This window comes from Micromonospora carbonacea (assembly GCF_014205165.1).
GTDB classification, from domain to species: Bacteria; Actinomycetota; Actinomycetes; order Mycobacteriales; family Micromonosporaceae; genus Micromonospora; species Micromonospora carbonacea.
This window is the reverse complement of record NZ_JACHMZ010000001.1, coordinates 6,431,534-6,657,912: the sequence shown is the minus strand read 5'-3', so window position 1 is coordinate 6,657,912 and position 226,379 is coordinate 6,431,534. Positions and strand designations below refer to the sequence as shown.

The following is a 226,379-nucleotide window of genomic DNA, read 5'->3' as shown; positions in this document are numbered from 1 at the left end:
CCCGCTGGACGAACTCGGTGGCGATCCTGGTCGGCGACTACCTCTTCGCCCGCGCCGCGGACCTCTCGGCCGATCTGGGGCCGGAGGCGGTGCGGTTGCAGGCGCGCACGTTCGCCCGCCTGGTGCACGGTCAGATCGCCGAGACGGTCGGCCCCCGGGACGGGCAGGACCCGGTGACCCACTACCTCGGCGTGATCGCCGAGAAGACCGGCTCGCTGATCGCCACCTCGGCCCGCTTCGGCGGCCTGTTCTCCGGGGCGTCCGCCGCGCACACCGAGGCCCTGGCAGGCTACGGCGAGACGATCGGCGTCGCCTTCCAGCTCTCCGACGACCTGCTCGACATCGCCAGCGAGTCGGTGCAGTCGGGCAAGACCCCCGGCACCGACCTGCGGGAGGGCGTGCCGACCCTGCCGGTGCTCTACGCGCTCGCCTCCGACGACGCCGACGCCGCCTCGGTGCGGCTGCGGGAGATCCTGGCCACCGGCCCGCTCGTCGACGACGCCCTGCACGCCGAGGCCCTCGGCCTGCTCCGCGAGTCCCCGGCGCTCAAGCGCGCCCGGGAGACCGTCCGCAGCTACGCCGAGGAGGCCCGGGAGCAGCTCGCGCTGCTGCCGGAGACGCCGTCGCGCCGCGCGCTGGAGTCCCTCTGCGACTACATCGCCGACCGCACCGGCTGAGGCCTCCCGAGCCTTCGATGCGGGTTCCGCGAACCCTTCGTGAGTCCGACTCGGACAACTCACCGTGTCGCTCGGCGCACTGACCGTTTAGGATGATCTGGCAGCGTCGACCCGAACAGGCATTTCGCCGGACGCCTGGATTTCATATGGTGTAAGTCCCCCGGCGGCGGAGGTGGTTGTGCGCGACCCCTTGGCGGAACCTTCGGACCTCATCCGGAGTGTCTCCCGCGCGCTACGCGTGCTCGAATCGGTCGGTCGCGCCCCGAAGGGGCTGACCGTCAAGCAGATCGCGCGGCGCTGCGAGCTGACCGTGGCCACCACCTACCACCTGGTCCGCACGCTGGCCTACGAGGGCTACGTGATCCGCCGGGAGGACGGCACGTACATCGTGGGCCTGGAGATCGCCGACCGGTACCGCGAGCTGGTCACCGCGTTCCGCGGGCCCGCAGCGGTCGGCGAGTGCCTGCGCCGCGCCGCCGTGGACACCGGCTACAGCCACTATCTCGGGCGCTTCGTCGGCGGCCAGGTGGCCGTCACCGCCGTGGCCGAGGGGCACCGCTCCCCGCACCTGGAGGACCTGGTCCCCGGGTTCGACGAGGGCGCGCACGCGACCGCGCTCGGCAAGGCGCTGCTGGCCACCCTCACCGCCGAGCAGCGCTTCCGCTACCTGCGGGAATACGGCATGCGCCCGTTCACCAACGCCACCCTCACCACCCCCGAGGCGTTCGAGGCGGACGTGGCGGCCGGCGACCGCCGGGGCATGCAGCTGGAGCTGGGGCAGTTCCGGCAGGGCGTCGCGTGCGCGGCCGTGCTGGTCGTCCCCGACAAGGACATGGAACGCCGGATGGTGCTGGCCTGCTCGTTGCCGGCCAGCGAGATGATGACCTCCGCCCGGGTGGTCCGGGCCAAGCTGCTCACCGCCGCCCGCGCCATCGCCGACGCCGTCGCCGCCGAGAACTGACCCCGCAGCCACCGGGAGCCGAGGCCCGGCGGCCGGAAGCCGGGGCCGGGGAGCCGGGAGCAGGGACGACGACGGGCCCCCGCCCTGGTGGGGAGGGGGCCCGCCGCGACGCCCAGCGGGATCAGCTGCCGATCGGGCCGCCGTCCAGCCGCCAGGTGACCACCACGCCGGGCTTGGCGTAGTCGCCGTCGGGCCAGGTCGACGCCGGGTTCTCCACGGTCGCCCCGGTGATCTCACCCGGGTGTTGCACCGCCACGAACACCGAGCGGTTGTCGTCGGTGATGAACGGGCCGCAGGTCTCCGCGCCCAGCGGCACCGTGAGGAACTGCTTGAGGTGCCCCCGCTCCGGCCCCTCCACGGCGGTGGCGAACAGGCCGTCGTTGCTGCCCAGCGCGTTGCCGTCGGTCGAGATCCAGAGGTTGCCGGTGGCGTCGAAGGCGACGTTGTCCGGGCAGGAGATCGGGGAGACCTTCGCCTTGTCGTACCCGGCGAAGTGGGTCGACGGGTCCGTCGGGTCGCCGCAGACGATCGGCAGCGACCAGGCGAACGTCTCGGCGGCGTTGTTGTTGCCGTCCTCGACCAGTTCCAGGATCTGCCCGTGCTTGTTGAGGTTGCGCGGGTTGGCCTCGTCGGCGGGGGCCTTGCCCGCCTTGCCGCGGTCGGTGTTGTTGGTCAGCGCCACGTACACCTTGCCGGTCAGCCGGCTCGGCTCGACGTCCTCCGGGCGGTCCATCTTGGTCGCGCCGACCTTGTCGCCGGCCAGCCGGGTGAAGGTGAGCACGTCCGCGGCGGTCATCCCGTCGACGTACGAGCGGTTGCCGCTGACCAGCTTGATCCAGCGGCCCCGGCCGTTGAACGCCCCGTCGGCGGGGAGCTTGCCGGAGCCGTCGATCTCGGCCGCCGAGTTGCCTTCGAGCTGCGCCACGTACAGGGTGCCCGACTCCAGCAGGGTCAGGTTGTGCTTGCGGGCCACCCACGAGTCGCCGGTCATGAACTTCTTGTCGGAGACGAACTTGTAGAGGTAGTCGAACCGCTCGTCGTCGCCCATGTAGGCCACCACGTGCCCGCTGCGGGCGACGATGACGTTCGCGCCCTCGTGCTTGAACCGGCCGAGCGCCGTGTGCTTGCGCGGCCGGCTCTCCGGGTCGAACGGGTCGATCTCGACGACCCAGCCGAAGCGGTGCGCCTCGTACGGGTTCTTCGCCAGGTCGAAGCGCTCGTCGGCGCGGTCCCACCTGCGGTTGCCGCTCGGGTAGCGCTCGGTGGTGTTGATGCCGTAGCGGGCCAGCTTCGGCTTCAGCTCCTCCGGCGCGGCGTCCCCGCCGACGAAGTACTGGTTGAAGTTCTCCTCGCCGGAGAGCACCGTGCCCCACGGGGTGACGCCGCCCGCGCAGTTGTTCAGCGTGCCGACCACCGTCCGGCCCTTCGGGTCGGCGGCGGTGCGCAGCCACGCCGAGCCGGCGGCCGGGCCGGTCAGCTCGAACTTCGTGGCCAGCGCGGTGACCCGCCGGTTGTACGGCCGCCGGCCGCCGGAGACCGGCCGCCACTGCCCGGTGCCGTCGACCCGCTCCAGCTCGACCACGGACATGCCGTGCGCCGCCATGGCGACCTTCACCTGCTCGACGGTGAGCGCGTCGAGGCTGGTGAAGCCGGGGAACATCAGGTCCTCGTTGGTGTACTCGTGGTTGACCACGAGCAGCGCCCGGCGGCCCCGCTTGTCCAGCGGCAGCACGCCGACGAAGTCGTTGTTGTAGCCGAACTGCTTGGCCTGCTTCGCGGCGGTCTGCGTGTGCACGTCGAACTCCGGCGCGCCCGGCACCACCGGGTCGCCCCAGCGGATCACGACACTGTGGTCGTACCCGTTGGGCACGACCAGGGTGTCGAGCTTGTTCGGCGGGATCGGCCGGAAGGTCAGCGCGCCGCTGCCCACCCCGCCGGCCGGGCGGCCGAACCCGGCGGCCTCCGGCACCACCGGCGTGGCCGGCGCGGCGGACGCCGCCCCGGCGCCGGCCAGCGCCCCGGCGGCCGCGCCGCCGAAGCCCAGGACGAGCGCACCGACCGCGCCGGCCCGGACCACGCCGCGCCGGGACACCTCGGCGTCCACGATGTCGCCCAGGTACGGGTTGTCGGAGGTGTTGGGCACCGGGTGGTCACAGGCGTTGCCGCACCGGTAGAGACAGGTCATGGCGTCACGGCTGCCGTGGCGGGTGGCGCCCAGCAGGGGGAGCAGCCGAGGTCGGTCGCTCATCGGGAGGTGCCTCCAAGGAAGTCGGTGCACGCCGGGGTCGACCCTCCGACGTGCGTACCCGGCGGACGCTAGGAGGGCGCGGTGAGCGCGGGTCGGCCCGAACATGAACCGGATGTGAACACCTGCGCCTGACCTCCCCGTCGACCTGCGGATGAACCGATCGGCGACACCGCACGTACTGTCGGGCGAACGCACCGCTGGACGCGTTCGACAGCGGGAGCCGCTGGACTCCGGCGACAGCGAGGAGGTCGTCATCAGCGACCACGACGCCCAACTGCTGCGCGCGCTGCACGACGAGCATGCCGACGCGCTCTACGCGCACGCCCTGCGGCTGGTCAACGGCGACCGGACCCGGGCCGAGGACCTGGTGCAGGAGACGCTGCTGCGGGCCTGGCGGCACCCGGAGTCGCTCGACCCGACGCGCGGATCGGTGCGGGCGTGGCTGTTCACCACGGCCCGCAACCTGGCCATCGACGCGTGGCGGCGGCGGTCCACGAGGGTCGGCGAGATCTACACCGACGAGCTGCCCGAGCCCCCGGAGACGATCGACGAGGCGGAACGCGCGGTGGAGGCGTGGACGGTCGCCGAGGCGCTGAACCGGCTCAGCCCGACCCACCGCGAGGTGCTCATCGAGTGCTTCTACCAGGGGCGTTCGGTGTCCGAGGCGGCGGTCCGGCTGGGCGTGCCACCGGGCACCGTCAAGTCCCGCACCCACTACGCGCTGCGCTCACTACGGTTGGCGCTGGCCGAGATGGGGGTGACGGGATGACCCGCTGCGAGTTCGCGCACGACGACGGCGCGTACGTCCTGGGCGCGCTCGCCCCGGCCGACCGGGCCGCCTACGAGCGGCACCTCGCCGGCTGCGCCTCCTGCCGGGACGCGGTCGCCGAGATCGCCGTGCTCCCCGGGCTGCTCGGCCGGCTCGACCCGGCCGGGCTGGAGCAGTTCCTGGAGCCGCCCGCCGAGGTCTCCCGGGTGCCCGCGCTGCTCGACGCCGCCCGCCGCCGCCGACGCCGCGAGCGGTCGGCCGCCCGCCGCCGGTACGCGCTGACCGCGCTGGCCGCCGCCGTCCTGGCGCTGTTCGCCGGGTTCGGCGCGGCCACCCTCCGGCCGCCCGTCGAGATCACCCCGACGCCCACCCCGCAGATCGCGCTGGCGTCCATGCGGCCGATCGCCGGCACGGTGCCGGTGCACGCCGAGGTGGGGCTGACCGGCACGCCGTGGGGCACCGAGGTCACCATGCGCTGCGGCTACGACCGGCGGGCCGGGCACCGCGAGGCGTACACCTTCCGGCTGGTGGCGCACGGCCCGGACGGCGCGACGGAGCAGATCGGCTCCTGGCTGGCCGCCCCCGGCGACGAGCTGAGCCTGACCGCCACCACCCACTTCACCGACGGCGAGCTGGTCCGGCTGGAGCTGCTGCGCGCCGACGGTACCCCGGTCCTCGCCTACGACGCCCGCTGAGCCGCCCGGCCGGCGGTTCAGGCTCCCGTCGTCCCCTGTCCCACCGGCGTCGGCGCGAGCGGCCGGGTCGCGGCGGGGCCGCGGGAGCGCCGGGAGTTGCGGGCGTGGCGGAGGGCGTCGGCGGTGAAGGTCAGCAGCGCCAGCCAGACCAGCGCGAAGCCGGCGAGCCGGGCCGGCGGCATCGGCTCGTGGAAGATCAGCACCCCGCAGCCGAGCTGGAGGATCGGGGCGAGGTACTGGAGCATGCCCAGCGCCGTCAGCGACAGCCGGTTCGCGGCGCCCGCGAAGAGCAGCAGCGGGGTCGCGGTGGCCGCGCCGGCCAGCACCAGCAACGCGGTGTGCCCGGCCGAGACGTGGCCGAAGGCCAGGCCACCGTCGGCGGCGAGCCAGCCGAGATAGCCGAGGGCCGGCAGGGCGAGCACCGCCGACTCCACGAAGAGCCCCTCCGCCGCCGGCAGCCCGAGGCGCTTCTTGACCAGCCCGTACGCGGCGAAGCTGACGGCCAGGGTGAGCGCGAGCCAGGGCAACCGGCCGTAGTCCACGGTGAGCACGGCCACCGCCGCCGTGCCGATGCCCAGCGCCAGCCACTGCCCGGGGCGCAGCCGCTCCCGCAGCACGGTCACCCCGAGCAGCACCGACACCAGCGGGGTGATGAAGTAGCCGAGGGCCGTCTCCACCACCCGCGCCGAGTTCACGCCGTAGATGTAGGTGCCCCAGTTGACCGCGATGAGCGCGGCGGCCACGCCGATGCCGGCCAGCGCCCGGGGGCGACGCGCCAACCGCCGCAGGAAGCCCACGTTGCGCAGCGCGGCGAGCAACAGCGCGACGAAGAGCACCGACCAGACGATCCGGTGCGCCAGGATCTCCAGCGGGCCGGCCGGCTGGAGCGCCCTGAGGTAGAGCGGGAAGAACCCCCAGAGCAGGTACGCGCCGATGCCGTAGAGGTAGCCGAGGCGCAGCGGGTTCACGCCTGCCCCCGCCCGTCGTACTGCATCCAGCGGTCCGGCTCGACCAGGGCGAAGCCGATCTTCGCGTAGACCCCGTGCGCGTCGGAGGTGGCCAGCACGATCCGGCGTACGCCAAGCGTGGCCAGGTGGTCACGGACCGCGCCGGCCAGCCAGGTGCCCAGCCCGACCCCCCGGGCCGCCCGGTCCACGTAGACGTCGCAGAGCCAGGCGAACGTCGCGCGGTCGGTCACCACCCGGGCCACCGCCACCTGCCGACCGTCACCGGGGCGGTACACGCCGTACGGCAGCGAGCCGGCGAACGCCCGCCCGACGGTCTCCCGGTCCCGCCCCAACGCCCAGTACGCGTCGGTGGAGAGCCAGTGGTGCACGAGGTCGAGGTCGAGGCGGGCGGGGTCGGTGCTGAGCTGGTGGCCGTCGTCGCGGGTCAGGGTGAACACCCTGCGACGCTAGCCTGCCCGCCCGGCCCCGCGCGCCGTGAATCCGCCCACGCCGCCCGGGCCGGGACCGCCCCGGCCCGGGCTCAGTCGCGGTCGAGGACCGCGCCCAGCAGCCAGGTCACGACCCCGACGAACAGCGCGCCGAGCACCGCCTCCGGCCAGAAGCCGTCCACGTGGAACGGCAGCCCGGCCTCGCCCGCGATCCAACTCGTCAACAGGAAGAGCAGGCCGTTGACCACCAGGGCGATCAGCCCCAGGGTCAGCAGGTAGAAGCCGCAGCCCACGGTCTTGACGATCGGCTGGAGCACCGCGTTGACGACCCCGAAGATGACCGCGACGAGGAGCAGCGTGACGATCGCCTCGACGGCCGAACCCGTGTCGAGCGTGATGCCCGGGATGAGCAGGGTGGCCAGCCAGAAGGCCACCGCCGTGCTGCCCAGCCGGATCAGAAGACCCTTCAGGAAACCCATGGTCACGGATGGTGCCATGGACCCGCCACCGGCGGAACCCGCCGTCGGTCCCGCCCGAGCCGTCAGCCCCGGTCGGGGCGGCCGATCAGTTGCGACTCGATGGGGGTCGGCGACAGCAGCGCCCAGCGCAGCGCCCGGCGGTTCACCACCGCCACCATGTCCTCCCGGATGCGGGTCAGCCACTCGGCCGAGCCGCCGAGGCCGAGCGCGGCGCCGGCCAGGGCGGCCTCGGCGGGGCGCAACGGTTGCAGCACGACCAGGTCGGCCCGGCCCAGCTGGTCGACGTCGGACGCGGTGAGGCCGTCCCGGACCACCAGGGTGGAGCGCCAGGCCGGCCCGGGACCGGCGTCGGCGGGCACCGGGCCCGCGTCCACCACGAGCAGCACCGGCCGCAGCGCCGAGCCGGCCACCGCGTCCGTCGCGCGGCCCGGCGGCAGCACCGGGATCGGCCCGTCGGGCGTGGCGACGCCCCGGACGAACGGCTCCCACGCCCGGGGCCGGGTCGTCTGGACCGCCACCCGGGCACCCAGCGCCAGCGCCCGCAGGACCAGCAGCTGCGCCGCGCGCACCCCGCCGACCAGCATCAACCGGGTGCCCTCCGGCCGGAACAGCCGGACCGTCACCGCCGCCCCGCGCCGGTTCGCGCCGACCATCAGCCCCGCGTCGCCGACCGGCAGCTCCAACCCGTCGAGGACCGCCGGGTCGGCCGCCGCGCCCGGAACGGCGAGGGCGAGGGGCAGCGTGCCCGCCAACGCGGGAAGCTGCTGGCCGTCGAGCCGGTCGAGTTCCGCGCCCGCGCCGCCGGCCAGCCGCCGCAACGCCTGCGTCGCCGCCGTCAGCCCGGCCGGGGTCCAGGCGGCCAGGCGTACGGTCAGCTCGGCCGGCACGGTCGCGCCGCCGGCACCGGCGCGCGGCCCCACGCAGAGCGAGACCGTGGTCGCGGCGGCCGGCAGGGTGAGCAGCCGGGGCACCAGCAGCCGCCCCGCGTCGGTGGCCGGGTCCGGCCCGCGCCGCACCCGGAAGATGGTCTGGAGCAGCTCCCCCGTCCGCACGGCCGGCCAGGTCTCCACCAGCGGCCCGCCGCCGTCGTGGTGGGCCAGTTCGGTGAGTACGCGGGGCGCGGCGTGCTCGCCGAGCGGGCGGGCGGTCACCGGCCCCAGCCGGCGCACGATCCGCCGGACCACCCCGGACAGGGCGGCGCGCAGGTCCGCGTCGGTCCACCCGTCCACCCGCAGCACCCGCACCGCCAGCAGCACCGAGTCGCGCCCGGCCAGCAGCCCGTCGGTGAGCTGCCGGTACGACGTCGCCACCGTGCTCCCCCCGACCGCGACGGCCGGCGCGGGCGAGCCGCCGAACAGGAGCTGGAGCCGCACCGGGGGCAGCTCCGGGGAGACCGGCGGCAGCAGCGTCGACGGCGGGGGCAGCGCCCCCGGCCCGTCGCCGAGCAGGTCGCCCGGGTCGCCGACCTCCAGCACGGCGGTCAGGCCCTCCGCGTCGTCGACCACGGCCGCCGGACGGCCGGCCAGCTCCGCCGCGCGGATCACCGCGCCGGGGTCGAGCAGCCCCAGCAGCGTGCCCGGGCCGGTGGCCGACGCCAGGGCCCGCCGGCGGGACAGGTGGCCGGCGGCGACGCCCAGCCAGGAGAACAGCCAGCGCCCCCGCACCCGGACCCAGGTGCCGGCCAGCAGTGCGGCGGCCACCGCGACGGCGGCCACGGTCACGGCCACGCCCCGGCCGACCCCGGCGGCGGCCAGCGCCACCGCCGCCTGCGTGGCGACCACCTGACCGGCCCGCACCCCGGCCGGACCCCGCCGGGTGGCGGCCGGAATCCACCGCGGGGGCAACGGCTGCCGGTGCGCCGGCTGGACCGGGGCCGTGGTCGTGCTGGCCGTCACCGCGCCTCCTCAACGCCCGCCCGGAACGCCGCCGTGACCCGGGGCGTGACCGTGGACGGTTCCGCAGCGTCATCGTATGGCTCCGTCCCGCCATCGCGGGAGCCGTGGTTGTCCACAGGGGAGCCGGGCGGGGTAGCACAACCGCCACCGGGCCGCTACCGTCAGCGACGAGCCGGCTGACCCCATCCCGCCCCGGCGTCGCCGCCGGGACAGGCGGGCGGCGCGTCCGCCGCGGGCGCGCCCGACGGCCAGCCACGATCGAGGAGACGAGGTGACGTCCGGGTGTCCCAGACCCAGGCAGAGGCCGCGGTGTTGCAGCAGACCGCCGCGAAGTTCGAGCAGGTTGACCAGTCCCTCCAGGCCATGCTGACCAGCCTGCTGGCCGAGCTGGAGGTGTTGCAGCAGGCCTGGCGGGGGGCCGGCGGGCGCTCGTTCGAGCAGGTGAAGCGGCAGTGGTCGCAGGACCAGGCGGCGTTGCAGCGGGCCCTGCGGGAGACCGCCACCGCCATCCGCACCGCCGGCCAGCAGTACGACGTGTCCGACAACGAAGCCGCCAGCCGGGTCGCCGGCACCAACCGCGGCATCCAACTGCCGCTGTAGCACCTCCCGGAAAGGGGATCATCCGATGGACCATGGGGTTCTGGTCGTCAACTTCGCCGCCCTCCAGCAGGCGGGTGCCGACATCCAGCGGGCGCTGAACACGCTGGACAGCCAGCTCGGCCAGCTCGAACGCGACGCCGCCCCGCTGGTGGCGAGCTGGGACGGCGAGGCCCGGCAGGCATACGAGCAGCGGCAGGCCCGGTGGCGTTCCGCCTCCCAGGACCTCCAGGCGATGCTGCGCGACATCAAGCTGGCGGTCCACGACTCCGCGTCCGACTACCTCGACACCGAGAAGCGGAACGTCAACCTGTTCCAGTGAGCGGCTGCGGCCCGCCGCGGCGTTCGGCGGCTATGGCCTTCTGGCGTTCGGCAGGGCCGCCGGACGCCGCCACCGCAGGTGGTCAGGCCGCCGGCCGCCAGCGGCGGCGGCCGCCCCGGGGCAGCACCACCGCCAGCAGCGCCGTGCCCGCCACGGCCGCCCCGGCGACGGCCGCGACGACCACCGCCCGGTCCCGGGCCGCCGCCCGCCGGGCCTGGCGGGCGGCCAGCGCCGGATCGGCCTCGCCCGCCGCTAGGGCCACGGCCCGGCGAGCCGGCCCCTGCGGGCCCGCCCCGGTCTCGGTGACCGCCCGGTAGGGGTTGAGCACGCCCGCGCCGTACCCGCCGCCGGAGCCGTCGCCGGGCGCGGGGTCGACCGTGGCGAGAATCTGCCGCGTCACCTGCGCGGCCGTCAGCTCCGGCCGATACTGCCGGACGAGAGCGGCGGTGGCCGCCACGAACGGGGCGGCGTAGCTGGTGCCCTCGGCCCGCCGGTGGCCCTGCCCCGGGGCGGCCATCAGCACCTCGCCGCCCGGGGCGACCAGGTCGACGTACGGGCCGGTCTGCGAGAAGTCGGCCCGCCGGCCGTCGGGGCCGATCGCGCCCACCCCCAGCACCCCGTCGTACGCGGCCGGGTACGGTCGCGGGTCGCCGCCGTCGTGCAGGTTGCCGGCGGCAGCCACCACGACCACGTCCCGCGCGACGGCGTAGCCGACCGCCGCCCGGACGGCCGGGTCGTCGGTGTAGAGCACCACGGAGAGGTTCACCACGTCGGCCCCGTGGTCGACCGCCCAGCGGATCGCCCGGGCGAAGTCGACGGCGCTGACCGTGCGCCCCGACTCCCGCCCCTCGACCACCTGCTGCTCGCTGACGCGTACCGGAAGGATGCGGGCACCCGGCGCGAGGCCCTGGAACGCGACGCCGACGCGGGGCTCGGCCGCGATGATGCTCGCCACACCGGTGCCGTGCCCGGCGCAGTCGCCGCTGCCGTCGCCGCCCGGGTCGAGGAAGTCCGCCCCGGCGTCGACCCGCCCGGCCAGTTGCGGGTGCCGGCGGTCCACCCCCGAGTCGATCACGCCGACGGTGACGCCGGCCCCGCTGGCCAGCGCGGCGAGCCGCTGCGGGGCATACCGCCGCTGCGGCCACGGGGTCTCCGCGACGGGCCGGTCCGGGGCCGGCGGGGTGGCGCAGCCGGGGGCCGCGCGATGCGCGCCGGCCGCCTGCGCCGGGGCGGCGGGGAACGCGGACAGCAGGGCCACGGCCGCTGCGGCGAGGGCCGGACGCGCGGTGGGCCGGGGCATCACGCCTCCGTATCGTGTCGGCTTCGAAACCGGATGTTATCCGCATCCGGATTGTCCGGCGGGGCGTCCCCGGCCAGCCATTGTGATCTTGTTACCACCTTGTAGGTTGTACGCGATGGCTATGGCCTGATGGCGGGAGGAGAGGTGGCCGTGACCGACTGGGAGCCGGCTACCGAGGCCGAAGCGGCGATGCGGGACGCCCTCCGCGCCAACGACCAGGAGCTCTACTTCCGGATCCTGGCCCGCACCGACCTGCTGCTGCCGGTCTCCGCGGAGGCGCTGGCCGGGCAGGTCCCGATGGGGTGGGGCACCTGGACCACCGGCGGCCGCACGCACGTGCTGGCCTTCACGTCGCCCGCCGCGCTGCGGGCCTGCCTCGGCGGCAGCCCGGCGCCCAGCCGGCGCAGCGCATACGCCGACCTCGCCGCCGAGTGGCCCAACCACGAGTGGTGGCTGGCGGTCAACCCGGGCCTGCCCATCGAGGGCTACCTGCCGGCCTGGTTCGTCTCCCAGCTCTCCCGGGGCGACGTGCGGCTGCCGGGCCGCACCCTCGGCGCGCGCGCCCGCCTGGACCGCGTCGAGTCCGCCGCGAAGGCCCGCGCCACGGCGGTGGTCCCCGGCCGGGACGCGCCGGTGTCGCCCGCGCCCGGCACGGCGGCCGGGGGCCCGCTGCCGGGCGCGCCGACCACCGTCCCCGCCGACGCCGCCGGCACGCCCACCACCCGGCTCACCGTCTCGGCGGCGGCCCCGCCCCGCGCGCCCGGGGCCGACGCGCCCCCGGCCCCGCCGCGCCCGGACGGGCCAAGCGGTGGCCGCGCCCGTGACGCCGCGGCCTCCGCCGCGACCGGCGGCGAGCCCGCGCCGGGCGGCTCGGCGTGGCTGAACGTCCCCCGGCGGCGGCCGCCGGCGGACGCCCCGACGAGCGAGGCGCCGCCGGGGGACAACGGCCCGCCCGCCGCCCCGCCGGGGCCACCCGGCCAGCCCACCTCCTTCTTCGAGCCGGCTTCCGGCCGCAGCCGGGCGGCGCGGGTGCTCGGCGACCCCCGCCGTCCCGCCGAGCGCCCGGCCCCGCAGTCCCGGGGTTTCGGCGGCGGCCAGGCGTTCCCCCGGCGGCGTCCCGCGCCGGACCCGCTCGCCGAGCAACCGACCCAGCCCTTCCGTCCCGCCCCCGCTCCCGCCCCGGAGCCGCCGACGGTGCCGATCTCCCGGGCCGGGGCGGCACCGCCGGCGTCGCCGGCCGAGGCGTCCGGCCCCGCTGCGGCCCACGACGAGCCGACCCGTCTCCTGCGGCCCGGCGGCGCGGTGCCGCCCCGGCCGTCGCCGGCGGAGGAGCCGACCCGGGCCTTCCGGGCCGTGCCGCCGGCCGACGAGCCGACCCGTCCCCTCGCGGCGGCCACCGGTGCGCCGGCCGGCCTCTTCGGCCGGGCGGGTGGCGCGGACGAGCCGACCCGTCCCATCGGCCCGACCGGTGCCGGTGCGGCGCAGGGGCCACCGCGTCGAGGCACCGCGCCGGGGGCCGAGCGGGGGTTCGTGCGTCCCCGCCCCGGGGCGGCCGACGAGGAGCCGACCCGGCCCCTGGCGGAGCGTCCCGGCCCCGCCCCGGTGGACGAACTGGTCGAGGAGGTGACCGCCTCGATCGCGGAGCCGGTCTCCGGGCCGCCCGCGCCCCGCCCGTCCTTCTCGCCGATCGTCATCGAGGGCACGATCATCGAGGCGCGGGACCTGCCCGCCCCGAACCCGGCCGCTGCTCCGAACCCGGCCGCTGCCCCGAACCCGGTCGCCGCGCCGGACGCCACGGTCGCGCTGGACACGACGGTGCCGCCGGACCTGACGGTTCCGCTGGGCACGACCGCTGCGCCGGACGCGACCGTCTCGTTGGGCACGACGGTGCCGCCGGACGCGACCGTCTCGTTGGGCACGACGGTGCCGCCGGACGCGACCGTTGCGTTGGGCACGACGGCTCCGCTCGGCTCGACCGGCGCGCCGGACACGACGGTTCCCCTCGGCACGACCGTTCCGACCGAACCGACCGTCGCGCTGGGCACGACCGTTCCGACCGATCCGGTCGGCGCGGACCCGTCCGTCGCCGCGCCCGCCGAACCCGTGACCGCGCCCGGCAGCCTGGCCGGCTCCGCAGCCGCCGCGCCCGTCGGCGTCGCCGACGCGGAGGCGACGGTGTCGCTGTTCACCCCGGCGAGGCGACCCGCGTCCGACGCGTCGGCCGGGTCCCTCTTCCAGCCGGGAATCCCCGGCGATCCGGCACCGGCCGCGCCTGACCTGCCGACCCCGACCGACGCGCCCGAGCCGGCGGCCGACGCGCCCGCATCGGTCGGCGTGTCCGAGCCGGCCGGCGGGTCCGTGCCGGCCGGTGCTGCCGTCGTCGATCCGCAGCCGGACCCGGAGCCGGCACCGGCCGCGCCGCCCGCCCCCGACTTCCAGCCGGCCAACGAGGTCGAGGAGGACCTGCTCGCCGCCGCCGGCACCGGCAGCACCGACACGTTCCTCTCCACCCTGCTGCTGGCCCGGGTGCTGCTCCCGGTGGCACCCGACTCGGCCGACGGCAGCCGACCCGGCGAGCCGGGCTTCGTCTGGCGGACCGAGCGGCTCGACGGCGAGCGGTTCGTCGTCGTCTACACCTCCCCGGAGCGGATGGCCGACCACGCCGACGGTCCGGTGGAGACCGTGTCGGTCAAGTTCGCCCAGCTCATCCGCCGCTGGCCCGACGACGCCTGGTCGTTCGCGGTGAACCCGAACACACCGGTGGGCGCGAAGCTGCCCGGGGAGCAGATCGTCGCGTTGGCGAACTGGGCGGCCGACGTGGGGCTCGGCGACGACGTCGAGAGCGAACCGGAGCCGCCACCGGCGGCCGAGGCGGCGGCCGGCGCGTCCCGGCAGGCGCCGCCGCCGGTCGACCCGAACCAGCCGGTGGTGATGCAGAAGGCCGTCGCCCCCAGCCAGCTCTCCTACTACCTGGAGCGCGGCTACGACCGGGTCTCCGGCTTCGTGCACCGCGCCAGCGAGCTGGCCCACCTGAACACACCGGCCAAGCTGCACGACGCGCTCGGCCTGAGCCACCCGGGCTCGCCGTTCTCGCGGGACGCGCAGGAGATCTACGTCCTGCGCTGGCCCGCCCACCGGCCGAGCCTCTACCGCATCCCGTACGGCGGCCAGAACGAGGGCGCCATGCGGGCCATGGAGGGGTGGGTGATCGAGCGCCCGCCGTTCCGGGGCAACGGCTTCGCACCGGGGGACAGCAGCGACGTGGTGGCCGAGTTCAAGGTGGACAGCGCCCGGCTGCCGCACGGCGCGCAGCTCTGGCGGATCGGGGCGGACGGCACCGAACGGGTGGTCGCGACCCTGGACACGGATGCGCTGCTGTGGCGTCGGGCCGGTGACGGCTGATGCGCGACGGCTACGTGGCCCGCTGGCGGGGCCGGGAATACCAGGCCAGCCCCGACGGCGACGACGTGCGGCTCTACCAGCCCGAGCCCGGCGAGGGGTTCGAGGAGATCCGCCCCGGCCGCTACGTGCGGGTGCTGCCGGCGTCCGAGGTGGAGGGACTGGCGTACGTGCGGACCACCTGCACGTGGCAGGGCCAGCCGTTCATCGTCCTCGCCGAGCACGACGGCTGGCTGCGGGTCGAGTACACGGGTGGCCGGTGGCCGGTGGCGCAGGCGATGGGGCTGGAGGTCTTCGACTTCGGGGTCTATCAGGGCTGGGCCCCGGCCGGCGCGGTCGCCGACCTGCGGGAGCAGCGGCTCTGACCCGCCGGGCGGCCGGGCCGCGACCCGGGGCCGGGGCGGGACCCGCTCAGGACTTCGCCCAGCGCAGGATCTCGCCGAGCACCACGTCCCGCGCCTCGACGTGCGGGAAGTGGCCCACGTCGTCCAGCAGCCGCCACTCGTAGGGGGCCGTCACGTAGCGGCCGGAGCCCTGGGCGGTGCGCGGCAGGGACGCGACGTCCGACGCGCCGTGTAGTTGCAGCGTCGGGGTGACCAGGGGCTTCTGCATCAGCCGCACGAACCGGTAGCCGTGCAGCCGCAGCACCGAGCGGAACGCCCAGCGGTAGCCCTCCAGCGCGCAGAACGCGGCCTGCGGGATGCGCATCGCCTCCCGGCAGCGCCGGGCGTACGCGTCGAAGTCGGGGCCGTCGACCCAGCGGGGGCCGCCCCAGCGGCGCAGCATCTCCTCGACGGCGGCCGCGTCGTCGCGGGTGAGCACGTGCTCGTAGCGGGGAAGCTGGAACTTCAGGGCGGGGGTGGCGGCGGCGAACTGGCCGCGCGGGTCGGCGAAGATCGCGGCCCGCAGCCGCAGGGGGTGGGGTGCGCCGAGCACGACGAGCCGGCGGACCAGCGACGGGTGGAACGAGGCGGCGGTCCAGCCGATGAGGCCGCCGGCACCGGTGCCGACGACGGTGGCGGACCGCTCGCCGAGGCCCCGGATCAGGCCGGCGACGTCGGCGGCGAGGGTGTAGCCGTCGTACCCCCGGGGCGGCTTGTCGCTGGCCCCGTAGCCGCGCAGGTCGACCGCGACGGCCCGGAAGCCGGCGTCGGCGACGGCCGGCAGCACGTCGTGCCAGGCCCACCAGTGCTCGGGGAAGCCGTGCAGGAGGAGCACCATCGGGCCGGTGCCGGCCTCGACGACGTGGAAGCGGCTGCCGTTGGCCCCGACGAACCGGTGCGTCCACGGCCCTTCGGTCAGGACGCAGGACTCGTCGACGGCCCCGCCGCGCTGCTCGGTCATGGCCCCAGCCTAGGACCCCCGGGCACCGGGGCGGAAAGGGCGATGCCCGGGCAGGTGGCCTGCCCGGGCATCGCGGTGGAACGGTCGATCAGCGCGTGCTGATCAATGGATCAGCGTGTGCCGATCAGTGGATCAGGAGAAGCGGACCTTGATCGAGGTGCCGTCCTGCTCCAGCACCTTGATCTTGGTGCCGGTGGCCGGGACCTTGACGCCGTGGTTCGGCAGCTCCGGGAACCAGTACTGCTTGGTGTCGTCGAACAGCGGCTGCGCGGCCTGACCCCGGATGTACTGGGCCTGCCCGTTGATGTGCAGCGTGAACGAGTCCGCCTTCTTCGTGCTGAACGGCGCGTCGTACACCTGGACGCGGGAGCGCCACGGGTTGCCGGTCAGGTTGTAGAGCGGCTGCGGACGCGAGTCGATGATCATGTTACGACCCTCGCCCGGGTGCTCGAACGTGTCGTTGTCCGCGAACCGGAGGTTCCAGTACGAGATCAGCAGGCCCTCCTGGTACGCGTAGTGGTCCACGTAGTCCGGGCGGGTGTTGCCGTAGCCGAAGTAGTACGGGCCGGTCTTGAGGTACTGGTCGTACGAGACGTAGGACCGGTGGCCGGCGATGTAGTAGTTGTCGAAGAGCCGGGTGTAGGACTCCTCGACGATGCTCCAGCCCTTGGCCGCCCAGTCGCCGGTGCCGCTCTCGGCGCCGTCGCTGGCCAGCGTCTGGCCGTCGGCGGTCACGGTGATGTTGTCACCGAAGAAGCCGCCCTCGGCCACGCCACCGTCGGTGACGTAGTGGAACCGGAACTGGATGCTCTTGCCGGTCAGGGTGTTGAGCGGGATGTTGATGTCGGTCCACGCGCCGTTGCTGCTGCCGCTGAGACCCGGCGTCGGGTCGGTGTTGGACACCGGCGGGATCGGCTTGCCGTTGACGGTGCCGGGCAGCGCGTCCCAGGTGGTGCCGCCGTCGGTCGACGCCTCGAAGAAGAGGTAGTCGTAGCCGGACTCGATGTCGAACCGGCCCTTGAGCGACACCGCCGCCGAGGTCTTCCCGGTCAGGTCGATCGTCCTGGTCAGGCTGTTGTCCAGGTCGTCGTCGTTGCCGGAGAAGAACTGCTTGGCACCCTCGAACGGCGCGCCGTAGTCGAAGGTGTACTCCCGCTGCGGGAGGACCACCACGGCGGCCTGCGGCTTTGCCGTGTTGTATTCCTGCGGGCCGAGCTCCAGGGTCTTCTTCTGGCCGGCCTTGACCACCTCGTAGTCGAGCCAGCCGAGCTGGAGCTTGTTCCAGGCGCCGAGGTCGCCGCCGCGCTCGCCGATGCCGGCGTCGTTCTTGGCGCCGAGCCGGCTCTGGGCCATCAGGGTCCAGTGCTCGTTGTTGTTGTCCCCGCCGCTCAAGATGTTGTAGTCGTCCGGCAGGCCAAGGTCGTGAGCGTACTCGTGGTAGAAGACGCTCCGGCCGCCGTTCTCGGGCTGGATCGTGTAGTCGCGGATCCAGACGCCGGTGTTGCCGATCTGGGTGCCGCCGATCGGGAAGTTCGCCGGGCCGGTGCGCGAGGTGTTATACGCCGACCAGCGGTGGCTCCAGATGGCGTCCTCACCCTGGTGCGGGTCGCCGTCGGCCTGGTCGCCGCCGGAGTGGACGATCTGGAAGTGGTCGATGTAGCCGTCGGACTCGTTGAAGTTGCCGTCGCCGTCGTAGTCGAACCGGTCCCACTGGTCGTAGGACTGCATGTCGGCCTTGATCTGGGCGTCGGTGCGGCCCTTGGCCTTCTGGTCGGCGACCCACTGGTTGGCGGCGTCGCGGACCAGGTCCCAGACGTTCGGGCAGTTGTGGTCCGCGCAGACCGCCGGGTCGTTGGCCGGGTTCTCGGTGTCGTCGTCCGCGATCGGATCGTCGGAGCGGCCGTAGCGGGCGGCGTTGTACTTGACCTTCACCCAGTCGCTGACCTGGCCGTCGACGGTGTAGCGCCCGGACGACTGGGCCTCGTAGTACTGCTTGAGCGACTCGTCGCCCTGCCCGGTGCCGAAGTACAGCTTGCGGAAGTAGTCCGCGCTGTAGTCGGCCTGCCACACGGTCGAGTTGTCCACGGCCCGGTTCGGGGCGGGGATCTCGTTGTGCAGCGGCCCCTTGAAGGTGGTCGGCCCGGCGATGGCCGGGTTCGTGTCCTTGTCCGGGTAGGCGGGGTCCCGCTCGTCGCCGAACTCGGCGAGGATCACGAAGATCTTGTCGGTGCGCTCCCGGGCCAGCTCGACGTACTGGTCCTTCTGGCCCTGCTTGGCGCTGCGGGCGCCGGCCGCGGACGCCGCGCCGCCGGCGGTCTTGCCGACCTTGACGACGGTGCTGCCGTTGATCTTCTGGGCCTTGGCCCGGCCGGAGAGGACCTCGCTGAGGCCCTCCTGACGAAGCGCGCGGCGCTTGTCCTCGAACTTGTCCGGCAGATCGTGATCCGCTGGGGCCTTCTCGGCGGCCGACGGGGCGGCCGCCGGGAGCTTCGCGGTCGGCGCCGCGTTGGCGGTCGTAGCGACCACCAGACCCGTCGCCGTCAACGAAAGCCCGAGCAGACCCACTGCGACTTTCCGCACGTGGTACCTCCGGTGTGAGGGAACCGGCCCGACGGGGGTAGGGGCCGGTGAGTCGTCCCGACTGTGGGACCAATGGTGAACATAGAGTCTCCCGGGACGGGTGGGAAGATGCGTGCGTCGATTTGTTGCAAACTTTTGTTGGGAACGCTTTTCACCGTCACACCGATCGCCTCCGCCGGCCGGCTGAGCAGCGCGGACGCCCCATGGTGAATTGCAGCGACGAATTTCGATGGGTGTGGCCCGACAAATGCGGAAGAGGCCGGTGGCGTCGCCGCCGCCGGCCCCTCCGCTGATCTTCCGATCAGTTACCGCCCGTCGTCACGGGGTCGCCGCGGTCACCTTCACCGTGGCGACGGCGTTGTTCCACGCGGTCTTCTTCACCGTCAGCGAGACCCCGTAGGCGGCGCTCGCGTCACCGGGGTTGCCGGTGCCCAGGACGATCGCCCCGCCACCCAGGGTGACCCCGTAGTACGAGGGCGCCGGGGTGCCGTCCGGGTTGACCACCCGGGTGGTGTAGGGCACGTTGCCGCGCGACGGCAGCACCACGGAGGCGTCGCTGTCCCGCGCGTACGGCGAGCCGTCCCGGATCTCGATGCCCGGGTACCAGCCCTTGGAGTCGGTGAACTGCGGCACCGCCGGCTGCGCCGGGAAGCTCGTGCAGTACTCGCTGTACGGCTCGTCCGCCGCCTCCAGGCACTCCTTGAAGGAGTACGTCTTCTTCAGGCCGAACGCCGCGTTCGACGACTGGGGCCGGCTGGGCAGGTTGTCCAGCGCCGACGGGTCCTTCTCGGCCGCCGTGCCCTGCCGCCGCAGCGGGTCGAAGTGCGAGTCCACGATCAGCAGGCCACCCTTGGCGCCGTAGCTCGGCAGGGCGGTCAGCTGGCCGGTGACGTGGTTGACGTCGCCCAGCGCCGTGTCGCGGTACCAGACCAGCATGCCCGGGGCGTTGTAGGAGATCCGGTCGACCTTCCACGCCTCGTGCGAGTACACCGTGTCGTACGCGTACTTCAGGCCCTTGTCGAAGCCGTCGAAGTTACGCCACTCGGCCAGGTAGTAGTGCGCCCGGACCTCGGTGCCCGAGTTGGTCTTCCAACCCGCGCCGGTGGTGTCGGTGAAGCTGCCGCCGGTCGCGGTCCAGCCGTTCGCGCCGCCCTCGACGTCGTCGCTCCAGGTGGTCGCGCCGCCGCCGGTGACCGAGAAGTCGTCGGCGAACCAGCCGCGCTCCACGAACGCCTCGTCGGTGGCCTGCCGCAGCCGCAGCTGCACGGTCTGCCCCGCGTACGCCGACAGGTCGACGTAGTCGTGCCGCCAGCCGCCGGACGAGCCGGTCAGGCCGTACTTCTTGCCGCCGAAGTCGGCCATCCGGCCGTTGGGGTCGGCGTAGTTGTCCGGCGTGGTGACCACCGCGCCGTCCGCGTCGTAGACCTTCTGCTCGGACCAGGTCGCCCCGCCGTCGGTGGAGAGCTCGACGAAGCCGTAGTCCCAGTCCTCCTCGATGATGTAGTTGTTCCACATCCAGAACTTGGCGTCGGCGGCCGAGGGGACGCTCACCGAGCGGCTCAGCTTGACGTCCGCCCAGTTCTGGTCGGCGCCGCTGTGCCACATGTTCGACCCGCTGTGCGGGGTGGCCAGGGTGATCACCTTGTCCGGCAGGTCCACCTTGATGCCGTCGGCCGTGCCCACCGGCGTGCGGGAGGTCTGCCCGAGCTTGATGGTGCGCGGGGCGGAACCGGGGGCGACCGTCACCGGGTCGGCCCAGCCGAGCACCCACTTGTCCCAGATGCCCATGTGGGTGGGCAGCGCCTGGAAGATCTCACCGCTGTGCGACCCGGAGGCCATCAGGTCCCAGAAGTCCACGTCGGAGTCGGCGTTGCCGGACGTGTCGTAGAGGTCCGGCAGGCCCAGGTCGTGCCCGTACTCGTGGGCGAAGACGCCGACGCCGGCGTCCTCCGGCTGCACGATGTAGTTCGACACCTTGAGCTGCGTGCCCGGGATGGTGTAGCCGCCCGGAACGGTCGAGGAGTGCGCCCACACCGCGTACACGCCCTCGGCGCCGCCGCCGCGGGACTTGCCCTGGCCGGCGTGCACCAGCACCAGGTGGTCGATCACGCCGTCGGGCTCGAAGAGGTTGCCGTCGCCGTCGCGGTCGCTCTGGTCCTCGATGTCGTAGTCGGCCCACGGGAAGCTCGGGTCCATGGCGGCCAGCGCGTCGATCGCGTCGGTGGCCAGCCGGCCCGCCCCGGCCGGGTTGTCCGGGTGGCCGTTCATGGCCTGCTCACGCCCGGCGACCCAGTCGCCGTTCTCGTCCTGGAAGCAGCGCGACGCCGCGTACCAGCCCTCCGAGTGCGGCACGGTGATCCACGGGCTGGCCTGCCCGTCCACCGTGTACGCGCCCTTGGACATCTCCAGGTACATGTTGTGCATGGTCCGGCCGGCGAGGCTGATGCCCTTCTTGCCGTCCGGGCCCTTCAGGTCCTTGCGGACCCGCTCGGTGATGCCCGTCTTCGTGTAGAGCATCTTGTTGTAGTGGGCCGGGGAGAAGTCCGGCACCCACATCGAGTTGTTGTCCTTGTGCGGCAGGCTCGCCGGGTTCGGGATGTTGTTGTGCTTCGGCCCGTTCTGCACCGTGCCGGGGACGCACGTCCGGTCCTCGAAGACCGTCTTCGGCACCATCGTGCCGGTGAAGTCGTCGTTGGCCTGGTCGTTGAACTCCACCAGCAGGGTGAGCAGCTTCGCCTTCTGGGTGCTCGGGGCCTTCTTGATCCACCGGGGGCTCTTGCCGGAGCGGATCGACTGGGCCTCCAGCTTCGCCAGTTGCTTGGCGGTCGTCGGGTTGCCCGCGGCGTACTTGCGGTCGTAGGCCTGGGCCTCGTCCGCCGCCGTGGTGTACACGCCGTCGGCGCCCTTGACCTCCTTGCCGGCGGTGTCCGGCTGCACCTCGGGCTCGGCGTAGTTGATGTAGTGCTCGTCCGCCCCGATCGTGGCAGGAGCCGGGCCGGACGTCTGGGCCGACGCAGTCCCCGTCACGGTCAGTGACGTGGCCGCGAGGGCGATGGCGGGCAGCGCGACGAGTAGGCGTCGGCGTGACCGTCGTTGCGGAATCATGTGCATGCCGCTCCGTTTCTCGGGCATGGGCGTGGAGCCGGCCGGCGCGCACGGCAGAGACATCCGTCGAACCGACCGATGCGGCTGAACCTAAAGGAGAAACAACCCTTCCGACAGGGGGTGGCCTCCCCTGTGTCCGTTCAGTTGGTGCCCCCCCAACCGACCGACCGACACCCCGCGGTCACGCACCGTCCGCGCGCACAGACACGGAGGGTGGCGGCCCGCGCGGGGCCCGCCACCCTCCGAAAGGTACGTCCTACCTCAGTCCTCGTCGGACTTGCCGCCACCCATCCCCGAGGAGATCAGCTCCATCACCGAGGAGTCCTGGAGGGTCGTCACGTCGCCCAGCGACCGGTTCTCCGCGACGTCCCGCAGCAGCCGGCGCATGATCTTGCCGGAGCGGGTCTTCGGCAGCTCCGGCACCAGCATGATCTGCCGCGGCTTGGCGATCGGGCCGAGCGTGCGCGCCACGTGGTTGCGCAGGTCCGCGATGAGCTGCTCGCCCGCCTCGCCGGCCGTGTCGACCGAGCCGCGCGGGATGGCGAACGCCACGATCGCCTGTCCCGTCGTCGGGTCGGTCGCCCCCACCACCGCCGCCTCCGCCACCGACGGGTGCGACACCAGCGCCGACTCCACCTCCGTGGTGGAGATGTTGTGGCCCGACACCAGCATCACGTCGTCCACCCGGCCCAGCAGCCAGATGTGTCCGTCGTCGTCCTTCTTCGCCCCGTCCCCGGCGAAGTACATGCCCTCGAACCGCGACCAGTACGTCTCGACGAACCGGTTGTCGTCGCCCCAGATCGTGCGCAGCATCGACGGCCACGGCTCGCGCAGCACCAGGTAACCGCCGCCGCCGTTCGGCACCGACTGACCCTGGTCGTCCACCACGTCGGCCACGACGCCCGGCAGCGGGGTCATCGCCGAACCCGGCTTCGTCTCGGTGACCCCGGGCAGCGGCGAGATCATGATCGCGCCCGTCTCGGTCTGCCACCAGGTGTCCACGATCGGCAGCTCACCCCGGCCCACGTGCTGCCGATACCACATCCACGCCTCGGGATTGATCGGCTCGCCGACGCTGCCCAGCAGCCGCAGCGAGGACAGGTCGTGCCCGGCGGGGATGTCCTCGCCCCACTTCATCATCGTGCGGATCAACGTCGGCGCGGTGTACAGGATGCTCACCCCGTACCGGTCGACGATCTCCCAGAACCGGCCCTTGTGCGGCGTGTCCGGCGTGCCCTCGTACATGACCTGGGTGACGCCGTTGGCCAGCGGCCCGTACACGATGTAGGAGTGCCCCGTCACCCAGCCGATGTCGGCGGTGCACCAGTAGACGTCCGTCTCCGGCTTCAGGTCGAACACCGCGTGCGCCGTGTACGCCGCCTGCGTCAGGTAGCCGCCCGTGGTGTGCAGGATGCCCTTCGGCCGGGCCGTCGTGCCCGAGGTGTACAGGATGAACAGTGGGTGCTCGGCGTCGAACGGCTGCGCGGCGTGCTCCGCCGACGCGGTCTCCACCGTCTCGTGCCACCAGTGGTCCTTCGCCGACCAGGCAACCTCCTCACCGGTGCGGCGGACCACCAGCACGTGCTCCACCGACGGGCACTTCGCCACCGCCTCGTCCACCGTCGGCTTCAACGCCGACGGCTTGCCCCGGCGGTACCCGCCGTCGGCGGTGATCACCACCTTGGCGGTGGCGTCCTGGATGCGGTTGCTCAGCGAGTCGGCGGAGAAGCCGCCGAAGACCACGCTGTGCGTCGCGCCGATGCGGGCGCAGGCCAGCATCGCCACCGCCGCCTCCGGCACCATCGGCAGGTAGATCGCCACTCGGTCGCCGGCCACCACGCCCAGGTCGGTCAGCGCGTTCGCCGCCTGGCAGGTCATCCGGTGCAGGTCGGCGTACGTGATGGTGCGGGTGTCGCCCGGCTCGCCCTCCCAGTGGATGGCCACCCGGTCGCCGTTGCCCGCCTCCACGTGCCTGTCCAGGCAGTTGTACGCCACGTTCAGCCGGCCGCCGACGAACCACTTCGCGAACGGCGGGTTCGACCAGTCGAGCACCTGCTCCCACTGCTGCGCCCAGGCCAGCCGCCCGGCCTGCCGCTCCCAGAACGCCAGCCGGTCGGCGGCGGCCTCGGCGTACGCGTCGGCGGTCACGTTGGCGTTGGCGGCGAGTGCGGCCGGCGGCGGGAACTGCCGCGTCTCGTTCAGCAAGTTGGCCAGTGCCTCGCTCATGCCGTGACTCCCTCGTCGCTCGCGTGACCTGCGTCTCCTACCCCCGCAGAGGTTAGCCGGGGCGGCCGGAGGCCGCGACAGCTCCCCGAACCCACGCGCGCCGAGCGGCCCCCGCCACGCGCCGAGCTGTAAGGAAGGGCCCCTTATTAACGCCTACGGTAGAGAAGGGTCCCCTTCTTACCCGCCGTCCCCGCAGGTGGTTAGCGTGGCAGCGTGACCGCTGATCCGCTCGCGCCCCTGCTCGCGCTCGCCGACGTCGCCCCCGCCGTCGAGCGGGCCCGCGACCGCGTCGACCAGGCGCTGCGGCACCGCGCGCTGCGCCGGCACGGCGGCCAGGTCGCGGCCGAAGTCAGCCTCCGCTCCGCCGTGGCCAGCGCCGCCCTGGAGGGGTACGCCCACGACCGCGAGTCCGTCCGGGCCGGCACGGTCACCGACCCGGTGAGCCAGGGCGCGCTGCGGGTCGCCGGGGCGCTGCCCGGCCTGACCGAGCGCTGGCCGACGTCGCCCCGGCAGGTCCTCGCCCGGCTGCACGTGCTCGCCGCGCGGGACGTCGTACCCGAAAACGAGCTGGGGCGGCCGGTGGCCGACCCGGTCGTCGCCGCCCGGCTCGACGGCCTGGCCGGGCTCGTCGCCGGCGGCACCACCGTCCCCCCGCTCGTGCTCGCCGCCGTCGTGCACGGCGAGCTGCTCAACCTGCGCCCGTTCGCCGGGCCGTCCGGCCTGGTGGCCCGGGGCGCTGCCCGGCTCGTCCTGATGTCCACCGGTTTCGACCCTCGCGGGCTCGTCGGCGTCGACGTCGGCCACCGTGAGCGCGAACCCGAGTACGTCGGCGCGGCCGGGGCGTTCGCCACCGGCACCCCCGACGGGCTGCGCTCCTGGCTGCGGCACTACATGGCCGCCGTCGAGCTCGGCGCCGACCAGCTCACCGCCGTCGGCGACGAGATCCTCGCCGCCGCCTGACCCGGCTGGCTGACCCGCCTGGCCTGGCCCCTGACCGCTCGCGGGCTGCGCCGGTCAGGCCACCGGGGTGGTGCGCGTGCGGCGGTGCCGGCCGTACCAGGCGATGCCGATCGCCACCCCCACGCCGACGCCCAGCGCCGCCGCGGCGACCGGCACCGCCGGCCGCTCCCGCAGCCGGCGGCCCAGCGGGATCGGGTGCCGGAACTCCAGCACCGGCCAGGCGTTCTCGGTGGCCAGCCTGCGCAGCGCCCGGTCCGGGTTGACCACCGACGGATGCCCCACGCACTCCAGCAGCGGCCGGTCGCTCATCGAATCGGAGTACGCGTACGAGTCGGCCAGGTCGTAGCCGCGCACCCTGGCCAGCTCGGTGACCGCCTCGACCTTGCTCGGACCGGCCGCGTAGAACTCCACCTCGCCGCTGTACCGGCCGTTCGCCACCGCCATCCGGGTGGCGATCACGTCGGTGATCCCGAGCAGCTCGCCGATCGGCCGGACCATCTCCTCCCCGGAGGCGGAGACCAGCACGACGTCCCGGCCGGCGGCCTGGTGCTCCTCGATCAGGGCCGCCGCCTCCGCGTACACGTAGGGGTTGATCAGCTCGTGCAGTGTCTCCGCGACGATCTGGCGGACCTGCTCCACCTGCCAGCCCTTGCACAGCGCGGCCAGGTAGTCCCGGGTCTTGGCCATGGTCTGCTCGTCGGTGCCGCCCAGCCGGAACATCAGCTGCGCGTACGCCGACTTCACCACGTCCCGCCGGGTGATCAGCCCATCCCGGTAGAACGGCCGACCAAACGCCAAGGCGCTCGACTTGGCGATGACGGTCTTGTCCAGATCGAAAAAAGCGGCACTTCGGCCCACGGCGCGAAAGTCTAGCCGGATGGTCTATGGTCGGCGGGTGCCTGGGGTACGGACTCCGGCCCGGCCCCAACGGCAACCGTCACCACCCCCTGCCGTCAGTGACGGCGGTCACACTCTCCGGCGATGATTTCGCAGGGAGTGGAGGCGACACCACTCGACGTATACCGGTTTGCTCAGGCATGCTTGTTCTTGCGACGCACATTCGCGTTGTCGTACGACAGCAGGCCCTCGGCGATCGCACCCCCCGTGACCGCCGAGCCGGTTCGGCTCAACCCCCCCGGAGCCGAACCTCCCGACGACCCCCGTCTCCCCCCGACGGGGGTCGTCCCTTTCCCGGTCCCGTTCCGGGCCAGGTGAAGGCGGGTTTCCCGGGTCGGCCGGGCCGGGCGACAGGCGGAAAGTCAGCGAATCGTCAGCGAACGTCAGCCGAACACGGTCGGCGTAGTTCGGGCGTGCGCTGATCCACTCGTGCTGATCGAAGCCGATCATGCGCCGTGTTCAGGTAGATGTTCACCAGCCGGCCCGCTCGGCGGGAGCTTGCTGGCACGTACCAGGATCTGCGTTTGCGCACCTCGACGGCCCGATCGGGAGAGCTTGACCCCTTCGACCCAGATCCACTCGTCGTGGGGTGGGCGGTTGACCACCAGCCGGACCCCGGTCACCCACAACCGCACCGGCCCGTCCGACGGAAGAAGGCGGTCGTCCGCGTCGATGTCCAGCACCGCGCCGAGTCGTACCCGGATGTCAAACACCACGTCTCCTCACCGCCGGGCCCGCGTTGGTGCGGGGCGGCGTGCTGTCGGGTTTGCGTCGTTGGATGTGGAGGCCGGCGATCTGTGCGTAGACCTCGCGCTTTGCCAGGGCGTTGCGGGTGGCCGGGTCAATGACGTAGCCGGTGAGCCACACCCAGCCGTGGTACGTGGGCCGTTCGTCCACCGACGTGACCCGCAGCCACAGCGCCCGGTCGCCGTTGAACTGCACCGACGCCCGGCCGTCGATCAGGACCAGGTCGCCCGGTGTCGGCACGCCCGGCCGGCTCGGCGCGGGTGCAGGCGTGCGGGGCGCCGGGGCGGGCGGGCTGTTCACGGGCCGTCGTTCGGGTCGCGGCCCCACGCCAGCACCCACCCCGGGCCAGCCTCAGCACGCCGCCGAACGACCGGAACTCGCGCAGTCCAGGCAGGACCGGCGAGCAGGTGCGCACCTCCAGCCCTCACCGAATCGGCAGGTGGTCGCTACTTTCAGTCCTGTCATGGACACAGGTTGTGGCGCGATCTGCCTGGTTACCCGGAAAATCCTTCCGGGGTCACGGTCGGTCGAGGGGAGATGGTGAGCCGGTGCGCGGGAGAACCCACAACCTGACCATCGGCGAACGAGTCGCCTGGTACCGCTACCGACGCGGCCTGTCCCAGGAAGTCCTAGCCGGACTCGTCGGCCGTACCGCGGACTGGTTGGGAAAGGTCGAGAACAATCGGATCGACCTGGACCGGCTGTCTGTCATCAAGTCCCTCGCCGAAGTCCTGGACGTGACGCTCGGCGACCTGCTCGGCGAACCCTCCCTGCTCGACTGGACCGGCGAAAGCGGCACCGCAACCGTCCCCGCCCTTCGCGCCGCCCTGATGAACTACCGCGCCCTCGGCCCGTTCGGCGGTGGCACGGGTGCGGAACCACCGAGCATCGCCGCGCTGAAGAATGAGGTAGGCGAACTCTGGGACGCCTACCAGGACTCCCGATTCGGGTACGTCACCGGCCGCCTGCCCGATCTACTCGACCGTGCCCAGGCCGCCGCTGACCACCACGACGGCGACGACCAGGACCAAGCCCGCCGACTCCTCGGCCTCGCATACCAGCTCGCCGCGACCCAGCTCACCAAACTCGGAGAGAGCGACCTCGCCTGGATCGCCGCCGACCGCGGCCTGGCCGCCGTACGACCCACTGGCGATCCCCTCATCACGGGCTCACTGTTTCGCTCGGTGGGCCACGCACTGCACGCCACCGGCCGCTACGCCGAAGCAGTACGCCTCACCGAAGACGCCGCCAGCTACCTTGAGCCCCACCTCAAGCACGCCACGCCCGAGCTGCTGTCCGTGTACGGAACCTTGTTCCTGTCCGGCTCGATGGCCGCCGCCCGCGCCAACGACGCGGGCACCACCCGCACCTTCCTCGCCGCCGCCGACCATGCCGCCGGACAGCTCGAAGCCGACGCCAACCACCTCTGGACGGCGTTCGGGCCGACCAACGTCGCCATCCACCGCGTCGCCACCGCTGCCGAGCTGGGAGATCTGCAAGTCGCCATCGACCTCGGCCCCCGCGTCGACACCACCGGGCTACCGATGGAACGCCGGGTACGGCACGCCCTCGAAGTCGCCCGCGCCTACAGCTCGTGGAACCGCATCGACGACGCCCAAGCCGCCCTGCTCGACGCCGAACAGATGGCACCCGAGCAGGTCCGTCACCACTTCCTCAGCCGACAACTCGCCCTGACCTGGATCCGCCGCCAGCGCGGCAAGCCCTCCGCCGAACTGGTCGGACTGGCCCAGCGGCTCAAGGTGCTCGACTGAACCCAGCCCATCTAGGCTGCCCTGGTGACGGCCAACGACATGCCACCCGTGGCAACCCCACGCGTCGCCGCCGGCGCCCTGTTCTTCGACGACGAAGGCCGCGTGCTCCTCGTACGCCCCAGCTACAAGAACCACTGGGACATCCCCGGCGGCTACGTCGAACCCGGCGAGTCACCGCGCGCGGCATGCGCACGGGAAATCGAAGAGGAACTCGGCCTCACCACCGCTGTCGGCGCCATGCTCGTCGTCGACTGGGCACCCGCCGAGGGTGAAGGAGACAAGCTCCTTTTCATCTTCGACGCTGGATTGCTCACCAGGGGGCAGGAACAGGCCATCCGCTTCGCCGACGGAGAACTCACCGAGTGGCGCTACGTGACACCGGAGGAACTGGACCGTTACGGGCCGCCGCGCCTGGCTCGTAGGCTCCGTACAGCGATTGCAGCACGCAACGGCAGCAACGCCACCTATGCGGAGCACGGCACTGCACCGCCGAGCACCACGTTGCCGAAACAATCTCAGTAGGGATCAAGGCGCTCCGCGCGGCGCGGGCCGGGGCGCGGCAACCGGCTCCTGACGGAGCCGCCGCCCCGGCCGCCTACGGCGCCGGGGCGGAAAGTCAGCCGGCCCGCAAACCACGCCCCGCCCCGCGCGTCACCCCTGGTTCCGTGAGGAGCCGGTGACGAGTCCTGGACTGACCGCAGCCCACGCGACAGCTCACCCGTCGGTCTCCTCCAGCTCGGAACACCTCACCGCGGACCGGTCGACGGTCGGCCCGGTCGAGTCGCCGAACGGAACACATCGGCCGCTCGGGGGCCAGTGTGGGAGAGGAGTGAAGGTAGGTGGGGGGCGGGAGGTGGGGGCGGGGTTGGGGTTAGAGCTGCCTCCGGCGGGGGGCCCAACGACTCCGGGATGGAGTTGCCGAACGGTTGCGGTCGTGGGTGGTTGGGGTGGGATGCCATCCCGTCCACCGCCGACCCAGGCAGAGCCGAGCAGACCAGGGCCAGGGCGACAAGGTCGTACGTCCGGTAGGGCGCTCCACCTTGTCACCCTGGCCCTGGCCCGCTCCACGGTGTGTGGGTCGGCGGCAGACAGTGAGGATGGTGGGGTGGGTCGCCGGGTTGGTCTGACTCACCGGCAGACCGACGGTTGCTGTCCTGATCCCGATTCGTCGGCCGGCTCGGTGGCCCCGGTAGCTGCATGTCACCGGTCAGGCGTCGTGACTTGATAGGAGCCTGTGCGAGAGGCGCCCACCACTGTGTTGTCCGTTCGCCTGACCGGTGACGTGTCCACGTGTTCTCGACGCGACCGAGAAAGGCGGACCTCACCAGCATGGCAGCGAAGAAGCGAACACTGATCGGTGGTGTCGACACCCACCGCGACACCCACCACGCGGCGATCATCGACAGCACCGGCGGTCTCCTGGCGGATGCCGAGTTCCCCGCGACCAGCGACGGCTACGCGGACCTGCTGGCCTGGATGCGGTCCTTCGGTCGCCTAGCGGCGGTCGGGGTCGAGGGCACCGGCAGCTACGGCGCTGGCCTCGCCCGTCACCTGACCAGTCATAAGGTTGCCGTCATCGAGGTGGATCGCCCGGATCGCAGGACCCGCCGGACCAAGGGCAAGTCAGACCCCATCGACGCCATCGCCGCCGCGAGGGCCACCCTCGCCGGCACCGCCATGGGCATCCCGAAGACCCGCACCGGACCCGTGGAAGCCATCCGCGCTCTCCGCGTGGCCCGCCAAGGCGCGGTCAAGGCCCGAACGGCGGCGATCAACCAGATGCGCGGCCTGGTCGCCGCCGCCCCCGAAGGTCTGCGGGCACAGTTGACCAAGCTCAGCGCCGCCGTTCTCGTCAACCGCTGCGCCAACCTCACCATCGACCCGACCCGGCTGACGGACCCGAAACAAGCCACCGCAGCAGCCCTGGCCGGGCTCGCCCGACGCGTCAGCACCTTGACCGAGGAGATCGCCACCCTCGATCGGCAGCTGACACCGCTGGTCCGTCAGGCCGCTCCGCGCACCAGCGCCCTCTTCGGCGTCGGCACCGACGTCGCCGCCCAACTGCTCACCACCGCCGGCGACAACCCCGACCGGCTGCGCTCAGAAGCAGCCCTGGCCCACCTCTGCGGAGCGGCACCCATCCCCGCCAACTCCGGACGAGTGCGCCGCCACCGCCTCCACCGGGGAGGCGACCGCGGCGCCAACCACGCCCTACACACCATCGCCCTGTGCCGCCTGCGCTACGACGAACGCACCCGCGCCTACCAGCAACGACGCATCACCGAAGGCCTCAGCAAGCAAGAGATCCTGCGCTGCCTCAAGCGCTACATCGTCCGCGACGTCTACACCGCCCTCCGCGCGGACTTCGCCGCCCTGACCACTTGACCTCCATAGGAGCATCGGGATGGCGAGAAGGCTAGGATTCTTCGTCTAACGGGAACCGGCATTCGCGTAGGAGCGCCTCTACGCTCTTTCGAAACTCGCCATCCGCAACGTCTTCCCTAATGACGTCCCGGATTGCCTCCTTGAGCGCGCCGTGAGCCCGTGCCCAATTATCTAGGAGTGATGAGATTGACTCAAGGCGGCGCTTTCGTGCCTCAACCAGATCTGATCGCGACAAACCTAACTTGAGTACAGTAACGGCACCAACATCGCTGCCGGGGCGGGAAAAAACGAGGCTCCCTACGAAAATGAGATGCTCGTCCGGATCGTCCGTGTAGGGATTGAGGAGTGGAAACGTGTGATCACAGTAGTCCTTCTTAGTATTATTGCAGCGTGGGCAGGCGAGCGTAAGATTGTCCCAATCTACTACCAATTCGGGATGTCGAGCCCTGGGTAGGATGTGTTCTACATTCCCTGTGGTTACGGCCATCATGTTCGCATCGCAATAGGCGCAGCGCTTACCTGTTTCGTGTGTCAGCGCAAGCCGTATCTGCCGATGGCCCCATCGTTTCGGCCTCTCTGTGCCAGCTAAGGCCGCTTCCGCATACTCCTTGGTCCAACCTGCCCCGTTAGTCTCCAATATCGCCGGCTTTGGCGCCTTGATCAGACGCCTCATCTCTCGATCGGTCCGATCTCATCATCCACTGCGTTGCGTGCAATCCGTTCGATCGCTTCCGGCAGTCCTACATCGAGACCGGAGGCCCTTAATTCGTTACGCAATCGGAGGAGATGCTCGCTGTCCGGTGGCTGGTGGAGGTATCGGTCGATGATCTCATCGAACCGATTCTCGGCCCAAAGGGGAAGTGTACTGGTCATTCCAAGCGCCTCCCGCAAGGTTGTTTCTGCGGTTGCTGCTTTGCTGGAGAAGTCGAGTTGTTCGGCAAAAACCCGGCTGTCCTCGTCGTAGCTGAGAACGTGAACGTTAGCGGTAGCAGAAGCAGTGACGACGAAGGGGCTATGGGTCGCGAGGACGAAGTTTACCCTAGGAAATGCCCGCAAAAGACTCGGAACTAGGGTCCGCTGAAGGGATGGGTGGAGGTGATTCTCGGGTTCGTCGATGCAAACGGTAAACGCGTCGCGGTTTTGGGAGCGGAGGAAGATTTGCCACCCGATCTCAAACAGTGCACTCATGCCGCCGGAAATCGAATCTAGCGGAAACGAACCACTTGCTGTCTCTATCACGATTTCCGGCGGTCTTGCCACGAGACGCTCAAATCTAAGAGTCTCTGGCATGAGTGACCTCAAGACTTCTTGAAATCCTCGCCATATTCGTCGCGCATCGTGATTGGGGTAGACGCTGGCGCTGCCCTCGCCGTATATCGCTGCCGCGAGGAGCGCTTCTTTCATGAGTAGCTGTGCAGATTTGCTGCGGCCAGCTCCCCCTGAATATCGTTGCCGCATCTCAGCGACAAATTGGTTGAGGATCTGTTCGCCCGTGCTGAAGTTCGAGGGGATTGAATTGACCTGCTGGTAGTTGCTTGCGCTTCGATGTGATGCTAAGTACAACCCCTGTACCACTTGCTGATTGAAAATGTTTACGTTATAGGTGATCGCTCCTGCTTTTATGGGTACTCGTATCTGGGAAATTTGCCCATTTGTGTACCCCAATTCTCCCACAGTGACAGTCGTGTGAGTGATGCCTTTGTCCGACTCGGGAGGCTGATGCCTCAGGCCTACCGAGAACATGTTACGACCTCGTTTGTCGGGTACAGGTAGTCCTAGGAATGTCGATTCCCAGTTGAAGTGTCGCCCAAGCAGGTTGAGGAGCGTGGTTTTGCCAGATCCGTTAGCTCCTGTGAGGATCGTCAAGCGACGAGAAAGGTCAATTTCTACGAAGCCGAACTGTCGCCAATCGGAGAGTGTCAGTCTTGAAAATTTGAGGTCTTTTTCGGAGTGCACTTCTTGCCTCTCCGCCTAAACTGGCATCGATGATCTGGTTGCAAAGGCGTGCATCGGTGTCCGAGCGCGGGAGGCCGCCAAAGGCGGCGTCCGCAACTCTGCTCGCGCGATCGTATCTCCTGACAACTGTTTCGTCTTCCCCCCCCCCCGGAATGTGGGTTTGTCTAACCTTGAGAAAGACGCCGAGGGCAAGCGACGCAACCCACAAGACCAGCCATTCAGGATATTCTTCTAAGCCCCAGGCCGCCCCGGGCTGCTGGCGCCGATGCTTCACAGATGGCATTAGACTAGTCCGGTAGGATGCTCCACCTTGTCGCCCTGGTCCTGGCCCGCTAGAAGGTGTGGGTCGGCGGCAGGCGGGATGGCGAGGATTCAGCCGCTGCGCAGGACCGGCGAGTAGGGGGTGCCGAGTGCGTGGAGTCGGCAACGTTACCGCCGGAAGCTCCATCTTTCGGTCCGGATCAAGCCGAGGAAGTCGATGCATGAAATGCCTAGTGCCTGGCAAACGTCAGGAATGCGTGGACGCTCAAGAGAGCCCAAGGCGATTTCGTTAGTAACGACGGTGCATCTGCGAACTCGCGCTAATGCGATGACGAATGGGTCGGCTTGACTCCGGCCCTTCTGGGTGTTCACAAGCCTGGGATGTGCTTGCAAGATGCTGCGTACGGCGAGCTGATTATCCAAATCTGCTTCGCAAAATAGCTGTGGCCGCTCTTTCGCCCAAGCGTAGAGTTCGTCATCCTTCTTCTTTAATTCTTGCCGAACTTCCTCGGAAGCTTGAAGGCGCCCCAGTGATATTAGTTCATCGATCCCATGCCAAAGCCCCGGGAAGACGTCCTGGGGATAGCGTCTGTGCCAAGCCTCAATTATCGAACTGGTGTCGATGCTGTAGGTGACTGGCAACTACGCTGCCCTCCCGAATGCCTCGTCAGCCATCCTTTTCAGGTGCTGAACCTTGACACCGAGATAGCTAGCGGCTTCCAGAGTGTCAATCGCATCATGAGCGTAAGCATGGCTGACAAGGCGCACGAAGCCCTTGCCTAGGTTGCGAGCCTTGACGCGATAATAGCCCGGGCCGCCGGGGCTTTCTTTCTGCTGCTCCTTTTGCTGGTTGCGCTCGCGCTCGTATATGGCGAGGAATTCTCTCCGTCGCCGCTGGTAGTAGGCCAGCGTTGTCTTGTTGAGAGTGAGGAGTCTGCGCAGCACGGCCTCTTCGCTAACGCCATACTTTCTGGCGAGGGAGTCAAGCACGCTGCTTTCCCAGTTCTCATCGCCATCTGGGGCAGCGCCTACAACCACCTCACTCAGCAGTGCCTCGGCTGGCATAAGGGCAGCGGCGGCAGCTTGATTGCAGAAAGCCTCAAGGCGGTCTTCCGGCGTCCGCGGCCGGCTTGCATTTTCTTGATCACACAAACCACTCTGCCGTAGCGCCAAGTGAGCGTACTCATGCAGAAGTGAGAACGTCTTGCCTCTCACAAAGTCGCCGCCATTGACGGCAACGACTGGAAATTCTTCAGCATAGATACTGAAGCCACGCATTTCCTCGACGCTGATTTTCTCGGTTTGGATTACCAGGACGCCATTATCCTCTAGTGCTCTTATCCATCCGCCGAGTGCTCTGTACTTCTCGTTCCAGGTTCCTTGCTCCTTTAGTGTCACCCCGAGTGCAGAACGCATTATTGAGCCGAGGCGCTCTGCGTCGTCGGCCTGCACAGAAGATGCCGGTTTCCAAGAATTTGGGATCTGCTCGCCCATCCGTCGAGAGATCTCAACTGCTGATTCGCGTTGGTCCTGTGCTCGCCGATATTCGAAATGAAGAGGGGCGGTCCAATCTTCCGATGTGGTGGCTGGGAGGCGGCGGAAGTCGTGCAATGCATCGAACCCTCTTGGAGGGGCGTCCAAGAAGAAGACGGCTAACGGCCGCTTATATACCTCGGACATTTTCCGAAGCTGAGCCATAGTGGGAGCGGCTACGCCTTGCTCCCACGCCTCAATCTTCGCGATCGGCTGGGCCAGCTTGCTTGCAGCCTCTTCCAGCGACATGCCGACGGATCGGCGTGCCCACTCAAGCACAGATGGCTCTACGATCGCGGTTGGGGTTCGCCCTCCCATTGGCCCTCCTGGCGATCGTTACGCAACGTGCAGTCCAAATTACCGAAGTGGTTGCGGAGGCGCTACCGCTAGTTGGCGCCGATCAAGGAGACAGTGAGTTGTCCTCGAGTAACCAACAGTCGGACTTGGCCAACGCTCTGACCTGCCCACAGTCACCGGTTGAAGGAGCTTGCGCTGGTTCTAGCTGGTAGGAGCATATTTCGTTTGTCAGATTGCGGTCAGTCTAGTTGACACTTGGGCGTGGTCCGGCCCAACTGCCTGATCGGCCAAAGCGCCATCAGGTGGCCGACGAGGGCTGTACAGCCATTCGTACAGCCAAGCCGACCGACGGGCGTAGCCCGAGGCCGAAGGGAGTCGGCACGACGAGCAGGTACGGTCACCGACGCTGGCCGACAGCAGTCTTGATCTTTGCAAGGCAGGGTTCCCGGAATTGGCCACGCGCTGCGGACTGCCCTGCGGGCGGCCTCCGGCCGTCCTCGGGCGCCCGCAGCGCGTCATCCGAGAGCCAGCGAATCGTCAGCGAACGCCGTTCCGCGCAGTCACGCTCGATCATGCTCCATGGCGCGACCGGTACGTCTGACCACGCGGTACGGCACGCGCTCACACTCGCTACTGCGTCAGGTCACTTTCCCCCCGACGGGGGTCGTCCCTTTCCCCTCCCGTTCCGGGCCAGGTGAAGGCGAGTTTCCCGGGGCGGCCGGGCCGTTCGGTGGAAGCTTGCTGGCTGGCGCGTACGGGGATCTGGGTTTGCGGAGCCCCGGCGGTCGTCCGCGTTGCTGGAAGCTAGGAGACGTCGAAGAGGCGAAGGCCGTCGTACTCGGCGAAGTCGGCGTAGTCCTTGCCGTTGAACGTCGCCAACGGCAGCCGGTCGACCAGGCAGCACGCCGCAATCCAGGAGTCATTCGTCGGACGGGGCCGCCCGCGATGCTGCGTCCGAGCCTGGAGTTGTCCCAGGTTGTCGCCACCGCCTCGTCGAAGGGCAGCAACACGACTCCGGACCGCCACTGGGCGAGATCGGCCAGTTTGCGTGGCCCCCAGCTCCGCAGCGCGGTCCACTTGGTCAGCTCCCCGAGCGTCACGAAGGTGATGCAGAGGGTATTACCGGCCAGGCGAGCACGGAGGCGGTCATGCAGCCGCCCCCGGAGGATCGCCGACGCGACGTCGGTGTCCAGGACGACCAGACTCACGCGGCGCCAGCTCGCCGGGAGGTGTAAAGGTCGGCGAGGAAGTCGTCCAACTCTTCGTCCGACTCGAACAGGTCAGGCCGTGCCAGGTCGTCGACGGAGGCGACAGGCCGAATCCCCTGGCGACGCGCCAGCTCCTCAGCCGGTACGTGCTCAGCGGTCGGCCACTCGGGCATCTGCTCAGCGCTACTCGACGTCACAGCTCACCTCCTGCGTCCCGAACCATCGCCTATTCTCGCACCTCCGTCGTCGAGACGGCGCACATCGTGAGTGCCTCCGGCCGTTTCCGGCGCGCGCAGCCAGTTATCCGAGAGTCAGCCGGCGGCGAGGTGGCAGCCTATGGCCGTGGCGAGAACCGAGCATTACCACGACCCGAACGCGCCGAAGGCCAACAGCATCGTCGTGGCCGTTTCCGTCTTCGTCCGTGACGAGGACGGTCGGGTGCTGCTCATCCAGCGCACCGACAACGGCCTGTGGTCGCTGCCCGGCGGCGGCCAGGAGATCGGCGAGTCGGTCGCGGGGACGGCGGTCCGGGAGGCCCGGGAGGAGACCGGCGTACGGGTCGAGGTCACCGGGATGGTCGGTGTCTACTCCGACCCTGGTCACGTCATCGCATACTCGGACGGCGAGGTGCGGCAGCAGTTCTCGCTCTGCCTGCGAGCCGTACCGGTCGGCGGCACTCTGACCCCGAGCGACGAATCAAGCGATGTCCGGTGGGTGGCCCGCGAGGAGTTGGGCGAGCTCGACATTCATCCGTCGACCCTGCTCCGCATCACCCACGGCTACGAGGACCGCCCCGAGCCCTACATCGGCTGAGCGACGCTGCCCGCGAGTTGCCGCTGAACGCGCGTCCGTCGCTGCGCTGCCGCTCCGACTCCGGCCACGCAACACATCCGGCGGTGGGTCGCCACTTGATGTAGTGCCAGAGGGAGGCGGCTTGCAGTAACGGTGGGCCTTGCCGGCGGGGCGTCCGGAAGCCAGCACGCGAGATCTTCGAGGCGGCGGCCCGTGGGTGTGGTCTTGATCTGCGGGGTGGCGGCTGGGCGATCGGTGACAGCCCGGTGCTTGATGTCGAGGGTGGCCGCGCGGCAGGGCTTGCCACCCTGTGGGTCAGCCGGGGGAAGGAGTGGCCGACGGAACTCGCCCCACCTGATCGCACCGTCGCGGATGTCGTGGCCGCTGTCGAGGTGCTGCTGAACGAGGACGCCGGGCGGTAGTTGTACAGCTGTCCGCGCGGTCAAGCCGGCCGTCGGGCTCCGCGCAACGGCTTCCGCTGGGATGTCCACCCCTCCATGGTCCGAAAGCCGACTCTCCGACCTTGTCCGAGCGTCCCGCCGCTGGTGGGAGGGCCTTTCCGTCCCTTGACGCCCTAAGTAGCGGGCCCGCAACGGTGTGGCGTCGCCCGAGGCGCGTTCGTACTCTGTCCGGGACGTGCGTCGATGCTGGGGAGGGCCGGACCCTGCTGGTTAACCGGAGCCTCGCCGACGTCCCCTCCGACCGGGTCGTCGCGCTGCCCGACGCGGACACCGACGCGTTGGCCATGCTGATCGCGCGGGACCACGCGGAGTTGGCCGCCGTGGTGCACCGCCCGGCCGCCCGGGTCGCGCTGCCGGTGGACTTCGTGCACGCCGCGTTGGACCGGCTCGAACAGGTCGCCGTCGAGGTGCTGCCCGCCTGGCTGCCCGAGGTTGCGGACGGCGTACGCCCGGACACGTCCGGGCTGGCGGCGGTGCGGGCCGCCGCTGCGGCGCGGTCCCGCCGCGACCGTTATCCCGGTTCCTTCCTGCCGGACCTGGCCGTCTTCGCGGTGACGGCCCGGCGGCCGTCCGGCGCGCAGTTGCCGTTGCGCACCCGGGCGGCGGCGCTGGCGCGGCTCGTCGCGGGGGCGTTCGGCCGGCGTCGGGTGGTGCTGCTCGTCGAGCCGGCCGCCGGCACGGGCGCGGTTTCCGCTGCGGGGGCCGCCTGGCTGGTGCAGCACGGCGGCCCGGTCACCTGGCTGCTCGGTGCCGGCGCGGCCGGGCTGGAGGCGGTGCCGGAGTTCTCGGTCGCCCTGCCGCCCGTGCCGCGCGCCGCGTCGCTCACGCCGCCACACACCGTGCCACCCGCGCCGCCACGCACAGCGCGCGACGTGCCACCCGTGCCGCGCGGACTGTCGTCCGGCGTGGGGGCGGTGGTGGGCCGGCCGCATCCGGCGAGCGACGCCGAGAAGAGGCTGGAGGCGGCGCTCGCCGCCGAGAGCTGGGCCGTCGGGCGGCGGTGGAACCAGAGCTACCGGTCGCACGATCTGGCCACGCCGATCCGGCTGGATCTAGTGTGGCCCGACGAACGGTGCGTGGTGGAGATCGACGGGCCGGAGCACTGCCGTCCGGTCCACTTCGAGGCCGACCGGCAGCGCGACGTCCAGTTGCAACTGGACGGTTACGCCGTCCTGCGCTTCACCAACGCCCGGGTGACCCACGACGTCGGTGCCGTGGTCCGGCAGATCGGCACGTTTCTGCGGGAGCGGCGGCGGGACATGGCGGAAGGACGGCAGCATGGCCGGCGATGATCTGACGGCATCGGAGAGCGCGATCCTCGTCGTGCTCATGGCCGAGGCGCGCGAGGTGCTGAACACCGAGCTCCGCGATCGCTATAACCTCGACGTACGCAAGCCGCAGCGGGACAAGCTCACCCGCCTGCACTACGTCGCCAGCCGCAAGAGCGGGTCGACGTACGCCCTCCAGCTCGACGACAAGGGCTGGGTGCGGATGCAGAGCGACCTCGACTTCGCGCTCCGCGGCGCGTCGGCGCTCGGTGCCGCGCTGACCGCCCTCCAGGCCAACCTGCGCGGCCGCGTCCTTTCGCGCAGCGGCTGCGCCACGTTGGCCGAGCTGTTCGCCGTGACCGACGTACGGGCGTCGGCTCCCACGGCCGCCGCCGACCCGGCGGGCGCGCTGGCGGCGCGGGTCGTCAGCGCGTACCGGGCGCTCGCCGACGCGCCGGGGGCCTGGGTGAGCCTGCGCCGCCTCCGCCCGTTCTTCGCCGACGTGCCGCGCGAGGACCTGGACGAGGCGCTGCGTCGGCTCAGCCGCTCCGAGGGCGTCGCCCTCGCGCCGGAGTCGAACCAGAAGACGCTCACCGGGGCGGACCTCGCCGCCGCGCTGCGCCTCGGCGGGCAGGACAACCATCTGCTGGCGATCGGCGTGTGATGGACGAGGCGGAGCGGACCGCGCTGGCGGCCCTGCGGTTCGACTGGGCGCCGGTCCCCGACGACGTGTGGCGTCCGCTGCCCTTCCACGTCGAGGGCCTGCACGTCCCGGTTGTGCGGGAGGTGCTCGCCGGGGTGGACGAGGCGGCGTCGAACCCGCACGGCAGCCCGCTCGGCCTGGTTGTGCAGGGTCAGCGGGGGTCCGGCAAGACCCACCTGCTGGGCGTGGTCCGCCAGCGGGTGCAGGAGGCGGGCGGCTACTTCTTCCTGGTCGGCCTGCTCGACGCGGGCAGCTTCTGGGACAACGTCCTCGCCGCCCTGCTGGACGGCCTGGCCCGGCCGGTGCCCGGCAGCCCCGAGACGCAGCTCAAGCTGCTGCTGCGGCGGCTGTCGGCGCTGGTGGGCGCGCCCCGGACGGCCCGTCGGGCCGTGATGGGCGACACCGAGCTGACCCGGCCGGCGCTCGACGCCTTCCTCACCGGGCTCGGCGACTACGACCGGCACGCGGCCCGCACCTGCCAGGAGACCGCCCGCGCCCTCGCGCTGGCCGCCTCGGAGGACATCTCCCACCGCGACCTGGCGGAGAACTACTTCCTCTCCGGCGAGGAGGTGGTGGCCGGCGAACGCGCGGCGTGGGGGATGCGGCGCGCGCCCCGACCGGCCCAGCAGATCGTGCAGGATCTGTCCTGGCTGCTGGCGCTCACCGGCCCGTCGGTGGTGGCGATCGACCAGGTCGACACGCTGATCGCCCAGCTGGCGATCGAGAGCGATCCCGCCGTGGTGGGCGCCGCCGCGATGAGCCCGGCCCAGTCGCTCATGCTGGCCCGGATGGCGGACGGCCTGATGTCGCTGCGGCAGGCGACGCGGCGCACGCTGACCGTCCTCGCCTGCATCCCGAACTCGTGGACGATCATCCGGTCCACCGCCGCCGACACCGTCGCCGACCGGTTCCGGGAGACCCCGGTCCTGCGCCGGATCGACGACGCCGATCTCGCCCGGGCGATCATCGAGAAGCGGTTCTCCGTCCGCTACGGCGAGGTCGGGTACGCGCCGCCGTATCCCTCGTGGCCGGTGTCCCCGCGCGCCTTCGCCGAGGCGGGGGCCTTCACCCCGCGCCAGCTGCTGATCGAGATCGACCGGCACATCCGGGGCTGCCTCGCCGCCGGCGAGGTGCGGGAGATGACCTCGCTGGGCGAGCCGGCCGCCGCGGAGCCCCGGGCGCCCCGCCCCGCCGCCCCGGTCACGGCCACCGCCGAGGAGATGGACCGCTACGACGTCCGCTTCGCCGAGCTGCGGGCCGCCGCCGACGTCGCCACCCCGCTCGGGCGGGCGACGGAGGACGAGGCGATGCCGCCGCTGCTCGCCGCCGGGCTCACCGCCTGGATCCTGGAACGCGGCGACGCCGGTGCGGCGTTCAGCGTCGACCCGCCCCCGAGCACCGACCCGCCGCTGCACGCCCGGCTGCGCCTGACGCTCGACGAGCGCACCGAGGACCAGGCGCACTGGTGTTTCCGGGCGATCAGCGACGACCACCACGGCAACGCGGCGCTGGCCCGGCTGCGCAAGGCGAGTGTGGCGGCCGCCCTCGACACCGGCTCGGCCAAGCGCACGTTGTTCCTGCTGCGCAACCGTGGCTGGTCGACCAGCGCCGCCACCCGGAAGGCCGTCGCCGCGTTCACGGCGGCGGGCGGGCAGACCATCGGCGTCGGCGAGGAGGACCTGCGGATCCTCTCGGCGCTGCGGGTCATGCTCGCCGAGGCCACGATGGACTTCCAGGGCTGGCTGGCCGACCGCCGCCCGACCCGCGACCTGAAGTTCCTCCAGCATGCGCTGGCCGACGTCGATCGCTGGACGACGGACGCCGAACCGCCGCCGGGGCCCGCCGCCGGCCCGGCCACGCCGATCCCCAACGGGCCTATCCCCACCGTGGCGGCCCAGGCCGCCCCGGCCCAGGCCACTCCCGTCCAGGCCGCACCGGCTCCGGCGGCCGCCGTCCCGGCCGAGCCGGCGTTCGTCGTCGGGTACGGGTACGCCGACGACGCGCCCGTGCCGCTGGCCCTGGAGGCGCTCCGGAAGCACACCACGATCTTCGCGGGCTCGGGCTCGGGCAAGACCGTGCTGATCCGCCGCATCGTCGAGGAGTGCGCCCTCGCCGGTGTCTCCGCCATCGTGCTCGACCCGAACAACGACCTCGCCCGCCTCGGGGAGGAGTGGCCCGAGCCGCCCGCGGGCTGGCGGCCGGGCGACGCGGCCCGGGCGAAGGACTACCTGGCGTACACCGACGTGGTGGTCTGGACGCCGCGCCGCAACTCGGGCCGCCCGCTGAGCTTCCAGCCGCTGCCCGACTTCACCGGCGTGCGCGACGACCCGGACGAGTTCGGCGAGGCGGTAGAGGCGGCCGTCGCGGCCCTCGCGCCGCGCGCCATGGTCACCGGCCGGGCGACCCGGGCGCACCTGGGGCTGGCGGTGCTGCGCAAGGCCGTCGAGCACTACGGCCGGCGCGGCGGTTCCCGGCTGAAGGGCCTCGTCGACACGCTGACCGACCTGCCGGACGGGATCATCGACCTCGACGACGCCGACAAGATCGGCCTCAGCCTGGCGCAGAACCTGACGGCGGCCATGGTCAACGATCCGCTCTTCGGCGGTGAGGGCACCCCGATGGATCCCGGCGTGCTGCTCACGCCCGTACCCGGCAGGCGGGCCCGGGTGTCGGTGGTCAGCCTGGTGGGCCTGCCCTCCGACGACGTGCGCCAGAGCTTCGTCAACCAGCTCCAGATGGCGCTGTTCGCCTGGATCAAGAGGAACCCGGCCGGCGACCGGCCGCTGCTGGGGCTGCTCGTGATGGACGAGGCGCAGACGTTCGCCCCGTCCGGGGCGATGACGGCCTGCACCCAGAGCACGCTGGCGCTGGCCGCCCAGGCGCGCAAGTACGGGCTGGGGCTGGTCTTCGCCACGCAGGCGCCGAAGGGGCTGCACAACCGCATCCCGGGCAACGCGGCGACGCAGTTGTACGGCCTGATGAACAGCCCGATCCAGATCGAGGCGGCCCGCGAGATGGCCCGGGCCAAGGGCGGGGACGTGCCGGACATCTCCCGGCTGACGGTGGGCGAGTTCTATCTCGCCGCCGAGGGCGCGGCGCCGCGGAAGATCCGGACGCCGCTCTCGCTGACGCATCATCCCCGCAGCCCGCTCACCGTCGAGGAGGTGCTGGGCCGGGCGCGCGCGAGGGCCGGTTCCGGAGTGGCGGGCCGATAGCCGAGAGTGACTTTGGGTGATGTGCAAATTGCCCCGATGGGATTGCCACGCCCCCTTCGCGTAGCGTTCCGCCCCCACTACTTTGTGCCGTAAGAGCAGGTAAAAGGCTTGATCAAGGATCTTCCGGAACATTGTGGACGCTGAGGCGTCTACATCCGCTGCCCGCCACGGATAGTAGTTGTCACACCGAGACGGGCAGGGGGAACGATGAACGAAGCGCTGGCGGAACCGCTCACCGGATTCCAGGTGATGGCCGTGGCCGTCACGGTCGCGGGGGTGGTGGCCGGCCTGGTGCGCGCCTGCGTCGCGTACCGGGCGCGGATACAGCAGGAACGGGAGCTGACGACACGTACGACAGCCCGGGTCACGTGGCTGGTCAGGCTCGCGGAGGCCGACCACGAGGTCGTGCGGATCGTGGAGCGCGACCGCGACGGGCACCGCGAGGTGGAGCTGGGCGGCCGTGGCGTGCCGAGCTCTGGTGCCGCGGGGGAGGCGGCATGATCGAGTTCGAGGGCACCGCCGCCCTGACCCCGGAGCAGGTCGACTGCGAGGCGACACGCAAGGCGGAGGCCGCGCGCCTGAAGGCCGCGCACGACCAGGAGTTCGCCGCCTTCACCGAGGCCTCCTACCACCAGGTGGAGCGGATCCTCAGGTCGGCGTGCCGGGACCGCGAGGTCGTCGAGGACGCGCTCAACGAGGCGTACCTGCACGGGCGTGTCCAGTGGTCCAAGCTGCGCGTCCACGACCGGCCGATCGGCTGGATCATCGTCACCGCGCGCCACAAGATCCGCAAGGACCACCAGCGGCACCTGCGGGAGGCCGCGATGGCGCCGGAGGACCTGCCGACGACGCCGCACTCGAACATCGCCGACGTGTGGGAGGCGCAGGAGCTGCTGCGGGGCTGGCTGCACCGGCTCCCGGCGCGGCACGCCGAGGTGTTCCAGATGGCGCAGGAGGGCTTCTCCAACCAGGAGATCGCCCGCGTCCTCGGGCTGACCGAGAACAGCGTCCGCTCCTACAAGGTCGCCGCGCGGCGGGGGCTGCGCGAGCTGGCCGAGGAGGCCGGCTACGTCGGCCCGGACGGCCACCGGCGGCAGGGGGCAGGTCGTGGATCTCGATGACATCCTGGCGCTGGCCGAGACCCGGCCGAGCCCGCTGGAGCTCGCCCGCGCGCGCCGCGTCGCGCGCGCCGCGCAGAGCCAGTACGACCTCGCGCTCGCCGAGGGCTACAAGATCATGGTCGACGCCGACCTCGTCGACCCGCTGACCTGGGACGTCGACGAGGCGACCAGGGTCGCGCGCGCCGCCCAGTTGGCGAAGTCGGGCACCGTCACCTGGGTGGCCGGCGGGCGGGACGGCCTCGGCCGGCTCAGCTGGTCCGACGAGATGGCGATGATCTTCGGGCACGCGCCGGGGACGCTGCGCCTCACGCCCGAGACGCTGTTCGGGCTCGTCCATCCGGTCGACGCCGGGCGGGTCCGCGCCGCCGTCCGGGCGGCGTGGACGCGGTGCCGGCCGGGTGAGGTCGACTTCCGGGTGGTCCAGCCCGGCGGCAGCATCCGCCACGTGCACTGCCACCTGGAGATCACCACGTGCGAGGGCGAGCCGTCGGGGATCGTCGTGACCGGCGAGGACGTCACCGCGCTCGAACTCGCCCGGCAGGAACGCCGCCGGCTCGCCATCCGGAGCCGGATGCTCGGCGCCGACCTGGCCGTGCTGGACGCCCTCACCGGGCTGCCGAACCGCGGGTACGTCATCGACGAGGTCGACCGGGCCCGCCGTACCACCGGGGGTGTCCTGGTCGTGGTGGCGACCGAGCCCGCCACCCGGCTGCCGGACGCGCTCACCGACACCGACCGCGACCGGCTGACGGCGGCGGTCGCCCAGCTCCTGCGCACGGTCGTCGGGCCCGGGGTGACCGCGGGTCTGGTCGGCTCCGGCCTGTGGGGGGTGCTCCTCGCGCCGGCCGACGACCGCGCGGAGGCCGCCGAGAGCCTGGCGGCCCGGATCGTGGAGACGTTCCGGAACCACCTGTTCGGCGTCCGGCAGAACACCCTGCGGCTCACCACCTCGGCCGGCGTGGTGCGCTTCGCCAGCGGCGTGCCCGCCACCGGCTTCGACCTGCTCGTCGACGGCGAGCACGCGGCCCGGGACGCGCGCCGCGACACCGCCGCCGTCGTCGTCCTCGACGAGCCGGTCGCGGACGCCGAACGGACGGCCCGGTGCCGCTCCCGCGTCCGGCACGCGGTCTCGGCCAACAGGTTCGCCCTCTACGCCCAGCCCATCGTCGACCTCAGCCTCAACCAGGTCACCCGCCACGAGATCCTGCTGCGGGTGCGCAGCGACACCGGGGAGCCGGTCGCGCCGGTGGCCTTCCTCGACATGGCCGAACGCGTCGGCGAGATCCTGATGGTCGACAAGTGGGTGGTCGATCACGCCCTGGAGTTCATCGGCCGGGGCGCGCAGACCTCCCACTACCAGGTCAACATCTCGGGGAAGTCCCTCGCCGACCCGGGCCTGCTCACCTTCGTGACGGAGGCGATCGACCGGCACGGGGTCAAGCCGGAGCGCCTGACGTTCGAGATCACCGAGACCGCCCTCATCGAGAACCGGAACGAGGCGCTGGCCTTCGCCCGGGGGATCAGGGCGGCGGGCTGCCACCTGGCGCTCGACGACTTCGGCACCGGGTACGGCGCGCTGGCGCACCTGAAGTACCTCCCGGTGGACCTCGTCAAGATCGATGGGACGTTCATCGTCGACCTCTGCCGGTCGCCGGCCGATCAGGCGGTGGTGTCGAAGCTGGTGGAGCTGTGCCAGACGCTGGGCATCCGCGTCGCGGCCGAGTACGTGCAGGACGACGCGACCGTCGAGCGCCTGAAGAGCTACGGCGTCGACTTCGCCCAGGGCTACTGGACGGGGCGGCCCGAGCCGATCACGGTGAGCCGGGACGAGGTGCAGTCGGTCGAGCTCGAACTGCGGTTCCCGCCGCGACACACTGCCCTCGGCTGAACCGGGGCGCGCCGGCGGCCGAAAGTTTCGGCTCTCGGCGGAGCGATCGTCGGGCCCGGCGGGGGAGGCCCCCGGCCGGGCCTCCGGCGTGCCGCCAGCGTGGCGGGCTGGCGATGCCTCCCTGGCCTCGACCGACAGCGCCATCGACGTTGACCGATTGCGTAGTTGCGGGTATGTTGCAGTCCAGTTACGGCAGTTTCCGAAAGTTTCGGAAACGGGCCCGTGAAGCTGCGCTTCCCTCCAACTTTGCGCATCGTCGATGGATATGCAAAGGAGTGTCATGAAACGTCTACTGAGTAACGGCCGCCGTCGCGTGGTGGTGGCCACCGCCGCCAGCGCGCTGGTGCTGGCCGGCGCGGCGCTGGTGGTGCCCAGCCTGGCCCAGGCGGCCACCACGCTGGGGGCCGCGGCGGCGCAGTCGGGTCGCTACTTCGGCACCGCCATCGCCGGGGGCCGGCTGAACGACTCCACGTACAGCACCATCGCGGCGCGTGAGTTCAACATGATCACTGCCGAGAACGAGATGAAGCCGGACGCGACGGAGCCCAACCAGGGCCAGTTCAACTTCTCGGCCGGGGACCAGATCTACAACTGGGCCACCCAGCGTGGCCTGAAGGTCCGGGGGCACACCCTGGCCTGGCACGCCCAGCAGCCGCCCTGGATGGAGCGCATGAGCGGCAGCGCGCTGCGCAGCGCCATGATCAACCACATCAACGGCGTGATGGCCCACTACAAGGGCAAGCTCGCCGCGTGGGACGTGGTCAACGAGGCGTTCAACGAGGACGGCAGCCGCCGCCAGTCGAACCTCCAGGGCACCGGCAACGACTGGATCGAGGTGGCGTTCCGCACCGCCCGCGCCGCCGACCCGTCGGTCAAGCTCTGCTACAACGACTACAACATCGAGAACTGGAGCTACGGCAAGACGCAGGGCGTCTACCGGATGATCCAGGACTTCAAGTCCCGCGGCGTGCCGATCGACTGCGTCGGCCTCCAGACCCACTTCACCGGCGGCAGCTCCCTGCCGAGCAACTTCCAGACCACGCTGTCGAGCTTCGCCGCGCTCGGCGTTGACGTGGCGCTGACCGAGGTCGACGTCACCAACGCGTCCACCACCCAGTACGCCGGGCTCACCCAGGCCTGCCTGAACGTGCCCCGCTGCATCGGCATCACCGTCTGGGGCGTCCGCGACAGCGACTCCTGGCGCTCCAACGAGAACCCGCTGCTGTTCGACGGCGGGGGCAACAAGAAGGCCGCGTACACCTCGGTCCTCAACGCCCTCAACGCCGCCGGCCCCGGTCCCACCGGCACCCCGACGGCGACGCCGACCGCCACGCCGACCACGCCGCCGCCCTCCGGCGGCGCCAACCGGATCGTCGGCAGCCAGTCGGGCCGGTGCATCGACGTGCCGAACTCGTCGCAGACCAACGGCACGCGGGTGCAGCTCTACGACTGCCACGGCCAGACCAACCAGCAGTGGACGTACACCGCGAGCAAGCAACTGACCGTGTACGGCGGCAGCCGGTGCCTGGACGCCAACGGCTCCGGCAACGGTGCGGCGGTCCAGATCTACAGCTGCAACGGCGGGGCCAACCAGCAGTGGAACGTCAACTCCAACGGCACCATCTCGGGCGTCCAGTCCGGCCGCTGCCTCGATGTGTGGGGCACCGGCAACGGGCAGCAGGTCCAGCTCTACGACTGCCACGGGCAGGCCAACCAGCAGTTCCGCCTCGTCGCCAACTAGCGAGGTGCGGTGGCTCACCGTCGCGGCATCAGCCACGGCGGTGAGCCACCGTCGTCTCAGCGCACCACGGCCCGACGCGGCTCGGACTCCGGCTGGAAGCAGGCCAGCCCCCACCCCCGGTCGTTCGTGACCACCCACGGGTGCCCGACGTAGGTCTGCTGCCGGTACGACTCGCCCGGCCCCAGCGTCCGGTACTGCCGGCGGCGGCCGTCCCAGTCGAGCCAGTACACGACGACCCGCTCGCGCCGGGCGTTGACGAAGTCGACGTACGTCGAACGCCCGCCGCTGGTCGACCGCAGGCGCGACTCCGCGGACGGCGGAAGCGCCGGAAGCTCCCGCGCACCCGCCTGGGTGGGTTGCGGCCGGGGCCCGGTCGTCGCGGGGGCGGGCCGGCCCGTGGTGGCGCGGGCCGTCGGGGTCGGGCCGCTCTCCCGGGGCCGGCCGGTCGACGGGCGGCTCGACGCGGACGCCCGGGCAGGCACCGACGCCCGGTTCGACAGCGACCCCAGCGCCGGCGAGAGGGCGGGCGTGGGCGTCGCGCTGTCCGTGGGCAGACCCACCCGGATGGGCTCCTGGGCGATCGGCCCCGGCTGGTACGGCTGGTAGGCGTTGAACAGCGGCAGCAGCGTGATGACCAGCGTGGCCACCAGGCCGACCACCACCGAGACCAGCACGAGGGCCAGCTGCGGCCCCTCGCTGCCGTAGGCCCGCCTCGACGGCGCGGCCGCCGGTGGGGCGGCCGGTGCCGCCCCCGGACCCGCCGCGGCCCAGCCGTCCCCGGCGGGAAACGCCTGGTAGGGCTTGGCCGGCAGCGCCGCGCGCTCCACCGACGGCGGCACCCAGCCGCCGATGCGCAGGCGCGCCGCAGTCCCGACGCCTTCCCCGGTGCCCCTGGAGATGTCGAGCCTGCGCCGATCGTCGAACTCTCGTGAGTGGGTCATGGCCCCGATCCGCGCACGGTGCCACTCGAATCAGCGGCACGGAAGAGCGAATTATGCGAAATGGGTTTCCCGGAGGTCAATGGTTGCCGGGAGGAATTCTGCCTCGGCCGCCCATCGGGCGCCCGGCCGACCGGGTATTCGGGCGCGGGCCATGCGACGGGGCCCCGGGGCCTGCCGTGGCTGACCCCTCCCACCTGCGCCGCTTCGGCCCGCCTTAGCAGATCCACTCGGCTCGCGGGCGTTGTCCACAGTGCCCCCGGCTGTCCACAGGGAAGCCATCGTGGGCGGCCGGGCGGGGTCCCACCCGGGCACGCTCTCCGGCAGCACCCCCGAGCCCGACTGCTGGAGGCCACGATGCCACCACCCCGTACCCCGCTCCCGCCGCGCCGCCGACTGCCCCTGGTGGTGACCTCGGACGACGGTCTGCTCGACGACCTGCTCCGGCTCGCCGCCGCCGGCGGCACCGAGGTCGAGGTGGCCGCGGACCCGGCCGCCGCCCGGTCCCGGTGGACGCCGGCGCCGCTGGTGCTGGTGGGCGACGACCAGGCCCAGCCCTGCCTGCGGGCGCGGCTGCCCCGCCGGTCACGGATGGTTCTGGTGGGCCGGACCGGGCAGCTCGATCCCGGCTGGGAGATCGCCGAGCTGATCGGCGCCGAGCACGTCGCCACACTGCCGGCCGCCGAGCCCTGGCTGGTCGACCGGTTCGCCGAGTGCGCGCCCGACCGGGCCGGCGACGGCGTGGCCCGGGTGGTCGCGGTGCTCGGCGGCCGGGGCGGCGCCGGAGCCAGCATCCTCGCCGGCGGGCTGGCCGTGACCGCCGCCCGGGCCCGGCTGCGCACGCTCCTCGTTGACGCCGACCCGCTCGGCGGCGGGCTCGACCTGGTGCTCGGCTGGGAGCAACTCGACGGGCTGCGCTGGCCGGCGCTGACCGACGCCGACGGCCGGGTGGACCCGCCGGCACTGGTCCGGGCCCTGCCCAGTCGCGGCGACCTGGTGGTGCTCTCCTGGGACCGGGGTGACCCCCTGCCGTTGCCCGCCCCGGCCATGGCGGCCACCCTCGACGCGGCCCGGCGCGGGCGCGACTTCGTCGTGGTCGACGTGCCCCGGCACCTCGACGACCCGGCCGTGCTCGCCTTGCAGGCCGCCGACCAGGCGTTCCTCGTCGTGCCGGCCGAGCTGCGGGCCACCGCCGCAGCCGCCCGGGTGGCTGCGGCCGCCGCGCCGCACTGCGCCCAGCTCTCCGTCGTCGTGCGAGGACCGGCACCGGGCCGGCTCAAGGCCGTCGAAGTCGCCCGCGCGCTGGGCCTGCCGCTGGCCGGCGCGCTGCGCCCCGAACCGGGACTGTGCCGGGGGCTGGAGCGCGGGGAGGCCCCCGCCGCCGACGGGCGCGGCCCCCTCGCCGCGCTCTGCCAGCGGATCGTCGGCGAGCTGACCGGCGTCCCGGTGCCGGGTGCGGCGTGACCGGCCACGCCGACGGCGAGGAGATCGCCAGCCGGGTGCGGCAACGCTTCGCCGCCACGGCCGCCCCGGTCACGCCCGCGGCGGTGGTCTCCGCCGTCCGCGCCGAACCGGCGGCGGCGGTCCTCGGCGACACCGCCGTGCTGCGCATCGCCGGGCGGGTGCACGACGACCTGGTCGGCGCGGGCCCGCTGGCACCCCTGCTCGCGGACCCCGAGGTGAGCGACGTTCTCGTCAACGCGAACCGGGTGTGGGTCGACCGGGGGCACGGCCTGCACCAGGTCGCGGTGCCCGTCGGCACCGTCGACGACGTGCGCCGGCTGGCGCAGCGCCTCGCCGCCGGAGCAGGCCGTCGCCTCGACGACGGCTCCCCCTGCGTCGACGCCCGGCTGCCGGACGGCACGAGGCTGCACGCCGTGCTGCCCCCGGTGGCCACCGACGGGCCCTACCTGTCCCTGCGCACCTTCCGGCAGCGCCCGTTCACCCTGGACGACCTGGTGCGGCAGGGCACCGTGCCCCGGCCGGTCGCCCCGGTGCTGGCCGCCCTGGTGGCCGCCCGGCTCGCGTACCTGGTGGTGGGCGGCACCGGCTCCGGCAAGACGACCCTGCTCAACACCCTGCTCGGGCTGGTCCCCGGCAACGAGCGGATCGTGCTGGTCGAGGACGCCGCCGAGCTGCGCCCCGTGCACCCGCACGTGGTCGGGTTGCAGGCCCGCACCTCCAACGTGGAGGGCACCGGCGCGGTCGGGCTCAGCGACCTGGTGCGGCAGGCGCTCCGGATGCGTCCGGACCGGCTCGTCGTCGGGGAGTGCCGGGGCGGGGAGGTCGTGGATCTGCTCGCCGCGTTGAACACCGGCCACGACGGCGGCGCGGGGACGCTGCACGCCAACACGCCCTCGGACGTGCCGGCCCGGCTGGAGGCGCTCGGCATGCTGGGCGGGCTGCCCCGGGCGGCGCTGCACGCCCAGGTCGCTGCCGCGCTCCAGGTGCTGCTCCAGGTCCGCCGGGGCGCGCGGGGCCGGGTGCTGGAGTCGGTCTGCCTGCTGCTCCCGGACGGCCCGGACCGCCTCGTCACGGTCGTCCCCGCCTGGGTGCGCGGTCACGGCACCGGCCCCGCCGCGCAGGCCCTCGGCGTGCTGCTGCGGGAGCGGGACGTCGCGGTCCCGCCGGTCCTGGGCGCGGGGTGGCCGCAGCGGGAGCGTCCCGACCGGGCCGGCCCGGCGGAGGTTCCGGGGGCGGCCCACCGCCGTGGCGGCTCCACGTGACCACGGCGGGCTGGCTGGTGGCCGTGTGCATCGTCGCCGCCGCGGCGATCGTGGTGTGGCCGTTGCGCAACGGCCGGGCCCGGCGGCGGTCCGTCCTCGGGACGCTGTCGCCCGCGTCGCCGCACCCACCAGGCGACCGGAGCGCCGGCGACCGGGCCGCTCGGCATCCTGACCCGTCCGACCTCTCTGAGCTGTCCGACCTCTCGGACCTGTCCGACCTCTCTGACCCGGGTGGCGCACCGGGCCCGGCCGGCGACCGGCCCGCCGGCCACCTCCGTCCGCCGGGTCGGTCGCCGGCCGCCGCCGGCCGGTGCACCGGCCCCGCCACCGCGCCGAGCGGATGGCCCGGCCCGGTCACCCCGCCCAGCGGCGGCCGGCGACCGGGCCCGCCCGACCGCCGTGACCCGCGCCGGCCCGCCGGCACACCGGACCGCCCCCCGACGGCGGGACACCACCCGGGCCCGCCAGCGGGGCAGCTCGGCTCCCGTCCCGGCGGGGCGTCCGTCGACACCTACCAGGGGGCGTACGACCCGTCGGCGCTGTCCGCCTCCGGTCCCCGTTCGCTGCGGCTGACCGGGTGGTTGGCGGCCTCGCCCGGGCGGGCCCTGCTCGTCGCTGGCGCGGTGGGTGCGGGATCGGGTGGCCTGCTGGCCGGGCCGGTGGCCGCCGTGGTGGTCGGCGCGTACGGGTCGCTCCTCGTGCGGGGGCTGGTCCGGCGACAGCGCTTCCGGCAGGAGGAGCGCGCCCGCCGGCACGGGCTCGACCAGCTCTGCGCCCTCGCCGCGGACCTGCGTGCGGGCGTGCCGGTGCTGACCGCCTCCGCGACCCTCATCCCGGGCGGCCGGTCCGTCCCGGCCCCGGACGCCGGCCTGTTGAGCGGCGCGCCGGGCGGGGCTCCCAACGGTGCCGCGCCGGGTGCCCCCGGGCGGTCCGGCCCTCCGGCCGCCCCGCCCGACGGGGCGGATCGGCTCCGCCAGTTGGCCCGGGCCGCCGTGCGGCTCGCCGACCGCACCGGCGCGCCCCTGGCCGACCTGCTGGAACGGATCGAGGCCGACGCCCGGGCCGGCGACCGGGGGCTGGCCGCCGCCGCGGCGCAGGCGGCCGGAGCACGGGCGACCGCCTGGCTGCTCGCCGCCCTGCCGCTCGGCGGCATCGGGCTCGGCTACGGGGTAGGCGTCGACCCGGTCGCGGTCCTGCTGCACACCCCCGTCGGTGGCGGCTGCGCGGTGGCGGCCGTGGTCCTTCAGCTCGCCGGCCTGCTGTGGACGGAACGCCTCGGTGCCGCGCCCGGCGGGAGCAGTCGATGACCCGTCAGGCGGTGGCCGCCGGCTGCCTCGTCGTCGCGGCGGTGCTCGCCCTGTCCGTCGGCACGCGGGCGGGCTCCACCCGCCGGCTGCGCAGCCTGGGCCGGCGGAGGGAGGCGGCCGGTGCGGGGGAGACGGCCCCGCCGGACAGACCGGCCGGCCTCGGCGGGGCGGACGCGCCGCACGCGGCGGCGGGGCCGGCCGAGGCGGCCGGCCGGTCCCGGCCGCCGTGGTGGCCGGACCCGATCCGTCTCGGGGCGGGGCTGTTCGGGCTCGCCGTCCTGGTGGTGCTCGGCGGCTGGGCGGGGCTCCTCGGCGGGGTCGTCGCCGCCGTCGCGGCGGACCGGGGCCTGCGTCGGATCGAGCCGCCCGCAGCCCGGGAGAGGCGACTCCGGGAGGCCGCCGACCTGCCCCTCGCCGCGGATCTCCTCGCCGCCACGATGCGGGCCGGTGCGCCGGTGGACCGTTCCGTGCTGGCCGTGGCAGACGCGCTCGGCGGGCCGCTCGCCGACCGCCTGGGCCTGGTCGGCCGGACCCTGCTGCTCGGCGGCCGGCCCCAGGAGGCGTGGGCGCATCTCCTCCCGGTGCCCGGGGCCGAACGGCTGGCCGGTGCCGCGCTGCGTTCGGCCGACAGCGGTGCCGCGCTCGCGGGTGCGCTGACCCGGCTCGCCGACGACCTGCGCGCCGACCGGTCGACCGCCGCCGAGGCCGCCGCCCGGCGGGCCGGCGTGCTCATCGTGCTGCCGCTGGGGCTCTGCTTCCTGCCCGCCTTCATTCTCGCCGGCCTGGTGCCGGTGATCGTCGCCGTCCTTGGCGACGTGCTCTGAGCGCCGCCAGCCGACCGGCTGCGCGGCGACCGTCCAGAAGGGAAGAACGCCCATGCGCAAGATCCTCAACCGCCTGCGCGGCGACGCCGGGATGAACACCGCCGAGTACGCCGTCGGCACCCTCGCCGCCGTCGCGTTCGCCGGCATCCTGCTCAAGGTGCTCACCTCGGGCAACGTGCAGTCCGCGCTGACCGCCGTCATCGACCGGGCACTGAAGTGACCGCCCGCCGGCAGGTCGGTCCCGGTCGGGGTGCGCCGGAGCGACAACCGGGGCCGGGCGAGGGCGGCCGGCCGACCCGGCAGCCGTCCCCGTCGCCCCGGGAGCGCGGGTCGTTCACGGCGGAACTGGCCGCCGGCCTGCCGGCGGTGCTGCTGCTCCTGCTCGCCGGTCTCACCGCCGTGAACGCGGTCGCGACGCAGGCCGGCTGCCTCGGTGCGGCCCGGGAGGCGGCCCTCGCCGCCTCCCGGGGCCAGCCCGGCGTGGCGGCGGGGGAAGCGGCGGCGCCCGCCGGGGCGGAGGTCTCGGTCTCGGTGGGCGACGACCGGGTCACCGCGACGGTACGGGCACCCGTGCGCGCCCTCGGCGCCCGGCTGCCCCTCGTCACCGTCACCGCCACGGCGGTCGCCGCCGTCGAGCCGGGTGCCCCGGGGCCACGGCCGTGACGAAGCGTCCGGCCCGTCGGGGCCTGTTCCGCTCGTGTCGCCGCTGCCACTCGTGCCGGCCGTGTCCTGCTGGCAGCTCGTGTCGTGCCTGCCGGCCACGTCGTGCCTGTCGCGCCCGCCGCTCGTGTCTCGCCCGCCGCTCGTGTCGCGTTCGGCGCTCGTGCCGATCATGTCGCGGCTGGCACGTGTGCGGCTGGCGCTCGTGCGGCCCGCAGGGGCCGCGACCGGACGGTGAGCGGGGCGGGGCGACCGTGTGTCTGCTCGCCGTCGGGCTGGCGTTCGTGCTGGTGGGCGTCTTCGGTGCGGCCGTCGGCGCGGCCCGGTTCGCGCGGCAGCGGGCTGCGGTGGCGGCGGACTTCGGCGCGCTCGCCGCAGCGGCTCAGGCGCTGACCGGCGGCGAGGCGGCCTGCGCGTCCGCCGGGGAGATCGCGCGGGCGAACGGGGCGCGGCTGGCCGGCTGCCGGCTCGACGGGCTGGACGCCGTGGTGACGACGGAGGTGATCGTCACGCCGTTGCCCGGTCTCACCCGGGTCGCCACGGCGACCGCCCGCGCCGGGCCGTCCCGGCCCCCGACCCCCGGCCCTGGCTCGACCCCGATCCCCGATCCTGGCTTGGTTCCCGGGCCTGGCCCTGGCTCGGCCCCGGCCCTGGTCGCTTGGCGGAGCCGGGGCCGGGGCCGGGGCCAGGCCCGGGGCGTCGGCCCGGAGGCGGCCCGGCAGCCCTTCGGGCAGGTGGCCGCCCGCCGGCCGAGCCGGAAGCCGAGCGCCACCGGGCCGGCGGCCCTCAGGGCTCAGCGGTCGTCGGGCTCAGCGGCCCTGGAGGGCGTCCAGGCCGATCGCCATGGCGATCACGAGTCGCCGGTCGATCTGCGGGTTGTGCACCTCGACGACGTACCGGTCGCGCAGGCCCCACTTCTTGACGACCGAGAACACCGGCTGGCCGCCCGCGGTGAAGTCGAAGTGGTACGGCAGCCAGGACAGCGAGTCGACGAACCGGCGCAGCAGCGCCACCGGCATGCTGCGTTCCTGGCCGGTGATCTGCGGCAGGCCGGCCTGCTCGACGTGCCACGTGGACCGCAGCAGCGACTGGGCGAAGTCCTTGCGGAACAGCCCGATCGGGGTGCCGGCGTGGTCGGTCACGTCGTACGTCGCGCCGAGGTCCAGCCGCTGCCGGGCCTTGAAGCCGAGCAGCGGCTGCTGCTTGCTGTCGTCGGTGTAGATGGTGACCTGTTCCTTGAACGCCAGCCGCTTCTGCTGCGCGAAGGCCAGCAGCCCGCCTTCCGAACCGTCGGGGGCGACGGAGTGGACCTCGTACTGGTTGACCATCATCCGAATGCGCTGCCGGATGTGGAACTGCTGCTGGTGCTGCAAGGTGTCGAGCTGCATGAGTTCTCCTTCAGAGGGTCGCCGGAGTCTCGCACAGCCCGCCGACAACCGCCCGCCCACCGACAACCGCTGGCCCACCAACGACCGCCAGCCAGGCCGGCAGTCGTCGTCCGCCCGCCGGCGTCAGCGTCCGCCGTCGACGGTGGCCTTGAGCGCCCACGCGTTGAGCACCTGGTGGATGCCGCGCAGCCGCTCGTTGATCTGTTCCAGCCGCTCCGCCTGGGCGAGCGTGGCCATGGCGGCACCGAGGGCGATCTGCTGGTCGGGGGTGAGGTGTTCCTGGTCGATGGTGTAGAGCAGGTCGACGGTCTCGGCGATGGTGTCGGCCACGACTCCTCCTCCGGCGGCTGGAAACGGCGATCTCAGGGTAGTGGGGCGGGTGCCTGGCATGGAAGCGCTCCCATGTATCAATGCCCACTACGCCTTTCGGTCATGCACGCGTCCCGGAAACCCGGTTGCCGCCAGCCACCGCATCCGGGCCCAGCCACCGCCGCGCGCACGCCCGGCCGCACCGCCGGTCCGGCCCGCCGCCCGAACGGCGGGCAGCCTGTCCGGCGGGCAGCCTGTCCGGCCCGTCCCTTACCCGGCCAGCCGCCCACCCGGGGCCCGCCGCCTACCCGGCGCGTCGGTCATCCTGCCTCGGCAGCGTGGCCCCCGGGTCGGTCGGCGCGGGCAGGTTGGCCAGCACCACGTCGAGCACCCGGAGCGCGCCCGGCTTGGACAGCGGGTTGTTGCCGTTGCCGCACTTCGGGGACTGGACGCAGGACGGGCACCCCGCCTCGCAGCCGCACTCGGCGATCGCGTCGCGGGTGGCCCGCAGCCACTGCGCGGCCGTGCCGTACGCCCGCTCGGCGAAGCCCGCCCCGCCCGGGTGCCCGTCGTAGACGAAGACGGTGGGCGCTTCGGTGTCCGGGTGCAGCGCCGTCGACAGCCCGCCGATGTCCCACCGGTCGCAGGTGGCCATCAGCGGCAGCAGCCCGATGGCGGCGTGCTCGGCGGCGTGCAGCGCACCGGGCACGTCCGCCGGCTCGACGCCGGCCGCCGCCAGCGACTCCGGGGAGAGGGTGAACCAGACGGCGACGGTGCGCAGCTCGCGGGCCGGCAGGTCCAGCGGGCGGGTGTCGATGACCTCGCCGGAGGAGATCCGGCGTCGCTGGTACGACACGACCTGGCTGGTCACGTCCACCTCGCCGAGGAAGAGCCCGACGGGCCCGGCGTCGACGTACGAGCGGACCGACGCCACGGTGAGGGAGGTGACGTCCCGGGCGTGGGTGGACCAGTCGGGCTCCTCCGGATGCACCAGCGCGCACCCGTCGTCGAGGTCCAGCGAGTCGACCACGTACGACACGCCCTGGTGCAGGTGGACCGCGCCGGCGTGGACGAGGAAGTGGGCCGATCCGCCGTCGACGGTGCCGAGCAGCCGCCCGGTGGCCGCCTCGACCACGCAGACCGGGGCCCCGCCCTCGCCGCGCAGGTCCACCTCGGGGCGCTCCCGGTGCCGCCAGTACCAGCCGGTCGGCCGCTGCCGCAGCGCGCCCGCCGCGACGAGCGAGTCGACGGCCTCCTTCGCGCCGTCGCCGAAGAGGTCCAGGTCGGCGGGGGTGAGCGGGGCCTCGGCCGCCGCGCAGGCGAGCTGCGGGGCGAGCACGTACGGGTTGGCCGGGTCGAGCACGGTGGCCTCGACGGGACGGCCGAACAGGGCCTCCGGGTGGTGCACCAGGTAGGTGTCCAGCGGGTCGTCCCGGGCGACGAGCACGGCGAGGGCCTCGTCGCCGGAGCGCCCCGCCCGCCCGGCCTGCTGCCACAGGGACGCCCGGGTGCCCGGCCAGCCGCAGATCAGCACGGCGTCGAGCCCGACGAGGTCGACGCCGAGCTCCAGCGCGTTGGTCGAGGCGAGCCCGAGCAGGTCGCCGTGCAGCAGGGCCCGTTCCAGCTCGCGCCGCTCCTCGCGCAGGTAGCCGGCCCGGTAGGCGGCCACCCGGTCGCCGAGCCCGGGGACGGCCTCGTCGAGGGCGCGGCGTGCGGTGGCGGCCACCACCTCGGCGCCCTTGCGGGACCGGACGAAGGCGAGGGTGCGCACGCCGGAGGCGACCGCGTCGGCGAGCAGGTCGGCGGTCTCCCGCAGCGCCGACCGGCGCACCGGCGCGAGGTCGCCGGCCCCGCCCGCCGGGCCGCCGGCCCCGGGAGCCTGGTCGCCGGGCAGCAGCGGCGGCTCCCACAGGGCGAACGTCACCCCGCCGCGCGGCGAGGCGTCGTCGGTGACGGCCGCGACGGGCAGGCCGGTGAGCCGCCCGGCCGCCGTCGCCGGGTCACCCGACGTGGCCGAGGCCAGCAGGAACACGGGGGTACGCCCGAAGCGCGCGCACTGGCGGCGCAGCCGGCGCAGCACGTGCGCGACGTGGGAGCCGAACACGCCCCGGTAGGTGTGGCACTCGTCGACGACGACGTACGCCAGCCGGCGCAGGAACCCCGACCAGTGCGCGTGCCCGGGGAGGATGCCGTGGTGCAGCATGTCGGGGTTGGTCAGCACGAACCGCGAGTGCCGGCGGATCCACTCCCGCTCGGCGCGCGGGGTGTCCCCGTCGTAGGTGGCGGGGCGTACCCCGTCGAGGTCCAGGCCGGCGACGGCGCGCAACTGGTCGGCGGCGAGCGCCTTGGTCGGCGCGAGGTAGAGCACGGTGGCCCGGGGGTCGGCGAGCAGGGTGGCCAGCGCGGGAAGCTGGTACGCCAGGGACTTGCCGGACGCCGTGCCGGTGGCGACGACGACGTGCGTGCCCGCGTACGCCAGGTCGGCGGCCTCGGCCTGGTGCCGCCAGGGCGCGACGACGCCGCGGCGGGCGAACGCCGCGCGCAGTTCCTCGGGGGCCCACGGCGGCCACGACGCCTGCTCGCCGGGCCGGGCCGGCACCCGCTCGACGTGGGTGACCGGGTCGGCGTCGCCGCCGGTGCGCGCGCGCAGCCGACGCAGCAGCTCGGCCGGGGCCGCGCCGGGCGGGCGGTCGGGGCCGTGGCCTGCGGCTACGGTGGCTGCGGGGGGCATGTCCTGCACTCTCGCACAAGTGTTCGGAGTTGACCGGCGGGGGTGTGGGTAAGGGGGAGCCCTTCGCCGGTGACCTCGCGGACGGCCCCGGCGGGGATGGTTAGATGCCCAGGAGAGTTTACGACTCTTGCGAGGAGGACCGATGGAGCTGTCGCTGGCGACCCGTGCCGTGGGGGAGCACACGGTGCTCGAGGTCGGCGGTGAGGTCGACGTCTACACGGCCCCTCGCCTGCGGGAACGGCTGCTGGAGCTGATCGACGGCGGGGCCCGGCACGTCGTGGTCGACCTGGGGCGGGTCGACTTCCTCGACTCCACGGGCCTGGGCGTGCTGGTGGGCGCGCTGAAGCGGCTGCGCGCGGCCGGCGGCAGCTTCGCGCTGGTCTGTGGCAAGGAGCCGCTGCTCAAGATCTTCCGGATCACGGCCCTGGATCAGGTCTTCCCGTTGTACCCGACCGTCGACGCGGCGATCGGGGCCGATCCGACCGGCTCCGGCGCCTGATGGCGACGGTCCGGCTCTCCTTCTCGCCGGCCCCGGTGCACGTGCGCACCGCCCGGCTGGTCGGTGTCGCGGTGGCCCGCCGCGCCGGCGTCCGTGAGGACCTGCTCGACGAGGTGCGGTTGGCCATCGGCGAGGCGTGCACCCGGGCGGTGGCCCTGCACCGGCAGTACAACGTGCCGGATCCGGTGCTCGTGGAGATGTCCGACAGCGGGGCGTACGCGGTGCGGGTGGTGGACCGGGCGCCGATCGAGGCGAGCATCGGCCTGGCCGCGCTGGACGCCGACCAGCTCGCCAACGAGTCGCTCAACGAGGACGATCTGACCACCGGCGTGGGCTTCGCGCTGCTGGCCGGTTTCGTCGAGGATCTTCAGGTGCGCCCCGTCGAGGAGGGCGTCGGCACGGAGGTCCGCATGGTATGGCCGGTGCATCGCTGACTCTCTGCTCAACCCTCGCTGATTGCATGATCAGTCGTCCGGGCTGACTCCGCGCTCAACTCACTGATTGCCTGCTCAGGGCCGCACTCCCGACCGGGAGGGCGGCCCGTTCGTCGTGGTCGGGGCTTATATCAGAATTCTTCGCGTAACACAGCGACGAAGATCATCCGAACAGGGTGCCCCTCAATGTGACCTCTGGCACTACGGAGGGCTACAGTACGCGGGTTGTCAGCAAGTGATCCTTCCCGCAGCCAGCGGGTATGGGTGTTCATCGCTGGTCCGCTGGAGTGGGTTGGCGCGCTTGCGAGTCCGCATCCAGGCGTCGGTCCGTGCGTCTCCACCGGCCGGCGCGAGTGTTCGGTACAGGAGGACACAGATGTCCGGGACCATGGCCGCCGACGGCGGCGCACTGTCCCTTACCGGAGCCAACCTGACGTACGTCGTCATCGCCGCGGTCATCGCGCTGGTGGCACTCGTCTTCGCCGCCGCCTTGACCAAGGCCGTGCTGGCAGCCGGTAAGGGCACCACCAACATGCAGGAGATCTCCGGAGCGGTGCAGGAGGGGGCGTCGGCCTACCTGCTCCGGCAGTTCAGGACCCTCGCGATCTTCGTGGTGATCGCCGTGGTGCTGCTCTTCCTGTTGCCGGTGCACGACACCGACGGCAGCGAGCTGGCGGTGAAGATCGGCCGGTCCGCCTTCTTCGTGGTGGGCGCCCTGTTCAGCGCGTTCATCGGCGGGGCCGGCATGTGGCTGGCCACCCGCGCGAACCTGCGGGTCGCCGCCGCGGCCCGGGAGGCGACCGGCGGCCGGGAGGGCGCCATGAAGATCGCCTTCCGCACCGGCGGCGTGGTCGGCTTCCTCACCGTCGGCCTCGGCCTGTTCGGCGCGGCGCTGGTCGTCCTGCTGTTCAAGGGCGACGCGCCGACCGTGCTGGAGGGCTTCGGCTTCGGCGCCGCCCTGCTCGCCATGTTCATGCGGGTCGGCGGGGGCATCTTCACCAAGGCCGCCGACGTCGGCGCCGACCTGGTCGGCAAGGTCGAGCAGGGCATCCCCGAGGACGACCCGCGCAACGCCGCCACCATCGCCGACAACGTGGGCGACAACGTCGGCGACTGCGCCGGCATGGCCGCCGACCTCTTCGAGTCGTACGCGGTCACGCTGGTCGCCGCGCTGATCCTCGGCCGGGCCGCGTTCGGCAACGACGGCCTCGTCCTCCCGCTGATCATCTCCACGATCGGCGTGCTGGTGGCGATCGTCGGCGTCTTCATCACCCGGCTGCGCGCCTCCGACCGCAACGGGCTCACCGCGATCAACCGGGCGTTCTACCTCTCCGCCCTGTTCTCGGCGGTGCTGGTGGCGGTCGCCTCCTTCGTCTACCTCAAGCCGACCTGGGCCGACCTGCTCGGTCCCGAGTGGCGGGCCAGCCTCGGCGTCGACGCCGGCGACCCGCCGCTGGGCCCGCGCGGCGTGACCATCGCCGCCGTGATCATCGGCATCGTGCTGGCCGCCGCGATCCAGGCGCTCACCGGCTACTTCACCGAGACCAACCGCCGCCCGGTGCAGGACATCGGCAAGAGCTCGCAGACCGGCCCGGCGACCGTCATCCTCGCCGGCATCAGCGTCGGCCTGGAGTCGGCCGTCTACTCGGCGCTGCTGATCGGCGCGGGCGTCTTCGGCGCGTTCCTGCTGGGCGGCAGCTCCATCACCCTGTCGCTGTTCGCGGTGGCCCTGGCCGGCACCGGCCTGCTCACCACCGTCGGCGTGATCGTCGCGATGGACACCTTCGGCCCGATCTCCGACAACGCGCAGGGCGTGGCCGAGATGTCCGGCGACATCGACGAGAACGGGGCCCGCATCCTCACCGAGCTGGACGCGGTCGGCAACACCACCAAGGCGATCACCAAGGGCATCGCGATCGCCACCGCCGTCCTGGCGGCGACGGCGCTGTTCGGCTCGTACACCGACACGCTGCGCACGGCGTACTCGGACGCGGGCGTCGGCGACGTCGGCGCGGAGATCCTCAACTCGCTGAACGTGGCGAACCCGCGCAACCTCGTCGGCCTGATCATCGGCGCGGCCGTGGTGTTCCTCTTCTCCGGGCTGGCCATCAACGCGGTGTCCCGCTCGGCGGGGGCGGTGGTGATGGAGGTGCGCCGGCAGTTCCGCGAGCTGCCCGGCATCATGGACCGCACCCAGCGCCCCGAGTACGGCAAGGTCGTCGACATCTGCACCCGGGACGCGCAGCGCGAGCTGATGACCCCCGGCCTGCTCGCCATCCTCGCCCCGATCGCCGTCGGCTTCGGCCTCGGGCCGGGCGCGCTGGCCGCGTACCTGGCCGGGGCGATCGGCGCCGGCACCCTGATGGCGGTGTTCCTGTCCAACTCCGGCGGCGCGTGGGACAACGCCAAGAAGCTCGTCGAGGACGGCGCGTACGGCGGCAAGGGCTCCGAGTCGCACGCCGCCACGGTCATCGGCGACACCGTCGGCGACCCGTTCAAGGACACCGCCGGCCCGGCGATCAACCCGCTGATCAAGGTGATGAACCTGGTCTCGCTGCTGATCGCGCCGGCCGTCGTGGCGTGGAGCGTCGGCGACGACCGCAACGTCGGCCTCCGCGTCGGCATCGCGGTGGTGGCCACGCTGATCGTCGTGGCGGCGGTGGTGTTCAGCAAGCGCAAGGGCATCGCGATGGGCGACTCCGACGACAGCGGCACCGGCGCCGGCAGCGCCGACCAGCGGCCGGAGACGGTCAACGCCTGAGCGGTGACACAGCGGGTTCCCGGCCGGTCGACCACCGCCGGCCGGGAGCCCGCACCCCCGTGGCGGGCCCGGGGCGGCAAACCGACCCGTGGCACGACGGCGCGGAGGCCGTACGCTGCAACGCATGCGCACGTGCCGGGCGGCGACCGCCGGAAAGCTGACGGCGGTCCTCGCCACGCTCGTCCTGGCGCTGGCCGCGTGCGGCGGCGGCCCCAGCCCGCGGGCGTGGGCGGCGTCGGTCTGCGAGGCGCTCAGCCCGTGGCGGGCCGAGATCAACAAGCTGACCAGCAGCACCCAGCAGCAGATGACCGCGCAGACCACCCCGGCGCAGGCGAAGGAGAACCTGGTGCGGCTCTTTGCCGGCGCGGCGGACGCCAGCGAGACCGCCCGCCGCAAGATCGACCAGGCCGGCGTCCCCGAGACCGAGCACGGCGAGGAGATCTCGGCCCGCTTCCAGGCGTCCCTGGGCAAGGTGCGCGACGCGTACGGCCGGGCCCGCGACACCATCGACGGGCTGGGCACCGGCGAGGCCACCGCCTTCTACGACGGGGTGCGCGCGGCCGTGGAGACCCTCGACAAGGAGTACGACGCCAGCGCGCTGGACACCAGCCGGCTCGACTCCGAAGAGCTCAGACAGGCCTTCGACGAGGTCCCGGAGTGCCGCTGACGTCCCCCGACCGACCACCCGACCCGGTGCGGCAGCTCTCCCTGTTCGGCGCCGAGGCGGCGGACCCGTCCGTCGCCGACCTGGCCGGGCTGCTCGCCGGGCCAGGGGAGGTGTCCCGAATGGGCGGCACCGCCCGGCTGTCGATCGTGCTGGACGCCGCCTGGCGGGTGCACGTGCTCGTCGCCGAGCTGTCCCGGCGCGGCATCGCCGCGACCTGGGAGGCGACCCCCGACGGCCGGCACCTGGTGCGCACCTCGTACGCGAGCACCCTCGCGCCGCTCGCGCTGGCCTGGCTGCGCGACCCGCCGACGGCGGGTGAGGTGAAACGGCCGCCCGCCGGGTTCCACCTCAACGGCCGCCGGCTGCGGCTCTGGGTGGCCGCCGCCGGGGCGGCCGACCCGCCCGGGTTCCTGCTCCGCCTCGGCGCGGCGGACGAGCACTGCCGGGAACCGGCCGGCGCGGCCCTGGCCGCCGTCGGCCTGCCGGCGGTGCTGCTCGACGCGCAGGCGGGCGGGCCGGCGTACCGGATCACGGGCCGCCGCCGGTTGGCCCGCCTCGCCGACCTCATCGGCGACCGCCCACCCGCCGCGCCCGCCGCCGACTGGCCCGCCGCCCCCTGAGCCGACTGGCCCGCCGCCGGCTGAGCCGGGCGGGGCGGCACGCCCCGAGCCGGCCGGAACGTCGCCGGCCGGGCCTCCCCCGGTGTCCGATCAAGGACACTCCGGCCGTCGGGCGACGACGGCGGAGCGGCTGGTCGGGCGTCCACCGAGAGGCGGCGTCGTCACAGTGGCCCGCCCGAGGGCCTACCCACGGTGTACGGTGGCGCCGTCCGGCAAGACCGTCGCCGGTGCCCCGGGAAGCGGCGTGGGCGGTTTGCCGCCCGCGAAACCCGGAACCCGGACGGCGCGTTACGTTGGACATCCGGACCGCCGGCGGTTCCGGCGGACCGCGGGTGGTCCGCGCCCCGGATCGGCCGGCCACGAGCAGGAGTGAGGTCGCAGGAGACGTGCCGAGCAACGCCAGGACCACCCGTCTGGTCATCGTCGAGTCACCGGCGAAGGCCAAGACGATCTCGGGCTATCTCGGCCCGGGGTACGTCGTGGAGGCCAGCTTCGGTCACGTCCGCGACCTGCCACGCAACGCCGCCGACGTGCCCGCCAAGTACAAGGGCGAGCCGTGGGCCCGGCTCGGGGTGGACGTCGACAACGGCTTCCACGCCCTCTACGTGGTCTCGCCCGACCGCCGCCAGCAGATCAGCAAGCTGGTCAAGCTGGCCAAGGAGGTCGACGAGATCTTCCTGGCCACCGACGAGGACCGCGAGGGCGAGGCGATCGCCTGGCACCTGGTGGAGACGTTGAAGCCCAAGGTGCCGGTCAAGCGGATGGTCTTCCACGAGATCACCAAGCCGGCGATCCAGGCGGCGGTGGCCAACCCCCGCGAGATCGACCGGGACCTGGTCGACGCGCAGGAGGCCCGGCGCATCCTCGACCGGCTCTACGGCTACGAGGTCTCCCCGGTGCTGTGGAAGAAGGTCATGCCGAAGCTCTCGGCGGGCCGGGTGCAGTCCGTGGCGACCCGGATCGTGGTCGAGCGCGAGCGGCAGCGGATGGCCTTCCGCACCGCCGAATACTGGGACATCCTGGCCACCCTCGCTGTGGCGAGGCCGGGCGAGGGGCCGCGCACCTTCAACGCCACCCTCGTCGCGCTGAACGGCGACCGGATCGCCACCGGCAAGGACTTCGAGCCGACCACCGGCAAGGTGCGGCCCGGCGCGGGCGTCGTGCACCTCGACGAGGGCGGCGCGCGTGGGCTGGCGGCCCGCCTCGCGGGGCGGCCGTTCACGGTCACCCGGGTCGAGGAGAAGCCCTACCGCCGCCGCCCGTACGCGCCGTTCATCACCTCCACCCTCCAGCAGGAGGCGGCCCGCAAGCTGCGGTTCTCGTCGCAGCAGACGATGCGCACCGCGCAGCGGCTCTACGAGAACGGCTACATCACCTACATGCGTACCGACTCGGTGAACCTGTCGGAGACCGCCATCGCGGCGGCCCGTCGGCAGATCGTCGAGCTGTACGGCGAGCGCAGCGTGCCGCCGGAGCCGCGCCGCTACACCGGCAAGGTGAAGAACGCGCAGGAGGCGCACGAGGCGATCCGCCCGGCGGGGGACAACTTCCGCACCCCGGGCGAGGTGGCCCGGGAGCTGTCCGGCGAGGAGTTCAAGCTCTACGAGCTGATCTGGCGGCGCACCATCGCCTCGCAGATGACCGACGCCGTCGGCTCCAGCGTCTCGGTGCGGATCCGCGCCGTCTCCTCCGCCAGCGAGGAGGCCGACTTCGGCGCGACCGGCAAGACGATCACCGACCCGGGCTTCCTGCGCGCGTACGTCGAGTCGTCCGACGACGAGAACGCCGAGGCCGAGGACGCCGAGCGCCGGCTGCCCAACCTGGTCAAGGACCAGCCGCTGACCGCCGACGAGCTGGCCGCCCAGGGCCACCACACCCAGCCGCCGTCGCGGTACACGGAGGCGTCGCTGGTCAAGGCCCTGGAGGAGCTGGGCATCGGCCGCCCCTCCACCTACGCGTCGATCATGCAGACGATCCAGGACCGGGGGTACGTCAGCAAGCGCGGCCAGGCGCTCATCCCGTCGTTCCTGGCGTTCGCGGTGATCGGCCTGCTGGAGCGGCACTACCCCCGGCTGGTCGACTACAACTTCACCGCCAGCATGGAGAACGAGCTGGACGAGATCGCCGGTGGCGACCACGCCGCCGTCGACTTCCTCACCGCGTTCTACTTCGGCAGCTCCAACGGGGCGGGTGACCAGGACATCGCGCGCTCCGGCGGGCTGAAGAAGCTGGTCACGGAGAACCTCAGCGAGATCGACGCGCGCAGCGTCAACTCGATCCCCCTGCACACCGACGACGAGGGCCGCGAGGTCGTCGTCCGGGTGGGGCGCTACGGGCCGTACCTCCAGCGGGGCGTGCCCGGCGAGGAGCCGGCGGCCCACGGTGAGGGCGAGGAGGGCGGCGGCCAGGGTGACCGGGCGCCGATCCCCGAGGGGCTGGCCCCCGACGAGCTGACCCCGGAGAAGGTGCACGAGCTGTTCCTCGGCGGGGGCGGCGAGCGCAAGCTCGGCGACGACCCGTCGACCGGTGAGCCGATCCTGCTCAAGTCCGGCCGGTTCGGCCCGTACGTGGCCAGCGGTGAACGCAAGTCGTCGCTGCTGCGCACGCAGTCGCCGGACTCGCTCACCCTCGACGAGGCGTTGAAGCTGCTCAGCCTGCCCCGGCTGGTTGGGGTGGCCCCCGACGGCGCGGAGGTCCTCGCCAACAACGGCCGCTACGGCCCGTACGTCAAGCAGGGCGACGAGTTCCGCTCGCTGGACTCGGAAGACAAGATGTTCACCGTCACGCTGGACGAGGCGCTGGCCCTGCTGGCCGCCCCGAAGACCCGCCAGCGTCGGGCCGCCGCGCCGCCGCTGCGGGAGATGGGCGTCGACCCGCTGACCGAGAAGCCGCTGGTGATCAAGGACGGCCGGTTCGGCCCGTACGTGACCGACGGCGAGTTCAACGCGTCCCTGCGGCGGGGGCAGACCCCGGAGGCGCTGACCGTCGAGGAAGCCTCCGAGATGCTCGCCGAGAAGCGGGCGAAGGGCCCGGCCCCGAAGAAGAAGGCGGCGGCGAAGAAGGCCCCGGCTGCGAAGAAGACGACGGCCACGAAGAAGACCACGGCGGCGAAGAAGACCGCCGCCGCCACGAAGACGACGGCGGCTGCGAAGTCCACGGCGACCAAGAAGGCGACCCCGGCCAAGAAGGCGACACCCCCCAGAAAAGCCACCACCTGAGATCTTGGAAGACTCAGGCCCCCGGAGGGGCCACATTCTTCCAAGATCTCGCCGTTGTCCACAGGGGCAGCGGGGGTGGCGGGCCGTGCGGCAGGGTTTCTGTCGTGGGTCTTCGTGGCGGGCGGGGCTGGGCGGGGTGGCGGCGGGCGCTGCCGGGCGACGACGCCGACGAGCTGACCTGGCTGCTCTTCCACCAGGACGAGGTGATCAGCCTCGGCCAGGCGCTGCGGCACCTATCCCGCAAGGCGATCCGGCACCGGGTCGACAGCCACCGCTGGCGGCAGGTGCACCGGGCGGTGTTCGTGACCCACAACGGTCCGGTGGGCGCTGATCAGCTCCGGTGGATCGGCGTGCTCGCCGCCGGACCGGCGGCGGTGCTCGGTGGGCTGACCGCCGCCCAAGCGGGTGGGTTGCGTGGCTTCCCCGGTCGCCCCGTCCACCTGCTGCTGCCGGCCGACCGTCGGCGAGGGCCGCTGCCGCCGGGAGTCGTGGCACACCGGACGACCTGCCTACCGGACGAGGACGTGTACGCCATCGGGCAGCCCCGCCGCACGATGCCGGCCCGGTCGATCGTCGACGCCGCGCAGTGGGCCGGAAGCGACGACGAGGCCAGGGCGGTGATCGCCGCCGGCTTCCAACAGCGCCTGGTCGGTGGCGACGACCTGCGACGGGTGCTCGACCGGCTGCCCCGGGCCCGCCGGCGGAGGCTGATCCTGGGCACCGCCGCAGACGCGGCCGGCGGCGCGCACTCCCTCGCCGAGTTGGGCTTCCTGGGCCTCGTCCGGCGCGCCGGGCTGCCCGAGCCGACCCGGCAGAAGGTTCGATGCGACGCTACCGGGCGGCGTCGCTACCTCGACGCCTACTTCGACGAGTGGGGGGTGCACGTCGAGGTCGACGGTGGTCAGCACCTCGATCCCCGCGCGGCGTGGGCCGACATGCGCCGGCAGAATGCGCTCTGGATCGACGGCGACCGGGTGCTCCGCTTCCCGTCCTGGGCCGTCCGCGACCGCCCCGAGGAGGTGGTGGACCAGTTGCGCGCCGCCCTGCGTGCCGCCGGCTGGCCCGGCTGACGCCGTCGAGACAATCTTGGAAGATTCCGGCCCCTCCAAGGGCCAGTTTCTTCCAAGATTTGCGAGGGGTGCCTGTCAGGGGCCCAGGAGGGTGGTCAGGTGGGGGGAGTCGAAGACTCCCTGCGGGTCCAGGCGGTGGCGGACGGAGCGGAAGTCGGCGAACTTCGGGTACGCCGGTGCCAGTGACTCCGCGTCGCGCCAGTGCAGCTTGCCCCAGTGGGGGCGGCCGCCCAGCCCGGCGGCGGCCTCCTCGACGGCCCGGAAGTACGGCTCGTAGGGCGCGCCGAGGTACTGGTGGACGGCGATGTACGCCGAGTCGCGCGCGTACCCGTGGGAGAGCCAGATGTCGTCGCCGGCGGTGAAGCGCACCTCGACGGGGAACTGCACCTTGAACGGGAGCCTGTCGACGATGCGGCGCACCTCGGCCAGGGCCTCGGGCAGGGCGGCGCGCGGCAGGCCGTACTCCATCTCCATGAAGCGGACCCGGCGCGGGGTGCAGAAGACCGCGTCGGAGCGGCCGGTGTAGGTGCGTTCGCTGAGCGCCCGGGCGGAGGCCGCGTTGATCGCGGGCACCAGGCGCGGCGCGGCGCGGCCGAGCCGGCAGAGGCCGGCGAAGATGGTGTTGGCGAGGAAGTCGTCGTCGAGCCAGGCCCGCCAGCGGGGCAGCGGCCGGTCGTCGGCGGGCACCCGGTCGTTGGTCTTGAGCTGCACCCGGTCGGTGTAGGGGAACCAGAAGAACTCGGCGTGGTCGTGCGCGGCGACCAGCGTGGGCAGGTCGGCGAGGACGTCGTCGAGGGCGGCGGGGCGTTCGTGGGCGCGCAGCACGAACGCGTCGACGACGCGCAGGGTCACCTCGGTCAGCACGCCGAGGGCGCCGAGGGAGACGCGGGCGGCGGCGAAGACGTCCGGGTGTTCGTCGGCGGAGCAGTGCAGCACCTCCCCGGTGCCGGTGATCAGGGTGAGCGCCTCGACGAAGGTCGACAGGCAGCCGTAGGCCGCGCCGGTGCCGTGGGTGCCGGTGGAGATCGCCCCGGCGACGGTCTGCGCGTCGATGTCGCCGAGGTTGGGCAGCGCCAGCCCGTGCCCGGCGAGCAGGGCGTTGAGTCGGTGCAGGGGCATCCCTGCCGGTACGGTGACCAGGCGTCGGTCGCGGTCGACCCGGGTCTCGGTGTCGAGGTCGGTCAGCTCCATCCGGCGGTCGTCGGCGCACGCCACGGCCGTGAAGGAGTGGCCGCTGCCGACGGGCCGGATCCGCTCGCCGGCAGCGGCGGCGGCCTGGACGGCGGCGGCGACGTCGGCGATCGTACGGGGGCGGAGGATGGTGGTGGCGGTGCTGCGCTGGTTGCCGGCCCAGTTGCGCCAGTGGGGGCTCGGCGGGGTCGTGCTGCCCATGCGCGCTCCTCGACGTGAATGTGAGATGTCTTCATATCAGGAACGTTGTGCCTGGTAAATACCGCAATCCAGGTCCGCTCGTTGTACCGGTAGTCACGTACTCGTGACGTGCAGATATGTTCATCCGTCGAAGGGGGGTGGCGCCGAGTGTCCACACCAGCCGCCACGACCGGGCCGTTGCGCCGGGTGCCGGTCCAGGGTCGAAGCGTCGCGCGGGTCCAGCGGATGCTGGACGCCTGCGCCGAACTCGTCGACGAGGTGGGGTACGAGGGGCTGACCACGACCCTGCTCGCCGAGCGCGCCGAGGTGGCGATCGGGTCGGTCTACCAGTTCTTCCCGGACAAGCGGGCGATCGTGCAGGCGCTGACCCTGCGCACGATGGAATCCTACCTCCAGCGGCTCGACGAGCGGTTCGCCTCGGACGACCTGACGCACTGGTGGGACGGCGTCGACGCGGGGATCGACGAGTACATCACGATGCACCGCACCGTCCCCGGGTTCCGCACCCTGCACTTCGGCGACGTGGTCGACCTGCACCTGCTGGACGAGCAGCGGGACAACAACGGCGTCATCGCCGACCAGCTCGCCCGGGTGCTCACCGAGCGGTTCGGGATGGTCGACGAGCCGCGCCTGCGGTTCTGCCTGGAGATCGCCGTCGAGGCCGCCGACGCCCTGATCAAGCTGGCCTTCCGGCGCAACGCCGAGGGCGACGAGCGGGTGCTCGCCGAGGCCAAGGCGCTCATCCGCGAATACCTGCACCGGCACGTGGAGGCGTCGGCCGCCGCCGCTGCGGGCGTCACCACCCCGGCCCCCGCCCCCACCGCCTGAACGGGCGGCGGCGGGGCTAGAGGAAGGCGTGACCCTCCCCCCGGTAGGTGGGGACGGTCCCGACCATCCGGTCGCCGTCGACCAGGTGCAGCTCGTTGACACGCTCGCAGAGCTCGCCGGCCTTGGCGTGCCGGAACCACACCCGGTCGCCGACGTGTAGGCCGGCCGCCGCCGGGCCGGTCAGCGGGGTCTGCACCTCGCCGGCGCCCTCCGCGCCGAGCAGCTTCAGGCCGGTCGGCAGCCAGGGGGTGGGCAGCCGGTTGCCGGCGGGCGGGCCGGAGGCGATCCAGCCGCCGCCGAGCACGGTCGCCAGCTCCGGCGTCGGCCGGCGGACCACGGCGCAGGCGAAGAACGCGGCCGGGGTGGGCCGCCAGGCCCGGTACGCGTCGAACAGCGTCGGTCCGTACAGACCCGATCCCGCGGTGACCTCGGTGACCGCGGGATCGGCGCTGGTCGCCGCCACGCTGCCCGTGCCGCCGCCGTTGACGAACTCCAGGTCGGCGTGCTCGCGTACCGCCGACACCGCCGCGCCCCGGCGGGCCAGCAACTCGCGGTAGGACCCGCGCTGGGCGGCCCGGATCGCGGCGGCGAGGGCCGCCCGGCCCGGCGGGGCGTCGCCCAGCCCGGCGATCTGCGCCTCGTACGACATGAGGCCGACCAGCCGGAAGCCCGGCCGGGCGGCGATCGCGGCGGCGAGCGCGCCGGCCGCCCGGGCGCTGTGCACCGGCGAGCGGCGCACCCCGACGTGCACCCGCCTGCCCAGGGGCCGCCAGGACGCGTCGAGGTCGACGCAGACCCGGAGCGCGGGGCGGCGGCCCGGCGGGCACACCGCGTCGACGAGGTCGAGCTGGTCGGTCCCGTCGACCATCAGCGTGACCGCCCCGGCCAGCCCCTCGTCGGCGGCCAGCTCGGCGAGCGCCCCCCGGTCGGCCGTGGGGTACGCCACCAGCGCGTCGTCGGTCACGCCGGCGCGGACGAGCCAGTTCGCCTCGGGCAGGGTGAACGCCATCACCCCGCGCCAGCCGGGGCGGCCCAGCACCCGGCGGAGCAGCTCGCGGGACCGGACGGACTTGCTGGCGACCCGGATCGGCTTGCCGCCGGCCCGGGTGGGCAGCGCCGCCGCGTTGGCGTCGAACGCCGCCAGGTCGACCACCGCGTACGGCGGGTCGAGGTGGGCGGTCGCCCGTTCCAGGCGTTCGCGCAGTTTGTCGCCTTCGCTGGTCACGTGTGCACGCTAACTGTCGATCGGTCAATTGTGAAAGAGCCTCGCGTCTGCCGGGGCGTGCTTCCGCCCGGCGGCCCGGGGACACCGGCGGCGACGGGTGGCGGCTGCGGCCTAGGCTCGGCGAGCAGGCACTGTCACGGGCGGGAAGTCCTCCGGCCGGGACTAGAGTGTTGCACCGGGATGCCCAACGTTGGGCCGGCACGTGGAGGTACGGCCATCGAAAGCCAGAACAGCGGCGAGTCGCCCGGCGAGTCGCCGTCGGCCGGCCCGCCCGGCGCCGAGGACACCGGCCGCACCGGCACCCAGGCGGGCGCCCCGCCGGCCGGGACGCAGCCGGCCGACCGGTCCGGGGCCGCCGCGATCCGCTCCGTGCTGCGCATCCGACCGTTCCGCCGACTCTGGATCGTGCTCGGCGCCGCCTCCTTCGGCGACTGGCTCGGCCTGCTCGCCACCTCGGTCTTCGCCGCCGCCCAGGTCTCCGGCAGCACCGCCCAGGGCGCCGCGTTCGGCACCCTGATCGCGATCCGGCTGCTGCCCGCGCTGATTCTCGGCCCGGTGGCCGGCGTCCTCGCCGACCGGTTCGACCGGCGCTGGACCATGGTCATCTGCGACGTGCTGCGCTTCCTGCTGTTCGCCTCCATCCCGCTGTTCGCGCTCACCGGGGCCAGCGGCGGGCTGGTGGTCGGCTGGGCGGCAGTCGCCACCTTCCTGATCGAGACGATCACCCTGCTCTGGATCCCGGCCAAGGAGGCCGCGGTCCCCAACCTCATCCCGCGCGCCCGGCTGGAGGCGGCCAACCAGCTCACCCTGATCACCACGTACGGGCTGACCCCGATCGCCGCCGCGCTCGGCCTGGCCCTGCTCGACCGCAGCGTCCGGGGGGCCACCGGCGGGGAGATGCCGTCCTGGGCCGAGCCGGCGCAGCTCGCGCTCTGGTTCAACGCGTTCTCCCGGCTCGCCACCGCCCTGGTCGTCGCCTTCGGGATCAAGGAGATCAGCCAGGCGCAGGCCGGCGAGGCCGAGCGCACCGAACAGGGCGTCATGCGCCAGTTCACCGAGGGCTGGAAATACATCGGCCAGACCCCGCTGGTCCGTGGCCTGGTGCTCGGCATCTTCGGCGCGTTCGCCGGCGGCGGCATCGTGATCGGCACGGCCAAGTTCTTCGCCGCGTCCCTCGGCGCCGGTGACGCCGCCTTCTACCTGCTCTTCGGCGCGATGTTCATCGGCCTCGCCCTGGGCATCGGGCTCGGCCCGATGATCGTCCGGGAGATGTCCAGGCGGCGCTGGTTCGGCATGAGCATCGTGCTGGCCAGCGCGTCGGTGGTGGTGCTCGCGTTCGCCGTGCACCTGTCCATGGCGATGCTCGGCGCGATCCTGGTCGGGGCGGGCGCGGGCATGGCCTTCCTCGCCGGCACCACGCTGCTCGGCGGCGAGGTCGCCGACGAGGTGCGCGGCCGGGTCTTCGCGGTGGTGCAGATCGGCACCCGGCTGGTGCTGATCCTCGCCATCGCGCTGAGCAGCCTCCTCGTCGGCGTCGGCGGCTCCCGCAAGCTGACCATCGCCGACCTCGGCATCTCCGTCTCCTCCACCCGGCTGCTGCTGCTCGCCGCCGGCGCGGCCGGCATCTTCGCCGGGATCAGCGCGTTCGGCCAGATGGACGACAAGAAGGGCGTGCCGGTCCTCGCCGACCTGTGGGGGTCGATCCGGGGCCGCCCGCTGATGCCGGCCGAGCACTTCGTCTCCAGCGGGCTCTTCGTGGTCTTCGAGGGCGGCGAGGGGGCCGGCAAGTCCACGCAGCTCGCCGCGCTCGCCGAGCGGCTGCGCGGGCAGGGGCGCGAGGTGGTGGTCACCCGGGAGCCGGGCGCGACCGAGGTCGGCGCGCGGATCCGCGCGCTGCTGCTCGACGCGACCGCCGAGGGCCCGTCCCCGCGCGCCGAGGCGCTGCTCTACGCCGCCGACCGGGCGCACCACGTCGCCACCGTCGTCCGGCCGGCGCTGGTCCGGGGCGCGGTGGTGATCAGCGACCGGTACGTCGACTCGTCCCTGGCCTACCAGGGGGCCGGGCGGACCCTGCCCGTCGACGAGGTCTCCTGGCTCTCCTCCTGGGCCACCGGCGGCCTCAAGCCCGACCTGGTGGTGCTGCTCGACGTGGACCCGCACACCGGCCTGTCCCGGGTGGCCGCCCGCAACGAGGGGGCCGACCGGCTGGAGGCCGAGTCCGTCGCCTTCCACGAGCGGGTCCGGTACGCCTTCCTCGACCTCGCCGCGAACGACCCGAAGCGCTACCTGGTGCTGGACGCGTCCCGCCCGGTCGAGGAGACCGCCGGTCTGGTCGCCCGCCGGGTGGAGGAGTTCCTGGTCGACCCGGCGGGGATCGTGCACCCCCGGCCCGCCCAGGGGCCCGACACCTCGGTGCAGCCCGAGTTATCCGACTCGGAGCTGGTGACGATGGAGCACCGCACCTGATGCCGGACGTCTCCGCAGCCGCCGCCCCGGAAGCCGCGCCGCCGGAAGCCGCCGCCGCTGGCGGCCCGCCGGGCGTCTTCGCCGACCTGGTCGGCCAGGACGAGGCGGTCGCCACGCTGCGCCGGGCCGCCGCGGCGGCCGCCGCCCAGCTCCGGCAGGCCGCCCCCGGCGCGGAGCCCACCGCCGACCCCGGGGCCGGGATGACCCACGCGTGGATCTTCACCGGGCCGCCCGGCTCGGGCCGCTCGGTGGCCGCCCGCGCCTTCGCCGCGGCCCTCCAGTGCGCCTCCGGCACCGGGTGCGGCACCTGCCCCGGCTGCCACACCACGATGGCCGGCACCCACGCCGACGTGCGGCTCGTCGCGCCCGAGGGGCTCAGCATCGGCGTCGGCGAGATGCGCGCGCTGGTGCTGCGGGCGGCCAGCACCCCGTCCGGCGGGCGCTGGCAGGTGGTGATCATCTCCGACGCCGACCGGCTCACCGAGGCGGCCGGCAACGCGCTGCTCAAGGCCGTCGAGGAGCCGCCGCCGCGCACGGTGTTCCTGCTCTGCGCCCCGTCCACCCACCCCGACGACGTGTCGGTGACCATCCGGTCGCGCTGCCGGGTCGTACCGCTGCGGCAGCCCGCGCCCGAGGCGGTGGCCGAGGTGCTGGTCCGCCGGGACGGGATCGCGCCGGACGTGGCGCGCTGGGCGGCGGCGGCCGCGCAGGGGCACGTGGGCCGGGCCCGGCGGCTCGCCGGCGACCCGCAGGCCCGCAGCCGGCGCGACGCCGTGCTCGCCGTGCCGCGCCGGCTCACCGGGGTGGGCGCCGCCTTCGACGCGGCGTCCGCGCTGATCGAGTCCGCCGAGGCGGAGGCCGCCGCGTCCGTCGCCGAACTCGACGAGGCGGAGAAGGCCGCGTTGCAGACGGCGCTCGGCGCGGGCGGCACCGGCCGGGGCGCGGCCGGCGCGCTGCGCGGCGCCCAGGGCCAGCTCAAGGACCTGGAGAAACGGCAGAAGTCGCGCGCCACGCGCGCCCAGCGCGACGCCCTGGACCGGGCCCTGGTCGACCTCGCCGGCTTCTACCGCGACGCCCTCGTCGCGGCGCTGCGTGCGCCCGTCGCCCCCGTGCACACCGACACCGCCGCGCTGGCCGAGGCGGGCGGGCAGAAGTGGCACGCCGAGGGGGCGCTGCGCCGGCTGGAGGCCGTGCTGGAGTGCCGCGCCGCCATCGAGGCCAACGTCAAGCCGCGCATCGCCGTGGAGGCGATGATGCTCGCCCTCTGGAAGGGCTGACCGCCCACCCCTGCTCCGTCCACAGGGCATCGACAGGCCCGATTGGTGTGCGGTACGGTCCGGTGATGCCGTGGTGACCGTGGCGGCACACTCAGTGAGTGCACTGCCGGGAGGAGTCCGCGATGCCTCGGGGGGAGATCGACGAGGCCTGGATCGAGGAGGCGGTGCGGCGCTACCGCCGCATCGAGGCGTTGCAGGCCGAGTTCGACCAGGCGGTGTCGACCGTGGAGGTCACCGTGCGTTCCCCGGACGGGCTGGTCGAGGTCGCGGTCACCGCCGACGGCCGGATCACCGACGTGCGCTTCCTCGGCCCCCTGCACCAGCGCCACCACCGCGACGTGGCCGCCTCCGTGCGCGCCGCCGTGGCGGCCGCCGCCGACGCGGCCCAGTGGGCGCGGGAGAAGCTGCACAACGAGACGTTCGCCGCCTACCGGCCCCTCGCGGGGGCCTGACGTGGACGAGCTGCGCGCCCTCGCCGCCCGGCTGGACGAGGCGAGCGCCACCCTGGAGACGCTGGCCCGCGCCGTGACCGCCACCGACCCGCCGCACCCGGCGTTCGGCGCGCAGGTCCCCGGCCGGCCCGGCGAGATCGGCCGGGCCCTGCACCGGCGGTGGACCGACGCCACCGGCGACCGGGCCCGCGAGGCGACCGTCGCCGCGTCCCGGCTCGCCGCCGCCGCGTCCGCGGTGCGCAGCGCCGCCGACCGCTACACCGGGGTCGACGACGCCGTCCGTCGCCGGCTCGGCCGGGAGCGGTGATGGACGCCCTCGACCGCCTGGCCGAGCCGGGGCTCGACCTGCTCGACCGCGTCGACACGCTGCTCGCCGGCGGTGCGCCCGAGGGGCACCGGCTCTGGCCGCTGCTGCGCCGCATGCAGGTGCTCCCCGGCGACGCCGTGCGGGGCTTCCTCGACCTGCACCCCGCCCCGCTGACCGACGCCGGCCACGCGGTGCGCGGGCTCGTCCGGGCGTACGACGAGGTGTGCCGCACCCTCACCGACCCCGCCGCCTGGTCCGGGCCGGCCGCCTCGGCCTACGACCAGGCCCGCGCCGCCCTGCTGCGCCACCTCGACGAGGGGCCGGAGAGCCTGGTGGGCCGGCTGGAGGCCACGGCCGGCTACGCCGACGCCCTCGCCGACTGGGTCGAGGGCAGCCGCCTCGCGCTCGCCCGCACGCTCGCCGACGTGCTCGGCTCCGCCGAGGCGGTCCGGGTGCGGGCCGCCACCGCACCCGCCACTGCCGGCGACACCGGGCCGGGCGCGGCGGGGCTGCTCGCGGCGGCCGACATCGCCCACCGCGTGCTGGCCGTGCTCGGCGTGGCCTACGACGGGGCGGAGACGCTGCTACGCCAGTGGTCGCCGAGCCTCGCGGAGACCACCTGGCGCGGGTCGACGGTCGGTGGCCCCTACCACGGCTCCCCGCTGCGGGTCCGGTGACCGCGTGGTGACGCGGGGCTGGGTGCCGGGCCGCACCGCGTCGTAGGGTGAAGGCATGGGCATGCTCTGCGCGGTCAGCTTCAACCGGTACGGGCGCCTCTACTACCTCGACCCGGGCGAGTTCCGCCCGCAGGTGGGCGACCGGGTGCTGGTCCCCACCGACGACGGCCCCGAGGTGGCGGAGTGCGTCTGGGCCGCGCAGTGGGTCGGTGAGGACACCGACGGCTTCCCCCGGCTCGCCGGCCTCGCCACCGACGACGACCTGCGCCGCGACGAGCTGCTGCGGCGGCGCAAGGCCGAGGCGAAGGTGGCCGCGAAGCGGCTGATCCGCGAGCACGGCCTACCGATGAAGGTCGTCGCCGTCGACCACGTGCTCGCCACCGCCGACGGCGGCGGGGACCGCACCACCGTCTACTTCACCGCCCCGCACCGGGTCGACTTCCGGTCCCTCGTGCGCGACCTGGGTGCCACCCTGCACTGCCGGGTCGAGCTGCGCCAGCTCTCCGCCCGCGACTCCGCGCGGGTGCAGGGCGGCATCGGCTCCTGCGGGCGCGACCTGTGCTGCGCCACCTTCCTCACCGACTTCGAGCCGGTGACGATCCGGATGGCGAAGGACCAGGACCTGCCGCTCAACCCGCTGCGCATCTCCGGGGCCTGCGGCCGGCTGATGTGCTGCCTGAAGTACGAGCACCCGCTCTACCAGAAGTTCCAGGAGTCCGCCCCGCCCGTCGGCAGCCGGGTGTCGACCCCCGAGGGCGACGGCCGGGTCGTGGGCCACAGCGTCCCCCGCGACGCGGTCACGGTCCGGCTCGACGCCGACGGCTCGCGCTCCATGTGCTCCCGCGCCGCCGTCTGCGGCTCCCGCCAGGCCCACGACCAGCGCTACGACGCCTGAGCCGGCTCAGGGCGCCAGCACGACCGGCGGCTCGGCCAGGCGCGGGGTCAGCGGATCCTTCGGGGCCAGCCAGGAGGCGGTCGGGGCGTCGTCGGGGTTCAGCCGCCAGCCGCGGGAGACCCGGTCCACGGCGATCGGATAGATGGTGAGCGTGCCGTCCGGGTCGATGCGCATCCGCAGGAACGCCTTGGCGTCCTCGATGCCCTGACCGGCGAACAGCTCGTTCACGTTCACCCCGAACGCCCCCGCCACCAGCAGGTAGGCCGCCACCAGCTCGCTGGCGAGGAGGCCGATCAGCGGGCCGTACACCACCGCCGCGGCGGCCACCGGCAGCGGCCACGGCCAGTCGTGCAGGGGCACCGCCAGCCAGGCCCAGGTGCCGGCGGCGGCGAGCGCCACCTGCGCCAGCCCGTGCGCGACGCCGAGGATCCAGTGCCGTACGTGCCGCTTGCCGCCGGCGCTCGGCGGCTTCGCGAAGAAGACCGCGCCGAGCATCGTCACCAGCAGCATCGCCACCAGCGGGACGCTCAGCAGCCGCTGCTCGGTGCCACCGGCCCGGCCCGCCGCCACCCCGGCCATGGCCAGCATGAGCAGGGTGTGCACCGTGCCGAGCAGGGTGCCGAAACCCGGGTTGCGTCTCGGCAGCCGGGCGAAGACGCCCCAGCCGTACCGGCGGGAGCGGGCCCGGTCGGGGAAGGTGGCCGCGAGGTCGTACGGGAGGCTGCGGCTGGCCCGCCGGGACAGGGTGTCGCGCGGGGGCACCTCGATCCGCTCCGGCAGGTGGTGGGTCGGGTACAGGTAGGCCCCGCCGCCGCCGCAGGTGACGAGCTGCCGGTCCGGGCCGGCGTACCGGGCGTAGTGGTGCAGGTCCCCGGAGACCAGCAGCCGCACCCGCGCCCCGGTCGGCGCGACGATGGTGCGGACGAAGTAGTCGATCGAGTCGTACGCCGTGGGGTGGTCGACGGCCTTGACCCACGTCGGCGCGGGCACGGCCAGGATGACCCGGCTGTCCGGCCCCAGCCGTTGCGCGACGGCGTCGAAGTAGGTGAGCTGCGGGTCGTCCAGGTACGAGCCGGACTGGTCGTCGAGGCCCAGCAGCCACCAGCCGGCGGGCAGCTCGGCGGCGAAGTACGAGCGGGACTGGCCGGTGCCCCAGCCGCCGAAGTGCCGGTCCCGGGAGCGGACGAACAGCCGCAGGAAGGCGGTCAGCCCGTCGTACCAGTCGTGGTTGCCGGGGACCGCGAACAGGGTGGGCCGCTCGGGCGGCGTGACCGGCAGCGCGGCCTGGTACGGCCCCTTGCAGCGGTCCTCGTAGGCCTCGTAGGACGCCGACGGGTAGACCTGGTCGCCCCCCATCACCAGGGTCTGCGCCCGGGGCAGCCGGTGCCCGTCGACGGTCAGCTCCGGCTGGGCGAGCAGGTACGCCACCGAGTAGGTGGCGTCGAAGCCGTCGCCCAGGTCGGCCACGTAGTCGAGCCACAGCCCGCCGTCCGGCCCGACCTGGCGCTCGATGCGGGCCTCCAGCGAGTTCTGCAACTCCCGCTTGTCCAGGTACGCCCCGAACAGCATCGCCAGCAGCGTCCGCAGGCCGGTGCTGATCAGCAGGAGCGGCGCGAGCCACGGCACCGGCCTGCGCGGGGTGAAGCCCAGCTCCGGCGGGTCGATGCTGCGCGGCCGGCGGGCCGTGCGGGCGAAGGCCCGCTCGTCGTCGGGATCATCGAGAGGGGCCGGGCCGTCGACGGGGGTGCGATCGTCGGTCACCAGCCGCAGCGTAGTCCGGGCGGGGCCGATCCGCTGTCGGGTGTGGGCAGGGACGGGCCGGATGTCCGGGATGCCGGTGCCCGGGGCGGGGCGCGGTGCCGTCGCTGTCGCGGGTCCCGGTGCTGCGTTGCCGCTCCCGTTGCGGGCGGCATCCCGCTGTGGCGGCGGCCGGGGCGTGCCGTACACTTGGCGGTCGTTGCCGCCTTAGCTCAGTCGGCTAGAGCGACGCACTCGTAATGCGTAGGTCGACGGTTCGATTCCGTCAGGCGGCTCCAGAAGGCCCTGGCCAGCTCAGCGCTGGTCAGGGCCTTGTTTTTCGGGCCTCCCGTGCGTGGGAGGGCCCGGTCGGTGCGACGGCGACGAGGTGAGGTCAGCGGCCGCGCGCCATCATCCGCAGCGCGAGCATGGTCATGAATCGTGGCGGCACCATGCGGATCACGAGGGCCGTCACCGTGTTGCGCTGCCCGTCGACCACGGCAGGTCCGGTTCCCTCCAGCGCGGCGAGCGCGGTGCGGGCGACCTGGGCCGGCTGGCGCTTCCCGCCGCCCGGCCGGGGGTTCATCGGTGTCCGGGTCGGCCCCGGGCTCACCGCCACCACCCGGACGCCGCTGGCCCTGGTCTCGGCCCACAGTGCCTGGGTGAACGAGAGGACGTAGGCCTTCGACGCCGCGTAGGCGGCCAGGACGGGTGCCGGCGTGTAGGCCCCGGTGCTGGCGACGTTGATGACCGAACCGTGCCCCCGCTGAACCATCCCGGTCACCACGAGCGTGGTCAACTCGGTCAGAGCGCCGACGTTGAGGTCCACCAGTCGACGCAGCGTGGCGGGGTCGCTGTCCGCCACCGTGGCCAGCGAACTCATGCCGGCGTTGTTGACTAGCAGCTCCACCTCGATGCCGGCCTCCTGCACGGTCTTCATCAGGCGGACGGGAGCGTCGTGTTCGTCGAGGGCGAGGGGGACGCTCAGCACGGCGACGCCGTGTCGCTCGCGCAGGCCGGCGGCAGTCTTCGCCAACCGCTCGGCGTCGCGGGCCACCAGCACCAGGTCTGCCCCGTGCCCGGCGAGCTCCTCCGCGATCGCCGCGCCGATGCCGCTCGATCCGCCGGTGACGAGGGCGGAGCGGCCCTTCATGTCGGATGCCGTGGTCATGCGGCTAACCTAGACGTTGACGTCAGCGTGAAGGTCAAGTCGGCGTCGGTGGCCGGAGGGGGCGACGAACCGGTGCGCATCGGAGAGCTCAGCCACGCTACCGGGGCCAGCACCCGGGCCCTGCGCTACTACGAGGAGCAGGGGCTCATCCGCAGCGAGCGCCTCCCCAACGGATACCGCGACTACGGGCCCGAGGCGATCGAGAAGGTGGAGTTCATCCAGGACCTCCTCGCCGCGGGGCTCTCCTCGCAGATCCTGCGCGACGTCATGCCCTGCGTCACCGCCGACGGCGGCCAGACCCCCTGCGCCGACGTGCTTCGCCAGGCCCAACGGGTCCGCGACGACCTGCTGGAGCAGGAGCGACGCATTCGCGCCCGCCGGGAGACCCTGGAGCAGTACCTCGCCGGCCAGCGCAGCCCACGGGGCAACCACAGCCACCCCCACCCGTGAGGGCCGGGCTGTGGGAGTCTGGCGCGATGTCGCGTGCGCGCCTGGCCCTGTCGGTCGGGATTCTCCTGCTCCTCGCCGCCTGCCTGCTGCCGTGCCTGCCCCTGTTCCAGGTGGCCGGGATGTCGCTGCCCTACCAGGACCCGACGCCCGAGCTGCTGCGCCAGCACGCGGCGAACGTCGCGGCGGCCGAACGCCGGCTCGCCGTGTGCGTGGCCGTCGCGGGCGCTCTCGCCCTCCTGGGCCTGGTCGCCCTCGCCCTCGCTTACGCCTGGAGGCGGCGGCGTCCGCCGGCGACGTCGGCCTAGGGGCGGCGTCCCGGCCGCCGGGACGACGGCTCCGACGAGATCGTCTACGACAAGATCTCCAAGCGGGTCCGGCTGATGCCGCCCTGTCGCCGACACGGGCGGTGACCGGGCGTCCGGGCGGTCGGCTTGGGTCGCACTATCCGAAGGTGGGGCGTTTGCCCTGGTGAAAGCGTGATGACCTAGTTACTCTTGGGTCGAATGCCCGCCGTTGTGCACCACTTGGTCGGGCTTGTGCCTAACGGAGGGTATCGCACTCGGTAGTCATCTGGCCCGGCTCCCCATCACCCGAAGGGAGCGCCCATGACCCGGGCCCCGGCGAACCTGATGGCTGTCCGCAGCCTGCTCCTGGCCCACCTGGACCTCGACCCCGATACCTCACGCCCACAGGATCTGGAACCTGCCGAGGTCGGCATCGTGGGCGACGCCTCCCACCGGGGCGGCTACCACTGCGGCTCCGACGGCGTGGTGCCCGGTGACTATTCCGTGGTGGAGTCCACCCGGGACAGTTCGGGGCTGACCCTCGACGCGTCCGGTCTGGACGTCGGAGGCTTCAGCGTGAAGTCCGGCGGGAGCACCCACGACCTGCGTTCGTTCTCGGTCTGGTGCGTGCGGCAGTGCACCGCCGGCACGGCCGACACGCGGGACCTCAGAGAGATCATCTATTCCCCCGACGGCAAGACGGTCAAGCGGTGGGACCGGCTGGGCAAGCGCAGCACCGGAGACAGTTCCCACCTCTGGCACACCCACTTCAGCTTCTTCCGCGACTCGACCAAGGCGGGCCGGGACCAGACCCCGCTGTTCCGCCGCTACCTGACCGAAATCGGACTGATCACCCCACCTGCACCGGAGGATGACATGAGCGAGAAGGCCGAGAACGAGATCCACCAGGTCTACCTAGGCACGTTCTACGGCGGGAGCAGCATGGGCCGGGCCGTCGACCCGGACGGCGCCGGACCGGCGGCGGCCAGCAACAGCGTCGTCGCCAAGCTCGACTACCTGATGGCCCGCCTCGACGGCGTCGTCGCCGGGGTCACCACCCTGCAGGGCAAGGACTGGACGGACGAGCCCGCCATCATCGCCGGGGTGCTCGCCGGCCTGTCCCCGCAGCGGCTCGCCGAGGCGCTGGCGACCGCCGGGCTCACCCCGGCGGCCATCGCGGCGGCGGTGCCGCAGGACATGGCCCGCAAGGTCGTCGACGAGTTGACCGCCCGGCTGTCGAGCTGACGTCGTGTGGACCTGGCGACTCTCGTCCCGCCCGGTGGTCTCGGCGCGGTCGGAGCCGGCGGGTTGCTCGTCATGGTCGTCCTGTACCTCCTCAACGCGAACCGGGCCGACCGCAGGGAGTACCAGGAGGCCATCGACCGGGCCGAGCGGCGCGCCGACGAGGCGGAGGTGCGCCGCTCGGCCGCCGAGGCCCGGCTCGACACCCTCCAGCAGGCCGTGGACGAGGCGCGGTCCGCCCGGCGGGCGGCCGAGGACCATGCCGACTCCCTGCTGCGGGAACTGACGAGACTGCGTCCGCACGAGCCAGGCGGTGATGCGTGACCGACGAGACCCTTCAGCTACGACTACGGATGAACCGCCTCGGCCGCCGCCGCGCGGTGGTCGCCGTGGCGGCCACCGCCCTCATCGCCGCCACGATCGGCTGGTGGGCGGCGTCGATGGGACGGCAGACCGTGCAGCAGCAGCACCGCGCGGCCACCGCCCTGTCCGGCGCCGAGCAACTGTGCCAGCAGGTCCGCCAGCTCGGCGGGACGTGCGTCGTCGACCCGGAGGACCTGAAGGGCGTACCCGGGGATCCCGGCCCGGCCGGTCCGCCGGGGCCACCGGGGGTCCCCGGCCTCGACGGCGCCGGCGGTCCCACCGGCCCGCCGGGGCCACGCGGTGACCAGGGCCCGCCGGGGCCGTCCGGCCCCGCCGGCCCGAGCGGCCCGGTCGGTCCGGCTGGTCCGGTCGGTCCGAGCGGCCCGGGTGGTCCGGCCGGCCCACCGGGGGCGTCCGGCCCGGAGGGGCCCAGGGGCGAGGCGGGCCCGCCGGGGGAGCGGGGGCCGCAGGGCGAGGCCGGGCCGGTCGGCCCGAGCGGCCCGCCGGGGCCCTGGTGCCCCGAGGGTACGACGGTGCAGGTCGTCACAGTCGTCACCGCCGGAGGCGCGCAGCGCATCGTCGCCTGCGTGACCGAATGAACGATCGACACTGTCCGCGACGGAGCCCGCAGGAGGCCCGCCATGCCCGAATCCGTTCCCGTCCCCGTTCCCGCGCACGCGTCGGCGGCCTCCGAGCCGCTGCTGACCGTCGGCGGGGTCACCGCCGCCGGCGCCGCCGTGCTCAGCCTGCTGGTCGCCTTCGGGCTGCCGGTGTCGGCCGACCAGCAGACCGCGCTGCTCGGCCTGGTCGCGGTGCTCGCCCCGCTGGTCGTGGCGGTGCTCGCCCGCGGCCGGGTGTACTCGCCGGCCACCGTGGCCGACCTGCTGGCCCGCCGCCGGTGACCGCTCTGCCGCCGGTGACCGCCCCGTCGCCGGTGGCCGGACAGGATGTCGGGGCCTACCGCTAGCCTGCGGCCCATGAGTGTTTCGGTGGACGGCGCCGCGAAGCTGCCAGGTGTCGAGGACGAGGCCCGGTTCTGGGCCATGGTGGAGGCCGCGTGGGAGCGGCTGGGCCCCGAGCCGGCGGCGCTGCGCCGGGCCCTGCGGGAGCGGGACCCGGCGGCCGACGACGTCGACCCGGACGCCCTCGACGAGTGGTTGAGCCCGTTCGTCGAACAGCTCTGTGCCCTCGCCGCCGACCTGTCGAGCGAGGAGCTGACCGCCCTGGACCGGGTGGTCGAGCGGAAGCTCTACGACCTCGACCGCGCCGACGTCCACGCCGTCACCGACGGCTCCGACGACGGCTTCCTCTACGCCCGGGGCCACATCGTCGCCCTCGGCCGCGAGTTCTACGAGGCGGTGCGGGCCAACCCCGCCCTGGCGGTCACCGACGCCGAGTGCGAGAGCCTCTGCTACCTTTTCGCGCACCTGCACGACAAGCGGTTCGGCGACTGGCCGCGCACCGGGTCGGGCATCTCCCGGGAGTCGTTCAACAACCCCGACGGCTGGCGGGAATAGTCAGAACGCGCAGTACATGACGTGCAGGCCGACCCGGCCCAGGGCCGGGTGCGCGAACGCGCCGGGCACGGTGCCGACCACCTCGAAGCCGAGCCGGCGGTAGATCCCGACCGCCGCACGGTTGCTTTCGGCCACCGCGTTGAACTGCATCCCGGCGTAGCCGCGCCCGCGCGCCCAGTCCAGCGCGTGCCGGCACAGGGCCGTGCCGACCCCGCGCCCCCGCGCGTCGGCCGCCACCATGAAGCTCGCGGTGGCCACGTGCGATCCCGGCCCCGGCCGGTTGGTGCCCATCTTGGCCGTGCCGAGCACCCGGTCGCCGTCGACCGCCACGACGGTCCGCCCGGGCGGGCGTTCCACCCAGACGTCGTACGCCTGTTCCCTGGTCATCGCCGGGTCGTAGGTGAAGGTGTCCCCGGCCCGGACGACCCCGGCGACGATCTCCCACACCCGGGGCCAGTCGGTGTCGGTGAACTCCCGGATCAGCACGCCGCGACGCTACCGGAAGCGGGGCTGGTGGTGCTGGCACCACCATGGGCGGTGGTGTGCCCTGGACGACGGTCGGGCAGTGGGCGGCAATGACCCGGCCCGGAAAGGTCGACATGCTCGAATGCATGACGACGACGCGGAGAACCACCCCCAAGCAGTCCCGCCTGGTGCGCGCCACCGCGATCCTGGCGACCGCCGCAGCCGTGCTGGCCGCCCCCGGGGTCGCCACGGCCGGGGCCGACGAGCGCCCGGTGGCGTCCACCGCCGCCCGGCCGGGCGGCGACGCCGTGCTGGAGGACGTCGCCCGCCGGATGCTGGCGGTCGGCCCGCCCGGGTACGCGGCCCGGATCGGCGACGGCCACCGGGTGACCCGGACGGCCGCCGGCCTCGCCGACATCGCCACCGGGCGACGCATGTCCGCCAGCGACCAGTTCGAGGCGGGCAGCAACACGAAGACGTTCACGGCGGTGCTCGCCCTGCAACTGGTGGACCGTGGGCAGCTCAAGCTGGACGCGCCGGTCTCCCGGTATCTGCCGGGCGTCGTGCCGAACGGCCGGAACGTCACCGTCCGGATGCTGCTCAACCACACCAGCGGCCTGTTCAGCTACACCGGCGACGAGGCTTTCATGGCCGGCCTGGCGAGCGACCCGCAGCGGGTGTGGACCCCTCGGGAGCTGCTCGCCGTGGCGTTCGCGCACGAGCCGAACTTCGCCCCGGGCGCGGGCTGGTCCTACTCCAACACCAACTACACGCTGCTCGGGATGATCATCGAGAAGCTGACAGGCAAGGGCCTGCCGGAGCTGGTGCGGCAGCGCATCGCCGCGCCGCTGGGCCTGCGGCACACCTACTTCGCCGACCCGCGCGCGGTCCACACCGGCCCCGGCTACGCCCACGGCTACGGGGTGAAGCTCGCCGGCCCGCAGCCCGGCTACGTCGACACGGCCACCTGGCCGATCGGCGGCTGGGGCGGCGCCGCCGGGGCCGTCATCTCCACCACCGACGACCTCGCCCGGTTCTTCTCCGCCGTGCTGCGGGGCGAGCTGTTCTCGGCCGCGCAGCTCAGGCAGATGACGACCACGGTCGAACTGCCGGCGGACTTCCCCATGAAGGGCGGCTACGGCCTCGGGCTGATCAGGCTCGACTCGGCGTGCGGCACGGTGTGGGGCCACGGCGGCGACACCCTCGGCCACCACAGCATCGCCCTGGCGACCGCCGACGGCCGGCGCACCGTGGTCAGCGTCGCCAACGCCGAGCCGTTCGACGCCGAGCCCAACGCCGGCTGGGACCGCTACTACACCGTGGCCATGGCCGCCACCGACGCGTCCGTCTGCGCCATGCTCGGCAAGCCGGTGCCGGCCTCCGTGCTCAAGGACCTGCACAGCGTGGCCGGGTAACCCGGTCGGGTCGGGGAGGTGGCGGCATCCGGAAACGGGGATGCCGCCACCTCCCCGTCGCTCGCGTCAGCCGTAGATCTTGCGCTCGTAGGCCGGGCCGTAGTAGGCCTCCAGGTCGGCCAGGCTCTCCGTCGGGACCTCGAGCTCCTTGGCCAGCCGGGCCCGCGACGGCACCGCGTCGGGCTGCCAGGTCTCCGGCCGCCACAGCTCCGAGCGGAGGAACGCCTTCCCGCAGTGGAAGAAGATCTGCTCGATCTCCACGACGATCGCCAGGACGGGCCGGTGGCCCCGGACCACCATGTCGTCGAAGAACGGGGCGTCGCGCACCAGGCGGGCCCGGCCGTTGATCCGCAGCGTGTCCGTCCGGCCGGGGATCATGAAGATCAACCCGACGTGCGGGTTCGCCACGATGTTGTGGTAGCCGTCCGCCCGCCGGTTGCCCGGGCGCTCCGGGATCGCGATCGTCGTGTCGTCCAGGACCAGGGCGAAGCCGGGCGGGTCGCCCTTCGGCGAGACGTCGCAGGCCCCGTCCGCGCCGGCCGTGGCGACCAGGCAGAACGGCGAGGCCGCCAGCCACTGCCGGTCCCGCTCGTGCAGGGCCCGCCGCTCCTTGGTCACCGCCCGGGGCAGCGGCGCGCCCAGCAGCTCGCGCAGTTCCTCGTGCGAGGTGATCTCCACCGTCACGTCAGCCTCCCCGTAACCGTTGATCCCGGTGGCGGCCCCGGCGGCGCTGCCCGGCCGTCGGGTCGAGCCTAGCGAGTGCCGCGAGCGCGAGGTTTGTCACCGGCCGTCCCGGGTACGGCCCCACGCAGCGCAGCCGAGCCGGAACAGCAGTCCAGCCGAGAACCAGCAGCCCAGCCCGCAACCGTGCACGGACGACCAACGGAGGCCGCGATGGAGAGCCGACTCAAGGTGCTCGGGCACCCCGTGCACCCGATGCTGATCACGTTTCCGGTCGGCCTGCTGGTCACCGCCGTGATCTTCGACGTCGTCGACACCGTCGGCGGCCCGGCCTTCCTCGGCGAGGTGGCGTACTGGAACATCACCGTCGGCCTGATCGGCGGTCTGCTGGCCGCGGCGGCCGGCGCGTTCGACCTGCTGGCCATCCCCACCGGCACCCGCGCCAAGCGGGTGGGCCTCACCCACGCCGCCGCCAACCTCGCGGTGATCCTCCTCTTCGCCGCCGTCTGGGTGGTCCGGCTCAACGCCGAGTCGCGGGCCGCCGGCGGCGCGCTGATCGCCATCGAGGTCGTCGCGCTGGCCATCCTCGGCGCGAGCGCCTGGCTCGGCGGCGAGCTGGTCGACCGGCTCGGCGTCGGCGTCGACACCGACGCCGGCCTCGACGCGCCCAGCTCGCTGCGGCCCCAGGCCGCCGGCCAGCGGATCGGAGACGTGCGATGAGCCAGCAGCCCGACGGCCGTGGCTGGCGCGGCCGGCAGCAGAGCTGGGACCCGATGGGCGAGCTCCAGTCGCTGCGCGCCGAGCTGAGCCGCCTCGTCGGCGGCGGCCGGTCCGGCCCGCCCGAGGTGGAGCTGGGCGAGACCGCCGACGGCTGGGAGGTCGTCGTCCGGCTGCCCGGCGTGGCCCCCGAGGAGGTGGCCGTCGAGCTGGACGACCGGGAGCTGTGCGTCCGGGCCCGGTCGGAGGCCGAGGTCAACGCCGACCAGGGCATCCCCGGCGGCTTCGAGACCCGGGGCTTCGAGTACCGCGTCGGCCTCCCGGCCCGGGTCGACCCCGACCGCATCGACGCCGTGATGGACCACGGGCTGCTCCGGGTCCGGCTGCCCCGGGCCGCCCGGCCCACCCCGCGCACCATCACCGTCGGCCGCACCGGCTACCGGGGGGCGGGCCGGCAGGGGAGCACCGGCGGTCACGCCGGCACGGGCGCACCCGCCCCCGTCGACCCGGCCGCCGACCGGGAGCTGCACCACCCGGACGCGGCCGTCGACGAGATCGACCGGCCGTAGCGGGTCGGGCAGGGATGGGCACCCCGTCGACGTCCGGCCCGCTGGGCGGCGCCGCCGCACCGGCCGCGCCCGGCGGGCGCGTCCCCGGCGTCGCGCGGATCGCCGTGCTGCGCGCCAACGCGCTCGGCGACTTCATCTTCATCCTGCCCGCGCTGGAGGCGCTGCGCGCCGCGTACCCGGAGGCGGAGATCGTGCTGCTCGGCGCGCCGTGGCACGCGCAGCTCTGGCGCGACCGGCCCGGCCCGGTGGACCGGGTCCTGGTGGTCCCGCCCGCGCCCGGCATCCGCGAGCCCGTCGCGGGCGAGCCGCAGACGCCGATGGGCGACTTCCTGGCCGCCGCCCGCGCCGAACGCTTCGACCTGGCGCTGCAACTGCACGGCGGCGGGGGCAACTCCAACCCGATCGTCGGCGCGCTCGGCGCGCGGGTCACCGCCGGGCTGCGCGCCGAGGACGCCCCGCCGCTGGACCGGTGGATCCGCTACGTCTACTACCAGCACGAGGTGCTGCGCTACCTGGAGGTGGTCGGCCTGGTCGGCGCGCCGCCCGCCGGGATCGTCCCCACGCTGGCGGTCACCGCCGCCGACCGGGCCGAGGCCGACGGGGTGCTCGGCCCGCCGGGGCGGCCCCGGGTGGCCCTGCACCCGGGGGCCACCGACACGCGGCGACGCTGGCCGGCCGAACGGTTCGCCGAGGTCGCCCGTGCCTTGGCCGGCGACGGCTTCGAGGTGCTGGTCACCGGCACCCCCGCCGAACGGGACGTGGTGGACCGGGTGGTCGCGGCGGCCGGCGTGCCGGTGCGTCCGCTCGTCGGCGCGCTCGGCCTCGGCGGGCTCGCCGCCTGCTACGCCGGCTGCGCGCTGGTGGTCTCCAACGACACCGGCCCGCTGCACCTGGCCGCCGCCGTCGGCACCCCCACGGTGGGGGTCTACTGGATCGGCAACCTGATCAACGGGGGGCACCTGCTGCGCGGCCGGCACCGCCCGATCGCCTCCTGGACGGTGCGCTGCCCGGTCTGCGGCGTCGACTGCACCCCCGGGATCTACCCGCACCGCCCCGGCGACGGCGAGTGCCCGCACCGGGACTCGTTCGTCGCCGACGTGCCGGCGATCGAGGTGCTGGAGGCGGCCCACGACCTGCTGGCGGTGTAAGGAAGGGCCCCCTGTTAACGCATCCGGTCGAGAAGGGTCCCCTTCTTACACCCGCTCAGGTGATTCGGCGAGCACGACCTCCCACGCCTCGACGTCCCGCTCGGTGACCGTGGTCGGCGACTCCAGGTGGTAGGCGCCGCTGGGCAGGACGCCCGCGCCGCCGTGGCGCTCCAGCACCGCGAGCTGGGCGGCCACGTCCTCGCCCTGGTGGTTGGGCTGTACCCGCCGCCAGAAGTCGAAGCCGCCCGAGTCGACCAGCGCCGCCCGGTCGTACAGCACGCACCCGCCGACCCAGGAGACCTTGTACGCCCGCCACGCCCCCGCCGGCAGGCGCAGCCCCGCGGTGACGTGCAGCAGGTTCGCCGCCGAGTGGATCGACGCCCGCTGCCACTGCGGGGTGCCGGGGCGGACCCGCTCCGGCACCGGCCGGCCCGCCCACTCCTCGTAGTGCCGGTGGGTCTGCGGCCGGACGTCGTCGGCGTACGACAGCCCGTGCACCGCGTTGCCGACGAAGCCGCAGCCCAGCTCGCCGATCGCGGTGACCAGCCGGCGCAGGGTGCCCGGCTCCAGCCAGACGTCGTCGTCGAGGCAGAGCACGTACCGGGCGGCGGAGGCGGCCAGCAGGTACGCCCGGTGCTCGGCCAGCCCCCGCCGCGGCAGCCGCCGGGTCAGCAGCACCGGGTGGCCCCGGTGGCGCAGCGCCCGCACCATCGTCGCGGCGGCCGGGTGGGCGTACGCGGGGTCCCCGTCGGACTGGTCGCTGACCACCACGCCGAACCCGGCGACGCCCTCCTGGGCGGCCAGCCCGGCGAGGGTGACCGCCAGCTCGGCGGGCCGGTTGCGGGTCGGGATCAGCACGTCGAGCTGCCGCCCGCGGCGGAACCCGTCGGTCGTGCCGGGGTCGAGCGGTCGGTCGACGCGACCCGAGGCGGGGGAGGCCGGTCGGTTCACGCCGGCCGGCCCGGCGTCGACGCCCGGGAACCGCGCGCGTCCACCTGCTCCGGCTCGCCCGGCGTCGCCGGGTGGCGGAGCGCCTCCACCTGCTCCGGCTCGACCGGCACGGCCGCGTGGCGGCGCGCGTCGACCTGCTCCGGCTCGACCGGCGTCGCCGGGTGGCCGTGCGCCCGGATGCGGTCGATGATCGCGGAGGTGGACCGGTCGGGCACGTAGCCGAGGGTGCGGACCTGGCCGCCGAGCCGGCGCACCAGCGGGGCCTCCGGCACCATCTCCGGCGGGTAGTCGCCGCCCTTGACGTACACGTCGGGGCGGACGACCTCGATCAGGCCCGCCGGGGAGTCCTCCTCGAAGATCACCACATGGTCCACGCAGCCCAGGGCGGCGAGCAGGGCGACCCGGTCCTCCACCGGGTTGACCGGCCGGTCCGGGCCCTTCAACCGGCGTACGCTGCCGTCGGAGTTGACCGCCACCACCAGCAGGTCCCCGAGGGCCCGCGCCTGCTCCAGGTAGCGCACGTGCCCCGGGTGCAGCACGTCGAAGCAGCCGTTGGTGAAGACCACCGCCCGGCCCGCGCCGCGCTGGGCCTCCACGATCGCCGCCAGCTCGTCCGGGGCCACCAGCACGGGGTGCCCGGCGTCGTCGCCGCGCGCGCCGAGCGCGTGCAGCAGGTCCTCCCGTCGGCACACGCAGGTGCCGGTGTCCGACACGGTGATGGTGGCGGCGAGCTGGGCGAGCTGCGCGGCGGTCGGCAGGGGCGCGGCGGCGGCCAGCGCCAGCGTCATCGCGGCCAGGTAGGCGTCCCCCGCGCCGACGGCGTGGCTCGCCGGGACCGGGGTGCTGTGGCTGCGCCGGGAGGCACCGTCCGCGCCGCCGACCACCGCGCCCTCGGTGTCCAGGGTCACCGCGACCACGTCCGCCCCGGTGTGTGCGCGCAGCTCGGCGAGGCGGGCCTCGGCCAGCACGGCCCGGTCCACCCCCTCGCCGGCCAGCGCGCTCACGGTCACGCCGGTCCCGGTGACGCTGAGCCCGTCGCCGGTCATCGCCACCCGGTCCTCGCCGGGCGTCGGCTCGCCGGTCCCGCCGGTGGGCGGGCCGAGCGACGTCCCGGCCGGCGGCGGCGCGGCCCCCGGTACTCCGGCCCCCGGTACTCCGGCCCCCGGTACTCCGGCCCCCGGTACTCCGGCCCCCGGTACTCCGGCCCCCGGCACTTCGGCCCCTCGCGCCCCGGCCCCCGGCATCCCGGCCGGCGCGGAGACCGCCGGGGAACCCGCCGCGCCCGGCGCGGTGCCCACGCTCAGCTCCGAGGGCCCGTCCGTCGGGTCGGCCGCCGGGTGGTCCAGGTGCAGGTGCGAGTCGGTACGCGAGGCGGCGCGGGCGAGCAGCCGGGTCGCCTCCGCGAAGCTCGGGGTGACCACGGTCGGCGCGAGCCCTCGCCAGTCGGCCAGGTCGTGCGCGTCGAGGGCGATCGTGGCGTACCGGTCGCGGGCGGCGACCAGCCAGGCGCGGACGGGCGCAGGCAGCGCGCCCAGCCCGTAGTCGCAGACGACCAGGGTGGGCGTCTCGCCGCCGGCGGCGGCCCGCAGCTCCTCGGTGGCGCATTCCAGCGCGGTCAGCAGCCGCTGCACCCCGTCGGTGTCGAGCGCGTCGTCGGGGTCGCCGGAGTCCTCGCGCAGCAGGATCTGGTTGCCCGCGAGCATCCGCCGCTTCACCGGGGTGTGCCGGCCGGGCTGGGCGACCGTGCGGTCCCAGACCCCGGCCCGGTCGAGGCAGTCGTGCAGCTCGTCCCCGGCGACGTCCGCGCCGACCGGGGCGACCAGCACCGCCCGTCCGCCGAGGGCGGCCACGTTGACGGCGGTGTTCGCCGCCCCGCCGGCCGCCGAGATGCGCCGGCGCAGGGTGAGGACGGGGGCCGGGGCCTCCCGGCAGAGCCGGTCGGACTCGGCGAACCGCCACTCGTCGAGCATGGCGTCGCCGATCACCAGCACGGGGCGGCCCAGCCAGCTCTCCACGACGGTGGCGAGCCGGCGCTCTTCCGCTGCTGCTCCTGCCATGTCACCCCGGGTCCCCCCGACCCGTGCGATCAAACCTGGCCGGTTTCGGGCGGCGGGGCCCGGGAACCGTCCAGGGGAACCCCGGAGAGGAGAGACACGACATGGCAGCGACGACACTGCACGGCAGGCGGATCGCCTTCCTCGCCACCGACGGCGTGGAGGAGGTCGAGTACACCCGACCACGCGAGGCGGTCGAGAACGCCGGGGCGACGGCCGAGCTGGTCTCGCTCAAGCCGGGCAAGATCCAGGCATTCGACCATCTGGACCACGGCGGGACGTACGACGTGGAGGCGACCGTGGCCGACGCGGACGCCGACCGGTACGACGGCCTGGTGCTGCCCGGCGGGGTGGCGAACCCGGACTTCCTGCGCACCGACCCGGACGCGGTCCGGTTCGTGCGGGCGTTCTTCGACGCGGGCAAGCCGGTCGGGGTGATCTGCCACGGCCCGTGGACGCTGGTCGAGGCGGACGTGGTGCGGGGCCGCCGGATCACCTCGTGGCCGAGCCTGCGCACCGACCTGACGAACGCGGGCGCGACCTGGGTCGACGAGCCGGTCGTCACGGACGACGGGCTGGTCAGCAGCCGCAAGCCGGACGACCTGCCGGCCTTCTGCGCCAAGATCGTCGAGGAGTTCGCCGAGGGCCGGCACTGAGCGCGGCACGCTTCTTCCCGCCCGGCCGGCATGATCCGCGCCGGGCGGGATAGAAGGCGGGATGACCACGCAAGAAAGCCCGGTGTTGCACCCCCGGCAGCTACGCCTGCTCATGTTCGGCCTGATGACGGGCATGCTGCTCGCCGCGCTGGACCAGACCATCGTCGGCGCGGCGCTGCCCACCATCGTCGGCGAGCTGGGCGGGATCGACCACTACTCGTGGGTGGTCACCGCGTACCTGCTCGCCTCCACCGCCTCCACCCCGCTGTACGGCAAGATGGCCGACCTGTACGGCCGCCGGCCGGTGTTCCTCTTCTCCATCGGGACGTTCCTGCTCGGCTCGCTGCTCGCCGGGCTGTCGCAGGACATGACCCAGTTGATCGTGACCCGGGGCGTGCAGGGCCTCGGCGCGGGCGGCCTGATGACGCTCGCCTTCACGATCATCTCGGACGTGGTGTCGCCCCGGGAACGCGGTCGCTACCAGGGCCTGTTCGGGGCGGTGTTCGGCATCGCCTCGGTGGCCGGGCCGCTGGTCGGCGGCTACTTCGCCGAGGCCAACTGGCGGTGGATCTTCTACCTGAACGTGCCGCTGGCGATCCTGGCCATCGTGGTCTGCTACCACGTCATGCGGCTCATCCCGTTCCAGCGGCGGGAGCACGCGATCGACTGGCTCGGCGCGGCGCTGCTGGTCGCCGGGGTGAGCTGCCTGCTGCTCGCGTTGAGCTGGGGCGGCACCTCGTACGCCTGGGGCTCCGCCGTGATCATCGGGCTGTTCGCGGCCGGTGCGGTGCTGGGCGGGCTCTTCCTGCTCCAGGAGGCCCGGGTCGCCGAGCCGATCCTGCCGCTGCGGCTGTTCCGCAGCCGGACGTTCGCGCTGGCCAACGGGGCGGGTTTCGTCCTCGGCCTGGTGATGTTCGGGTCGATCATCTTCATCCCGCTGTATCTCCAGATCGTCAAGGGCGCCTCGCCGACCCGCAGCGGCCTGCTCATGCTGCCGATGATGGCCGGCATCATCGTCACCTCGATCCTCACCGGCCGGGCGATGACCCGGATCGGCCGGTACAAGTGGTTCCCCGTCGCCGGGTCGGCGGTGCTGCTCGCCGGCATGCTGCTGTTCACCCGCCTGGCCGTCGACACGTCGCTGTGGCTGGCGTTCGGCTACCTGACGGTCATCGGCGTCGGGCTGGGGCTGTCGATGCAGTCGCTGATCCTCGCCGTGCAGAACTCGGTGGGCCCCCGCGACCTCGGCGCGGGCACCTCCTCGGCGACGTTCTTCCGGTCGCTGGGCGGCTCGTTCGGGGTGGCGATCCTCGGTGCGGTGCTGTCGTCCCGGCTCGCCGACCAGCTCGCCGCCCGGATGCCGGCCGCGCTCGCGCAGCTCCCGCCGCAGCAGCGGGCGGCGGTGCTGGCCGGCGGCGGCGCGGACGTGTCGATCAACGACCCGGCGACGATCCTGGCCCTGCCCGGCCCGGTGCGCGCCGCCATCCAGGCCGCCTTCGTGGAGTCGCTGCACCTGGTCTTCCTCACCACCGGGCTGATCGCCGTCGTGGCGGTGCTGGTGACCCTGGCGCTGCCGAACGAGAAGCTGCGCGGGGCGGGGCCGCGCGGCGCGACGGGCGGGGCCGACCCGCTGGGCGGGAAGGCCCCCGCGCCGGGCGGCAAGCCGCTGGCGAAGGAGTCGCGCGACGAGGCCGCCGCCGAGATGGAGGCCAAGAGCCAGACGATGCTGTGAGCCCCTCCCCGCGCGGCCGGGCCCCGGCCCCGGCTACTTGAGGATGAGGCGGTTGGCCTGCTCGAAGACGTCCAGGTCGGCGAGGGTCTCGGTGACGGAGGCCGACAGCGGGGCGGGGAACCGGTCGCGGTGGAAGAAGCCGGCGTCGGTGGTCTCGTCGGTGACCCGGACCAGCTCGCCGTCCCAGTCCTCGACGCGGAAGGCGACGGTGAAGAGCTGGTAGGTGTGGCCGAACATGTTGGTGGTGATCCGGTCCGGTCCGGTGTAGAGGGCGAACGCCCCCACCCGCAGGGCGCGCAGCCCCGTCTCCTCGCGCACCTCGCGTACCGCGCAGTCGGCGATCGACTCGCCCAGCTCCATCGCGCCGGCCGGCATGGCCCAGTGGCCGTTGTCGGAGCGTTGGATCAGCAGCACCCGGCCGGCGCTGTCGCGGACCACCGCGCGAGCGCCGACGAACATCAGGGTGCGGTCACCGGCGAGGGCGCGAAGCTGCCCCACGTACGAGTCGGCCCAGGAGATGCTCACCCGGACAACCTAACGGGGGTTCCCAACGGATGACCGCCGACACTAGCTTGTTACCCATGCGTAGCACGATGATGGACGCCCCGCTCCAGGTCGCCCGGATCCTCGAACACGGCGCCACGGTGCACGGCGCCGCCGAGGTGGTCACCTGGACCGGCGGCGAGCCGCGGCGCATGTCGTACGCCGAGGTGGGGCGGGCGGCGGCCCGGCTGGCCCACGCGCTGCGCGACGAGTGCGGGGTGACCGGCGACGAGCGGGTCGCCACGTTCATGTGGAACAACAACGAGCACCTGGTGGCCTACTTCGCGGTGCCCAGCATGGGCGCGGTGCTGCACACGCTGAACCTGCGGCTCTTCCCCGACCAGGTCGCCTACATCGCCAACCACGCGCAGGACCGGGTGGTGCTTGTCGACTCGACGCTGATCCCGCTGCTGGCCCGGGTCATCGGCGAGCTGGCCACGGTGCGGCACGTGGTGGTCGTCGGCGGGGGCGACCCCGCCCCGCTGGTGGCGGCGGCGGGTGACCGGATCGCCGTACACCACTGGGACGCCCTGCTGGCCGGCAAGCCTGAGGTCTTCGACTGGCCGGAGGTCGACGAGCGCGACGCCGCCGCCCTCTGCTACACCTCCGGGACCACCGGCAACCCCAAGGGCGTGGCCTACTCGCACCGGTCGATCTACCTGCACTCGTTGCAGATCTGCATGCCGGAGGGGTTCGGCCTCGGGCCGACCGACCGGGAGCTGGCCATCGTGCCGATGTTCCACGCGATGTCCTGGGGGCTGCCGTACGCGGCGTTCCTCTCCGGCGCGTCGCTGGTCATGCCGGACCGGTTCCTCCAGGCCGCCCCCATCGCCGCGATGATCGCCGCCGAGCGGCCCACCCTGGCCGGCGCGGTGCCGACCATCTGGACCGACCTGCTGGCCCACCTCGACGCGCACGACGTGGACACCTCCTCGCTGAAGGAGGTCATCGTCGGCGGCTCGGCCTGCCCGCCCGCCCTCATGCACGCGTTCGACGAGCGGCACCACGTCGACGTGATCCACGCCTGGGGGATGACCGAGATGTCCCCGCTGGGCTCGGTGGCCCGGCCACCGGCGGGGGCGACCGGCGAGGACGCCTGGCGCTACCGCTACACGCAGGGCCGCGTCCCGGCCGGGGTGGCCGCGCGGATCGTGGGCCCGCTGGGCGAGCCGCTGCCCGCCGACGGGGCCTCCGTCGGGGAGCTGGAGGTCCGGGGGCCGTGGGTGACCGCCCGGTACGTCGGCGACGACGCCCCGGACGAGGAGAAGTTCCGCGACGGCTGGCTGCGCACGGGCGACGTCGGGACGCTGTCGCCCGACGGCTACCTCACCCTCACCGACCGGGCGAAGGACGTGATCAAGTCCGGCGGCGAGTGGATCTCCTCGGTCGAGCTGGAGAACGCCCTGATGGCCCACCCGGCGGTGCTGGAGGCCTGCGTGGTGGGCGTGCCGGACGAGCGCTGGGACGAGCGGCCCCTGGCCACGGTGGTGGTCCGCGAGGGCGCCGAGGTGACCGCCGAGGCGCTGCGCGACTTCCTGGCCGGCTCGGTGGCGCGCTGGCAGCTGCCGGAACGGTGGGCGTTCGTCGAGGCGGTGCCGAAGACCAGCGTCGGCAAGTTCGACAAGAAGGTCGTCCGGTCCCGGTACGCCGAGGGGGGCCTGACTGTCCGGGAGTTGACGACGCCGTAACAATTTCAGGCGCACCGCCGCCTGAATGGGCAGGGAAGTACTCCTAGACCTCCCTCCCCCCAAGGGCGGCCCCGGCGTTCGCACCGCGCCGGGGCCGCCCGCCCAGGGGCGGTTCACCCGCCCCTCCATTCTTGCGAAACTTGTTCGGCTCTGTCCTGGCGACGGGGAAAACAGCCGGTGAACGCCCCACTTCGGTGCCGGCCCGGTCGACGCCCGCGCCCTACCCGGCGTCCGCCTCCCCGGTCGTCGTGACCAGCACCTTGCCGACCACCGAGTGCTCCACCGCCGCGTGGGCCGCCGCCGTCGCGGCCAGCGGGTGACGGTGCAGCGGCAGCCCGGCCTCCGCGCCCACCCGGATGCCGCCCTGCGCGGCGGCCGCCGACACGTCGGCGACGGCCTGCGCCTTGGCCGCCGCCGGAGCGGTGTAGACCAGCACGAACTGCCAGCGGGCGTTGGGGGCCATCAGCGGCCGGATCGGCAGCGTCACCTCGCCCCCGCCGTCGTCGGCGTAGACACAGACCGCCCCGCCGGCACGCAGCACCTGCACGTCGGTCGCCGCGTTGCGCGCCGCCGACACCTCGACGATCGTGTGCACGCCGTCCGGGGCGATCCTGCGGACCTCCTCGACGACGTCCTGCTCCCGGTAGTTCACGACGAACGACGCGCCGGCCGCCGCCGCGAGGTTGGCCTTCTCCGCGCTGCTGACGGTGGCGACGACGGTGGCGTCGGCCCAGCGGGCGAGCTGGATCGCCGCGTTGCCGACCGCGCCCGCCCCGCCCTGCACCAGCACGGTGTGGTCGGCGAGCGCCCCGGGGTGCAGCCGGCCCGGCATCGTCTCCCCGGCGGTGAGGCAGCGGTGCGCGGTGAGGAACGGGATGCCCAGGGCCGCCCCCACGTCGAAGGAGGCGTCGCCGAGGGGCACCGCCTGCCGGACCGGCACCACCGTGTACTCGGCGGCGGTGCCCCACGGGCGTTGCCAGGCGGCCTCCCAGAGCCACACCCGCTCGCCGATCAGGTGCCGGTCGACCCCCGCCCCGACCGCCTCCACCACCCCGGCGCCGTCCTGGCCGGGGATCTGCCAGCCCGCCGGCGGGGGCGTGGCCCGGCGGGCCTTCCAGTCGGTCGGGTTCACCCCGGAGACGGCCACCCGGACGAGCACCTCGCCGGGCCCCGGCTCCGGCACCGGCCGGTCGACCAGGCGCAGCACCGAGGCGTCGCCGTTGCTCTCGTACACGATCGCCCGCATCGCCGTCTCTCCTCACCCTCGCCTGCGGCGGGCCCGGCGCGGGCCCACCCCCGTCCGCTACCCGGGTGATCTCGCTTCATTCCGATCCCGCCCGCCACCGGAACCGTATAGCCAGGTACACGGAGGTAGGGGAGTGCTGATGCGGGACAAACCGGTGACGGGCGTGACGCCGCCCCCGACGGGCCGGGCCGCGCCGGGCGCGGCCCGGCCGGTGCCGGGGGCGGACCGGCCGAGTTCGGGGGCGGGACGCCTCGCACCGCCGCGTGCCGAACCACCGCGCCCAGCATCATCGCGCCCGGAACCATCGCGCCCGGAACCACCGCCGGCCTCCGGGGATCCGGCCGGGCGGCGGCTGCCGTGGACGAGCCGGAGCCGGGCGATCTGAGCCCGGCGCGGGGGCGGGGTGGCCATCCGGCCGGATCCACCGCCCGCGCCGGGCCGGCCTATGCGGCCGGCTTCAGCACCACCTTCGAGTAGCCGGCCTCCCGCTTGTCGAAGCGCTGGTACGCCTCCGGCGCGTCGGCCAGCGGCAGCTCCTTGCTCACCACGAAGCTCGGCTTCGCCCGCCCCGCCATGATCATGTTCCGCAGGTACTCGTTGTACGACTTCACGTTGGCCTGCCCCGTCCCCATCCGCAGGCCCTTCTCGAAGAACTTGCCGACCTTGAACACCAGTTCGCCCCGGCCCGCCCGCTCGTCCGGCGCGCCCGGGTCGTGCGCCAGGTACAGCCCGACCACCCCGAGCGACCCGGTCGGCCGGACGACCTCCACGAGGCTGTTCAGCACCGCCGCCGGGTGCTCCTCGCCGCCCGCCCCGGACGCCTGGTAGCCCACCGCGTCCACTCCCCGGTCGGTGCCGACCCCGTCGGTCTGCTCGCGGATCTGCTCCACGGGGTCGCCGGCGGTGAAGTCGACCGGGATCGCGCCGATCGACTCGGCCAGCCGCAGCCGGTCGGGGACCTTGTCCACCAGGAACACCTCGGCCGCGCCCATCAGCAGCGCCGAGTACGCGGCCATCAGCCCCACCGGCCCGCCGCCCATCACGGTGATGTTCTCGCCGGGGCGCAGCCCGGTCATCGCCACCCCGTGATACCCGGTCGGGAAGATGTCGGCAAGCATCGCGAAGTCGTTCTCGTGCTCCGTGCCGGGCGGCAGCCGCAGGCAGTTGAAGTCGGCGAACGGCACCCGCAGGTACTCGGCCTGCCCGCCCCGGTACGGCCCCATCGCGACGTAGCCGTACGCGCCCCCGGCGAAGCCCGGGTTCACCGTGAGGCAGAACCCCGTCTTCCCCTCCCGGCAGTTGCGGCAGAACCCGCACGCCACGTTGAACGGCATCGAGACCCGGTCGCCCTTGCGGATGTGCACGACCCCGGGCCCGACCTCCTCCACCACGCCCATGTTCTCGTGGCCGAAGACGATGCCCGGCTCGGCCAGCGTGCGGCCCTCGTACATGTGCAGGTCCGAGCCGCAGATCGCGGTCGTGGTGATCCTGACGATCACGTCGTTCGGCGCCTCGATCCGCGGATCGGGGACCTCGTTCACCGCCACCTCGTGCGGCCCCTGGTACACCACAGCCCTCATGCCACCGACGGTAGGCGGGCAAGCCGGGTGAAGACCGCGATTCGGGCAGACCGGTCGGCCGATCCGCCTGATCCGCCGGCCCGGCCCCCTGGCCGCGCCACCGGCCCGCAGTCAGCCGAGGCCGGCGACGACCTCCGGCGTCAGGTCACCCACCGCCGGCAGCACCACGGCTGCGAGCGCCTCGGCGTCCGGATCCAACGGGTACGCCCCGTGCGGCACCGCCACCACCCGCATCCCCGCCGCGGCGGCCGACCGCACCCCGTTCGAGGAGTCCTCCACCGCCACGCAGCGCGCCGGATCGACGCCGAGCCGCCGGGCCACCTCCAGGTAGACGTCCGGGGCCGGCTTGCCCCGCTCGGTCTCCTCCGTCGACAGGGTCGCGCCGAACGCCTCCGTCAGGCCCGTCGCCGCCAGCGCCGCCGCGATCAGCCGCGTCGGCGAGGAGCTGGCCAGCCCCAACGGCCACCGCGCCGCCAGCCGGCGCACCACCTCGTCGGCCCCGTCGATCACCGGGACGCGCTCGGCGTACCGCCGGGCCATCTCGTCGACCACCTCGACGGCCACCTGCTCGGCCGTCCGGTCGACGCCCAGCTCGCCGCTGAGGTAGCGGGCCCACTCGCCCGTGCTCATCCCCATCAGCCGCCGCTGGGTGTCGGGCTGCCAGGTGCCGCCGTGCGTCGCCACGTACGCCCGGCGCACCTCCTCCCAGACCGGCTCGGAGTCCACGATCACGCCGTCCAGGTCGAAGACCACCGCATCCGCCACGGCACCATCCTGCCCGAACCGCCGGCAGCCCGCCCTCCGGGGCGGCCCGCTACCAGCTCGTCGACGGCGGGTGGTCCGCTACCGGCCGTTCGTCGACGGCGGGTGGCCCGCCACCGGCAGCTCGGCGGCGGTCCGGCGGCGTGCGCCGCGGCCCCGGGGTTTCAGGCCGGCAGCGGCGGCAGGCGGATCGGGTTCTCCGGCGGGATCACCGTGTGCCCGGCCCGGGCCAACGGCTCCAGCAGCTCCCGCAGCCGGTCGGTGCGCTCCGCGCCGAGCGCCTGCCACGGGTGCAGGGCGGCCACGTCGGTGGCGTCCTCGACCGCCCGGAACTCCGCCCGGCCGTGCTCGGTCGGCTTCCCGTCCCCGGTCAGCCAGCCGCGCTCGACGAGCCGCCCGGCCGCCGCCTCCCACTCCTGCGGCGACCAGCCCCGGCCCAGCAGGTTCAGCTCCGGCATGCCCTCGGCGACCCGCCAGGCGAGCGTCTCCACCGGGTCCAGGCCGGCGGCGACCAGCGCCGCGATGTGCCCGTCGCCCCGGTGCTCCCGCAGCGTCGTCGCGGCCTGCCACAGCCGGGCCAGCGGGTATTCGGCGGCCGGCAGGGCGGCGTTGGCCGCACCCAGCACCCGGCCCTCCGGCCGCGCCGCGCCGGCGGCCTCCTCCAACAGCTCGGCGGCCTCGGCGAGGTGCCGCTCCGGCAGCTCGTACGCCAGCTCCGCGAGCGCCTGCACGGCGCCGGTGAGCCGGGCCCGTAGCGCCTCGGCCGGCGTCACCAACTGCCACACCGCCGGCACCGCCCGCGCCACCACGGGCGGGGCGAAGCTGAAGAACGCGGCCACCACCGGGGCGGCCTCCACGGCGCCCAGCGGGGCGACCCGGCCCGCGAAGTAGCCCCGCCAGAAGCCGCGCAGCCCGACCGCCTCGAACGCCGCCCGCGCCCGCGGATGGAAGTAGGTCACCGTGTGGACCGGCTCGAAGTGCGTCCACATCAGCCGGGCGAGCCCCGGATCGTCCAGCGCCGCCACGTGCACCTCCGCGTCGATGGGGTCACCGTGCGGCGGGCGGGACCGCCCACGGTGACCCCGAACCTACTGGTCGTAGGCGACGGGAAGAAGACTCCTGTGAACTACCGCACCAGGTGCGGGCTACTGCGCGGCGAGCACGTCGACGACGAACCGCAGCGGGCCGGCCGGCCGGCCGCCCGAGGAGTCGTTGCCGTACGCCAGGTCGGCGGGGATGTCGAGTTGCACCCGGCTGCCCACCTTGACCCCGACGAGGCCCTGGTCCCAACCCTTGATGACCTGGCCGACGCCGATCGGGAAGGTGGCCGGCTGGCCGCTGTTCCAGGAGGCGTCGAACTCCTTGCCGTCGGCGTAGAACACGCCCACGTAGTTGGTGGTGATCTGCTGCCCGGCCTTCACCGCCGCGCCCTTGCCCTCGATCAGCGTCTTGACGGTGAGCTTCTTCAGCTCGCCCTTGCCCGCCTCGACCTTCGGCTTGGTGGCCAGCGCCGGGTCCGACCCCTCGGGAAGCTGCGGGGCGGGCGGCGCGCTGGGGGGCTGCTCCTCGGCCGGCGCGGTCGCCGACGGGGCGGAGGCGACCTCCTCCGGCGCGTCGTCCTTACCCTGGTTGACCACCACGAACACGGTGATCAGCACGCCGACGACGGCGACACCGGCGAGCGCGCCGACGATCGACTGGAGGCGGCGCTTCTTCTCGGCGGCCTTCTTCGCCGCCAGCTGGGCGGCCAGCCGCCGCTCCGCCTTGCCCGGGCCCTGGCCCGCCGACCGGTTCTGCACACGCTCGCTCACGTCGACTCCCTGATCAAGAGGTGGGGGGCCCGGCGGCCGCTGCCGAGGCCAGCGCACACGGTACCCGCCCTGCTGCCCACGGTGCTGCCTCGGCCGCCACCCGTACCGGTCCGGCGGGCTGCGGTTGCCGGCGCGCGGGCGTCGACGGGGGTAGCTTTTCGACCATGGCGATCCTCACCGAAGAAGACCTGGCCCTGCTGGCCGAACCGCAGCTCGCCCACGTGGCCACCATCGAGCCCGACGGCAGCCCGCACGTCACGCCGGTCTGGGTGGACACGGACGGCGAGCACATCGTGTTCAACACCGCCAAGGGGCGGCAGAAGTACACCAACATCCAGCGGAACCCGGTCGTGGCCGTCTCCGTGGTGGACAAGGCCAACGACTTCCGCACCCTGTGGGTCAAGGGCACCGCCGAGTTCGTCGAGGAGGGGGCCGACGCGCACATCGACAGGATGGCGCAGAAATATCTCGGCCAGGACACCTACCCGTTCGGGCAGCCCGGCGAGGTGCGGGTGATCGTCCGGATCACCCCGACCCAAAAGCTCGGCCGCGGCTGACCCCCGCTTGCAAGGAAGGGCCCCTTCTTAGAGGTCCTAACTTAATGAGTTGGGCGTAACCGACTGGATGTGAGGGTCGTTCCGTCTGAACGTGAGGAGGGGTGAGCAGCCGCCGTGGATCGTCTCGGACGAGTTGTGGGCCGAGATCGCGCCGCTGTTGCCACCCCGCCCACCACGCCGCAGCCGGTACCCGGGGCGTAAGCCGTTGGATGACCGGAAGGTGTTGTGCGGAATCTTGTTCGTGCTCTACACCGCGATCCCCTGGGAGTACCTACCGAAGGAACTCGGGTTCGGCTGCGGGATGACCTGCTGGCGCCGGTTGCGCGACTGGAACCAGGCTGGGGTGTGGCAGCGGTTGCACGAGCTGCTGCTGGCCCGGCTGCGCGGCGCGGGGCAGTTGGACCTGTCGAGGGCGGTGATCGACGGCTCCCACATCCGGGCGCTCAAAGGCGGCCCAAAACCGGTCCGAGCCCGGTCGACCGCCGCAAGCCTGGCTCGAAACACCACGTCATCACCGACGCCGGCGGCATCCCCCTCGCCATCACACTGACCAGCGGGAACAGACACGACTCCACCCAGACCACCGCCCTGCTCGACGCCATCCCCGCGATCGGCGGCCGGCCAGGGCCACCACGGCGTCGCCCCGACCGGCTGTACGCCGATCGGGGCTACGACTACGACAGCCACCGCCAACAAGTCCGGGCCCGCGGCGTCACCCCGGTCATCGCCCGACGCGGCACACCCCACGGCTCCGGCCTCGGCACCCAACGCTGGGTCGTGGAACGCACCATCGCCTGGCTGCACTGGTTCCGCCGCCTGCGCATCCGCTGGGAAATCCGCGACGACATCCACGAAGCCTTCCTCAGCCTCGCCTGCGCCCTCATCTGCTGGCGCCAACTCCAACGCACCCAGAGTTAGGAGTTCTTAACAGGCTGTGGTGAGAAGGGGACCCTTCTCTACCGGATGCGTTAACAAGGGGCCCCTCCTTACCCCCCGACGTACGCGGCCAGGTGCTCGCCCGTGAGCGTGGAGCGGGCGGCGGCCAGGTCGGCCGCCGTGCCCTCGAAGACGATCCGGCCCCCGTCGTGGCCCGCCCCGGGGCCGAGGTCGACGATCCAGTCGGCGTGCGCCACGACCGCCAGGTGGTGCTCGACGACGATCACCGACTTGCCGGCGTCGACGAGCCGGTCGAGCAGCCCCAGCAGCTGCCCGACGTCGGCGAGGTGCAGGCCGGCGGTCGGCTCGTCGAGGACGTACACGCCGCCCTGGGTGCCCAGGTGGGTGGCTAGCCTGAGCCGCTGCCGCTCGCCACCGGAGAGCGTGCTGAGCGGCTGGCCCAGGGTGAGATACCCGAGCCCCACGTCGGCGAGGCGGTCGAGGACCGCCCGCGCGGCCGGCGTGCGGGCCTCGCCGTCGGCGAAGAACTCCCGCGCCTCGGCCACCGGCATCGCCAGCACCTCGGCGATGTCCCGGCCGCCGAGGCGGTGTTCCAGCACCGACGCCTCGAACCGCCGCCCCTCGCACTCCTCGCATACCGTCGCGACCCCGGCCATCACCGCCAGGTCCACGTAGACCACGCCCGCGCCGTTGCAGCCGGGGCAGGCGCCCTCCGAGTTGGCGCTGAACAGCGCCGGCTTCACGCCGTTGGCCTTCGCGAACGCCTTGCGGACCGGGTCGAGCAGCCCGGTGTACGTCGCCGGGTTGCTCCGCCGCGAGCCCCGGATCGGGCTCTGGTCGACCGACACGACCCCCGCGCCGGCCGGGATCGACCCGTGCACCAGCGAGCTCTTGCCCGAGCCGGCCACGCCGGTGACGACGACGAGCACGCCGAGCGGGATGTCGACGTCGACGTCGCGCAGGTTGTGCGTCGACGCGCCCCGGATCGGCAGCCGGCCCGTGGGCGTGCGTACCGTCTCCTTCAGGGCGACCCGGTCGGCGAGGTGACGGCCGGTCACGGTGCCGCTGGCCCGCAGCCCCTCGACGGTGCCCTCGTAGCAGACGGCCCCGCCGGCCGCGCCCGCGCCGGGCCCCAGGTCGACGACGTGGTCGGCGATCGCGACGGTGTCCGGTTTGTGCTCCACGACGAGCACCGTGTTGCCCTTGTCCCGCAGCCGCAGCAGCAGGTCGTTCATCCGCCTGACGTCGTGCGGGTGCAGGCCCGTCGTGGGCTCGTCGAAGACGTACGTGACGTCGGTGAGCGGGGAGCCGAGGTGCCGCAGCATCTTCACCCGCTGCGCCTCGCCGCCCGACAGCGTGCCCGACGGCCGGTCCAGCGACAGGTAGCCCAGCCCGATCTCCACGAACGAGGCGAGGGTCTGGTGCAGCTTGTCCAGCAGCGGCGCCACCGACGGCTCGTCGAGGCCACGCACCCATCCGGCCAGGTCGCTGATCTGCATCGCGCAGGCGTCGGCGATGCTGACGCCGCCGATCCGGGCGGCGCGGGCGGCCTCGCTGAGCCGGGTGCCGCCGCACTCCGGGCACGCGGTGAAGGTGACCGCCCGGTCCACGAACGCGCGGACGTGCGGCTGCATCGCCTCCCGGTCCTTGGCGAGGAACGACTTCCGGATCTTGGGGATCAGCCCCTCGTACGTGAGGTTGACGCCCTCCACCTTCACCCGGGTCGGCTCCCGGTGCAGGAAGTCGTGCCGCTCCTGCGCCGTGAACTCGCGGATCGGCTTGTGCGGGTCGAGGAACCCCGACTCGGCGTAGACCCGCACCGTCCAGAAGCTGTCGGCCTTCCAGCCGGGGATGGTGATCGCGCCCTGGGCGATCGACAACGAGTCGTCGAAGAGTTGGGCGAGGTCGAGGTCGGAGACCGTGCCCCGGCCCTCGCAGCGGGGGCACATGCCGCCGGTGCGGGTGAAGGTCTGCCGCACGGTCCGGCCGCCACCGCGCTCCACCGTGATCGCGCCGCTCGCCCGCACCGACGGAACGTTGAAGGAGAACGCGGCCGGCGGCCCGACGTGCGGCCGCCCCAGCCGGCTGAACAGGATGCGCAGCATCGCGTTGGCGTCGGTGACGGTGCCGACCGTCGAGCGCACGTCGCCGCCCAGCCGCTGCTGGTCGACGACGATCGCCGTGGTCAGCCCGTCGAGCACGTCGACCTCGGGCCGGGCCAGGGTCGGCAGGAAGCCCTGCACGAAGGCGCTGTACGTCTCGTTGATCAGCCGCTGCGACTCCGCCGCGATGGTGCCGAACACCAGCGAGCTCTTGCCGGAGCCGGACACGCCGGTGAACACGGTGAGCTGCCGCTTCGGCAGGTCGACGCTGACGTCCTTGAGGTTGTTCTCGCGGGCGCCCCGCACCCGGATCAGGTCGTGCCCCCGGGTGACGCCCGGCGCGGTCGGCCCCGGCCCCGTTGCCGCTGCCATGCTCAGCGCCGCTCCTGGATCCGGACGAGGTTGCCGGCGGGGTCGCGGAAGGCGCAGTCGCGCACCCCGTACGGCTGCTCGGTCGGCTCCTGGACGACCTCGGCGTCGCTGGCCTGGATCTTCTCGAAGACGCCGTCCAGGTCGGGCGTGGCCAGCAGGATCCAGCCGTACGTCCCCTTCGCCATCATCTCGGCGATCATGCGCCGCTCGTCGTCGGTGATGCCCGGGTCGACGGCCGGCGGGGCCAGGAGGATGCTGGTGCCGGGCTGGCCGGCGGGGCCGACGGTGATCCAGCGCATGGTGCCGGTGCCGACGTCGTTGCGGACCTCGAAGCCGAGCACGTCGCGGTAGAACGCGAGGGACTCCTCCGGGTCGGTGTGCGGCAGGAAGCTCGTGTGGATGGTGATGTCCATGCCGATCACGCTAGTTGCGGCCGACTGACCTGCGCTTCTTGATTCCTGATCGGTCCGGCCGCCGCCGTTCCTCCCGCGTCGGGCGGAGCTATGCGGGCACCGGGGTCAGGACGACGATCGCGGTCTCCCGGCCCCGGTGGGCGGCGAGGCCGTCGAGGTCGCCGTAGCCCTGGTAGCCGTGCAGCGCCGACCACAGCCGGTCGCGCTCCGCGCCGGTGGCCCGGTGGGCGGTCACCTCGCGGGACCCGCCGCCGAGGTCGACGGTCGCCCGGGGGTGGGCCTGGAGGTTGAGCCACCAGGCGGGGTCGGCCGCGTCCCAGCCGTTCATGGCGAGGGTGACGAACCGGTCGCCGTCGCGGATGTAGCCGACGATGACGGCGCGCGGTCGGCCCGAGCGACGGCCGGTCGTGCGCAGCCGCAGCATGCCGAACCGCCCGCCCGGCGTCGGGGCGCTCAGGCCCACCCGGTCGGCGGTGAGGCGGAGCAGGGCCTTGTGGCCCAGCCAGGCGCTGCGGACGAACCACCTCGGCGGGGGTTTGGGGGAGGTGCCCATGACGACCTCTTTTCTACGGTGTAGGTCTACAACGTAGAGTAAGCCCTACGTCGTAGGGCGGCAAGTAGGATCCGGAAATGCCCCGACGCGCCGACGACCGCTCCGCGACCCGTGCCCCCGCCCGCCTCAGCCGGGAGACGATCGTCGCCGCCGCGATCGACCTCGCCGACCGGGACGGCCTCGCCGGGCTGAGCATGCGGCGGCTCGCCCAGCACCTCGGCGTGGACGCGATGTCGATCTACTACCACCTGCGCGACAAGGACACCCTGCTCGCCGCCATGGTCGACGCCGTCGCCGCCGAGATCGAGACCGAGGCCGGGGTCGAGGCCGCCATCATGGGCGGCGGGACCGCGGCCGGCGTCGAGGCGGCCGGCAACGGGCCGTGGACCGACCAGCTGCGGGCGCTGATCACGCGGGCCCGCCGGACCATGCTGCGCCACCCCTGGGCGGCCCGGGTGCTGGAGGCCCGCGACACGCCCACTCCGGCCGTGCTGCGCCACATCGAGCGGGTGCTCGCCGTCATGCGCGGCGGCGGCTGCTCGGTGAGCCTGAGCCACCACGCCCTGCACCTGCTCGGCAGCCGCATCCTCGGCTTCAGCCAGGACCTGTTCGACGACTCGCCGAACACCGCGCCGACCGGGGAGGCGGCCGCCGCGCAGGCCGCCGCCTGGGCCGAGACCATGCCGCACATCGCGGAACTCGCCGCCGCGGTCGCGCACAGCGGTGCCCTCGGCGGCTGCGACGACGAGGACGAGTTCGCGTTCGCCCTCGACCTGCTGATCGAGGGGCTCGACCGGCGGCGGCTCGCCGAACGGGGCTGACCTCGCCGGCCGACCCGAAGCGGCCCGGCTAGGCGGTCTTGCGGGGCGCCGCCTTCTTCGGGGCGGCCTTCCGCGCCGGAGCCTTCTTCTCGGCCTTCCCCGCCGTCGTCTTCGCCGTGGCCTTCCCTTGGGCCGCCTTCTGCGCACCCTCGGCGGCCTTCGTCCCGCCGGCCTTTTTCGCCGTCTTCTTCTCGGCCGTCCCGCGCGCCGGGGCCTTCGCCTTCTTCGCCGCCTTCGTGGCCTTCTGCGCCGACCGGGCCGACGTGATCGGGGTCGGCCCGCCACCGGACTCCGGCTGCTCCCCGCGCGCCGCCCGGGCCCGCTCCACCGACGCCTTGAGCGCCGCCATCAGGTCCACCGCCGCCGCCGGGGCCTCCTCGGCCTCCTCCGGCGCGACGACCTCCCGGCCCTCCACCTTCGCGTCGATGACCTCCTGCAACGCCGCCCGGTAGTCGTCGGTGAAGACCTCCGGCTCGAACTCGCCCGCCATCGAGTCGATCAACGAACTGGCCATCGCCAGCTCCGGCGGCCGGACCTTCAGGTCCTCGCCGAGGAAACCGAAATCGGGGGTACGCACCTCGTCCGGCCACAGCATCGTGTTGAGCAGCAGCACCCCCTCGCGTACCCGCAGGGTCGCCAACTGCTCCCGCTGGCGCAGCGCCACCTTGACGATCGCCACCCGCTCCGAGTCGGCCAGCGCGTCGCGCAGCAACACGTACGGCTTCGTCGCCGCGCCCTCCGGCTCCAGGAAGTACGCCTTGTTGTAGAGGATCGGGTCGACCTGCTCCGCCGGGACGAACTCCAGCACGTCGATCGCGTGCGACGTGGTCAGCGGCAGGTCCGCGAAATCCTCGTCGGTCAGGATCACCATCTCGCCGCCGCCGATGTCGTAGCCCTTGGCGATGTCGTCGTAGGTGACCTCCTCACCGCACACCGAACAGGTCCGCTTGTACCGGATGCGCCCCCCGTCGGAGCGGTGCACCTGGTGGAAGCGGATGTCCTTCTCCTCGGTGGCCGAGTAGAGCTTCACCGCGATCGAGACCAGCCCGAACGAGACGGCCCCCTTCCAGATCGCCCGCATCCCCCGCTCCTCTCCCCGGCTACAGATCAGGATCGCAAAGGATCGAAGCGGGCGCGATGACTTCTGTTGCCCTACTACAGTCAGGAAATGCCCGGCGCGCCGCTGAAGCCGATGCTCGCCACGACCGGCCCGCTGCCCGCCGGTGAAGACTGGGCGTACGAGTTCAAGTGGGACGGCGTACGCGCGCTCGCCGACATCGTCGGCGGCCGGCAGCACCTCTACGCCCGCTCCGGCGTGCAGATCAGCGCCGCGTACCCGGAGTTGATCACCCTCGCCGAGCAGGTCGACGACGCCCTGCTCGACGGCGAGGTGGTGCTGCTCGACCAGGCCGGTCAGCCCTCCTTCACCGCGCTCGCCGAACGGATGCACGTGCGCGACCCGGCGAAGGCGGCCCGGCTCGCGGCGAGCGTACCGGTGACGTATCTGATCTTCGATCTGGTGCGGCTGCGCGGCGCGGACCTCACCGGCCGGCCCTGGCGCGAACGCCGCGCCCTGCTGGAGGCCCTCGGCCTCGGCGGCGCGCGCTGGGCCGTGCCCCCCGTCTTCGCCGACGGGCCCGCCACCTACGAGGCGGCCGGCGAGCACGGCCTCGAAGGGGTGATGGCCAAGCGCGTCGGCTCGGCCTACCGGCCCGGCGTCCGCTCGCCCGACTGGGTGAAGGTCAAGCTGGAGGTCACCGGCGACTTCGTCGTCGGCGGCTGGCGGCCCGGGGCCCGCAGGATCGGCGGCCTGCTCGTCGGCGTGCCCCGCCCCGACGGCCGGCTCACCTACCGGGGCCGCGTCGGCGGCGGCATCGGCGCGGCCCTCGAACGCGAGCTGCTGCGCGAGCTGGAACCCCTGCGCGCCGACAGCTCCCCGTTCGCCGGCGACGTGCCCCGCGAGGACGCCCGGGGCGCACACTGGGTGGACCCCAGGGTCGTGGTGGAGGTGAAGTACGGCCAGCGCACCCCCGACGGCCGGCTGCGCTTCCCCCGGGTGCTGCGGCTGCGCCCCGACAAGCCGCCCGAGGAGGTGGACGATGCCGGCTGACCGGCTCAAGGTCGACGTGCAGGGCCGCCCGCTGGAGCTGTCCAACCTCGACAAGGTGCTCTACCCGGCGGCGGGCTTCACCAAGGGCGAGGTGATCGACTACTACACCCGCATCGCCCCCGTGCTCCTGCCGCACCTCGCCGACCGGGCCCTCACCCGCATCCGCTACCCCAACGGCGTCGAGGACAAGAGCTTCTTCGAGAAGAACGCCCCCGCCGCCACCCCCGCCTGGGTACGCACCGAGAACCTCCCCGCCCCCGGCTCCACCAGGGGCCGCGAGACCATCGACTACGTCGTCGCCGACGACCTGCCCACCCTCGTCTGGCTGGCCAACCTCGCCGCCCTGGAACTGCACACCCCGCAGTGGAAGATCGGCGGCCACCCCGACCTGCTGGTCGTCGACCTCGACCCCGGCCCCCCGGCCGGGCTGCGCGAGTGCAGCCAGGTGGCGCTGCTGCTGCGCGACCGGCTGGCTCTCGACGGGCTCGACCCCCATCCGAAGACGTCGGGCAAGAAGGGCATGCAGCTCTGCTGCCCGATCGCCGGCACCCAGTCCTCGGACACGGTCTCCGACTACGCCCACCGGGTCGCCCGCGAGCTGGCGGAGACCCACCCGAAGCTGGTCGTGTCGAGGATGGCGAAGAACCTGCGCGGCGGGAAGGTCTTCATCGACTGGAGCCAGAACAACGCGGCGAAGACGACGGTCGCCCCGTACTCGCTGCGCGCCCAGCCCGTGCCGGCCGTGTCGACGCCGCTGACCTGGGACGAGGTGGCGGCCGGCGCGGCCGGGAAGCGCCCAGCTGCCCGCCCCTACACGGCGGCCGAGGTGCTCAAGCGGGTGGACAAACACGGCGACCTGCTCGCCGCCGTGCTCACCGCCGGCCCCGAGGTGTCCGCCGGCTGACGCGCCGGCCTGAGTCCGTTTCGCTGACGGAAGAGCGTCGTACGCTCACTTGGTGCTGCTCACGTACGTCGACGAGTCGTTCACCGAGCGTCTCTACTGGATCGGGGCGCTGCTGGTGCCGGACGGGGTGGCGATGCCACTGAGCGAGGCGCTCGATCGGGTGATGCAGCATGCGACGAAGACATACGATGTGCCGCCCGAGACGGAGCTGCACGGCTACGACATCTTTCACGCCAGGTCCGTCTGGAAGGCGGTGCCGCCCCGTGCCCGGATCGCGGTCTATCGCGCCGCCATGGAGGCGATCGGCGGTCACGATGTCACGATCATCATCCGTGGCGTGAAACGGCCAGCCCTGGCCAAGAGATACGCCGCATCCGCCCGGCCAGCACACGAGGTGGTGCTGTCACACCTGCTGGAGAGAGTCGACGGGTATGCGGCGAGCCGGGATGAGTATGCGCTGGTCATCGCCGACGAGGTGCAGGAACAGGCGGCGCACCGGGCCGACCTCACGCGGTACCGGGTGTCCGGGACCGGCGGGTACCGGTCGAGGAAGCTCACGCGCATCGTCGACACGCTGCACTTCGCCCCGTCGCACGCCAGCCGGCTCGTCCAAGCCGTCGACCTGGTGACGTTCCTCTACCAGCGTCTTGACCGGCCGGGCACCGATCCGCGGGAGGCGGCGGCCAACGAGAGCCTTTGGTCCCTGGTCGCCACCCGCTGTTATCACTGCTGGTGCTGGGACCCGCTGGCCAAGGTTGCGTGACCGGACCCCGGATGCACGAAGGGCCCGCTGACGCGGGCCCTAAGGCGGGTGCGGGAGCCCCGAAGGGCGTCCTGCGACCTCCAGGCTAGCAGCAATTTGTGTGTCACGCCCAGAATGTCCAAGCACTCTTCTCGACGCTGCTCGCGGCGTAGCCAGAGAAACGCGCCAGCCGGCCCGGCCTGCACCAGCCCGAACGCGGCGGCCAACAGGACGATCGCCGGCCAACCGCCGCCGGAGCGCCGGGCGACCTTCCGGACCAGCAGGGCGGCCCCGCCGTACAGCGGGCTCAGGAAGATCAGGGCCAGCGGATAGTCGGTGACGACGAACCCGCCCCAGGAGCACTCGGCGGCCCACAGGGCGAGCACGAACAGAAGCCAGCACCGGCACGAGCCGACGCCAGTGGCCCGGTGTCGGCGCGCCCTCCTCGGCGGGCGCGGCGATCCGGAGCTTCCCGTGACCAGTCATCCGCCCACTGTCCAGACCCGACGGTCGACCGGCAACGGCCGTGGGCCTACACCCCCGGTGGCCGCCACTCCCGCCGCCCGTAGGCCCGCTGGTTGCGGCGCGTCGCGCACGGCGCGAGGTGGTCGCTGGGCAGGCCGCACCGCGCGCCGCCGGCCAGGCGCCGGTCACAGAACACCCGATGATGTACGCGCTGCTCGTCCTCGGCCGACACGGTCACCTCCCCGACGTCGACACACCGGGTGAGCTGAGCCAGGACCCGTGCCGCCGTGCGGGCGAGGATCCGGGCGCGGAGCAGGTCCGGCACGACGATCGGCACGTGCACGACCCACCGACTGTTGGGGCCTCTCATCGGCCGACCGGTTCGTGGCGGTTGGCAGGCTCGTACGAGTCGGATGCTCTCGGGACGGGCTGTGATCGCACTCGGGGCCGCCTTCCGCGCGGAGGTCGGGGTGGGCCCTGCCGCCGCAGCCTCGTTCGGCGGGTACGGCGGCAGGGCGTGTCGGGGTGCCCGGGGTGGCCGGGCCGGGGGAGTCCGGCCACCCCGGGCTGGGGGAATGCGCTGTGGTGACGAGCAACCCACGGAGAGCGCCAACCGACCGCACGGAGCGCGTCACTGTCAGCGACGCTACGGAGTGATCTCACCTATGTCAAGTAATCCTCTGGACCACTGAGCCATTATTGTCATCTATGCCGGCTGGGCTAGGTGTTTTGCCTGTGGCGGATCTACGGATCGATACTGGCGGGGCCAACCGACTGCAAGGGGCCCCACGTGCCTATCCCGCCCACGATGGACGAGCTGCTCGACGACCTGATGAGGCGCATCGAGGAGGGCGAGTTTCCGCCCGGCTCGCAGCTGCCGTCAGGGCGTGCCCTGGCGGCCGAGTACGACGTCTCGCATTCCACCATCAACCGAGCCTGGGCGACGCTGCGGAAGCGCGGCGTGCTGGTCGGGCGTCCGGGGCGAGGCGTCTTCGTCGCTGAAGTCTGAGGTCCTCGCTGCCGTCGAGGGCCTCAGCCTGGGGTTTAACTGGGATCACCCCCGCATGCGCGGGGAGCAGCTACTGCGACCCCGACCGGCGGGCCCGAGAGCGGGATCACCCCGCATGCGCGGGGAGCAGGTCTGCGGCGGCCATGGGGCTCGTCCTCGCGGCGGATCACCCCCGCATACGCGGGGAGCAGGAGGGCGACAAGGCCCGGCAGCGGCAGCGCTACGGATCACCCCCGCATGCGCGGGGAGCAGTGGGCGTGGGGTTGGGCTGGCAGATGCACGACGGGATCACCCCCGCATGCGCGGGGAGCAGCCGAAGGTGGGCGTCTACAAGGACGCTGACATGGGATCACCCCCGCATGCGCGGGGAGCAGGCCACCCGCTACACCCAGACCCGCAGCGCCCTGGGATCACCCCCGCATGCGCGGGGAGCAGATGCTGGTAGCACCTCGCGGCGACTCGTCAGCCGGATCACCCCCGCATGCGCGGGGAGCAGGACAGCTCTACGCACTACCTCTTAGTACGAACGGGATCACCCCCGCATGCGCGGGGAGCAGTACCGCATCACCGCCGTCGACGACGGCGGGGCGGGATCACCCCCGCATGCGCGGGGAGCAGGGGTCGGACACGTACAGGTCCCAGCCGCTGCCGGGATCACCCCCGCATGCGCGGGGAGCAGCGGCCGGGTGCGATCCGGCCGCACTGCGGGCAGGGATCACCCCCGCATGCGCGGGGAGCAGTACTTCTGACCCGGCTTCGCGACCTTCCGCGCGGGATCACCCCCGCATGCGCGGGGAGCAGGCCGTCCACGCCGACAGCATCGACCTGCGGCTGGGATCACCCCCGCATGCGCGGGGAGCAGACCGGAGCCCTGTTCATCGCTGCCGCACTCCTGGGATCACCCCCGCATGCGCGGGGAGCAGGTCATCGGTATCCGGTCCGGTGGACGGTGTGAGGGATCACCCCCGCATGCGCGGGGAGCAGCGGGTCGCTATGTTCGCCGTAGTCGAACTGGCGGGATCACCCCCGCATGCGCGGGGAGCAGCTGTTCCAACGACACCAGGGCGCGCACCCACGAGGATCACCCCCGCATGCGCGGGGAGCAGTGCTCGACCTCCGCAACCACCGCCGCCGGATCGGGATCACCCCCGCATGCGCGGGGAGCAGGGACCGCGTACAGGTCGCTGAGGTTCGTGATGTGGATCACCCCCGCATGCGCGGGGAGCAGGCATGCTGTCTCGCTGGATGTGGGGCAACCCCGGGATCACCCCCGCATGCGCGGGGAGCAGCGGAGCTGTGCCTCCAGCAGCTCCTGGGCGGCCGGATCACCCCCGCATGCGCGGGGAGCAGCGATCGCCTGGTGGGCGACACCCGCCAAGCACCGGATCACCCCCGCATGCGCGGGGAGCAGTTCGTGGTGGGCCGCTGCGCCGTGTACCGCTCGGGATCACCCCCGCATGCGCGGGGAGCAGACCGTCGATCAGCATCTGCACGATGGTGTCCCGGGATCACCCCCGCATGCGCGGGGAGCAGTATGTCGGCTCCGCCTGAAAACTGACCCCGTGGTTCCGGCTGAATCTTGACCCCTTTCGGAAGCATCGGGAGGTGCTGAGCGTGGAGGACTGGGCGGAGATCCGTCGGTTGCACCGGGCGGAGCGGATGGCGATCAAGGCTATCTGTCGGCGGCTGGGTGTCTCGCGGAACACGGTGCGCAAGGCCTTGGCCAGTCATGAGCCGCCTCGCTATCAGCGGGCGGCGAAGGGTTCGATCGTGGACGCGGTCGAGCCGCAGATCAGGGCGTTGTTGGCCGAGTTCCCGGACATGCCGACGACGGTGATCATGGAACGGGTCGGGTGGACCCGCGGCAAGACGGTGTTCGCTGATCGGGTGCAGCAGCTGCGGCCGTTGTTCCGCCGACCCGACCCGGCGCAGCGGACGGAGTATCTGCCCGGTGAGCTGGCGCAGTGCGATCTGTGGTTCCCGCCAGCGGACGTGCCGTTGGGCTTCGGGCAGGTCGGTCGGCCGCCGGTGCTGGTGATGGTGTCCGGGTATTCGCGGTGGCTGTCGGCGGTGATGATCCCGTCGCGGCAGTCGGCGGACCTGCTGGTCGGGCACTGGACGCTGATCTCCGGGTGGGGCCGGGTGCCGAAGGCTTTGGTGTGGGACAACGAGTCCGCCGTCGGGCAGTGGCGGGGCGGCAGGCCTCAGCTGACGGAGGCGATGAACGCCTTCCGCGGGACCCTCGGTATCAAGGTGATCCAGTGCCGGCCGGCGGACCCGGAGGCCAAGGGCCTGGTCGAGCGGGCCAACGGCTATCTGGAGACCTCGTTCCTGCCCGGACGCCGATTCGCCTCACCGCAGGACTTCAACGTCCAGATGTCCGAGTGGTTGGTGCGGGCGAACAACCGCCAGCATCGGATGCTGGGCTGCCGGCCGGCTGAGCGGTGGGACGCCGACCTGCAGGTGATGCTGCCGCTGCCGCCGGTCGCGCCGGTGGTCGGCTGGCGGCAGACCACTCGGCTGCCCCGCGATCACTACGTTCGCGTGGACGGCAACGACTACTCGGTGCACCCATCCGTGGTCGGGCGACGGGTCGAGGTCACCGCCGACGGCGACCAGGTGGCGGTGTTCTGCGACGGCCGGACGGTGGCCCGGCATGACCGCTGCTGGGCCAAGCATCAGAGCATCACCGACCCCGCCCACCGGCAAGCCGCCGCGGACCTGCGCGTCGCCGCCCAACACAAGCCGACGACCGCGGTCGACGCCCAGGTCGAACGCCGGCCGCTGAGTGACTACGACCGCCTGTTCGGCCTGGACGTTGAGGTGGCTGCGTGATGGCCGCCAAGACCAGCCGCAACGTCGCCTCGGAGATCGCGTTCCTCACCCGCGCACTGAAGGCGCCGTCCCTGGCCGCCTCCGTCGAACGCCTGGCGGAGCGGGCCCGGGCCGAGTCGTGGACGCATGAGGAGTTCCTCGCCGCCTGCCTGCAACGCGAAGTCGCCGCCCGCGAAGCCCACGGCGGTGAGGGCCGCATCCGCGCAGCGAGGTTCCCGGCCCGCAAGAGCCTGGAGGAGTTCGACTTCGACCACCAACGGTCCCTGAAGCGGGAGACGATCGCCCACCTGGGCACCCTCGACTTCGTGGCGTCGAAGGAGAACGTCGTCTTCTTGGGCCCTCCCGGCACCGGCAAGACCCATCTGTCCATCGGCCTGGGGATCCGGGCCTGTCAGGCCGGGCACCGGGTCGCGTTCGCCACCGCCGCCCAATGGGTGTCCCGCCTCGCTGACGCCCACCACGCCGGCCGCCTGCAAGACGAGCTCGTGAAGCTCGGCCGGATCCCGCTGCTGATCGTCGACGAGGTCGGCTACATCCCCTTCGAAGCCGAAGCGGCGAACCTGTTCTTCCAGCTCGTCTCCAACCGCTACGAACGAGCCAGCCTGATCGTCACCAGCAACAAACCCTTCGGCCGGTGGGGCGAAGTGTTCGGCGACGACGTAGTCGCCGCAGCCATGATCGACCGCCTCGTCCACCACGCCGAGGTCATCTCGATGAAGGGCGACAGCTACCGGCTCAAAGACCGCGACCTCGGCCGCGTCCCCGCAGCCACCAAGACCAACGACTGAACATCAACAACCAGCAAGGGGGTCAACATTCGACCGGAACACAGGGGTCAAAGTTCAGCCGGCGTTGACACAGTAGGCGTTCCCGATCTCCGACTGCTCGGGATGGGGATCACCCCCGCATGCGCGGGGAGCAGGCGGACGGCCCGGGGCGCTGGTAGTGCGTGAGGGGATCACCCCCGCATGCGCGGGGAGCAGCAGTCGCGTACGGCCTGGATGTGGCGCCGGGGGGTGTCCCTATGGGTTTCGTCAAGCGGTGGCGGGGCTGGTGGGGCGTGGTTGGTAGGGGATCTTGTTGCGGAGCATGGCGTGGAGGACGTCGCAGCGGCGGCGGGCGAGGCAGATGAGGGCGGCGTTGTGGCGTTTGCCTTCGGCGCGTTTGCGGTCGTAGTAGGCCCTGCTCACGGGGTCGGCGAGGGCTGCGAAGGCGGCGAGGAAGAACGCGCGTTTGAGGTTCTTGTTGCCGCCCCTTGGCGGGTGTTCGCCGCGGATGCTGCTGCCGGATCGTCGGGTTACCGGTGCCAGGCCGGCATAGGCGGCGAGGTGGCCGGGGGTGGCGAAGGCGGTGCCGTCGCCGACTTCGAGGAGGATCCGGGCTGCGGTCCTGACGCCGATGCCGGGCATCGAGGTCAGGACCGGGGCAAGAGGGTGCGCATCAAGCATCCCCTCGACCTGAGCGCCGATCTGGTCACGCTGGCGCAGAGTCTCGCGGAGGCTGTCGGCGAGGCGAGGCAGGATCGTCTCGGCCGCTTGGGTGCCGGGAACGGTGACGGTCTGCTCGTCCAGGGCGGTCATGATCTGCTCGACGAGCCGTTCACCCATGCGGGGTGCGTGTGCTGTGGCGATCGAGGTCAGTTTGCGGCGGCCGGCTTTGCGCAGCCCGGCGGGTCCTCCGCAACGGGACAGCAGCTCCAGTACCGCTTTGTGGTGCACCTTAGGGCCGAGGACTCGTTCCAGCGCGGGGTGGATCTGCGTCAGCAGGCCCCGTATCCGGTTCGATATCCGGGTGGCTTCGCCGGCGAGGTCGTCGTCGAAGCCGACGAGAACTTCCAGCTCAGCCAGGGTCTCGTCGCCGGTGTCGACCCGCCGCAGCGTGTGCGGCAGGGTACGAGCCGCGTCAGCGATGACGTACGCGTCTCTGGCGTCGGTCTTCGCCGAACCTGGGTGCAGGTCAGCGATCCGGCGCATCGCCAGCCCGGGCAGGTAGGCCACCTGATGCCCGCACGCCCGAGCCACCGCCACCGGCAGGGCACCGATCGAGGCGGGTTGGTCGACCACGACCAGGACCTGGCCGTGACGGGAGAGTTTGTCGAACAGTTGCCGCAGCCGGGCCTCGGTGTTCGGTAGCGGCGCGTCGTGCAACCGTCTGCCGTCCGGGGTCAACCCGACCGCGTGGTGATCACCCTTGCCGACGTCCAAGCCGAGGTAGACACCGTATCCGTCGTGCACCACACCCGCCTCCACGCATCACTCGTGGCCCCGGCCGCAGTCTGGGCGTCGGACTGCCGGCAGCCACGTTACGAAGAGACCTACCCCAACACGGGGCGGCCGTGTCCCTATCAGCGGTCCGCCGACGCCACCCGACCCGGCGACAACACCCCCCGGATCATCGAAACGACAGGGGCAGGAAGTCATACCGGGCCGGGCGACCGAGGGTCCCCGACTGGGGACGATCAAAAAGGTAACGGGGATCACCCCCGCATGCGCGGGGAGCAGCTGTTCGTCATCACCCCCAGCGACCGCGGGTTCGGATCACCCCCGCATGCGCGGGGAGCAGGTTGGTGGCCCGGTTGTGCGCCCAGATGGCTGCGGATCACCCCCGCATGCGCGGGGAGCAGGTGAGCCGCTTCAGGATGTTCGCGATGTTGCTCGGATCACCCCCGCATGCGCGGGGAGCAGCTGCTCGCGGTCGCTGCGGCGCGTCGGCACCCGGGATCACCCCCGCATGCGCGGGGAGCAGGAATGCTGAGAGACGCGAGACACGCGGCTAGCAGGATCACCCCCGCATGCGCGGGGAGCAGCGAGGGGCTGATTCCCCGCGTTCAGCGTGACCGGGATCACCCCCGCATGCGCGGGGAGCAGTCGCCGGTGGAGCCGTCGGTGCCGGCGGGTGCGGGATCACCCCCGCATGCGCGGGGAGCAGCGCCGAGGTTGCGGGGGCGGACCTGTTCCAAAGGGATCACCCCCGCATGCGCGGGGAGCAGGGCTTCACCTCGGCGGCCGAGCGGGCGAACACCGGATCACCCCCGCATGCGCGGGGAGCAGAAGAAACCGCGCTCGATGTTCGCGCCGGCCGCGGGATCACCCCCGCATGCGCGGGGAGCAGTCGGTGCACGACCCGGACCTGCCCGGCCGGGTGGGATCACCCCCGCATGCGCGGGGAGCAGACCACGGCGCAGCGCCGTGACCACCGGTACCTGGGATCACCCCCGCATGCGCGGGGAGCAGGTCCTCGGCGCCGAGCCGGACGCCCTGGAGGCGGGATCACCCCCGCATGCGCGGGGAGCAGGGCTCCGGCGGGATCCCGGCTGCCGCCTCGACCGGATCACCCCCGCATGCGCGGGGAGCAGGACTTCCTCTCCGGGGGCGAGAAGAACGCGTTCGGATCACCCCCGCATGCGCGGGGAGCAGACTTCCTGACCAGCAGCGTTATAGATCAACTTTCTCGTTTTCCTTCACTTTGCCTCTCAAGATCATCGTCTTTGCGCTCAAGTATGCCGACGGGGGTGGTGTGAGTGCAGCCGACTCAGCGTACCGATGGAGTCCCCGCGGGGGTGTGCGACGGGGAGGGGTTCCGACGGTCAGATGAATCTCGCTCGGTCTTCGACCAGGCCGCGTCCGGGCGTACATGAGCGTCGTTCTCGATGTTGAAGGCGGCCGCGCGGTCGGCCTGAAAGTCGTCCCTGGGAGTTGGTCGTCAGGTGTCGTACCCCTCTGTTTTCATCCCTTCCGTGCCCGACCAACCTGGTCTCAGCGAGAGTGCCCGTCTTGTCTGGGGTAAGACGAACCGCGAGAGGGGTTTCTGGCTTCCGCTGCATCGTCACCTCGTGGACAGCGCCGATGTCGCTGGCCTGCTGTGGGACATGTGGCTGCCGGAGAGCGTCCGGCGGCGGATCGCTGCGCCGTTGCCTGAGGGGGCCGACGATGGCCGCCGGCTGGTCCGCTGGCTCGCCGGCATCCACGACATTGGTAAGGCCACCCCGGCGTTCGCCTGGCAGGTGAAGCACCTGCGGCATGCGATGCAGAGACAGGGCTTCGACTTCGACGATCGGGTGGAGAAGGACCGCCTGTGCGCCCCGCACGGCCCGGCCGGGCATCTCGCCCTGATCGACTGGCTGACCGGTGCGAAGGGCTGGACCCGGGACCAGGCCGAGGCGCACGCGGTGGTCGTCGGCGGCCACCACGGGGTGCCGCCGACCGACGGCGACCTCAAGGCGATTCGCGACCGGCCATACCTGCTCGGCGTCGACGGGCTGTGGCCGCAGGTGCGCGACGAACTGCTCGATTGGATGAGCGGGTACGCCGACGTGACGGACCGGCTGCCGGTCTGGCGGGAGGTCGCCCTGCCGCAACCGGTCCAGGTGTTGTTGACGGGGATCGTGATCGTCGCCGACTGGATCGCCAGCAACGACGACCTCTTTCCGTACGGCTTTCAGCGGGAGAACGCGCCGGACCGCTTGGCCGAGGCCTGGGACGAGCTGGATCTGCCGATGCCCTGGCAGCCCGTTGACGTGGCGGGCCTCGACGTGTCGGCTCTGTTCTCCCGGCGCTTCGAGTTGCCAGCTGGGACGCATCCGTATCCCGTGCAGGCGGCGGTCGTGGAACAGGCCCGCGCCATGCCGCTGCCGGGTCTGCTGATCGTCGAGGCGCCCATGGGTGAGGGCAAGACCGAGGCCGCGCTCGCGGCCGTGGAGATTCTCGCCCGGCGCAGCGGTGCGGGCGGCTGCTTCCTGGCGCTCCCTACCCGCGCGACCGGCGACGCCATGTTCAGCCGGGTGCTGACCTGGCTCAGCCGGCTTCCGGACGCAGACCTGGGCAGGGGTGCCCGGGACACGGCCCTGGCGCACGGTAAGGCGATGCTCAACGACGAATACTCCCGGCTCTACCGGGGGGTTCTGCCCAGCGCGATCGCCGAGGACGAGGGCGGGACGCAGACCGCCGTCCACGGCTGGCTGGCCGGACGGAAGCGCAAGCTGCTGTCCAGCTTCGTCGTCGGCACCATCGACCAGTTGCTCTTCGCCGCGTTGCAGGCCCGGCATGTGGCTCTGCGGCACCTCGGCCTTGCCGGCAAGGTGGTCGTCATCGACGAGGCGCACGCCTACGACGTCTATATGAGTCGGTACCTGGACCGGGCGCTGGAATGGCTGGCGGCCCACGGCGTTCCCGTGGTCATCCTGTCGGCGACGCTCCCCGCCGCGCGTCGGGCCGAGATGATGCGGGCCTACGACGACGGGCGGTTGGGCCGTCCGCAGGCGGGTGGCGCCCGACGCAGGTATCGCGCGAGCGGCGTCACCGCCACCGACGACTACCAATCTCTGCGCGATGACCGGCGGTATCCGCTGCTCAGCGTGTCCGGTGTCGGCCGGCAGCCGGGGGCGGTGGGCTGCGCGGCGTCCGGCCGCAGCCTCGACGTACGGCTGGATCCCGCGGATGACGACCTGGCTGCCCTCGCCGACCGGCTCCGGGTCGACCTTGCGGACGGCGGCTGCGCCCTGATCGTCCGCAACACCGTTGCCCGGGTGTTGGACACGGCGGCCACGTTGCGCGAGCACCTCGGGCCGCAGATTCCAGTGTCGGTGGCGCACTCCCGCTTCATGGCCGCCGACCGCGCGGCCAAGGACAAGTGGCTGCGGGACACCTTCGGCCCTCCCAGTCACCTCGCCAAGCTCGGACGTGCCCGGCCGAGCTGCCACGTCGTCGTGGCCAGCCAGGTCGCCGAGCAGTCCCTGGACATCGACTTCGACCTGCTGGTCACCGACCTCGCCCCGGTGGACCTGATCCTGCAACGGCTCGGCCGGCTGCACCGGCACCACCGGACGGACCGCCCTGCCCGGCTCGCGCATCCTTGGTGCCTGGTGACCGGCGCGGACTGGGTGGCCGAGCCGCCCGCTCCGGTGACCGGCTCGGTCCGGGTGTACGACCGTTTCGCCCTGCTCCGGGCGGCGGCTGTGCTCCTGCCCTACCTCGGCGGTGAACGTGGCCTTGCCCTTCCGCAGGACATCGCGTCCCTCGTGCAGGATGCGTACGGCTCCGAGCCGGTCGGCCTGCCCTCATGGCAGGACGCGCTGGCCAAGGCCGAGACGCAGGCGCTGAGGCGGGCCTTCGCGGCCGGTGAGCGCGCGGAGACGTTCCGGATCCGGCCCGTCAAGCAGCCAGGGGCCTCCCTGTTGAGCTGGCTCGACGCCAACGTGGGGAACACCGATACCGCCAACGGCGACGAACGGCGCGGCCGGGCACACGTGCGCGATGACGCCGCCGAGGCGCTGGAGGTGCTGCTGCTGGTCCGCCGGGGAGACGAACTGCGCACCCCGTCCTGGCTGGCCGAGGGGGGCGATGTGACTGTCCCGACGGACTTCGCGCCGTCGAAGGCGGTAGCCCGCGCGATGCTGCGGTGCGCTCTGCCGCTGCCGAGGGCGCTCACCGCCAACGGTGGCACCGAGCGGATCATCGCCGAGCTGGAGGCACGCAACGCCTTCCCGGCCTGGGAGAAGGATCCGCTGATCGGCGGCGAGCTGATCCTCGATCTCGACGAGCGGGGGCAGGTCCGCCTTGGCGATCATGTGCTGACGTACGACCGGCACAGCGGCCTGCGCGTCGAGAAGGCCGACCCGCGTGGCGACTGACCGACGGTTGTCCGCTATCAGACAGGCCGCGCAAGCCTGCTGACTCTTGGTCACCAACTTCGGCGGCCGCACCTCAATGAGCTGGGGCAAACCCTATCTACGCAGGGAGCATCGTGAATATCGATAGCGACAGCGGATCACCCTGCGTGACGCGGGAAGCGACTACAGTCCAAGCGCCGCTCCGTTGATAGGACAGGTTCGGACCCGAGTCTCCCATTGCCGGTCGAAGTGGATGGAGAACCTTCAGATGCCGGACGCCGCCGCCACTTCCTTCTCACTGATCGAGCAGCCGTGGATACCGGTGCTCGACCTGTCCGGCCGTCGTCGCCTGGTCACCCTGAACGAGCTGTTCGCCCAAGCGGAGGAGCTGCGGGCCGTCGCCGGTGAGCTGCCGACCCAGACGTCCGCGGTCCTGAGGCTGCTCCTCGCGATCCTGCATCGGGCGGTCGACGGACCCGGGGACGAGCGTGCCTGGCAGGGGCTGTGGCGGCGTTCCGACCTGCCAGCGGACGACATCGCCGGCTACCTCGACGAATACCGGGACCGTTTCGACCTGCTGCACCCGGTCACGCCGTTCTACCAGGTGGCCGACCTACGTACGCAGAAGGGAGACGGGTTCGGCCTGGAACGGCTGATCGCCGACGTGCCGAACAACGCGCCCTACCTCACCACCCGGCTCGGGCCCGGCCTGGCCCGGCTGACACCTGCCGAGGCGGCCGTCTGGCTGGTCCACTGCCAGGCATACGACACGTCCGGCATCAAGTCCGGGGCGGTCGGTGACGACCGGGTCAAGGGCGGAAAGGGCTACCCGATCGGCCCCGCCTCCTGCGGCTCCCTGGGGCTGGTCTACCTCGAAGGCCGGACGCTGCGCGAGACGCTGCTGCTCAACCTCGTCCCGCTCGACAGCGGCTACCTCCGGCAGGACCCGGACCGTGACTCCCCGGTCTGGGAGCGCGAGCCGCACGGCCCGACCGAGGAGGTCGAGCGCGCTCGTGGCCCGTACGGGCTGCTCAACCTCTACACCTGGCAGTCTCGCCGGATCCGCCTCTTCGGCGACCAAGCCGGGATCACCGGTGCCATGATCGCAAACGGCGACCGCATCGCCTGGCCGAACCTGCACCAGCAGGAGCCGATGAGCGGCTGGCGGCGCAGCGCCAACCAGGAGAAGAAGCTCGGGCAGCCCCTCGTCTATCTGCCCGCCCTCCACGACCACACCCGGGCCCTCTGGCGCGGGCTGACCAGCTTGCTGCCCGCCCCGACCGAACGACCGGGGGCCGAAGCCGCGAGCCGACGACCCCCGGCGGTCAGCCAGTGGCTGGCCCGGCTCCGGATCAGGCAGTTGATCGACGACGGGTACCGGGTCACCGCCCGCGCCGTCGGCGTCGTCTACGGCAACCAGATGTCGGTGGTCGACGAGGTCTACCAGGACGCGTTGACCATGCCCGTGCAGGCGTTCGACCCTGCGGGTCCGCTTGCCGTCACCATCGTGGACAGCGCCGCCGACGCCGAGGCCGCCGTCCTCACGCTACGCCGGCTGGCCGCCGACCTGTGTCGCGCCGCTGGTGGATACGGGGACCGGGCCGAGGACCCGCCCGCTGCCGCCGCAGACCGGACCGCCGAGATCGGCTACGCCAAACTGGACGTCCTGTTCCGGCGCTGGCTGGGCGACCTCGGCCCCCACAGCGACCCGGCGCGGGCGCGCATCCAGTGGCAGACGTTGGCCTATCGCTGCGTGCGCCGGCTCGGCCGGAACCTGGTCGAGCAGGCTGGCCCGCAGGCCTGGGCTGGCCGCTACGTCGACCAGGAGAAGAAGAAGCACCTGAGCAGCCCGCTCGCGGACAAGTTCTTCCGCGACGCCCTGCGCCGCGCCCTGCCGATGGCTGCTGTCACCGAGAATCCGCCCGTTTCCCAGGAGGTGCCGGCGTGACCGTCGCAGCCCCAGCCGACAACGTAGCCAAGAGCCCGGAGCCCAAGCGGTACGCCCGCCCGCGCGGGCCCTTCGGGGGATACGTCGCCACCCGGATCGTGGTGTTGCAGGACGGCTACCTCCGCGAGGAGAGCTTCGCCATCGCCGCCCTGGCCAGGCTGCGGGCTGTGGTCGGCCGGGAGCCCGGCGAGGACTTCACGATCCTGGAGCAGACCCGCGTCGCAGAGAAGTACCTCGGGGATCGCCTCGGTGACGACCCGACCCACACCGAGCGGGCCATGCACACCGCGCTGACCCTGTACGCGGTGCACCAGCAGTCGATCCGCGACATGCCCATGCACCAGGACGGCATCGGTCTCGGCAGGGCGGTCAGCCTGCTGTGCAGCGACCCGGACAGCGCGGTCGCCGTGCGACGGCGGTTCGCCGCCCTCGGCACCGCGACCAGCTACGCCGCCGTCACCACCCATCTGCGCAGCCTGATCCGGCTCCTGCGGGACCACCGGATCGCCCTCGACTACGGGGTGCTCGCCGAGGACCTGGCCACGTTGCAGAAGCCGTGGGGGCCTGCCCAGGTCCGCGGCCTGTGGGGCCGCGACTTCTACCGCCAGCCCGAGCCCGGGGACCGCCGGGGCGACGACAGCACCGACCCGAAAGCCGACTCCGCGCCCGCAGGCGCCACCTCCGAGGAGTGACCATGAGCCGCACGATCCTGGACGTCCACATCCTGCACACCGTGCCGCCGAGCAACATCAACCGGGACGACTCTGGCTCCCCGAAGACCGCCACCTATGGCGGCGTCCGCCGGGCCCGGGTCTCCTCCCAGTCCTGGAAGCGGGCGGTCCGGCTGGCGTTCCGCCGTACCCTCGACGACTCCCAACTGGGCGAGCGGACCAAGCGCATCGGAGAGGCGATCGCCGCCCGGATCGCCGACCTCGACCCTGAGCTGAAGGATCGGGCGTCCGCCCTGGCAGCCGACGTGCTGAAGGCCTCCGGCCTGGTGAAGAAGGAGGCCGCGGCGAAGAAGAGCAAGGGCGAGGCGGCGGCGAACTCCGACGTCGAGTCCGGCTACCTGATGTTCCTCAGCCACCGCCAGCAGGAGAACCTGGCGCGGGCCGCGATCGACGCCGAGCGGACGGGGGAGAAGCTCGACACCAAGCAGCTCCAGAAGCTGGCCGACACCGACCACTCCATCGACATCGCCATGTTCGGCCGGATGCTCGCCGACGTGCCGGACCTGAACGTCGACGCGGCCGTCCAGGTCGCCCACGCCCTCAGCGTTCACGCCGTCGACAACGAGTTCGACTACTACACCGCCGTAGACGACCGTAAGCTCGACAACCAGGAGACCGGTGCCGGCATGATCGGCACGATCGAGTTCAACTCCGCCACCCTCTACCGGTACGCGACGATCGACGTCGACCGGCTGCACGAAACCCTCGGCGACGCCGACGCCACGCGTGAGGCCGTGACGGCATTCCTGAAGGCCTTCGCCACCAGCATGCCGTCCGGCAAGCAGAACACGTTCGCCAACGGCACCCGCCCCGACGCGGTCATGGTGCGGCTGCGCGACACCCAGTCGGTCAACCTGGTGGGGGCCTTCGAGGAACCCGTCCGGGAGCGGCAGCTGGGGGAGCGCTCCGGCATGGTCGCCGAGGCCGCCCGGAAGCTCGCCGACTACACCACCGAGATCGAGAAGACGTACGGAGATCCCGCCGTCGCCGCCTGGATCACCCATGTCGGGAGCCGAACCGCCGCCCTGGCGCCTCTCGGCGAGGTGCTGCCCCTGCCGGACCTGGTCAGCGCCGTCGGGACGACGGTCGCGGGCCGCCTCGGCACGCCGGCATGAGCGTCCTGCTGCTGCGGCTGGCCGGCCCGCTCCAGGCATGGGGGTCGACCAGCCGCTTCACCCAGCGGCACACCGAGATCGCGCCCACCAAGAGTGGAGTGATCGGGCTGCTCGCCGCTGCCCGGGGGCAGCGGCGCACCGACCCGCTGACCGAGCTGCTCGGCCTCGGCTTCGGGGTGCGGATCGACCAGCCCGGCCAGATCCTCCGCGACTTTCAGGTTGCCCGCTCCCTCGACGGCCGGGACAGCATGCCGCTGACCAACCGCTACTACCTCTCCGACGCGGTGTTCCTCGCCGCGATCGGTGGCGACAGCGAGCTTCTCGACGGTCTGCACGAGGCGGTACGCCGGCCGCAGTTCCCGCTCTACCTGGGCCGCCGGTCCTGCCCGCCGGTGGTGCCGGTCACCCTCGGCGTCCGCCCCGGCACGGTCGCCGAGGTGCTCAGCGACGTGCCGTGGCAGGCTGCGAAGCGCCTGCGCGAGCGCGGACCGTCGACCGTTCGGCTGGAGGTGCTCCTCGACGCTCCGCCGGGGGCCGAGGTCACCGAGACTCTCCAGGACGAGCCGGTCAGCTTCGACCCGGCCCACCGGCAGTACGGGTGGCGGGCTGTCGTCCGTACCCGGGTCCTCGCGCCCAACCCCGACGGCCGTCCTCCCGTCGCCGCCGGTGTCCCCGGAGGCATTGCCCTGGCCGACCACGACCCGCTCACGTGGCTGTGAGGACGACGATGTACCTGACCCGGTTCCTCATGAACACCGCCCGGCAGGGCGCGCGCAAGTTGCTCGCCTCGCCGCAGGCGATGCACGCCGCCGTACTGTCCGGCTTCCCCCGTCCCGAGGACCACACCCGCGACGACGCCCGCACCCTGTGGCGCGTCGACCAAGGGCGAGACCGGCAGGTCGTGCTCTACGTCGTGAGCCCGACCGAGCCCGAGCTGACCCACCTCGTCGAGCAGGCCGGCTGGCCGAGGAGCAGCGAGTCCTGGGAGACCCGCCCGTACGACCGCCTGCTCGACTCCCTGGAGAAGGGGCAGCGGTGGGCGTTCCGGTTGACGGCCAACCCCAGCCGCACCGGCCGTAAGACGGAGAACTCGCCGACGACGCAGAGATTCGGTCAGGTCACCGCCACGCAGCAGCTCGAGTGGCTGACCAGCCGGGCCGAGCGGCACGGGTTCACCATTGCCCGCCAGGCTGACGGGGAGCTGAACCTTGTCACCTACGACCGTCAGGTTCGCCGGTTCACCCGCAACCACGGACAACGGCCGGTCACCCTCGTCACGGCCACCTATGACGGCGTCCTCGACATCGAGGACCCGGCCCTGTTCCGTAACGTCCTCACCCGGGGCATCGGCCACGCGCGGGCGTACGGCTGCGGGCTGCTGACCCTCGCGCCCGCGCAGCCGACCTCGTGAAGAAGATCCCGGGTGTGCCGCCGGCTGAACTGGCGGAACTCAACCGTGCGCAGGACCGGATCAGTTTCGTCTACCTCGAACGATGCGTCATCCACCGGGACAGCAACGCGATCACGGCCACTGACGAGAAGGGCGTCGTGCATCTGCCGGCCGCCACGCTCGGGGTCCTCATGCTGGGTCCCGGCACCAGCATCACCCAACAGGCGATGATGCTGATCGCCGACAACGGAGCCACGGTCGTCTGGGTTGGTGAGCACGGCATCCGGTACTACGCACACGGGCGCTCGCTCGCCCGGTCAAGCCGCCTTCTCGTCGCCCAGGCCGCCGCCGTCTCGCACCGGGACCGGCGACTCCAGGTGGCGCGCGCGATGTATCGGATGCGCTTTCCCGGAGAAGACACCAGCGGGCTCACGATGCAACAGTTGCGCGGCAAGGAAGGGGCGAGGGTCCGCCGCTGCTACCGGGAACACTCGCTGCGCACCGGTGTGTCGTGGAACAACCGGGAGTACGACCCGGACAACTTCGACGGCAGTGATCCCGTCAACCAGGCGTTGTCGGCGGCACACGCCTGCCTGTACGGCATCGTGCACGCGGTCATCGTCGCCATCGGCGCATCGCCGGGGCTCGGATTCGTCCACACCGGCCACGAGCGGTCGTTCGTCTACGACATCGCTGACCTGTACAAGGCCGAAATCAGCATTCCCGTCGCCTTCGACATCGCGGCCGGCGAGTCGACCGACATCGGCTCGGACACCCGTCGAGCGGTCCGTGACCGAGTCCACGACGGCGCGCTCCTCGACCGGTGCGTCCGCGACATCCGAAGCCTGCTGTTCACCGATGGCTCGGCCGGACCGATCGACGAGGAACAGCTCGACGAGGAAGCCGGCAGCGATGCCGTACGCCTGTGGGATGAGGGAGGCTACGAACTCGCCGGCGGCCGGAACTACTCCGGGGACGTGGACTTCTGATGACGGTCATCATCCTCACCGCCTGCCCCGAAGGGCTGCGTGGGCACCTGACGCAGTGGCTGCTGGAGATCTCCGCCGGGGTGTACGTGGGACACGTGAACAGCCGGATCCGACAGCGGCTCTGGGCGAAGGTCGTCGAGATGGCCGGGCCAGGCCGGGCACTGCTCGTCTACCAGCGGCCAGGCGAGCAACGACTGACCTTCGAGGTACACGACCATCACTGGGAGCCGGTGGACTTCGACGGGATCTCGCTCATGCGTCGGCCTACGGATCGGAGTTCGTACAACCCAGCAGTGGGGCGGGGATGGAGCAAGGCGTCCAAGCGTCGGAAGTTCGGGCGGAGGGCCCCGGACGGGGCCAGTGGATTGTCGACACCCTCCGGGCAAAGTGAAGGAAAAGGTGGTAGTTGATCTTTAGCGCCCCAGCTCAGGAAGGCTGCTCCCCGCGCACGCGGGGGTGATCCCAGGCCGGACGCCTGCCGCAGGTTGACCAGCGCCTGCTCCCCGCGCACGCGGGGGTGATCCCGTCATCACCAGCGCAGGCCCCGAGGCCACGCACTGCTCCCCGCGCACGCGGGGGTGATCCCACGGTGCGATCCTTGGCGATCAGGGCGACCCCCTGCTCCCCGCGCACGCGGGGGTGATCCCCGGCGCCGGACCTGCCGTTGATCAGTGAGTACCTGCTCCCCGCGCACGCGGGGGTGATCCGAACATGAACCCGAACGGCAGCATGAGCAGCGCCTGCTCCCCGCGCACGCGGGGGTGATCCCGAGGTTCTGCGGGAGGCGACCCAGTCGTACCTGCTGCTCCCCGTGCACGCGGGGGTGATCCGTAGACCGGGCTCAGCATCGGGTCGTCCTAGAACTGCTCCCCGTACGCGGGGGTGATCCCCAGTACGTCATTCGGAAGCTCAGGGCCGCCTGATCATTCCGCGCTCGGCGGCGGGTGCGTGGTCGCCGCATGCCGTCGTCGTAGCGTCGACTCGTGGCGGTACGGTGACCTTCCGTGGCCCGAGCGGGCCGCGCTGACAGGGAGGTGCGCGATGGGAGCGCCGGACGTGGTGGCCCAGCCGGTCGCCGGGCTCGACGAGGTCGACCGGCCGCTGTTCACCTTCTGCGACGACGCGACCGGCGACCGGGTCGCCCTGAGCGCCGGCGACCTGGGCGGCTGGGCGGCGCGCACCGCCGGGCTGTTGCGCGACGGCTGCGGGCTGGCCCCGGGCAGCCGGGTCGCGGTGCTGCTGCCGCCGCACTGGCGTACCGCCGCCGTGTTGCTGGGTGCCTGGTCGGTGGGTCTGGCGGTGTCGTTCCGGCCCCGGGCCACCGCCGGGCTGCCGGTCCTGGAGCCGGGCGGCGACCGGCCGTACGACGCGGTGTGTGTCACCCCGGAGCGGCTGGACGACTGGCTGGAGGACGTGCCCGACGGGGTGCACCGCTACCTCGTCGGCACCGGGCGCGGCCCGCTGGCGGACGTGCCGGTGGGCTGGCTCGACTGGGACGCCGAGGTGCTCCGGCACACCGACGCGCCGCCCGATTATGCCGGCGTCCACCCGGCGGAGGCGGCCACCCCCGACGGCACGAGCTTCGGCGCGTGGGGTCGCCTCGCCAGGGAGATGGCCGACCAGTTCGGCCTGCGGTCGGGTGACCGGCTGCTGGTCGACGCGGCCGAGCACGAGCAGCCGTTGAAGTGGCTCCTGGCCCCGCTGTCGGTCGGCGCGTCGGTGGTCGTCTGCGCCAACCTGGACCGGTCCCGCCTCGACGCCCGGATCGCCGCCGAGGGGATCACCCGGGTGCTCTGACCGGCGACGCCATGCCGGGCAGGTGGGGGTATCCGAGCGGCGGGATACCGCCGCCTGCCCGACATTCGAGCAGAGGAGCGGGGCGTCAGCGCCGGCCGAAGACCTTCGCGGCGGGGCCGAGCCGGAGCAGGACCGTCTCGCCCGTGGCGTCCTGGACGCCGTCGTTGTCGGTGATCGCGTACACCTGGCCGTTGCCGGCCACGGTCAGGCCCTCCAGTTTCTCCTGGGTCCAGCCGTTGGTGGCGCGCAGCGCCGGCAGCACGTCGACGGCGAGCGTCTTCGGCAGCACCGCCAGCGGGCCCGGCGCGGCCGGGCCGGCGGGCATCGGCACGGTGTAGACGCGCTTGAGCGCGGCGGCGGGGCCGTTCAGCTTGTCCCGTTCGATGATGGCGAGCCGGTCGCCGACGACGGTCACCTCGGACAGCCCGATCCAGTCGCCCGCGACGGCGGTGGACTCCAGCCGGTAGCCGAACCAGCTCCACGTCCCGGCGGTCACGTCGTAGCGGCCGATGCGGGCGACGCCCGCCGGGTCGGTGGACACCTCGCGCTGGAGCACCGCCCAGACGATCTCCCGGCCGTGCCGGTCGGTGCTGGCGGCGACCCCCTCGAAGCCCTGCTTGCCGAGCCCGGCGGCGACCTCCGCCGGCAGGGCCACGGTCTGCCGGGTCCGCCCGGCGGCGTCGAGCCGGACCAGCTTGTTCTCCGCGCCCTTGGCACCCTCGACCGCGAGCCAGAAGCCGCCCTGCGGGCGGGCGAAGATCCCCTCCGCGTCGTAGGCGGCCGGGTTGCCGTCGGCGTCGGCCACGGGCAGGGAGTCGGTGATCACCGCCGGGGACCGGCCGGCGTCGACCGTGAAGATCCGGGTCGGGGTGTACGCCGCGTCGGTGACGCTGTAGAGCTGCTGCGGTCGGCCCGGGGCGGCGGAGAGGGCACCGAGCGCCCCCCAGCCGATCGGCGCTCCCTGCGCGTCGTCTGCCGAGACGAGGCTCGGGAAGCCGGGGCTGCCCCCGCCGAGCCGGTAGAGCGACACCGAGGCGCGGACGCCCGCGTCGGCGTCGTCGGTCTCGCTGGAGACGGCGAGGAGCCCCCGCGACGGGATCGGCAGCAGCCCCTCCGGGCCGTTGGTGGTGGGCAGGACCTGCCGGAAGACCGGGGCGGTGGGCCGGCTGAGGTCGTAGACGGCGACGAAGTTGCTCCGCTCCGAGCCGACGAACGCGTACCGCACGCCGCCGTACTCGGCGATCGCCACGCCCTCCGGCTCGGTGCCCTTCTTCGCGGCCCGGTCCTCGTTGTGCAGGCCGTGGCGGACGGCGAGGCGCTCGAAGGTGTTGCCGGCGTCCCAGGCCACCTGGCCGGTCCGGCTGTCGAAGACGGACCAGCCGCGGGTCCCGCCCCGCCAGTCGCCCTCGTTGGCGGTGGCCAGGTAGCGGTCGTCCACCCAGGCGACGGCGTCGGGCTCGCGGGGCACGTCGGTGATCGAGCCGGTCAGCTCGATCCGGCCGTCCTTGCCGGTGTCGATGCCGCCGACCGAGGCGGTGCCGGCGCTGAAGGCCCGGGTGATCCGGCCGGTGGGCAGGTCGACCAGGACGATGCCGTTGTTCTCCTGGAGGGTGACCGCGAGCTGGTTGCGTCCGTTGATCGAGACGTACTCGGGTTCCGGGTCGGTGGGCTCGGTGATCCCGGCGGCGGCCAGCGCCGGCAGGGCCTGCCCGTCGGCGGCGGTCAGCGGCACGGTCCGCAGCGTCCACCGCTGCGGCGTCGACCTGCCGTCGAGGTCGACGATCTGCACGAAGCCGGCAGGGGCCTGGGGCAGGTCGCCCTTCTTGCGGCCGGGCGGGGTGGCGTCCTCGTCGCGCTCGTTCTCGATGGCGATCGCCGCGTACCGCTGGTCGTGGCTGATGGCGATCGAGTCCGGCTGGCCGCCGAGGTCGATGCTGCGGACCCGCTGGCGGGTGGCCAGCTCGATGACGTCGAGGCGGCCGGAGGGGGCCGTGTAGCTGGCGCTGGTGTTGACCACGACCAGGACGTAGCGGCCGACGACGGCCACCGAGGTGGGCTCGTCTTCGGCGTCGCCGAGCTGGGCGAGGGAGAGCGTGCCGAGCCCGCGCGGCCGGTCCGGGCGGGAGATGTCGAGGAACCCGATCCGGCGTGCCGCCGCGTCGGTGTAGACCAGGGTGCGGCCGTCGGGGCTGACCGCCGAGATCTCGGCGACCGTCTCCGTCGCCGGGTCCTCGCCGGCCGGCCGGTTCTGGAACACGGGGTAGGTGGCGGCGCGGTCGAAGATGCGGCCCCCGGCGGGGTGGTGCCGGCCGGCGTCGGCGGGGCCGGCGGCGGCCAGCGTGCCCGTGATGGCCAGCGCCGCGGCGACGATGCCGGCCGTCGGGGTGAGGGTGTGTTTCGGTGTCACGTCGTCCTCCGTCTTGTCGCTGCGACGGAGGCTGGCACGCAGGGCCGAGCGTGAGCTGTCCCGGCCGTGAACGGCGGGCGAACAACCTCAGGCCAGGCCCTGCGTGGGCGCGACGACCGGGGTGTGGGGAGCGGGCCTCAGCAGGTGGTGTTGCCGCCCGGTACCCAGCCGTCGATGGCCGGGTCCTCGGCGCCGTGGCCGTAGATCCAGACGTCGTCGTCCTCCGCCCAGACCTGGCCGTGCCAGCGGAAGCCCCGCCCGGCGGTCAGGGTGCGCAGGACCTGGGCGTGCGGGGCGGCCCGCAGCCAGGTGTTCTGCGTGAGGTTGCAGACGATGCCCCACGCGTCGCTCGCCGAGGCGGCCGTGGGAGCCACGGCGGAGCCGGCGAGAGCGACGGTGGCGACCGTCAGTGCGGACAGGATTCGGCGCTTCACTCGGGTCCCTTCGACGGGTGTCGGTGACGGTTCCCGATTGTGCCACTGTGGACTGACATCCGAGCGCCCATGCAAGGTCCTCGATGGCAGCGGGGTGGTGGCATCCGGCCGCCGTGACACCGCCACCCCACCGGGCTGGGGTCGACCGAGCAGGGTGGCCGGTCAGCCGAGGGCGGCGGCGAACATGCCGGGCTGGTAGGAGCCGCCCCGCTGGTGCACGATCACGGCCAGCCGGTTGGCGGCGTTGATCAGGGCGACCAGGCAGACCAACGCGGCGATCTGGTCGTCGTCGTAGTGCCTGCGCACCTCGGCCCAGGTCTCGTCGGACACGCCCTGGTGGGCGTCGGCGAGCCGGCTGCCCTCCTCGGCGAGCGCCAGCGCGGCCCGCTCCGCCTCCGTGAAGACCGTCGACTCGCGCCAGGCGGCGACCAGGTGCAGCCGGACCTGGCTCTCGCCGCCGGCGGCGGCCTCCTTGGTGTGCATGTCGATGCACCAGCCGCAGCCGTTGATCTGGCTGGCCCGCAGCGACACCAGCTCCTGCGTGGCCTTCGGCAGCGGCGACTGCTGGACCACCATGCCGGCGTTGGCGAACCGCTTGGCGAACCTCGTGGCCAGCTCGTTGCTGAACAGGTCGAATCGGGCTTCCATGGCTTCCGTCCTTCGCTCGTTGCCCCGGAGATGGGACGAACACGAGATGCCGGCGCCCGGCCCCCCGTGACGGCCGGGGTCGGGTGACGATCGCCACAGGTGGAGGTGTCACACGGCGGCCTGGACCGGCGTCTGATGGGCGACGCAGCCGAGAGCGAAGCGACGCAGCCGAGAACGAACGGGGCCGACCATGGTGGGTACACCGCAGACCGCAGCCGACGCTGGCCGGGGCACCGGGTCGCCGGACCCGGCCACCGAGGCGTTCCTCACCCACCGGAACCTGCTGTTCACCGTCGCGTACGAGCTGCTCGGCTCGGCCGCCGACGCGGAGGACATCCTCCAGGAGACGTGGCTGCGGTGGGCGGGCGTGGACCTCGGTGTGGTGCGGGACCAACGCGCCTACCTGGTGCGGATCACCACCCGCCAGGCGCTCACCCGGCTGCGCGCGGTCGGCCGTCGCCGGGAGTCCTACGTCGGCCCCTGGCTGCCCGAGCCGCTGCTCACCGCGCCCGACGTGGCCGACGACGTCGCGCTCGCCGACAGCGTGTCGATGGCGATGCTGCTGGTGCTGGAGACCCTCGGTCCGACCGAACGGGCGGTGTTCGTGCTGCGCGAGGTGTTCGACCTCGGGTACGACGAGATCGCCGAAGCCGTCGACAAGAGTCCCGCCGCGGTCCGGCAGATCGCGCACCGGGCCCGGTCGCACGTGGCGGCGCGCCGGCCGCGCCGGGTCGTGCCGGCGGCCGAGACCCGCACCGTGCTCGACGCGTTCCGGCGGGCGGTCGAGACCGGCGACCTGCAAGGGTTGCTCGACCTGCTCGCCCCGGACGTCGTCCTGCTCGGCGACGGCGGCGGAGTCAAGCAGGCCGTCCTGCGGCCCGTCGTGGGCGCCGACAAGGTGGCCCGTCTGCTCACCGGCGGGTGGGGCCGGGTCGCCGCTGTCACGTCGTTGCAGCCGACGCAGGTCAACGGCAACCCGGCGCTCGTCGTCCGGCTCGACGGGGAACTCGACACCGTGCTGGCCGTGCACGTCGACGACGGCCGCATCGGCGGGCTCTACGCCGTACGCAATCCCGAGAAGCTGTCGCACATGGCGAAGGAGACCAGGCTGAGCCGCTGAGCCGGTCGAGCCGGCGTCAGTCCACGCTGGGCAGCGGCGGGCCGAGGACGTCGTCGGCGTCCACGATCGTGTACGCGTAGCCCTGCTCCGCCAGGAAGCGCTGCCGGTGCGCCGCGTACTCGGTGTCGATGGTGTCCCGGGAGACGACCGTGTAGAAGTGCGCCTGCCGCCCGTCGGCCTTCGGCCGCAGCACCCGGCCCAGCCGCTGCGCCTCCTCCTGCCGCGACCCGAACGTGCCCGACACCTGGATCGCCACCGCCGCCTCGGGCAGGTCGATGGAGAAGTTGCCGACCTTCGAGATCACCAGCGTGCGTACCTCGCCCGACCGGAACGCGTCGAACAGCCGCTCCCGCTCCTTGTTCGTGGTGGAGCCCTGCACGATCGGCGCGTCCAGGTATTCGCCGAGCTGGTGCAGCTGGTCGAGGAAGCCGCCGATGACGAGCACCTGCTCCTGGGGATGCCGGTCGACGAGCGCCCGCACCACCGGCAGCTTCGTGCGGGCGGTCGCCGCCATCCGGTAGCGCTCCTCCGCCTCCGCCGTCGCGTACGACATCCGCTCGGCGTCGGTGAGGGTCACCCGTACCTCGGTGCACTGCGCCGGGGCGATCCAGCCCTGCTGCTCGATGTCCTTCCACGGCGCGTCGTACCGCTTGGGCCCGATCAGGCTGAACACGTCGCCCTCCCGGCCGTCCTCGCGGACCAGGGTCGCGGTGAGGCCGAGGCGGCGGCGGGCCTGGAGGTCCGCGGTGAACCGGAAGATCGGCGCGGGCAGCAGGTGCACCTCGTCGTAGACGACCAGGCCCCAGTCGCGGGCCCCGAACAGGTCCAGGTGGGTGAACGCGCCGCCGCGCCGCGAGGTGAGCACCTGGTACGTGGCGATGGTGACCGGCCGGATCTCCTTGCGCTCACCGCTGTACTCGCCAATCTCCTCCTCGGTCAGCGAGGTGCGGGCGATCAGCTCCCGCTTCCACTGCCGACCGGCGACCGTGTTGGTGACCAGGATCAGCGTGGTGGCCTTCGCCTCGGCCATGGCCGCCGCCCCGACCAGGGTCTTGCCCGCGCCGCAGGGCAGCACCACCACGCCGGACCCGCCGGCCCAGAACGCCTCCACGGCCTCCCGCTGGTACGACCGCAGCGTGAACGGCCTACCGCCGTCCTTGCCGCCCTCGGCCAGCTCGATGGGGTGCGCCTCGCCGTCGACGTACCCGGCGAGGTCCTCCGCCGGCCAGCCCAGCTTCAGCAGCGCCTGCTTGAGCCGCCCCCGCTCCGACGGGTGCACCGCGATCGTGTCGTCGTCGAGCTTCGCGCCGAGCATCCCGGCCAGCTTCTTGCTCTTGGCGACCTCGATCAGCACCACCCGGTCCAGGGCGCGCAGCACCAGGCCGTGCGCCGGATCGTTGGCGAGCTGGAGCCGGCCGTACCGGTCCATCGTCTCGGCCACGTCGACCAGCAGCGCGTGCGGCACCGGGTAGCGGCTATATTTCAGCAGCGCGTCCACCACGGCCTCGGCGTCGTGGCCGGCGGCGCGGGCGTTCCACAGGCCCAGCGGGGTCAGCCGGTAGGTGTGCACGTGCTCCGGCGAGCGTTCCAGCTCGGCGAACGGGGCGATCGCCATCCGGCAGGACTGGGCGTCGGGGTGGTCGATCTCCAGCAGCAGCGTCTTGTCCGACTGCACGATCAGTGGTCCACCGCTCACGCCGGTGTCCTCCCTCTGCCCTGGTCAACGGCCGTCCGGCGGGCGGCTACCCGCCCCGGGCCGACCATCCAGTGTTGCACGAAGCCCGAATGGGGCCGAAAATTCGGACACCAGGTGCAACCATTCCGGTACGTCCGGCGTCTAGGCAGTGGACGACCGACCCGGGGAGGCCTCATGAGACAGGTTCGCTTCAGCGCCCGGGTCGTCGCCCTGGCCGTGGTCACGCTGGTCGGCGTCGGTGCGTGCACGCCCGAACGCCAGGCCGACCCGGGTGGCCGTGGAGGAGGGCTCGCCCAGGCCGGCTCGGCGGAACGGGAAACGGGGGCGGGCGGCTCGTCCGGCTCCGACCAGCGGACCCGGCCGGAACCGAAACCCACCCGCACGAAGGCCAAGCCGAAGCCGAAGCCCACCCCGACGAAGGCGAAGCCGAAGCCGAAGCCCGCGCCGAAGCCGGCCGGCTGCCCGCTGGGCGAGCACCAGCGCGAGGTGGAGACCTACCTCGCCCGGCTGGGCGGCTTCGGGCGGGTGACCGTCGACGGCCGCCAGTCCGCCGCCGACTGCGCCGCCATCAAGAAGTTCCAGCAGCGGTACGACGTCCGCCCCGCCGCCGGTCGCGCCGGCCCCACCACGTACGACGTGGCGAAGCGCCTCGCCACCACCGACACGAAGCGCTGCAAGGCCGCCTCCTCCGGCACCACGTTCTGCATCGACCTGACCCGGCAGACCACGTGGGCGCTGCGCGGCGGCAAGGTGGTGTGGGGCCCGACGGTCACCCGCACCGGCATGAAGGGCTACGCCACCCCCGCCGGCACCTTCACTATCAACTACCGCAACGTCAAGGAGTGGTCCGACCCGTACGAGGTGTGGCTGCCCTACTGGCAGCACTTCACGCAGGGCATGGGCTACCACCAGACCACCACCTACCTGCACGACAAGTCGATCGGCTCGCACGGCTGCGTCAACCTCCTCCCCGCCGACGCCCTCCGCGCCTGGGAGTTGGGCAAGGTCGGCAGCCGGGTGGTCCTCTTCGGCCGCCGGCCCGGCACGTGACGAGCGACGACGAGCCCGCACGAGCCGACGAGGTGTCGGCGGCGACCCTGCTCGCGTACGCGACCGCCGCCGTGCTCCTCGTCGGCTGGTTCCTCTACGGCTGGCTCGTCCAGCGGCAGGGCTTCGTCGCCTCCGTCGGCGAGTCCGCCGGGGCCGGGTTCGCCCTGCTGCTGGCCGTGTCGGTGGTCGGCACCGTGCGCCGCAGCCGCCGCTGACGCCACCCGCCGGCGGCGACGCCGACCCGGCGGCCGGGCGGCTCAGGTGCCCTCCAGCACCGCCGCGGTGATCCGGTGCAGCGCGAACGTGTGCAGCATCTCCGTGCGTTCGTCCTCGGCGCGCAGGTAGCCCGCGCCGATCGACACCGGCCGGACCAGCCGCGACGCGGTCGCCCCGTGCGCGTCGACGTAGCCCACCCAGACCAGCGCCTTGTCCCGCACCGCCTGCTGCAACACCGCCAGGGCGTCGGCGTGGCCGTGCACCGGGGCCGGGCCGGTGCGCGCCGGCGTGCCGCGTACCACCGCCGGGGCCCGCCGGGCGGCCCGCGCCGCCGCCTCGCCCCGCCGGATCTGCTCCACCACCCCGAGCAGGCGGGGCAGGGCCAGCTTCGGCGACGCCAACGGATCCACCGTCCGGCCCACCGGGGCCCGCCCGGGGGCCCGCCGGATCCGTGGCCGGGTCAGCACCGCCGCCCCGGCGGCGTCCTCCGGCACCGGGGCGTACCCGGCGTCGCGCAACGCCAGCAGCATCCGGTTCACCTGATAAGGCGTGACCAGCACCGTCGGGGCCAGCCGCCGGAACGCCAGCGCCTCCAGCCGCCGGTCGGCGAGCACCTCCGCCAGCAGCGCCTCGTCGTCGCTGCGCACGTACCCACCGGCGGAGCCGACCCGCAGCCCGCCGTGCTTGCGCGCCACGTCGTCCACCAGGTACGTCAGCCCCTGCGGCACCGGCGTGCGGGACCGGCGGCGGAACAGGTCGTGCAGGTCGTCGGCCGAGTAGCCGGCGTCCAGGGCCCGGCGCACGCTGGCCGTGGTGACCCGGTGCACGCTCGCCCCGCCCGCCGACTCGTGCTCCGCCACCACCTCCAGCTCGCCGGCGAGCGCCGGGTCGGGCGGGCCGGGCACCACCACCGTCAGGTCGGCCTGCACCAGGAAGTGGTCGACCGGCGCGGGCAGCAGCCCGTCCAGCGCCCGCACGGCCGTGGACGTGTCCTCGGCGTCGGCGCGCAACCCCAGCGGGTCGTCGCCGCCCCGCTCGTCGCCCTCGGCCACGTCGGCCAGCAGCAGCCGCCCGTACGAGGTGAGCGCCCCCAGCCCCGTCACGCCCAGCCGGGCCGCCTCGACCAGGGCCTCCCGGTGCGCGGCCTCCCGGCCCCGGCTGCGTCGGGGGGCCCGCCAGTCGAGCAGCCCCAGCACCTCATCCGGGGTGGGCGCGACGGCCGGCTCCAGGTCGGCCAGCACCGCCAGCACGGCCCGGCGAGCGGCCGGCGCCCCCGCCCGTTCCGCCTCCGGCGAGAGCGCGCCGATCGGGCGGTCCCGGTCGTCGCGCTGCCCGACGAGGCCCACCTGGCGGGTCATCAGCAGCCAGGCCCGGGCCAACTGCTCCCAGCGTCGGGCCAGCGACACGGCCCGCCACACCTCGTATCCGCCGGTGGGCAGGACCTGCTGGTCGGCGCCGTACCGGGTGGTCGTCGCCCCGGACAGCTCCAGCTCGCCGGCCAGCCCCGCCGCGTACGCCACCTCCAGCAGCAGGGCGGTCGTCGCCTCGTCCAGGGCGAGGGCCTTCGCCAGCCGGCGCAGGTCACGCACCCCGATCCCGCCCGAGCGCAGCACGGGAGCCGGCTCGGCGGCGAGGAGCTCCAGCAGCGCCTCGGTGTGGCGTACCACCTCCATGGTCTGCCCGGCCCCGGCGGAGTCGACGGCCTTCGCCTCGCGCGCGACGGCGGCCACCGGAGGTGGGCTGGTGCGCAGCGGCCCGAGGGGGCCGCTGTCGCGGCGCAGCAGCAGGCCGACCTCGCGGGGCAGCTCCACCGTGCCGGCGGACACCGCCACCAGCAGCCGGCTGTCGACCAGCCAGCGCACCGGCGACCCGGTGGGCGCGCCGCCGTTGGTCGGGTCCGGCGGCACGCTGTCCTCCGCCCCGAGCGGCGGGGCCTGGAGCGCGCCCGGGGGCACGCTGCCCACCGGCGGGCCGGCGGCGAGCCGGTCCAGGATCGCCCGCGCCGACGGGGGCGCGGCCAGCAGCGTGCGGCGCAGCTTCGCCGGGTCCGCGCAAAGGGCCGCCGTGCGCGCGTCCAGCTCCGTCGCGGGTCGACCCAGCCCCGCCGGGTACGGGGCGACCTCGTCGACGCCGTCGACCACGCGCAGGGCGTGCTCGGGCCCGTACAGCAGGAACAGCGCGCGCAGCTTGTGCACCGCGCCCCGGATGGTGGCCGGGGCGGGCGGGCGCGGCCCGGCGGTGGCCATGGCGAGGACGGCCTCGGTGGAGGTGGTGCCGTCGTCCGGGTCCCGGGTGAGCCGGGCGGCGTCGAGGATCTGGAGGGTGAACTGGTCCAGCCCGTCCAGCGCCCGGGCCACCGACACCCGGGACTGGGCCCGGACCGCGAGCGCGGACACGTCGGCCGGCACGGGCACGACGAGGTCCGGCCGCAGCTGGAGCAGGGCGGCCAGGGACTCGTCGGGCAGCGTCCGCAGGTGGTCGGCGAGTGAGGTCGTCATCGTCGTTCCACGCTAGCCCGGGACGGGGCCCGCGCGCCCCTCGGACGTCCGGCTGGACCCGCCGGCCGGGTAGGTTCTCGGCATGCCCCCGCTGACCGTCGGCTTCGACCTCGACATGACCCTCGTCGACTCGCGTCCCGGCATCGCCGCGGCGTACCGGGCGCTGACGGCGCGCACCGGCGTGCCCGTGGACGCCGACGCGGCGGTGTCCCGGCTCGGCCCGCCGCTGCGGGTGGAGATCGCCCGCTGGTTTCCGCCGGAGCAGGTCGACTCGGCCGTCGAGGCGTTCCGCGAGCTGTATCCGGCGTACGCGGTTACGCCCACGCTGCCGATGCCCGGCGCGGTCGAGGCCATCGAGGCGGTGCACGCCCACGGCGGCCGGGTCGTGGTCGTCACCTCGAAGCTGGGCCGGCTGGCCCGGCTGCACCTGGACCACCTCGGGCTGGCCGTCGACGAGCTGGCCGGTGACCTCTTCGCCGAGGGGAAGGCGACGGCGCTGCGCGCGCACGGCGCGACCCTGTACGTCGGCGACCACACCGCCGACATGGTCGCCGCAGAGGCGGCGGGCGTGCCGGGCGTGGCGGTCGCCACGGGCCCCTGCTCGGCCGAGGAGCTGCGCTCGGCCGGGGCCAGCCTGGTCTTGACCGACCTCACCGGATTCCCGGCGGCGCTCACCACCATGATCCGGCTAGCCTTGGAGCAGTAGACGTCTCAAGTGAAGCAGGGGTTCTCAGGTGCCGACGGGTCGAGTGAAGTGGTATGACGCGGCCAAGGGATACGGGTTCGTCACCAGCGACGAGGGTGGCGACGTGTTCCTGCCGAAGGGCGCGCTGCCGGCGGGTGTCACCGACCTCAAGGGTGGTCAGCGGGTCGACTTCAGCGTGGTGGACAGCCGTCGGGGCGCGCAGGCGATGGGGGTCAAGCTGCTGGAGGCCCCGCCATCGGTGGCGGAGCTGCGCCGCCGGCCGGCGGAGGAGCTGCACGGCCTCGTGGAAGACATGATCAAGGTGCTGGAGGCGAAGGTCCAGCCGGACCTGCGGCGGGGGCGGTTCCCCGACAAGAAGACGGCGCAGAAGATCGCTCAGCTGGTCCACGCGGTGGCGCGCGAGCTGGAGGTCTGAGGGCCGGCGGTCCGGGGCACGAGCCCGGCGTCGGCGGCCCGGCCCAGCAGCGCCTCCACGGCGGCGAACCCCGCGCCCCCCAGGTCCGCGGTGAACTCGTTGACGTAGAGGGCGATGTGCCGGTCCACCACGTCGGGCTCCATCTCCTGCGCGTGGGAGAGCACGTACGCCCGGCTGGCCTCCGGGTCGGCCCACGCCTGGCGTACCGACTCGCGGATCCAGCCGGCCGCCTCGACCGGGTCGACCGTGCCCCGGCGGGCCAGGATCGCGCCGAGCGGGATCGGCAGCCCCGTGGTGCCCTCCCACCACTCGCCGAGGTCGACCAGGGCGGTCAGCCCGTGCCGCTGGTAGGTGAAGCGGGCCTCGTGGATCACCAGCCCGGCGTCGTACCGGCCGGCCGCCACGGCAGGCATGATCTCGTGGAACGGGACCACCTCGATCCGCGCCGGCGGCCGCTCGGCCGCCCAGAGCCGGAACAGCAGGTACGCCGTCGTCCGGTCGCCGGGCACCGCCACCGTGGCCCCGCCCAGGTCGGCGGTGCCGGTCTGCCCGTTGCCGGCCCGGTCGGGGCGGGTCAGCACGAGCGGCCCGCAGCCCCGGCCGAGCGCGCCCCCGCAGGGCAGCAGGTGGTAGTCGTCCAGCAGCCACGGCAGCGCCGCATAGCTCACCTTCACCAGGTCGAACGCGCCCCGCTCCGCGGCGGTGTTCGTGACGTCCACGTCCGCGTAGGTGACCTCGACCGGCGGCGCGCCGGGCACCCGGCCGTGCACCAGGGCGTCGAAGACGAACGTGTCGTTGGGGCAGGGCGAGATCGCCAGGGTGAGCGCCACGCCCCCACCGTATCCCCGCCCGCGCTCTGCCCCACCACCCGCTCGGCGCGGGGTGCCCGCCGGGCGGCGACGGTCCTGCCCGGGCGGCGACGGTGCGGGCGGGCTCCGGGTACTTCTTCCGCCCGCTAGGGAGCTGATGTCGTGGATGACTCAGCGAACGGGCTGGTGCCGAACAGGTTGATGCCGGGCAGGCCGGACCCCGGGGAAGGGCGGTTCCCGACATACCGGGAATGGGCATGCCGGCCCTCCTTCGCTGCGCGTCGGCCTGCGGCCCCGCCGGCCCGCGTCGCCCCGCGCTGTCTTGCGAGCCCGCTTCCCCGCCCCGCGCTCGTCCGGGGCTGCGGGCCGCTTGTGCTGCCCCGCCCCGCACTGTTTTGCGAGCCTGCCGCGCCGCCCGTGCTCGTCTTGCGAATCCCGCCGTGCCGCCTCGCGCTGGCTTTTGGGTCTGCCGTGCCGCCTCGCGCTGGCTTCTGGGCCTGCCGTGCCGCCTTGCCTCGCGCCGCCCCCTGCCCTGTGCCTGGCAGGTGGCTCCGGTGCCGTGCTCCGGTGCCGTGATGTCGTGGATGACTCAGCTCCCTAGTGAGCGGCACGCAGTATCGGTCCTCGCGGTGAGTGGAGTTATCCACAGGTTGTCCACAGCCTGACAGGGGTTGTTGATGACCGGCCGGGATAGGCGACAGCATCGAGGCATGGCAGAGACAGCGGACCGGGTCGACCTGGGCGGATCGCTTCGGGCATTGCGTCGCCGCGCGGACCTGAGCCAGCGTGAGCTGGCAGACCTCGCCGGGGTGCCACAGGCGACGCTCGCGCGGATCGAGTCGGGCCGCTCCGGGGACGTCCGGTTCCGGACGATGGAACGGCTGGTGCGGGCAGCCGGTGGGCGGGTGGCGATCGGGACGCCGGGCGCCCAGACCAGCGACCACGCCGGCGACGGCACCGGTGCCCAGGCCAGCGACCACACCAGCGACCTGACGGGCGACGACCGGGTGCCGGAGGTGGTGCCGGTGCCCCGGGTGCCGCACGACGGGCTGCGGGACGAGGCGGGGCGGCGGTACCCGGCGCACCTGGACGCCTGGGCGGTGCACGGGCCGAGGGACTGGCCGGGTGCCTGGTGGGCGGGATGGTGGAAGCTGCCGCCGCAGCACTGGCCACGGCGGTTGCCGGCGGCGACGTACGAGCTGAGCCGCGAGCGTCGGGACCATCGCCGGTGGGGCACGCGGATCCGCCGCGAGGTCGTGGTGCGCCGCGTCACCGACGACGGGCTGCCCGACACGTGCTGGCGGTTCGTGGCGGAGCTGCCCGACGGCCGGCTGCTCGGGGAGCTGCGGGCCCACGAGCGCAACCCCCGGCTGCTGTACGGCGACCTGATCGACGCGGGTGAGCGGGAGGTGGTGCTCGACGGCGTGCTCGTGGCCGGGCCATGCCGGCTGCTGGGGATCGGGCGGCGGCTGGTGGAGGCGTTGACCGTGGAGATGGAGCGGGCCGGGATCCGGGTGGCGCACGCCGTCGCGGATCACGGCGGCGTCGACCTGCTGCTCGCCTGCGGATACCGGATCGAGGGACGGGGGCACTACGCGATGCGCCTCGACCGGGCGCCTCAGCCCTGCGCGGGCCCCGCGACGGCCTGACCCAGCGCGACCGCGGACGCCGTGAGGGCGGCGAACGCCTCGCGCATCCGCCACGCGCCGCGGTCCCGGGGGCCGATCGGGTTGGAGACGGTGCGCAGCTCGGCGAAGGGCAGGCCGGCCTGGGCGGCGGCGACGGCGACGCCGTACCCCTCCATGGCCTCGGCCACCGCGTCGGGGTGCCGGTCGGCGAGCGCGGCGCTGCTCGCGGCGGTGCCGGTGACCGTGCTGACGGTGAGCACCGTGCCGACCGTGGCTGCCGGCAGGGCCGCGCGCAGGGCGGCCAGCAGGCCCGGGTCGGCGGGCACCGCCGTGCCGGCGCCGAGCAGCTCGGCAGGCATGCCGAGCTGGTCCACCGGGATGAAGCCCGTCGGCGACTCGGCACCGAGGTCGGCCGCGACGCTGCGGCTGGCGAGCACCGTCGCGCCGACTGCCGCCCGGCCGACGAAGCCACCGGCGATGCCGGCGCTGACCACGGCCCGGTACGGGCGGCCGGCGGCCTCGGCGAGCGCCAGCAGCCGGGCGGTGGCCGCCCCGGCGACGGCCGGGCCCACCCCGACGGGCACCACGGTCACCCCGATGGGCACCACGGCGGGCATCACGGTCACCCCGGCGGCGGCCGGCGAGGTCCCGGCCGGCGCAGCCGCGTGCGGCGCGGCCCCGGCCGGTGGCGCGGGGAGGCCGGCGCGGATCGCCTCGGCCTCGGCCGGTACCGCCGTCACCACGAGCAGGCCGGTCACGCCAGGGGCCCCCGGGGCTCCCGGCGGGTCTCGTCGTCGGCCGTGCCCACCCCGCCGGCGACCGCCGAGGAGGGCCGGTAGACGTGGTACCCGGGCGGGGCGGAGGAAGCGGGCGCGGGCGAGGTGGGGGCGACGTCGGTCACCGGGTCGTGCGCCGTCGGGTCGTGTGTCGTCCGGTCGTGTGTCGTCCGGTCGTGTGCCGGCGGATCGTCGGCCGGGGGGCGGTCCCCGGCGGCCGGCTTTCCGGTGGGCTCCTCGGCCGGGTCGTCGGCCAGCTCGTCGTCGCCGAGCGGGCGGCCGAGCAGCCGCTGGTCGCGGAGCCTGCCGGCGACGTACGCGCCGCGGGCGGCGGCGAGCACGCCCACCCCGGCGGCCACGGCGATGCCCAGCCGGCCGTCGAACGGGACCAGACCGAGCGCGCCGCCGGCCACGAAGGCGAGCATCAGCGCCGTCTCCGAGTGGGCGAACGAGCTGGCCCGCAGCCGCTCCGGGATGCGTTCCTGGATGGAGGCGTCGACCGCGAGCTTCGCCACGCCGCTGGCCAGCGTGGCGACCAGGCAGAGCAGGGCGACCATCGGCAGCGAGAACTGGATCGTGGCGAGGACGGCCGTGCCGGCCACGATGATCGTGCTGCTGGACTGGATCGCGGTGGGGCGGTGGATGCGCAGCCGGGTGCCGATCGCCGTGGCCAGGAAGCTGCCCACCGCCAGCGCCCCGCCGACCAGGCCGAGCGCCATCTCCGCGCTCAGGTCGCGCCCGAAGAACTCGGTGGTCAGGTCGCCCTTCTTCAGCGCGAACGCGAGGAAGAGCAGCAGGAAGCCGTAGACGACGCGGAGCAGCGCCGCGCCGAGCAGGCTGGCGATGACGAGGCGACCGGCCGGGCGGCCACGGCCCAGCGGCCGGTCCCCGGCGGCCCGCCGGCCCAGGGACCGCAGCGGCCGGGGCACCCGCTCGGGCGGCTCGGAGTCGGCCCGGGGCGGGAGCCGCAACGCGATCACCATGCCGACCAGGAAGATCACCGAGGCGACCCGCAGCGGCCACTGCGGCCCGAACCAGAACGCGGCCAGCCCGAGCGGGGCGACGAGCGCGCCGGCCACCGTGCCGTAGACGCTGGCCCGCGCGCCGACCTGGGACAGGCCGAGGCCCTCGGGCAGCAGCCGGGGGACGGCCGCCGAGCGGGCCACGCCGTACGCCCGGGAGAGCGCGAGCACCCCGAAGGCCGCCGGGTAGAGGCCGAAGCCGTGCATGTAGTCGGAGATCAGCCAGGCCAGGAAGGCCCGGCCGAGCATGGTGGCGGCGAGCGCGTACCGCCGGCCGTGCCGGAAGTGGTCCAGCAGCGGACCGACCACCGGCGCGAGCATGGCGAACGGCACCATCGTGACCAGCAGGTAGAGCGCGACCTTGCTGCGTGCCTCGCCGAGGGGGACGTTGAAGAAGATCGTCCCGGCGAGGCCGATCGCGATCAGTGTGTCTCCCGCGCAGGAGAGGGCGTGCAGGTCGAACAGGCGCACCATGCCGACCTCGCCGCCCGCGCCCCGGGCCCGGGCCGAGCCGGCCTGGCGGGTCATCCAGCGCCCGCTGCGCGCCGAGCCGCGCAGCAGCAGGCGGACGGCACGGATGCCGGTGCCGACGGTCCGCCCCAGCATGGACCGATCGGAGCGGGAGAACAGCGGCATGTGCACCATCCTCGCCCATGTACCCCACCCCCGCGCCAGCACCGCCGGAGAACGACCTTGCGGGGAGTGCCTGTCGGTCTTCGTCACCCATGGGGAACAATGGAAGGGTGACCAGGCCCGCCTCCGCTCGTGCCGCCCGCCTCGACCAGGTCTGCGCCGCCGCCGTCGAGGTGGCCCGCGACGCCATCACCGAGGTGGAGCCGTCCGATGTCGGCGACCACCTCCAGGCCGTCGCCGAGGCGGACCGCGTCGTCACCCACTACTTCGAGTGCCGGCTGTCCGGTTACCGGGGCTGGCGGTGGGCGGTCACCGTGACCCGGGTGCCGCGCAGCCGCAAGGTCACGGTCTGCGAGACGGTCCTGCTGCCGGGCCCCGACGCGCTGCTCGCGCCGGGCTGGCTGCCCTGGCAGGAGCGGCTCAAGCCGGGCGACCTGGGCCCCGGCGACCTGCTGCCGACCCCGCCCGACGACGAGCGGCTCACCCCCGGGTACGTCCTGTCCGACGACCCGGCGGTGGAGGAGACCGCCTGGGAGCTGGGCCTCGGTCGGCCGCGCGTGCTGTCCCGGGAGGGGCGCAGCGAGGCCGCGCAGCGCTGGTACGACGGGGACCACGGCCCGTCGGCGCCGATCTCCACCGCCGCCCCGGCCGCCGCCCGCTGCGGCACCTGCGGCTTCTACCTGCCGCTGGCCGGCGCGCTGCGGCAGGCGTTCGGCGCGTGCGGCAACTTCTACGCCCCCGACGACGGCCGGGTGGTCAGCACCGACCACGGCTGCGGCGCGCACTCGGAGACGCTGGTCGAGACGCCCGACAGCCCGGTCGACGAGCTGCCCACGATCTACGACGACAGCGCCGTCGAGGCGATGTCGGTGAGCCGGGCGCCGGGCTCGGTGGAGGCGGCGGAGCCGGGCGAGCCGCACGGCCACCCCTGACCGGGCGGGCTCAGCGGCGGGTGTCGGCGGCCTGACCGGCCTGCGCGGCGGCGCGGCGGCGACGCCGGTTGGCGTCGTGACGCATCATCACGGCGAGACCGGGGAAGCCCCAGAGGAAACCGGCCAGGCAGATCCAGAGCCAGTCCCGGTGGCCGTGCTCGGTCAGCCAGCCACGGAAGAAGAGCAGCAGCACCAGGCCGGCGACCGCCCAGGCGACCAGCCCGGCGACCGCGAACGGCACCATCGGCGGGTCGAGCGGCTCGGGCCGCGGCGGTTGCTCCTGTCGCACGGGGGCAAGCGTACGCGATCAACTTTCCCAGTTGGCTCGTGATCTGGGACGATGCGCGCGACAGACGGATGATCACCTGCGAGGACCAGATGGCCATTGCGCCGCCGGACAACGGCACTCCACCCGATCCCGCCCACCCCCGCAACGCCTTCGACCGCTTCTTCGAGATCACCGCGCGCGGCTCCACACCGGGCCGGGAGGTGCGGGGCGGCCTGGCGACGTTCTTCACGATGGCGTACATCGTGGTGCTCAACCCACTGATCATCGGCAGCGCCGTCGACGGCGACGGCAAGAAGCTGGCGATCCCGGCGCTGGCCGCCGCGACGGCGCTCGTCGCGGGCCTGATGACGATCCTGATGGGGGTGGTCGGCCGGTTCCCGATGGCGCTGGCCGCCGGCCTGGGCGTGAACGCGCTGGTCGCGTACGAGATCGCCCCGCAGATGACCTGGGCCGACGCGATGGGCCTGGTGGTGATCGAGGGTGTGCTCATCGCGATCCTGGTGCTCACCGGCCTGCGTACGGCGGTGTTCCGCTCGGTGCCCACGCAGCTCAAGACCGCGATCGGCGTCGGCATCGGCCTCTTCCTGACGATCATCGGGCTGGTCGACGCCGGCTTCGTCCGGCGGATCCCGGACGCGGCGAACACCACGGTCCCGGTGGGGCTGGGCATCGGCGGCAAGATCGTGAGCTGGCCGATGCTGGTCTTCGTGGTGGGCCTGCTGGTCACGATCGTGCTGGTGGTGCGGCGGGTACGCGGCGCGATCCTGATCGGCATCCTCGCCTCGACCGTGCTGGCGATCGTCGTGGAGGCCGTGGCGAACGTCGGCCCGTCGTTCGTCGACGGCAAGCCCAACCCCAAGGGCTGGTCGCTGAACGTGCCGGAGCTGCCGAAGACGGTCGTGGACGTGCCCGACCTGTCGCTGTTGGGCAACTTCAACGTGCTGGACTCCTGGACCCGGGTCGGCTGGCTGGTGCCGCTGATGTTCGTGTTCACGCTGCTGATCACGGACTTCTTCGACACGATGGGCACGATGGTCGCGATCGGCCAGGAGGGGAACATGCTCGACGAGCGGGGCACCCCGCCACGGGCCAAGGAGATCCTGCTGGTCGACTCGATCGCCGCGGCGGCGGGTGGCGCGGCGAGCGTCTCCAGCAACACGTCGTACATCGAGAGCGCCGCCGGTGTCGCGGAGGGGGCCCGCACCGGCGTGGCCAACCTGGTCACGGGCGCGCTGTTCCTGCTGGCGATGTTCCTCGCGCCGCTGGCGGTGGTGGTGCCGTTCGAGGCGGCGTCGACGGCGCTGGTGGTGGTCGGCTTCCTGATGATGACGGCGGTGCGGACGATCGACTGGACCGACTACGAGATCGCGATCCCGGCGTTCCTCACGATCACCCTGATGCCGTTCACGTACTCGATCTCCAACGGCATCGGCGCGGGCGTCATCTCGTACGTCGTGGTGAAGCTGGCGAAGGGGAAGGCCCGCGAGGTCCACCCCCTGCTGTACGCGGTGGCGGTGCTGTTCGTCCTCTACTTCCTGCGCGGGCCGATCGAGTCCGTCGTACTCTGACGCACCACGTGTCCCGGGGGTCGGAGTGCCGGACCGGTACCCCGACCCCCGGGTCGCACACCCCCTGGTGAGCATGGTCATATCGGCTGTCGTTAGCCAGGCTCATTAGTTAGGCTAACTATCGTGACGGAGCGGACGGTGACGGCGAGACGCGTGCCACCGGCGCAGCTGGCTCCCCAGCTGCGTGATGCGATCACCCGGCTCAACCGGCGGGTCCGACAGGCCCGACCGGTCGGCGACCTGACGGTCACCCAGCTCTCCGCGCTCACCAGCCTCGTGCTGGCGGGCGCGCTGACGCCCCGGGAACTGGCCGACGTCGAACGGGTGCAACCGCCGACGATGACCAAGATCGTCGCGAAGCTGGAGGAACGCGGCCTCGTGGGCCGCACCCCCCATCCGACCGACGGCCGGCAGGTCATCCTCTCGGCGACCGAGGGCGGCCAGGCCGTGCTCGACCAGTTCGAACGGGCCCGCAACGAGTGGCTGGCCCGCCGCCTGGCCGAGCTGCCCGAGGCCGACCGGGAGACCCTGCAACGGGCCGCCGAGATCCTTCAGCAGCTCGCCCGCGCCTGAGCGCGCCGCGCCCGCCGGGGCGTCGCCGCCGGGTCCGCGCCGTCCGCCGTCGATGAGGCGTACGAGCGAGGAGGCGCATCCAGGGTGCAGGCGAAGCTGAGCACGATGTTCCAGTCACTGCAGGTCCGCAACTACCGGCTATTCGCGTCCGGGCAGCTGATCAAACTGATCGGCGTCTGGATGATGTTCATCGCCCAGGACTGGCTCGTCCTCGAACTCTCCGACGACTCCGCCACCGCCCTCGGCGTGGTCACCGCCCTCCAGTTCACCCCGGTGCTGCTGCTCACCCTGCTCTCCGGGCGGCTCGCCGACCGGTACGACAAGCGTCTGCTCCTCTTCGTCGCGAACGCGTTCTGGACGGTGCTGTCGTTCGGGATGAGCCTGCTGGTGCTCACCGGCCTCGTCCGGCTCTGGCACGTCTTCGTCTTCGCCGCCCTGCTCGGCGTCGCCAACGCGGTGGAGACCCCCGTGCGGCAGGCGTTCGTCTCCGAACTCGTCGGCACGTCGCTGCTGCCCAACGCGCTGTCGCTCAACGCTGCCGTGTTCAACTCGGCCCGCATCGTCGGCCCCGCCGTCGCCGGCCTGGCCATCGCCGCCGTCGACGTCGGCCCGGTGTTCCTGTTCACCGCGCTCAGCTCGCTCGGGCCGCTGGCCACCGTGGTCCGGATGCGCCCCGCCGAGCTGCACCGCAAGGACCTCCTCCCGGTCGCCGAGCGGGACTCCGCCCGGGTCGTCGACGGCCTGCGCTACGTCGCCCGCCGCCCCGACCTGCTGCTGCCGATGGCCGTGATGTCGGTCATCGGGATGAGCCTGTTCAACTTCCAGCTCACCCTCGCCGCCCTGGCCAAGACGGTGTTCAACACCGGTGCCGCCTCGTTCGGCCTGTTCAGCACGGCGTTGGCCGTCGGCGCGCTCGCCGGGGCGTTGGCCGGCACCGGGCGGCGCAGCCGCCCCTCGGTGTGGCTGGTGCTCGGCGCGGCGGTCGGGTGCGCCGTCTTCGGCACCCTGGTCGGGCTCGCCCCGGCGTACTGGATGGTGGTGGCGCTGCTGCTGCCCGCCGGGTTCTTCATGGTCTTCTTCGCCCAGTCCGCCAACCAGCGGGTGCAGCTCGGCACCGACGCCGCGTTCCGGGGCCGGGTCATGGCGCTGTGGGTGCTGGTGTTCCTCGGCACCAACCCGGTCGGCGCGCCGGTCATCGGCTGGGTGGCCGAGCGGTTCGGCGCCGGGGCGAGCATCTGGATCGGCGGGTTGATCTCGCTGGCCACCGCCCTGCTGGCGCTCACCTGGCAGTTGCGCCGCTCGGGGGCCCGGCTGCGCCTGCGGGTGCTCCCGTCCCCCCGCTTCTACGTGGTGGAAGCAAGGAGGGGCACCCTGTTGACGCCTTCTGCATAGCAGGGGCCCCTTCCTAACCACGCGGGGCAGCTCGCGGCGGATGCAAAAAATTGATGTCGGTGAATGTCAACAAACCGGTGGCGATGACGCTCGCGGGAGCATAGCGTCGATACGTGGAGGTAGGCCGAGCGATGCTCCTTGCCCTGGCGTTCGTTGCTGTCGCGAGTCTTCCGGTCGCCTTTGCGCTGGTGTTCTGCGCCGACGAGATCATGGACCGGGTCGCCTGCGGCTACGCCGAGTGGCGCGAACGACGCCGCGAACGCCGTACCATCGCCCGGCTGAACCGGGCCGTCGACGCCGACGGGCTGACCCGGGGCATCGACCTCACCGAGTTCGACCGGGAGGACCGCCGGTCCCTCCAGCAGATCGCCGCCGACCTGCACCGGTTCGCCGGGCATCGGGTCAACCCGGGCGGCCGGACGGTGATCTGGCACGCGGCAGTCGTCGACGCGTACGACGCGCACCTGCGGGCCGCCTGCCGCTGCCTCGGGCTCCCCGAGCACCTGGGCGAGCTGGAGGGCGTCGACCGGCAGATCGAGCGGGTCCGGGTCGAGGGGATGCTGCACGCGGCCGGTCTCACCCTGCCCGCCGCCCGCCCCCGGCACCGCCAGCGGCACCGCTGACCGCGCGCGGCGCACCGGTGACCGGCGCGGACGTGCCCGACGCGGGCATGCGGCTCTTCGTGGGGGTCTTTCCACCGCCCGAGGCCGTCGCCGACCTGAGCACCGCGGTGGCCCGGCTCCGGGTCGGGCGCGCGGCGGCGGCCGGCACCAACGTCAGGCTCGCCGACCCGGCGCGGGCGCACCTCACCGTGGCCTTCCTCGGCCAGGTCGACGCCAGCCGCCTCGTCGACGTCGAGAACGCCCTCGGCCCCGCCGCCGAGACGTTCCGCACCCGGGACCTGCCGGCAGCCGACCGACCGGCAGCCGACCAAGCGGTGGTCGACCTGCCGGGGGCCGACCGACCGGTAGCCGATCTGCCGGAGACCGGTCGAGCAGTGGCCGAGCTGCCGGTAACCGACCGACCGGCGGGCGGCCGGACCGGGTCGGCGGTGCTGCGGCTCGGCGGCGGGGGTAGCTTCGGCCGGGGCCGGTTCACGGTCCTCTGGGTGGACGTGCGCGGCGACGTCGAGGCGTTGCGCGTCCTGGCCCGGCTCGTCCGGGCGGGGCTGCGCCGGGGCAGACTGCCGTACGACGAGAAGCCGTTCACCCCGCACCTCACCATCGCCCGCCCCGGCGACCGGGTCGACCGCGCCGACGTGGCCGCCGACCGGGAGGCCCTGCACGACTACCTGGGGCCGCCGTGGCCGGCCACCGAGCTGGTGCTGGTCCGCAGCCACCAGGGCCCGAAGCCGACGTACGACCGGGTGGCCGCCTGGCCGATCTGACCGGAACCGGCGGCCGGGCCGGGGTCGGATCGGGCCGGGGTCGGATCGGGCCGGTCGGGCCCGGGGCGGCCCGTCGTGTCGGCGACATGGCGGTATCCCCGGGACGGGAAGCCGCCATGTCGCCGACATCGCGGGGAGCCGCCAGGCGGCGCGCCGCGCGACGTGCGGCGGCCCGCCAGGCGGCGCGCCGCGCGTCTACCAGGCCCACGCCTCCGGGCCGGGGCCGCCCTTGCCCACCGGCGGGAACAACTCGTCGAGCCGGGTCAGCGCCGCCTCGTCGAGCCGGACGTCCAGCGCGCCTAGCGACCGGTCGAGCTGGTCGATGGTGCGCGGGCCGATGATCGGGGCCGTCACCCCGGGCCGGGAGAGCAGCCAGCCGAGCGCCACGTCCGCCGGGTCGTGGCCGAGGTCGGCGCAGAACTTCTCGTACGCCTCGATGGTCAACCGGTGCTCGGCCAGGCTCTCGGCGGCGCGGCCCGAGGTGCTGCGGGCCGCCCCGCCCTCGGCCATCTTCCGCAGGGCGCCCGACAGCAGCCCGCCGTGCAGCGGGGACCAGGGGATGATGCCGAGGCCGTAGTGCTGGGCGGCCGGCACCACCTCCAGCTCGACGGCCCGGGTCAGCAGGTTGTAGATGGACTGCTCGGAGACGAGGCCGAGGAAGTTGCGCTGCTGCGCCGCCGCCTGCGCCTGCCCGATGTGCCAACCGGCGAAGTTGGACGATCCGACGTAGACGACCTTGCCCTGGGCGACCAGGGTCTCCATCGCCTGCCAGATCTCCTCCCACGGGGTCGCCCGGGAGACGTGGTGCATCTGGTAGAGGTCGATGACGTCGGTCTGGAGCCGGCGCAGCGAGTCCTCGCAGGCCCGGATGATGTGCCGGGCGGAGAGGCCCTGCTCGTTGGGCCAGTCGCCCATCTTGCCGTAGACCTTGGTGGCCAGCACCACCTTCTCCCGCCGGCCGCCGCCCTGGGCGAACCAGCGGCCGATGATCTGCTCGGTGATGCCCTCACCGGTCTGCCAGCCGTACACGTTGGCGGTGTCGAAGAAGTTGATGCCGTGCTCGATCGCCCGGTCCATGACGGCGAAGCTGTCCGGCTCGCTGGTCTGCGGCCCGAAGTTCATCGTGCCGAGGCAGAGCCGACTCACCGACAGGCCGGTGCGTCCCAGATTGGTGTACTTCATGTGCCCACCCTGCCACGGCGGGACGCCGAATGCCTCGCCGTGGCAGGGCGGCGCGCGGGCGGCGCACCGCCCGGCCACGGATGGGTCAGGAGGACTCGCGGGCCGCCGGGCCGCTGCCGAACAGCACATCGTCCCAGCTCGGCAGGCGCTTGCGCGGCTTGCCGGAGGCGTCGGTGGCCTCGCCGCCGGAGGCCGCCGCTGCGGCAGCGCCCGTGCGGCGGGGCCGGAGCACCGCCAGCGACGGCACGGCCGGGACCTCCTTGGGCGCGTCGGAGTCGTCGTCGAACGCCGAGCCCTGGCCGCCGCCGAGCAGGGCCGCCGCCCCGCCGCCGACCGGCCGCTGCCGGGGTGCGTCCGACCCGGCCAGCGCCGCCGCCGGCGTGCGCGGCTCCAGGCCCCGGCCGGACGTCGAGCCGAGCGGCCGGTCGAGGGAGGCGAGCAGGGCGTCGCGCCCGGCGCGGATCGGGTCGCGCCCCGGTCGGTTGTGGTCGCCGGCCGCCGCGGGCAGCCCGTGCCCGCCCCGGCTCGGCTCGCCGCGCGAGGGGCCGGGCAGCGCGTGGCCGCCGCGCTCCGGGGCGGGCTCCTGGCCGAGGATCGGCGTGGGGCGCTCGGCGCACAGGTATTGCGCCATGTCGTCGTGCGGGACGACGTGCTGCCGGGTCTTGTCCAGGTCCCACACGGCCTGCGCGGTGGCCTTGCCCGACGGCCAGGTGGCGATGATCCGCCAGGTGCCGTCGTCGCGGCGGTAGGCGTCCCAGGAGATCTTCTCGGTGTCGATCCCGTGCTGGGCCAGCCGGCCGTTGACCACCTCGGCCAGCGGCGTCGGCTTCTCCGCGCCCTTGAGCCGGGTGCGCCGGGCGTGCTGGGCGAGCATCGCCCGCTCCTGGAGCACCGGGCCCGCGTAGCGGAGCACGCGGTCGACCGGGACGCCCGCGACGCGCGCCACGTCCTCTGCGGACTCGCCGGAACGGATCTTGGCCTGGATGTCGCGCGGGGACAGCGACGGCAGGGGGTGGTCGGTGGTGTTCGGCACCACGGCGAGCGGGGGCGCGCCCGGCTCGGCGTGCAGGGCGCCGGCGATGCGCTCGTCGATGGGCAGGGCGAGCAGCCGCCCGACCTCGTCGGCGAGCACCAGAGCCTGGCCGTCCTCGGAGAGGGCGACGAAGCGTACTGGGCGCATGAGCGTTGCCTCCGTCCCGCTTCGCTGGCCGCACGCCACGGGTCGGCCACCCGGGCGTCCCGCACCACGGTACGCCCATCCGCAACGACGTGGGGGATCCGACACCCGCATGTCGCGGATGAGCTGCGAAGATGATCACACTGGGTGGCCGGCGGCGGTGCGACGACCACCCAGTGTGACGATGCCTCAGAGCCGCTCGACCACGTAGTCGATCGAGGCGGTCAGCGCCTCCACGTCGGCCGGCTCGACGGCCGGGTAGAGCGCGATGCGGAGCTGGTTGCGGCCCAGCTTCCGGTAGGGCTCGGTGTCGACGATGCCGTTGGCCCGCAGCGCCTTGGCGATCGCCGCCGCGTCCACCCCGTCGGCGAAGTCGATCGTGGCGACCACGTTGGAGCGCAGCGCCGGGTCGGTGACGAACGGGGTCGCCACGGCGGAGCGCTCGGCCCAGCCGTACACGATGCCGGCGCTCTCGGCCGTGCGCTTGGCCGCCCAGGCCAGGCCGCCCTGCTCGTTCATCCAGTCGGTCTGCTCGGCGGCCAGGAAGATGGTGGCCAGCGCCGGGGTGTTGTAGGTCTGCTCCAGCCGCGAGTTGTCGATCGCGGTGACCAGGTCGAGGAACGCCGGGATGTAGCGGCCCGACGCCTTGATCTCGGCGGCCCGGTCCAGGGCGGCCGGCGACATCAGGGCCAGCCAGAGGCCGCCGTCGGAGGCGAAGCACTTCTGCGGGGCGAAGTAGTAGACGTCGGTCTCGGCGACGTCCACCGCCAGGCCGCCGGCCGCCGAGGTCGCGTCGACCAGCAGCAGCGCGCCCTCGTCGGCCCCGGTGACCCGGCTGATCGGCACCGCGACGCCGGTGGAGGTCTCGTTCTGCGGCAGCCCGTACGCGTCGACGCCGGCCTCGGCGACCAGCGCCGGGGCGCTGCCCGGCTCGGCCTTGCGCACGGTGGGCTCGCCGAGGAACGGGGCGTCCTTGACCGACTTGACGAACTTCGCGCCGAACTCGCCGAAGGTGGCGAACTGCGCCCGGTCGCGGATCAGGCCGAACGTCGCGACCTCCCAGAAGGCGGTGGTGCCGCCGTTGCCGAGGATCACCTCGTAGCCCTCGGGGAGGGAGTAGAACTCGGCGATGCCGCGCCGCAGCCGGGCGACCTGGTCGCGGACGGTCTTCTGCCGGTGCGAGGTGCCCAGGAAGCCCGTCGCCGCGTCGGCGAGGGCGGAGACGGCCGCCGGACGGACCTTGGACGGCCCGCAGCCGAACCGCCCGTCGGCGGGCTTGATGTCGTCGGGAATCCGGATGGTCGGTGCGTCAGCCACGGTTGTCGAGATCCTTCCGCGTGGGCGGGGCCCGGTCACAGGTGGTGGTCGGGCGCGGAGGACGGACGCGTGCGTGGGACGCACGGGCGGCCGGATCCGAGCCCGGTCCGGCGGCACTGCCGAGCCCCCATCCTTGCACCCGGGGCGGCCCGGGCACCCGACGGTCCCGCCGCCTGAGCTGAGGCGTATGACACATCCGCCCGGTTACGTCGCCACCCCGCCCGCGGTTGCGCGGGCCGGACGGACCTTCCGGTACGCGGAGGGGCCCCGCCGAACCGGCGGGGCCCCTTCCGTCGTCGCGTCGACGGGTGGATCGGACGGGCGTCGCGCACCCAGGTGGTGGGTGTTGACAGGGGCCCCTGCTCTGCGGAAAGCGTCGACAGGGTGCCCTTCCTTGCACTTACACGCCGTGCGGGATGGCGTCCCAGCCCTCGACCTGCTGCGGCTTGCGGGTGCCCGGCCCGACGTAGCGGGCGGACGGGCGGACCAGCCGCTGGAGCTTCTTCTGCTCCAGGATGTGCGCGCTCCAGCCGCCCATCCGGGCGCAGGTGAACATCGAGGTGAACATGTGCGCGGGCACCTCGGCGAAGTCGAGCACCACGGCCGACCAGAACTCGACGTTCGTGGCGAGCACCCGGTCCGGGCGGCGGGCCTGGAGCTCGGCCAGGGCCGCCTTCTCCAGCGCCTCGGCGATCTCGAAGCGCGGCGCGCCCAGCTCCTTGGCAGTGCGGCGCAGCACGCGGGCGCGCGGGTCCTCGGCCCGGTAGACCCGGTGGCCGAAGCCCATCAGCCGCTCGCCCCGGTCGAGGACGCCCTTGACGTAGCCCTCGGCGTCGCCGCTGCGCTCGACGGCCTCCAGCATGCTGAGCACCCGCGACGGCGCGCCGCCGTGCAGGGGACCGGAGAGCGCGCCGATGCCGGAGGAGATGCAGGCGGCGGCGTCGGCGCCGGTGGAGGCGACGATCCGGGCGGTGAAGGTGGAGGCGTTCAGGCCGTGCTCGGCGGCCGAGATGAAGTAGGCGTCGACGGCCTTCACGTGGCGGGGGTCGGGCTCGCCGCGCCAGCGCTTCATGAAGCGCTCGACGATCGTCTCCGCCTTGTCGATCTCCTTCTGCGGCACGGCCGGCAGGCCCAGGCCGCGCGCGGACTGGGCGACGAAGGAGAGCGCGGTGACCGACACCCGGGCGAGGTCCTCGCGGGCCTGGGAGTCGGAGATGTCGAGGAGCTGGCTGAGCCCCCAGTACGGCGCGAGCATCGCGACGGCGGACTGCACGTCGACCCGGATGTCGCCGGAGTGCACGGGCACCGGGAACGGCTCGGCCGGCGGCAGGCCGGGGCCGAACCGGCCGTCGACCAGCAGCGCCCAGACGTTGCCGAAGGAGACCTGACCGATCAGATCCTCGATGTCCACGCCGCGGTAGCGCAGCGCGCCGCCCTCGCGGTCCGGCTCGGCGATCTCGGTCTCGAAGGCTACGACGCCCTCCAGACCCGGTTTGAAGTCGGCCATTCTTACTCCTGGATCTGCTCGATGCGCCCGCCTGGGCTCATCCGGCCCGGCCGGCCGAGCGCCTTAGGCGACCCTCAGGGACGTGTTCGTGACATCTTGCCTGGTGGGTAACCGGCTGCGCGACCCGCGACGACTGTGCTGCACGCGACATCCCCGCCGGTGGACAAGCGTGCGGCGGCGATGAGACTGGGCGGTAGGGGCTGGCCAGCGTCGCCGAGGGTGACGGGGCCACCGAAGGGGAGGGTAGTTGTGACGGGTGACACACCCGGCCCGGCCGGGATGCGTAACGAGTACGCCGCCGACCTGGGCCTTTCCGAGGCGGACCTGGCCGCCGACTGGCACGCCCAGTTCGCCCGCTGGTTCGCCGACGCGGTGGCGTCCGGCCTGCCCGAGCCGAACGCGATGGTGCTCGGCACCGCCGACGCCGCCGGCCGCCCCAGCGGGCGCACCGTCCTGCTCAAGGGGTACGACCCGCGGGGCTTCGTCCTGTTCACCAACCACGGCTCGCGCAAGGGCGCGGAGGCGCTGGCCAACCCGTACGCCAGCCTGGTCTTTCCCTGGTTCCCCATCCAGCGGCAGGTGGTGGTCGCCGGGCGGATCGAGCCCGTCGACCGGGCCGAGACCGAGGCGTACTTCGCCAGCCGGCCGCGCGGCTCGCAGCTCGGCGCGTGGGCCAGCGAGCAGTCGCGGGTGATCGGCGACCGGGCCGTGCTGGACGCCGGCTACCGGGCGGCGGCCGAGCGGTTCGCCGACGTGGACCGGGTGCCCGCGCCCCCGCACTGGGGCGGCCTGCGGGTGCGCCCCGAGACGGTGGAGTTCTGGCAGGGCCGGGCCAGCCGGCTGCACGACCGGCTGCGGTTCCGCCGCACCGCGCCCGATCCCGGCCCGGCCGACGACGGCCGGTGGGTCGTGGAGCGGCTCGCCCCGTGACCGCCGTCAAGGAGACCCGGCCGCGCGGGGCGCGCCGCTGGGCGATCGACCTGCGCCCGCTGCGGGTGCCCGTCTACCGGCGGATCTGGGTCGGCAACAGCGTCGCGATGCTCGGCTTCCAGTTCACGGCCGTGGCCGTGCCGGTGGAGATGTTCGCGCTGACCCGGGACTCGTTCTGGGTGGGGCTGCTCGGCGTGGCCGCGTTCGTGCCGCTGCTGGTCTTCGGGCTGTGGGGCGGCGCGGTCGCGGACGCCCGGGACCGGCGCGCGGTGCTGCTGGTCAGCCAGGCGGTGCTCTGGGCGTCGATGGTGGGCCTGCTGGCCCAGGCCGTGTTCCGGGTGGGCAGCCCGGTGCTGCTGCTGGTCCTGGTGGCGTTGCAGTCGGTCGGGTTCGCGGTCAGCGGGGCGGCCCGCACCGCGAGCATCCCCCGGCTCGTCCCGGCCGAGCTGGTCCCGGCCGCGAGCACCCTGAACTTCACCACCCACACCGCCGCGTCGGTGCTGGGGCCGCTGCTGGCCGGGCTGATCTTCGCGGCCTGGGAGGTCGGGTTCGCGCTGCCCATCGCGTACGCCGTGGACACGGTCTTCTTCACGGCGGCGGTCTGGGCGACGCTGCGGATGCCGGCGCTGCCGCCGGAGCCGGACCCCGACGGCGACGGCTCGCCCCGCAAGGCAGGGCTGGCCAGCGTCGTCGACGGGCTGCGCTACCTGGCCACCACGCCGGTGCTGCTGCTCTCCTTCGCCATCGACCTCGTCGCGATGGTGCTGGCCATGCCCCGGGCGCTGTTCCCCGAGATCGCCGAGGAACGCTTCGGCGGCGGCGCGGCCGTCGGCTGGCTGTTCAGCGCCATCGCCATCGGGTCGATGCTCGGTGGGCTCACCTCCGGCTGGATCGGCCGGCTCCACCGGCAGGGGGTGGCGCTGGTGTGCGCCGTCGTCGGCTGGGGGCTGGCCATCGCCGCCGCCGGGCTGGCCCGCCAACTCTGGCTGGTGGTCGGGCTGCTCGCCGTGGCCGGCGCGGCCGACCTGGTCAGCGCCGTGCTGCGGCAGACGATGCTGCTGGTGCACGCGCCGGACCGGATGCGGGGCCGGCTCCAGGGCGTCAACACGGTGGTGGTGGCGGGTGGGCCCCGCCTCGGCGACCTGCGGGCGGGCGCGACGGCCGCCGGCCTCGGCACCGGCGTCGCCTGGGTCGGCGGCGGCCTCGCCGCGGCGGTGCTCGCGGTGCTGCTGGCGGCCGTCTTCCCGGCCCTGGTGCGCTACCGGGCGGCCACGTCGGGGGCGCGGGGGTGACCGTCGGCGGCGGGGTGCGCGCGGTGACGGACCGCGCACCCCGTGCACAGAGCTGACCGACTAAGGTCACCGGCATGCAGAACGCCGCACCCCGCCCGCCGTCAGGCACCCAGTGGACCATTTCCGCCGCCGGCCACGAGGCCGTGCTCGTCGAGGTCGGCGGCGGCCTGCGGACGTACCGGCACGACGGCGTCGACTACGTCGACGGGTTCGCCGCCGACAAGCTCTGCCCCGGCGGGGCCGGGCAGGTGCTGGCCCCCTGGCCCAACCGCATCCGCGACGGCCAGTACGCCTTCGGCGGCCGGGAGTTCCAGCTCACGCTGACCGAGCCGGGCCGGGGCGTGGCCCTGCACGGCCTGGTCAACTGGGTGCCGTGGCACCTCGTCGAGCAGTCCGACGACGCCGTGACCCTGGGCTACGACCTGCCCCCGCATCCGGGCTACCCGTGGGCGCTGCGGCTGCGCAACCGCTACTCGGTCGGCCCCGGCGGCCTGCGCATCGAGCACGAGGCCACCAACGTCGGCGGGGAGCCCTGCCCGTTCGGCTTCTCGATGCACCCCTACCTGCAACTTCCCGGGGTGGCGGTGGACGATCTCGCCCTGCGGGTGCCGGCGAAGCTGCGGGTGCAGGTGGACGGGCGGCTGCTGCCGGTCGGGGCGACCCCGGTCGCCGGCACCGAGTACGACTACACCAGCCCCCGGCGCATCGGCCACGCGGTGCTCGACACGGCGTTCGGCGACGTGGTCCGCGACGCCGACGGCGGCTCCTCGGTGACCCTGGCCGCCCCGGACGACGCGGCGGCCGTCACCGTCTGGGCGGACCGCGAGTTCGGCTGGTGGCAGATCTTCTCCGGGGACACCCTCACCGGCGAGCGGCACCGCCGCTCGGTGGCGGTCGAGCCGATGACCTGCCCGCCGGACGCGTACCGCTCGGGCAAGGACGTGATCACCCTGGAGCCGGGCGACACCTGGCGGGGCACCATGGGCATCCGGCCCGGGGCCCGGTAGCAGCGGAGGCGGGCGGCGTGGAGTTCGCCGAGGTGCTCCGGCGACGCCGGATGGTGCGCAACTACGACCCGGACCGCCCCGTCCCGCCCGACGTGGTGCGGCGGCTGCTCGACCACGCCGTGCGGGCCCCGTCCGCCGGGTTCGCCCAGGGCTGGGGGTTCCTGGTGCTGGAGGAGCCGGCGGACCGGGAGCGGTTCTGGGCGGCGACCACCCCGGACGGCGGCGGGCGCGAGCGGTGGCTGGCCGGGATGCGCCGGGCCCCGCTGATCGTCGTGCCGCACGCCAACCGCTCGGCGTACCTGGAGCGCTACGCCGAGCCGGACAAGGGCTGGACGGACCGCGCGCAGGAGCGCTGGCCGGTGCCGTACTGGTATGTCGACACCGGCTTCGCCGCCCTGCTGATGCTGCTCACCGCCGTCGACGAGGGGCTGGGCGCGTGCTTCTTCGGCATCCCGGCGCAGCGCACGCAGGCGTACCGGGAGGCGTTCGGGGTGCCGGCGGAGTTCGACCCGGTCGGCGCGCTCACCGTCGGCTACCGTGCGCCGGACCACCGGTCGCCGTCGCTGCGGCGGGGGCGTCGCCCGGTCGACGAGGTGGTCCGGCGGGGGCGCTGGAGCTGACGCCGGGGGGCGTCGGCGGCCCGGCTCGGCGTCGCCGGGCGGGGTTGACCAACAGTGGTCGCGAAAGCGACATGAGGGAGTAAAACGCGGTGTGGCGGGGGCGGCTACGCTGGCACGGTCATCGGTGCTGTGCCGCGCGGTGCCACGCCGCGATCCGACCCGGCGCGGTGGGTCGGAACGGTGAGGGGGAGGGGAGCGTGCCGTCGTGATCTTCAGAGCGGTCCGGGACGGGCGTCCCTATCCGGAGCACAACCTGACGCTCAAGCAGTGGGCGGAGATCCCGCCGCGTCCGCTGCGGCTGGACCAGTTGATCACCACCAAGCGCGAGCTGGCGTTGGACAAGCTGCTCGCCGAGGATTCCACCTTCTACGGGGACCTGTTCCCCCACGTGGTGCAGTGGAACAGCGGGCTCTACCTGGAGGACGGGCTGCACCGCGCGCTGCGCGCCGCCCTCCAGCAGCGCAACCAGATCCACGCCCGGGTGCTGGTGCTGGCCGGTCAGCACGAGTGACCCGCTCCTGAGCCTTCGTTAGGGTGACGGGATGACTCCTGTCGACCTGCTGGACCTGGACTCCCTCCTCGACGACGAGGAGCGCCAGATCCGGTCCGTCGTGCGCCGGCTCGTCGACGACCGGGTCCGGCCGCACGTCGCCGACTGGTACGAGCGGGGCCAGGTGCCGGCCCGCGAGCTGGCCCGGGAGTTCGGCCGGCTCGGCCTGCTCGGCATGCACCTGACCGGGTACGGCTGCGCCGGCGCCACCGCCGTCGCGTACGGGCTGGCCTGCCTGGAGCTGGAGGCCGGCGACTCCGGCGTGCGGTCCCTGGTCTCGGTGCAGGGCTCGCTGGCCATGTACGCGATCTGGCGCTACGGCAGCGAGGAGCAGAAGCAGCGCTGGCTGCCCCCGATGGCGACCGGCGAGGCGATCGGCTGCTTCGGGCTGACCGAGCCCGACCACGGCTCCGATCCGGCGTCGATGGCCACCCGCGCCCGCCGCGACGGCGACGACTGGCTGCTGCACGGCGGCAAGATGTGGATCACCAACGCCCCGGTCGCCGACGTCGCCGTGATCTGGGCCCGCGCCGAGGAGGGGGTGCGCGGGTTTGCCGTACCCCTGGACGCGCCCGGGGTGTCGGTGCGGGAGATCCGGCGCAAGATGTCGCTGCGCGCCTCCGTCACCGGCGAGATCGCGCTCGACGACGTCCGGCTCCCGGCGGACGCGCTGCTGCCCGGCGCGGCCGGGCTCAAGGCCCCGCTGAGCTGCCTCACCGAGGCCCGGCACGGCATCGTCTGGGGCGCGCTCGGCGCGGCCCGCGACTGCCTGGAGACCACCCTGGCGTACGCGACCACGCGCACCCAGTTCGGCCGGCCGCTCGCCGGCTTCCAGCTCACCCAGGCCAAGCTCGCCGACATGGCCGTCGAGTGGCAGAAGGGCTTCCTGCTGGCGCTGCACCTGGGCCGGCTCGCCGACGCCGGGCGGCTGCGGCCCGAGCAGGTCAGCGTCGGCAAGCTGAACAACGTGCGGGAGGCGCTGGCCATCGCCCGGCAGTGCCGCACCATCCTCGGCGCGAACGGCGTCTCGGGGGAGTATCCGATCATGCGGCACGCCAACAACCTGGAGAGCGTGCTCACCTACGAGGGCACCTCCGAGATCCACCAGCTCGTCGTCGGGCAGCGGCTGACGGGGCTCAGCGCGTTCGCCTGATCTTCCGGTTGCGGAGCGAACACGCTGCGTTGCACTATGTCTACCTGACGTGCGGGATGTCGCGTAACGCTGCGGGAGGGTGCGTGGTGCACAAGGGCGTGCAGGTGGCGATGGTGGAGTCCGGGCACACGGCGGAGAGCCTCGCGGCCGAGATAGGAGTGGACCCGAAGACGGCGGCCCGCTGGGCGAGCCAAGGGCGGATTCCGCAGACCAGGCACCGTGCCAAGGTCGCGGAACTTCTCGGCAGGGACGTGCTGGAGCTGTGGCCGGACGTTCTGCGCCGGAAGGAGCCGGCGTGGTTCCGCCCATGGACGGAGATCGAACGCGAGGCCACCGGCCTGAGGTGGTACGAATCCGCCGTTCTGCCGGGGCTCCTTCAGACGGAGGCCTACGCCCGGGCGGTTCTCTCCAGTGGGCCGCTGTGTGCCGAGGTGGACGACCACGTCGAGTCTCGTCTCCGGCGGCAGGCCGCCGTCTTCGACCGCCCTCGGCCTCCGATGACGGTCTTCGTGATCGACCAGGCGGCGCTGCTCCGAGGCCATCCCGACGTGATGGATGCTCAGCTCGACCACCTCGTGACCGTGGCGCAGCGTCCCAGTGTCATGGTCCATGTGCTGCCGCTGGGTGCCGGCCTTCATGCGGGTCAGGCGGGGCCGTTCATCATCGCGAGCACGCCTGACGACCAGGACGTCGGTTACCTCGACGACCAGGCCGCCGGGCGGATCACCAACGACGTTGCTCCACTCTGGGCGGTCTGGGATACCGTCAGGTCAGTCTCGTTGCCGCGAGACCAGACCATCGACCTGCTGAGGGCGAGAGCATGGATGATCTGATCGGCGCGCGGTGGCGGAAGTCCACCCGCAGCAGCTCCAACGGCGGCGCATGCGTCGAGGTCGCCGACAATCTTCCGGGCGTGGTCGGCGTACGCGATTCGAAGGACCCGGCGGGGCCGGCGCTCGTCTTCGGGCCGGTCGCGTGGCGCGCGTTCGTCGCGCACGTCCCCGGGCGGGCCTGACCCGACACGAGCGCGTCGCGCCCGTCCCGTGCTCGGGGCGGGCGCTCGCTGTCGAGCTGCGGGCCTCGTCCGCCGTCACGAGGCGGCGGGGTCTGCCCCGTCGTACGCCCGCCGGGCCGCCTCGATCGCGCCCAGGTGCTCCTCGGCCCAGTCGAGGAGGACGTCGACGGGCTGCCGCAGGGTCTTGCCCAGCGGCGTGATCCGGTACTCGACGGCGACCGGGCGCGACGAGAGGACGCGCCGCTCGACGATGCCGTTGCGTTCGAGGCGGCGCAGGGTCGCGCTGAGCGACTTCTGGCTGACGGCCGGGATCGCCTGGCGTAGCTCGTTGAACCGTGAGGGGCGCTCGCAGAGGGTGTTGAGCACCTCCAGCGACCACTTGTCGAGGACTTGGTCCAGGAGTTCCCGGTGCGCCTGCGTGAGGTCGAGGCGCTCCGCCGTGCCGGGGTCGGTATCTGCCATGGCACCTAGTCTCGTTGAAGTTTCCTCTAAGCACCAGGTATCAAGGAGATACCAAGCTGGTGCGAGGAAGGAAAAGCGATGAGTGTCCAGCTCTTCTCCCCCCGGGGCATGATGCAGCCCGTCCCCTACCACCACGTCGCGGTCGCGTCGGGGTCGCGCCACGTTCACGTGGCGGGCCAGATCGGCCGCGACGAGGCGGGGCGGCCGGTCGCGTCCGGTGACCTCCGGGGGCAGGTCGCCCAGGCGCTCCGCAACACGGCCCAGGGTCTCGCCGGGGCCGGCGCGAGCTTCTCGGACGTGGTCCGCCTGACGTTCTACGTCACGAACTGGGCGCCGGAGCGGATCGGCGACTTCATGGCCGGCGTCGACGACGTCGCGGGGGAGCTCGGCCTCCCGCAGCCCCTGCCCCCGGCGTCGCTCATCGGTGTCGACCACCTCTTCGAGCCCGATGTCGAGGTCGAGGTCGAGGCGACGGCGATCCTGGACTGACCGTGCGGCTGGCCTGATGGCGTCGACCCGCAAGATCGTGCTCGATCCGGGAGAGAGTCGTGTCCAATGCGCACGAGGGCACTCTTTCCCGGATCGAGCACGATCTCGTTCCCGGAGCGGGTGCTCCCGGCAGAGGGCGCTACCGGGAGCGGGCGCTCACCACTGGCGGCGCGGGGTCGCCTTCGCGCCGGTGACCAGGGTGGCCGGCGGGACGTCGTCGGCCACGACCGCGCCCGCCGCGACGACGGCGTCCCGGCCGATGCTGACGCCGGGCAGGATCGTGGCGCCCGCGCCGATCCAGACGTTCTCCGCCACGTCGATGGGCGCGCCGGTGAGATACCGCCGCCGCTCCTCGGGGTCGACCGGGTGACCGCTGGTGATGAAGGTGACCTTCGGGCCGACCATCACGCGTTCGGCGAGCCGGATGCCGGCGTAGTCGAGGAACGTGCAGTTCTGGTTGATGAACACGCGCTCGGCGAGGTCGAGGTTGAGGCCGTGGTCGGTGTAGAAGGGCGGGTAGATGGTGACCCGCGCCGGCAGCGGCCTGCCGAGGATCTGGGCGAACAGCTCCGCCTTGCCCGCCTCGTCCTCGAAGGGCAGCACGTTCAGGCGGGAGGTCAGCTCGGTGACCCGCCGGACCCGGGCGGCCATGGCCTCGAACTCGGCGCTGTGGATCCGCATGAGACGACCGCTGGGCACCATGACCCTCTCTGGGCTGCGGGAGACTGAATGAGAAACACCTGCCTAGCGGTCACCGTAGTCGTAGAGGCAGGCGACGATCTCGACGGGCTCCGGCTTGCCGATTCCCTCGTGTTCGTTGCGCATCACCCGCCTCAAGCTCCACGATCGATCGGCGCAGAGCGGCGGAGTTGCTCGGGCTGCGCAGGAGGTGCCCGGTTTCCTTCATCGCCTCGTACACTGCCAGCGGCACGATGACCACCGGCTCGTGGCCTGGCGGGACGGGTTGGCGGGCGGGTGTCGCACGATGGCCGTAACGTCATCCTCAGACGATGTTCGATCGAGGATGGTGAGCGATGTCCCACGACGGTGAGGTCGACCGGCCCGCCCCCAAGGGCCCCTCCGGGCCCGCCCGGGGGTTGCTCGTGGTGCTCGGCGCGGCGGCGGTGGCCGTGGTCGTGCTGCTCGGCGCGCAGGCCACCAACGTGTTTCCCGACTTCCGCAACCCCTTCGCCAAGGAGCAGACCGATCGCAGCCAGCCGCCGCTGCTCAAGTCGATCCAGGACCTCAGCCGCTACGTCGCGGCCGAGGGCAACTTCCAGGTCGTCGTCGATCTCCAGAACGACCGCGACAACGTGCCGGAGTTCCTGCTCAACCAGCGCACCCTCTTCGTCGGGGCGGGCAGTGTGGAGGCCTACGTCGACTTCACCAAGATCGGTGAGGGGGCGGTGGTCGTGTCGCCCGACGGCAAGTCGGTCGAGGTGAAGCTGCCCGCGCCGCAGCTCGGCCAGACCAACCTCGACATGGAGAAGAGCTATGTCGTGGCGGAGCAGCGCGGCCTGCTCAACCGGATCAACGACCTGGTCAAGGGCGACCCGAACCGCCAGCAGCAGGTCTACAAGCTCGCCGAGGACCGGATCACGGCAGCCGCCCGCGACAGCGGCCTGACCGGCCGCGCGCAGGAGAACACCAACAAGATGCTGGAGGGACTGCTGCGTTCCCTGGGATACGAGAAGGTGACCGTCACCTACGTCGCGCCCTGACCGTCGACGCGAACGGCGAGACGCCCGTCCCGGGGGGAGCCGGGGCGGGCGTCTCTGTCGGCAGGGTCAGTAGCGGGCGGTGGCGTAGCGGTCCTCGTTCGGCATGAGCACCCACAGCACCAGATAGACGATCACCTGGGTGCCGGGCAGCAGCAGCGACAGCAGGAACAGCAGGCGGACCAGGTTGGCGGACGTGTTGAACCGGCGGGCCAGGCCGACGCAGACGCCGGCGAGCATGCGCCCCTCGCGGGGCCGGACCAGTTTGCGACTCATCGTCGTCCTCCCACTCTGCGGCGTGCCGCCGCCTCTGACTCAACGGTAGGAACCGCCGTCGCGCCCGCCCTCCGTCGCGAGGGGGATCCCGGGACCCCTGACCCGTAGGTGCTTACCCGGGCGGGCCCGCCCCGACGCGCCGGGGAGGGAAGCGGGCTGCGGGTAGGCTCGCCCGTCGGGTCCGTACCAGGGCGTACGACGGCGAGGAAGTGCAGATGATCAGCGTTTTCGACCTCTTCAGCGTGGGCATCGGGCCGTCCAGCTCGCACACGGTGGGACCGATGCGGGCGGCCCGCACCTTCGTGGCCGGGCTCAAGGCCGACGGCCTGCTCACCGAGGTCGCCCGGGTGCGCGCCGAGCTGTTCGGCTCGCTCGGGGCCACGGGCCACGGCCACGGCAGCGGCCCCGCCGTGCTGCTCGGGCTGGAGGGCGAGGCCCCGGAGACCGTCGACACCGACACCGTCGCCCCCCGGGTGGCCGCGATCCGCGCCGCGCGGCGGCTGACCCTGCTCGGCGCGCAGGAGGTCGACTTCGACCCGGACCGGGACCTGGTGCTGCACCGCCGCCGGTCGCTGCCGTACCACCCGAACGGGATGACCTTCGCCGCGTACGACGGGGGCGGGGCGCTCCTGCGCGAGCGGACGTACTACTCGGTCGGTGGCGGGTTCGTGGTCGACGAGGCGGCGGCCGGCGCGGACCGGATCGTCCCCGACACCACCCGCGTGCCGCATCCGTTCGGCACGGGGGCGGAGCTGCTGGCGGCCAGCGCCGGCAACGGGCTGTCGATCAGCGAGGTGATGCTCGCCAACGAGCTGGCCCGCCGCACCGAGGGCGAGGTGCGGGCCGGGCTGCTGGACATCTGGCGGGTGATGCGGGAGTGCGTGGCGGCCGGGTGCGCCCGCGACGGCGTACTCCCCGGGGGGTTGCGGGTGCGGCGGCGGGCGGCGGAGCTGCGGCGCGGCCTGGAGGCGGACGCCGGGAGCGGCGACCCGCTGCGGGTGATGGACTGGGTGACCCTGTTCGCGCTCGCGGTCAACGAGGAGAACGCGGCCGGCGGGCGGGTGGTGACCGCGCCGACCAACGGCGCGGCCGGGATCATCCCGGCGGTGCTGCACTACTACACCCGGTTCGTGCCGGGGGCGGACGAGGCGGGCGTGGTCCGGTTCCTGCTGGCGGCCGGGGCGATCGGCGTGCTGTTCAAGGAGAACGCGTCGATCTCCGGCGCGGAGGTGGGCTGCCAGGGCGAGGTCGGCTCGGCCTGCTCGATGGCCGCCGCCGGGCTGGCCGAGGCGCTCGGCGGCACCCCCGAGCAGGTGGAGAACGCGGCCGAGATCGGCATGGAGCACAACCTGGGGCTGACCTGTGACCCGGTCGGGGGCCTGGTGCAGATCCCCTGCATCGAGCGGAACGCGGTGGCTAGCATCAAGGCGATCACTGCGGCCCGGCTGGCGCTGCGCGGCGACGGGGTGCACCACGTCTCGCTGGACAAGGTGATCAAGACGATGCGCGAGACGGGCGCCGACATGAAGGTCAAGTACAAGGAGACGGCGCGGGGCGGCCTGGCCGTCAACGTGATCGAGTGTTGAGCGGGCGAGGAGGCGGGCGGTGACGTCTGGCGTCCGGGCGGCCGGCCCGCACGGGCCGGTGGCCCGCCTGTGGGCGCACCGCGGCTCGCTGCGCATCCTCGTCCGCCGCGACCTCGCGGTGAAATACCAGCAGTCGGTGCTGGGCTACCTCTGGTCGCTGATCGAGCCGCTGGGCATGGGCGCGATCTACTGGTTCGTCTTCGGGGTGCTCTATTCCGGCGACACGAGCCGGCACCTGGGGCAGGCCGCCGGGTCGTACCCGCTGTTCCTGATCACCGGCGTCTTCGCCTGGATGTGGACCAGCTCGGCGCTGAGCGAGGCGACCAACGCGCTCACCGGCCAGGCCCGGCTGATCACCACGATGAACGTGCCGCGCCAGGTGTTCCCCATCGGCCGGATCACCGGCCGGTTCGCCGAGTACGCCGCCGGCCTGCCGATCCTGGCCGCCATCGCCGTCGCGTACGCGGTGCGTGGCGAGGTGCGCCCGGGCTGGTCGGTGCTCGCCCTGCCGCTGGCCGTGGCCGTGCAGGCGGTGCTGCTGGTCGGGCTGGCGCTGCTGCTGTCGGCGCTGAACGTGCTGATGCGGGACATCGAGCGGTTCATGCGGCTGGTGATCCGGGTGCTGTTCTACGCCACCCCGATCATCTATCCCCTGAGCCTGGTGCGCGAGTCGACGCTGCCGGGCTGGGTGAAGGCCGCGTACGAGCTGAACCCGCTGGTCGGCATCTTCCAGCTGCACCACGCCGTGTGGTACCCGGACCAGTTCCCCGACGCCCGGCTGCTCGCCACCACGGTCGCGGTGAGCGTGCTGGTGCTGGTGGCCGGCTGGTGGGCGTTCCGGCGGCTCGAACCCGCCGTGCTCAAGGAGCTGTGATGGCGGCCGACCCGATCATCGAGGCGGACGGGCTGGGCATCCGGTTCGTCCGCAACCGGCGGCGGCAGCTTCGGCTGCGCGAGTTCTTCATCCGCCCCGGCGGGCGGGGCGCCGCCGGATCCGGTGCCGACAAGAGCCGGTCCGTCGACGACGGGCGGTTCTGGCCGCTGCGGGACGTGTCGTTCCGCGTCGCGCCGGGCGAGACGGTCGGGGTGGTCGGCCGCAACGGCACCGGCAAGAGCACCCTGCTGCGGCTGATCGCCGGGGTGCTCATCCCCGACGAGGGGAGCATCCGGGTCCGCGGCGACGTGGCCCCGCTGCTGGAGCTGTCGGCCGGCTTCTCCAACGACCTGACCGGGCGGGAGAACCTCTACCTCGTCGGCGGCCTGCACGGCCTGTCGGCGCGTTACCTGCGGAAACACTTTCATGAGATCGTCTCCTTCGCCGGCGAGCAGGTGGAACGGGCCATCGACACGGCGGTGCGGCACTACTCGTCGGGGATGAAGGTCCGCCTCGGCTTCGCGATCATCTCCCACCTCCCGCACCCGATCCTGCTGATGGACGAGGTGACGGCGGTCGGGGACGCGGAGTTCCGCGAGAAGTGCTATGCGACGATCGAGAGATTGCTTCGGGAGGGACGCACACTCGTGCTCGTGTCACACAACGAAAAGGATCTGACCCGGTTCTGCCGTCGGGGGCTCTACCTCGACGCCGGGCGGCTGACCGTCGACGGGACGATCGCCGAGGCGCTCGACGCGTACCACGCCGCGGTCGCGCGGTGACCGTCGCGATCGTGCTCGCCGCCGGAACGCCGGCCGCGGGCCAGCCGACGGCCGCCGGTGCCCAGGTGGGAGGCGGGGAACCCCTCGGGGCCGCCCTCGCCGACCGGCTCGCCGAGCAGTGGCACCGGGCCGGGGTGACCCACGTGCGGCGCGCCGCGAACCTGACCGAGCTGGCGACGCTTGTCGACGCCGCCACCGGCCCGGTGATCGTCAGCGGGACGGACCTGGTGGCGCACACCGCCGTGCTGCGGCACCTGGCCACCAGCCCGGTGGGCCCGACGGTGGCCCTGGTGCTGACCGACCCGCCGGCCCCCGGGCAGGCCGTGGTGCGCGAGGAGCGCGGCCAGGTCGTCGACGCCGGCCCGGACGGGCGGCTCGACGGCGGGCAGACCGGGGTGTTCGGCGGCGCGCTGCGGGTGGGCCGCGACGACCTGCCCGCGCTGGCCGCCGCCGCCCGCGCCGCCGTCGCGGGCACGCCGATCGCCGGCACGGACCCGGCCGCCGTCGCCGCGACGCCGCCGGCCGCCGGGCCCGAGGCGGCCGGGTCCGCCGTGGACCGGCTGTTCACCGGCCTCACCGCGCTGGGCACGCTGACGTTCGCCCACCGGGTACGCCTGCTCGTCGCCCACCGGGTCGCCGGCCCGGCCGGGCTGGCCGCCGCCGAGGCCGCCGTCGCCGCCGTCGACGAGGACCGGGCCGAGCTGCGGCTGTCGGTGAAGGAGAAGGACGACTTCTTCACCACGTTCTTCGTCAGCACCTGGTCGCCGTACGTGACGAAGGCGTCGGCGAAGCTCGGCCTGACGCCGACCGGGGTCACCGCGATCTCGGTGCTGTTCGCGGCCGTCGCGGCGGTGCTGTTCGGCGTCGGCGGACGGCCGGCGCTGGTGGCCGGCGCGGTGCTGCTCTACCTCGGCTTCGTGCTGGACTGCGTCGACGGGCAGCTCGCCCGCTACACCCGGCACTTCAGCGCGTGGGGCGGCTGGCTGGACACGATGGCCGACCGGGCCAAGGAATACCTGGTCTACGCGGGCCTCGGCTACGGCGCGACGGCCGCCGGGTTCCGCTACGGCTGGGCGCTGGCCGTGGCCGCGATGACGTTGCAGACCGTCCGGCACATGACCGACACGTGGTACGGGGTGCTGCACGACGAGGCGGCCCGCCGACCCAAGGCGGTTGGCGGAGGAGGCGGCGGGATCGGCGACCGGCTGAACGCCGCGTCGACCCGGGTGCAGGCCGACACGGGCTCGCTGTCCTACTGGCTCAAGCGCACGGTGGTGTTCCCGATCGGGGAGCGGTGGGCGCTGATCGCGCTGACCGTGGCGCTGTTCGGGCCCCTGGTCAGCCTCGTCGCCGTGCTGACCTGGGGGGTGCTGGCGTTCGCCTACACGGGTGCGCTGCGCACCCTGCGGGCCCGCTGGATGTGGGTGCCGGTGCTGGACACGGTCGACGCGACGCTGCACCGCGACGACGGGCCGATCGCGGCCCGGTTCCCGGTGCTGCGGCCGATGGGCCCGCTGACCCTCGCCGTGCTCGGGGCGCTCGGCCCGGCGGCGCTGCTGGCCGCGGCCGGGCTGCGGGTGCGTGCCGGCGACGAGGCGGGCGGGCTGGCCTGGGCGGTGCCGGTGGCGCTGCTGGTGCTGCTGGTCGCCGCGCTCGGGGCGGGGGCGGCGCACAACGGCCCGCTGGACTGGCTGGTGCCGGCGGCGCTGCGGGCCGGCGAATACCTGTTCGCCATCGCCGCCGGCCTGGTCGGCGGGGCCCCCGCCTGGGTGGTCTTCGGCTACGTCTTCGTGCTCACCCTGCACCACTACGACCTGACCGCCCGGCTGGAGAAGCGGCAGGCGGCCCCGCCGCTGCACGGTGCCACGCTGGGCTGGGAGGGGCGCTCGGCGGTGCTCGCGGTAGCGGCTTTCGCCGGTTTCGCGGGGATTGCCATGGCTACACTCGGTGCGTACCTGCTCGTGGTTTTCGTCGGGAGCGTGGTCCTGGCCTGGGTCGTCCTGCCCGCCCGCGCCCGGCGGGGCGTGGGGGTCCCGGCGGGCGGTGAGGTCCGCCAGCCGGGCTGACGTGAGGGGCCGGCCGATGACGCTGATCAGCTTCGTCGTACCGGCCTACCGGGTGCAGGCCTACCTGAGCGAGTGCCTCGACTCGATCCTCGGCCAACCGTTCGACGACGTCGAGGTCATCGGCGTCGACGACCACTCGCCGGACGGCAGCGGCGACATCCTCGCCGAGTACGCGGCCCGGGACCACCGGGTGCACGCCGTCCGGCTCGACGACAACGTCGGCCTCGGTCCGGCCCGCAACGTCGGGCTGGACCGGGCCGGCGGCGAGTACGTCTGGTTCGTCGACGGCGACGACTGGCTCGCCCCCGACTGCCTCGCCGAGGTGGCCGCCCGGCTGCGCCGGACCCGCCCCGACGTGCTGCTCGTCGACCATGTGCGGGTGCGCTGGGACGGGCGGGCCACCCGCAGCGCGATGGCCGACGTCTTCCCCACCCCGCCCGGCGAGGAGCCGTTCCGGCTGGCCGAGCGGCCGGAGGCGCTGCGGCTGCTGCACACCGCCTGGAACCGGCTGGTGCGGCGGGAGTTCCTGGTCGACCTCGGGCTGCGCTTCGAGCCCGGCTGGTACGAGGACGTCGCGTTCAGCTTCCCGCTGCTGCTGGCCGCCGAGCGGATCGGGGTGCTCGACCGGGTCTGCCTCAACTACCGGCAGCGGCGGGCCGGCGCGATCACCCGTACCCGGGGCGACCGGCACTTCGAGGTCTTCGTCCAGTGGCACCGGGTGTTCCGGTGGATGGACGGGCGGACCCCGCCGGCCGACGGCCTGCGGCCGGCGGTCTTCGAACGGATGATCTGGCACTACCTGACGGTGCTCGGCAACGGCGAGCGGATCGCCCCCGAGCTGCGGCCGGCCTTCTTCGACCGGATCACCGCCGACCACGCCCGCTGGCTGCCGCCCGGCGGCTACCCGTCCCCGCCGGGGGTCGAGGGGCTCAAGCACCGGCTGGTCGCCGCCGGCCGGTGGCGGACGTTCAGCGCGCTGCGGGCCGCCAACCAGGCCCGGGAGGCCGCCGGGCGGCAGGTCCGCCGGGGCAGGCCCGTTGCCCGCCGGGCCGCCCGGCTGGGCCGGGACGCGGTGCTGCGCGAGTACTACCTGGCCGAGCTGCGCCGGCCGCTCGACCCGCAGCTCGCCGTCTACGCCGCCTACTGGTTCCGGGGGTACGCCTGCAACCCGGCCGCGATCTACGAGGCGGCCCGCCGGATGGCCCCGCACGTGCGCGGCGTGTGGATCGTCCGGCGGGACCGGGTCGCGTCCCTGCCGCCCGGCGTGGAGTACGTGGTCGCCGGCACCCGCGAGTACCACCGCGTGCTGGCGCGGGCGACGTGGCTGGTCAACAACGTCAACTTCCCCGACTTCGTGCGCAAGCGTCCCGGGTCGGTGCACGTGCAGACCCACCACGGCACCCCGGTGAAGGTGATGGGGCTGGACCAGCAGCGGTACCCGGTCGGCGCGGTCGGGATGGACTTCGCGAAGCTGCTGCGCCGGGTGGACCGCTGGGACTACAGCGTCTCGGCGAACAGCTTCTCCACCCAGATGTGGGAGCGGGCGTACCCGGCCGCGTACACCACCCTGGAGGTGGGCTACCCGCGCAACGACCGGCTGGTCACCGCCACCGACAGCGACGTGCGCGAGGTGCGCGCCCGGCTCGGCCTCGCCGCCGGCGACCGGGTCGTGCTGTACGCGCCGACGCACCGCGAGCACCTGCCCGGCTACCGGCCGCCGTTCGACCCGGAGCTGCTGTGTGACGCGCTCGGCCCGGCCGGCGTGCTGCTGATGCGCAGCCACTACTTCGCCGACCGGGACCGGCGGTCGGCGGCCGCCAGCCCGTCGCCCGGTCCCGCGCGGGTGCGCGACGTCAGCGGGCACGACCGGGTGGAGGACCTCTACCTGGCCGCCGACGTGCTGGTCACCGACTACTCGTCGGCGATGTTCGACTACGCCGTGCTGGACCGGCCGATCGTGGTCTACGCCCCGGACTGGGAGGCGTACCGGCTGGCCCGGGGCGTCTACCTCGACCTGCTCGCCGAGCCGCCCGGCGCGGTGACCACCAGCTTCCCCGGCCTGCTGGACCTGTTCCGCTCCGGCGCGGTCGACGCCGAGGCCGCCACGGCGGCCCGCCGCCGGTTCCGCGAGCGGTTCTGCGCGCTGGAGGACGGGCAGGCCGCCGAGCGGGTCGTCCGGCGGGTGTTCCTGGGGGAAGGCGGCTGAACCGCAGGTTCATGTAATAGGTCTGTCACGAGCCGAACATGGCACGTTTACCCGATGTGCGGCGTCCATGATCCTGGTCACATTCATTCGGGGTTCAACCGAGGGGCTGGGGGAGGAGACGGTGACAACCGTCGCGCTCAAGGATGTGACCAAGGTATTTCAGGACGGCACGGTGGCCGTCGACAAGATAAACCTGGACGTGAACGACGGGGAGTTCATGGTCCTGCTCGGCCCGTCGGGTTGTGGGAAGTCGACGGTGCTGCGGATGATCGCGGGGCTGGAGGACCCGAGCGCCGGCGCGGTGCTGCTCGACGGCGAGCTGGCCAACGACCTGCCGCCCCGGGACCGGAAGATCGCCATGGTCTTCCAGGACTTCGCCCTCTACCCGCACATGACGGTGGGCGACAACATCGGCTTCCCCCTGCGGCTGGCCGGGGTCGACCCGTCGCCGCGCGGGGAGCGGGTCGCCGACGTGGCCAGCGCGCTGGGCATCGGCGACGTGCTGGGCCGCAAGCCCAGCCAGCTCTCGGGCGGGCAGCGCCAGCGGGTCGCGATGGGCCGGGCCATCGTCCGCCGGCCCGGCCTGTTCCTGATGGACGAGCCGCTGTCGAACCTCGACAGCGGCCTGCGGGCGGAGCTGCGCGCGGAGATCTCCGCCCTCACCCGCGAGCTGGGCGTCACCACCATCTACGTCACCCACGACCAGGCCGAGGCGCTCACCATGGCCGACCGGGTGGCGATCATGCGCAAGGGCGTCCTCCAGGACGTCGGCACCCCCACCCAGGTGTACGGGCGGCCGGCCACCCTCTACGTCGCCGCGTTCCTCGGCAGCCCGAGGATGAACCTGCTGGAGGCGTCGGTCTACGTCCACCTCGACCGGTACGTCGCGCTGAACCTCGGCGAGCAGTCGCTCTACCTGCCCTGGGACGACATCCGCAGCCGGGCCGTCGCGCACTACCACGGCGAGCGGATCGTGGTCGGGATGCGGGCCGAGGCGCTCACCCCGGTCGCGCCCGACACCCCCGGGCACGTCCTCCAGGGCCGGATCCGTTACCTGGAGCACCACGGCCACGAGTCGCTGGCCTTCCTCGACATCGGGGCCACCGCGATCGTGGTCGACGAGATGGGCAACCGGGCCGAGGAGACCAGCGGCGGCCAGCGCGGGCTGCGCCGGTTCGGGCAGGTCATGCAGCGGCTCACCGGGCGCTCCGGTGACGCCGAGGCGGCCCCCGCCGAGCAGAACCGGGACGGCGGCAACCGCACCAGCGTGCTCAACGACCCGGGCCGGCACCACCGCCGCCCCGCCGAGCTGGCGGTACGGCTCGCCCCGTACCCGGCGGTCAGCCCCGGGCATCCGCTGGCCATCTCCGTACGCATGGACGCCCTGCACTTCTTCGACGAGCGCGGCGACCGGATCGACGTGGGCTGGCGCTGAGCGACCCGTCTCGATCTGGCGCGGCGCGGGCCGGCGCGGCGCGGTCCGGCGCGGAGCGGGGTGGCGGGCGGGGTGGGCGGTGCCCTACGGTCAGCGGACCTCGTCCACTGAGCACGGTGTCAGAAAGGGGTCAGCCCGTGTCGGGTGACCGTCCGAGCCCGCTCGTCATCGAGCGCATCCTGCGCGACCGGCAGGGCGTCTGGCAGCAGATCGTGGCCGACCGTGAGCTCAACGGCCTCACCCTGCGCATGCTGGCCAGCTCCGGCGTCGCCCTGGCCTGCTACGGCGCGGTGCTGGGCGCGTTCCACAGCGTGCTGATGGCGCTGACGTCGGCGGTCAAGCTGCCCCTGCTGTTCCTGGTCACCCTCGCCATCTGCCTGCCCACGCTCTACCTGTTCAACCTCGTGTTCGGGGCCCGGCTGTCGGTGCGGCAGTCGCTGGCGCTGGTGATGGTGGCGATCACCGTCACCTCGATGCTCGCCGTGGCGTTCGCGCCGATCAGCCTGTTCTTCCTGATCACCGCCCCGGACTACGGCTTCTTCAAGCTGCTCAACGTCGCGATCCTGACGCTGAGCGCGGTGGTCGGGCTGCGCTTCCTGACCGGCGGGATGCAGGTGCTCAACGCCCACGGCCTGCTCACCCCGGCGGCGGCTCCTCCCGTCGCCGCGCCGGCCGTAGCCCCGGCTGCTCCGGCTCTCGCTGCCCTGGTTCCGGCTGCTCCGGCTTCGGCTCCGGCGGCTTCGGCTCCGGCTGCTCCGGGCGCGCCGGCTTTGGCGGTGCCGGCTGCTCAGGTGACGCCGCAGGCCGCCGACCAGCCCGCCGCCGAGCCGGTGGCGGTCGGCGCGAACGGCGCGGGCGCCGCGACCCCGGCGGTCCCGGCCGCTCCGGCGGTTCCGGCTGCTCCTGCTGCTCCGGCGGTAACGGCGGCTCCGGCCACCCCCGCCGCCCCGGCGACCGCGGCCGGGGAGCCCATCGCCGCGCCCGTACCCGTCGCGGTCGGCGTCCCGCCGCAGCAGGTGGTGGCCGGGCAGCACCTGGTGCCGGCCGGGCCGGGCCTGCTCCCGCCCGGCTACCCGGCACCGCAGTACCGGCAGTGGCCGGACCCGGCGGCCCGCCGCCCCGTACCCGACGCGCAGCGTCCGGCCAGCATGACCCTGCTGTACGTGTGGATCCTGCTGTTCGGCTTCGTCGGCACCCAGCTCGCCTGGACGCTGCGCCCGTTCTTCGGCAGCCCGGGGGAGGGGTTCGCGCTGTTCCGCAGCATCGAGGGCAACTTCTACGCCGAGATCATCCGTACCATCGGCAACCTCTTCTGACGCCGGCCCGGGGATTCCCGGGCCCGTCGCGGGTCGGCTCGGCGCGCCTGACCGCGCTCGACCCCGCGTGATGGCGCTCGGTCCCGCGTGATGGCGCTCGTTCCCGAGTGATGGCGCTCGGTCCCGCATGATCGTGCTCGGTCGCGCATGATCGTGCTCGACCCCGAGTGATGGCGCGCGACCCCGCATGATCGTGCTCGATCGCGGAAAGAGTTGTCATTCGGGCGCGACGTGGCCACTCGATCCCTGATCGGGCGCGGTCCTGTGCGCGTGCCCGTGCGGTCGGGCTTGTCCGGGGCCGGCTGTCGAGCTGTCGAGGGTCGAGCTGTCGGGGGTCGGGCACCGTCGTGGTGCGCACAGTGGACCTTCCCGCCCGGCTGGCCCCGCCGGATGCTTGAGCCGCAAGTTACTGCGGAGTAGCGTGCGGGCATGACCATCGACTCGCGCCAGGTCGCCGCCGGCATGCTGGAGGCGGTGCCGTTCGCCCGCACCCTCGGCGTCGAATTCGTCGAGGTGGCCCCGGAGGCCGAGGGCGGCGTGCGCGCCGTGGTCCGGCTGCCCGACTCGCCGGCCAACCACAACCACGTCGGCGGCCCGCACGCCGGAGCGCTGTTCGCCCTCGGCGAGACCGCCTCCGGCGCGGTGGTGCTTGCCGCGTTCGGGCAGCTCCTCGACCGGGTGGTGCCGCTCGCGGTGCGGGCCGAGATCGCGTACCGGAAGGTGGCGACGGGGCCGGTGCTGGCGACCGCGCGGCTCGGTCGGCCGGCGCCCGAGGTGCTCGCGGAGCTGGAGGCCGGGCAGCGGCCCGAGTTCCCCGTCGACGTGGAGATCGGCACCGAGGACGGCACGCCGACCTCGGCGATGACCGTCGTGTGGACGCTGCGCCCCCACCGCTGACCCCGCGCCCCGATCCCCACCCGCGCGCCGCGCGCCGCGCGCCCCCGCGCGCCCCCGCGCGCCGCGCGCGGTGAGAAGGGGACCCTTCTATACCGTAGGCGTTAACAGGGGGCCCTTCCTTCTCAGAGGGGTTTCGGGGGTTCCGGGGGTGGATAGATTCGTAGCGTGCTGGGCCTGCCTGCTCACGTGACCGCGTGTCTCTTCGACCTGGACGGTGTGCTGACGCAGACCGCCCGGGTGCACAACGCCGCGTGGACCGAGACGTTCGACGCGTTCCTCCAGCGCCGGGCGGCGGCCACCGGCGAGCCGTACCGGCCGTTCGACCCGGGGCCCGACTACAACCGGTACGTCGACGGCAAGCCCCGCGCCGACGGGGTGCGGTCGTTCCTCGCCTCCCGGGGCATCGTGCTGCCGGAGGGCTCGCCCGACGACCCGCCCGACGCGGACACCGTCCACGGCGTCGGCAACCGGAAGAACGCCGTCCTGCTCAAGCGCATCCACACCGACGGGGTCGAGGTCTATCCGGGCTCCGTGACGTACCTGCGGGCGGCGGCCGCCGCCGGCCTGCGCCGCGCCGTCGTCTCGGCCAGCGCCAACTGCCGCGACGTCGTCGCCTCCGCCGGGCTGGAGCCGCTGCTGGAAGCGCGGGTCGACGGGGTGGTCGCCCGCGAGCAGGGGCTGCGCGGCAAGCCACACCCCGACACGTTCCTGGCCGGCGCGAAGCTGCTCGGCGTCGACCCCGCGCGGGCCGCCGTCTTCGAGGACGCCCTCGCCGGGGTCGCCGCCGGCCGGGCCGGCGGATTCGGGTACGTCGTGGGCGTCGACCGGGTGGGCCAGGCCGACGAGTTGCGCGGGCACGGGGCGGACGTCGTGGTGACCGACCTCGCCGACCTGGTGGACAGGAGGCCCGACGCATGATCCGGGAACGCGCCTATCCGGTGGAGCCCTGGCACATCCGGGAGACCCGGCTCGACATGGACGTCCTGGCCCAGTCCGAGTCGGTCTTCGCGCTCTCCAACGGGCACATCGGCCTGCGCGGCAACCTCGACGAGGGCGAGCCGCACGGCCTGCCCGGGACGTACCTGAACAGCTTCTACGAGCTGCGCCCCCTGCCGTACGCGGAGGCCGGGTTCGGCTTCCCCGAGTCCGGCCAGACCATCGTCAACGTCACCAACGGCAAGCTGATCCGGCTGCTCGTCGACGACGAGCCCCTCGACGTCCGGTACGGCGAGCTCCTCGCCCACGAGCGGGTCCTCGATTTGCGCGCCGGCACCCTGCACCGGGAGCTGCACTGGCGTACCCCGGCCGGGCGCGAGGTCAAGGTGCGCAGCACCCGGCTGGTGTCGTTCACCCAGCGCTCCGTCGCCGCCATCAACTACGAGGTGGAGGCGGTCGACGGGCCGCTGCGGCTGATCCTCCAGTCGGAGCTGGTGGCCAACGAGTCCCTGCCGGCGCAGAGCCGCGACCCCCGGGTGGCGGCGGTGCTGGAGTCGCCGTTGCAGGCCGAGGAGGAGCTGACCACCAACGACGGCGGGCTGCTCATCCACCGCACCAAGGTCAGCGGGCTGCGGGTGGCCGCCGCCATGGACCACGACGTGCACGCGCCGGAGCACACCACCGTCACCACCGAGGGGTACGAGGACTGGGTGCGCACCACCGTCGGCTGCGTGCTCAAGCCCGGCGAGAAGCTACGGGTGGTCAAGTACCTGGCGTACGGCTGGTCGAGCCGCCGGTCGCTGCCGGCGCTGCGCGACCAGGTCGGGGCGGCCCTCACCGCGGCCCGCCTCGACAGCTGGGACGGGCTGCGCCGGGAGCAGCGGGAATACCTCGACGAGTTCTGGGACGCCGCCGACGTCCGGGTCGAGGGCGACCCGGAGGTGCAGCAGGCGGTGCGGTTCGGGCTGTTCCACGTGCTCCAGGCCGGGGCGCGGGCCGAACGCCGACCGATCTCCGCGAAGGGCCTCACCGGCCCGGGGTACGACGGGCACGCGTTCTGGGACACCGAGATGTTCGTGCTGCCCGTGCTCACCTACACCCAGCCGGGGGCGGTGCGCGACGCCCTGTACTGGCGGCACTCCACCCTCGCCCAGGCGCAGGAGCGGGCCCGCACGCTGAACCTGGCCGGCGCGGCGTTCCCGTGGCGCACGATCGAGGGGCCGGAGTCGTCGGCGTACTGGCCGGCGGGGACGGCGGCGTTCCACATCGCCGCCGACGTGGCCGACGCGCTGCGCCGGTATGTGCTGGTCACCGGCGACGAGGCGCTGGAGCGGGAGATCGGCCTGGAGCTGCTGATCGAGACGGCCCGGCTGTGGCGCTCCCTCGGCCACCACGACCGGCACGGCCGGTTCCACATCGACGGCGTGACCGGCCCCGACGAGTACACGGCCGTGAAGAACGACAACGTCTACACCAACCTGATGGCGCAGCGGAACCTGCTCACCGCCGCCGAGTGCGCGATGCGCTTCCGGGACCAGGCGATCGACCTGGGGGTCACCGAGGAGGAGGCGGCGGCCTGGCGGGACGCGGCGAACGCGATGTGCGTCCCGTACGACGAGGGCGTCGACGTGCACGAGCAGGTGGAGGGGTTCACCCGGCTCCAGGAGTGGGACTTCGAGCACACGCCGACCGAGAAGTACCCGCTACTGCTGCACTACCCGTACTTCGACCTGTATCGCAAGCAGGTCATCAAGCAGGCCGACCTGGTGCTCGCCATGCACTGGCGGGGCGACGCGTTCACCGAGGAGCAGAAGCGGCGCAACTTCCTCTACTGCGAGCGGCGCACCGTGCGGGACTCGTCGCTGTCGGCCTGCACGCAGGCGGTGATCGCCGCCGAGGTCGGCTATCTGGAGCTGGCCCACCGGTACCTGCGCGAGGCCGCGCTGATGGACCTGCACGACCTCAACGAGAACACCCGCGACGGGGTGCACATGGCGTCCCTCGCCGGGGCGTGGATCGCCCTGGTCGCCGGGTTCGGCGGGCTGCGCGACCACGACGGGATGCTCGCGTTCGCGCCCCGGTTGTCGAGCCGGCTCGACCGGCTGGAGTTCTCGTTGCAGTGGCGGGGACTGCGGCTGCGGGTCGACGTCCGGGCGCACCAGACGACGTACGCGCTGCGCCACGGCCGCTCCGGCGACGTGGTGGAGCTGCGGCACCACGGCGAGAAGGTGCGGGTGACCTACGCGGAGCCGGTCACCGTGCCGGTGCCGCCGTTCACGCCGCCGGACACCGAACCGGAGCAGCCGCCCGGCCGGGCGCCGCTGCTCCGCCTCCCGGAGCAGCCCGGCTGAGCCCGTCCCCCCGGCGGGCGTTCCCGGTCGGTCGGGGCGCTTCCCCGACCGGCCGGGGAAGGGTCAGAACTGTCGCCCGTTGGAGGGCCGACCGGCCGCGTCGTGCGGGGCGACGGCACGCGGGTCGTCGGCGGTGCGGGCCTGCGCCGCCTCGTCCGCCCAGTCCCGGCTGCGCTCGGCGTCCCGTTCCCGCTGCTCGTCCCGCTCGGCGGTCTGCTGCCTGGACCTGTCCTGTCGTCGGGCCATGACGATCCTCGCGATCCGTCGGGGCGCGGCTGCGCCGGTGCTGCGGTCACCCCGGGCCTTCCCGCCCGGCCCGGCGGCAAACAGCGGCCGCGCCATCCACGGGCGGCAAACAGCGGCCGGCGGCGGATGGCGGATGGCGGACTGGGGGCGGCGGCCCGGCCGGGTCAGGGCCGCCAGGGCTCCAGGTGCCGGGCGAAGCTCAGCCGCAGGTTGCTCTTGGGGCGCGCCCCGACGGTCGAGCCGACCACCTCCCCACCGCGGAACACCAGCAGGGTCGGCATCGACATCACCCGGTACGCCCGGGTCGTCGCCGGGTTCTCGTCGGTGTTCAGCGTGACGATGCGCAGCCGGTCGCCGAACTCCACGGCCAGCTCGGCGAGGCTCCGGGAGACCACCACGCACGGCGGGCACCATTCGGCCCAGAAGTCGACGACCACCGGCCGGTCGGCGGCGAGCACCGTGGCGGCGAACGAGGCGTCGGTGACGGCGGTCAGCGGGGACGTTCCCGCTTCCTGAGGCATGTTTCCTCCCGGTACGCGATGGCCTGGGCGAGTTGGTCGTGCAGTTGTCGCCGTACCGCGCCGAGCCGGTCGAGGTAGGCGTCCACCTCGGCCAGCTTGCGGCGCAGCACGGCCACCGAGTCGGGGCAGACGTCCCCGGAGGCGTGCCCGGCCCGGAGGCAGGCCACGAACGGCCGGATGTCGTCCAGGCCGAAGCCCACCGCGAGCAGGGCCCGGATCTCGTGTACGACCCGCAGCTCCGCCTCGTCGTAGACGCGGTAGCCGTTGGCGGAGCGTCGGGGCCGGACCAGCCCCTGCGCCTCGTAGTACCGCAGGGTCCGGGTGCTCGTGCCGGCGCGTTCCGCCAGCTCACCGATCAGCATCCGACCTCCTTCGCCGCCACCGACCGTCACGCTAGACCTTGCCGCCGATGTCAAGGCAACGGCGAATCCCGGCCGCCGGGGCGGGTAAGCGGCACCGGACGAGGCGGAGTCCGTGGGGGGTGTGCGATGGCGGCACGTGGACAGGTGGGCACGACGACCCGGGGCGGCGAGGTCACCATCCCGGCGGGTGACGCAGGGCTGTCGGCCGACGTGCTGGTCCCGGCCGGGGCCACGGGGGTCGTGGTCTTCGCGCACGGCAGCGGCAGTTCCCGGCACAGCCCCCGGAACACGGCCGTGGCGGGGGCGCTGAACGAGCGGGCGCTCGGCACGGTGCTGGTGGACCTGCTCACGCCGGAGGAGGACCGGGTCGACGCCCGTACGGCCGAACTCCGGTTCGACATCGGGCTGCTCGCCGACCGGCTGGCCGCGATCGTGGACTGGACGGGCGTCGAGCCGGCGCTGGCCCGGCTGCCGGTGGGCCTGTTCGGCGCGAGCACCGGCGCCGCCGCCGCGCTGGTCGCCGCGGCGGCCCGCCCCGAGCGGGTGTGGGCCGTGGTCTCCCGGGGCGGCCGGCCGGACCTGGCCGGCGTCGCCCTGTCACGGGTGGCCGCCCCGACGTTGCTGCTGGTGGGCGGCCTGGACGAGCAGGTGATCACGCTGAACGAACAGGCGGTGGCGGAGCTGGGGGAGGCGGGCGAGCTGCGGGTGGTGCCCGGCGCGACCCACCTGTTCGAGGAGCCGGGCGCGCTGAAGCAGGTCGCCGACGCGGCGGCCGACTGGTTCGCCACCCACCTGCGCCCGCCCGCCTGACCCCGCGCCCGCCTGACCCCCGCCCGCCTGACGCCGGGCCGGGCGGCGGCCGGCGGCGGGTCAGGCCGGTGCGGGCGGCCGGGCGGCGGCCTGCCGGTGCCGCTGCACGGTGTCGATCACCCGGTAGGCGACCGCCGTGATCGGCACCGAGACGAACGCCCCGGCGATGCCGGCGATCAGCGTGCCGGCCGTCACCGCCACCAGGACCACCGCCGGGTGCAGCTGGACCTGCCGCTTCATCACCAGCGGCTCCAGCAGGTTGCCCTCGATCTGCTGTACGGCGATCACGGCGGCCAGGGTGAGCAGGGCGACGGTCGGCCCCTTGGCGGCGAGCGCCACCAGCACCGCCACCGCCCCGGCCACGGTGGCCCCGATGATGGGGACGAACCCGCCGAGGAAGGTGATCAGGGCCAGCGGCAGGGCGAGCGGCACCCGGAGCAGCACCAGGGCCAGGCCGATCCCGAGCGCGTCGATCGCCGCGATGATCATCGTCCCCCGGCTGTACGCGCCGAGCGTCCGCCAGCCCACCCGGCCGGCCTCGGCGGCGACGTCCCGGTTGGGGCCGGTCGTGCGGCGCAGCACCCAGTGCCACATGGACCGGCCGTCCTTGAGCAGGAAGAAGAGCAGCACCAGGGAGAGCAGGACGGAACCGGCGACCTCGGCGGCCGTCCGCGCCCCGCCGACCGGGTCGGGAGCGCCGCCGCCCAGCCCGTCCCGGGTCTGCCGGATCAGCTTGTCGAGCTGGTCGTCGGTGACCGGGAGGGTGGAGGTGACGAAGTCCCGCGTCCGCTGGAGCCCCTGGTCGAGTTCCTGGCTCAGCTCGCTGAACTGGCTGGCGGTCAGGTTCCACACCAGCACCCCGACGCCGACCAGGATGCCGAGCAGGAACAGCACGGTGAGCAGGGCGGCGAGCGCCGCCGGCAGCCGGAGTCGGCGCAGCAGGAGCAGCACCGGGTCGAGCAGGGCGGTGAGGAAGAGCGTCGCGGCCAGCGCGATCGCCAGCGGGGCCAGCAGCACGGCGATCTTCCCGACCAGGTACAGCCCGGCGACGACCACCACCAGGCAGGCGCTCCACAGCACGGCCGAGCGGACGAGCCACGGCAGCCCGGCCCACGCCTGGCGCGGCCCCGCCCCCTGCCCCGCGCCGGTCACGGGCGGGCCGCCCCGCCCCTCGTCCGTCGCCGCCCGGACGCGCCCGCCGTCCGTCGCCGCCCGGACGTCCCCGCCGTCCGTCGCGGGCCGGGCACGTCGCCCGCCGTCCGTCGTGTCCCCGCCACCGTCGTCGACCACGTCAGCCTCCCACTCTCGGCGAGCTCCCCGTTACCCGGACACCGCTCCCCCGACACCCCGCGCTCTCCGTACCAATCTTGGACAGTTGTCGTCCGGACGGAACGCGAACTGTCCAAGGTCGCCCGGCGCGCGACCGGCCCGGCGGCGGTTTGTGGCTGATGGGACAGGGAACGCCGCCACCAGGCAACGCCTCCGCCGGGCAGGCGGCGGAGGGATCCAGCGGAGGAGGGGGACCGCGCGTGGGTGACTTCATGGACAAGGCCAAGGACCTCGCCGACAAGCACGACAAGCAGGTCGACCAGGGCATCGAGAAGGCCGGCGACATGGCCGACCGGCGCAGCGGCGGCAAGTACGACAAGCAGGTCGACAAGGGCGTCGACATGGCCCAGCGGCGCACCGGCGGGGGCGACACCTCGCCGCGCTGACCCGGCCAGCCCGGTCCCGGGCCGTCGCCCTGCGGCGGCCCGGGACCGTCGTGCCAGGGCGGTCCGGAACCGGAAAACCGGTCCCGCTCACTGGCCGACCATCGAGCTCTCTCGCTACGATCCGTATTCGGGGCATGACTCCAGGTGGGTCGCCCCCGGCGGACCGGGCGGCCCGACGGCGGGGCCGCGGACGAGAGGGAGTCATCCGGTGACCGACACATCCGAGGCGACGATCCAGCGCTACCCGTTCGGCGATCCCGACCGGCTCGACCTCGATCCGCGCTACGCCCGGCTGCGCCGGGACGAGCCGCTGATCCGCGTCCGCCTGCCGTACGGCGAGCCGGCCTGGCTGGCCACCCGGCACGCCGACGTGCGCACGGTGCTCGGCGACGCCCGGTTCAGCCGGGCCGCCGCCGTGGGGCGCGACGAGCCGCGCAACACGGCCCGGCAGATCCGGGGCGGCATCCTGTCCATGGACCCGCCCGACCACACCCGACTGCGCCGGCTCGTGGCCCGCGCGTTCACCGCGCGCCGGGTCGAGGAGCTGCGGCCCCGCACTCGACAGGTGGCCGACGAGCTGGTCGACAACCTGCTCGCCGCCGGCCCGCCGGCCGACCTGGTGGAACACCTGGCCACCCCGCTGCCGATCCGGGTCATCTGCGACCTGCTCGGTGTGCCGGTCGCCGACCAGGACCGGTTCCACACCTGGTCGGAGGCGATCGTCTCGACCACCTCGTTGAGCCAGGAGCAGATCCAGCAGTACATCGACAACCTGTTCGCGTACATGGGCGAGCTGATCGCGCTGCGACGCGACGAGCCGACCGACGACCTGATCGGCGCGATGGTCCGGGCCCGCGACGCCGACGACCGGCTCAGCGAGGGGGAGGTGGTCCAGCTCGCTGCGGGGCTGCTCGCCGCCGGCCACGAGACCACCGTCACCCAGATCCCGAACTTCGTGTACGTCCTGCTGCACCACCCCGACGAGTGGGCCCGGCTGCGGGCGGACCGGACGCTGGTCCCCCGCGCGGTCGAGGAGCTGATGCGCTTCGTCCCGCTCGGCGCGACCGCCGCCTTCGCCCGCTACGCGAAGGAGGACGTCGAGATCGGCGGCGTGCTCGTGCGCGCGGGCGAGCCGGTGGTCGTGTCGATCCCGTCGGCCAACCGGGACGAGACGGTCTTCGCCGACGCCGACCGGCTCGACCTGGGCCGGAAGGTCAACCCGCACCTGGGCTTCGGGCACGGGGTGCACCACTGCGTCGGCGCCCAGCTCGCCCGGATGGAGCTCCAGGTGGTGCTGGACACCCTGCTCGACCGCACCCCGCAGTTGCGCCTGGCGGTGCCCGAGCCGGAGCTGGTCTGGAAGAGCGGCCTGCTGGTACGCGGCCTCACCGCGATGCCGGTGGCCTGGTGAGGGGGAGGAACAGGTGAGCATGGCGGAAGGACAGCCCGGCCCGGGGTGGCAGCTACACGTCGACCCGACCCGGTGCATCGGCTCGGGCATCTGCGCCGGCACGGCGCCCAAGCACTTCGAACTGGTCGACGGGCTGTCCCGCCCGCTGGCCGAGCGGGTGGCCCCGGCGCAGGCGGTGCTCGACGCGGCCGACTCCTGCCCGATGGAGGCGATCCTCGTCTCCGAGGCGGACAGCCGCCGGCAGATCGCCCCCGAGCCCTGACCGGCGACGCGCCCGCCGTCCACTGAGGACGACAGCCGTCGCCGCCGGCCGGGTCGCCCGGGGGAGGACCCGGCGGGCGGCAGCGCGGGTCGTGTCGTCAGAGCTGCTTCTCGCGCAGCTCCTCCATGGAGGTGGGGCGGCCGGCGAGGGCGTCCCGGAGCCGGTCCACCAGGCCGGTGCCGGGGGCGAACAGCCGGTTCGCCGGCGGGTGGTCCGGCGCGCCCGGGTGCGGCCGGGTCGGTGCCGACCTCTTCGCCGCCCGCACCTTGCCGGCCAGCTCCACCAGTTCCTCCCGGGCCATCGCGGCGCGCAGCCGGGGGAACAGGTCGGACTCCTCCTCCTGCACGTGGTGGCGGATCGCCTTGGTCAGGTGGGCCAGCAGTGGCTCGAACCGGGCCTCCGACGGGTCGACCGACTCCAGCTCCTTCATGGTCCGCTCGGCCTCGGCGTGCTCGGCGATCTCGTGCTCGGCGAGCTGGTCGCCGTCGGGCAGCGCGCGGCGGGCTGCCGGGTAGACGTACTGCTCCTCGGCGACCGAGTGGCGGACCAACTCGGCGATCACCACGTCGGCGAGCTGCCGGCGGTGCTCCGGGGTGCCCTGCCGGCCCTCCAACTCCACGAAGATCGCCTCCACCTCGCGGTGGTCGGCGACCAGCACGTCCACGACGTCCTGGTCGGCCACGCCCTGCGGGCGGCCGGTCGTGCTCTGCGGGTCGGTCATGTCGGTGCCCCTTACCGGTTGCGGATCGGTCGGTGCTGGGGCAGGTACCCTGCGCTGTTCGAGCGAACCCATGACAGTGGAGGGAATCGGCCGTCGTCCAGTTCGCCCGGCCCGAGCAGCGGGAAGGGGCCCCGATCAACGCCGCGGGCGCGGCTGGGGCCCCTGCTCACCGCCGCGCGTACGCAGCAGTGGTGCCCCGGCGGCCGATGACCGGCCGCCGGGGCCTTCCCGTCAGGACTCGGACATCCTCCGTCGGTAGACGATCAACAAGGCCACGCCGGTGGTGAGCGCGATCCCGCCGATGCCGGTCAGGAGGGGCAGCGACGCGGCACCGTCGTTACCCCCGGTCACCGGCAGCGCTGTGCGGCTCGGGGTGGGGTATCCGGTCGGTGTTGGCGTGGGCTGCCCGGTCGGGGTGCCCGTGGGCTGGCCGGTTGGCGTGCCCGTCGGTTGGCCGGTCGGGGTGCCCGTGGGCTGGCCGGTCGGGGTGCCCGTGGGCTGGCCGGTTGGCGTGCCCGTCGGTTGGCCGGTCGGGGTGCCCGTGGGCTGGCCGGTCGGGGTGCCCGTGGGGGTTGTGGTTGGGGTGCCCGTCGGCCCGAGGCAGACGGGCTGGGTGATGGTGTTGGTGTCGAGGGTGACGGCGCCGGTCTGGGCCAGGGCGCGGCCCTGGAGAGTGGCACCGGTGTTCATGGTGATCGAAGCCTGGGCCAGGATGTTGCCCACGAACTGCGTGCCCGTCCCGAGCGTCGCGGAACTGCCCACCTGCCAGTAGACGTTGCAGGGTGAGGCGCCGTTGATGAACACCACGCTGCTGCCGGAGGCAGTGATGAGTGTGGACTCGATCTGGAAGATGAACACGGCGGCCGGGTCGCCCTGCGTGTTGAGCGTCAGGGTGCCGGTCAGTTGCGCGGCACCGATCCGGTACACCCCGGGCGTGAGCGTGGTGCCGCCGAGTTCCGCGGGGAGGATGGTGAACGGGGTCCGGCCGGCGGCGTCGTTGTAGGCGGTGGTGAGGTCGTTCTTGGCCTGGAGGGCGACGGCGTCGCCGAGGTGGATCTCGCCGGCCACGACGCCCGGTGGGAAACCCGGCGCGGTGTTGCCGGGATGGACGCCGAGGCTCTGTGCCAGGAAGCTCGGCCCGGTGTTGGTCACCGTGGAGCCGGCCAGCACGGAGAAGTTCGCCGCCGTTCCCAGGTTGACCGGCGCTTCCGCGGCGCTCGCGCCGGTGCCGCTGAAGATCAGCACAGCTACGGCGGCGCCGGTGGCGGTGACGGCTGCGAGCGCCGGCAGTACCGCGCGGCGGAGTCGTCGGACTTTGGTGCGTGTCACGATGTGGCCCTCTCGTGGTGCGCCTCGGGGTTCCCGCCATCACGGCGGCTCCCCGATGACACCGGTTACATACTATGCGTAACCGGACTTTGACACACTAAAGCGTCTTTTGCTCCCAAAGGTCCAAATTTGCTAGGGGTCAGCCTGGGTGTTCGTCTCGACCACCCAGCCGGACCGGTCGTCCGGTCAGAGACTGCCCAACACCCGGGTCACGGCGATCTCGATGACGACCCGCTGCGGGTTGGGGCGCGGGACGCGGTAGCGCTCGGCGTAGCGGCGCTCGGCCTCGGCGACCGACGCCGGGTCGGCCCGCAGCACCGCCCGGCCCTCCACGGTCAGCCAGCGTCTCCCGTCGACGTGGCAGACCGCCACCGGGGCGCCCGCCGCGCCGGCCGCCGCGACGTGCCGGGCCTTGGCCGACGTGCCCGACGTGATCACCCGGGCCAGCCCGGCCGCCGGGTCGAGGGTCATCCCGACCGGTACGACGTGCGGGGTGCCGTCCGCGCGCAGCGTCGTCAGGGTGGCCAGGTGCCGTTCCCGGCAGAACGCGAGGACCCGTTCGTCGTCGATGCCCAGCCGATGGTCGCCCGGCATTGTCCCGCCCCCGTCCGATCCGGCCGCCCTGCGCGGGCCCTGTGCGGTTCCCGCACGCGGGGCCCGGCCCCGATCATGGCACGGGTTCAGCCGACCGGGCGGCGGGTCCTGCCCTCCTGCGGCCCGGGCTGGCCGGGGAGCTGCCGCTGGGCGGCACGGCGCTGCCGGACCAGTCGGCCCAGGTAGAGCAGGGCGGCGGCGAGCACCCCGATGTCGTCGAGGTAGATCGGGTCGGGGAGCGCGTCGATCGGGAAGATCGTGTAGGCCAGCGCGCCCCAGAAGGCGACCTTGCCGCCGACGCCCAGCGTGCCGAGCAGCTTGCGGGTGCGGACCACCCGTACGGCGAGCACGACGGCCCCGACGAGCGTCGCCGCCGCGAAGAGGCCGACGACGACCAGCAGCCAGGTGCGCTCCGTCATGCGCCCACGCTAGCCGACGCCGGGTAAGGAAGGGCCCCCTGTTAACGCCCCCGGTCGAGAAGGGTCCCCTTCTCACCGCGGCGGCCGGGGCGGCACGCCGGCCGCCGGGGCCGTGCTGCCGGAGGCGGCGCCGGCGGAAGCGGCTCGCCCGGGGCGGCTCAGGCCGGGACGGCGGCCCGGCCCCGCGCCACGGTCGGCTTCTGCCGGGCGACCACCGGCATCTCCCGGGTCTGCTCGGCGGCCGGCGACGGCTCGTCGGCGACCCCGGGCAGCAGCGACGCCTGCTCCTGCTGGGCGGGCACGGTCGCGGCGAGCGCCTCGTCCCGCAGGCTGCGCGCGGCGACGGCGGCCTGCTCGGCGGCCCGCCAGGCGGCCTGCTCCCGCTCCCGGGCGGCCTCCTGCCGGGCGCGCAGGTGGTCGCGCACGGCCCGGCGCAGCACCAGCTCCTGGTCGACCGGGTGCAGCCGGGGGTCCCACCCGTTGCGGTGCGCGAACACGTCGCTGAGCTGCTCCTCCGACAGCTCCCGACGCCAGTACGCGGCCAGCGCGGCCCGGTGCAGGTAGCGCTCGCGGTCGGCGTACTCGGCGGGGGTGCGCCCGGTGTGCGGGCGGGGCAGGGCTGTGGCGGCGGCCAGCCGGCGGACGTCGTCCTCCGCCGCCTCGTACGCCTGCCACGCGGCCTCGACCTCGTCCTGGGCGGACAGCCACTCGGCCCGCATCCGGCCGGCGGTCGCCGCGGCCCGTTCCGCCGCGGTCGCCACCTCGTCGGCGTACCGGCGGTGGGCGCGTTCCTCGGCGGCCTCCTCCAGGAGGCTGGGCATGGCGGCCTCGCGGATCCGCCCGCCGATCACGGAGCGGAACAGGTCGGGCCGGGCGACCAGGCCCGCCACGGCGACGACGGCGAGGACGAGCAGGGCCAGCCAGATCGCGGCGGCCCGGGGCACGTCGAGCAGGACGGAGGAGAACGCGGTCTGCATGAGGGGCACCTCGGAGGGGACGAAGTGGACTGACGGTCGGGGCCCGCGGTGCGGGCGGGGCCGCGCGTCGACCGGTGCCGGACGGTCGCCGCCGCGGTCGTCACCGGGGCGGGACGGCGGGCGGGTCGTCGGCGGCGCGGGGCGCGGCCGGCGGTGGGCTCGCGGCGGGCCGGTGCGGTGCCGGTGCGGCGCTACGACGCCGGGGCGGACCGGATCGGCGGCTGGTGGCGGCCCGGGTCAGTGCCGGGGCGGCCCGCGCCGGACGACGCCGCCGCCGGTCGGGTCGACGGCGGTCCGGTCGGCCGGGGCGGCCGTCACGGGCCTGCCCGCCGGGGCGGGGACCGGCCGCCGCGCGTCGCCGACGCCCGGGCGGGCCTGCGGGGCGGCCGAGTCGGCGCGCGGCCCGGCCGGCGCGTCGGGGCCCAGCGAGTCGACCCGGCTGGCCACCACGACGGGGCGGGCCGGTGCGGCCGCCACGGCGGGAGCGCCGGGCCCCAGGGCGGCGACCCCGCCGAGGCCGACGGCGAGGACCAGGGTGGTCAGCGCGAGGCGACCCAACTCCCCGATGCGGCGCAGCGTCGAGCGCCACGAGCGGCGCGACCCGCGCAGCGTCGCCGGCAGGGACGGCCTGGCGAACGCTACGGACTGCACGACACCAACCTATCGCCGTTGCGGCCCGTCCGCAGCCTCGCCGGCCGCCCCGGCTGGTGACCCGGGCCACGACCCGGCGCAGTGGGACAGACTCGTCCCGTCGGGATACGACGGTCGCGCCGCCGCCGGATGCATCGACGGCCATGAGAAGGCCGACAGTTTCCCGGCGGCGCCCCCGGGCACCTGACGGGCAGCGCGGCCCCGCCGTCGCCCGTGGGGTGCCGCACCCCACGGTGGAGCGCAAGACCGGAGGAGACCCCATGGGAGCATGTCGACAGGTGGCGCACGCCGTCGCCGCCACCGCCCTGCTCGTGGCCGCGACGGTGGCGGCCACCGGCGCGCCCGCGAGCGCCGCGCCCTCGGTGGACACCGCAGCGGTGACCCCGGTGGCGGCGGTCGACCTCCAGCGCTACGCCGGGGACTGGTACCAGATCGCCGCGCTCCCGGCGATCTTCGAGCTCCAGTGCTTCAAGAACGTGCAGGCCCGGTACGACGTCCAGCCCGACGGCACCGTCGGGGTGCGCAACACCTGCCGGACGATCCTCGGCACCACCAGCGCGGTCACCGGCCGGGCCCGCAGCGAGAACCCGCCGGCCAACTCGGTCCTGACCGTCTCCTTCCTGGAGGTCGGCGGGCACTGGCTCTACTTCGGCGGGCCGAACTACGTGGTCATGGGCCTCGACACCGACTACGGCTGGGCCGTCGTCGGCGACCCGGAGCGCCGCACGGGCTTCGTGCTGTCGCGCGGGCCGGCGCTGGGCGGGGCCGACCTGGCCGAGGCGAAGGCGGTGTTGACCGCCAACGGCTACGACCTCTGCGACTTCCGCACCACCCGGCAGGACGGCGGGGCCGACGCCGGCAGCTTCTGCTGACCGCCCGGCCGGCCCGTCGACGCCCGGCCCGCAGGCCGGGACTCGACGGGCCGGCTGCCCGCCCCCGGGCGGGCGTGGGTCGGCAGGCGCGGGGAGCGACCGGGCACGGTGCCCGCCGGCTCCCGGCCGGTGTCACTCGGTCCGCAGGCCCTCCGGCCGGGTCAGCCGCCACAGGGCAGGCAGGCTCGCGCCGGTGACCAGCAGCACCACGCCGCCGCCGAGGGCCGCGCCGAGGCCGACCACCGGCCAGCTCACCGAGACCGGCGCGCCGACCATGCGCAGCAGCACCGCACCGAGGCCCAGGCCGAAGGCGACGGCGAGGCCGAGCCCGACGAGCACTGGCACGGCCGCCTGCCACAGCACCGACAGCCCCAGCGTGCGGCGCGGGGTGCCGACGGCGGTCAGCATCGCCAGCAGGCGGCGGCGCTCCCGCAACTGCTCCAGCACGCCGACGAGCATGCTCGCGCCGAGCAGCAGCAGGGTCACCGCGACGCCGGCGACGAGGCCCCGCTTGACGTTGACGAACTGGGTGGCCTGGCGTTCGTCCGCCAGCGCGAGGACCTGGGCGTGCAGGTCCACCTCGGCGGCGGTGTTGCGGACCCGCTCCAGCGCGTCGGGGTCGGCCGGGTCGAGGCTGATCAGCGCCTGCGCGCGCAGCCCCGTCCAGGCGGCGTCGGCCGCGCCGGGGGTGACCAGCAGGCCCGTGCCGGTCCAGCCGACCGGGTCCGGGATCGCCGGCACGGTGGGCAGCCGCCGCGGCAGGGTCCAGGCCGTGCCGTTCGGGCCCACGGTCACCCGGCCGCCGGGACCGAAGCCGACGAGCTGCGGTTCGCCGGCCGGCGGCTGGACGAGGAAGACGTCACCGTCGGCGCAGGAGCCGAGCCGCGCGTACTCGGCCAGCGCGGCGCAGTCGCCGATGCGTACCTCGGCGGTGCGGTCGGCCGCGCCCCTGCCGAGCGCGAAGGTGCCCGACGTGCCCGCGCTGCGGACCACGCCGGGGACGGCGGCCAGCCGGGCCAGCGCCGCGCCGGGGTCGGCCAGCTCGGCGAGGTTGACGAACACCTGGGCCCGGGAGGTGTCCTGGCCGGTGCGGGTGGTGAACCGCGCCTCCACCCCGGCGACGAGCATCTGCAGGCCGATGCTGCCCGCCACCGCCACCGCCACGCCGCTGACCAGTCGCGCGGAGGTGGCGCTGTCCAGTTGCAACCGGCGCACCGCGAGCTGCCACGGGACGGGGCCGCCGCGCAGCCGGCGTACGGCGAGGTCGACCAGCCAGGGCAGCAGGGTGACCGTGCCGACCAGCAGCAGCACCGCCCCGGCCGCCACCTGGTAGTCGGCGGTGTCGGCACGGCCCTCGCCGACGCCGGTCAGCGGGTAGAGCAGGGCCTGCCCGGCGGCCGGCAGCAGCAGCCGCCACCACAGGCGGCGACGCACGGTCGCGCCCTGGCGGCTCACCCCGAGGGGCTCGACCACGACCCGGCGCAGCGCGACGAGCGCCACCAGCACGGCGAGCACCGGCACCGCGACCGCGACCGCCGCCACCAGGGCAGGGGCGGGGCGCAGGTCCGCCGCGTACACGCTGATGTCGCGGAGGGTGACCAGCGGGGCGAGCTGGCGGCCGGCGGCGAACAGGACGCCGCCGATGGCGAGGCCGAACACCGCGCCGGCCGCCGCCTCTCCCGCGGCGATCCGCCGGATCATCGCGGTGTCCGCGCCGAGCAGGCGCAGGGCGGCGAGCCGGCGGTCCCGGCGGTCCCCGCCGAAGCGGACCGCCGCGCCGACGAAGACGACGATCGGCAGCAGCAGCACCACGACGACGACCACGACGAGGACCATCAGCACGGGCGAGAACTCCTCGCCGGGCTCCCCGCCGCCGAAGCTGTCGCGCCGCACGGCCCCCTGGTCGGTCAGGTCCGCGCTGCCGAGATAGAAGGCCAGCTCACCCGGGCCGGAGAGGCCCTGCGCGCCGATCGTGCCGGTGACCTGCGCGCCGCGGAGCCGGGGCGCGAACAGCGGGCCGTCGGGCGAGTCGAGCAGGTCCCGGAGCGCCGGGGAGACGACCACCTCGCCGGCCCCGGGCAGCCGGGTCAACCCCGGCGGGACCGGCGCGGCCGGCCCCTCGGCGCGCACGATCCGGCCGCGCACCGGATGGTCCCGGAACTCGGTGTCGGCGAACGCCAGCAGCACCGTGTTGGCGGCCGCGGCCTGCTCGGGTCGCCACCCGGTGTCGTTGCGGGCCTCGGTGCGGACCGCCCGGGCGTCGAGCGCGCCCGGCACGGCGGCGGCCAACAGCAGCATGGCCACCCCGATGCCGACGCCGAGCGCGGTCAGCGCCGCCCGCGTCCACCCGTCCCGGCCGCCGGTGACGGCCATCCGCGCGCCCAGCCACAGGTCGGCCAGGACCCGGCCGCGCCGGCCCGGCGGTTGGACCCCGGTCACGCCGCCGCCTCCAGGCTGCGGGTGCGGCCGTCGCGCACCACGACCTCCCGATCCGAGTACGCGGCGACCCGCGCCTCGTGCGTCACCAGGACCACGGCGGCACCCGTGTCCCGGGCCGCCCCGGTCAGCAGCCGCATCACCCGCTCGCCGTGCAGCGAGTCGAGCGCGCCGGTCGGCTCGTCGGCGAAGATGACCCGGGGGCCGGTGACCAGCGCCCGGGCCACGGCGACCCGCTGGCCCTGCCCACCGGACACCTCGCCGGGGCGCTTGCCGGCCACCTCGGTGACCTCCAGCCGGTCGAGCCACTCGGCGGCGCGCCGCTCCGCCTCCCGCCGGCCGACCCGCTCCAGCCGCAGCGGCAGGGCCACGTTCTCCAGGCAGGTCAGTTCGGGCACGAGCTGCCCGAACTGGAACACGAAGCCGAACTGCCCCCGCCGCAGCGCGCTGAGCTCCCGGTCCGACAGGGTGGTCAGGTCCGCGCCCCGGTAGCGCACCCGCCCGGAGTCGGGGCGGACGATGCCGGCGAGGCAGTGCAGCAGGGTCGACTTGCCGGAGCCGGACGGGCCCAGCACCGCCAGCACCTCGCCGGCCCGGACGGTCAGCGACGCCCCGGCCAGCGCCGGGGTGGGGCCGAAGGCCCGGTGCAGCTCCTCGGCGACGAGCAGCTCCTCCGCCGGGGTCCCCCGGTCGGCCGCCGCCGTCGTCCCGCCGTCGGCGCGTGGGCCCGTCGCCGCTGCCCCGCCGTCCACGCGCGGGCCCGTCATCGCCGCACCGCCTCGGCCAGCTCGTCCAGCCGGGCCGCCGTCAGCTCCAGCCAGCGCAGGTCGGCCTCCAGGTGGAACAGGGCGTGGTCGCAGATGAGCCGCTCGGCCAGGTCGCCGGAGTCGCGCCGCCGGGTCAGCTCGCGCATCAGCCGCAGGTGCTCGGCGCGCTGCGTGTCGAGCAGGTCGGCGGCGGAGCGGCCGGTGAGCAGCGCCAGCACCACCTTGGTGTAGAGGACGCTGTGCAGGTACGGCTCGGGCTTCTCCGGCTGGGACAGCCAGCGCCGCACGTCGGTGACCCCGGCCTCGGTGATCGCGTACCGCTTGCGGTCGGGGCCCTCGCCGGCCTCGACCGAGTCCACCTCGACGAGGCCGTTGCGCAGCAGCCGGGACAGGGTGGCGTAGACCTGGCCGAAGTGCACCGGGCGGGCCTGGCCGAAGCGCTCGTCGTAGGCGCGTTTCAGGTCGTAGCCGTGGCGGGGGGTGGACTCCAGGAGCCCGAGGAAGGTCTGACCGATCGACATGGCCGCGACTATACACACCACGTATACACGCCGTGGATAGGCAGGTCGGAAGAGGGGCCCTCCCCGTCGGAGAGGGCCCCGCAGCCTTTAGCGGCAGCCTTGCGCGGCGGAAGCGTCAGCCGGCGTCGAGCACCGGCGGGACCCCCGGGTCGCCGTCCCGCCAGACCATGTCGTCCTCCGTCAGCCAGGTCAGCCGCTCGTCGGACTCGTCGTCGTCGGCCCGCCCGCGCCCGCCCAGCACGCCCGTGCGCCCGCCGCCGGTGCCGTTCGCGCCCGCCCGGCCCACGCCCGTGGCGGCCCGGTGCTCCGCCCCCGCCAGGCCACCCGCCGGCCGGGCCGCCACCGTCGCGCCGGTGCGGGCCGACCCGGCCAGGGAGCCGGTGCCGCCGCCGAGCACGCCGACCGACGCCCCGGCGGGCGCGCCGAAGAGCAGCCCCGCCCCGGCCCCGGCCCCGGCCCCGGCCGACGCGGCGGCCGTCACGCCGCCCGCCGCGCCCACCGGGCCGGCCGACAGGCCGCCGTCGAGCGGCACGGCGCCGGCGAGCGACGTGCCCGTGTCGAGGCCGGTGTCGCCGGCCCCGGCCGTGCCGCCCGGCGACACCGAGCCGCCGTCGTCCCCGCCCGGCTGCTGCGTGTCCGGCCCGTCCGTCAGGTTGCCCGGGGCGTCCAGCCATGCCTGGCCCGTGGTCGGGGTGCCGAAGCCGCCGCCCGGCGCGCTCCGCGGCGCGTGGGCCCCGGGACCGGCCGACGGCGTCGACGTGCTGGTGCTCGGGTCGTACGGCAGGTCGCCGTCCGGCGGCGGCGGATCGACCAGCCGGCCGTACGCCGATAGGTCGTAGCCGGCCGCCAGCTCGGCGACCACCTGGACCATCCGCCGGTGCGCCTTCTCCTGCTCGGCCTTGTCCTGCTCGTGCCCCAGGAAGCCGCCGACGATCGCGCCCGGCAGGCCACCGGTGAGGCCGCCCGTGATCGCCCCGGAGACCGTCTTGTCGTGGTCGTCGGTCTCGGCGGGGCTCTCCGCCTCCTTCTGCGCGGCCCGCAGGTCGGTGGCCATCAGCGTCAGCCCCTGACGCACGTCGGCCATCCCCTCGGAGAGGGACGTCGAGTAGTCGACGACCAGCGACACCCGCCGCTGGAACTCCCGGCCGGCGTCGCCCGTCCAGCCGTTGGCCAGCTTCTCCAGGTCGGCCCGCAGGTCGCGGGCGAGGTCGTCGAGGGTGCCCTTCATGGAGCTCCAGCTGCTGGCGAGGCCGTCGATCTGCTCGGGGTCGCCGGCCCGCACCGCGTCGTAGAGCCGCTGGTGGCTGACGTCCTCGTAGCGCGCGGTGTATTCAGACACGAGGGTCGTCCCTCCCGTTCAGCGCGTCGTCGACCCCGGTGAGCGCGGCGGCGATGTCGGCGGCGTTGGCCGCGTTGCGCGCCTCCGTGGTCCGGTAGTTGGTCAGGATCGTGCCGGTCGCGCTCTGCGCCGCCTTCACCGCGTCGCGCAGCCGCTCGACCCGTTGCGCGTAGCTCGTCTGGAGCGCCGAGTAGCGGCGGGCGTTGCTGGTCGCGTCGGCGAACGTGCCCAGATCCGGCGGCCGGCACTGCAACTCGGTGGTGAGCTTCCTGAGCACGGCCTCGGCCTCGCTGAGCCGCGCGGCCAACCGTCGCTGGAAGTCCTCCAGGGACAGTACGTCGACTGTCGTGCGCCCGGTCATGGCATTCCCCGTACGTCGTCGATAACCGTTGGCGAGGATCAGGTTAGTGGACGGCGACCAGACCGGGCGACCCGTGACGACGCCCCACGGCGGCCCCTGCGCGCCCGGGCGGCAGCACCGAGGTGCCCGCCAGCAGCGGTTACGCGCCCGCCGGCAGCGGCTACGTGCCCGGGGCGAAGTAGGCCAGCGCGTCCTGGCGTTCCAGGGCGGGACCCGTCGGGATCAGGGCCAGCAGCGACGCGGGCACCGCCAGCGGCTGAACCCCGCCGTAGCCGAGGGCGGTCAGCGCGTCGCCCGACCGGGTGCCCAGCGGGTGGCGTACCCCCTGGGCGGTGACCAGGTAGACCGTCGAGCCCGGCGCGCCCGCGCCGCCCTCCCCGGCACCCGGCGCGGCCTGGACCAGCACGCCCCGGCCGCCCGGCAGCAGCACCTGCTCGGCGGTGCGGACCGCGTCGCCGGCCCCCTGCCGGACCGGGTTCCCGGCCGGGCCGGTCAGCTCGGTCGGCGCCCGGTCGAAGATCTCCAGGGTGGTGGTGGGCGGCGCGTCGGCCGCCGACCGGCGGTAGGTGGCGCAGAGCACCGTCCGGCCCGCCTGCACCGGGTGCAGCGCCGGCAGGGTGCGCGGCGTGCCCTCCGCCTCCACCCGCTGCCGGGTCAGCAGCCGGCCGGCCTCGTCCGGGGTGATGTCGGTGATCCGGCCGCCGTCGCGCAGCAGCAGCAGGGCGCTGACCTCGCCGATCGACGCCAGCCCCTCCCGGGTCAGCACGTAGTGCTGGCCGGCGGCCCGGAACACGTCGCCGACCTTGGCCGGCCCGTCGCCCACGGCCTGCCGGCCGGTCTCGCCCTCGCCGGGCAGCTGCGGCTCGCGGAGCACCGGCCCCGCCGGCACCGCGTTGAGCAGCTGCTCGCCGACCGTGAGCGTGGTGGCCCCGGCCATCCGCAGCGCGGCGGCCGCCGGGTCCCCGCCGGCGATCCGCAGCCGGGCGTCGCCGGTGAGCAGGTAACGCCGGCCGTCCACGGTGGCCAGCACCGCGCGGTCGCCCAGCGGCGTGCCGCCGGCGAGCGGCCGGTCGATCACCAGGTGGGTGGTCGACCGGTCGGGGGCGGCCGGGTCCGGCACGTCGCAGACCGACCAGGGCAGCCCGACCAGCGCCTTGCGGTCGGGCAGCGCGTCCGGCGCGCCGACGATCCCGATGGTGCGCCCGCGCGGCCGGTCCGCGATGGACGCCCGCGACATGGTCCGCACCGTCGGGTCCGCCGCGTCGAGGACGAGCCGGGCCGAGGCGTAGTTCAGGGTCGGGTGCAGCAGGCCGTCGACGTAGACGTACGTCGCCCCGGTCTCCCGCTCGATCACCAGCGTGTTCGCCTCCAGCGGCGCGGCGTTGCCGGTGAGCTGGCCGTACGCGCCGACGCCGCCGAGCACCACCGCCGCGGCGACCACGCTGCCGACCACCGCCAGCCCGAGCCGCCGCATCGGCAGGTTCGTCGTCTCGGGGTCGCCGGAGAGCAGCGCGGAGACGATCCGGCGGGTGACGAAGCGGTACGCCTGCACCTGGTCGCGGCGGGTCCGCATGAGCTACCTCCGGCGGCGGGTCGGGCCGCGACGATCGAGCCCGACGACGGGGTGGGCCGTGGCGATCAGGTCCGAGCGTCGCCACGGGCTTCCCTACGATAAGGGGCCGCCGGCCGGTCACCGGGGCCACCGCCCGGGGACGGCCTCACCGCCCGTCCGGGACGGGAGCCACCACCCGCGCCGGCTGCCAGCAGACCCGCTGTCGAGAAGGGACGCCGCCGATGACGCAGGTGCAGGCGCCACCCGGTCGCCCGGCCGCCGGCCCGGCCGATCCGCCCGCCCGGCCCGCGCCGCCCGACCGCGCGGTGGTCCCCGCCGACCGGCGCAGCCGGGGCCGGCTCGGCCCGGTCGTCGTCGGCCAGCTCGTCGTGGCGGAGCTGGCCGCCGTGGCCGGCTACGCCGCGCTCGGCGGACCCACGTGGCTGGCCGCCGTCGTCGGGGTCGTCGCGGTGGCGGCCGTCGCCGCCGCCTTCGCCCGCCGGGGCGGCCGCTGGTGGTACGAGGACCTGCTGCTGCGCCGCCGGCTGCGGCTGCGCCGGGAGGAGGCGCGGGCGGCGGCCGGCGGCGACCCGGGCGACACCCGGCTGGCCGTCGTCGCCCCCGAGCTGACCATGGTCGAGCTGACCGAGCGCGGCACCCGCCTCGGCGTCGGCCAGGACGTCCGGGGCTGGTTCGCCGCCGTGGCGCTGGACCCGCCCCCCGGCGCGCCCGCCGGCTCGGTCGACGCGGCGACGGTGGACCGGGCCCTGGCCGTGCTCGCCGACTTCACCGCGCCGGTGTCGCTGGCCCAGGTCGTCTCGCACACCCTCGTCTGGTACCCGGCCCCGGGCGCGCCCCCGGCCGCCCACCGCACCGTCTGGGTGGCCGTGCGGCTGTCGGTGCGCGACGCCCGCACCGAGGCGGTGACCCGGGGCGGCGGGACGCTCGGCGTGCACCGCACCGTCGCGGCGGCGGTCGGCCGGCTCGGCAAGTCGCTGCACGCCGCCGGCCTGGGCCACCGGGTCCTGGGCCGGGACGAGCTGCGCGCCGCGCTGCTCTCGGCGGCCGGGCTGGACCTGACGCCCGAGCCGCAGGCGGAGACCTGGACCGGGCTGCGCGGCGGCGGCTGGACCCAGCGCTGCCTGGCCCTGCGCCCCCGCGCCGGTGCCACCTGGGGGCCCCTGGTGGACGCCGTCACCGCCACCGCCGCGCCGTCGCACACGTTCGCGGCGGTGGTCCGCCCCGGCGACCGGCCCGGCCCGCCGCTGCTGCGCGTCGCCGCCCCGGCCGACCACGTCGGGGCGCTGGTCGAGGTGGTCCGGGACGTCGCCCGCCGGGCGGGCGTCCCGGCCCGGCCGCTGGACGGCGAGCACGGCCCCGCCGCCTGGGGCACCGCCCCGACGGCCCGCCGCGTCCTCGACCACCGCCCCGACTGAGCCGCGACGGGGTCAGGGGCGGAGGTTGACGATCCAGCCGTAGAGGCCGCAGACCCAGACCGCCAGGGGCACCAGCGAGATGATGAGCAGCACCTCGACGATGTCCAGCAGCCGCCCCCACACCGGCGAGATCCGCTTGCCCGCCACGGTCAGGCCGTAGATCAGGCTGACCACGGCCGCCACCACCAGCCCGCCGAGGACCACGCCGAGCCGGACGGCCGCGCCGCCCGCGGCGAAGGTGGCCGCCGCCGTGAGGCCCAGCCCGAGGCCGCCGGCCAGCAGCACCGGCACGCGCTGGGCGCGACCGAGGAACGGCCGGGCGCGCAGCAGCGACAGCAGGGCCAGCACCAGGCAGAGCAGCACCGCTGGCAGCCGGCCGTCGAGGGCGAGCACGACCTCCCCGCCCAGCACCAGCAGCGCGACCGTCCACAGCAGGCCGGTGAGGAACTCGTCGGCCCGCTCGCTGCGCCGCAGCACGCTGCGGCCGTCGACGGTCTCGGTGTCGGTCTTCAGGTCGTCCGGGCCGGTCGGGATGGACGGCACGGGCAGCCGGGCCAGCCGGTACGCCGCCATCGGCAGGGCCGGCAGGGTGGCGAACGCGACCGTGGCGACCACCGCGGCGGCGGCCGGCGCGCCCACCGAGAACGCCAGGCCCACCACCGCGCCGAAGCCGACCGCCCCGCCGACGGCGACCGCGGCGAAGAACAGCGGCAGCCGGTCGCCGACCGCCAGCGCGGCGACCGCGCCGAACACCACCACGGCGGTCGCGGCGAGCAGCACGTGCGGGGCGGCCAGCTCGCCCAGGCCCCGGTCGCCGGCCAGCACCAGCAGGCCGCCGACGGCGGCGTACCCGAGGCCGACCAGGGCCAGCACCGCGCCGGTGCGGCTGTCGCCGGCCGCCCGGGACAGCACGGCCGCGCCGACCAGCAGGGCGACCGCCACCAGCAGGGCGGCGATCGCCCCGGGCAGCTGCGGCGGGCCCGCGAACAGGGTCGCCAGCGCGCCGGCCGACAGCGCCGCCGCCGCGAACAGCACCGCGAACGCGCGGCTCGTGCTCACCTGCCAGCTTCCCGGGCGCTGGTTCGTCGCGGTCGCCACGGCGTCCACCACGTCGTCGAAGACGATCTCCGGGGCCGCCGCCGCGCGGGGGTTGAAGTAGAGCACCTCGCCGTCGCGGACGCCGAGCTGCGCGGCCGTCCGACCACCGTCGAGGGGCTGCCCGCCGAGCCGGGCCAGGCTCCAGCCGCCGTGCCGCGCCCCCTCGTCGGCGAGGTCCTCACCCGCGTACCGCAGCAGGGTCGGCAGCAGGTCCGCCAACGGCACGTCGGCGGGGAGGGCGAGGTCCATCCTGGTCCGGGGCGCCACGATGGTGACCCGGCTCAGGCCGCCGGTCGCCGTCCTCGTCGCCACTGTGGCCTCCTCGCGTTCGCCTGCGCTCCACCCGGCCCGGGCCGCCGCCGAAGCGGGTCCCCGACGCCCACGGGAGATTACCTACGATGACCCCCACGTACGATGCCCACCCGACGGCCCGCGCCCGGTCGTCGCGCCACCCCGGCCGCACGTCACGCCGCGCCGGCCGGCGTCCGGGCCGCTTCTGGGGGAGGAGAACGCCGTGAGCACCGTCGTGTTCCGTCGGCTTCCGCGTCAGCCGGGGCCCGCCCTGCCGCGCGGCGAGGTGCTGCTCGAATCCCCGCCGGAGCTGCCCGAGCCGACCCCCCGGGGCATGGGCCAGCTGCTGATGATCCTGCCGATGGTCTGCGGCGTCGGCGCGATGGCGTTCCTCTACGCCGGCCGGGGCGGCGGCATGATGACGTACGTCGCGGGTGGGCTCTTCGGGGTCTCCATGCTCGGCATGGCGGTCGGCTCGCTGAGCAACGGCGGCAACGACAAGGCCGAGCTGAACGCCGAGCGCCGCGACTACATGCGCTACCTGGCCCAGATGCGCAAGCGCACCCGGCGCGCGGCCGAGCAGCAGCGGGCCGCGATGACGTGGCGGCACCCGGAGCCCGACGCGCTCTGGTCGATCGCCGCGTCCCGCCGGCTGTGGGAACGCCGGGTCACCGAGGACGACTTCGGCGAGGCGCGGATCGCGGTCGGCCCGCAGCGGCTGGCGGTGGAGATCGTGCCGCCGGAGACGAAGCCGGTGGAGGACCTGGAGCCGATGAGCGCGATCGCGCTGCGCCGGTTCGTCCGCGCCCACTCCACGGTGCCGGACCTGCCCACCGCGCTGTCGGTGCGGGCGTTCTCCCGGGTGGTGCTGCGCGGCGAGCGGGAGCCGGTCCTCGACCTGGCCCGGGCGACGATCGGCCAGCTCGCCACCTTCCACGCCCCGGACGACCTGGTCGTCGTCGTGGTCGCCGCCGACGACCGGCAGCCGGCCTGGGACTGGGTGAAGTGGCTGCCGCACGCCCAGCACCCCGGCCGCACCGACGCCGCCGGGGCCCGCCGTCTCGTCTTCGCCACCCTCGCCGAGGCCGAGGAGTCCCTCGCCGACGAGTTGGCCGGCCGGCACCGGTTCAGCCCGGACGCCAAGCCGCTGACCACCGCGCCGCACCTGCTGGTGGTCGTCGACGGCGGCGAGGTCGCCGCCACCTGCCAGCTCACCGGCCCGAGCCTGCTCGGCACCACCGTCGTGGACCTCTCCGGGGCCGTGCCCCGCGACGCCGGCCGCTGGCTGCTCTGCCTCGACGTCGGCGACGGCACCGCCGTCGACCTGGTCCGGGGTGCCACCAGCACCCGGCTGGGCCGCCCCGACCGGCTCACCGCCGCCGCGGCCGAGGGGCTGGCCCGGCAGCTCGCCCCCTACCGCCTCTCCCAGCAGCAGGCCGGCGCGGAGGAGCCGCTGGCCCGCAGCACCGAGCTGCCGGACCTGCTCGGCGTCGGCGACGCCGCCACCGTCGACGTGCGGCAGACGTGGCGGCCGCGCAGCCACCGCGACCGGCTGCGCATCCCCCTCGGCGTCGGCCCCGACGGCACCGTCGTCGAGCTGGACTTCAAGGAGTCCGCCCACGAGGGCATGGGCCCGCACGGCCTGGTCATCGGCGCGACCGGCTCCGGCAAGAGCGAGCTGCTGCGTACGGTGGTCGCCGCCCTCGCCGTCACCCACTCCTCGGAGGAGCTGAACTTCGTCCTGGTCGACTTCAAGGGCGGCGCGACGTTCGCCTCCCTGGACGCGCTGCCGCACACCAGCGCGGTGATCACCAACCTCTCCGACGAGCTGCCGCTGGTCGACCGGATGCGCGACGCCCTGGCCGGCGAGATGAACCGCCGCCAGGAGGTGCTGCGGGCCGCCGGCAACTACGTCTCCCGCTACGAGTACGAGAAGGCGCGGGCCGCCGGCGAGGCGCTGGAGCCGATGCCGAGCCTGCTCATCATCTGCGACGAGTTCAGCGAGCTGCTCGCCGCGAAGCCCGACTTCATCGACCTGTTCGTGATGATCGGCCGGCTGGGCCGGTCGCTGGGCGTGCACCTGCTGCTCGCCAGCCAGCGGCTGGAGGAGGGCAAGCTGCGCGGCCTCGACACGCACCTGTCGTACCGGGTCGGCCTGCGCACCTTCTCGGCGGTGGAGAGCCGGATCGTGCTCGGCGTGCCCGACGCGTACGAGCTGCCCAGCGCCCCCGGCCACGGCTACCTCAAGACCGACACCGCCACCATGCTGCGGTTCCGCGCCGCGTACGTGTCCGGCCCGTACCGGGCCCCGGGGGAGCAGGCGCGCTCGGCGCAGGCGCTGGTGCGCCGCCGCATCGTGCCGTACGGCACGGAGTTCGTGCCGGCGCCCGCCCCGGACCTGGCGGCGGAGCCGGTGGCCGAGCCGGAGCAGCCGGCCGAGGGCAAGGCCGTGGCCACGCTCGACGTGCTGATCGGTCGGCTCGCCGGCCAGGGCCGCCCCGCCCACCAGGTGTGGCTGCCGCCGCTGTCGGAGCCGCCGAGCCTTGCGGACCTGCTCGGCCAGCTCGCCGTCGACCCGACGTACGGCCTGACCACCGCCGGCTGGGCGGGCCGGGGGCGGCTCACCGTCCCGGTCGGGGTGGTCGACCGCCCGTACGAGCAGCGCCGTGACCCGATGATGGTGGAGCTGGCCGGGGCGGGCGGCAACGTGGTGATCGTCGGCGCGTCGCTGTCCGGCAAGAGCACCCTGCTGCGGTCGCTGCTCGCCTCGCTGGCGCTCACCCACACCCCGCGCGAGGCGCAGTTCTTCTGCCTCGACTTCGGCGGCGGGGCGCTGCGCAGCCTGGAGGGGCTGCCGCACACGGCGGGGGTGGCCGGCCGGCGGGACACCGAGGCGGTCCGCCGCACGGTCGCCGAGGTGGTCGGGATCATCGACGAGCGGGAGCAGCGGTTCGCCCGGCACGGCATCGACTCGGTGGCCGCCTACCGGCGTCGCCGGGCGGCCGGCGAGTTCGCCGACGACCCGTTCGGCGACGTGTTCCTCGTGGTGGACGGCTGGAACACGCTGCGCCAGGAGTACGAGGAGCTGGAGCAGACCATCACCAACCTGGCCAACCGGGGGCTGGGCTTCGGCATCCACGTGGTGATCACGGCGGTGCGCTGGGCGGAGATCCGGATCAACCTGCGCGACCTGCTCGGCACGAAGCTGGAGCTGCGACTCGGCGACGCGGCCGAGTCGGAGATCGACCGGCGGGCCGCGCAGAACGTGCCGGAGAAGACCCCCGGCCGCGGCCTGACCCGCGACAAGCTGCACTTCCTGGCGGCGGTGTCGCGGATCGACGGCCGCCGCGACGTCGACGACCTGACCGAGGCGTCGGTCGCCCTGGCCGGGCACGTGGCGCGGGCGTGGCCGGGCACCCCCGCCCCGAAGGTACGGCTGCTGCCGCGCCGGCTGCCGCTGGCCGAGCTGGCCCGGGTGGCCGACCGCACCGCGCCGGGCCTGCCGATCGGGGTCGACGAGTCGGCGCTCGCGCCGGTCTACCTGGACCTGGCCAGCGAGCCGCACCTGACCGTGTTCGGCGACGCCGAGTGCGGCAAGACCAACCTGCTGCGGGTGATCGCCCGGGGGATCGTCGAGCGCTACACCCCGGCGCAGGCCCGCCTGGTCATCGCCGACTACCGGCGCGGCCTGCTCGGCGCGGTCGAGGGCGAGCACCTGCTCGACTACGCCCCGTCCAACCAGGTCTTCGCCCAGGGCCTCGCGTCGATCCGCAGCGCGCTGTCCAACCGGCTGCCCGGCCCGGACGTCACCACCGCCCAGTTGCGCGACCGGAGCTGGTGGAAGGGGCCGGACCTCTACCTCCTGGTCGACGACTACGACCTGGTGGCCTCCGGCGGCAACAACCCGCTCAGCGCGCTGCACGAGCTGCTGCCGCAGGCCCGCGACATCGGCCTGCACCTGATCGTCGCCCGCCGGGTCGGCGGCGTGGCGCGGGCGTTGTACGAGCCGGTGCTGCAACGCCTGCGCGAGCTCGACTCGCCCGGCCTGCTGATGTCCGGCGCGCGGGAGGAGGGGCCGGTCTTCGGCACGCTGCGCCCGAGCCCGCAGCCGCCCGGCCGGGGCACGCTGGTGCGGCGGCGCGACGGCCAGCAACTCGTCCAGACGGCCTGGTCCGAACCGGCCTAGGCCACGGTCCGGCACGGCCGGGGACGGACGCCGGGTGCCCCGGTCCGGTAGCGTCGGGCCGATCGTCGGTTGTGCAGAAGGGACCGTGGTGAGCACCTCGGGGGGATACGGCGGCCTCAACGGCGCCGTCGAGAGCATGCTGCGTCAGGCGCAGGAGCAGCAGCGTCGGCTGGCCGAGTTCCAGCGGCAGCGCGCCGAGCTGCGGGTGACCGGGGAGAGCCCGGACGGCCTGGTCAGCGTCACGGTCGACGGCGAGATGAAGGTCGGCGACATCGAGATCAACGCGCGGGCGATGCGGCTGGACAGCTTCTCCCTCGCGGAGTCGCTCCAGGCGGCGATCGACGCGGCGTACGCGGCCTTCGGCGAGCACCAGCAGGAGCTGCTCACCGAGATGCTCGGCGGCTCCGAGCTGGTCCGGCAGGCCCAGGCCGGCACGCTGACACCCGAGGACTGGTTCCGCCGGTTCGGGGTGGACCTGGGCGACCCGTTCCGCGGCCTGCGCCGCTGAGTCCGGCAGGGAGACACGATGGCGAACACGGTCGACGTCGACGCGATCCGCAGGGCGGGCCAGAAGCTCGACGCCCCGGACGGCCCGATCCAGTACCTGCGCAACGTGCAGTCGCTGCTGGAGAGCGTGAAGCTGCCGGGTGGGTCGCTGACCCTCTTCGGCGGCGCGACCGTCGAGGCGCACAACGCCTCGGTCGACGGCCACCTGGAGAACGTGAAGACCGGCATCGAGCACCTGCACCGGGCGGCCCAGCAGCTCGAACAGACCGCCAACAACTGGGAGAAGTCGGATCAGCCCTGGGTGGTCAAGTGACCGGCCGGGGGCGCGACGGGGGGCAGCACCGATGACGGAGATCCTGATCGCCAACGCGTCCGGCGCGGTGACCGGCACGCACACGGTCGCCGCGACGACGGCCCCGGTGCGGGGCCTGCTCCCGGCGGCCCGGGCCAACTGGATGTGGCTGGTCGGCGCGGGCTTCCTGGGCGTGATGATCGCCTATCTGGAGACGTTCGACAACGACGAGGTCAACAAGTCCATCAAGGAGTGGGGCGACGCCGCCCGCCTGCTCGGCGCGGACCAGTTCGGCGCGGCCCTGGGCGAGGTGCCGCCGTCCGCGGAGGAGTGGGACTTCGACGACCGGGACGCGTTCGAGCTGTTCCTCCGGAAGCTGGGCGCGGAGATCAACTCGCTGGCCGAGGCGTTCAACGCCAACAAGGAGAGCCTCACCGCCGCCCGGGACGCCTTCAACGACGCCGTCGACGCGCTGGTCGAGGCGCTGATCCCGATCCTGATCGCTGTGATCGCGTCGGTCGCCCTCCAGGCGTTCCCGCCGACCGCACCCATCGCCGAGGCCATCGGGGTGGCCGGGCTGACCGTGAGCGTGGCGATCCTCGCCCTGGTCTTCGGCGACATCAGCGCGCTGTTCACCACCGTGATGGCGGGGTTCCAGCACAACAACCGGTTCGCCTTCGTGTCGGACTCCCGCCCGGGCTGGGCGGCCACCGGGACCGACCCCGACATCAAGGACATCAAGATCGACTGGGTCAAGGATTCCAAGTTCTACCAGTGAGAGGCGGGCGACATGGTGACGCTCTTCGTGTTGGCCCTGGTCACCATCCCGGTCTTCCTCGTGTTGGGGCTGGTCGCGCAGCTCACGCGGGCGACCTGGGCGAAGCGGGCCAGCGAGGCGACGGTCCTCGTCGGCATCGCCGCGCTGCTGCCGGTGGTGCTGGACCGGGCCCTGGAGAAGCCGGTGCTCTGGGCGGCCGTGGTGCTGCTGGCCGCGCTGCTGGTGTTCGGCGTGGTGCTGCACGTGCGGTCGTACCGTCGGCCCTCCTGAGCCGGGGCGCGGCCCGGGTCCGCTGGGGACGGTCCACGCTGGGGCGATCCCTCCGGGAGGACCCTGTTCGGGCGGCCACGACGCCGCGGCAGGGCTGCGCGGGTTGGACGAGGTCGGTTACGGTGCATCCTGAATGTCCGTCGGTGGGGTTGGTCGCCTTGCCACGGGGGAGGGGCGCGGCAGAGTTCCGCCGCCACAACGATGACGGAAGGGTGTGAAGCATGGCGTTCGAGGTCGACGCATCGACTCTGCATACCGCGGCGAATGACGTGCGGTCCACGCGCGGCGATGTCGACGGTGAGCTGAAGAAGCTGTGGAACGTGGTCGACGACCTGGCGATGGCCTGGAAGGGGCAGGCGTCCTCCGGCTTCCAGCAGCTCATGCTGCGCTGGAACGAGGACACCGCCAAGCTGCTGACCGCGATGGACAACATCGCCGACCTGCTCGACAAGTCCGGCACGACCCACCAGGTCAACGACGAGGAACAGCAGCAGATGCTGGACAAGTTCCACGCTGCGCTGAACCCGTGACCGGCAGCCAGGCGTAGGGGAGGAAATCATGAGCATCAAAGTTGACTACGCGGTCCTCGAAAGCAGCCACCAGCAGATGACCGCGATCTCGCGGACCATCGACGAGAAGCTCGACACGCTGCGCTCCATGCTCAGCAAGCTGCACTGGGAAGGCGAGGACCGCACCGCCTACGAGCAGCACCAGGCGCAGTGGGACGCCGCCGTCCGGGACATCAACAAGATCCTGAACGACATCGGCGGCGCGGTCGGCATCGCCCGCGAGAACTACGTCACCACGGAGATGAGCAACTCCCGGGTGTGGAACAGCTGAGCTGACGCCGACGCGGCTCCGGTCCGGCTCGACCGGGCCGGAGCCGTTCTGCGTGACGGCAGACGAGGGCCGGGGGAGGACGATGCACACGGGGGGACACCGGCGACCGCTGCGGCGGTCCGCCGCCATGCTGGCGCTGGCCGCCGTGGCCGGCGGCCTGCTGACCGCGCCTGCCCCGGCGCGCGCCGCCGACACGGTGCGCGGCCTCCAGTGGCACCTCGACACGCTGCGCATCCCCGAGGCGCACAAGCTGACCAGGGGCGCGGGCGTCACGGTCGCGGTGATCGACGGCGGGGTCTACGCCGCCCACCCCGACCTGCGGGGGCAGGTCCTGAGGGGCACCTCGCGGTCCAGCGGGGTGCGGGCCGACGGCCAGGCCGACCCGGACCGCGAGAAGGGCCACGGCACCGCGATGGCCGGCATCATCGCCGGCCGGGGCGGCGGGTCCATGCGGCTGCTCGGCATCGCCCCGGAGGCGAAGATCCTGCCGGTCGCCCTCGGCGAGCCGCGCGAGTGGGACATCGCGGGCGGCATCCGCTGGGCGGCCGACGCCGGAGCAGGCGTGATCAACCTGTCCGTCGGCACCCCCGGCGACGACCCCCAGGTCACCGAGGCCGTCGAGTACGCGCTCGGCAAGGGCGCGGTGCTGGTGGCCGCCGCCGGCAACCGCGCCGCCAGCCAGGGCGTGCCGACGCCGGCCAACGTCCCCGGCGTGCTCGCGGTCGCGGGCACCGGGAAGAACGGCTCGCGGTGGAGCGGGTCGGTCACCGGCCCGGAGGTGGGGATCGCCGCGCCCGGCGAACGGATCATCAGCACGGTGCCGCCGCCGGTGTCGCCGAACGGCTACGGCGTGGGCGACGGCAGCAGCAACGCGTCGGCGATCGTCTCCGGGGTCGCCGCGCTGGTGCGGTCCCGCTATCCGCGGCTCGACGCCGCCAACGTGGTCAACCGGCTGATCCGCACCGCGCGGGACCGGGGCGCCCCGGGCCGCGACCCGGAGTACGGCTTCGGCGGCGTCGACGTGCTGGCCGCGCTGACCGCCGCCGTGCCCGAGGTGACCGGCAACCCGCTGCTGACCGGCGCGTCCGCGAAGCCGGGTGGCCCCGCCGCGACCGACGACGGCGACGACCCCGCCGACGGGCGGCCGGCGGTCTCCGTGAGCTTGGGCGACAACGCCCCGTTCCGGCTGGCGCTCTGCCTGCTCGTGGTGCTCCTGGCCGGCGCGTTGGTGGTGGGGCTGGTCGTGGTCAACCGCCGGGCGGCGCGCCGCCGTGTCCCGCCCGGCCCGTACCCGCCGGGGCCCTACGCGTCCGGGCCGTACCCGCCGGGGCCACCGCTCGGCGTCCCACCGCCGCACCCGCCCGGGCCGCACCCGCCGGGGCCGCCGCCGCAGGCACGGCCGCCCGGCCCGGCGGGGCCGCAGCCGCGCTGACACCGACACCTGAGAAACGGGGCCAGGGAGGGGCATCATGAGCGACGAACAGCACGATCCGGACCGGGTGGAGATCGACCTGCCCGTGCCGCTGCCGGTCAACGCGGCCTACCCGGGGATGGTCGACATCCGGGGGATCAGCTTCGACCGCATCGGCGTCGACCAGGCCGAGACGCCGAGCGGGCTGGTTGCCGGCGCGGGCGAGAAGGGCGTCGAGACGGAGTGGGACGCCGGCAACCTCGACTCCGCGATCACCTGGCTGGAGACGCACGCCAGCTACCTCAACCGGCTCTCCTACGACATGGCCGACATCTCCGACAAGCTCGGCGGCGGCGAGGCCGTCGCCGGCAAGGGGCCGCTCGGTGGCTTCCCGTACGCCCTGCAACTCGCCCAGCGGCACCAGCAGGTCTACAGCGGCACCGAGAGCGGGCTGCGCACCCTCTCGGAGAACCTCTACTCGGCGGCCGAGGCGCTGCGCACCGTGAAGCGCAACTACGAGACCGCCGAGGGGGCCAACAAGATGACCGCGCAGGAGATGCAGCAGGCCTTCACCGACGCCGCCCGCGGCGGCAGCTAGATCGACGGGAGCGGAACGTGGGCGACAAGAGCTGGGAGGACATGGCCCGGGAGGTGCTCGTCGACGGCCGCCCGGCCGACGTGCAGAGCGCCGCGCTGGGCTGGAAGGAGCTGATCAAGAACGTCGATCAGGTCCGGGAGAGCCTGGAGAAGAACGTGAAGGACCTCGGCGTGGTCTGGAAGGGCCCGGCCTACGAGGCGTTCAAGACGCACATCGAGGGGCTCGCCAAGAACGCCAGGTCGATGGTCGACGACATCGACAACCCGGGGCGGGGCAAGGTCAGCATCGTGACCACCCTGGAGACGGCCGCCAGCCAGCTGGAGGACGCCCAGAACAAGATGCCGATCCCGGCGGCCTGCGTCGGTGACGTCCTGGCGGCCCGCAACGGCGAGATCACCCTCGGGGTGGGGCTGTTCGAGACCCGGGTCACGGCGGAGGTCATGGGCAGCTGGCCCGTCGAGCAGCTCGGCAAGGTGGGCGACTGGGTCACGGGCTGGTTCTCCGACCAGGAGGGCGACGCCCGCAAGGTCTACGACGAGGTCAACGGCAACTTCAAGGACCGCACGATGGAGGCGCCGGGCTCGGTGACCCCCAGCAGCCTGAGCACGGGCCCCACGGAGGTGCCGGACCTCGGCGGCGGCCCGGGCGCCGGTGGCGTCGGTGGGGTCCCGTCGGTGGGCGGCATGCCGTCGACCGGCGGCGTCGGCGGCGGTTCCCCGGGCGGCATCGGCACCCTGCCGGAGGTCGGCGACGGCAAGCCCGACTTCGGGTCGACGACCCACCCGGACCTCACCCCCGTCGCCGACCTTCCCGACACCGGGTCCGTGGACCCGGGCGGGCTGGACGACGACTACGGGACGGGCCTGGCCGGTGCCGGCGGGCCGGCCACCACCGGCCTCGGCGGGGGCGGGCTGGGCGGCGGCAGCGGCGCGGGCCTGTCGACCGGCGGCGCGGGCGGCGGCATTCCCGGCGGCGGTGCGCTCGGCAAGACGGTCAGCCCGGGGCTGCCGCCGATGCTCGGCGGCGGCGCGGCCGGCGCGGGCCGGGCGGCGGGCCGGGGCGCGGGCGGTCGGCTGGGCGCGGGCAAGCCGGGCATGGGCGGCATGGTGGCCCCCGGCACGGCCGGCGGTGCCGGTGCCCGGGGCGCGGGCGGCCGGGGCGCGGCGGGTGCCGGCCGGCCGGGCGGCGCGACGGCCGGGCGGGGCGGCCTGGCCGGCGCGGCGGGCGGGGCCGGCTACGGCGAGGAGGAGCAGGTGCGCAACACCTGGCTGGAGGAGGACGAGGACGTCTGGGGCGCGGGCGGCGACGCCACCCCCGGCATCCTGCGCTGACCGTGCGGCCGGCCGGGGTCAGCTTTCGACGGTGGAGGGGCGGCGGCCCGGCCGCCAGCCCCGACGCCGTCCCCGGGCCAGGATCGGCCTGACGGCCAGCAGCGCGCCGGCCAGGACCGCGCCGACCGCCGCCACCCAGACCGCCACGGCCCGCTGCCAGCCCAGCGGGTCGCGCGGCGGGGCGGGCGCGGCCAGCGCCCCGGGCGGCGGGTCGCTGCGCGTGCCGAGCACGCTGGTCACCGCCCGGTAGGGGTTCACCACCCCGTACCCGACCTCGGCGTTGTGCCCGTCCGGGGGGTTGTCCGCAGTGCGGGTGAGCCGGTAGCCCACCCCGTCCGGCGTGAGATCCGGATGCGCGGCGCGGACCAGCGCGGCCACCCCCGAGACGTACGCGGCGGCGAAGCTCGTGCCGCCCTGCGGCTCGGCGAGGTAGCCCTGCCCCCGGGGCGCGGGGCCGACGATGTCCAGCCCCGGGGCGGCGATGTCCACGTAGTCCCCGCTGACCGAGCTGCCGACGTGGCCGCCCTGCGCGTCGACGCCGGCCACGGCGATGACCCCGGGATACGCCGCCGGGTAGGCCGGCAGGTCCTGCTGCTGCTCCTGGCGGTTGCCGGCGGCGGCCACCACGACGACGCCCTTGGCGAGGGCGTACTCGACGGCGGCGGCCAGCTCCGGGCGGGGCAGGGTGACCAGGGACAGGTTGATCACGTCGGCGCCCTGGTCGACGGCCCAGCGGATGGCCAGGCCGATCTGTGCCGGCAGGCCCTCGTCGTTGGTGCGCCGGGTGTCCGGCAGCACGCGTACGGGCAGGATCCGGGCGGCCGGCGCGATGCCGGTGAACGGCGAGCCGGTGCCCTCCCGGCCGGCGATGATGCCGGCGACGATCGTGCCGTGCCCGGCCGCGTCGCACTGCCCCGCGTTGCTGGGCAGCGCGTTGAAGTCCCGGCCGGGGCGCACCTGGCCGCGTAGCAGCGGGTGGGTGGCCGACACGCCGGAGTCGACGACCGCCACGGTGACGCCCTCGCCCCGGGTGACCCGCCAGGCCGAGGCCGGGTCGAGCCGGGTCAGCGCCCAGGGCGCCCCGGTGGGCGCGGGGTTCCCGGTCGGCCCGCAGGTCGGGGCGGCCGACGCCGGGGCGGGCGGCACGACGGCGGCGGCGAGCAGCGCCGCCAGCGCGGGCGGCGCGACCCGCCGCAGCCCGGCCCGCCCGGTCACCCGGCGTCCCGCCCGGCCTGGCCCGGGGCGTGCCCACCTGGGGCCTGCCGCCCGGCTTGGTCCGGGGTGCGCCGTTCGCCCTGGTCCGGGGCCGGTCGTTCGGCCTCGTCCGGTGTACGCCGTTCGGCCCCGTCCGGGGTGCGCCGTTCGGCCTGCTCGGTGGTGAAGAGGGCGAGCAGGTCGCCGACCTGGCGGTCCGCCTCGGCCGGGTGGCGGAAGTGGCCGCTGGGGTTGACCGTGTATTCGTTGCGCCGGCCGACCCGGGTCCGCCGCAGGTAGCCGCCGGCCTCCAGGTCGGCCACGATCGCCTGGGCCGCGCGCTCGGTCACGCCCACCTCGTCCGCGACGTCCCGCAGCCGGGCGGTCGGGTTGCGGGCGATGGCGAGCAGGACGTGGCCGTGGTTGGTGAGGAACGTCCAGTTCCGGGTGCTCCCGTTCCCGCCTGCTGTCGTCGCCATGTCCGACATGTTAGGGCTCGGCGACGACGCCCACGCTCCTGGGCCTGCGCGGACCGAGGCACGGGCCTGCGCAACCCCTTCCCAACGCAGGAAATGTGTATCACGTAACGCTTGACGTGCCTTTTGCTGCGTGTGACCGTGGGGGAACTGGTCGTGCGCGTGAATGACGAGGTGATGGGGCATGGAGCAGTCCAGCATGTCGATGGCCCAGGCGGGCTCCGGGCAGCTCGATCCCCGCACGTCCGTCGGGCGACCGGGCGAACCGGGTACCCCGGGTGCTCGCTGCACCCCGGCCCGGGCCCTCGCCGAGCTGCACGCCGGCAACCACCGCTTCGTCACCGGGGCGCCGCGCCACCCCAACCAGGACGCCGACCACCGGGCGGCCGTCGCCGACGGCCAGAACCCGTTCGCGGTGATCGTCGGCTGCTCCGACTCCCGCCTCGCCGCCGAGATCATCTTCGACCGCGGCCTGGGTGACCTCTTCGTGGTGCGCACCGCCGGGCACACCGTCGGCCCCGAGGTGCTGGGCAGCGTCGAGTACGCCGTGACCGTGCTGGGCACCCCCCTGGTGGTGGTGCTCGGCCACGACTCCTGCGGGGCGGTGCAGGCGGCCAAGGCGGCGGCCGGCACCGGCAGCGAGCCCGCCGGAAACCTGCGGGCCGTGGTGGACGCCGTGGTGCCCAGCCTGCACCGGGCCGCCGAGCGGGGCGTCGAGAGCATCGACGAGATCGTCGACATCCACATCGCGTGCACGGTCGAGGCGATGCTCGACCGGTCGCCCGTGCTGGCCGCCGAGGTCGACGCGGGCCGGTGCGCGGTCGTCGGGATGTCGTACCGGCTCAGTGCCGGCGGGGTGCGGACGGTGGCCGCCGTGCCGGCCGCCATGGCCACGGACCCCACCCCGGCTGCTGCCGCCGCCTGAGACGCGCCGCCCGCCGCTGTCACCGGCCGCCTACCGCCGCCCGCCGCTGTCGCCCGCCGCCCAGCGCCGCACCGACGCCCAGTGCTGTGACCTGAGCCCGGCGCGCCCGGGACGCGACGCGAGAGGGGCCGCCCCGTAGCGGAGCGGCCCCTCTCGTCGTGCGCGGCGCGTCGCCTCAGAGCAGCGACATGTGCACGTGGTCGGTGTGGTTGGACGGCCCGCTGTAGGAACTCCAGCCGTTCGCCGGGAACCAGATCTGCCGGTTCCAGATGACGTAGTAGATGCCGAGCCGGTCGGCGTTGCGGATGAGGAACGCGGCGAGGTTGTTGCCGTACATCCGGGTGTCGTTGTTGTGCCAGGGGGAGAAGCCGCTGTTCTGGAGCGACCAGTCGCAGGCCCGGCCCTTGGGGTGCTCCCACGGCCCGCCCGGCCGGTAGCAGCCCACGAACCGGTTGAAGCCGGCCCGCTTGACCTCCTTGTAGGCGTGCAGCGTGCGGGGTGTCACGCAGCCGGAGGTGGTGGGGTCGTTCTCGCTGCACGACTCCGGCCGCCAGGTGCCGTCCGACGTCCGGCCCGGCGCGATCCGCGCGACCGGGGACGTGGCGTTGACCAGGCCGCCGGTGAAGCCCTTGCCGCCGACCAGCGCGAGCGCCTTCTCGGCGTCGTGCTTCTTCTTCGCCATGACCGACGCCTGCTTCTGCTGCTCGCGCACCTCGGCGTCGAGCGCGAGCTTGGCCTGCTCGGCGCGGTTCTTCGCCGCGCTGACCTCGGCCAGCTTGTTGGCGTTGACCATGTTCAGCTCGTCGAGGGCGGAGGCGCGCTTGACGAACGAGTCCGGGCTGTTGCTCTCCAGCAGCATCGCCATCGCGCCGACCCGCCCGGTCCGGTACGACTGCGCGGCCATCTCGCCGACCTGCGGCGCGAGCGCGTCCAGCTCCTCCTGGGCCTTCCGCACCTCGTCGGCGAGCTGGGCCTGGCGCTTCTTGGACTTTTCGAGCTTCGACTTGGCCTGGACGTAGTCCCGGTTCGTCGCCTCGATCACGTCGGTGATGAGCTGGGGCTCGTCGTCCTCCTCGTGCCCCGAGGGCTGGGGGGCGGCGGCGGGCAGGGCGAGCGCCGGGGCGGCCGGCCCGGCGACGACCGCCAGGGCAGCGAGCACGGCCACCACGGGTGTCAACCAGCGGTGCAGGGGTGCCGTCACAGTGTTCCCTTCCATCGACCGCCGACCGGGTTAGCTGACGGGTTCGGGGCGGAAGCGGCCCCTACCGCTCGCGCGGATTCACCCCGGGCACCTGGTTCCCCGGCTCGCCTCGCGGCGATTGGGCGGCGGCACCGCAGGCGCCGCTTCGCGCCTTCGGCGGTGACCGGCAGCGAGGTTACCCGAGAGCACATGCGGGGAGCTACGTCCGGATGCCGACTAAAAGCGTCATTTCGTAATCGCCGTCGGTAATCAGTGATGCGCTTCTCAGGGCGGATGCCGCCGCCGGTCACGCTGCGCAGTGTCACCATGCGGTCTCCGTGCCTCCTTCTCGGTGCGGCCGTCCGGCCGGGGGGTGGGTGGGGGCGTGGTCGTCGGGGAACCCCTCGGCCGCCCGGCCGCCGCCGAGCGCCTCCAGCGCGAGATCGCGGTCCGCGGTCCGCCGCCCGCCCCCGTGGGTACGCGCCGCCGGCACGTCCCCGCCGCCCGCCGGGCGGGTCCGGGGCGCGGCCCCCTGCCCCGCCGTGGGTCCCGCCGCCGCCGTGCGTCCTGCCGCCGTGACCACGGCGGCCAGCCCGGTGGTGAGCGGCACGGCGGCGATCAGGCCCAGCGTGGCGACCGCGCTGCGGACGATCTCCTGGGCGAGGAACTCGCTGGTCAGGATCTCGGTCACGGGGCGGGAGTCGGCGGTGAGCAGGAGCAGCAGCGGCAGCGACGCACCCGCGTACGCCAGCACGATCGTGTTGACCGTCGAGGCGATGTGCGCCCGGCCGACGCGGGTGGCCGCCCGGTAGAGCTGCAACCGGGACAGCCCCGGGTTGGCGTGCGCCAGCTCGGTGACGGTGGCCGCCTGGGTCACGGTGACGTCGTCGAGCACCCCGAGCGACCCGATGATGATGCCGGCCAGGAGCAGGCCGTGCAGGTCCACGTCGCCCCGGAACATCGACAGGGTGGTGGCGTCCTCGCTGCCGTACCCGGTGAGGTGGGTGGCGGCCGTGGCCAGCGTGCCCAGCAGGCCGGTGAGAACCAGGCTGCCCAGGGTGCCGAGGACCGCCACCGACGTCTGCGCGGTGACCCCGTGGGTGAGGTACAGCACCACGAACATGATCAGCGCGGAGCCGACGACGGCGATCGGCAGCGGCGACCCGCCCGCGCCGATGCCGGGCAGCACGAAGGTCAGCAGGATGGCGAAGGTGGCGGCGAGCCCGGCGAGGGCGGCCACCCCCCGCCAACGGCCGAACGCGACGATCGCCAGCGCGAACACCACCGCCAGCCAGATCAGCGGGGCGCCACGCTGGTGCTCGGCGATGTTGTAGGCGCTCGCGGTCGGGTCCGCCGGATCGGTGAGTTTCACCAGCACGATCCGGTCGTCGACGGCGACGGTGGGCGCGCCGGGGCCCGTCGGGACCGGCGTCTCGACCTGCCGCCCGGCGTCCGGCCCCTGCTCCACCCGGACGGTCACGGTGCCGCACGGGCCGTCCGCGACGCCCGGCCCGCCGCCCTCCGGCGTCTCGGGCTGCGGCGGGCACTCCTCGGTGACCACCCGGGTCACCGTGCCGTGGTAGCGGGGCACCGGCGAACCGCCGTCGACCTCCGGGCCGCCGTCGCGGGGCCACAGGACGACCGCCGCGATCACGGTGATCACGAAGAGGGGCACCACGGTCGCGACGAGGACCCGCCGCACCCCCGGCGGGGTGGGCGGGGCGGGTCGGTTGTGGTCGGCGCCCATCGACGATCTCCAAACGGTGTCAGCGCGGGATACGGCCCGGCGGCCCGGACGGTTCAGCGTGGCGGGCGATCGGTCGGCGCCGGCCGCCCGGCTCCCGCCGCCCGGCCCGCCCGGCCTTCCGTTCCTCCGGCCGCCCGGTCTCCCGTTCCGCCGGCCCCGGGTCTCCCTCTCCGTCGGCCCCGGTCTCCCGCTCCGCCGGCCGTCCGGAGCGGCATCCCGCGTCCCACCGCCCGGAATCGTAGCCACCCTCACCTGCGAATGCAGGTCGACCGACACCATGTCGGCGACATGGCGGTGTTCCGGCCGCCGTGATACCGCCACATGGCCGACATGCCGCCGGATCGACGGGCGGCAGGGCATGTTGGAGACATGGCCCACGACGCGCACGCCAATCGCACCGGGCACCCCACCCATGTCGGGCACCCCACCCATGCCGAGCGCGACAACCATGCCGGGCACGGCGGGCACGACAAGCACGCCGGGCACGACCCGGAGATGTTCCGCCGCCGGTTCTGGGCCTGCCTCGCGTTGACCCTGCCGATCGTCGTCACCAGCCACATGGTGATGGACTGGTTCGGCTACTCGCTGGAGTTCCCCGGCCGGGCCCTGGTCGGCCCGGTGCTCGGCTCGGCGGTCTTCTGGTGGGGCGGGTGGCCGTTCCTGGTCGGCGCGGTCCGGGAGCTGCGCGACCGGGCACCGGGCATGATGCTGCTCATCGCGATGGCGATCAGCGTGGCATACGTCGCGTCGCTGGCCACCAGCGCCGGCGCGTTCGACCTCGACTTCTGGTGGGAGCTGGCGGCGCTGGTCACCATCATGCTGCTCGGGCACTGGCAGGAGATGAGGGCGATCGGCCAGGCCCGGGGCGCCCTCGCGGCGCTGGCCGCGCTGCTGCCCGACGACGCGGAGCGGGTCCGCCCGGACGGCGGCACCGAGCGGGTCCCGGTCGCCGGGCTGCGCGTCGGCGACGTGCTGCTGGTCCGGCCGGGCGGTCGGGTGCCGGCCGACGGCCGGGTCGTCGACGGCGACGCCGAGCTGGACGAATCCATGATCACGGGCGAGTCCCGCCCGGTCACCCGGTCGGCCGGCGACCGGGTGGTGGCGGGCACGGTGGCCACGGATTCGGCGATCCGGGTCGAGGTCGAGGCCACCGGCGAGGAGACCACCCTCGCCGGCATCCAGCGCATGGTCGCCGAGGCGCAGCGCTCCAGCGGCCGGGCCCAGGTGCTCGCCGACCGCTTCGCGGCCTGGCTGTTCTACGTCGCGACCGCCACCGCCGTGCTGACGGTCGTGGTCTGGTCCGCCCTGGGCGACCCCGACGAGGCCGTCGTGCGGACCGTCACGGTGCTGGTCATCGCCTGCCCGCACGCGCTGGGGCTCGCGATCCCGCTGGTCATCGCGCTGTCCACGGCGGTGGCGGCACGCTCCGGTATCCTGGTGAAGGACCGTCTCGCGCTGGAGCGGATGCGCACCGTCGACGCGGTGCTGTTCGACAAGACCGGCACCCTGACCCGGGGCGAACACGCCGTGACCGGCGTCGCGGCCGCCGCCGGCACCAGCGAGGACGAACTGCTGCGGCTGGCCGCCGGCGTCGAGGCGGACAGCGAGCACCCGCTGGCCCGCGCGATCGTCGCCGCCGCCGAGCAGCGCGGCGGGCACCCGCCTGCCACCGGCTTTCGCGCCCTGCCAGGCCGTGGGGTGCGGGCCACGATCGACGGCACGGAATACGCGGTGGGCGGGCCTGCGCTGCTGCGCGAGTTGGGCGCGGGCCTCCCCGCCGAGCTGGAGCAGGCCACCGCCGGCTGGGCGGGGCGGGGGGCCGCCGTGCTGCACCTCGTCCGCCTCCCCGGCACGGTGCTCGGCGCGTTCGCCCTCGCCGACGAAGCACGCCCCGAGGCCCGCGAGGCGATCGCCGAGCTGCGCGCCCAGGGCATCCGGACCATCGCGATGATCACCGGGGACGCCCGGGCGGTGGCCGATGCGGTCGCCGCCGACCTCGGCTTCCGTCCCGGGGTCGACGAGGTCTTCGCGGAGGTGCTGCCGGCCGACAAGGACGGAAAGGTGACCGAGCTGCAACGACGCGGGCTGACCGTGGCGATGGTCGGCGACGGGGTCAACGACGCCCCGGCGCTGGCCCGCGCCGACGTGGGCATCGCCATCGGGGCCGGCACGGACGTGGCGATCGAGTCCGCCGGGGTGGTGCTCGCCTCGTCCGACCCGCGCGGGGTGGCGGCGGTCGCCCGGCTCTCCCGGGCCTCCTACCGCAAGATGGTGCAGAACCTGGCCTGGGCGGCCGGCTACAACGTGGTGGCCCTGCCGCTGGCCGCCGGGGTGCTGGCCTGGGCCGGGGTGGCACTGAGCCCGGCGGTCGGGGCGATCCTGATGTCGGCCTCCACGATCGTCGTGGCGTTGAACGCCCAACTGCTCCGCCGGGTCCGCCTCACCCCCGGCTGATGCCGGGCAGGGGTGAGGGCCTCAACGAGTGTTGGTGAGTGGAGTGCCGGGCACAGGCCCGGCTCGTGGTGCCGGGTCACCTTCCGCGCCCGCATCCGCGAGGCGGCGTGGGTCGACCTCGGCCGAGGCTCTAGCGTGGTGGTGTGCGGACGAGGGCGGTGGCGGGCGGGCGGTGGGGCCGCCTGGCGCTGCTGCTCTGCACCCTGGTCGGCCTCGCCGCCATGCACACCCTCGGCCACGGCGCGCACTCCGGCGGCACCCACTCCGGCCACGACGGGGCCACACCGCGCGACGCCCACCCGGCCCCGGCGGCGCTCGCCGACGGCACGGGTGCTCCCGTGGCGCTCGCCAGCGGAATGGGTGTCCCCGTGGCGCTTGTCGGCGGCGCGGCTGTTCCCGTGGCGCTTGCCGGGGGCGCGGATGCGCTCCGGGCGTTCGCCGGTGGAGTGGCCGTCCGCGTCGGCGTGGTCGCCGCCGTCACCGTGGGTGCCCACACCGGCTGTCCGGCTGGTGGGTGTGCGCCCGACCGGCTGCTCGCGGACGGTGGTCGCGCCGACGGGTCGTCCGGGTGGAGCGCCTGCCTGGCGGTGCTCGGCGCGCTCGGGGCGGCCCTGCTCGTCGCCGTGCTCCTGCTGACCGGGGCCCGGGCGGCCGGTCCGCCCGGCAGGCGGCCCGATGGCGGGCCCGCCGGACCGCGCGCCCCGCCACCCCGCCCGCTCGGCCTTCGGCTTGCCGAGGTCTCGGTGTCGCGTACGTAGGACGCCCCGGCGCGGTGCCCGGCTCCGCCGGTGACCCGTGTCTCCGTCCTGCCCATGTACGTGACCGAGACCGAAGGATCCACCATGACCACTCGTACGTTCGCGCGCCGCGTCGCCCTTGCCGGCGTGGCCCTGACCGCCGTCCTCGGCCTGGCCGCCTGCGGCTCCACCGAGCACGGCTCGCCCAGCCACGACGAGCCGGCCGCCGCCGGCACGACCACGACCGGCACCACCACGGCTGGTGCCACTGCCGCCGGGACTCCGACGCGCGGGGCGGCTGCGTTCGGCGACGCCGACGTGATGTTCGCCCAGATGATGATCCCGCACCACCGGCAGGCCGTGGAGATGGCCGAGTTGGCCGAGACCCGCGCCGCCGACCCGGAGGTCAAGCGGCTCGCCGCCGCGATCAAGGTCGCCCAGGCACCGGAGATCGCCACCATGACCGGCTGGCTGACCGGGTGGGGCCGGCCGGTCCCGTCGCCCGCCCCGGGGCACGGGCACGACATGCCGGAGATGGACCACGAGATGCTGGGGATGATGTCCGAGGCGGACATGGCGAAGCTGGCCGGCGCGCGCGGCGTCGGCTTCGACCGGCAGTTCCTGACCATGATGATCGCCCACCACGAGGGCGCGATCGCCATGGCGAGGGAGGAGTTGGCCGAGGGGGCGAACCCTGCTGCCAAGGCGCTGGCCCAGCAGATCGCCACCAGCCAGCAGGGCGAAGTCGACCAGATGAGGAAGATCCTCGCCCGGCTCTGACGGCCGGGCACCACGCGTCATGCCGGCGAGGTGGGGGTATCCGCAGCTCGGGATGCCCCCATGTCGCCGACATGAAGTCGATCAAGCGCCCTGTCGGCGCGCGGGGCGAGCCCCGAGCCGCGCTGGGCGGGGTCAGTAGGCGCGGGGTCAGCGGGGCCGGGGGCGTCGGGCGGGCCGGGCGGGGGTCAGCCGCGCTTCATGAGGCGGCCGACGGCGGCCATCATCTCGGTGGCCATCGCGTCGGCCCGGCCCTCGACGGCGCCCTCGTGCATGCAGTGCCGGGCGTGCCCGTCGAGCAGGCCGAGGGCGACCTTGTCCAGGGCCGCCTGGATCGCGGAGATCTGGGTGAGCACGTCGATGCAGTAGCGGTCCTCGTCGACCATCTTCTCGATGCCACGGACCTGACCCTCCACGCGGCGGAGCCGCGCGAGCAACTGGTCCTTGCTGGCGGTGTACCCCCGGGTCGGGGTGGGCACGGGTCCGGTCATGCGGCCGAGGTTAGCATACCCCTTGGGGGTATGGTACGGTTCCCTGCGTCAGATACCCCCACCCGGTATTGCTGGCGTTTCGAAGGTGGCCGGCCCGCCTCCCGGTTACCCCCCGGGGGTAACGTGAGGTGCAGCGGAAGGAGAGAGCGATGGTCAGCACGACGTACGAGGTGCGGGGAATGAGCTGCGGGCACTGCGCCGGCTCGGTCGTCACCGAGGTCGGCGCGATCGAGGGCGTCACCAACGTCAAGGTCGACCTGGAGGGCGGCCGGGTCACCGTCACCAGCGACAACCCGCTGGACACCGAAACCGTGCGCGCCGCCGTCGACGAGGCCGGATACACCCTCGTCGGCGCGTGACGCCGCCCCTGCGGAGAGAACGAGGCACACGATGAACACGGCGACGAAGCTGAGCGGTTTCGCCCTCGGCCTGGCCGCGGTGTTCGGCGCGGCGTACGGGGTCGGCCAGGTGGTCGGCCCCGTCACCCCGGCCGCCGACACCCGTCACGACGCCGACCACGCCAGCGGCGCCACCGGGGCCGACGCCGGGGACGCCCCCACCGCCCACCTGCCCGGCGGGCTGCTCGTCTCCGACCGCGGCTACACCCTCGCCCCGCTGGCCGCGCCGGCTGGCGAGTTCGCCTTCCGGATCACCGGCCCCGACGGGCGGCCGGTCACCCGCTACGAGGTCGCCCACGACAAGCCGATGCACCTGGTCGTCGCCCGGCGGGACCTCTCCGGCTTCCGGCACGTCCACCCCGAGGCGGGGCCGGACGGCACCTGGCGGGTGGCGTCCCCGCTCGCCGGCCCCGGCGTCTGGCGGGCGTTCGCCGACTTCACCCCGACCGGCGGGCCGGCGCTGACCCTCGGCGTCGACGTCACCGTCCCCGGCGCGCTCGACGCCCGGCCGCTGCCACCGCCGGCGACCGCCACGACCGTCGACGGCTACACGGTCACCCTGGACGGCACGGCCGAGCCCGGCCGGGCCAGCCGGCTCACCCTGACCGTCAGCCGGGACGGCACGCCGGTCACCGACCTCCAGCCGTACCTCGGCGCGTACGGGCACCTGGTGGCCCTGCGCCAGGGCGACCTTGCGTACCTGCACGTGCATCCGGCAGGCGCGCCCGGCGACGGGGCGACCCCGGCGGGGCCGGCGGTCAGCTTCTCCGCCGAGTTTCCCTCGGCCGGTGTCTACCGGCTCTACCTCGACTTTCGGCACGGCGACGCGGTGCGCACCGTCGAGTTCACCGTCGTCGCCGACACCCCCGCCGGCCCCGGCGCGTCGGGCGGACCGACGGCGACCGGCGCACCGACGGCGTCCAGCGCACCGGCCACGACCGGTGAACCGAGGGCGACCGGCGCGCCGACGCTGACCGGCACACCGACGGCGACCGGCACACCGGCCGCCACCAGCACCCCGACCGCCGACGCCGGCCACGGCGTCCCCGGGCACGGGCACGACTGACGGGAGGCAGCGATGAGCTCGCCCACGCGACCGCTACCGGTCGCACCGAACCGCATCGAGCTGGCGATCGGCGGCATGACCTGCGCGTCCTGCGCCGCGAGGATCGAGAAGAAGCTCAACCGGATGGACGGCGTGACCGCCACGGTCAACTACGCCACCGAGAAGGCCACCATCTCGTACCCCGGCAACGTCACCCCCGACGACCTGATCGCGACCGTCACCAAGACCGGCTACACGGCCGCCCTGCCGCCCCCGCCCGAGCCGGCCGCCACCACCGTCGCCGAGCCGGTCGACGAGCTGCGCGGGCTGCGTACCCGGCTCTGGGTGTCCGTGGCCCTGGCCGTGCCGGTGGTCGTGCTCGCCATGGTCCCGGCCTGGCAGTTCGACTACTGGCAGTGGCTGTCGCTGACCCTGGCCGCCCCGGTCGTGGTCTACGGCGGACTGCCGTTCCACCGGGCCGCGCTGGTCAACCTGCGCCACGGCGCGGCGACCATGGACACCCTCGTGTCGCTGGGCACCCTGGCCGCGTTCGGCTGGTCGCTGTGGGCGCTGTTCCTCGGCGACGCCGGCCAGCCGGGGATGACCCACCCGTTCCGGCTCGACATCACCCGCACCGACGGGGCCGGCAACATCTACCTGGAGGCGGCGGCCGGGGTGACGGTGTTCATCCTCGCCGGCCGCTACTTCGAGGCCCGCGCCAAGCGGACCGCCGGTGCCGCGCTGCGCGCCCTGCTGGAGCTGGGCGCGCGGGACGTCGCCGTGCTGCGCGACGGCGTGGAGACCCGGGTCCCGGTGGACCGGCTCGTCGTGGGGGACCGGTTCGTGGTCCGCCCCGGCGAGAAGATCGCCACCGACGGGGTGGTCGACGAGGGCACCTCGGCCGTCGACGCCAGCATGCTCACCGGCGAGTCCGTGCCGGTCGAGGTCGGTCCCGGCGACACCGTCGTCGGCGCGACCGTCAACGCCGGGGGCCGGCTGGTGGTCACCGCGACCCGGGTCGGCGGCGACACCCAGCTCGCCCAGATGGCGCGGCTCGTCGAGCAGGCCCAGACCGGCAAGGCCGCCGTGCAGCGGCTGGCCGACCGGATCTCCGGGGTGTTCGTGCCGATCGTGATCGCGCTCGCCGCCGGCACCCTCGGCGGGTGGCTCGGCGCGGGGGCCGGCCCGGCGGCCGCGTTCACCGCCGCCGTGGCGGTGCTGATCATCGCCTGCCCGTGCGCCCTCGGCCTGGCCACCCCGACCGCCCTGCTGGTCGGCACCGGGCGCGGCGCGCAGCTCGGCATCCTGATCAAGGGCCCGGAGATGCTGGAATCCACCCGGCAGGTCGACACGGTGGTGCTGGACAAGACGGGCACCGTCACCACCGGCCGGATGGCCCTGGTCGACGTGGTGGCCGCCGACGGCGAGGACGCCGCCGAGCTGCTCCGGCTCGCCGGGGCGCTGGAGGCCGCGAGCGAGCACCCCGTCGCCCGCGCGGTGGCCGCCGGGGCCGCCGACGCCGGCCCGCTCGCCCCGGTCACCGGCTTCGTCACCGTGGAGGGGCTCGGCGTCACCGGCACGGTCGACGGCCGCGAGCTGACCGTCGGGCGGCCCCGGCTGCTGCGGGAGCGCGGACTCGACGTACCGGAGCAGATCGAACGGGCGGTGACCGGCGCGGAGGCCGCCGGCCGGACGGCCGTGCTGGCCGGCTGGGACGGCCGGGCCCGGGGGATGCTCGCGGTGGCCGACGTGGTGAAAGCGACAAGCGCGGCGGCCGTCGCCGGGCTGCGCGCCCTCGGCCTCACGCCGATCCTGCTCACCGGCGACAACGCCACGGTGGCGCGGGCGGTGGCCGCCGAGGTCGGCATCGCCGAGGTGACCGCCGAGGTGCTGCCCGCCGACAAGGTCGACGTGGTGAAGCAGCTCCAGGCCGCCGGTCGCACCGTGGCGATGATCGGTGACGGGATCAACGACGCCGCCGCCCTCGCCCAGGCCGATCTGGGCCTGGCGATGGGCACCGGCACCGACGTGGCGATCGAGGCCAGCGACCTGACCCTCGTCCGGGGCGACCTGACCGCCGCCGTGGACGCGATCCGGCTGTCCCGCCGCACCCTGGCGATCATCAAGGGCAACCTGTTCTGGGCGTTCGCCTACAACCTGGCCGCCCTCCCGCTGGCCGTCGCCGGCCTGCTCAACCCGATGATCGCGGGGGCGGCGATGGCGTTCTCCTCGGTCTTCGTCGTCGCCAACAGCCTCCGCCTGCGCCGCTTCCGGCCGGCCCGCGTCGGTTGAGGGTTTGGCGGGCCACGTCGGGGTACTGGATGGGTGTTGCACCACCCCAGTGACCAGGACGTTGGAGGTTCATGATGGGTTTCGACGACAAGATCGCCAACGCGTCCGAGGACGCCGCCGGCAAGCTGAAGGAGGGCGCCGGGCGGGCCACCGACGACGAGCGCCTGGAGGCCGAGGGCCGCAACGACCAGGCCAAGGCCAGCCTCAAGCAGGCCGGCGAGAAGATCAAGGACGCTTTCAAGAGCTGATTCCGTACGTCCCGTCGCGCGCGCCGGACCGGCCCCTCCTGTCGGCCCGGCGCGCGTCTGTGCTGCGGCGAGCCGGTGCGCCCGGGGTGGACGGCGACCGGCATGCTGGGACGGTCCACCACCGAACGGGGAGAACATGTCTCGTCCTGCCGTGACCACG

General features: G+C 73.7%; 209 protein-coding genes, 1 tRNA gene, 3 pseudogenes, 3 CRISPR repeat arrays and 1 riboswitch (2 of these 217 running past the window's edge). Of the genes and pseudogenes, 132 read left to right on the top strand and 81 right to left on the bottom strand.

Features of this window, described 5'->3' with window-relative positions:
- Both HDA31_RS27815 and HDA31_RS27810 read left to right on the top strand, forming a co-directional pair.
- Positions 1-677 carry the 3' portion of a polyprenyl synthetase family protein gene (locus HDA31_RS27815; RefSeq protein WP_178062979.1) on the top strand. Its footprint begins 406 nt before the window's first position, so only the last 677 of its 1,083 coding nucleotides appear in the window; its start codon lies off the left edge, out of view; its stop codon occupies positions 675-677.
- Positions 678-855: 178 nt separating this feature from the next.
- Positions 856-1,638 (top strand): IclR family transcriptional regulator, encoded by a 783-nt coding sequence (locus tag HDA31_RS27810; protein ID WP_178062980.1) that lies wholly within the window; start codon positions 856-858, stop codon positions 1,636-1,638.
- 121 nt (positions 1,639-1,759) lie between these two features.
- Here HDA31_RS27810 and HDA31_RS27805 read toward each other — a convergent pair whose 3' ends face one another.
- The gene (locus HDA31_RS27805) at positions 1,760-3,886 is read right to left on the bottom strand and encodes a PhoX family protein (protein ID WP_178062981.1); all 2,127 of its coding nucleotides are present in this window, start codon (positions 3,884-3,886) and stop codon (positions 1,760-1,762) included.
- 274 nt (positions 3,887-4,160) lie between these two features.
- On the opposite strand from HDA31_RS27805, the gene HDA31_RS27800 reads away from it, so the two are divergent.
- Positions 4,161-4,655 (top strand): sigma-70 family RNA polymerase sigma factor, encoded by a 495-nt coding sequence (locus tag HDA31_RS27800; RefSeq protein ID WP_229406618.1) that lies wholly within the window; start codon positions 4,161-4,163, stop codon positions 4,653-4,655.
- The gene (locus HDA31_RS27795) at positions 4,652-5,350 is read left to right on the top strand and encodes an anti-sigma factor family protein (RefSeq protein ID WP_178062982.1); all 699 of its coding nucleotides are present in this window, start codon (positions 4,652-4,654) and stop codon (positions 5,348-5,350) included. Before HDA31_RS27800 ends, HDA31_RS27795 begins: the two co-directional genes overlap by 4 nt.
- A 17-nt stretch (positions 5,351-5,367) precedes the next feature.
- Here the strand turns inward: HDA31_RS27795 and rarD are convergent, their stop codons facing one another.
- The 4 genes from rarD to eccE form a co-directional block, all read right to left on the bottom strand.
- Positions 5,368-6,318 carry an EamA family transporter RarD gene (rarD, locus tag HDA31_RS27790; protein ID WP_178062983.1) on the bottom strand — a complete coding sequence of 317 codons (951 nt, stop codon included), beginning with the start codon at positions 6,316-6,318 and terminating at the stop codon, positions 5,368-5,370.
- Positions 6,315-6,755 carry a GNAT family N-acetyltransferase gene (locus HDA31_RS27785; RefSeq protein WP_074475419.1) on the bottom strand — a complete coding sequence of 147 codons (441 nt, stop codon included), beginning with the start codon at positions 6,753-6,755 and terminating at the stop codon, positions 6,315-6,317. Before HDA31_RS27785 ends, rarD begins: the two co-directional genes overlap by 4 nt.
- Positions 6,756-6,838: 83 nt before the next feature.
- Positions 6,839-7,225 carry a phage holin family protein gene (locus HDA31_RS27780; protein ID WP_074475418.1) on the bottom strand — a complete coding sequence of 129 codons (387 nt, stop codon included), beginning with the start codon at positions 7,223-7,225 and terminating at the stop codon, positions 6,839-6,841.
- A gap of 62 nt (positions 7,226-7,287) precedes the next feature.
- A complete protein-coding gene (eccE, locus tag HDA31_RS27775; RefSeq protein ID WP_246384278.1) occupies positions 7,288-9,120 on the bottom strand; it encodes a type VII secretion protein EccE in 1,833 nt (610 codons plus the stop codon).
- 282 nt (positions 9,121-9,402) lie between these two features.
- Here eccE and HDA31_RS27770 point away from each other — a divergent pair, with 282 nt between their 5' ends.
- Positions 9,403-9,720: a WXG100 family type VII secretion target gene (locus HDA31_RS27770; RefSeq protein ID WP_074475416.1), complete on the top strand. Its 318-nt coding sequence runs from the start codon at positions 9,403-9,405 to the stop codon at positions 9,718-9,720.
- Between the two features lie 25 nt (positions 9,721-9,745).
- Complete coding sequence (locus HDA31_RS27765; protein WP_074475415.1) at positions 9,746-10,039, top strand: WXG100 family type VII secretion target; 294 nt, start codon at positions 9,746-9,748, stop codon at positions 10,037-10,039.
- Between the two features lie 82 nt (positions 10,040-10,121).
- Here HDA31_RS27765 and mycP (HDA31_RS27760) read toward each other — a convergent pair whose 3' ends face one another.
- Positions 10,122-11,339 (bottom strand): type VII secretion-associated serine protease mycosin, encoded by a 1,218-nt coding sequence (gene mycP / locus HDA31_RS27760; protein WP_178062984.1) that lies wholly within the window; start codon positions 11,337-11,339, stop codon positions 10,122-10,124.
- Between the two features lie 150 nt (positions 11,340-11,489).
- Here mycP (HDA31_RS27760) and HDA31_RS27755 point away from each other — a divergent pair, with 150 nt between their 5' ends.
- The gene (locus HDA31_RS27755; protein ID WP_178062985.1) at positions 11,490-14,741 is read left to right on the top strand and encodes an SseB family protein; all 3,252 of its coding nucleotides are present in this window, start codon (positions 11,490-11,492) and stop codon (positions 14,739-14,741) included.
- The gene (locus HDA31_RS27750; RefSeq protein ID WP_074475731.1) at positions 14,738-15,103 is read left to right on the top strand and encodes a UCP033725 family protein; all 366 of its coding nucleotides are present in this window, start codon (positions 14,738-14,740) and stop codon (positions 15,101-15,103) included. The genes HDA31_RS27755 and HDA31_RS27750 overlap by 4 nt, the downstream gene beginning before the upstream one ends.
- A gap of 46 nt (positions 15,104-15,149) precedes the next feature.
- Here the strand turns inward: HDA31_RS27750 and HDA31_RS27745 are convergent, their stop codons facing one another.
- The 4 genes from HDA31_RS27745 to acs form a co-directional block, all read right to left on the bottom strand.
- Positions 15,150-16,082, bottom strand: a complete 933-nt coding sequence (locus tag HDA31_RS27745; protein WP_074475413.1) for an alpha/beta fold hydrolase — start codon at positions 16,080-16,082, stop codon at positions 15,150-15,152.
- A gap of 132 nt (positions 16,083-16,214) precedes the next feature.
- Positions 16,215-18,647, bottom strand: coding sequence for an immune inhibitor A domain-containing protein (locus tag HDA31_RS27740; protein ID WP_178067034.1), 2,433 nt, complete (start codon positions 18,645-18,647; stop codon positions 16,215-16,217).
- A 333-nt stretch (positions 18,648-18,980) separates the two neighbouring features.
- Complete coding sequence (locus HDA31_RS27735; protein ID WP_246384279.1) at positions 18,981-21,773, bottom strand: immune inhibitor A domain-containing protein; 2,793 nt, start codon at positions 21,771-21,773, stop codon at positions 18,981-18,983.
- A gap of 255 nt (positions 21,774-22,028) precedes the next feature.
- On the bottom strand, positions 22,029-23,993 hold the full coding sequence (gene acs / locus HDA31_RS27730) for an acetate--CoA ligase (RefSeq protein WP_178062986.1): 1,965 nt from the start codon (positions 23,991-23,993) through the stop codon (positions 22,029-22,031).
- 213 nt (positions 23,994-24,206) lie between these two features.
- Between acs and HDA31_RS27725 the strand changes: the two genes are divergently transcribed.
- A complete protein-coding gene (locus HDA31_RS27725) occupies positions 24,207-24,953 on the top strand; it encodes a Fic family protein (RefSeq protein WP_178062987.1) in 747 nt (248 codons plus the stop codon).
- Positions 24,954-25,007: 54 nt separating this feature from the next.
- On the opposite strand, the gene HDA31_RS27720 is transcribed toward HDA31_RS27725, so the two are convergent.
- From HDA31_RS27720 to HDA31_RS27710, 3 genes are all read right to left on the bottom strand, one after another.
- Positions 25,008-25,811: an HAD family hydrolase gene (locus tag HDA31_RS27720; protein ID WP_178062988.1), complete on the bottom strand. Its 804-nt coding sequence runs from the start codon at positions 25,809-25,811 to the stop codon at positions 25,008-25,010.
- Between the two features lie 485 nt (positions 25,812-26,296).
- Positions 26,297-26,563: a hypothetical protein gene (locus HDA31_RS27715; RefSeq protein ID WP_178062989.1), complete on the bottom strand. Its 267-nt coding sequence runs from the start codon at positions 26,561-26,563 to the stop codon at positions 26,297-26,299.
- A complete protein-coding gene (locus tag HDA31_RS27710) occupies positions 26,556-26,897 on the bottom strand; it encodes a hypothetical protein (protein WP_311774378.1) in 342 nt (113 codons plus the stop codon). The genes HDA31_RS27715 and HDA31_RS27710 overlap by 8 nt, the downstream gene beginning before the upstream one ends.
- 248 nt (positions 26,898-27,145) lie before the next feature.
- Between HDA31_RS27710 and HDA31_RS27705 the strand changes: the two genes are divergently transcribed.
- From HDA31_RS27705 to HDA31_RS27695, 3 genes are all read left to right on the top strand, one after another.
- Positions 27,146-28,369: a helix-turn-helix domain-containing protein gene (locus HDA31_RS27705; protein WP_178062990.1), complete on the top strand. Its 1,224-nt coding sequence runs from the start codon at positions 27,146-27,148 to the stop codon at positions 28,367-28,369.
- A gap of 24 nt (positions 28,370-28,393) precedes the next feature.
- Positions 28,394-28,891 carry an NUDIX domain-containing protein gene (locus HDA31_RS27700; RefSeq protein WP_246384280.1) on the top strand — a complete coding sequence of 166 codons (498 nt, stop codon included), beginning with the start codon at positions 28,394-28,396 and terminating at the stop codon, positions 28,889-28,891.
- Positions 28,892-29,698: 807 nt separating this feature from the next.
- Positions 29,699-30,754, top strand: a complete 1,056-nt coding sequence (locus HDA31_RS27695; RefSeq protein ID WP_178062991.1) for an IS110 family RNA-guided transposase — start codon at positions 29,699-29,701, stop codon at positions 30,752-30,754.
- Between the two features lie 31 nt (positions 30,755-30,785).
- Here the strand turns inward: HDA31_RS27695 and HDA31_RS33405 are convergent, their stop codons facing one another.
- From HDA31_RS33405 to HDA31_RS33395, 5 genes are all read right to left on the bottom strand, one after another.
- Positions 30,786-31,427: an HNH endonuclease gene (locus HDA31_RS33405; protein WP_178062992.1), complete on the bottom strand. Its 642-nt coding sequence runs from the start codon at positions 31,425-31,427 to the stop codon at positions 30,786-30,788.
- Positions 31,424-32,710, bottom strand: coding sequence for an AAA family ATPase (locus tag HDA31_RS27685; protein WP_178062993.1), 1,287 nt, complete (start codon positions 32,708-32,710; stop codon positions 31,424-31,426). The genes HDA31_RS33405 and HDA31_RS27685 overlap by 4 nt, the downstream gene beginning before the upstream one ends.
- 429 nt (positions 32,711-33,139) lie before the next feature.
- Positions 33,140-33,613, bottom strand: a complete 474-nt coding sequence (locus tag HDA31_RS33400; RefSeq protein ID WP_178062994.1) for a DUF4411 family protein — start codon at positions 33,611-33,613, stop codon at positions 33,140-33,142.
- Positions 33,614-34,753, bottom strand: a complete 1,140-nt coding sequence (locus HDA31_RS27675; RefSeq protein ID WP_178062995.1) for an ImmA/IrrE family metallo-endopeptidase — start codon at positions 34,751-34,753, stop codon at positions 33,614-33,616.
- A gap of 686 nt (positions 34,754-35,439) precedes the next feature.
- Complete coding sequence (locus HDA31_RS33395; RefSeq protein ID WP_343071140.1) at positions 35,440-36,009, bottom strand: PIN domain-containing protein; 570 nt, start codon at positions 36,007-36,009, stop codon at positions 35,440-35,442.
- Between the two features lie 342 nt (positions 36,010-36,351).
- On the opposite strand from HDA31_RS33395, the gene HDA31_RS27670 reads away from it, so the two are divergent.
- The 9 genes and pseudogenes from HDA31_RS27670 to HDA31_RS27630 all read left to right on the top strand — a co-directional run bounded on the left by HDA31_RS27670 (position 36,352) and on the right by HDA31_RS27630 (position 47,198).
- Positions 36,352-36,822 carry an NUDIX hydrolase gene (locus tag HDA31_RS27670; RefSeq protein WP_178062996.1) on the top strand — a complete coding sequence of 157 codons (471 nt, stop codon included), beginning with the start codon at positions 36,352-36,354 and terminating at the stop codon, positions 36,820-36,822.
- A gap of 167 nt (positions 36,823-36,989) precedes the next feature.
- Positions 36,990-37,223 (top strand): annotated as a pseudogene (locus tag HDA31_RS33390) (HAD hydrolase-like protein); the annotation flags it as partial.
- Between the two features lie 323 nt (positions 37,224-37,546).
- Positions 37,547-38,554, top strand: a complete 1,008-nt coding sequence (locus tag HDA31_RS27660) for an endonuclease domain-containing protein (protein ID WP_178062997.1) — start codon at positions 37,547-37,549, stop codon at positions 38,552-38,554.
- On the top strand, positions 38,541-39,194 hold the full coding sequence (locus HDA31_RS27655; RefSeq protein ID WP_178062998.1) for a hypothetical protein: 654 nt from the start codon (positions 38,541-38,543) through the stop codon (positions 39,192-39,194). The genes HDA31_RS27660 and HDA31_RS27655 overlap by 14 nt, the downstream gene beginning before the upstream one ends.
- Positions 39,194-42,448, top strand: a complete 3,255-nt coding sequence (locus tag HDA31_RS27650) for a helicase HerA domain-containing protein (protein WP_178062999.1) — start codon at positions 39,194-39,196, stop codon at positions 42,446-42,448. The genes HDA31_RS27655 and HDA31_RS27650 overlap by 1 nt, the downstream gene beginning before the upstream one ends.
- A 207-nt stretch (positions 42,449-42,655) precedes the next feature.
- Positions 42,656-42,949 (top strand): hypothetical protein, encoded by a 294-nt coding sequence (locus HDA31_RS27645; protein WP_178063000.1) that lies wholly within the window; start codon positions 42,656-42,658, stop codon positions 42,947-42,949.
- A complete protein-coding gene (locus HDA31_RS27640) occupies positions 42,946-43,569 on the top strand; it encodes an RNA polymerase sigma factor (RefSeq protein ID WP_178063001.1) in 624 nt (207 codons plus the stop codon). Before HDA31_RS27645 ends, HDA31_RS27640 begins: the two co-directional genes overlap by 4 nt.
- A complete protein-coding gene (locus HDA31_RS27635; RefSeq protein ID WP_178063002.1) occupies positions 43,556-45,457 on the top strand; it encodes an EAL domain-containing protein in 1,902 nt (633 codons plus the stop codon). Before HDA31_RS27640 ends, HDA31_RS27635 begins: the two co-directional genes overlap by 14 nt.
- A gap of 280 nt (positions 45,458-45,737) precedes the next feature.
- Complete coding sequence (locus tag HDA31_RS27630) at positions 45,738-47,198, top strand: endo-1,4-beta-xylanase (RefSeq protein WP_178063003.1); 1,461 nt, start codon at positions 45,738-45,740, stop codon at positions 47,196-47,198.
- Positions 47,199-47,254: 56 nt separating this feature from the next.
- On the opposite strand, the gene HDA31_RS31875 is transcribed toward HDA31_RS27630, so the two are convergent.
- Positions 47,255-48,139: a VHL beta domain-containing protein gene (locus HDA31_RS31875; protein WP_219824985.1), complete on the bottom strand. Its 885-nt coding sequence runs from the start codon at positions 48,137-48,139 to the stop codon at positions 47,255-47,257.
- Between the two features lie 405 nt (positions 48,140-48,544).
- Between HDA31_RS31875 and ssd the strand changes: the two genes are divergently transcribed.
- The 7 genes and pseudogenes from ssd to HDA31_RS32710 form a co-directional block, all read left to right on the top strand.
- The gene (gene ssd, locus HDA31_RS27620) at positions 48,545-49,600 is read left to right on the top strand and encodes a septum site-determining protein Ssd (protein ID WP_178067040.1); all 1,056 of its coding nucleotides are present in this window, start codon (positions 48,545-48,547) and stop codon (positions 49,598-49,600) included.
- On the top strand, positions 49,597-50,862 hold the full coding sequence (locus HDA31_RS27615) for a TadA family conjugal transfer-associated ATPase (protein WP_246384281.1): 1,266 nt from the start codon (positions 49,597-49,599) through the stop codon (positions 50,860-50,862). The genes ssd and HDA31_RS27615 overlap by 4 nt, the downstream gene beginning before the upstream one ends.
- Positions 50,859-52,169: a type II secretion system F family protein gene (locus HDA31_RS32715; RefSeq protein WP_246384283.1), complete on the top strand. Its 1,311-nt coding sequence runs from the start codon at positions 50,859-50,861 to the stop codon at positions 52,167-52,169. The genes HDA31_RS27615 and HDA31_RS32715 overlap by 4 nt, the downstream gene beginning before the upstream one ends.
- The gene (locus HDA31_RS27605) at positions 52,166-52,993 is read left to right on the top strand and encodes a type II secretion system F family protein (protein ID WP_376701417.1); all 828 of its coding nucleotides are present in this window, start codon (positions 52,166-52,168) and stop codon (positions 52,991-52,993) included. Before HDA31_RS32715 ends, HDA31_RS27605 begins: the two co-directional genes overlap by 4 nt.
- 52 nt (positions 52,994-53,045) lie before the next feature.
- The gene (locus HDA31_RS27600; protein WP_074475350.1) at positions 53,046-53,213 is read left to right on the top strand and encodes a DUF4244 domain-containing protein; all 168 of its coding nucleotides are present in this window, start codon (positions 53,046-53,048) and stop codon (positions 53,211-53,213) included.
- Positions 53,214-53,338: 125 nt separating this feature from the next.
- Positions 53,339-53,656, top strand: a complete 318-nt coding sequence (locus HDA31_RS27595) for a TadE family type IV pilus minor pilin (RefSeq protein ID WP_074475394.1) — start codon at positions 53,339-53,341, stop codon at positions 53,654-53,656.
- A gap of 185 nt (positions 53,657-53,841) precedes the next feature.
- Positions 53,842-54,222, top strand: a pseudogene (locus tag HDA31_RS32710) (Rv3654c family TadE-like protein); the annotation flags it as partial.
- A 240-nt stretch (positions 54,223-54,462) separates the two neighbouring features.
- Here HDA31_RS32710 and HDA31_RS27585 read toward each other — a convergent pair.
- The 3 genes from HDA31_RS27585 to HDA31_RS27575 all read right to left on the bottom strand — a co-directional run bounded on the left by HDA31_RS27585 (position 54,463) and on the right by HDA31_RS27575 (position 58,081).
- Positions 54,463-55,041, bottom strand: coding sequence for an LURP-one-related family protein (locus HDA31_RS27585; RefSeq protein WP_178063004.1), 579 nt, complete (start codon positions 55,039-55,041; stop codon positions 54,463-54,465).
- 123 nt (positions 55,042-55,164) lie between these two features.
- On the bottom strand, positions 55,165-55,371 hold the full coding sequence (locus HDA31_RS27580; protein ID WP_043961488.1) for a hypothetical protein: 207 nt from the start codon (positions 55,369-55,371) through the stop codon (positions 55,165-55,167).
- Positions 55,372-55,654: 283 nt separating this feature from the next.
- Positions 55,655-58,081: a DNA 3'-5' helicase SftH gene (locus HDA31_RS27575; RefSeq protein WP_178063005.1), complete on the bottom strand. Its 2,427-nt coding sequence runs from the start codon at positions 58,079-58,081 to the stop codon at positions 55,655-55,657.
- A gap of 142 nt (positions 58,082-58,223) precedes the next feature.
- Between HDA31_RS27575 and HDA31_RS27570 the strand changes: the two genes are divergently transcribed.
- The 7 genes from HDA31_RS27570 to HDA31_RS27540 all read left to right on the top strand — a co-directional run bounded on the left by HDA31_RS27570 (position 58,224) and on the right by HDA31_RS27540 (position 67,350).
- The gene (locus HDA31_RS27570; RefSeq protein WP_178063006.1) at positions 58,224-58,580 is read left to right on the top strand and encodes an STAS domain-containing protein; all 357 of its coding nucleotides are present in this window, start codon (positions 58,224-58,226) and stop codon (positions 58,578-58,580) included.
- Entirely contained in the window at positions 58,577-59,014 is a 438-nt protein-coding gene (locus tag HDA31_RS27565; protein WP_074475345.1) for an ATP-binding protein, read from the top strand. The genes HDA31_RS27570 and HDA31_RS27565 overlap by 4 nt, the downstream gene beginning before the upstream one ends.
- A gap of 376 nt (positions 59,015-59,390) precedes the next feature.
- Positions 59,391-61,775 carry a sodium-translocating pyrophosphatase gene (locus HDA31_RS27560; RefSeq protein WP_178063007.1) on the top strand — a complete coding sequence of 795 codons (2,385 nt, stop codon included), beginning with the start codon at positions 59,391-59,393 and terminating at the stop codon, positions 61,773-61,775.
- Positions 61,776-61,899: 124 nt separating this feature from the next.
- A complete protein-coding gene (locus HDA31_RS27555; RefSeq protein ID WP_074475343.1) occupies positions 61,900-62,442 on the top strand; it encodes a hypothetical protein in 543 nt (180 codons plus the stop codon).
- Positions 62,433-63,062 carry a hypothetical protein gene (locus HDA31_RS27550; RefSeq protein ID WP_178063008.1) on the top strand — a complete coding sequence of 210 codons (630 nt, stop codon included), beginning with the start codon at positions 62,433-62,435 and terminating at the stop codon, positions 63,060-63,062. Before HDA31_RS27555 ends, HDA31_RS27550 begins: the two co-directional genes overlap by 10 nt.
- Positions 63,063-63,448: 386 nt before the next feature.
- Positions 63,449-66,280, top strand: a complete 2,832-nt coding sequence (gene topA, locus HDA31_RS27545) for a type I DNA topoisomerase (protein ID WP_178063009.1) — start codon at positions 63,449-63,451, stop codon at positions 66,278-66,280.
- 104 nt (positions 66,281-66,384) lie between these two features.
- On the top strand, positions 66,385-67,350 hold the full coding sequence (locus tag HDA31_RS27540) for a DUF559 domain-containing protein (protein WP_246384285.1): 966 nt from the start codon (positions 66,385-66,387) through the stop codon (positions 67,348-67,350).
- 75 nt (positions 67,351-67,425) lie between these two features.
- Here the strand turns inward: HDA31_RS27540 and HDA31_RS27535 are convergent, their stop codons facing one another.
- The gene (locus tag HDA31_RS27535) at positions 67,426-68,742 is read right to left on the bottom strand and encodes a D-arabinono-1,4-lactone oxidase (protein WP_178063010.1); all 1,317 of its coding nucleotides are present in this window, start codon (positions 68,740-68,742) and stop codon (positions 67,426-67,428) included.
- Between the two features lie 225 nt (positions 68,743-68,967).
- Here HDA31_RS27535 and HDA31_RS27530 point away from each other — a divergent pair, with 225 nt between their 5' ends.
- Entirely contained in the window at positions 68,968-69,570 is a 603-nt protein-coding gene (locus tag HDA31_RS27530; protein ID WP_074475338.1) for a TetR/AcrR family transcriptional regulator, read from the top strand.
- A gap of 16 nt (positions 69,571-69,586) precedes the next feature.
- Here the strand turns inward: HDA31_RS27530 and HDA31_RS27525 are convergent, their stop codons facing one another.
- A complete protein-coding gene (locus HDA31_RS27525) occupies positions 69,587-70,795 on the bottom strand; it encodes an amino acid deaminase/aldolase (RefSeq protein ID WP_178063011.1) in 1,209 nt (402 codons plus the stop codon).
- A 180-nt stretch (positions 70,796-70,975) separates the two neighbouring features.
- On the opposite strand from HDA31_RS27525, the gene tmk reads away from it, so the two are divergent.
- The 6 genes from tmk (at position 70,976) to HDA31_RS27495 (ending at position 76,869) form a co-directional block, all read left to right on the top strand.
- Entirely contained in the window at positions 70,976-73,261 is a 2,286-nt protein-coding gene (tmk, locus tag HDA31_RS27520; protein WP_260422073.1) for a dTMP kinase, read from the top strand.
- Entirely contained in the window at positions 73,261-74,538 is a 1,278-nt protein-coding gene (locus HDA31_RS27515; RefSeq protein ID WP_178063012.1) for a DNA polymerase III subunit delta', read from the top strand. Before tmk ends, HDA31_RS27515 begins: the two co-directional genes overlap by 1 nt.
- A gap of 122 nt (positions 74,539-74,660) precedes the next feature.
- Positions 74,661-74,990, top strand: a complete 330-nt coding sequence (locus HDA31_RS27510; RefSeq protein WP_074475336.1) for a YbaB/EbfC family nucleoid-associated protein — start codon at positions 74,661-74,663, stop codon at positions 74,988-74,990.
- A gap of 1 nt (position 74,991) precedes the next feature.
- Entirely contained in the window at positions 74,992-75,297 is a 306-nt protein-coding gene (locus HDA31_RS27505) for a hypothetical protein (protein WP_074475335.1), read from the top strand.
- Positions 75,297-75,974 (top strand): hypothetical protein, encoded by a 678-nt coding sequence (locus HDA31_RS27500; protein ID WP_178063013.1) that lies wholly within the window; start codon positions 75,297-75,299, stop codon positions 75,972-75,974. The genes HDA31_RS27505 and HDA31_RS27500 overlap by 1 nt, the downstream gene beginning before the upstream one ends.
- 55 nt (positions 75,975-76,029) lie before the next feature.
- On the top strand, positions 76,030-76,869 hold the full coding sequence (locus tag HDA31_RS27495; RefSeq protein WP_178063014.1) for a PSP1 domain-containing protein: 840 nt from the start codon (positions 76,030-76,032) through the stop codon (positions 76,867-76,869).
- Positions 76,870-76,875: 6 nt separating this feature from the next.
- On the opposite strand, the gene HDA31_RS27490 is transcribed toward HDA31_RS27495, so the two are convergent.
- Positions 76,876-78,630 (bottom strand): metallophosphoesterase family protein, encoded by a 1,755-nt coding sequence (locus tag HDA31_RS27490; RefSeq protein WP_376701416.1) that lies wholly within the window; start codon positions 78,628-78,630, stop codon positions 76,876-76,878.
- Between the two features lie 198 nt (positions 78,631-78,828).
- Between HDA31_RS27490 and HDA31_RS27485 the strand changes: the two genes are divergently transcribed.
- Positions 78,829-78,905, top strand: a tRNA-Thr gene (locus tag HDA31_RS27485).
- Positions 78,906-79,000: 95 nt separating this feature from the next.
- Here HDA31_RS27485 and HDA31_RS27480 read toward each other — a convergent pair.
- Entirely contained in the window at positions 79,001-79,777 is a 777-nt protein-coding gene (locus HDA31_RS27480) for an SDR family NAD(P)-dependent oxidoreductase (protein WP_178063015.1), read from the bottom strand.
- 72 nt (positions 79,778-79,849) lie between these two features.
- Between HDA31_RS27480 and HDA31_RS27475 the strand changes: the two genes are divergently transcribed.
- The 7 genes from HDA31_RS27475 to HDA31_RS27445 all read left to right on the top strand — a co-directional run bounded on the left by HDA31_RS27475 (position 79,850) and on the right by HDA31_RS27445 (position 83,633).
- Positions 79,850-80,227, top strand: coding sequence for a MerR family transcriptional regulator (locus HDA31_RS27475; protein WP_178063016.1), 378 nt, complete (start codon positions 79,850-79,852; stop codon positions 80,225-80,227).
- 26 nt (positions 80,228-80,253) lie between these two features.
- Positions 80,254-80,532, top strand: coding sequence for a hypothetical protein (locus HDA31_RS27470; RefSeq protein WP_178063017.1), 279 nt, complete (start codon positions 80,254-80,256; stop codon positions 80,530-80,532).
- A 300-nt stretch (positions 80,533-80,832) separates the two neighbouring features.
- Positions 80,833-81,756, top strand: coding sequence for a hypothetical protein (locus tag HDA31_RS27465; RefSeq protein WP_178063018.1), 924 nt, complete (start codon positions 80,833-80,835; stop codon positions 81,754-81,756).
- 6 nt (positions 81,757-81,762) lie between these two features.
- A complete protein-coding gene (locus HDA31_RS27460; RefSeq protein ID WP_178063019.1) occupies positions 81,763-82,077 on the top strand; it encodes a hypothetical protein in 315 nt (104 codons plus the stop codon).
- Entirely contained in the window at positions 82,074-82,715 is a 642-nt protein-coding gene (locus HDA31_RS27455) for a hypothetical protein (protein ID WP_219825149.1), read from the top strand. Before HDA31_RS27460 ends, HDA31_RS27455 begins: the two co-directional genes overlap by 4 nt.
- Before the next feature lie 42 nt (positions 82,716-82,757).
- Entirely contained in the window at positions 82,758-83,018 is a 261-nt protein-coding gene (locus tag HDA31_RS27450) for a hypothetical protein (RefSeq protein WP_074475325.1), read from the top strand.
- A 75-nt stretch (positions 83,019-83,093) separates the two neighbouring features.
- Positions 83,094-83,633, top strand: a complete 540-nt coding sequence (locus tag HDA31_RS27445) for a DUF4240 domain-containing protein (RefSeq protein ID WP_246384287.1) — start codon at positions 83,094-83,096, stop codon at positions 83,631-83,633.
- Here HDA31_RS27445 and HDA31_RS27440 read toward each other — a convergent pair whose 3' ends face one another.
- The gene (locus tag HDA31_RS27440; protein ID WP_178063021.1) at positions 83,634-84,119 is read right to left on the bottom strand and encodes a GNAT family N-acetyltransferase; all 486 of its coding nucleotides are present in this window, start codon (positions 84,117-84,119) and stop codon (positions 83,634-83,636) included.
- Between the two features lie 125 nt (positions 84,120-84,244).
- Here HDA31_RS27440 and HDA31_RS27435 point away from each other — a divergent pair, with 125 nt between their 5' ends.
- Positions 84,245-85,513 carry a serine hydrolase domain-containing protein gene (locus HDA31_RS27435; protein WP_178063022.1) on the top strand — a complete coding sequence of 423 codons (1,269 nt, stop codon included), beginning with the start codon at positions 84,245-84,247 and terminating at the stop codon, positions 85,511-85,513.
- 66 nt (positions 85,514-85,579) lie between these two features.
- Here HDA31_RS27435 and HDA31_RS27430 read toward each other — a convergent pair whose 3' ends face one another.
- The gene (locus HDA31_RS27430) at positions 85,580-86,197 is read right to left on the bottom strand and encodes a pyridoxamine 5'-phosphate oxidase family protein (protein ID WP_178063023.1); all 618 of its coding nucleotides are present in this window, start codon (positions 86,195-86,197) and stop codon (positions 85,580-85,582) included.
- A 210-nt stretch (positions 86,198-86,407) separates the two neighbouring features.
- Here HDA31_RS27430 and HDA31_RS27425 point away from each other — a divergent pair, with 210 nt between their 5' ends.
- Genes HDA31_RS27425 through HDA31_RS27415 form a run of 3 tightly spaced genes read left to right on the top strand, consistent with a single transcriptional unit; the run spans position 86,408 to position 88,628 of the window.
- Positions 86,408-86,914 (top strand): DUF2231 domain-containing protein, encoded by a 507-nt coding sequence (locus HDA31_RS27425; protein WP_074475296.1) that lies wholly within the window; start codon positions 86,408-86,410, stop codon positions 86,912-86,914.
- Positions 86,911-87,480 (top strand): Hsp20/alpha crystallin family protein, encoded by a 570-nt coding sequence (locus tag HDA31_RS27420; RefSeq protein ID WP_178063024.1) that lies wholly within the window; start codon positions 86,911-86,913, stop codon positions 87,478-87,480. The genes HDA31_RS27425 and HDA31_RS27420 overlap by 4 nt, the downstream gene beginning before the upstream one ends.
- A 14-nt stretch (positions 87,481-87,494) precedes the next feature.
- Positions 87,495-88,628, top strand: coding sequence for a glycosyltransferase family 9 protein (locus HDA31_RS27415; protein WP_246384288.1), 1,134 nt, complete (start codon positions 87,495-87,497; stop codon positions 88,626-88,628).
- 45 nt (positions 88,629-88,673) lie between these two features.
- Here HDA31_RS27415 and HDA31_RS27410 read toward each other — a convergent pair whose 3' ends face one another.
- Positions 88,674-89,579, bottom strand: coding sequence for a glycosyltransferase family 2 protein (locus HDA31_RS27410; protein WP_178063025.1), 906 nt, complete (start codon positions 89,577-89,579; stop codon positions 88,674-88,676).
- Positions 89,576-91,636 (bottom strand): D-glycero-beta-D-manno-heptose 1-phosphate adenylyltransferase, encoded by a 2,061-nt coding sequence (gene rfaE2, locus HDA31_RS27405; RefSeq protein ID WP_178063026.1) that lies wholly within the window; start codon positions 91,634-91,636, stop codon positions 89,576-89,578. Before rfaE2 ends, HDA31_RS27410 begins: the two co-directional genes overlap by 4 nt.
- A 101-nt stretch (positions 91,637-91,737) precedes the next feature.
- On the opposite strand from rfaE2, the gene HDA31_RS27400 reads away from it, so the two are divergent.
- Both HDA31_RS27400 and HDA31_RS27395 read left to right on the top strand, forming a co-directional pair.
- Positions 91,738-92,289, top strand: a complete 552-nt coding sequence (locus HDA31_RS27400; RefSeq protein ID WP_178063027.1) for a type 1 glutamine amidotransferase domain-containing protein — start codon at positions 91,738-91,740, stop codon at positions 92,287-92,289.
- Positions 92,290-92,350: 61 nt separating this feature from the next.
- Positions 92,351-94,021 (top strand): MDR family MFS transporter, encoded by a 1,671-nt coding sequence (locus HDA31_RS27395; protein WP_178063028.1) that lies wholly within the window; start codon positions 92,351-92,353, stop codon positions 94,019-94,021.
- Positions 94,022-94,054: 33 nt separating this feature from the next.
- Here HDA31_RS27395 and HDA31_RS27390 read toward each other — a convergent pair whose 3' ends face one another.
- Entirely contained in the window at positions 94,055-94,546 is a 492-nt protein-coding gene (locus HDA31_RS27390) for an NUDIX domain-containing protein (protein ID WP_074475290.1), read from the bottom strand.
- Between the two features lie 56 nt (positions 94,547-94,602).
- Here HDA31_RS27390 and HDA31_RS27385 point away from each other — a divergent pair, with 56 nt between their 5' ends.
- Positions 94,603-96,252: a fatty acid--CoA ligase gene (locus HDA31_RS27385; protein WP_246384290.1), complete on the top strand. Its 1,650-nt coding sequence runs from the start codon at positions 94,603-94,605 to the stop codon at positions 96,250-96,252.
- A gap of 220 nt (positions 96,253-96,472) precedes the next feature.
- On the opposite strand, the gene HDA31_RS27380 is transcribed toward HDA31_RS27385, so the two are convergent.
- The 5 genes from HDA31_RS27380 to HDA31_RS27360 form a co-directional block, all read right to left on the bottom strand.
- Complete coding sequence (locus HDA31_RS27380) at positions 96,473-97,498, bottom strand: NADPH:quinone reductase (protein ID WP_178063029.1); 1,026 nt, start codon at positions 97,496-97,498, stop codon at positions 96,473-96,475.
- Positions 97,499-97,941: 443 nt separating this feature from the next.
- On the bottom strand, positions 97,942-99,078 hold the full coding sequence (locus HDA31_RS27375; protein WP_074475287.1) for a glutathione-independent formaldehyde dehydrogenase: 1,137 nt from the start codon (positions 99,076-99,078) through the stop codon (positions 97,942-97,944).
- 111 nt (positions 99,079-99,189) lie between these two features.
- On the bottom strand, positions 99,190-99,843 hold the full coding sequence (locus HDA31_RS27370) for an HAD family hydrolase (protein ID WP_091283094.1): 654 nt from the start codon (positions 99,841-99,843) through the stop codon (positions 99,190-99,192).
- A 161-nt stretch (positions 99,844-100,004) separates the two neighbouring features.
- Positions 100,005-100,829, bottom strand: coding sequence for an SCO6745 family protein (locus HDA31_RS27365; RefSeq protein ID WP_074475390.1), 825 nt, complete (start codon positions 100,827-100,829; stop codon positions 100,005-100,007).
- Between the two features lie 156 nt (positions 100,830-100,985).
- Positions 100,986-101,651, bottom strand: coding sequence for an FKBP-type peptidyl-prolyl cis-trans isomerase (locus HDA31_RS27360; protein ID WP_074475285.1), 666 nt, complete (start codon positions 101,649-101,651; stop codon positions 100,986-100,988).
- A 164-nt stretch (positions 101,652-101,815) separates the two neighbouring features.
- Here HDA31_RS27360 and HDA31_RS27355 point away from each other — a divergent pair, with 164 nt between their 5' ends.
- Positions 101,816-102,208 carry a PPOX class F420-dependent oxidoreductase gene (locus HDA31_RS27355; protein ID WP_074475284.1) on the top strand — a complete coding sequence of 131 codons (393 nt, stop codon included), beginning with the start codon at positions 101,816-101,818 and terminating at the stop codon, positions 102,206-102,208.
- Between the two features lie 118 nt (positions 102,209-102,326).
- Positions 102,327-103,126, top strand: a protein-coding gene (locus HDA31_RS27350; RefSeq protein WP_178067048.1) for an IS5 family transposase whose coding sequence is annotated in 2 segments (ribosomal slippage) — positions 102,327-102,663 and positions 102,663-103,126 — 801 coding nt in all. Because the reading frame shifts where the segments join, the coding sequence is not laid out codon by codon here.
- Between the two features lie 68 nt (positions 103,127-103,194).
- On the opposite strand, the gene HDA31_RS27345 is transcribed toward HDA31_RS27350, so the two are convergent.
- The 3 genes from HDA31_RS27345 to HDA31_RS27335 form a co-directional block, all read right to left on the bottom strand.
- Complete coding sequence (locus tag HDA31_RS27345) at positions 103,195-105,579, bottom strand: ATP-binding cassette domain-containing protein (RefSeq protein WP_178063030.1); 2,385 nt, start codon at positions 105,577-105,579, stop codon at positions 103,195-103,197.
- Positions 105,580-105,581: 2 nt separating this feature from the next.
- Positions 105,582-105,992 carry a VOC family protein gene (locus tag HDA31_RS27340; protein WP_178063031.1) on the bottom strand — a complete coding sequence of 137 codons (411 nt, stop codon included), beginning with the start codon at positions 105,990-105,992 and terminating at the stop codon, positions 105,582-105,584.
- 88 nt (positions 105,993-106,080) lie between these two features.
- The gene (locus tag HDA31_RS27335; RefSeq protein WP_178063032.1) at positions 106,081-106,545 is read right to left on the bottom strand and encodes a nitroreductase/quinone reductase family protein; all 465 of its coding nucleotides are present in this window, start codon (positions 106,543-106,545) and stop codon (positions 106,081-106,083) included.
- Positions 106,546-106,622: 77 nt separating this feature from the next.
- On the opposite strand from HDA31_RS27335, the gene HDA31_RS27330 reads away from it, so the two are divergent.
- Positions 106,623-107,366, top strand: coding sequence for a TetR/AcrR family transcriptional regulator (locus HDA31_RS27330; protein WP_178063033.1), 744 nt, complete (start codon positions 106,623-106,625; stop codon positions 107,364-107,366).
- A gap of 28 nt (positions 107,367-107,394) precedes the next feature.
- Here the strand turns inward: HDA31_RS27330 and ku are convergent, their stop codons facing one another.
- Positions 107,395-108,447: a non-homologous end joining protein Ku gene (gene ku / locus HDA31_RS27325; protein WP_178063034.1), complete on the bottom strand. Its 1,053-nt coding sequence runs from the start codon at positions 108,445-108,447 to the stop codon at positions 107,395-107,397.
- An 87-nt stretch (positions 108,448-108,534) separates the two neighbouring features.
- Between ku and ligD (HDA31_RS27320) the strand changes: the two genes are divergently transcribed.
- The 3 genes from ligD (HDA31_RS27320) to HDA31_RS27310 are packed head-to-tail and all read left to right on the top strand — an operon-like array spanning position 108,535 to position 111,143.
- Complete coding sequence (ligD, locus tag HDA31_RS27320) at positions 108,535-109,476, top strand: non-homologous end-joining DNA ligase (protein ID WP_178063035.1); 942 nt, start codon at positions 108,535-108,537, stop codon at positions 109,474-109,476.
- Complete coding sequence (gene ligD, locus HDA31_RS27315; protein ID WP_178063036.1) at positions 109,466-110,380, top strand: non-homologous end-joining DNA ligase; 915 nt, start codon at positions 109,466-109,468, stop codon at positions 110,378-110,380. Before ligD (HDA31_RS27320) ends, ligD (HDA31_RS27315) begins: the two co-directional genes overlap by 11 nt.
- A gap of 52 nt (positions 110,381-110,432) precedes the next feature.
- A complete protein-coding gene (locus HDA31_RS27310) occupies positions 110,433-111,143 on the top strand; it encodes a DUF3800 domain-containing protein (protein WP_074475277.1) in 711 nt (236 codons plus the stop codon).
- Here HDA31_RS27310 and HDA31_RS27305 read toward each other — a convergent pair.
- Together HDA31_RS27305 and HDA31_RS27300 are read right to left on the bottom strand one after the other, a co-directional pair.
- On the bottom strand, positions 111,104-111,508 hold the full coding sequence (locus HDA31_RS27305; RefSeq protein ID WP_178063037.1) for a hypothetical protein: 405 nt from the start codon (positions 111,506-111,508) through the stop codon (positions 111,104-111,106). The two genes, HDA31_RS27310 and HDA31_RS27305, sit on opposite strands and share 40 nt — an antisense overlap.
- A 146-nt stretch (positions 111,509-111,654) precedes the next feature.
- Positions 111,655-111,957 carry a hypothetical protein gene (locus HDA31_RS27300; protein WP_178063038.1) on the bottom strand — a complete coding sequence of 101 codons (303 nt, stop codon included), beginning with the start codon at positions 111,955-111,957 and terminating at the stop codon, positions 111,655-111,657.
- A 420-nt stretch (positions 111,958-112,377) separates the two neighbouring features.
- On the opposite strand from HDA31_RS27300, the gene HDA31_RS27295 reads away from it, so the two are divergent.
- The 3 genes from HDA31_RS27295 to istB all read left to right on the top strand — a co-directional run bounded on the left by HDA31_RS27295 (position 112,378) and on the right by istB (position 116,219).
- On the top strand, positions 112,378-112,596 hold the full coding sequence (locus tag HDA31_RS27295; RefSeq protein WP_074475274.1) for a winged helix-turn-helix domain-containing protein: 219 nt from the start codon (positions 112,378-112,380) through the stop codon (positions 112,594-112,596).
- Between the two features lie 42 nt (positions 112,597-112,638).
- Positions 112,639-114,129: a CRISPR direct-repeat array (repeat unit 28 nt; unit sequence GGATCACCCCCGCATGCGCGGGGAGCAG).
- Positions 114,130-114,201: 72 nt separating this feature from the next.
- Positions 114,202-115,431, top strand: coding sequence for an IS21 family transposase (istA, locus tag HDA31_RS27290; RefSeq protein ID WP_178062896.1), 1,230 nt, complete (start codon positions 114,202-114,204; stop codon positions 115,429-115,431).
- Complete coding sequence (gene istB, locus HDA31_RS27285; RefSeq protein ID WP_178062895.1) at positions 115,431-116,219, top strand: IS21-like element helper ATPase IstB; 789 nt, start codon at positions 115,431-115,433, stop codon at positions 116,217-116,219. The genes istA and istB overlap by 1 nt, the downstream gene beginning before the upstream one ends.
- 246 nt (positions 116,220-116,465) lie before the next feature.
- Here the strand turns inward: istB and HDA31_RS27280 are convergent, their stop codons facing one another.
- Positions 116,466-117,665, bottom strand: a complete 1,200-nt coding sequence (locus tag HDA31_RS27280) for an IS110 family RNA-guided transposase (RefSeq protein ID WP_178067049.1) — start codon at positions 117,663-117,665, stop codon at positions 116,466-116,468.
- A 239-nt stretch (positions 117,666-117,904) separates the two neighbouring features.
- A CRISPR array of direct repeats spans positions 117,905-118,847; the repeat unit is 28 nt; unit sequence GGATCACCCCCGCATGCGCGGGGAGCAG.
- Positions 118,848-119,137: 290 nt separating this feature from the next.
- On the opposite strand from HDA31_RS27280, the gene HDA31_RS27275 reads away from it, so the two are divergent.
- From HDA31_RS27275 to HDA31_RS27235, 9 genes are all read left to right on the top strand, one after another.
- Positions 119,138-122,059 carry a CRISPR-associated endonuclease Cas3'' gene (locus HDA31_RS27275; protein WP_311774377.1) on the top strand — a complete coding sequence of 974 codons (2,922 nt, stop codon included), beginning with the start codon at positions 119,138-119,140 and terminating at the stop codon, positions 122,057-122,059.
- Positions 122,060-122,291: 232 nt separating this feature from the next.
- A complete protein-coding gene (gene casA / locus HDA31_RS27270) occupies positions 122,292-123,986 on the top strand; it encodes a type I-E CRISPR-associated protein Cse1/CasA (protein ID WP_246384292.1) in 1,695 nt (564 codons plus the stop codon).
- Complete coding sequence (gene casB, locus HDA31_RS27265; RefSeq protein WP_178063040.1) at positions 123,983-124,678, top strand: type I-E CRISPR-associated protein Cse2/CasB; 696 nt, start codon at positions 123,983-123,985, stop codon at positions 124,676-124,678. Before casA ends, casB begins: the two co-directional genes overlap by 4 nt.
- 2 nt (positions 124,679-124,680) lie before the next feature.
- Entirely contained in the window at positions 124,681-125,832 is a 1,152-nt protein-coding gene (gene cas7e / locus HDA31_RS27260; protein ID WP_178063041.1) for a type I-E CRISPR-associated protein Cas7/Cse4/CasC, read from the top strand.
- Positions 125,829-126,551, top strand: coding sequence for a type I-E CRISPR-associated protein Cas5/CasD (cas5e, locus tag HDA31_RS27255; protein WP_178063042.1), 723 nt, complete (start codon positions 125,829-125,831; stop codon positions 126,549-126,551). The genes cas7e and cas5e overlap by 4 nt, the downstream gene beginning before the upstream one ends.
- A gap of 8 nt (positions 126,552-126,559) precedes the next feature.
- On the top strand, positions 126,560-127,243 hold the full coding sequence (cas6e, locus tag HDA31_RS27250; RefSeq protein ID WP_178063043.1) for a type I-E CRISPR-associated protein Cas6/Cse3/CasE: 684 nt from the start codon (positions 126,560-126,562) through the stop codon (positions 127,241-127,243).
- Positions 127,240-128,211 carry a type I-E CRISPR-associated endonuclease Cas1e gene (cas1e, locus tag HDA31_RS27245; protein ID WP_178063044.1) on the top strand — a complete coding sequence of 324 codons (972 nt, stop codon included), beginning with the start codon at positions 127,240-127,242 and terminating at the stop codon, positions 128,209-128,211. Before cas6e ends, cas1e begins: the two co-directional genes overlap by 4 nt.
- The gene (cas2e, locus tag HDA31_RS27240) at positions 128,211-128,621 is read left to right on the top strand and encodes a type I-E CRISPR-associated endoribonuclease Cas2e (protein ID WP_178063045.1); all 411 of its coding nucleotides are present in this window, start codon (positions 128,211-128,213) and stop codon (positions 128,619-128,621) included. Before cas1e ends, cas2e begins: the two co-directional genes overlap by 1 nt.
- A 25-nt stretch (positions 128,622-128,646) precedes the next feature.
- A CRISPR array of direct repeats spans positions 128,647-129,042; the repeat unit is 29 nt; unit sequence CTGCTCCCCGCGCACGCGGGGGTGATCCC.
- A gap of 210 nt (positions 129,043-129,252) precedes the next feature.
- Positions 129,253-130,008 carry a TIGR03089 family protein gene (locus HDA31_RS27235; RefSeq protein ID WP_178063046.1) on the top strand — a complete coding sequence of 252 codons (756 nt, stop codon included), beginning with the start codon at positions 129,253-129,255 and terminating at the stop codon, positions 130,006-130,008.
- A gap of 85 nt (positions 130,009-130,093) precedes the next feature.
- Here HDA31_RS27235 and HDA31_RS27230 read toward each other — a convergent pair whose 3' ends face one another.
- The 3 genes from HDA31_RS27230 to HDA31_RS27220 form a co-directional block, all read right to left on the bottom strand.
- Positions 130,094-132,415, bottom strand: a complete 2,322-nt coding sequence (locus HDA31_RS27230) for an esterase-like activity of phytase family protein (RefSeq protein WP_178063047.1) — start codon at positions 132,413-132,415, stop codon at positions 130,094-130,096.
- A 137-nt stretch (positions 132,416-132,552) separates the two neighbouring features.
- On the bottom strand, positions 132,553-132,849 hold the full coding sequence (locus tag HDA31_RS27225) for a hypothetical protein (RefSeq protein WP_074475262.1): 297 nt from the start codon (positions 132,847-132,849) through the stop codon (positions 132,553-132,555).
- Between the two features lie 162 nt (positions 132,850-133,011).
- Positions 133,012-133,497: a carboxymuconolactone decarboxylase family protein gene (locus HDA31_RS27220; protein WP_178063048.1), complete on the bottom strand. Its 486-nt coding sequence runs from the start codon at positions 133,495-133,497 to the stop codon at positions 133,012-133,014.
- A 190-nt stretch (positions 133,498-133,687) separates the two neighbouring features.
- On the opposite strand from HDA31_RS27220, the gene HDA31_RS27215 reads away from it, so the two are divergent.
- Positions 133,688-134,617 carry an RNA polymerase sigma-70 factor gene (locus HDA31_RS27215; protein ID WP_178063049.1) on the top strand — a complete coding sequence of 310 codons (930 nt, stop codon included), beginning with the start codon at positions 133,688-133,690 and terminating at the stop codon, positions 134,615-134,617.
- Between the two features lie 16 nt (positions 134,618-134,633).
- Here HDA31_RS27215 and HDA31_RS27210 read toward each other — a convergent pair whose 3' ends face one another.
- Positions 134,634-136,313 (bottom strand): DNA repair helicase XPB, encoded by a 1,680-nt coding sequence (locus tag HDA31_RS27210; RefSeq protein ID WP_074475259.1) that lies wholly within the window; start codon positions 136,311-136,313, stop codon positions 134,634-134,636.
- 174 nt (positions 136,314-136,487) lie between these two features.
- On the opposite strand from HDA31_RS27210, the gene HDA31_RS27205 reads away from it, so the two are divergent.
- A complete protein-coding gene (locus tag HDA31_RS27205; RefSeq protein WP_178063050.1) occupies positions 136,488-137,363 on the top strand; it encodes a L,D-transpeptidase family protein in 876 nt (291 codons plus the stop codon).
- Positions 137,360-137,578: a hypothetical protein gene (locus HDA31_RS27200; protein ID WP_074475257.1), complete on the top strand. Its 219-nt coding sequence runs from the start codon at positions 137,360-137,362 to the stop codon at positions 137,576-137,578. Before HDA31_RS27205 ends, HDA31_RS27200 begins: the two co-directional genes overlap by 4 nt.
- A gap of 42 nt (positions 137,579-137,620) precedes the next feature.
- Here HDA31_RS27200 and HDA31_RS27195 read toward each other — a convergent pair whose 3' ends face one another.
- Complete coding sequence (locus tag HDA31_RS27195) at positions 137,621-140,077, bottom strand: helicase-associated domain-containing protein (protein ID WP_178063051.1); 2,457 nt, start codon at positions 140,075-140,077, stop codon at positions 137,621-137,623.
- 82 nt (positions 140,078-140,159) lie between these two features.
- Between HDA31_RS27195 and HDA31_RS27190 the strand changes: the two genes are divergently transcribed.
- Both HDA31_RS27190 and HDA31_RS27185 read left to right on the top strand, forming a co-directional pair.
- Complete coding sequence (locus tag HDA31_RS27190; protein ID WP_178063052.1) at positions 140,160-140,783, top strand: HAD family hydrolase; 624 nt, start codon at positions 140,160-140,162, stop codon at positions 140,781-140,783.
- A gap of 28 nt (positions 140,784-140,811) precedes the next feature.
- Positions 140,812-141,198 carry a cold-shock protein gene (locus HDA31_RS27185; RefSeq protein WP_007074225.1) on the top strand — a complete coding sequence of 129 codons (387 nt, stop codon included), beginning with the start codon at positions 140,812-140,814 and terminating at the stop codon, positions 141,196-141,198.
- Here HDA31_RS27185 and HDA31_RS27180 read toward each other — a convergent pair.
- Positions 141,159-142,028 carry a 1,4-dihydroxy-6-naphtoate synthase gene (locus HDA31_RS27180; protein WP_178063053.1) on the bottom strand — a complete coding sequence of 290 codons (870 nt, stop codon included), beginning with the start codon at positions 142,026-142,028 and terminating at the stop codon, positions 141,159-141,161. The genes HDA31_RS27185 and HDA31_RS27180 overlap by 40 nt on opposite strands.
- A gap of 689 nt (positions 142,029-142,717) precedes the next feature.
- Here HDA31_RS27180 and HDA31_RS27175 point away from each other — a divergent pair.
- Entirely contained in the window at positions 142,718-143,656 is a 939-nt protein-coding gene (locus HDA31_RS27175) for a type II toxin-antitoxin system RelB family anti-toxin (protein WP_178063054.1), read from the top strand.
- Here the strand turns inward: HDA31_RS27175 and HDA31_RS27170 are convergent.
- Both HDA31_RS27170 and HDA31_RS27165 read right to left on the bottom strand, forming a co-directional pair.
- Positions 143,626-144,393, bottom strand: coding sequence for a futalosine hydrolase (locus tag HDA31_RS27170; protein ID WP_178063055.1), 768 nt, complete (start codon positions 144,391-144,393; stop codon positions 143,626-143,628). The genes HDA31_RS27175 and HDA31_RS27170 overlap by 31 nt on opposite strands.
- Positions 144,390-146,069 (bottom strand): MFS transporter, encoded by a 1,680-nt coding sequence (locus HDA31_RS27165; protein ID WP_178063056.1) that lies wholly within the window; start codon positions 146,067-146,069, stop codon positions 144,390-144,392. The genes HDA31_RS27170 and HDA31_RS27165 overlap by 4 nt, the downstream gene beginning before the upstream one ends.
- Before the next feature lie 89 nt (positions 146,070-146,158).
- Between HDA31_RS27165 and HDA31_RS27160 the strand changes: the two genes are divergently transcribed.
- Positions 146,159-146,998 (top strand): DUF3027 domain-containing protein, encoded by an 840-nt coding sequence (locus HDA31_RS27160; RefSeq protein WP_178063057.1) that lies wholly within the window; start codon positions 146,159-146,161, stop codon positions 146,996-146,998.
- A 10-nt stretch (positions 146,999-147,008) separates the two neighbouring features.
- Here the strand turns inward: HDA31_RS27160 and HDA31_RS27155 are convergent, their stop codons facing one another.
- A complete protein-coding gene (locus HDA31_RS27155) occupies positions 147,009-147,287 on the bottom strand; it encodes a DUF2530 domain-containing protein (protein ID WP_074475249.1) in 279 nt (92 codons plus the stop codon).
- An 89-nt stretch (positions 147,288-147,376) separates the two neighbouring features.
- Here HDA31_RS27155 and HDA31_RS27150 point away from each other — a divergent pair, with 89 nt between their 5' ends.
- From HDA31_RS27150 to HDA31_RS27130, 5 genes are all read left to right on the top strand, one after another.
- On the top strand, positions 147,377-148,855 hold the full coding sequence (locus tag HDA31_RS27150) for an NCS2 family permease (protein WP_178063058.1): 1,479 nt from the start codon (positions 147,377-147,379) through the stop codon (positions 148,853-148,855).
- A 123-nt stretch (positions 148,856-148,978) separates the two neighbouring features.
- Positions 148,979-149,428, top strand: a complete 450-nt coding sequence (locus HDA31_RS27145; RefSeq protein ID WP_178063059.1) for a MarR family winged helix-turn-helix transcriptional regulator — start codon at positions 148,979-148,981, stop codon at positions 149,426-149,428.
- Between the two features lie 84 nt (positions 149,429-149,512).
- Positions 149,513-150,820 carry an MFS transporter gene (locus tag HDA31_RS27140; RefSeq protein WP_178063060.1) on the top strand — a complete coding sequence of 436 codons (1,308 nt, stop codon included), beginning with the start codon at positions 149,513-149,515 and terminating at the stop codon, positions 150,818-150,820.
- 113 nt (positions 150,821-150,933) lie between these two features.
- On the top strand, positions 150,934-151,443 hold the full coding sequence (locus HDA31_RS27135; RefSeq protein ID WP_074475247.1) for a hypothetical protein: 510 nt from the start codon (positions 150,934-150,936) through the stop codon (positions 151,441-151,443).
- A 17-nt stretch (positions 151,444-151,460) separates the two neighbouring features.
- Positions 151,461-152,207, top strand: a complete 747-nt coding sequence (locus HDA31_RS27130; RefSeq protein WP_178063061.1) for a 2'-5' RNA ligase family protein — start codon at positions 151,461-151,463, stop codon at positions 152,205-152,207.
- Positions 152,208-152,402: 195 nt separating this feature from the next.
- Here the strand turns inward: HDA31_RS27130 and HDA31_RS27125 are convergent, their stop codons facing one another.
- The 4 genes from HDA31_RS27125 to HDA31_RS27110 all read right to left on the bottom strand — a co-directional run bounded on the left by HDA31_RS27125 (position 152,403) and on the right by HDA31_RS27110 (position 157,390).
- A complete protein-coding gene (locus HDA31_RS27125) occupies positions 152,403-153,389 on the bottom strand; it encodes an aldo/keto reductase (RefSeq protein WP_074475246.1) in 987 nt (328 codons plus the stop codon).
- An 85-nt stretch (positions 153,390-153,474) separates the two neighbouring features.
- Positions 153,475-154,569 carry a septation protein SepH gene (sepH, locus tag HDA31_RS27120; protein WP_074475245.1) on the bottom strand — a complete coding sequence of 365 codons (1,095 nt, stop codon included), beginning with the start codon at positions 154,567-154,569 and terminating at the stop codon, positions 153,475-153,477.
- 186 nt (positions 154,570-154,755) lie between these two features.
- The gene (gene serC, locus HDA31_RS27115; RefSeq protein WP_178063062.1) at positions 154,756-155,883 is read right to left on the bottom strand and encodes a phosphoserine transaminase; all 1,128 of its coding nucleotides are present in this window, start codon (positions 155,881-155,883) and stop codon (positions 154,756-154,758) included.
- Positions 155,884-156,283: 400 nt separating this feature from the next.
- A complete protein-coding gene (locus HDA31_RS27110) occupies positions 156,284-157,390 on the bottom strand; it encodes a citrate synthase 2 (RefSeq protein WP_178063063.1) in 1,107 nt (368 codons plus the stop codon).
- Positions 157,391-157,669: 279 nt separating this feature from the next.
- On the opposite strand from HDA31_RS27110, the gene pdxH reads away from it, so the two are divergent.
- The 8 genes from pdxH to HDA31_RS27070 all read left to right on the top strand — a co-directional run bounded on the left by pdxH (position 157,670) and on the right by HDA31_RS27070 (position 163,957).
- Complete coding sequence (gene pdxH, locus HDA31_RS27105) at positions 157,670-158,320, top strand: pyridoxamine 5'-phosphate oxidase (protein ID WP_178067051.1); 651 nt, start codon at positions 157,670-157,672, stop codon at positions 158,318-158,320.
- Entirely contained in the window at positions 158,317-159,612 is a 1,296-nt protein-coding gene (locus tag HDA31_RS27100) for an MFS transporter (protein ID WP_178063064.1), read from the top strand. The genes pdxH and HDA31_RS27100 overlap by 4 nt, the downstream gene beginning before the upstream one ends.
- A 74-nt stretch (positions 159,613-159,686) precedes the next feature.
- Positions 159,687-160,619: an aldose 1-epimerase family protein gene (locus tag HDA31_RS27095; RefSeq protein ID WP_178063065.1), complete on the top strand. Its 933-nt coding sequence runs from the start codon at positions 159,687-159,689 to the stop codon at positions 160,617-160,619.
- 17 nt (positions 160,620-160,636) lie between these two features.
- The gene (locus tag HDA31_RS27090) at positions 160,637-161,239 is read left to right on the top strand and encodes a nitroreductase family protein (RefSeq protein WP_074475239.1); all 603 of its coding nucleotides are present in this window, start codon (positions 160,637-160,639) and stop codon (positions 161,237-161,239) included.
- 205 nt (positions 161,240-161,444) lie between these two features.
- The gene (locus HDA31_RS27085) at positions 161,445-161,750 is read left to right on the top strand and encodes a type II toxin-antitoxin system VapB family antitoxin (RefSeq protein WP_043961565.1); all 306 of its coding nucleotides are present in this window, start codon (positions 161,445-161,447) and stop codon (positions 161,748-161,750) included.
- A 31-nt stretch (positions 161,751-161,781) separates the two neighbouring features.
- Positions 161,782-162,942, top strand: a complete 1,161-nt coding sequence (locus HDA31_RS27080; RefSeq protein ID WP_178063066.1) for an acyl-CoA dehydrogenase family protein — start codon at positions 161,782-161,784, stop codon at positions 162,940-162,942.
- A gap of 110 nt (positions 162,943-163,052) precedes the next feature.
- A complete protein-coding gene (locus HDA31_RS27075; protein WP_260422604.1) occupies positions 163,053-163,775 on the top strand; it encodes a Scr1 family TA system antitoxin-like transcriptional regulator in 723 nt (240 codons plus the stop codon).
- Entirely contained in the window at positions 163,763-163,957 is a 195-nt protein-coding gene (locus HDA31_RS27070; protein WP_178063067.1) for a DUF397 domain-containing protein, read from the top strand. Before HDA31_RS27075 ends, HDA31_RS27070 begins: the two co-directional genes overlap by 13 nt.
- A 75-nt stretch (positions 163,958-164,032) precedes the next feature.
- On the opposite strand, the gene HDA31_RS27065 is transcribed toward HDA31_RS27070, so the two are convergent.
- Positions 164,033-164,419 carry a winged helix-turn-helix transcriptional regulator gene (locus HDA31_RS27065; protein WP_178063068.1) on the bottom strand — a complete coding sequence of 129 codons (387 nt, stop codon included), beginning with the start codon at positions 164,417-164,419 and terminating at the stop codon, positions 164,033-164,035.
- Between the two features lie 78 nt (positions 164,420-164,497).
- Between HDA31_RS27065 and HDA31_RS27060 the strand changes: the two genes are divergently transcribed.
- Positions 164,498-164,908 carry a RidA family protein gene (locus HDA31_RS27060; protein WP_178063069.1) on the top strand — a complete coding sequence of 137 codons (411 nt, stop codon included), beginning with the start codon at positions 164,498-164,500 and terminating at the stop codon, positions 164,906-164,908.
- A gap of 156 nt (positions 164,909-165,064) precedes the next feature.
- Here the strand turns inward: HDA31_RS27060 and HDA31_RS27055 are convergent, their stop codons facing one another.
- Complete coding sequence (locus HDA31_RS27055) at positions 165,065-165,589, bottom strand: DapH/DapD/GlmU-related protein (RefSeq protein ID WP_221486697.1); 525 nt, start codon at positions 165,587-165,589, stop codon at positions 165,065-165,067.
- Positions 165,590-165,942: 353 nt separating this feature from the next.
- On the opposite strand from HDA31_RS27055, the gene HDA31_RS27050 reads away from it, so the two are divergent.
- Positions 165,943-166,629: a DUF4230 domain-containing protein gene (locus HDA31_RS27050; RefSeq protein WP_178063071.1), complete on the top strand. Its 687-nt coding sequence runs from the start codon at positions 165,943-165,945 to the stop codon at positions 166,627-166,629.
- A gap of 66 nt (positions 166,630-166,695) precedes the next feature.
- On the opposite strand, the gene HDA31_RS27045 is transcribed toward HDA31_RS27050, so the two are convergent.
- Positions 166,696-166,902, bottom strand: a complete 207-nt coding sequence (locus HDA31_RS27045; protein WP_074475233.1) for a PspC domain-containing protein — start codon at positions 166,900-166,902, stop codon at positions 166,696-166,698.
- 215 nt (positions 166,903-167,117) lie between these two features.
- Between HDA31_RS27045 and HDA31_RS27040 the strand changes: the two genes are divergently transcribed.
- The 10 genes from HDA31_RS27040 (at position 167,118) to HDA31_RS26995 (ending at position 181,351) form a co-directional block, all read left to right on the top strand.
- Positions 167,118-168,488, top strand: a complete 1,371-nt coding sequence (locus HDA31_RS27040) for an L-serine ammonia-lyase (protein WP_178063072.1) — start codon at positions 167,118-167,120, stop codon at positions 168,486-168,488.
- A 58-nt stretch (positions 168,489-168,546) separates the two neighbouring features.
- Entirely contained in the window at positions 168,547-169,362 is an 816-nt protein-coding gene (locus tag HDA31_RS27035) for an ABC transporter permease (RefSeq protein WP_178067053.1), read from the top strand.
- Entirely contained in the window at positions 169,362-170,144 is a 783-nt protein-coding gene (locus HDA31_RS27030; RefSeq protein ID WP_178063073.1) for an ABC transporter ATP-binding protein, read from the top strand. The genes HDA31_RS27035 and HDA31_RS27030 overlap by 1 nt, the downstream gene beginning before the upstream one ends.
- A 65-nt stretch (positions 170,145-170,209) precedes the next feature.
- Complete coding sequence (locus HDA31_RS27025; protein WP_178067054.1) at positions 170,210-172,210, top strand: DUF5941 domain-containing protein; 2,001 nt, start codon at positions 170,210-170,212, stop codon at positions 172,208-172,210.
- Positions 172,211-172,226: 16 nt separating this feature from the next.
- Positions 172,227-174,416: a bifunctional glycosyltransferase/CDP-glycerol:glycerophosphate glycerophosphotransferase gene (locus HDA31_RS27020; RefSeq protein ID WP_178063074.1), complete on the top strand. Its 2,190-nt coding sequence runs from the start codon at positions 172,227-172,229 to the stop codon at positions 174,414-174,416.
- Between the two features lie 121 nt (positions 174,417-174,537).
- On the top strand, positions 174,538-175,851 hold the full coding sequence (locus tag HDA31_RS27015; RefSeq protein ID WP_083302699.1) for an ABC transporter ATP-binding protein: 1,314 nt from the start codon (positions 174,538-174,540) through the stop codon (positions 175,849-175,851).
- Positions 175,852-175,988: 137 nt separating this feature from the next.
- Positions 175,989-177,167, top strand: a complete 1,179-nt coding sequence (locus HDA31_RS27010; protein ID WP_178063075.1) for a hypothetical protein — start codon at positions 175,989-175,991, stop codon at positions 177,165-177,167.
- A gap of 429 nt (positions 177,168-177,596) precedes the next feature.
- Positions 177,597-178,064: a DUF4442 domain-containing protein gene (locus tag HDA31_RS27005; RefSeq protein ID WP_178063076.1), complete on the top strand. Its 468-nt coding sequence runs from the start codon at positions 177,597-177,599 to the stop codon at positions 178,062-178,064.
- A gap of 165 nt (positions 178,065-178,229) precedes the next feature.
- Positions 178,230-178,982, top strand: a complete 753-nt coding sequence (locus HDA31_RS27000; RefSeq protein WP_178063077.1) for a beta-phosphoglucomutase family hydrolase — start codon at positions 178,230-178,232, stop codon at positions 178,980-178,982.
- Complete coding sequence (locus HDA31_RS26995) at positions 178,979-181,351, top strand: glycoside hydrolase family 65 protein (RefSeq protein WP_178063078.1); 2,373 nt, start codon at positions 178,979-178,981, stop codon at positions 181,349-181,351. Before HDA31_RS27000 ends, HDA31_RS26995 begins: the two co-directional genes overlap by 4 nt.
- A gap of 63 nt (positions 181,352-181,414) precedes the next feature.
- On the opposite strand, the gene HDA31_RS26990 is transcribed toward HDA31_RS26995, so the two are convergent.
- From HDA31_RS26990 to HDA31_RS26980, 3 genes are all read right to left on the bottom strand, one after another.
- Entirely contained in the window at positions 181,415-181,597 is a 183-nt protein-coding gene (locus HDA31_RS26990) for a hypothetical protein (RefSeq protein WP_178063079.1), read from the bottom strand.
- Between the two features lie 164 nt (positions 181,598-181,761).
- Entirely contained in the window at positions 181,762-182,118 is a 357-nt protein-coding gene (locus HDA31_RS26985) for a thioredoxin family protein (RefSeq protein WP_281370219.1), read from the bottom strand.
- Positions 182,088-182,480: a MerR family transcriptional regulator gene (locus tag HDA31_RS26980; protein WP_074475221.1), complete on the bottom strand. Its 393-nt coding sequence runs from the start codon at positions 182,478-182,480 to the stop codon at positions 182,088-182,090. Before HDA31_RS26980 ends, HDA31_RS26985 begins: the two co-directional genes overlap by 31 nt.
- 126 nt (positions 182,481-182,606) lie before the next feature.
- On the opposite strand from HDA31_RS26980, the gene HDA31_RS26975 reads away from it, so the two are divergent.
- A complete protein-coding gene (locus tag HDA31_RS26975; protein ID WP_178063080.1) occupies positions 182,607-183,290 on the top strand; it encodes a dienelactone hydrolase family protein in 684 nt (227 codons plus the stop codon).
- Positions 183,291-183,350: 60 nt separating this feature from the next.
- Here the strand turns inward: HDA31_RS26975 and HDA31_RS26970 are convergent, their stop codons facing one another.
- A complete protein-coding gene (locus HDA31_RS26970) occupies positions 183,351-184,580 on the bottom strand; it encodes an AI-2E family transporter (RefSeq protein WP_246384295.1) in 1,230 nt (409 codons plus the stop codon).
- A 239-nt stretch (positions 184,581-184,819) separates the two neighbouring features.
- Here HDA31_RS26970 and HDA31_RS26965 point away from each other — a divergent pair, with 239 nt between their 5' ends.
- The 3 genes from HDA31_RS26965 to HDA31_RS26955 all read left to right on the top strand — a co-directional run bounded on the left by HDA31_RS26965 (position 184,820) and on the right by HDA31_RS26955 (position 186,678).
- Positions 184,820-185,005 carry an antitoxin gene (locus tag HDA31_RS26965; RefSeq protein WP_074475219.1) on the top strand — a complete coding sequence of 62 codons (186 nt, stop codon included), beginning with the start codon at positions 184,820-184,822 and terminating at the stop codon, positions 185,003-185,005.
- A 208-nt stretch (positions 185,006-185,213) separates the two neighbouring features.
- Complete coding sequence (locus HDA31_RS26960) at positions 185,214-186,416, top strand: cytochrome P450 (protein WP_178063081.1); 1,203 nt, start codon at positions 185,214-185,216, stop codon at positions 186,414-186,416.
- Between the two features lie 19 nt (positions 186,417-186,435).
- Complete coding sequence (locus HDA31_RS26955) at positions 186,436-186,678, top strand: ferredoxin (protein WP_178067056.1); 243 nt, start codon at positions 186,436-186,438, stop codon at positions 186,676-186,678.
- 97 nt (positions 186,679-186,775) lie between these two features.
- On the opposite strand, the gene HDA31_RS26950 is transcribed toward HDA31_RS26955, so the two are convergent.
- The 6 genes from HDA31_RS26950 to HDA31_RS26925 form a co-directional block, all read right to left on the bottom strand.
- Entirely contained in the window at positions 186,776-187,399 is a 624-nt protein-coding gene (locus HDA31_RS26950) for a hemerythrin domain-containing protein (RefSeq protein WP_178063082.1), read from the bottom strand.
- A 231-nt stretch (positions 187,400-187,630) separates the two neighbouring features.
- A complete protein-coding gene (locus HDA31_RS26945) occupies positions 187,631-188,728 on the bottom strand; it encodes an ice-binding family protein (RefSeq protein WP_246384297.1) in 1,098 nt (365 codons plus the stop codon).
- 186 nt (positions 188,729-188,914) lie between these two features.
- The gene (locus HDA31_RS26940; RefSeq protein ID WP_178063083.1) at positions 188,915-189,322 is read right to left on the bottom strand and encodes a TIGR03618 family F420-dependent PPOX class oxidoreductase; all 408 of its coding nucleotides are present in this window, start codon (positions 189,320-189,322) and stop codon (positions 188,915-188,917) included.
- 86 nt (positions 189,323-189,408) lie between these two features.
- On the bottom strand, positions 189,409-189,741 hold the full coding sequence (locus HDA31_RS26935; RefSeq protein WP_178063084.1) for a YkvA family protein: 333 nt from the start codon (positions 189,739-189,741) through the stop codon (positions 189,409-189,411).
- A 158-nt stretch (positions 189,742-189,899) separates the two neighbouring features.
- Positions 189,900-190,718 carry a hypothetical protein gene (locus HDA31_RS26930; protein WP_178063085.1) on the bottom strand — a complete coding sequence of 273 codons (819 nt, stop codon included), beginning with the start codon at positions 190,716-190,718 and terminating at the stop codon, positions 189,900-189,902.
- A gap of 237 nt (positions 190,719-190,955) precedes the next feature.
- A complete protein-coding gene (locus tag HDA31_RS26925) occupies positions 190,956-191,369 on the bottom strand; it encodes a hypothetical protein (protein ID WP_178063086.1) in 414 nt (137 codons plus the stop codon).
- 260 nt (positions 191,370-191,629) lie between these two features.
- On the opposite strand from HDA31_RS26925, the gene HDA31_RS26920 reads away from it, so the two are divergent.
- Complete coding sequence (locus HDA31_RS26920; protein WP_178063087.1) at positions 191,630-192,241, top strand: lipocalin family protein; 612 nt, start codon at positions 191,630-191,632, stop codon at positions 192,239-192,241.
- A 132-nt stretch (positions 192,242-192,373) separates the two neighbouring features.
- Here the strand turns inward: HDA31_RS26920 and HDA31_RS26915 are convergent, their stop codons facing one another.
- The 6 genes from HDA31_RS26915 to eccB form a co-directional block, all read right to left on the bottom strand.
- On the bottom strand, positions 192,374-194,680 hold the full coding sequence (locus HDA31_RS26915; RefSeq protein ID WP_219824986.1) for an FtsX-like permease family protein: 2,307 nt from the start codon (positions 194,678-194,680) through the stop codon (positions 192,374-192,376).
- Entirely contained in the window at positions 194,677-195,444 is a 768-nt protein-coding gene (locus HDA31_RS26910; RefSeq protein WP_178063088.1) for an ABC transporter ATP-binding protein, read from the bottom strand. The genes HDA31_RS26915 and HDA31_RS26910 overlap by 4 nt, the downstream gene beginning before the upstream one ends.
- A complete protein-coding gene (locus tag HDA31_RS26905) occupies positions 195,441-195,965 on the bottom strand; it encodes a PadR family transcriptional regulator (RefSeq protein WP_074475210.1) in 525 nt (174 codons plus the stop codon). Before HDA31_RS26905 ends, HDA31_RS26910 begins: the two co-directional genes overlap by 4 nt.
- Before the next feature lie 115 nt (positions 195,966-196,080).
- Entirely contained in the window at positions 196,081-197,304 is a 1,224-nt protein-coding gene (locus HDA31_RS26900) for a WXG100 family type VII secretion target (RefSeq protein ID WP_178063089.1), read from the bottom strand.
- Entirely contained in the window at positions 197,297-197,665 is a 369-nt protein-coding gene (locus tag HDA31_RS26895; protein WP_178063090.1) for a hypothetical protein, read from the bottom strand. Before HDA31_RS26895 ends, HDA31_RS26900 begins: the two co-directional genes overlap by 8 nt.
- 160 nt (positions 197,666-197,825) lie before the next feature.
- On the bottom strand, positions 197,826-199,238 hold the full coding sequence (eccB, locus tag HDA31_RS26890) for a type VII secretion protein EccB (protein ID WP_178063091.1): 1,413 nt from the start codon (positions 199,236-199,238) through the stop codon (positions 197,826-197,828).
- A gap of 221 nt (positions 199,239-199,459) precedes the next feature.
- On the opposite strand from eccB, the gene HDA31_RS26885 reads away from it, so the two are divergent.
- Positions 199,460-200,653 (top strand): type VII secretion protein EccE, encoded by a 1,194-nt coding sequence (locus tag HDA31_RS26885; protein WP_178063092.1) that lies wholly within the window; start codon positions 199,460-199,462, stop codon positions 200,651-200,653.
- A gap of 12 nt (positions 200,654-200,665) precedes the next feature.
- On the opposite strand, the gene eccD is transcribed toward HDA31_RS26885, so the two are convergent.
- Positions 200,666-202,063 carry a type VII secretion integral membrane protein EccD gene (gene eccD / locus HDA31_RS26880; RefSeq protein ID WP_178063093.1) on the bottom strand — a complete coding sequence of 466 codons (1,398 nt, stop codon included), beginning with the start codon at positions 202,061-202,063 and terminating at the stop codon, positions 200,666-200,668.
- A 202-nt stretch (positions 202,064-202,265) separates the two neighbouring features.
- Between eccD and eccCa the strand changes: the two genes are divergently transcribed.
- The 10 genes from eccCa (at position 202,266) to HDA31_RS26830 (ending at position 212,255) form a co-directional block, all read left to right on the top strand.
- Positions 202,266-206,228 (top strand): type VII secretion protein EccCa, encoded by a 3,963-nt coding sequence (eccCa, locus tag HDA31_RS26875; protein ID WP_178063094.1) that lies wholly within the window; start codon positions 202,266-202,268, stop codon positions 206,226-206,228.
- An 85-nt stretch (positions 206,229-206,313) separates the two neighbouring features.
- A complete protein-coding gene (locus HDA31_RS26870) occupies positions 206,314-206,736 on the top strand; it encodes a YbaB/EbfC family nucleoid-associated protein (RefSeq protein ID WP_282323776.1) in 423 nt (140 codons plus the stop codon).
- A gap of 18 nt (positions 206,737-206,754) precedes the next feature.
- Positions 206,755-207,048 (top strand): hypothetical protein, encoded by a 294-nt coding sequence (locus tag HDA31_RS26865; protein ID WP_074475203.1) that lies wholly within the window; start codon positions 206,755-206,757, stop codon positions 207,046-207,048.
- Positions 207,049-207,079: 31 nt separating this feature from the next.
- Positions 207,080-207,805: a hypothetical protein gene (locus HDA31_RS26860; protein ID WP_074475202.1), complete on the top strand. Its 726-nt coding sequence runs from the start codon at positions 207,080-207,082 to the stop codon at positions 207,803-207,805.
- Positions 207,806-207,817: 12 nt separating this feature from the next.
- Complete coding sequence (locus tag HDA31_RS26855; protein WP_074475201.1) at positions 207,818-208,075, top strand: hypothetical protein; 258 nt, start codon at positions 207,818-207,820, stop codon at positions 208,073-208,075.
- A 221-nt stretch (positions 208,076-208,296) separates the two neighbouring features.
- Positions 208,297-208,605: a WXG100 family type VII secretion target gene (locus HDA31_RS26850; protein ID WP_043961610.1), complete on the top strand. Its 309-nt coding sequence runs from the start codon at positions 208,297-208,299 to the stop codon at positions 208,603-208,605.
- Positions 208,606-208,633: 28 nt separating this feature from the next.
- A complete protein-coding gene (locus HDA31_RS26845) occupies positions 208,634-208,915 on the top strand; it encodes a WXG100 family type VII secretion target (RefSeq protein ID WP_074475200.1) in 282 nt (93 codons plus the stop codon).
- Positions 208,916-208,997: 82 nt separating this feature from the next.
- Positions 208,998-210,347, top strand: a complete 1,350-nt coding sequence (locus HDA31_RS26840; protein ID WP_178063095.1) for a S8 family serine peptidase — start codon at positions 208,998-209,000, stop codon at positions 210,345-210,347.
- Positions 210,348-210,384: 37 nt separating this feature from the next.
- Positions 210,385-210,924: a hypothetical protein gene (locus HDA31_RS26835; RefSeq protein WP_178063096.1), complete on the top strand. Its 540-nt coding sequence runs from the start codon at positions 210,385-210,387 to the stop codon at positions 210,922-210,924.
- A 17-nt stretch (positions 210,925-210,941) separates the two neighbouring features.
- Entirely contained in the window at positions 210,942-212,255 is a 1,314-nt protein-coding gene (locus HDA31_RS26830; RefSeq protein ID WP_178063097.1) for a WXG100 family type VII secretion target, read from the top strand.
- An 18-nt stretch (positions 212,256-212,273) separates the two neighbouring features.
- Here the strand turns inward: HDA31_RS26830 and mycP (HDA31_RS26825) are convergent, their stop codons facing one another.
- On the bottom strand, positions 212,274-213,470 hold the full coding sequence (gene mycP, locus HDA31_RS26825; protein ID WP_246384299.1) for a type VII secretion-associated serine protease mycosin: 1,197 nt from the start codon (positions 213,468-213,470) through the stop codon (positions 212,274-212,276).
- Positions 213,471-213,628: 158 nt separating this feature from the next.
- A pseudogene (locus tag HDA31_RS26820) lies at positions 213,629-213,937 on the bottom strand (helix-turn-helix transcriptional regulator); the annotation flags it as partial.
- 193 nt (positions 213,938-214,130) lie between these two features.
- On the opposite strand from HDA31_RS26820, the gene HDA31_RS26815 reads away from it, so the two are divergent.
- Complete coding sequence (locus HDA31_RS26815) at positions 214,131-214,850, top strand: carbonic anhydrase (RefSeq protein WP_178067061.1); 720 nt, start codon at positions 214,131-214,133, stop codon at positions 214,848-214,850.
- Positions 214,851-215,025: 175 nt separating this feature from the next.
- On the opposite strand, the gene HDA31_RS26810 is transcribed toward HDA31_RS26815, so the two are convergent.
- Together HDA31_RS26810 and HDA31_RS26805 are read right to left on the bottom strand one after the other, a co-directional pair.
- Positions 215,026-216,051: a coiled-coil domain-containing protein gene (locus HDA31_RS26810; RefSeq protein ID WP_178063098.1), complete on the bottom strand. Its 1,026-nt coding sequence runs from the start codon at positions 216,049-216,051 to the stop codon at positions 215,026-215,028.
- A 4-nt stretch (positions 216,052-216,055) separates the two neighbouring features.
- A riboswitch (cyclic di-AMP (ydaO/yuaA leader) is annotated at positions 216,056-216,186 on the bottom strand.
- Between the two features lie 166 nt (positions 216,187-216,352).
- On the bottom strand, positions 216,353-217,777 hold the full coding sequence (locus HDA31_RS26805) for a YibE/F family protein (protein WP_178063099.1): 1,425 nt from the start codon (positions 217,775-217,777) through the stop codon (positions 216,353-216,355).
- A gap of 369 nt (positions 217,778-218,146) precedes the next feature.
- On the opposite strand from HDA31_RS26805, the gene HDA31_RS26800 reads away from it, so the two are divergent.
- The 3 genes from HDA31_RS26800 to HDA31_RS26790 all read left to right on the top strand — a co-directional run bounded on the left by HDA31_RS26800 (position 218,147) and on the right by HDA31_RS26790 (position 221,748).
- Complete coding sequence (locus HDA31_RS26800; RefSeq protein ID WP_246384302.1) at positions 218,147-220,231, top strand: heavy metal translocating P-type ATPase; 2,085 nt, start codon at positions 218,147-218,149, stop codon at positions 220,229-220,231.
- A gap of 143 nt (positions 220,232-220,374) precedes the next feature.
- On the top strand, positions 220,375-220,989 hold the full coding sequence (locus HDA31_RS26795; protein ID WP_178063101.1) for a hypothetical protein: 615 nt from the start codon (positions 220,375-220,377) through the stop codon (positions 220,987-220,989).
- Between the two features lie 84 nt (positions 220,990-221,073).
- Positions 221,074-221,748, top strand: coding sequence for a DUF305 domain-containing protein (locus tag HDA31_RS26790; RefSeq protein WP_178063102.1), 675 nt, complete (start codon positions 221,074-221,076; stop codon positions 221,746-221,748).
- Positions 221,749-221,933: 185 nt separating this feature from the next.
- Here the strand turns inward: HDA31_RS26790 and HDA31_RS26785 are convergent, their stop codons facing one another.
- Entirely contained in the window at positions 221,934-222,236 is a 303-nt protein-coding gene (locus tag HDA31_RS26785) for a metal-sensitive transcriptional regulator (protein ID WP_074475193.1), read from the bottom strand.
- Between the two features lie 149 nt (positions 222,237-222,385).
- On the opposite strand from HDA31_RS26785, the gene HDA31_RS26780 reads away from it, so the two are divergent.
- The 5 genes from HDA31_RS26780 to HDA31_RS26760 form a co-directional block, all read left to right on the top strand.
- Complete coding sequence (locus tag HDA31_RS26780) at positions 222,386-222,595, top strand: heavy-metal-associated domain-containing protein (RefSeq protein WP_178063103.1); 210 nt, start codon at positions 222,386-222,388, stop codon at positions 222,593-222,595.
- A gap of 31 nt (positions 222,596-222,626) precedes the next feature.
- Positions 222,627-223,700, top strand: coding sequence for a DUF8832 domain-containing protein (locus HDA31_RS26775; protein ID WP_178063104.1), 1,074 nt, complete (start codon positions 222,627-222,629; stop codon positions 223,698-223,700).
- 12 nt (positions 223,701-223,712) lie between these two features.
- On the top strand, positions 223,713-225,971 hold the full coding sequence (locus tag HDA31_RS26770) for a heavy metal translocating P-type ATPase (protein ID WP_178063105.1): 2,259 nt from the start codon (positions 223,713-223,715) through the stop codon (positions 225,969-225,971).
- A 74-nt stretch (positions 225,972-226,045) separates the two neighbouring features.
- Positions 226,046-226,219, top strand: a complete 174-nt coding sequence (locus HDA31_RS26765) for a CsbD family protein (protein WP_043961622.1) — start codon at positions 226,046-226,048, stop codon at positions 226,217-226,219.
- Positions 226,220-226,370: 151 nt separating this feature from the next.
- Positions 226,371-226,379, top strand: partial view of a hypothetical protein gene (locus HDA31_RS26760; RefSeq protein ID WP_178063106.1) — the 5' end (the start) only. The gene runs 507 nt beyond the window's last position; 9 of the gene's 516 nt are visible here — the first part of the coding sequence; the start codon lies at positions 226,371-226,373; its stop codon lies off the right edge, out of view.

Bases quoted from the DNA above. Each gene is read 5' to 3' on its own strand.
- cas5e (WP_178063042.1), top strand. From the start codon at position 125,829: ATGAGCGTCCTGCTGCTGCGGCTGGCCGGCCCGCTCCAGGCATGGGGG.
- HDA31_RS26955 (WP_178067056.1), top strand. From the start codon at position 186,436: ATGGCGGAAGGACAGCCCGGCCCGGGGTGGCAGCTACACGTCGACCCG.
- HDA31_RS26775 (WP_178063104.1), top strand. From the start codon at position 222,627: ATGAACACGGCGACGAAGCTGAGCGGTTTCGCCCTCGGCCTGGCCGCG.
- ligD (WP_178063035.1), top strand. From the start codon at position 108,535: ATGCCCGGCGCGCCGCTGAAGCCGATGCTCGCCACGACCGGCCCGCTG.
- HDA31_RS26800 (WP_246384302.1), top strand. From the start codon at position 218,147: ATGGCCCACGACGCGCACGCCAATCGCACCGGGCACCCCACCCATGTC.
- HDA31_RS26805 (WP_178063099.1), bottom strand. From the start codon at position 217,777: ATGGGCGCCGACCACAACCGACCCGCCCCGCCCACCCCGCCGGGGGTG.
- HDA31_RS27355 (WP_074475284.1), top strand. From the start codon at position 101,816: ATGGCGATCCTCACCGAAGAAGACCTGGCCCTGCTGGCCGAACCGCAG.
- pdxH (WP_178067051.1), top strand. From the start codon at position 157,670: ATGCGTAACGAGTACGCCGCCGACCTGGGCCTTTCCGAGGCGGACCTG.
- HDA31_RS27420 (WP_178063024.1), top strand. From the start codon at position 86,911: ATGAGCCAGCAGCCCGACGGCCGTGGCTGGCGCGGCCGGCAGCAGAGC.
- HDA31_RS27395 (WP_178063028.1), top strand. From the start codon at position 92,351: ATGACCACGCAAGAAAGCCCGGTGTTGCACCCCCGGCAGCTACGCCTG.
- HDA31_RS27675 (WP_178062995.1), bottom strand. From the start codon at position 34,753: ATGTCGCTGGAAGAGGCTGCAAGCAAGCTGGCCCAGCCGATCGCGAAG.
- HDA31_RS27655 (WP_178062998.1), top strand. From the start codon at position 38,541: ATGGCCGGCGATGATCTGACGGCATCGGAGAGCGCGATCCTCGTCGTG.
- HDA31_RS27065 (WP_178063068.1), bottom strand. From the start codon at position 164,419: ATGGCAGATACCGACCCCGGCACGGCGGAGCGCCTCGACCTCACGCAG.
- HDA31_RS27165 (WP_178063056.1), bottom strand. From the start codon at position 146,069: ATGCCGCTGTTCTCCCGCTCCGATCGGTCCATGCTGGGGCGGACCGTC.
- HDA31_RS27380 (WP_178063029.1), bottom strand. From the start codon at position 97,498: ATGCGGGCGATCGTGTACGAGAGCAACGGCGACGCCTCGGTGCTGCGC.
- HDA31_RS27060 (WP_178063069.1), top strand. From the start codon at position 164,498: ATGAGTGTCCAGCTCTTCTCCCCCCGGGGCATGATGCAGCCCGTCCCC.
- HDA31_RS27495 (WP_178063014.1), top strand. From the start codon at position 76,030: ATGGGCATGCTCTGCGCGGTCAGCTTCAACCGGTACGGGCGCCTCTAC.
- HDA31_RS27110 (WP_178063063.1), bottom strand. From the start codon at position 157,390: ATGGCCGACTTCAAACCGGGTCTGGAGGGCGTCGTAGCCTTCGAGACC.
- HDA31_RS26780 (WP_178063103.1), top strand. From the start codon at position 222,386: ATGGTCAGCACGACGTACGAGGTGCGGGGAATGAGCTGCGGGCACTGC.
- HDA31_RS27030 (WP_178063073.1), top strand. From the start codon at position 169,362: ATGGCGGCCGACCCGATCATCGAGGCGGACGGGCTGGGCATCCGGTTC.
- HDA31_RS27195 (WP_178063051.1), bottom strand. From the start codon at position 140,077: ATGACGACCTCACTCGCCGACCACCTGCGGACGCTGCCCGACGAGTCC.
- HDA31_RS27220 (WP_178063048.1), bottom strand. From the start codon at position 133,497: ATGGAAGCCCGATTCGACCTGTTCAGCAACGAGCTGGCCACGAGGTTC.
- HDA31_RS27300 (WP_178063038.1), bottom strand. From the start codon at position 111,957: ATGAGAGGCCCCAACAGTCGGTGGGTCGTGCACGTGCCGATCGTCGTG.
- HDA31_RS27435 (WP_178063022.1), top strand. From the start codon at position 84,245: ATGACGACGACGCGGAGAACCACCCCCAAGCAGTCCCGCCTGGTGCGC.
- HDA31_RS27205 (WP_178063050.1), top strand. From the start codon at position 136,488: ATGAGACAGGTTCGCTTCAGCGCCCGGGTCGTCGCCCTGGCCGTGGTC.
- HDA31_RS27600 (WP_074475350.1), top strand. From the start codon at position 53,046: ATGCGCAAGATCCTCAACCGCCTGCGCGGCGACGCCGGGATGAACACC.
- HDA31_RS27585 (WP_178063004.1), bottom strand. From the start codon at position 55,041: ATGCAGCTCGACACCTTGCAGCACCAGCAGCAGTTCCACATCCGGCAG.
- HDA31_RS26855 (WP_074475201.1), top strand. From the start codon at position 207,818: ATGGTGACGCTCTTCGTGTTGGCCCTGGTCACCATCCCGGTCTTCCTC.
- HDA31_RS27465 (WP_178063018.1), top strand. From the start codon at position 80,833: ATGACCCGGGCCCCGGCGAACCTGATGGCTGTCCGCAGCCTGCTCCTG.
- HDA31_RS27745 (WP_074475413.1), bottom strand. From the start codon at position 16,082: ATGACCGAGCAGCGCGGCGGGGCCGTCGACGAGTCCTGCGTCCTGACC.
- HDA31_RS27640 (WP_178063001.1), top strand. From the start codon at position 42,946: ATGATCGAGTTCGAGGGCACCGCCGCCCTGACCCCGGAGCAGGTCGAC.
- HDA31_RS26930 (WP_178063085.1), bottom strand. From the start codon at position 190,718: ATGCAGACCGCGTTCTCCTCCGTCCTGCTCGACGTGCCCCGGGCCGCC.
- HDA31_RS27450 (WP_074475325.1), top strand. From the start codon at position 82,758: ATGCCCGAATCCGTTCCCGTCCCCGTTCCCGCGCACGCGTCGGCGGCC.
- HDA31_RS27480 (WP_178063015.1), bottom strand. From the start codon at position 79,777: ATGACCACGGCATCCGACATGAAGGGCCGCTCCGCCCTCGTCACCGGC.
- HDA31_RS26885 (WP_178063092.1), top strand. From the start codon at position 199,460: ATGACGCAGGTGCAGGCGCCACCCGGTCGCCCGGCCGCCGGCCCGGCC.
- HDA31_RS27415 (WP_246384288.1), top strand. From the start codon at position 87,495: ATGGGCACCCCGTCGACGTCCGGCCCGCTGGGCGGCGCCGCCGCACCG.
- HDA31_RS26790 (WP_178063102.1), top strand. From the start codon at position 221,074: ATGACCACTCGTACGTTCGCGCGCCGCGTCGCCCTTGCCGGCGTGGCC.
- HDA31_RS26980 (WP_074475221.1), bottom strand. From the start codon at position 182,480: ATGCTGATCGGTGAGCTGGCGGAACGCGCCGGCACGAGCACCCGGACC.
- HDA31_RS26940 (WP_178063083.1), bottom strand. From the start codon at position 189,322: ATGCCGGGCGACCATCGGCTGGGCATCGACGACGAACGGGTCCTCGCG.
- HDA31_RS27605 (WP_376701417.1), top strand. From the start codon at position 52,166: ATGACCCGTCAGGCGGTGGCCGCCGGCTGCCTCGTCGTCGCGGCGGTG.
- HDA31_RS27630 (WP_178063003.1), top strand. From the start codon at position 45,738: ATGAAACGTCTACTGAGTAACGGCCGCCGTCGCGTGGTGGTGGCCACC.
- HDA31_RS27425 (WP_074475296.1), top strand. From the start codon at position 86,408: ATGGAGAGCCGACTCAAGGTGCTCGGGCACCCCGTGCACCCGATGCTG.
- HDA31_RS27340 (WP_178063031.1), bottom strand. From the start codon at position 105,992: ATGGACATCACCATCCACACGAGCTTCCTGCCGCACACCGACCCGGAG.
- HDA31_RS26920 (WP_178063087.1), top strand. From the start codon at position 191,630: ATGGGAGCATGTCGACAGGTGGCGCACGCCGTCGCCGCCACCGCCCTG.
- HDA31_RS26765 (WP_043961622.1), top strand. From the start codon at position 226,046: ATGGGTTTCGACGACAAGATCGCCAACGCGTCCGAGGACGCCGCCGGC.
- HDA31_RS27530 (WP_074475338.1), top strand. From the start codon at position 68,968: ATGCTGGACGCCTGCGCCGAACTCGTCGACGAGGTGGGGTACGAGGGG.
- HDA31_RS27040 (WP_178063072.1), top strand. From the start codon at position 167,118: ATGATCAGCGTTTTCGACCTCTTCAGCGTGGGCATCGGGCCGTCCAGC.
- HDA31_RS27515 (WP_178063012.1), top strand. From the start codon at position 73,261: ATGCCGGACGTCTCCGCAGCCGCCGCCCCGGAAGCCGCGCCGCCGGAA.
- HDA31_RS26950 (WP_178063082.1), bottom strand. From the start codon at position 187,399: ATGACCGACCCGCAGAGCACGACCGGCCGCCCGCAGGGCGTGGCCGAC.
- HDA31_RS26975 (WP_178063080.1), top strand. From the start codon at position 182,607: ATGGCGGCACGTGGACAGGTGGGCACGACGACCCGGGGCGGCGAGGTC.
- HDA31_RS27075 (WP_260422604.1), top strand. From the start codon at position 163,053: ATGGTGGAGTCCGGGCACACGGCGGAGAGCCTCGCGGCCGAGATAGGA.
- HDA31_RS26770 (WP_178063105.1), top strand. From the start codon at position 223,713: ATGAGCTCGCCCACGCGACCGCTACCGGTCGCACCGAACCGCATCGAG.
- HDA31_RS27385 (WP_246384290.1), top strand. From the start codon at position 94,603: ATGCGTAGCACGATGATGGACGCCCCGCTCCAGGTCGCCCGGATCCTC.
- istB (WP_178062895.1), top strand. From the start codon at position 115,431: ATGGCCGCCAAGACCAGCCGCAACGTCGCCTCGGAGATCGCGTTCCTC.
- HDA31_RS26910 (WP_178063088.1), bottom strand. From the start codon at position 195,444: ATGACGGGCCCGCGCGTGGACGGCGGGGCAGCGGCGACGGGCCCACGC.
- HDA31_RS27660 (WP_178062997.1), top strand. From the start codon at position 37,547: ATGCTGATCGCGCGGGACCACGCGGAGTTGGCCGCCGTGGTGCACCGC.
- HDA31_RS27150 (WP_178063058.1), top strand. From the start codon at position 147,377: ATGGCCATTGCGCCGCCGGACAACGGCACTCCACCCGATCCCGCCCAC.
- HDA31_RS26815 (WP_178067061.1), top strand. From the start codon at position 214,131: ATGGCCCAGGCGGGCTCCGGGCAGCTCGATCCCCGCACGTCCGTCGGG.
- HDA31_RS26935 (WP_178063084.1), bottom strand. From the start codon at position 189,741: ATGACGGAGCGCACCTGGCTGCTGGTCGTCGTCGGCCTCTTCGCGGCG.
- HDA31_RS26835 (WP_178063096.1), top strand. From the start codon at position 210,385: ATGAGCGACGAACAGCACGATCCGGACCGGGTGGAGATCGACCTGCCC.
- cas6e (WP_178063043.1), top strand. From the start codon at position 126,560: ATGTACCTGACCCGGTTCCTCATGAACACCGCCCGGCAGGGCGCGCGC.
- HDA31_RS26985 (WP_281370219.1), bottom strand. From the start codon at position 182,118: ATGCCTCAGGAAGCGGGAACGTCCCCGCTGACCGCCGTCACCGACGCC.
- HDA31_RS26865 (WP_074475203.1), top strand. From the start codon at position 206,755: ATGGCGAACACGGTCGACGTCGACGCGATCCGCAGGGCGGGCCAGAAG.
- HDA31_RS26850 (WP_043961610.1), top strand. From the start codon at position 208,297: ATGGCGTTCGAGGTCGACGCATCGACTCTGCATACCGCGGCGAATGAC.
- HDA31_RS27125 (WP_074475246.1), bottom strand. From the start codon at position 153,389: ATGAAGTACACCAATCTGGGACGCACCGGCCTGTCGGTGAGTCGGCTC.
- HDA31_RS27215 (WP_178063049.1), top strand. From the start codon at position 133,688: ATGGTGGGTACACCGCAGACCGCAGCCGACGCTGGCCGGGGCACCGGG.
- HDA31_RS27055 (WP_221486697.1), bottom strand. From the start codon at position 165,589: ATGCGGATCCACAGCGCCGAGTTCGAGGCCATGGCCGCCCGGGTCCGG.
- HDA31_RS27080 (WP_178063066.1), top strand. From the start codon at position 161,782: ATGACTCCTGTCGACCTGCTGGACCTGGACTCCCTCCTCGACGACGAG.
- acs (WP_178062986.1), bottom strand. From the start codon at position 23,993: ATGAGCGAGGCACTGGCCAACTTGCTGAACGAGACGCGGCAGTTCCCG.
- HDA31_RS31875 (WP_219824985.1), bottom strand. From the start codon at position 48,139: ATGACCCACTCACGAGAGTTCGACGATCGGCGCAGGCTCGACATCTCC.
- HDA31_RS27190 (WP_178063052.1), top strand. From the start codon at position 140,160: ATGCCCCCGCTGACCGTCGGCTTCGACCTCGACATGACCCTCGTCGAC.
- HDA31_RS27445 (WP_246384287.1), top strand. From the start codon at position 83,094: ATGAGTGTTTCGGTGGACGGCGCCGCGAAGCTGCCAGGTGTCGAGGAC.
- cas2e (WP_178063045.1), top strand. From the start codon at position 128,211: ATGACGGTCATCATCCTCACCGCCTGCCCCGAAGGGCTGCGTGGGCAC.
- HDA31_RS27735 (WP_246384279.1), bottom strand. From the start codon at position 21,773: ATGCACATGATTCCGCAACGACGGTCACGCCGACGCCTACTCGTCGCG.
- HDA31_RS27560 (WP_178063007.1), top strand. From the start codon at position 59,391: ATGTCCGGGACCATGGCCGCCGACGGCGGCGCACTGTCCCTTACCGGA.
- HDA31_RS26990 (WP_178063079.1), bottom strand. From the start codon at position 181,597: ATGGCCCGACGACAGGACAGGTCCAGGCAGCAGACCGCCGAGCGGGAC.
- rfaE2 (WP_178063026.1), bottom strand. From the start codon at position 91,636: ATGGCAGGAGCAGCAGCGGAAGAGCGCCGGCTCGCCACCGTCGTGGAG.
- HDA31_RS27020 (WP_178063074.1), top strand. From the start codon at position 172,227: ATGACGCTGATCAGCTTCGTCGTACCGGCCTACCGGGTGCAGGCCTAC.
- cas7e (WP_178063041.1), top strand. From the start codon at position 124,681: ATGAGCCGCACGATCCTGGACGTCCACATCCTGCACACCGTGCCGCCG.
- HDA31_RS27695 (WP_178062991.1), top strand. From the start codon at position 29,699: ATGGCAGCGAAGAAGCGAACACTGATCGGTGGTGTCGACACCCACCGC.
- HDA31_RS27235 (WP_178063046.1), top strand. From the start codon at position 129,253: ATGGGAGCGCCGGACGTGGTGGCCCAGCCGGTCGCCGGGCTCGACGAG.
- HDA31_RS26995 (WP_178063078.1), top strand. From the start codon at position 178,979: ATGATCCGGGAACGCGCCTATCCGGTGGAGCCCTGGCACATCCGGGAG.
- HDA31_RS26840 (WP_178063095.1), top strand. From the start codon at position 208,998: ATGCACACGGGGGGACACCGGCGACCGCTGCGGCGGTCCGCCGCCATG.
- HDA31_RS27570 (WP_178063006.1), top strand. From the start codon at position 58,224: ATGGAGCTGTCGCTGGCGACCCGTGCCGTGGGGGAGCACACGGTGCTC.
- HDA31_RS26895 (WP_178063090.1), bottom strand. From the start codon at position 197,665: ATGACCGGGCGCACGACAGTCGACGTACTGTCCCTGGAGGACTTCCAG.
- mycP (WP_178062984.1), bottom strand. From the start codon at position 11,339: ATGCCCCGGCCCACCGCGCGTCCGGCCCTCGCCGCAGCGGCCGTGGCC.
- HDA31_RS27050 (WP_178063071.1), top strand. From the start codon at position 165,943: ATGTCCCACGACGGTGAGGTCGACCGGCCCGCCCCCAAGGGCCCCTCC.
- HDA31_RS27095 (WP_178063065.1), top strand. From the start codon at position 159,687: ATGCAGAACGCCGCACCCCGCCCGCCGTCAGGCACCCAGTGGACCATT.
- HDA31_RS27650 (WP_178062999.1), top strand. From the start codon at position 39,194: ATGGACGAGGCGGAGCGGACCGCGCTGGCGGCCCTGCGGTTCGACTGG.
- HDA31_RS27575 (WP_178063005.1), bottom strand. From the start codon at position 58,081: ATGCCCCCCGCAGCCACCGTAGCCGCAGGCCACGGCCCCGACCGCCCG.
- HDA31_RS26845 (WP_074475200.1), top strand. From the start codon at position 208,634: ATGAGCATCAAAGTTGACTACGCGGTCCTCGAAAGCAGCCACCAGCAG.
- casA (WP_246384292.1), top strand. From the start codon at position 122,292: ATGGAGAACCTTCAGATGCCGGACGCCGCCGCCACTTCCTTCTCACTG.
- HDA31_RS27470 (WP_178063017.1), top strand. From the start codon at position 80,254: ATGTCGCGTGCGCGCCTGGCCCTGTCGGTCGGGATTCTCCTGCTCCTC.
- HDA31_RS27175 (WP_178063054.1), top strand. From the start codon at position 142,718: ATGGCAGAGACAGCGGACCGGGTCGACCTGGGCGGATCGCTTCGGGCA.
- HDA31_RS27330 (WP_178063033.1), top strand. From the start codon at position 106,623: ATGCCCCGACGCGCCGACGACCGCTCCGCGACCCGTGCCCCCGCCCGC.
- HDA31_RS27780 (WP_074475418.1), bottom strand. From the start codon at position 7,225: ATGGGTTTCCTGAAGGGTCTTCTGATCCGGCTGGGCAGCACGGCGGTG.
- ku (WP_178063034.1), bottom strand. From the start codon at position 108,447: ATGCGGGCGATCTGGAAGGGGGCCGTCTCGTTCGGGCTGGTCTCGATC.
- HDA31_RS27805 (WP_178062981.1), bottom strand. From the start codon at position 3,886: ATGAGCGACCGACCTCGGCTGCTCCCCCTGCTGGGCGCCACCCGCCAC.
- HDA31_RS27335 (WP_178063032.1), bottom strand. From the start codon at position 106,545: ATGGGCACCTCCCCCAAACCCCCGCCGAGGTGGTTCGTCCGCAGCGCC.
- HDA31_RS27365 (WP_074475390.1), bottom strand. From the start codon at position 100,829: ATGTGGACGCACTTCGAGCCGGTCCACACGGTGACCTACTTCCATCCG.
- ligD (WP_178063036.1), top strand. From the start codon at position 109,466: ATGCCGGCTGACCGGCTCAAGGTCGACGTGCAGGGCCGCCCGCTGGAG.
- HDA31_RS27555 (WP_074475343.1), top strand. From the start codon at position 61,900: ATGCGCACGTGCCGGGCGGCGACCGCCGGAAAGCTGACGGCGGTCCTC.
- HDA31_RS26860 (WP_074475202.1), top strand. From the start codon at position 207,080: ATGACGGAGATCCTGATCGCCAACGCGTCCGGCGCGGTGACCGGCACG.
- tmk (WP_260422073.1), top strand. From the start codon at position 70,976: ATGCCCAACGTTGGGCCGGCACGTGGAGGTACGGCCATCGAAAGCCAG.
- eccB (WP_178063091.1), bottom strand. From the start codon at position 199,238: ATGCGGACCCGCCGCGACCAGGTGCAGGCGTACCGCTTCGTCACCCGC.
- HDA31_RS27160 (WP_178063057.1), top strand. From the start codon at position 146,159: ATGGGGAACAATGGAAGGGTGACCAGGCCCGCCTCCGCTCGTGCCGCC.
- HDA31_RS27645 (WP_178063000.1), top strand. From the start codon at position 42,656: ATGAACGAAGCGCTGGCGGAACCGCTCACCGGATTCCAGGTGATGGCC.
- HDA31_RS27400 (WP_178063027.1), top strand. From the start codon at position 91,738: ATGGCAGCGACGACACTGCACGGCAGGCGGATCGCCTTCCTCGCCACC.
- HDA31_RS26905 (WP_074475210.1), bottom strand. From the start codon at position 195,965: ATGTCGATCGGTCAGACCTTCCTCGGGCTCCTGGAGTCCACCCCCCGC.
- HDA31_RS27765 (WP_074475415.1), top strand. From the start codon at position 9,746: ATGGACCATGGGGTTCTGGTCGTCAACTTCGCCGCCCTCCAGCAGGCG.
- HDA31_RS27345 (WP_178063030.1), bottom strand. From the start codon at position 105,579: ATGGCAGCGGCAACGGGGCCGGGGCCGACCGCGCCGGGCGTCACCCGG.
- HDA31_RS27070 (WP_178063067.1), top strand. From the start codon at position 163,763: ATGGATGATCTGATCGGCGCGCGGTGGCGGAAGTCCACCCGCAGCAGC.
- HDA31_RS27510 (WP_074475336.1), top strand. From the start codon at position 74,661: ATGCCTCGGGGGGAGATCGACGAGGCCTGGATCGAGGAGGCGGTGCGG.
- HDA31_RS27045 (WP_074475233.1), bottom strand. From the start codon at position 166,902: ATGAGTCGCAAACTGGTCCGGCCCCGCGAGGGGCGCATGCTCGCCGGC.
- HDA31_RS27795 (WP_178062982.1), top strand. From the start codon at position 4,652: ATGACCCGCTGCGAGTTCGCGCACGACGACGGCGCGTACGTCCTGGGC.
- HDA31_RS27005 (WP_178063076.1), top strand. From the start codon at position 177,597: ATGACCATCGACTCGCGCCAGGTCGCCGCCGGCATGCTGGAGGCGGTG.
- HDA31_RS27375 (WP_074475287.1), bottom strand. From the start codon at position 99,078: ATGAGGGCTGTGGTGTACCAGGGGCCGCACGAGGTGGCGGTGAACGAG.
- HDA31_RS27535 (WP_178063010.1), bottom strand. From the start codon at position 68,742: ATGGGCAGCACGACCCCGCCGAGCCCCCACTGGCGCAACTGGGCCGGC.
- sepH (WP_074475245.1), bottom strand. From the start codon at position 154,569: ATGCGCCCAGTACGCTTCGTCGCCCTCTCCGAGGACGGCCAGGCTCTG.
- HDA31_RS33405 (WP_178062992.1), bottom strand. From the start codon at position 31,427: ATGAGGCGTCTGATCAAGGCGCCAAAGCCGGCGATATTGGAGACTAAC.
- HDA31_RS26785 (WP_074475193.1), bottom strand. From the start codon at position 222,236: ATGACCGGACCCGTGCCCACCCCGACCCGGGGGTACACCGCCAGCAAG.
- HDA31_RS27500 (WP_178063013.1), top strand. From the start codon at position 75,297: ATGGACGCCCTCGACCGCCTGGCCGAGCCGGGGCTCGACCTGCTCGAC.